184 protein-coding genes, 2 tRNA genes and 1 pseudogene (2 of these 187 running past the window's edge) are annotated in these 230686 nt (G+C 62.8%); 75 read left to right on the forward strand and 112 right to left on the reverse strand.

Features of this window, described 5'->3' with window-relative positions; translation table 11 throughout:
* Together gatC and M1D89_RS16145 are read right to left on the reverse strand one after the other, a co-directional pair.
* Nucleotides 1-101, reverse strand: partial view of an Asp-tRNA(Asn)/Glu-tRNA(Gln) amidotransferase subunit GatC gene (gene gatC / locus M1D89_RS16140; protein WP_017199363.1) — the 5' end (the start) only. It extends 196 nt beyond the left edge of the window; 101 of the gene's 297 nt are visible here — the first part of the coding sequence; its start codon is at nucleotides 99-101; its stop codon lies off the left edge, out of view.
* 479 nt (nucleotides 102-580) lie between these two features.
* The gene (locus M1D89_RS16145) at nucleotides 581-2083 is read right to left on the reverse strand and encodes a CitMHS family transporter (protein ID WP_498645004.1); all 1503 of its coding nucleotides are present in this window, start codon (nucleotides 2081-2083) and stop codon (nucleotides 581-583) included.
* A 198-nt stretch (nucleotides 2084-2281) separates the two neighbouring features.
* On the opposite strand from M1D89_RS16145, the gene M1D89_RS16150 reads away from it, so the two are divergent.
* Both M1D89_RS16150 and M1D89_RS16155 read left to right on the forward strand, forming a co-directional pair.
* A complete protein-coding gene (locus M1D89_RS16150) occupies nucleotides 2282-3982 on the forward strand; it encodes a sensor histidine kinase (RefSeq protein WP_498650972.1) in 1701 nt (566 codons plus the stop codon).
* The gene (locus M1D89_RS16155; RefSeq protein ID WP_420180598.1) at nucleotides 3975-4634 is read left to right on the forward strand and encodes a response regulator; all 660 of its coding nucleotides are present in this window, start codon (nucleotides 3975-3977) and stop codon (nucleotides 4632-4634) included. The genes M1D89_RS16150 and M1D89_RS16155 overlap by 8 nt, the downstream gene beginning before the upstream one ends.
* A 79-nt stretch (nucleotides 4635-4713) precedes the next feature.
* Here the strand turns inward: M1D89_RS16155 and M1D89_RS16160 are convergent, their stop codons facing one another.
* Together M1D89_RS16160 and M1D89_RS16165 are read right to left on the reverse strand one after the other, a co-directional pair.
* Complete coding sequence (locus M1D89_RS16160; protein ID WP_498645006.1) at nucleotides 4714-5094, reverse strand: RidA family protein; 381 nt, start codon at nucleotides 5092-5094, stop codon at nucleotides 4714-4716.
* 58 nt (nucleotides 5095-5152) lie between these two features.
* Entirely contained in the window at nucleotides 5153-5665 is a 513-nt protein-coding gene (locus M1D89_RS16165; RefSeq protein ID WP_498645008.1) for a GNAT family N-acetyltransferase, read from the reverse strand.
* Nucleotides 5666-5963: 298 nt separating this feature from the next.
* Between M1D89_RS16165 and M1D89_RS16170 the strand changes: the two genes are divergently transcribed.
* Nucleotides 5964-7331, forward strand: coding sequence for an LLM class flavin-dependent oxidoreductase (locus tag M1D89_RS16170; RefSeq protein ID WP_498645009.1), 1368 nt, complete (start codon nucleotides 5964-5966; stop codon nucleotides 7329-7331).
* A gap of 9 nt (nucleotides 7332-7340) precedes the next feature.
* Here the strand turns inward: M1D89_RS16170 and M1D89_RS16175 are convergent, their stop codons facing one another.
* The 19 genes from M1D89_RS16175 to M1D89_RS16265 form a co-directional block, all read right to left on the reverse strand.
* Entirely contained in the window at nucleotides 7341-8549 is a 1209-nt protein-coding gene (locus M1D89_RS16175; protein ID WP_498645011.1) for an AAA family ATPase, read from the reverse strand.
* A gap of 52 nt (nucleotides 8550-8601) precedes the next feature.
* Nucleotides 8602-9426 (reverse strand): inositol monophosphatase family protein, encoded by an 825-nt coding sequence (locus tag M1D89_RS16180; protein ID WP_498645013.1) that lies wholly within the window; start codon nucleotides 9424-9426, stop codon nucleotides 8602-8604.
* Complete coding sequence (ligA, locus tag M1D89_RS16185; RefSeq protein ID WP_498645015.1) at nucleotides 9423-11729, reverse strand: NAD-dependent DNA ligase LigA; 2307 nt, start codon at nucleotides 11727-11729, stop codon at nucleotides 9423-9425. The genes M1D89_RS16180 and ligA overlap by 4 nt, the downstream gene beginning before the upstream one ends.
* Nucleotides 11730-11768: 39 nt before the next feature.
* A complete protein-coding gene (locus M1D89_RS16190) occupies nucleotides 11769-12404 on the reverse strand; it encodes a hypothetical protein (RefSeq protein ID WP_498645017.1) in 636 nt (211 codons plus the stop codon).
* Nucleotides 12405-12416: 12 nt separating this feature from the next.
* Nucleotides 12417-16871 (reverse strand): type VII secretion EssC family protein, encoded by a 4455-nt coding sequence (locus M1D89_RS16195; RefSeq protein WP_498645019.1) that lies wholly within the window; start codon nucleotides 16869-16871, stop codon nucleotides 12417-12419.
* The gene (locus tag M1D89_RS16200; protein WP_017199350.1) at nucleotides 16868-17572 is read right to left on the reverse strand and encodes a hypothetical protein; all 705 of its coding nucleotides are present in this window, start codon (nucleotides 17570-17572) and stop codon (nucleotides 16868-16870) included. Before M1D89_RS16200 ends, M1D89_RS16195 begins: the two co-directional genes overlap by 4 nt.
* Nucleotides 17573-17617: 45 nt before the next feature.
* Nucleotides 17618-19393, reverse strand: a complete 1776-nt coding sequence (locus M1D89_RS16205; protein ID WP_498645022.1) for a serine/threonine-protein kinase — start codon at nucleotides 19391-19393, stop codon at nucleotides 17618-17620.
* Nucleotides 19390-21204 (reverse strand): FHA domain-containing protein, encoded by a 1815-nt coding sequence (locus tag M1D89_RS16210; RefSeq protein ID WP_498645024.1) that lies wholly within the window; start codon nucleotides 21202-21204, stop codon nucleotides 19390-19392. The genes M1D89_RS16205 and M1D89_RS16210 overlap by 4 nt, the downstream gene beginning before the upstream one ends.
* Nucleotides 21191-22117 (reverse strand): PP2C family protein-serine/threonine phosphatase, encoded by a 927-nt coding sequence (locus tag M1D89_RS16215; protein ID WP_498645026.1) that lies wholly within the window; start codon nucleotides 22115-22117, stop codon nucleotides 21191-21193. The genes M1D89_RS16210 and M1D89_RS16215 overlap by 14 nt, the downstream gene beginning before the upstream one ends.
* Nucleotides 22114-23664: an RDD family protein gene (locus M1D89_RS16220; protein ID WP_498645028.1), complete on the reverse strand. Its 1551-nt coding sequence runs from the start codon at nucleotides 23662-23664 to the stop codon at nucleotides 22114-22116. Before M1D89_RS16220 ends, M1D89_RS16215 begins: the two co-directional genes overlap by 4 nt.
* The gene (locus M1D89_RS16225) at nucleotides 23657-26140 is read right to left on the reverse strand and encodes a transglutaminase TgpA family protein (protein WP_498645030.1); all 2484 of its coding nucleotides are present in this window, start codon (nucleotides 26138-26140) and stop codon (nucleotides 23657-23659) included. Before M1D89_RS16225 ends, M1D89_RS16220 begins: the two co-directional genes overlap by 8 nt.
* A complete protein-coding gene (locus M1D89_RS16230; protein ID WP_498645032.1) occupies nucleotides 26137-27558 on the reverse strand; it encodes a DUF58 domain-containing protein in 1422 nt (473 codons plus the stop codon). The genes M1D89_RS16225 and M1D89_RS16230 overlap by 4 nt, the downstream gene beginning before the upstream one ends.
* A gap of 43 nt (nucleotides 27559-27601) precedes the next feature.
* A complete protein-coding gene (locus tag M1D89_RS16235) occupies nucleotides 27602-28573 on the reverse strand; it encodes an AAA family ATPase (RefSeq protein WP_498645034.1) in 972 nt (323 codons plus the stop codon).
* A gap of 66 nt (nucleotides 28574-28639) precedes the next feature.
* The gene (locus tag M1D89_RS16240) at nucleotides 28640-34738 is read right to left on the reverse strand and encodes an Ig-like domain-containing protein (RefSeq protein WP_498645036.1); all 6099 of its coding nucleotides are present in this window, start codon (nucleotides 34736-34738) and stop codon (nucleotides 28640-28642) included.
* Between the two features lie 250 nt (nucleotides 34739-34988).
* Nucleotides 34989-41123 carry an Ig-like domain-containing protein gene (locus M1D89_RS16245; protein ID WP_498645038.1) on the reverse strand — a complete coding sequence of 2045 codons (6135 nt, stop codon included), beginning with the start codon at nucleotides 41121-41123 and terminating at the stop codon, nucleotides 34989-34991.
* 315 nt (nucleotides 41124-41438) lie between these two features.
* The gene (locus M1D89_RS16250; RefSeq protein WP_091466255.1) at nucleotides 41439-42617 is read right to left on the reverse strand and encodes an adenylate/guanylate cyclase domain-containing protein; all 1179 of its coding nucleotides are present in this window, start codon (nucleotides 42615-42617) and stop codon (nucleotides 41439-41441) included.
* Nucleotides 42607-43200, reverse strand: a complete 594-nt coding sequence (locus M1D89_RS16255) for a PH domain-containing protein (RefSeq protein ID WP_498645041.1) — start codon at nucleotides 43198-43200, stop codon at nucleotides 42607-42609. The genes M1D89_RS16250 and M1D89_RS16255 overlap by 11 nt, the downstream gene beginning before the upstream one ends.
* A complete protein-coding gene (locus tag M1D89_RS16260; protein WP_498645043.1) occupies nucleotides 43193-44143 on the reverse strand; it encodes a biotin--[acetyl-CoA-carboxylase] ligase in 951 nt (316 codons plus the stop codon). Before M1D89_RS16260 ends, M1D89_RS16255 begins: the two co-directional genes overlap by 8 nt.
* Nucleotides 44144-44210: 67 nt before the next feature.
* Nucleotides 44211-45101 carry an SDR family oxidoreductase gene (locus M1D89_RS16265; protein ID WP_498645045.1) on the reverse strand — a complete coding sequence of 297 codons (891 nt, stop codon included), beginning with the start codon at nucleotides 45099-45101 and terminating at the stop codon, nucleotides 44211-44213.
* A gap of 217 nt (nucleotides 45102-45318) precedes the next feature.
* Here M1D89_RS16265 and M1D89_RS16270 point away from each other — a divergent pair, with 217 nt between their 5' ends.
* The 3 genes from M1D89_RS16270 to M1D89_RS16280 all read left to right on the forward strand — a co-directional run bounded on the left by M1D89_RS16270 (nucleotide 45319) and on the right by M1D89_RS16280 (nucleotide 48904).
* Nucleotides 45319-46902 carry an acyl-CoA carboxylase subunit beta gene (locus M1D89_RS16270; RefSeq protein WP_178996528.1) on the forward strand — a complete coding sequence of 528 codons (1584 nt, stop codon included), beginning with the start codon at nucleotides 45319-45321 and terminating at the stop codon, nucleotides 46900-46902.
* A complete protein-coding gene (locus M1D89_RS16275; RefSeq protein WP_498645048.1) occupies nucleotides 46899-47156 on the forward strand; it encodes an acyl-CoA carboxylase epsilon subunit in 258 nt (85 codons plus the stop codon). Before M1D89_RS16270 ends, M1D89_RS16275 begins: the two co-directional genes overlap by 4 nt.
* Nucleotides 47157-47221: 65 nt before the next feature.
* Nucleotides 47222-48904, forward strand: coding sequence for a DUF885 domain-containing protein (locus M1D89_RS16280; RefSeq protein ID WP_498645050.1), 1683 nt, complete (start codon nucleotides 47222-47224; stop codon nucleotides 48902-48904).
* A 58-nt stretch (nucleotides 48905-48962) separates the two neighbouring features.
* On the opposite strand, the gene M1D89_RS16285 is transcribed toward M1D89_RS16280, so the two are convergent.
* From M1D89_RS16285 to M1D89_RS16295, 3 genes are read right to left on the reverse strand one after another with little or no spacing between them, the layout of a single operon-like run.
* A complete protein-coding gene (locus tag M1D89_RS16285) occupies nucleotides 48963-49427 on the reverse strand; it encodes a hypothetical protein (RefSeq protein ID WP_498645052.1) in 465 nt (154 codons plus the stop codon).
* 6 nt (nucleotides 49428-49433) lie between these two features.
* A complete protein-coding gene (locus M1D89_RS16290; protein WP_498645054.1) occupies nucleotides 49434-50048 on the reverse strand; it encodes a hypothetical protein in 615 nt (204 codons plus the stop codon).
* Nucleotides 50049-50073: 25 nt separating this feature from the next.
* A complete protein-coding gene (locus tag M1D89_RS16295; RefSeq protein ID WP_498645056.1) occupies nucleotides 50074-50508 on the reverse strand; it encodes a hypothetical protein in 435 nt (144 codons plus the stop codon).
* Nucleotides 50509-51114: 606 nt separating this feature from the next.
* Here M1D89_RS16295 and M1D89_RS16300 point away from each other — a divergent pair.
* The 6 genes from M1D89_RS16300 (at nucleotide 51115) to M1D89_RS16325 (ending at nucleotide 59349) form a co-directional block, all read left to right on the forward strand.
* Nucleotides 51115-52548 (forward strand): dicarboxylate/amino acid:cation symporter, encoded by a 1434-nt coding sequence (locus M1D89_RS16300; protein ID WP_498645058.1) that lies wholly within the window; start codon nucleotides 51115-51117, stop codon nucleotides 52546-52548.
* A 93-nt stretch (nucleotides 52549-52641) separates the two neighbouring features.
* Complete coding sequence (locus tag M1D89_RS16305) at nucleotides 52642-53073, forward strand: YbjQ family protein (protein WP_498645060.1); 432 nt, start codon at nucleotides 52642-52644, stop codon at nucleotides 53071-53073.
* A gap of 140 nt (nucleotides 53074-53213) precedes the next feature.
* Nucleotides 53214-53939, forward strand: a complete 726-nt coding sequence (locus M1D89_RS16310) for a TetR family transcriptional regulator (protein WP_498645062.1) — start codon at nucleotides 53214-53216, stop codon at nucleotides 53937-53939.
* Between the two features lies 1 nt (nucleotide 53940).
* Entirely contained in the window at nucleotides 53941-56466 is a 2526-nt protein-coding gene (locus M1D89_RS16315; protein WP_498645064.1) for an MMPL family transporter, read from the forward strand.
* Nucleotides 56467-56745: 279 nt separating this feature from the next.
* Nucleotides 56746-57417: a Maf family protein gene (locus tag M1D89_RS16320; RefSeq protein WP_498645066.1), complete on the forward strand. Its 672-nt coding sequence runs from the start codon at nucleotides 56746-56748 to the stop codon at nucleotides 57415-57417.
* 60 nt (nucleotides 57418-57477) lie between these two features.
* Nucleotides 57478-59349, forward strand: coding sequence for an acetyl/propionyl/methylcrotonyl-CoA carboxylase subunit alpha (locus tag M1D89_RS16325; protein ID WP_498645068.1), 1872 nt, complete (start codon nucleotides 57478-57480; stop codon nucleotides 59347-59349).
* Between the two features lie 69 nt (nucleotides 59350-59418).
* On the opposite strand, the gene M1D89_RS16330 is transcribed toward M1D89_RS16325, so the two are convergent.
* On the reverse strand, nucleotides 59419-60828 hold the full coding sequence (locus tag M1D89_RS16330; RefSeq protein ID WP_498645070.1) for an MFS transporter: 1410 nt from the start codon (nucleotides 60826-60828) through the stop codon (nucleotides 59419-59421).
* Between the two features lie 294 nt (nucleotides 60829-61122).
* Between M1D89_RS16330 and M1D89_RS16335 the strand changes: the two genes are divergently transcribed.
* The 4 genes from M1D89_RS16335 to M1D89_RS16350 all read left to right on the forward strand — a co-directional run bounded on the left by M1D89_RS16335 (nucleotide 61123) and on the right by M1D89_RS16350 (nucleotide 66649).
* Nucleotides 61123-62535 (forward strand): MFS transporter, encoded by a 1413-nt coding sequence (locus M1D89_RS16335; RefSeq protein WP_402937608.1) that lies wholly within the window; start codon nucleotides 61123-61125, stop codon nucleotides 62533-62535.
* Nucleotides 62536-64743 carry a molybdopterin oxidoreductase family protein gene (locus M1D89_RS16340; RefSeq protein WP_498645073.1) on the forward strand — a complete coding sequence of 736 codons (2208 nt, stop codon included), beginning with the start codon at nucleotides 62536-62538 and terminating at the stop codon, nucleotides 64741-64743.
* Entirely contained in the window at nucleotides 64740-66302 is a 1563-nt protein-coding gene (locus M1D89_RS16345) for an FAD-dependent oxidoreductase (RefSeq protein WP_498645075.1), read from the forward strand. Before M1D89_RS16340 ends, M1D89_RS16345 begins: the two co-directional genes overlap by 4 nt.
* Before the next feature lie 146 nt (nucleotides 66303-66448).
* Nucleotides 66449-66649: an MBL fold metallo-hydrolase gene (locus tag M1D89_RS16350; RefSeq protein ID WP_498650973.1), complete on the forward strand. Its 201-nt coding sequence runs from the start codon at nucleotides 66449-66451 to the stop codon at nucleotides 66647-66649.
* A gap of 64 nt (nucleotides 66650-66713) precedes the next feature.
* Here the strand turns inward: M1D89_RS16350 and M1D89_RS16355 are convergent, their stop codons facing one another.
* Complete coding sequence (locus M1D89_RS16355; protein ID WP_498645077.1) at nucleotides 66714-68123, reverse strand: NAD(P)H-quinone dehydrogenase; 1410 nt, start codon at nucleotides 68121-68123, stop codon at nucleotides 66714-66716.
* A gap of 121 nt (nucleotides 68124-68244) precedes the next feature.
* On the opposite strand from M1D89_RS16355, the gene M1D89_RS16360 reads away from it, so the two are divergent.
* From M1D89_RS16360 to M1D89_RS16375, 4 genes are all read left to right on the forward strand, one after another.
* Nucleotides 68245-69045 (forward strand): purine-nucleoside phosphorylase, encoded by an 801-nt coding sequence (locus M1D89_RS16360; RefSeq protein ID WP_498645079.1) that lies wholly within the window; start codon nucleotides 68245-68247, stop codon nucleotides 69043-69045.
* A gap of 458 nt (nucleotides 69046-69503) precedes the next feature.
* Nucleotides 69504-71102 (forward strand): glycoside hydrolase family 68 protein, encoded by a 1599-nt coding sequence (locus tag M1D89_RS16365; protein ID WP_498645081.1) that lies wholly within the window; start codon nucleotides 69504-69506, stop codon nucleotides 71100-71102.
* Between the two features lie 89 nt (nucleotides 71103-71191).
* Nucleotides 71192-72814 carry a glycoside hydrolase family 32 protein gene (locus tag M1D89_RS16370; RefSeq protein ID WP_498645083.1) on the forward strand — a complete coding sequence of 541 codons (1623 nt, stop codon included), beginning with the start codon at nucleotides 71192-71194 and terminating at the stop codon, nucleotides 72812-72814.
* 102 nt (nucleotides 72815-72916) lie between these two features.
* The gene (locus M1D89_RS16375) at nucleotides 72917-74662 is read left to right on the forward strand and encodes a phospho-sugar mutase (protein WP_498645085.1); all 1746 of its coding nucleotides are present in this window, start codon (nucleotides 72917-72919) and stop codon (nucleotides 74660-74662) included.
* Nucleotides 74663-74668: 6 nt separating this feature from the next.
* Here the strand turns inward: M1D89_RS16375 and nirD are convergent, their stop codons facing one another.
* On the reverse strand, nucleotides 74669-75031 hold the full coding sequence (nirD, locus tag M1D89_RS16380; protein ID WP_017199318.1) for a nitrite reductase small subunit NirD: 363 nt from the start codon (nucleotides 75029-75031) through the stop codon (nucleotides 74669-74671).
* A gap of 281 nt (nucleotides 75032-75312) precedes the next feature.
* On the opposite strand from nirD, the gene nirB reads away from it, so the two are divergent.
* Genes nirB through M1D89_RS16395 form a run of 3 tightly spaced genes read left to right on the forward strand, consistent with a single transcriptional unit; the run spans nucleotide 75313 to nucleotide 80157 of the window.
* Entirely contained in the window at nucleotides 75313-77943 is a 2631-nt protein-coding gene (gene nirB, locus M1D89_RS16385) for a nitrite reductase large subunit NirB (protein ID WP_498645088.1), read from the forward strand.
* Nucleotides 77944-77952: 9 nt separating this feature from the next.
* Entirely contained in the window at nucleotides 77953-78987 is a 1035-nt protein-coding gene (gene cobA, locus M1D89_RS16390) for a uroporphyrinogen-III C-methyltransferase (protein ID WP_498645090.1), read from the forward strand.
* A gap of 12 nt (nucleotides 78988-78999) precedes the next feature.
* A complete protein-coding gene (locus M1D89_RS16395; protein WP_498645092.1) occupies nucleotides 79000-80157 on the forward strand; it encodes a uroporphyrinogen-III synthase in 1158 nt (385 codons plus the stop codon).
* Nucleotides 80158-80170: 13 nt separating this feature from the next.
* On the opposite strand, the gene M1D89_RS16400 is transcribed toward M1D89_RS16395, so the two are convergent.
* Nucleotides 80171-81469, reverse strand: coding sequence for a Y-family DNA polymerase (locus tag M1D89_RS16400; RefSeq protein WP_498645094.1), 1299 nt, complete (start codon nucleotides 81467-81469; stop codon nucleotides 80171-80173).
* 174 nt (nucleotides 81470-81643) lie between these two features.
* Entirely contained in the window at nucleotides 81644-83110 is a 1467-nt protein-coding gene (locus M1D89_RS16405) for a sugar porter family MFS transporter (protein ID WP_498645096.1), read from the reverse strand.
* Between the two features lie 135 nt (nucleotides 83111-83245).
* Here M1D89_RS16405 and M1D89_RS16410 point away from each other — a divergent pair, with 135 nt between their 5' ends.
* Nucleotides 83246-84268: a LacI family DNA-binding transcriptional regulator gene (locus M1D89_RS16410; protein ID WP_498645098.1), complete on the forward strand. Its 1023-nt coding sequence runs from the start codon at nucleotides 83246-83248 to the stop codon at nucleotides 84266-84268.
* Here M1D89_RS16410 and M1D89_RS16415 read toward each other — a convergent pair.
* The 3 genes from M1D89_RS16415 to M1D89_RS16425 all read right to left on the reverse strand — a co-directional run bounded on the left by M1D89_RS16415 (nucleotide 84259) and on the right by M1D89_RS16425 (nucleotide 86178).
* Nucleotides 84259-84690 carry a LexA family protein gene (locus tag M1D89_RS16415; protein ID WP_402937649.1) on the reverse strand — a complete coding sequence of 144 codons (432 nt, stop codon included), beginning with the start codon at nucleotides 84688-84690 and terminating at the stop codon, nucleotides 84259-84261. The two genes, M1D89_RS16410 and M1D89_RS16415, sit on opposite strands and share 10 nt — an antisense overlap.
* A gap of 91 nt (nucleotides 84691-84781) precedes the next feature.
* Nucleotides 84782-85597: a peptidase M56 family protein gene (locus tag M1D89_RS16420; RefSeq protein WP_498645100.1), complete on the reverse strand. Its 816-nt coding sequence runs from the start codon at nucleotides 85595-85597 to the stop codon at nucleotides 84782-84784.
* Entirely contained in the window at nucleotides 85597-86178 is a 582-nt protein-coding gene (locus M1D89_RS16425; protein WP_498645102.1) for an RNA polymerase sigma factor, read from the reverse strand. Before M1D89_RS16425 ends, M1D89_RS16420 begins: the two co-directional genes overlap by 1 nt.
* 115 nt (nucleotides 86179-86293) lie before the next feature.
* On the opposite strand from M1D89_RS16425, the gene M1D89_RS16430 reads away from it, so the two are divergent.
* Nucleotides 86294-87580, forward strand: a complete 1287-nt coding sequence (locus M1D89_RS16430; RefSeq protein WP_498645104.1) for an MFS transporter — start codon at nucleotides 86294-86296, stop codon at nucleotides 87578-87580.
* Entirely contained in the window at nucleotides 87540-87917 is a 378-nt protein-coding gene (locus M1D89_RS16435; protein WP_498645106.1) for an ArsR/SmtB family transcription factor, read from the forward strand. The genes M1D89_RS16430 and M1D89_RS16435 overlap by 41 nt, the downstream gene beginning before the upstream one ends.
* Before the next feature lie 44 nt (nucleotides 87918-87961).
* Here M1D89_RS16435 and M1D89_RS16440 read toward each other — a convergent pair whose 3' ends face one another.
* Nucleotides 87962-88558 (reverse strand): dihydrofolate reductase family protein, encoded by a 597-nt coding sequence (locus M1D89_RS16440; protein ID WP_498645108.1) that lies wholly within the window; start codon nucleotides 88556-88558, stop codon nucleotides 87962-87964.
* Between the two features lie 289 nt (nucleotides 88559-88847).
* Between M1D89_RS16440 and M1D89_RS16445 the strand changes: the two genes are divergently transcribed.
* The 4 genes from M1D89_RS16445 (at nucleotide 88848) to M1D89_RS16460 (ending at nucleotide 91970) form a co-directional block, all read left to right on the forward strand.
* Nucleotides 88848-89735, forward strand: a complete 888-nt coding sequence (locus tag M1D89_RS16445) for an FAD-dependent oxidoreductase (protein WP_498645110.1) — start codon at nucleotides 88848-88850, stop codon at nucleotides 89733-89735.
* A gap of 115 nt (nucleotides 89736-89850) precedes the next feature.
* Nucleotides 89851-90543: a deoxyribose-phosphate aldolase gene (gene deoC, locus M1D89_RS16450; protein WP_498645112.1), complete on the forward strand. Its 693-nt coding sequence runs from the start codon at nucleotides 89851-89853 to the stop codon at nucleotides 90541-90543.
* Nucleotides 90544-90595: 52 nt separating this feature from the next.
* The gene (locus tag M1D89_RS16455) at nucleotides 90596-90823 is read left to right on the forward strand and encodes a hypothetical protein (protein WP_402937664.1); all 228 of its coding nucleotides are present in this window, start codon (nucleotides 90596-90598) and stop codon (nucleotides 90821-90823) included.
* A 70-nt stretch (nucleotides 90824-90893) separates the two neighbouring features.
* A complete protein-coding gene (locus M1D89_RS16460; protein WP_498645114.1) occupies nucleotides 90894-91970 on the forward strand; it encodes a right-handed parallel beta-helix repeat-containing protein in 1077 nt (358 codons plus the stop codon).
* 12 nt (nucleotides 91971-91982) lie between these two features.
* Here the strand turns inward: M1D89_RS16460 and M1D89_RS16465 are convergent, their stop codons facing one another.
* Nucleotides 91983-92792, reverse strand: coding sequence for a metal-dependent hydrolase (locus tag M1D89_RS16465; protein WP_014921147.1), 810 nt, complete (start codon nucleotides 92790-92792; stop codon nucleotides 91983-91985).
* A gap of 4 nt (nucleotides 92793-92796) precedes the next feature.
* Nucleotides 92797-96429: a transcription-repair coupling factor gene (gene mfd / locus M1D89_RS16470; RefSeq protein ID WP_498645116.1), complete on the reverse strand. Its 3633-nt coding sequence runs from the start codon at nucleotides 96427-96429 to the stop codon at nucleotides 92797-92799.
* Between the two features lie 109 nt (nucleotides 96430-96538).
* Between mfd and M1D89_RS16475 the strand changes: the two genes are divergently transcribed.
* The 4 genes from M1D89_RS16475 (at nucleotide 96539) to nhaA (ending at nucleotide 100323) form a co-directional block, all read left to right on the forward strand.
* The gene (locus M1D89_RS16475; protein ID WP_498645118.1) at nucleotides 96539-98065 is read left to right on the forward strand and encodes an SDR family oxidoreductase; all 1527 of its coding nucleotides are present in this window, start codon (nucleotides 96539-96541) and stop codon (nucleotides 98063-98065) included.
* Between the two features lie 47 nt (nucleotides 98066-98112).
* The gene (locus tag M1D89_RS16480; protein ID WP_017199299.1) at nucleotides 98113-98610 is read left to right on the forward strand and encodes a DUF2505 domain-containing protein; all 498 of its coding nucleotides are present in this window, start codon (nucleotides 98113-98115) and stop codon (nucleotides 98608-98610) included.
* A gap of 1 nt (nucleotide 98611) precedes the next feature.
* A complete protein-coding gene (locus M1D89_RS16485; protein ID WP_498645120.1) occupies nucleotides 98612-98833 on the forward strand; it encodes an SCO4848 family membrane protein in 222 nt (73 codons plus the stop codon).
* Between the two features lie 158 nt (nucleotides 98834-98991).
* Nucleotides 98992-100323, forward strand: a complete 1332-nt coding sequence (gene nhaA, locus M1D89_RS16490; RefSeq protein WP_498645122.1) for a Na+/H+ antiporter NhaA — start codon at nucleotides 98992-98994, stop codon at nucleotides 100321-100323.
* A gap of 16 nt (nucleotides 100324-100339) precedes the next feature.
* Here the strand turns inward: nhaA and sufU are convergent, their stop codons facing one another.
* The 10 genes from sufU to M1D89_RS16540 form a co-directional block, all read right to left on the reverse strand.
* The gene (gene sufU, locus M1D89_RS16495) at nucleotides 100340-100792 is read right to left on the reverse strand and encodes a Fe-S cluster assembly sulfur transfer protein SufU (RefSeq protein ID WP_498645124.1); all 453 of its coding nucleotides are present in this window, start codon (nucleotides 100790-100792) and stop codon (nucleotides 100340-100342) included.
* 67 nt (nucleotides 100793-100859) lie between these two features.
* Nucleotides 100860-102185: a cysteine desulfurase gene (locus tag M1D89_RS16500; protein ID WP_498645127.1), complete on the reverse strand. Its 1326-nt coding sequence runs from the start codon at nucleotides 102183-102185 to the stop codon at nucleotides 100860-100862.
* 79 nt (nucleotides 102186-102264) lie between these two features.
* Nucleotides 102265-104796, reverse strand: coding sequence for an AAA family ATPase (locus M1D89_RS16505; protein WP_498645129.1), 2532 nt, complete (start codon nucleotides 104794-104796; stop codon nucleotides 102265-102267).
* A gap of 471 nt (nucleotides 104797-105267) precedes the next feature.
* Entirely contained in the window at nucleotides 105268-107925 is a 2658-nt protein-coding gene (locus M1D89_RS16510) for an AAA family ATPase (protein ID WP_498645131.1), read from the reverse strand.
* A gap of 41 nt (nucleotides 107926-107966) precedes the next feature.
* Nucleotides 107967-110699, reverse strand: coding sequence for a helix-turn-helix transcriptional regulator (locus M1D89_RS16515; protein ID WP_498645132.1), 2733 nt, complete (start codon nucleotides 110697-110699; stop codon nucleotides 107967-107969).
* 141 nt (nucleotides 110700-110840) lie between these two features.
* Complete coding sequence (pth, locus tag M1D89_RS16520; protein WP_476116047.1) at nucleotides 110841-111425, reverse strand: aminoacyl-tRNA hydrolase; 585 nt, start codon at nucleotides 111423-111425, stop codon at nucleotides 110841-110843.
* Nucleotides 111426-111545: 120 nt separating this feature from the next.
* Nucleotides 111546-112121 (reverse strand): 50S ribosomal protein L25/general stress protein Ctc, encoded by a 576-nt coding sequence (locus M1D89_RS16525; RefSeq protein ID WP_091466180.1) that lies wholly within the window; start codon nucleotides 112119-112121, stop codon nucleotides 111546-111548.
* Nucleotides 112122-112441: 320 nt separating this feature from the next.
* Complete coding sequence (locus M1D89_RS16530; RefSeq protein ID WP_011774071.1) at nucleotides 112442-113422, reverse strand: ribose-phosphate diphosphokinase; 981 nt, start codon at nucleotides 113420-113422, stop codon at nucleotides 112442-112444.
* Nucleotides 113419-114918, reverse strand: a complete 1500-nt coding sequence (gene glmU, locus M1D89_RS16535) for a bifunctional UDP-N-acetylglucosamine diphosphorylase/glucosamine-1-phosphate N-acetyltransferase GlmU (RefSeq protein WP_498645137.1) — start codon at nucleotides 114916-114918, stop codon at nucleotides 113419-113421. Before glmU ends, M1D89_RS16530 begins: the two co-directional genes overlap by 4 nt.
* A gap of 123 nt (nucleotides 114919-115041) precedes the next feature.
* Nucleotides 115042-115113 (reverse strand) — tRNA-Gln (locus tag M1D89_RS16540).
* Between the two features lie 288 nt (nucleotides 115114-115401).
* On the opposite strand from M1D89_RS16540, the gene M1D89_RS16545 reads away from it, so the two are divergent.
* Nucleotides 115402-116001: a TetR/AcrR family transcriptional regulator gene (locus M1D89_RS16545; RefSeq protein WP_026005575.1), complete on the forward strand. Its 600-nt coding sequence runs from the start codon at nucleotides 115402-115404 to the stop codon at nucleotides 115999-116001.
* 145 nt (nucleotides 116002-116146) lie between these two features.
* Entirely contained in the window at nucleotides 116147-116548 is a 402-nt protein-coding gene (locus tag M1D89_RS16550; protein ID WP_498645139.1) for a VOC family protein, read from the forward strand.
* A 149-nt stretch (nucleotides 116549-116697) separates the two neighbouring features.
* Here the strand turns inward: M1D89_RS16550 and M1D89_RS16555 are convergent, their stop codons facing one another.
* The 5 genes from M1D89_RS16555 to M1D89_RS16575 form a co-directional block, all read right to left on the reverse strand.
* On the reverse strand, nucleotides 116698-118530 hold the full coding sequence (locus M1D89_RS16555) for an ABC-F family ATP-binding cassette domain-containing protein (protein WP_498645141.1): 1833 nt from the start codon (nucleotides 118528-118530) through the stop codon (nucleotides 116698-116700).
* 50 nt (nucleotides 118531-118580) lie between these two features.
* Nucleotides 118581-119573, reverse strand: a complete 993-nt coding sequence (locus tag M1D89_RS16560) for a 4-(cytidine 5'-diphospho)-2-C-methyl-D-erythritol kinase (protein WP_498645143.1) — start codon at nucleotides 119571-119573, stop codon at nucleotides 118581-118583.
* Nucleotides 119570-120451, reverse strand: a complete 882-nt coding sequence (gene rsmA / locus M1D89_RS16565) for a 16S rRNA (adenine(1518)-N(6)/adenine(1519)-N(6))-dimethyltransferase RsmA (protein ID WP_498645145.1) — start codon at nucleotides 120449-120451, stop codon at nucleotides 119570-119572. The genes M1D89_RS16560 and rsmA overlap by 4 nt, the downstream gene beginning before the upstream one ends.
* Nucleotides 120452-120477: 26 nt before the next feature.
* Nucleotides 120478-121647 (reverse strand): resuscitation-promoting factor, encoded by a 1170-nt coding sequence (locus tag M1D89_RS16570; protein WP_420180531.1) that lies wholly within the window; start codon nucleotides 121645-121647, stop codon nucleotides 120478-120480.
* Between the two features lie 291 nt (nucleotides 121648-121938).
* Nucleotides 121939-122835, reverse strand: a complete 897-nt coding sequence (locus M1D89_RS16575) for a TatD family hydrolase (RefSeq protein WP_498645147.1) — start codon at nucleotides 122833-122835, stop codon at nucleotides 121939-121941.
* Nucleotides 122836-123030: 195 nt separating this feature from the next.
* Here M1D89_RS16575 and M1D89_RS16580 point away from each other — a divergent pair, with 195 nt between their 5' ends.
* Genes M1D89_RS16580 through M1D89_RS16590 form a run of 3 tightly spaced genes read left to right on the forward strand, consistent with a single transcriptional unit; the run spans nucleotide 123031 to nucleotide 128091 of the window.
* Nucleotides 123031-124119: an AAA family ATPase gene (locus M1D89_RS16580; protein WP_498645149.1), complete on the forward strand. Its 1089-nt coding sequence runs from the start codon at nucleotides 123031-123033 to the stop codon at nucleotides 124117-124119.
* Between the two features lie 13 nt (nucleotides 124120-124132).
* Nucleotides 124133-125599, forward strand: coding sequence for a DUF58 domain-containing protein (locus tag M1D89_RS16585; protein WP_498645151.1), 1467 nt, complete (start codon nucleotides 124133-124135; stop codon nucleotides 125597-125599).
* The gene (locus M1D89_RS16590) at nucleotides 125596-128091 is read left to right on the forward strand and encodes a transglutaminase TgpA family protein (RefSeq protein WP_498645153.1); all 2496 of its coding nucleotides are present in this window, start codon (nucleotides 125596-125598) and stop codon (nucleotides 128089-128091) included. Before M1D89_RS16585 ends, M1D89_RS16590 begins: the two co-directional genes overlap by 4 nt.
* Nucleotides 128092-128215: 124 nt before the next feature.
* Here the strand turns inward: M1D89_RS16590 and M1D89_RS16595 are convergent, their stop codons facing one another.
* Together M1D89_RS16595 and rsmI are read right to left on the reverse strand one after the other, a co-directional pair.
* Nucleotides 128216-129697: an NAD-dependent succinate-semialdehyde dehydrogenase gene (locus tag M1D89_RS16595; RefSeq protein ID WP_498645155.1), complete on the reverse strand. Its 1482-nt coding sequence runs from the start codon at nucleotides 129695-129697 to the stop codon at nucleotides 128216-128218.
* Nucleotides 129698-129857: 160 nt separating this feature from the next.
* On the reverse strand, nucleotides 129858-130733 hold the full coding sequence (gene rsmI / locus M1D89_RS16600) for a 16S rRNA (cytidine(1402)-2'-O)-methyltransferase (RefSeq protein ID WP_498650974.1): 876 nt from the start codon (nucleotides 130731-130733) through the stop codon (nucleotides 129858-129860).
* A gap of 133 nt (nucleotides 130734-130866) precedes the next feature.
* On the opposite strand from rsmI, the gene M1D89_RS16605 reads away from it, so the two are divergent.
* Together M1D89_RS16605 and M1D89_RS16610 are read left to right on the forward strand one after the other, a co-directional pair.
* Nucleotides 130867-132684, forward strand: a complete 1818-nt coding sequence (locus M1D89_RS16605; RefSeq protein ID WP_498645156.1) for a dolichyl-phosphate-mannose--protein mannosyltransferase — start codon at nucleotides 130867-130869, stop codon at nucleotides 132682-132684.
* A gap of 13 nt (nucleotides 132685-132697) precedes the next feature.
* Nucleotides 132698-134530: an AMP-dependent synthetase/ligase gene (locus M1D89_RS16610; protein ID WP_498645158.1), complete on the forward strand. Its 1833-nt coding sequence runs from the start codon at nucleotides 132698-132700 to the stop codon at nucleotides 134528-134530.
* 55 nt (nucleotides 134531-134585) lie between these two features.
* Here the strand turns inward: M1D89_RS16610 and M1D89_RS16615 are convergent, their stop codons facing one another.
* Nucleotides 134586-135782: a TIGR01906 family membrane protein gene (locus tag M1D89_RS16615; protein WP_498645160.1), complete on the reverse strand. Its 1197-nt coding sequence runs from the start codon at nucleotides 135780-135782 to the stop codon at nucleotides 134586-134588.
* A gap of 139 nt (nucleotides 135783-135921) precedes the next feature.
* Complete coding sequence (locus tag M1D89_RS16620; RefSeq protein WP_498645162.1) at nucleotides 135922-136917, reverse strand: stage II sporulation protein M; 996 nt, start codon at nucleotides 136915-136917, stop codon at nucleotides 135922-135924.
* Nucleotides 136918-137022: 105 nt separating this feature from the next.
* On the opposite strand from M1D89_RS16620, the gene M1D89_RS16625 reads away from it, so the two are divergent.
* Entirely contained in the window at nucleotides 137023-137826 is an 804-nt protein-coding gene (locus M1D89_RS16625) for an RDD family protein (RefSeq protein ID WP_498645164.1), read from the forward strand.
* A gap of 117 nt (nucleotides 137827-137943) precedes the next feature.
* Here M1D89_RS16625 and M1D89_RS16630 read toward each other — a convergent pair whose 3' ends face one another.
* The 5 genes from M1D89_RS16630 to M1D89_RS16650 form a co-directional block, all read right to left on the reverse strand.
* Nucleotides 137944-138786: a pentapeptide repeat-containing protein gene (locus M1D89_RS16630; RefSeq protein ID WP_498645166.1), complete on the reverse strand. Its 843-nt coding sequence runs from the start codon at nucleotides 138784-138786 to the stop codon at nucleotides 137944-137946.
* Between the two features lie 187 nt (nucleotides 138787-138973).
* Complete coding sequence (locus M1D89_RS16635) at nucleotides 138974-140194, reverse strand: L,D-transpeptidase (protein WP_498645168.1); 1221 nt, start codon at nucleotides 140192-140194, stop codon at nucleotides 138974-138976.
* 128 nt (nucleotides 140195-140322) lie between these two features.
* On the reverse strand, nucleotides 140323-141801 hold the full coding sequence (gene ahcY, locus M1D89_RS16640) for an adenosylhomocysteinase (protein WP_498645170.1): 1479 nt from the start codon (nucleotides 141799-141801) through the stop codon (nucleotides 140323-140325).
* A 45-nt stretch (nucleotides 141802-141846) separates the two neighbouring features.
* Complete coding sequence (locus M1D89_RS16645) at nucleotides 141847-142065, reverse strand: Trm112 family protein (RefSeq protein WP_017198664.1); 219 nt, start codon at nucleotides 142063-142065, stop codon at nucleotides 141847-141849.
* 150 nt (nucleotides 142066-142215) lie between these two features.
* A complete protein-coding gene (locus M1D89_RS16650; RefSeq protein ID WP_498645172.1) occupies nucleotides 142216-142614 on the reverse strand; it encodes a DUF3499 domain-containing protein in 399 nt (132 codons plus the stop codon).
* A 121-nt stretch (nucleotides 142615-142735) separates the two neighbouring features.
* Between M1D89_RS16650 and M1D89_RS16655 the strand changes: the two genes are divergently transcribed.
* Nucleotides 142736-143254: a metallopeptidase family protein gene (locus M1D89_RS16655; protein ID WP_091466152.1), complete on the forward strand. Its 519-nt coding sequence runs from the start codon at nucleotides 142736-142738 to the stop codon at nucleotides 143252-143254.
* A gap of 5 nt (nucleotides 143255-143259) precedes the next feature.
* Here the strand turns inward: M1D89_RS16655 and M1D89_RS16660 are convergent, their stop codons facing one another.
* The 3 genes from M1D89_RS16660 to M1D89_RS16670 are packed head-to-tail and all read right to left on the reverse strand — an operon-like array spanning nucleotide 143260 to nucleotide 148875.
* On the reverse strand, nucleotides 143260-144978 hold the full coding sequence (locus M1D89_RS16660; protein ID WP_498645175.1) for a DUF5719 family protein: 1719 nt from the start codon (nucleotides 144976-144978) through the stop codon (nucleotides 143260-143262).
* Nucleotides 144971-148321 carry a glycosyltransferase gene (locus M1D89_RS16665; RefSeq protein ID WP_498645177.1) on the reverse strand — a complete coding sequence of 1117 codons (3351 nt, stop codon included), beginning with the start codon at nucleotides 148319-148321 and terminating at the stop codon, nucleotides 144971-144973. Before M1D89_RS16665 ends, M1D89_RS16660 begins: the two co-directional genes overlap by 8 nt.
* 11 nt (nucleotides 148322-148332) lie before the next feature.
* Nucleotides 148333-148875: a WhiB family transcriptional regulator gene (locus M1D89_RS16670; RefSeq protein ID WP_498645179.1), complete on the reverse strand. Its 543-nt coding sequence runs from the start codon at nucleotides 148873-148875 to the stop codon at nucleotides 148333-148335.
* A gap of 376 nt (nucleotides 148876-149251) precedes the next feature.
* On the opposite strand from M1D89_RS16670, the gene M1D89_RS16675 reads away from it, so the two are divergent.
* On the forward strand, nucleotides 149252-149947 hold the full coding sequence (locus tag M1D89_RS16675; RefSeq protein ID WP_498645181.1) for a TIGR03089 family protein: 696 nt from the start codon (nucleotides 149252-149254) through the stop codon (nucleotides 149945-149947).
* On the opposite strand, the gene M1D89_RS16680 is transcribed toward M1D89_RS16675, so the two are convergent.
* A complete protein-coding gene (locus M1D89_RS16680; protein WP_498645183.1) occupies nucleotides 149934-150500 on the reverse strand; it encodes a GtrA family protein in 567 nt (188 codons plus the stop codon). The genes M1D89_RS16675 and M1D89_RS16680 overlap by 14 nt on opposite strands.
* 180 nt (nucleotides 150501-150680) lie before the next feature.
* On the opposite strand from M1D89_RS16680, the gene M1D89_RS16685 reads away from it, so the two are divergent.
* The 5 genes from M1D89_RS16685 to M1D89_RS16705 are packed head-to-tail and all read left to right on the forward strand — an operon-like array spanning nucleotide 150681 to nucleotide 156305.
* Complete coding sequence (locus tag M1D89_RS16685; protein ID WP_498645185.1) at nucleotides 150681-151868, forward strand: 5-(carboxyamino)imidazole ribonucleotide synthase; 1188 nt, start codon at nucleotides 150681-150683, stop codon at nucleotides 151866-151868.
* Nucleotides 151865-152428 carry a 5-(carboxyamino)imidazole ribonucleotide mutase gene (gene purE / locus M1D89_RS16690; protein ID WP_498645187.1) on the forward strand — a complete coding sequence of 188 codons (564 nt, stop codon included), beginning with the start codon at nucleotides 151865-151867 and terminating at the stop codon, nucleotides 152426-152428. Before M1D89_RS16685 ends, purE begins: the two co-directional genes overlap by 4 nt.
* A gap of 14 nt (nucleotides 152429-152442) precedes the next feature.
* Nucleotides 152443-154065: an LCP family protein gene (locus M1D89_RS16695; protein WP_498645189.1), complete on the forward strand. Its 1623-nt coding sequence runs from the start codon at nucleotides 152443-152445 to the stop codon at nucleotides 154063-154065.
* A gap of 50 nt (nucleotides 154066-154115) precedes the next feature.
* Nucleotides 154116-155366, forward strand: coding sequence for a mannose-6-phosphate isomerase, class I (manA, locus tag M1D89_RS16700; RefSeq protein ID WP_498645191.1), 1251 nt, complete (start codon nucleotides 154116-154118; stop codon nucleotides 155364-155366).
* Nucleotides 155367-155369: 3 nt separating this feature from the next.
* Nucleotides 155370-156305, forward strand: coding sequence for a lipid II:glycine glycyltransferase FemX (locus M1D89_RS16705; RefSeq protein ID WP_498645193.1), 936 nt, complete (start codon nucleotides 155370-155372; stop codon nucleotides 156303-156305).
* A gap of 289 nt (nucleotides 156306-156594) precedes the next feature.
* Here M1D89_RS16705 and glpX read toward each other — a convergent pair whose 3' ends face one another.
* Nucleotides 156595-157617: a class II fructose-bisphosphatase gene (gene glpX / locus M1D89_RS16710; protein WP_017198677.1), complete on the reverse strand. Its 1023-nt coding sequence runs from the start codon at nucleotides 157615-157617 to the stop codon at nucleotides 156595-156597.
* A 200-nt stretch (nucleotides 157618-157817) separates the two neighbouring features.
* Between glpX and M1D89_RS16715 the strand changes: the two genes are divergently transcribed.
* The 5 genes from M1D89_RS16715 (at nucleotide 157818) to M1D89_RS16735 (ending at nucleotide 163201) form a co-directional block, all read left to right on the forward strand.
* Nucleotides 157818-158519, forward strand: a complete 702-nt coding sequence (locus M1D89_RS16715) for a DUF4245 domain-containing protein (protein ID WP_498645195.1) — start codon at nucleotides 157818-157820, stop codon at nucleotides 158517-158519.
* A 68-nt stretch (nucleotides 158520-158587) separates the two neighbouring features.
* Nucleotides 158588-159202, forward strand: coding sequence for a carbonic anhydrase (locus M1D89_RS16720; RefSeq protein WP_011774029.1), 615 nt, complete (start codon nucleotides 158588-158590; stop codon nucleotides 159200-159202).
* A gap of 87 nt (nucleotides 159203-159289) precedes the next feature.
* Nucleotides 159290-160717 carry a class II fumarate hydratase gene (locus M1D89_RS16725; protein ID WP_498645196.1) on the forward strand — a complete coding sequence of 476 codons (1428 nt, stop codon included), beginning with the start codon at nucleotides 159290-159292 and terminating at the stop codon, nucleotides 160715-160717.
* Between the two features lie 124 nt (nucleotides 160718-160841).
* Nucleotides 160842-161528: a TetR/AcrR family transcriptional regulator gene (locus M1D89_RS16730; RefSeq protein ID WP_498645197.1), complete on the forward strand. Its 687-nt coding sequence runs from the start codon at nucleotides 160842-160844 to the stop codon at nucleotides 161526-161528.
* A complete protein-coding gene (locus M1D89_RS16735; protein WP_498645198.1) occupies nucleotides 161525-163201 on the forward strand; it encodes an MDR family MFS transporter in 1677 nt (558 codons plus the stop codon). Before M1D89_RS16730 ends, M1D89_RS16735 begins: the two co-directional genes overlap by 4 nt.
* Before the next feature lie 2 nt (nucleotides 163202-163203).
* Here M1D89_RS16735 and M1D89_RS16740 read toward each other — a convergent pair whose 3' ends face one another.
* From M1D89_RS16740 to M1D89_RS16750, 3 genes are all read right to left on the reverse strand, one after another.
* Nucleotides 163204-163680 (reverse strand): NUDIX hydrolase, encoded by a 477-nt coding sequence (locus M1D89_RS16740; RefSeq protein WP_498645199.1) that lies wholly within the window; start codon nucleotides 163678-163680, stop codon nucleotides 163204-163206.
* Between the two features lie 4 nt (nucleotides 163681-163684).
* Nucleotides 163685-164269 carry an META domain-containing protein gene (locus M1D89_RS16745; RefSeq protein WP_498645201.1) on the reverse strand — a complete coding sequence of 195 codons (585 nt, stop codon included), beginning with the start codon at nucleotides 164267-164269 and terminating at the stop codon, nucleotides 163685-163687.
* Nucleotides 164270-164365: 96 nt separating this feature from the next.
* The gene (locus tag M1D89_RS16750; protein ID WP_498645204.1) at nucleotides 164366-164917 is read right to left on the reverse strand and encodes a prepilin peptidase; all 552 of its coding nucleotides are present in this window, start codon (nucleotides 164915-164917) and stop codon (nucleotides 164366-164368) included.
* A gap of 61 nt (nucleotides 164918-164978) precedes the next feature.
* Here M1D89_RS16750 and M1D89_RS16755 point away from each other — a divergent pair, with 61 nt between their 5' ends.
* Together M1D89_RS16755 and M1D89_RS16760 are read left to right on the forward strand one after the other, a co-directional pair.
* Complete coding sequence (locus tag M1D89_RS16755; RefSeq protein WP_498645206.1) at nucleotides 164979-165740, forward strand: hypothetical protein; 762 nt, start codon at nucleotides 164979-164981, stop codon at nucleotides 165738-165740.
* Nucleotides 165741-165772: 32 nt separating this feature from the next.
* Complete coding sequence (locus M1D89_RS16760; RefSeq protein ID WP_498645208.1) at nucleotides 165773-166417, forward strand: GNAT family N-acetyltransferase; 645 nt, start codon at nucleotides 165773-165775, stop codon at nucleotides 166415-166417.
* 161 nt (nucleotides 166418-166578) lie between these two features.
* Here the strand turns inward: M1D89_RS16760 and phoH2 are convergent, their stop codons facing one another.
* Both phoH2 and M1D89_RS16770 read right to left on the reverse strand, forming a co-directional pair.
* Nucleotides 166579-167973: an RNA 5'-3' helicase PhoH2 gene (gene phoH2, locus M1D89_RS16765; protein ID WP_498645210.1), complete on the reverse strand. Its 1395-nt coding sequence runs from the start codon at nucleotides 167971-167973 to the stop codon at nucleotides 166579-166581.
* Between the two features lie 237 nt (nucleotides 167974-168210).
* Nucleotides 168211-169017, reverse strand: a complete 807-nt coding sequence (locus M1D89_RS16770) for an isoprenyl transferase (RefSeq protein WP_017198688.1) — start codon at nucleotides 169015-169017, stop codon at nucleotides 168211-168213.
* Between the two features lie 107 nt (nucleotides 169018-169124).
* Here M1D89_RS16770 and trhA point away from each other — a divergent pair, with 107 nt between their 5' ends.
* The gene (gene trhA / locus M1D89_RS16775; protein ID WP_498645212.1) at nucleotides 169125-169766 is read left to right on the forward strand and encodes a PAQR family membrane homeostasis protein TrhA; all 642 of its coding nucleotides are present in this window, start codon (nucleotides 169125-169127) and stop codon (nucleotides 169764-169766) included.
* A 21-nt stretch (nucleotides 169767-169787) separates the two neighbouring features.
* Here trhA and M1D89_RS16780 read toward each other — a convergent pair whose 3' ends face one another.
* The 3 genes from M1D89_RS16780 to mca form a co-directional block, all read right to left on the reverse strand.
* Nucleotides 169788-171962: a thioredoxin domain-containing protein gene (locus M1D89_RS16780; protein WP_498645214.1), complete on the reverse strand. Its 2175-nt coding sequence runs from the start codon at nucleotides 171960-171962 to the stop codon at nucleotides 169788-169790.
* Entirely contained in the window at nucleotides 171940-172251 is a 312-nt protein-coding gene (locus M1D89_RS16785; protein ID WP_420180502.1) for a hypothetical protein, read from the reverse strand. The genes M1D89_RS16780 and M1D89_RS16785 overlap by 23 nt, the downstream gene beginning before the upstream one ends.
* A gap of 106 nt (nucleotides 172252-172357) precedes the next feature.
* Nucleotides 172358-173263, reverse strand: coding sequence for a mycothiol conjugate amidase Mca (gene mca / locus M1D89_RS16790; RefSeq protein ID WP_498645216.1), 906 nt, complete (start codon nucleotides 173261-173263; stop codon nucleotides 172358-172360).
* 75 nt (nucleotides 173264-173338) lie between these two features.
* On the opposite strand from mca, the gene M1D89_RS16795 reads away from it, so the two are divergent.
* Together M1D89_RS16795 and greA are read left to right on the forward strand one after the other, a co-directional pair.
* Nucleotides 173339-173797 (forward strand): DUF4307 domain-containing protein, encoded by a 459-nt coding sequence (locus M1D89_RS16795; protein ID WP_498645219.1) that lies wholly within the window; start codon nucleotides 173339-173341, stop codon nucleotides 173795-173797.
* Between the two features lie 152 nt (nucleotides 173798-173949).
* Nucleotides 173950-174444: a transcription elongation factor GreA gene (gene greA / locus M1D89_RS16800; RefSeq protein ID WP_026542824.1), complete on the forward strand. Its 495-nt coding sequence runs from the start codon at nucleotides 173950-173952 to the stop codon at nucleotides 174442-174444.
* Between the two features lie 144 nt (nucleotides 174445-174588).
* Here the strand turns inward: greA and M1D89_RS16805 are convergent, their stop codons facing one another.
* The 4 genes from M1D89_RS16805 to M1D89_RS16820 form a co-directional block, all read right to left on the reverse strand.
* A complete protein-coding gene (locus tag M1D89_RS16805) occupies nucleotides 174589-175203 on the reverse strand; it encodes a rhomboid family intramembrane serine protease (RefSeq protein WP_498645221.1) in 615 nt (204 codons plus the stop codon).
* Between the two features lie 14 nt (nucleotides 175204-175217).
* Complete coding sequence (ilvA, locus tag M1D89_RS16810; protein ID WP_445930074.1) at nucleotides 175218-176456, reverse strand: threonine ammonia-lyase; 1239 nt, start codon at nucleotides 176454-176456, stop codon at nucleotides 175218-175220.
* Between the two features lie 3 nt (nucleotides 176457-176459).
* Complete coding sequence (locus M1D89_RS16815) at nucleotides 176460-177740, reverse strand: AI-2E family transporter (protein WP_498645223.1); 1281 nt, start codon at nucleotides 177738-177740, stop codon at nucleotides 176460-176462.
* A gap of 94 nt (nucleotides 177741-177834) precedes the next feature.
* The gene (locus M1D89_RS16820) at nucleotides 177835-178785 is read right to left on the reverse strand and encodes an aldose 1-epimerase family protein (RefSeq protein WP_498645224.1); all 951 of its coding nucleotides are present in this window, start codon (nucleotides 178783-178785) and stop codon (nucleotides 177835-177837) included.
* A gap of 99 nt (nucleotides 178786-178884) precedes the next feature.
* Here M1D89_RS16820 and galT point away from each other — a divergent pair, with 99 nt between their 5' ends.
* From galT to M1D89_RS16835, 3 genes are read left to right on the forward strand one after another with little or no spacing between them, the layout of a single operon-like run.
* The gene (galT, locus tag M1D89_RS16825) at nucleotides 178885-180033 is read left to right on the forward strand and encodes a galactose-1-phosphate uridylyltransferase (protein WP_498645226.1); all 1149 of its coding nucleotides are present in this window, start codon (nucleotides 178885-178887) and stop codon (nucleotides 180031-180033) included.
* Nucleotides 180030-181190, forward strand: a complete 1161-nt coding sequence (gene galK, locus M1D89_RS16830) for a galactokinase (protein WP_498645228.1) — start codon at nucleotides 180030-180032, stop codon at nucleotides 181188-181190. Before galT ends, galK begins: the two co-directional genes overlap by 4 nt.
* Nucleotides 181191-181249: 59 nt before the next feature.
* On the forward strand, nucleotides 181250-182488 hold the full coding sequence (locus M1D89_RS16835; protein WP_498645230.1) for an acetyl-CoA C-acetyltransferase: 1239 nt from the start codon (nucleotides 181250-181252) through the stop codon (nucleotides 182486-182488).
* Between the two features lie 74 nt (nucleotides 182489-182562).
* On the opposite strand, the gene M1D89_RS16840 is transcribed toward M1D89_RS16835, so the two are convergent.
* Nucleotides 182563-183474: a Bax inhibitor-1/YccA family protein gene (locus tag M1D89_RS16840; protein WP_498645232.1), complete on the reverse strand. Its 912-nt coding sequence runs from the start codon at nucleotides 183472-183474 to the stop codon at nucleotides 182563-182565.
* 342 nt (nucleotides 183475-183816) lie between these two features.
* On the opposite strand from M1D89_RS16840, the gene M1D89_RS16845 reads away from it, so the two are divergent.
* The 4 genes from M1D89_RS16845 to M1D89_RS16860 are packed head-to-tail and all read left to right on the forward strand — an operon-like array spanning nucleotide 183817 to nucleotide 187951.
* Nucleotides 183817-185214 (forward strand): branched-chain amino acid ABC transporter permease, encoded by a 1398-nt coding sequence (locus M1D89_RS16845; protein ID WP_017198703.1) that lies wholly within the window; start codon nucleotides 183817-183819, stop codon nucleotides 185212-185214.
* Nucleotides 185215-185223: 9 nt separating this feature from the next.
* Complete coding sequence (locus tag M1D89_RS16850) at nucleotides 185224-186192, forward strand: branched-chain amino acid ABC transporter permease (protein ID WP_420180492.1); 969 nt, start codon at nucleotides 185224-185226, stop codon at nucleotides 186190-186192.
* Nucleotides 186189-187181, forward strand: a complete 993-nt coding sequence (locus tag M1D89_RS16855) for an ABC transporter ATP-binding protein (RefSeq protein ID WP_498645235.1) — start codon at nucleotides 186189-186191, stop codon at nucleotides 187179-187181. The genes M1D89_RS16850 and M1D89_RS16855 overlap by 4 nt, the downstream gene beginning before the upstream one ends.
* A complete protein-coding gene (locus M1D89_RS16860; RefSeq protein ID WP_498645237.1) occupies nucleotides 187178-187951 on the forward strand; it encodes an ABC transporter ATP-binding protein in 774 nt (257 codons plus the stop codon). Before M1D89_RS16855 ends, M1D89_RS16860 begins: the two co-directional genes overlap by 4 nt.
* 59 nt (nucleotides 187952-188010) lie before the next feature.
* On the opposite strand, the gene M1D89_RS16865 is transcribed toward M1D89_RS16860, so the two are convergent.
* The 25 genes from M1D89_RS16865 to M1D89_RS16985 all read right to left on the reverse strand — a co-directional run bounded on the left by M1D89_RS16865 (nucleotide 188011) and on the right by M1D89_RS16985 (nucleotide 214024).
* Nucleotides 188011-188949 (reverse strand): lipid kinase, encoded by a 939-nt coding sequence (locus tag M1D89_RS16865; protein ID WP_498645238.1) that lies wholly within the window; start codon nucleotides 188947-188949, stop codon nucleotides 188011-188013.
* A 111-nt stretch (nucleotides 188950-189060) separates the two neighbouring features.
* Nucleotides 189061-190416 (reverse strand): ABC transporter substrate-binding protein, encoded by a 1356-nt coding sequence (locus M1D89_RS16870; protein WP_017198708.1) that lies wholly within the window; start codon nucleotides 190414-190416, stop codon nucleotides 189061-189063.
* A gap of 223 nt (nucleotides 190417-190639) precedes the next feature.
* Nucleotides 190640-190713 (reverse strand) — tRNA-Leu (locus tag M1D89_RS16875).
* 21 nt (nucleotides 190714-190734) lie between these two features.
* On the reverse strand, nucleotides 190735-191655 hold the full coding sequence (locus tag M1D89_RS16880) for an N-acetyltransferase (protein ID WP_498645240.1): 921 nt from the start codon (nucleotides 191653-191655) through the stop codon (nucleotides 190735-190737).
* A gap of 101 nt (nucleotides 191656-191756) precedes the next feature.
* Nucleotides 191757-193211: an NAD(P)/FAD-dependent oxidoreductase gene (locus M1D89_RS16885; protein ID WP_364308279.1), complete on the reverse strand. Its 1455-nt coding sequence runs from the start codon at nucleotides 193209-193211 to the stop codon at nucleotides 191757-191759.
* A 38-nt stretch (nucleotides 193212-193249) separates the two neighbouring features.
* Nucleotides 193250-194662 carry a S8 family serine peptidase gene (locus M1D89_RS16890; RefSeq protein ID WP_498645243.1) on the reverse strand — a complete coding sequence of 471 codons (1413 nt, stop codon included), beginning with the start codon at nucleotides 194660-194662 and terminating at the stop codon, nucleotides 193250-193252.
* Nucleotides 194659-195627 (reverse strand): Ppx/GppA phosphatase family protein, encoded by a 969-nt coding sequence (locus M1D89_RS16895; protein WP_498645245.1) that lies wholly within the window; start codon nucleotides 195625-195627, stop codon nucleotides 194659-194661. Before M1D89_RS16895 ends, M1D89_RS16890 begins: the two co-directional genes overlap by 4 nt.
* On the reverse strand, nucleotides 195624-196307 hold the full coding sequence (locus tag M1D89_RS16900) for a DUF501 domain-containing protein (RefSeq protein WP_498645247.1): 684 nt from the start codon (nucleotides 196305-196307) through the stop codon (nucleotides 195624-195626). Before M1D89_RS16900 ends, M1D89_RS16895 begins: the two co-directional genes overlap by 4 nt.
* 68 nt (nucleotides 196308-196375) lie before the next feature.
* Nucleotides 196376-197080 (reverse strand): FtsB family cell division protein, encoded by a 705-nt coding sequence (locus M1D89_RS16905; protein WP_498645249.1) that lies wholly within the window; start codon nucleotides 197078-197080, stop codon nucleotides 196376-196378.
* Between the two features lie 149 nt (nucleotides 197081-197229).
* Nucleotides 197230-198510 (reverse strand): phosphopyruvate hydratase, encoded by a 1281-nt coding sequence (eno, locus tag M1D89_RS16910; RefSeq protein WP_011773994.1) that lies wholly within the window; start codon nucleotides 198508-198510, stop codon nucleotides 197230-197232.
* A 116-nt stretch (nucleotides 198511-198626) separates the two neighbouring features.
* Nucleotides 198627-199226, reverse strand: a complete 600-nt coding sequence (locus tag M1D89_RS16915; RefSeq protein WP_498650975.1) for a MazG nucleotide pyrophosphohydrolase domain-containing protein — start codon at nucleotides 199224-199226, stop codon at nucleotides 198627-198629.
* A gap of 115 nt (nucleotides 199227-199341) precedes the next feature.
* The gene (locus M1D89_RS16920) at nucleotides 199342-200484 is read right to left on the reverse strand and encodes an adenosine deaminase (protein ID WP_017198716.1); all 1143 of its coding nucleotides are present in this window, start codon (nucleotides 200482-200484) and stop codon (nucleotides 199342-199344) included.
* A gap of 39 nt (nucleotides 200485-200523) precedes the next feature.
* Nucleotides 200524-201234: a DedA family protein gene (locus M1D89_RS16925; RefSeq protein WP_498650976.1), complete on the reverse strand. Its 711-nt coding sequence runs from the start codon at nucleotides 201232-201234 to the stop codon at nucleotides 200524-200526.
* A 192-nt stretch (nucleotides 201235-201426) separates the two neighbouring features.
* On the reverse strand, nucleotides 201427-202077 hold the full coding sequence (locus M1D89_RS16930) for a DedA family protein (RefSeq protein ID WP_017198718.1): 651 nt from the start codon (nucleotides 202075-202077) through the stop codon (nucleotides 201427-201429).
* Nucleotides 202078-202163: 86 nt separating this feature from the next.
* The gene (locus tag M1D89_RS16935) at nucleotides 202164-203474 is read right to left on the reverse strand and encodes a thymidine phosphorylase (RefSeq protein ID WP_498645252.1); all 1311 of its coding nucleotides are present in this window, start codon (nucleotides 203472-203474) and stop codon (nucleotides 202164-202166) included.
* Entirely contained in the window at nucleotides 203471-203875 is a 405-nt protein-coding gene (locus tag M1D89_RS16940; RefSeq protein WP_498645254.1) for a cytidine deaminase, read from the reverse strand. The genes M1D89_RS16935 and M1D89_RS16940 overlap by 4 nt, the downstream gene beginning before the upstream one ends.
* 2 nt (nucleotides 203876-203877) lie before the next feature.
* Nucleotides 203878-205167: an ABC transporter permease gene (locus tag M1D89_RS16945; RefSeq protein ID WP_091466067.1), complete on the reverse strand. Its 1290-nt coding sequence runs from the start codon at nucleotides 205165-205167 to the stop codon at nucleotides 203878-203880.
* Nucleotides 205164-206510 (reverse strand): ABC transporter permease, encoded by a 1347-nt coding sequence (locus tag M1D89_RS16950; RefSeq protein WP_498645256.1) that lies wholly within the window; start codon nucleotides 206508-206510, stop codon nucleotides 205164-205166. The genes M1D89_RS16945 and M1D89_RS16950 overlap by 4 nt, the downstream gene beginning before the upstream one ends.
* On the reverse strand, nucleotides 206500-208020 hold the full coding sequence (locus M1D89_RS16955; RefSeq protein WP_498645258.1) for an ABC transporter ATP-binding protein: 1521 nt from the start codon (nucleotides 208018-208020) through the stop codon (nucleotides 206500-206502). Before M1D89_RS16955 ends, M1D89_RS16950 begins: the two co-directional genes overlap by 11 nt.
* Before the next feature lie 135 nt (nucleotides 208021-208155).
* On the reverse strand, nucleotides 208156-209262 hold the full coding sequence (locus M1D89_RS16960; RefSeq protein WP_498645260.1) for a BMP family lipoprotein: 1107 nt from the start codon (nucleotides 209260-209262) through the stop codon (nucleotides 208156-208158).
* A 245-nt stretch (nucleotides 209263-209507) separates the two neighbouring features.
* Nucleotides 209508-210521 (reverse strand): NADP-dependent oxidoreductase, encoded by a 1014-nt coding sequence (locus M1D89_RS16965; protein ID WP_498645261.1) that lies wholly within the window; start codon nucleotides 210519-210521, stop codon nucleotides 209508-209510.
* Nucleotides 210518-210949: an organic hydroperoxide resistance protein gene (locus tag M1D89_RS16970; protein ID WP_017197839.1), complete on the reverse strand. Its 432-nt coding sequence runs from the start codon at nucleotides 210947-210949 to the stop codon at nucleotides 210518-210520. Before M1D89_RS16970 ends, M1D89_RS16965 begins: the two co-directional genes overlap by 4 nt.
* 68 nt (nucleotides 210950-211017) lie before the next feature.
* Entirely contained in the window at nucleotides 211018-211452 is a 435-nt protein-coding gene (locus M1D89_RS16975; protein WP_498645264.1) for a MarR family winged helix-turn-helix transcriptional regulator, read from the reverse strand.
* 122 nt (nucleotides 211453-211574) lie between these two features.
* The gene (locus M1D89_RS16980; RefSeq protein ID WP_017197837.1) at nucleotides 211575-212780 is read right to left on the reverse strand and encodes an amidohydrolase; all 1206 of its coding nucleotides are present in this window, start codon (nucleotides 212778-212780) and stop codon (nucleotides 211575-211577) included.
* A 110-nt stretch (nucleotides 212781-212890) separates the two neighbouring features.
* Nucleotides 212891-214024, reverse strand: a complete 1134-nt coding sequence (locus M1D89_RS16985; protein ID WP_017197836.1) for a mannose-1-phosphate guanylyltransferase — start codon at nucleotides 214022-214024, stop codon at nucleotides 212891-212893.
* A gap of 255 nt (nucleotides 214025-214279) precedes the next feature.
* Between M1D89_RS16985 and sdhC the strand changes: the two genes are divergently transcribed.
* The 5 genes from sdhC (at nucleotide 214280) to M1D89_RS17010 (ending at nucleotide 218729) form a co-directional block, all read left to right on the forward strand.
* Nucleotides 214280-214660 carry a succinate dehydrogenase, cytochrome b556 subunit gene (sdhC, locus tag M1D89_RS16990; protein ID WP_011773978.1) on the forward strand — a complete coding sequence of 127 codons (381 nt, stop codon included), beginning with the start codon at nucleotides 214280-214282 and terminating at the stop codon, nucleotides 214658-214660.
* Between the two features lie 3 nt (nucleotides 214661-214663).
* Nucleotides 214664-215140 (forward strand): succinate dehydrogenase hydrophobic membrane anchor subunit, encoded by a 477-nt coding sequence (locus M1D89_RS16995; RefSeq protein WP_026542860.1) that lies wholly within the window; start codon nucleotides 214664-214666, stop codon nucleotides 215138-215140.
* Nucleotides 215141-215239: 99 nt separating this feature from the next.
* Nucleotides 215240-217039: a succinate dehydrogenase flavoprotein subunit gene (gene sdhA, locus M1D89_RS17000; RefSeq protein WP_089594136.1), complete on the forward strand. Its 1800-nt coding sequence runs from the start codon at nucleotides 215240-215242 to the stop codon at nucleotides 217037-217039.
* A complete protein-coding gene (locus M1D89_RS17005) occupies nucleotides 217039-217821 on the forward strand; it encodes a succinate dehydrogenase iron-sulfur subunit (protein ID WP_011773975.1) in 783 nt (260 codons plus the stop codon). The genes sdhA and M1D89_RS17005 overlap by 1 nt, the downstream gene beginning before the upstream one ends.
* A gap of 131 nt (nucleotides 217822-217952) precedes the next feature.
* Nucleotides 217953-218729 carry an alpha/beta hydrolase family protein gene (locus M1D89_RS17010; protein ID WP_498645267.1) on the forward strand — a complete coding sequence of 259 codons (777 nt, stop codon included), beginning with the start codon at nucleotides 217953-217955 and terminating at the stop codon, nucleotides 218727-218729.
* 81 nt (nucleotides 218730-218810) lie between these two features.
* On the opposite strand, the gene M1D89_RS17015 is transcribed toward M1D89_RS17010, so the two are convergent.
* Nucleotides 218811-220112 carry an ABC transporter substrate-binding protein gene (locus M1D89_RS17015; RefSeq protein ID WP_498645269.1) on the reverse strand — a complete coding sequence of 434 codons (1302 nt, stop codon included), beginning with the start codon at nucleotides 220110-220112 and terminating at the stop codon, nucleotides 218811-218813.
* A 122-nt stretch (nucleotides 220113-220234) separates the two neighbouring features.
* On the opposite strand from M1D89_RS17015, the pseudogene M1D89_RS17020 reads away from it, so the two are divergent.
* Nucleotides 220235-221038: pseudogene (locus tag M1D89_RS17020) on the forward strand (glycoside hydrolase family 43 protein); the annotation flags it as partial.
* 108 nt (nucleotides 221039-221146) lie between these two features.
* Entirely contained in the window at nucleotides 221147-223330 is a 2184-nt protein-coding gene (locus tag M1D89_RS17025) for a hypothetical protein (RefSeq protein WP_498650977.1), read from the forward strand.
* Nucleotides 223331-223416: 86 nt separating this feature from the next.
* Here M1D89_RS17025 and M1D89_RS17030 read toward each other — a convergent pair whose 3' ends face one another.
* From M1D89_RS17030 to M1D89_RS17060, 7 genes are all read right to left on the reverse strand, one after another.
* The gene (locus M1D89_RS17030) at nucleotides 223417-223569 is read right to left on the reverse strand and encodes a hypothetical protein (RefSeq protein ID WP_017197830.1); all 153 of its coding nucleotides are present in this window, start codon (nucleotides 223567-223569) and stop codon (nucleotides 223417-223419) included.
* A 21-nt stretch (nucleotides 223570-223590) separates the two neighbouring features.
* The gene (locus tag M1D89_RS17035; RefSeq protein ID WP_498650978.1) at nucleotides 223591-224517 is read right to left on the reverse strand and encodes a YihY/virulence factor BrkB family protein; all 927 of its coding nucleotides are present in this window, start codon (nucleotides 224515-224517) and stop codon (nucleotides 223591-223593) included.
* Nucleotides 224518-224602: 85 nt separating this feature from the next.
* Nucleotides 224603-225280: a 2'-5' RNA ligase family protein gene (locus tag M1D89_RS17040; RefSeq protein WP_498650979.1), complete on the reverse strand. Its 678-nt coding sequence runs from the start codon at nucleotides 225278-225280 to the stop codon at nucleotides 224603-224605.
* 4 nt (nucleotides 225281-225284) lie between these two features.
* Nucleotides 225285-226409, reverse strand: a complete 1125-nt coding sequence (trpS, locus tag M1D89_RS17045; protein WP_498645271.1) for a tryptophan--tRNA ligase — start codon at nucleotides 226407-226409, stop codon at nucleotides 225285-225287.
* 20 nt (nucleotides 226410-226429) lie between these two features.
* Complete coding sequence (locus M1D89_RS17050) at nucleotides 226430-227263, reverse strand: exodeoxyribonuclease III (protein WP_498645272.1); 834 nt, start codon at nucleotides 227261-227263, stop codon at nucleotides 226430-226432.
* Between the two features lie 10 nt (nucleotides 227264-227273).
* Entirely contained in the window at nucleotides 227274-227840 is a 567-nt protein-coding gene (locus tag M1D89_RS17055) for a hypothetical protein (RefSeq protein ID WP_498645274.1), read from the reverse strand.
* Between the two features lie 65 nt (nucleotides 227841-227905).
* Entirely contained in the window at nucleotides 227906-228958 is a 1053-nt protein-coding gene (locus tag M1D89_RS17060) for a LacI family DNA-binding transcriptional regulator (RefSeq protein WP_498645276.1), read from the reverse strand.
* A 179-nt stretch (nucleotides 228959-229137) separates the two neighbouring features.
* Between M1D89_RS17060 and M1D89_RS17065 the strand changes: the two genes are divergently transcribed.
* Together M1D89_RS17065 and M1D89_RS17070 are read left to right on the forward strand one after the other, a co-directional pair.
* Entirely contained in the window at nucleotides 229138-230229 is a 1092-nt protein-coding gene (locus tag M1D89_RS17065; RefSeq protein WP_498645278.1) for a C45 family autoproteolytic acyltransferase/hydrolase, read from the forward strand.
* Between the two features lie 46 nt (nucleotides 230230-230275).
* Nucleotides 230276-230686: the 5' end (the start) of an MFS transporter gene (locus tag M1D89_RS17070; protein ID WP_498645280.1), read on the forward strand. It continues 915 nt past the right edge of the window; 411 of the gene's 1326 nt are visible here — the first part of the coding sequence; it begins with the start codon at nucleotides 230276-230278; its stop codon lies beyond the right edge, outside the window.

Consider the following 230686-nt stretch of genomic DNA (forward strand, 5'->3'; position numbering starts at 1 on the left):
ACAGCAAGCTCAACAGCCATCCTGTCCAGTTCTTCGGCACTCATTTCAATGTGAGCCAGACGCGCAAGATGCGCGACGTCGTCACGGTTGATCGCAGCCATGGATCTCCCCTGCAAAGTTCAAATGGTTTTCCGAACCAGTCTACTTGGCTGTGCGCACCTGCCGGACGATGCGCTGGCGCGCAAGGTGAGTGGTTGCGTTCGGCGGCTTGCCGTAGACGATCCTTTGGTCGCTCGCTCGTGCCTCGCTTAGACGCGACCGGCAGGATGTCTCCGACCGCCGCCTATTGCCTCGCTCTCCTAACGCCGAACCCACCCAGCGCCGAGTCACCCCCACAACAAGCGAGACAGCAAAGCGGACCATTCGCGCTTTGCTGTCTCGTTTGTTGTTTTGGGTTGGGGCGCTGGGTGGGTTTGCGGGGGCGGACTGGGTCTGACTCCGCAGCGGCCGGTGGGCCTCCTACGCAAAACCGGGCCAGGCATCCGGAAGCGTGCGTCAAAGCGACGAAGGAGCAGCACGCGGAGGATGTCTGGCCCGGTTTTGCACCTCAGGTGCAGACGGGTGCTTTGGGAACGGCAGCCTAGCCGATGCCGATTGCTCCGGTCAGGACCCCTACCGCCAGCATGACGATCGAGATGACCGCCGTGCGCCAGAGGACCTTCTTGTGGTGGTCGCCCAGGTCTACCTTGGCGAGGGAGACCAGCAGGAGGATCGCAGGAACCAGGGGGCTTTGCAGGTGGAAGGGCTGCCCGGTGATGGAGGCGCGGGCCATGTCCACTGCATCTACGCCGTAGTGCGCGGCCGTTTCGGAAAGCACAGGGAGGACTCCGAAGTAGAAGGCATCGTTGCTCATGAAGAACGTCATCGGGATGCTGAGCAGGCCGGTGATGACTGCCATGAAGGGGCCCATCTCGGCGGGAATGATCTGGACCAGCCACTCGGACATTGCCTTGACCATGCCCGTGCCGTTGAGGACGCCGGTGAGCACAGCGGCGGCCATCACCATGCTGACGACGGCGACGATGGACGGTGCATGGGCGATCAGCTGTGCGCCTTGGTCCTTGACCTTGGGGAAGTTGACCAGCAGGGCGATGGCCGAGCCCACCATGAAGACGAACGGCAGTGGAACGATGTTGGCCACCAGGACCACCATGACGGCAACGGTGAGGCCAAGGTTGAACCAGAACAGCTTGGGACGCAACGTTGAGCGGTTAGGGTCAAGGGCAGTGTCTGCCATGGCGGTGTCATGATCGTCCACCAGCGTGGCCGGGTCTTCAAGAATCGCGACGCCGAAACCTCCGCCAGTGCGCGGCTTGCCTGCGCTTGCGCTGCTGCGGCCAAAGCGACCAGCGCCGAAGCCGGAGCCCGAGCCCGAGCCCGAACCGGCGGCTACCGAACCGCCGCGGCCCGTGCCGCCGTCGAACGCTTCCGAGGGATCTGCGACATCGCCCCAGATCTCGGGGGCAGTGGTGCGGAGGCGGTTGCGTTCCTGGAGGCCGAGCAGCCAGGCGAAGACCATGACCACGATGAGTCCGACGATCAGTGACGGGACCATGGGGACGAAGACGTCGTTCACATCAAGTTTAAGCGCTGTGGCTGCACGGGCGGTGGGGCCGCCCCAGGGCAGGATGTTCATGGTGCCGTTGGCGAGGCCGGCCACACAGGTGAGGACTACTGGGCTCATCTTGAGACGCAGGTAGACCGGGAGCATGGCAGCCGTGGTGAGGATGAAGGTTGTGGATCCGTCGCCGTCCAGAGAGACTGCCGCTGCAAGGATGGCGGTGCCGAGGACAACCTTGGCGGGGTCGTTGCCCAGCTTGCGCAGGATGAACTTCACCAGGGGGTCGAACAGTCCGACGTCGATCATCAGGCCGAAGTAGATGATGGCGAACATGAGGAGCGCGGCCGTGGACGTCATGGACTTCATCGAGTCCATCACCATGTCGCCGATGCCGAGGCCCGCTCCGGCGAAAAGGCCGAAGACGGTGGGGACGATGATCAGCGCCAGTACTGGCGTCAATTTTTTGGTCATGATCAGGACCATGAATACCGCAATCATTGCGAATCCAAGCAAAACCAGCACGGCCGGCTCCTTACTACTGTGAATGGCGCCACGTCGGTGTGATGCGCACTACAGACGATATGGTGGCGGCCGTCACGGGCAGGGGTTTCCGGGAATTGTTGGGAATACTGCTCGTTGCGAACGTTTTGCGCATTGTGCTCAGTGATTCAATGGATCAGAAGGAAAGGAGCAAAGGTGCCGCGCAACAGCCGGGTCAGTATGCGTTTCTCCACCCAAACCCTTCTCCTCCAGTTGGGGGTTGTCCTGCTGGTGGTCCTTCTCAGCGGCACAGTCCACGCTTGGCTGGTGTACGAACGGATTGGCACCGAAGCCGAAAACCAAGCGCTCACCCTTGCCAGGACGGTGGCCGCGGACCCTGATATCAGGTCCGGCGTCCAAGCCATCAGCAAAGAAGAGGGAACGCCTCCCCCGGATGTCCTCGCTGGCGGCACGCTCCAAGCCGCGGCCGAAGCAGTAAGGATCCGGACCGGCGCCTTGTTCGTAGTCATCACCGACGAAACGGGACTGAGGCTGGCCCACCCGGAGATTGCACGGTTGGGCGAACGCGTCAGCACGGACCCATCAGTTGCACTGGGCGGTGAAGAAATAACCACCCGGAACACGGGGACACTGGGTCCCTCGGCCGGCGCGAAGGTGCCGGTGTACTCACCGTCAGGCTCTGAGGCAATTGTGGGCGAGGTCAGTGTTGGCTATTCCGTGGAGTCGCTCAGCAAAAGCCTGGCCCGGGACATCGTCCCCATTGCCCTCACCGCTGGCGGTGCACTCCTGGCCGGTATCCTGGCGTCCTTCCTTCTCCGGCGCAGGCTGCAGCGGCTCACGCTCGGCCTGGAACCTGAGGAAATCAGCACGCTGGTCCACGATCAGGTGGCAGTTCTCCAAGGTGTGGATGATGGCGTCATTGGCATCGCCGCGGACGGACGCATCTCGGTCTTCAACGCTGCCGCTGCACGACTCTTGGACGTGCCCGACGCCACCGGGCAGGACTGGGTAACCGCTGCTGTGCCGGGACAGCTCAAGCAACTCACCCAGCCGGCAGCCCGCGACGCCGAAGCCGTGGAAGTCGTGGCGGGCGGACGCGTTCTGGTGGCCAGTGCCCGCAAAGCCTGGCATCGGCAGGAGGACCTGGGCTGGGTTGTCATGCTGCGCGACCGTACGGAATTGCAGCAACTCACCCGCCAGCTCGACGCCGTGGGGACCATGTCCACGGCCCTCCGCGCCCAGCGCCACGAATTCGCCAACCAGCTCCACACCATTGCCGGTTTCATCAGCATCGGCCAGCACGACGCCGCCAAGGAGTACCTGGCGCGGATCTCGGCCACCGGTCCGCTGAAGTTCCCCGTGGAGCAGGCCGAATTGCTCCAGGACACGTATTTGCAGGCGTTTATTGGCGCGAAAAGCGTGGAAGCATCGGAGCGCGGCGTGGCCCTCCGCATCGGACCCGAAACACTGGTCCGTGGACACGTGGCCGATCCCCAGGACGTCACCACAGTGCTCGGCAACCTGATCGACAATGCCGTGAGTGCCGCCGTCGCCGGCTCTTCAGCGGAACGATGGGTGGAAGTTGAACTGCTGGACGATGTCACCCAGAACGGCGGGACCCTGCACATCGTGGTGGGTGATTCAGGCGACGGTTTGGGAAGCCTGGAGCCGGAGGAGGTTTTCGCCGAAGGATTTACGACGTCGGAACAACCGGTACGCTCGGGGGCTGGACAAGGTTTGGGGCTGGCGCTGGTGCGGCAGCTTGCGCGGCGGCGCGGAGGTGATGTTCGCGTGCTGGAGCCTGGTGCGAAGGGCGGTCCGGGCGCCGTGTTCATGGCCACCATCCCTGGTGTCATGGATTCCGCGGAGCACGTGGACGTAGGGGCCGACTCAACGTTGAGGGAGGACAGCAATGGCTGAGGATTTGCGGGTATTGATCGTGGATGACGACTTCCACGTGGCAAGACTCCATGCAGCCTATGTGGATTCCGTGGCCGGCTTCATGGCCTTGGCGCCGGCCGGTTCGGTTTCCCAAGCGCTGCAGGCGATCCACAGCCTGCGTCCCGATCTGGTGCTGCTGGACGTGTATTTGCCGGACGGCTCAGGCTTGGACCTGCTGGGTCAGCTGGACGTTGACGCGATCATGCTTACTGCTGCCTCGGACGCGCAGTCCATCAAGGTTGCCCTGCGGCGCGGCGCCTTGGGGTACATGCTGAAGCCGTTCACCGCCGAGTCACTATCCCAGCAGCTCCGGTCCTATGCGCGGTATCGCCGCATCCTCGGTCAGCAGACAGCCGTTGACCAAACCACCATTGAGCGGGCCAAGCGGTCTCTGATTCCGGGCGACGTCACACCGTCAGCCAAGCCGCGGTCCGCCACGGAGGCGGCGGTCCTGGAATCGTTGCTTCCCGGTGAGCAATATTCGGCTGCCGAGGTTGCGGAGAGGGTGGGCGTTTCCCGGGCCACAGCGCAAAGGTACCTGTCCTCGCTCGCAGACGATGGCGCCGTCGAGATTCAACTGCGCTACGGAAGCACAGGCCGCCCGGAACACCGCTACGGCGTCCCGGGCTAACCCAAGTAGGTAGCAGATCAGGCCGTTTTGAACGCTCACAACGGCCTGATCTGCTACCTACTTGGGTGCGGGAGGTGGGTTACGCGGACTTTTGCGCCACCAGTTCGATCTCCACCAACATTTCCGGGTCCAAGAACGGCAGGACGTGCACCAAGGCCAGCGTGGGACGAATCTCGCCGAAGACCTCACCGTGAGCGCGGCCGGCGTCTTCCCATTTGCTGATGTCCGTCAGGTACAGCTTGGACTGGACGACGTCCTCGTAGGAGAACCCGGCGTCTTCGAGCACAGCCCCGAGCTTCTCCAGGATGTACTTGGTCTGCGAGTAGAAGTCGTCGCCAACAATGCCCTCAGGCCCGGATGCAGCCGTAGCAGAGATGAAAAGTGTGTTGTCCACCTGGACTGCCCGGGAGTAACCCAGTGTCTGTTCCCAGACAGAACCCGTGCCGAATGTCTTGCGCATGCCGCGCCTTTCCTGTCGCTTTCGCACGGTCCGGTGACCGGCGTTTACGAAGGAAACTTTATGACTGCGGGAGGTCCAGCCGGTAAACGAACAGCTTTATGTCGGTGCCGGGAACGAACCAGTCGCGGTGCGGGACACGGTCAAAGCCCGTCCGTGCATAGAGGGCGTTAGCGCTTTCCCATGTGGCGCCCGTCGTCAGGGACACAGCCTTGATGCCATCCATGGCCTTTGCTTGCTCGACGACAGCCTGCACCAAGGCGCGACCCGCCCCCGAGCGCTGGACTGCCGGGTCCACCACGAGGGTACGGAGTTCCAGTTCGTCCTCGAGGCCGATGTCAGAAAAACCGCCACCTGCAGGTGCTGCCGTCACAGAGCCGATGACCTCGCCGTTGCGCTCTGCCACCAGGATCTCTGCGTGCTCAGCGCGTCCGGCCACGTCCTGAAGCTTCTGCAGGTAAGGGTGATCGGCGTCGCCGTAGTACCCGGCGGTGACGTAGGAGTCCTGCGTAATGCGGGCAACGGCGTCGTAGTCTTCGGGCAGGGCGGGACGGACGGTAATCGGCGAAAGCACCTACCAATGGTAGTCGCGCTTCACGCACCAACTGCGCTAAATGCCCCTTTCCGTGATGGAACTATCAGTCATGACGGAACGCACGACGCCGGGTGGTTGAGGTGCGCTGTTCGCTTCGGTGCCGCTGGGCTGCCATCTTGTGTTGCCTCCCGTGGCGTCGAATTGAGCCGCGTTGCGTGCCGTGAACCCCGGTTTCGTGCTGTTGCGGGCAGATGTCGGGCTGCTGGCAAAGGTCTTCGGCGCCGTGCTTGAGTTGCCACACATCGGGCCCAACCTGTCCTGACTCCGAGGAGAAACCATGACCCCGCCAGACCGCCAACTGCATCTCAACGCGTTCCTGATGAGCACTGGACATCACGAAGCATCGTGGCGTCTCCCTGAAAGCGACCCGCTTGCCCCTACCAAAGTGGAGCATTACCAGCATCTGGCGCGCACGGCTGAACGAGGAAAGCTGGACTCCATCTTCTTTGCGGACTCCCCCGTCCTCTTCGGGGAGGTGGGCCGGCGTCCGGCCGGGAAGTTGGAGCCAACAGTGCTGCTGACAGTCCTCGCCGCAGCGACCCAAAAGATTGGCCTGATCGCTACCGCGTCCACCACCTACAACGATCCTTTCAACCTTGCCCGCCGCTTCGCGTCCGTTGACTGGGTCAGCGGAGGCCGCGCCGGCTGGAACGTTGTTACCACCGCTGGTCCCGATGCCGCCCGAAACTTCGGCGTGGACGACCAACCGGCACACGCGGTCCGATACGAACGGGCTGCCGAGTTCATTGAAGTGGCCCAAAAACTGTGGGACAGCTGGGAAGACGACGCCATCCTGGCGGACAAAGTCCACGGCGTATGGGGTGACGACACAAAGATCCGTACCATCGACCACGAAGGAAATCACTTCCGCGTCCGCGGACCATTAAACGTCCCCCGCTCACCACAAGGCCACCCACTGATCGTGCAGGCGGGGTCCTCTGAAAACGGTAAGAACCTGGCGGCACAGTACGCGGAAGCCGTCTTCACGGCTCATCAAACACTGACCGACGCCCAAGCCTTCTATGCCGACCTGAAGGCCCGCACCGCAACTGCCGGACGCGATCCGGAGGGCATCAAAATCCTGCCGGGAATCGTCCCGGTGATCGGCTCCACCGAGGCTGAAGCGCTCAAACTCGAGCGTGAACTGGACCAACTCATCAAGCCGGAGTATGCACGGGAGCAGCTGGCCAAGACGCTTCGCGTATCTCCAGAGGACCTCCCGTTGGACCGCCAGCTACCTGCTGACCTGCCCTCAGAGGATGAGATCGAGGGAGCAAAGAGCCGGTACACGCTGATCGTGGAGCTGGCCAGGCGCGAACAGCTCACTGTCCGGCAGCTGATTGGGCGTTTGGGCGGCGGACGCGGTCACCGGACCTTCTCCGGCACGCCCGAACAGGTGGCCGATGCTATCCAGGACTGGTTCCACGCCGGCGCCGCTGACGGTTTCAACATCATGCCGCCCGTGCTTCCTTCCGGTCTGGAGATCTTCGTGGACCACGTGGTGCCCATCCTTCAACGACGCGGGCTCTTCCGGACCGAATACACGGCGTCCACACTCCGGGGACACTACGGGCTCGCCCGTCCGGAGAACCGCTACGCCGGGAGCGCCCCGCAGGAGCTGACGTCCATTGGCTCTGCCTTCTAAGCCGGGCCTTCAACGCTTGGGCCAGCTCCACAGCGGACCTTCCAGCGGTCCCAGACCCTTGATTCTGGTCTCACCAAGGTCCTTGTAGAGCTCGTGCTCGTGGGCGGCTCCGCTTTCGCGAAGTGCCTTGAGTAAGGCCTCGGAGTGGGTCACCACAATCATCTGGCTGTTGGCACTGGCTTGGACAATTAGTCCAGCCAGTGCCGGCATCAGGTCAACGTGAAGGCTTGTCTCGGGTTCATTGAGGACCATGAGCTCCGGGGGCCGCGGCGTCAGCAATGCCGCGGTGAGCAGGAGGAAGCGCAGCGTTCCGTCGGAAAGTTCAGCGGCTTTCATGGGTCGCAGCATGCCCGGCTGGCGCAACTCCACACTGAATCGGCCGTCGGCGACGGCGATCTCCAGCCGGCTTCCGGGAAAGGCGTGGTCGACGGCGGCATCCAACTGCCGCTCGAAGCCCACCTCGCGCAGCGTTTGGAGTGCGGCGGCGAGATCCTTGCCGCTGTGATGCAGCACAGGGGTGCGTGTACCGAGCTGCGCCTGACGTGCAGGCGCCTCGGCATCAGTGCGGAAATGATCGTAGAACCGCCATGAACGAACCGAGTCACGGACGCGCAGGACTTCCGGCGCACGATCCTGGTCCGAGACCTCCGTCAGCATGCTCTGGAAGGTGTCCAAGCGCCGGGACAGTTCGGTCCACTCGCCATCCGCTCCGCGCAGCTTGGCGAGGCTGCCCTTGCGGTCCACCAGCAGCGAACCGGGTCGCGCTACGGGGCCGGAGAAGATCTGTTCCCGTTTGATCTCCGGATCCAGGCTGAACGCCGAAGGCCGGGAACGGCCGGTTTCCTGGTCAAAACCGGCCCCGCTTGATGCCGGCATGCCGAGGTCCACCAGGTATCCAAAATCGTCACTGGAATAGCCCAGCTTCAGGTTCACCGACTCCCGACGAACCGTCCCTTGGACCGGTACTTCGCCACGGCGCATGGCCTCGCTGATTGACTCGGGCCCAGCCCACAAAGTGGAAGCCAACCCGCCGTCCCGGGCCAGGGAGCCCACCACGTTCCCCGAATCACCGCCGGCGCATTCGGCGAGCAGCCGAAGCGCCCGGTAGAGGGAGGACTTCCCGCTGCCGTTGGCTCCGGTCACGATGTCCAAGCCATGCAACTCGATGGCAAGATCCCGGATGGAACGGTAGTTGGCGATGGCGAGTGCTTTGATCACTGGCTGATGGTCACTATCTGATGGTCACTATCTGATGGTCACTGTCTGACATTCACAAGGGGAATTTGCCGGAGAGTTCCAACGTCCCTGCGCACATCCAGGCCGACAACCGGTCTTCTATGCTCGGACCGCCATCCAGTGGGCTCTCCAGGCGAGGCCGGCGCACCCAGCAACCGGCTTCTTCCGCAATCAACGCACCTGCAGCGAAGTCGTGCTCGTTGAGGCCCCGTTCACCGTAGGCGTCGAAGGTTCCGTCCGCCACCAGGCAGAGGTCCAGTGCAGCCGATCCAAGGCGTCGGACGTCGGCAAATCCGTCCATGAGCCCGGCCAGACCTTCGGATTGGCTGGCCCGGGTAGCGGGATCGTAGCTGAAGCCGGTGGCAAGGATGAGGCCGGTGCGCCCGGGAATCGGCCCTGCCAGGCGCGTCGCCTCTCCCCCGGCTTCCATCCAAGCACCGTGACCGCGGGCCGCCGAGTAGACGCGCCCCAACGCCGGCGCGTGAACCACGCCTGCCTGCCAGACGCCGTCGGAATCTGCTATGGCAACGGAAGTGGCGTAGTAGACGATGTTGCGGATGAAGTTGGTGGTCCCGTCCAGGGGATCGATGGACCAGCGGTATCCCGAGGGCTGTTCCGGTCTGGTAGTACCGTGTTCCTCCCCCGTGATGGTGTCGTGCGGCCGTTCGGCAATGATCGCTTCACGGACCGCATTCTCTGCTGCGACGTCAAAAGCAGTGACCCAGTCGCCGGCCTCGCCCTTGTTGCTGGTTTCCAGACCGTCGCCGCCCGTGCCGGTTGCAGACCGCTCTGCAAGGACAGCAGCGCCCGCAGCCGCGGCACGTTTGGCTACAGCAAGCAGCTCGTTGGCGTCCATCATTCGGAGGCCGCTTCCGCTGGTGTTTCATCCACTACGGTTGGTATATCCGTTGCCGCTTCGGATTCCGTCCCGGTCTGTGCCGGTCCGTTGGCCAGGAGCTCGCGGAAGCCATCCTCGTCCAGCACCGGTACGCCCAGCTGCTCGGCCTTGTCCAGCTTAGTGCCGGCGCTTTCACCAGCCACCAGGTAACTGGTGTTCTTGGAGACGGAGCCGGAGGCTTTGCCACCGCGGATGATGATGGCTTCCTTGGCTTCGTCGCGGCTGAAGTTGGGCAGCGTACCGGTGACTACCACTGTGAGCCCTTCAAGGGTCCGAGGCACCGACGTGTCCCGTTCATCCTCCATGCGCACGCCGGCAGCGGCCCAGCTGTCCACGATCTCGTTGTGCCAGTCCACGGCGAACCATTCCTTGAGCGCCACCGCAATGGTGGGTCCTACGCCATCAACGTGAGCCATCTGCTCTTCCGTGGCATTGCGAATGGCATCCATGCTTCCGAATGCGGTGGCAAGAGCACGCGAAGCCGTTGGCCCGACGTGCCGGATGGAGAGCGCTACCAGCACTCGCCACAGCGGCTGCGTCTTCGCCTTTTCCAGCTCCACGAACAGTTTTTCCGTCGTAGCAGTGGGCTTGGAGGGAGACTTGGCCGTTCCCTTGGTGTAGAAGTACGGGACGAGCTCGTATTCGCCGGTTGCTACGCCCTTGGACCGCTTTTCCCTGCGGATCTTGACGTCCGCCAGGTCCTCACGCGTCAGGCTGAACAGGCCGGCCTCACTGGTGAGGGGCGGCGTCTCGGGCTCAGCTGGCTGTGTGAGGGCAATGGCTGCTTCCCAGCCGAGTGCTTCGATATCGAACGCGCCGCGGCCCGCGAGGTGGAACACGCGCTCCCGCAACTGCGAAGGGCAGGACTTGGCATTGGGGCAACGAATGTCCACATCGCCTTCCTTCGACGGAGCCAACGGCGTGCCGCATGACGGGCATTCCGTGGGCATCACGAATTCGCGGACCGGCGGATCCTGCTTGTCACGCAGGGCCAGCACCGGGCCGACGATCTCCGGAATGACGTCTCCGGCCTTGCGGAGAATGACAATGTCGCCGATCATGACGCCCTTGGCCTTGACCACGTCCTGGTTGTGCAGGGTGGCCATTCCCACCGTGGAACCGGCCACCTTCACCGGCTCCATCAGGCCGAAGGGAGTCACGCGCCCTGTGCGGCCCACGTTGACTGCAATGTCCAGGAGCTTGGTGTGGACTTCTTCGGGCGGGTACTTGTAGGCAGCAGCCCATCTGGGAACCCGGGAGGTGTAACCAAGTGCACGTTGGGTGGCGAAGTCATCGATCTTGACCACGATGCCGTCAATCTCATGCAGGAGCTTATGACGGCGCTCGCCGTAGTCGGCAATGAACTTCAGGACGTCGTCGAACGTGTCCAATACCTTGAGGTACGGGCTGACAGGGAGCCCCCATTCTTCGAGGAGCTTGTACGTTTCCGACTGGCTCTTGGCCTCCAGCCCTTCACGGGCTCCGATGCCGTGGACGAACATGCTGAGCGGACGCTTGGCAGTTTCAGTGGGATCTTTTTGGCGAAGCGAACCGGCTGCGGCGTTGCGGGGGTTGGCAAGCGGCGCTTTGCCAGCGGCTACGAGCGTCTCGTTGAACTCGACGAAGGCCTTGGAGGGAATGAACACCTCGCCACGGATTTCCACTTCCGATGGGTAGCCCGAACCACTGAGCTGCCGTGGGATCTCTTTGATGGTGAGGACGTTGTGCGTGATGTCCTCGCCCGTAGTGCCGTCGCCCCGTGTTGCGGCACGAACCAGCTTCCCGTCCCGGTACAACAGATTGACGGCAAGGCCATCGATCTTCAGTTCAGTCAGCCACGCGATGCGCGGGACGGAATCGCCGAGCTTCGCCACCGACGCTTCAGCCTTGCGGACCCAGGCTTCGAGCTCATCCAAGGAGAAGACGTCGTCGAGGCTGTACATCCGCTGCAGATGCTCCACCGCAGCGAAAGCAGACGAGACCTCCCCGCCAACCTCTTGCGTGGGCGAGTCATTGGAGACGAGCTCCGGGTGGAGTGCTTCCAGTTCCTCGAGCCGGCGGTAGAGTTCATCGAACTCGGCGTCGGAAACCGTTGGCGCGTCTTCCTGGTAATAGGCATACCGGTACTTGCGGACGAGGTCCGCCAATTGCACGTACTCCTCCCGCAGGGACTCCGACGGCGGAGTCCCTTCCTCCGCGACGATTGCCGCAGCGGCGTCTTGGGTTGTGGTGTCGACCGGATCCGGATTCTCTGGTGTGCTCACAGGTCTATCTTGCCGTAACCCACGGACATTAAAGAGTTGCTAGTGCGACGACAGCCGGTTCTTGCTCCACAGCGCGAATGCCAGTCCTCCCAGGCCAACCACCAGGACGGCGCCCAGGAGGCCGAACAGGCCAAGCATGTTGGGACCGGAGAATGAGCTCGACGCCAACGCGGCTGCTTCCGTCTCCTTGCCCTTGTCCACCGGCGTGTTCCAGTTGGAGGACTTGCCCGGGCTGGCGCTTGCGGAGCCGGTGGACGGAGAGGGCGACGGCGTTGCTGACGCCGACGTCGTACCAGACGTTGCGGTGGGTTCGGACGAGCTCGACGCCGCACCGGTCGCCTGGGGTGCCACAGTGACAAACTGGGTCACCGCGGGTTGTGGCGGAACCTGAACAGGCTGCGGGGCTTGCACCGGCGCTTGCACCGGCGGGGCTTGAACCGGCGGGGCAGGCGCAGGAGCAACCTCGGGCTCCCTGACCCGGGTTGGCTCCGGTTTTGATGACGGGATCTTGTCCGTTTCCGGAGCGAGCCCGGGCTGCGTGGGTTCCGGTTCCGTGGGTGCCTCCGAGGGTACGCAGAGGATCTTCCCATCGCACGGTGCGGCGTGTGCGGCTACAGCGGGCGCAAACAGCAATCCAACGGCCAGCACCACGGCTGGAACTACGGGGTGTCGCATGTAGGTAGCCTCCTAGCTACGGTTTTCAGGCGGCATGGCGATCTGGAGCTTGCGTACCTTTCCACGTCCCACAATGTACCCGCGGCCCGGGATGAAGTCCTTGCTGATGCGGCCCAAGGAGGTGTTGAGGAGGCTGTCGCCTTCCACATCTCCGGGGTTGAGCAAAAGCCCGCGGCGTCCGGATTTGAACGGCTGCGCAAGGGACCATGCCTGGGACCATGTGGAGGTCTCGGACTCGCCCACCACCCACTGATCGGCCTTGATCGCAGCCGTAACCAACCGTCCCACGCCGGATTCGGCCAAGGTGTCCGTGAACTCTGTGAGGCCCTCGATGAAGATGGCCATGGTGCCAGGGTTGTCCGCGACTTTGTCGATCAGGTCATCCACCACGTCCGAGACTTCGTCCGGCCCCACCAGGGACCTGCTCCAGATATTCAGTGCGGCCACGGCGGAGCGCCGGGAACCGATATAGATCAAGTCCGTGCGCGGGTTGGAACGCCGCAAGGCGTAGGCCAAGGTGACCAAGGCGACGGTGCGTCCGGAACCTGGTGGTCCGGCCAGCAGAAGTGATCCCTTGGCGGCGATGGCCGCCGAACCCAGCGTTTCGTCGTCGACACCAATCACTGGGTTGTCCGGGGCGCCGGTGGGCAGGATGTCCAGGTCCACCAGCTCCGGAAGCCGCTGAATCTGCGGTGCTTGCTCGAGGCCCTGGCGCAGCATCGCCTGGCTGAGCTTGGCCACTTCCCGGGCCTGGAGCGCAAGGTTCGAGTTGCCTCCCAGCACGGCGAGCTGAACTTCCAGCCCGTCCAGCAAGCCGCGCCCGGGAGGCGAGGCTGCATTGAGGACATCCTTGGGAACGTCCAGGGTCATGTAATCGTCTTCGGAGCTGAGACGCAGGACCAACCGCTTCTGGATGGAGGCAAGGAGCGACGCTGGAACAGAGTTGGTGCGGTCACCGCTGACTACCAGGTGGATACCCAAGGGACGTCCGTCTGTGGCCAGAGTGAGGAAGATGTCCCACAGGGCAGACAAGTTGCTGTACTCGTAGGATTCACGGAAGGAAGACATTCCGTCCACCAGGATGAAGATGCGCTTCTCTTCCGGGCGGTTGGCCAGCTGCCGATATTCGACGATGGTGGACGCCCGGACCTCAGCGAACCGTGCTGCCCTGTCGTCCGCCACGTCCTTGAGCCACCGCAGCAGCCGCCCAACGCGCTCCACGTCGTCGCCGTTGATGATTTCGCCAACGTGCGGAAGACCATCGAGCATCTTGAGTCCCGAGGAACCACAGTCGATGCCATAGACGTGAACCGGCCCACCACGTGGTGTAACAGCCGCGGCGATGGCGATCCCGCGCAGGGCCGCCGACTTACCGGATCCGCCCGTGCCGTAGACGGCCATGTTGCCGTCCTTGTCCGGCTCGTAGAACACTGTGGGCTGGTCCTGGTGGGCGGGGTCATCTGCCACGCCAAGCAGAAGCCGCTCATCGGTGCGCGGATTGGGAAGCTTGGAGAAATCGTAGGTAGTAGCGAGTTCGTTGAGCCATGGCTTCCGGGGAGGCTCGATGGACAGGACGTCAGCTGCCCGGATGATGTTTCCGGTCATCCTGGCAATGTCGTTGGGTCCGGCGGGTTCTTCTTCAACCTGCGACACCAAGGGCGGTTCCCATGTGGGGCCGGACCCGAACGCCATTTCTACGATGTCGATCCGGGGTCGCTGCGGCTTTTCCGTCGTCCAGCCGCCGGCGTACCCGGTCTGGAAGCCTTGGATACGGCCAGGACCGGTCTTGGCGGCACCGCGGCCGGGAATGGATGGGTCAAAGTAAGCGGCAGTAGGAACGCCCAGGATATCTGTTGCGTCCACTTCGTCGGCCATGCGCAAGGCAACGCGGAGGTTGGTGTTGGCGCGCAGGTTGTCTTTGATGACACCGGCAGGCCGTTGCGTGGCCAGTATCAAGTGCAGGCCCAAGGACCGGCCACGGGCAGCCACGTCCACCACACCGTCAACGAACTCGGGAACTTCGGTAGCCAGCGCCGCGAATTCGTCCACGATGATGATGAGATACGGCGGTGCCTCGGGATCGGCTTCGCGTTGCAGCGCCAGGAGGTCTTTGGCTTTCTTACGGTTCAGGAGCCGTTCACGATAGTGGAGCTCTGCCCGCAGGGATGTCAGTGCACGGCGAACCAGGTGCGGGGACAAGTCAGTCACCAGGCCAACGGTGTGCGGCAAGTGCAGGCAGTCGGCGAATGCGGCGCCGCCCTTGTAGTCCACGAACAGGAAGCTGACGCGGTCCGGGCTGTACGCGGCCGCCATGCCCATCACCCAGGACTGGAGGAACTCGGATTTACCGGCACCCGTGGTTCCGCCGACCAGTGCGTGCGGGCCTTCGTTCTTGAGGTCGAGGTAGAACGGCTCCACGCCTTTGGAACCAACCAGCGCGCGGAGGCTGCCGTTGTCCTTTCGGTTGGGCACCGCCGTTGCGTGGACAGAGTTGTTCTCCTGCCAACGCTCGGCCACGGCCTGTGGGTTATCCATCAATTCCTTGCCGATCAACGTGGCGTAGGAAACGGCGCGTGGGAGGTCGGAATCGTCGTCGAGCGGGTTTCCAACATCCACCAGTGGCGACATCATGCGCGCCAACTGCGTGGCAAGGTCCGCGTCAAGGCTTTCGCAGCTCACCGGGTACGTGTGGCGACCCAAGCGGACCTGGCCAGTAGTGGTGCCGTGATCGCCGTCCACCGAGAGGAAGTCACGGCATGCCGCGGGAAGGGACTGTACGTTGGCCGCCACCCACATGACGTGTACGCCGTAGTCGGGGCCGCGTTCCACCAACCGCGTAAGGCGGCCGCGGTCCACGGGGGCGTCGTCTTCAACGATCACCAGGACGGCCGGAACCACGGGACCAGGAACTTCTTCGTGCTCGTTCTTGAGTCCAGGCCGCGGATACGGGCCAGGCTCCTTGGCCATGGATTCGCGCTCTTCCACGAGGTTCTCGAGCCGGGACAACAAGGCAGCACCGGCACCAGGGCCGGCAGCGAGGTGATCACCGGATATGGGGCTGTGGCCTGAACCGACATGCGGGAGCCACTGCAACCAGTCCCAGCGTTCACGGGAACGCGCTGAGGTCAGTGCCGTGAGAACAACCTCAGCCGGCGAATGGAGCCCCACCAACTGGAGCACCATGCCGCGGGCCACGTCATCCACCACGCTGCGTTCCCCCGCAACGCCAAACGAGCCCGAGGTGCGCAGTTGCGACACGATCGGAACGCCCTCAATGACGCGTACTTGCTGCAGGCACTCCTGAATTTCCCGCATGTACTGCGGTTCAGTTTCGTTGGCTCCCGGTTCGTCGAACTGGATGCGCGACGGTGCAGAGCCGAGTCCGAACCGGACCCCCAGGAAGTGCTGATGCTCCGGGCGGTGGGTCCAGAGAAGGGGCCCCAGCTTGTAGATCGCGTCCACGGTGTCGCTCACGGACGGCGCTTCCTGGAGCCTGACGGCGCGTTCAATGTTCTGCTGCTTGTCGATGTCCTCGCGGAACTCCAGCATGGCGGCTTTGAACTGTTTGTGGCCTTCCTTGGCCTGCCGCTTGCTCTGCATCTTGTGGTCCACATAATGCCCGACAATGAACAGCGGCATCATCGCCATGAAAATCACGGAGAGCAGGTTCTGCGTGAAAGCGAAGAGCACGCCGCCCATCAGGAGCGGCGCGATCAGCATGATGTATGGGAAGGGCTGGTGTTCCGGGCGTTTGGGTCCGGCCGGTGGCACGCGCTTGGGCGACTCGAACCTGGGCAGCACGCGCGGCGAACGGTTGAAATCCACCAGCGGCGACGACGGACCACCGCCGTGGTTACGGGACAGGGCAACGACGCCTACGGAAGTATCGCCCAAAGTAACGGTGTCGGAGGATTCCAGGGTTGCCCGGGTTACCGGCAGCCCATCCATAAGGAGGCCGTTGGCCGAGTTCGTGTCCACGATTTCCACGGTTTCGCCCACCGTGATCCGAGCATGGCGTTTGGATGTGAGCGGGTCCGACAAACGGATGTCGGCGTCCCGGTCACGGCCAATGTAGCTGGTGCCGAAAGGCAGCGAAAATTCGCGTCCGACGTCGGGCCCTGACATCACGCGCAACGTGGCAGCTGCCGGTCCCCTGCCATTGCCGCTGGCGTGCCCGTTGGATGCGAATTGATCGCTGACCTGCGCGAGCGAAACCTTGGACCCTGGCCGCAGCCCGGACTCCAGCAGGTTGTCCGTGGGCCGCAGGACGTGCCCGGACAGCCCGCCGCCGACGAAAGCCTCGTCCACACTTATGGACAGGTTCGACGGCGGTTCGGTCCCCTTTCGTGCGGGGTCGGCAGCCCAAAGTTCGGTGGCAATATCAGCCACGGTGGCACGACCATCCACCGTTACGGCGAGGTCCTTTGCTTCCGCAGGGTCACGCCGCAATGTCAGGCGGAACTTCATCCTTCGTCGACTCCACTCATTTTTTCAAGGAGATGCAGGTCAGCCGGAGTCACAAGGTGTGATGTCACGGCGTGTTCCACCAAGCGCGCCCGGCGGTTGGTGGCGAGTTTTCCCACCCCGCCGCGCAGGCCCACTACGCCTACGCGGTCCAGTTTGTCGCAGACGTTATCCAGCTTGCGGTTGAAGCGGGTCAGGGCCCAGCCGAGGCGCTTGGCAGCCTCAGCAGAGGACGGAATGGCGCTGAAGCCCGTGCCATCGCGTCGCAACATGGGCTCAGCCAGGGCGACGATGAGTGCCTTTTGCGAATCAGTGAAGACCACGGGGCCGATGGTGGTGTCCCCCGCTTGGTCGTCGTCGCGTGCTTCGTGCCGGAAGGAGGGCGTCTTCAAATGAACCGCGAACTCATAAGTGGTAGGTCCGGCCGTGAAAATCACGTTGGTGTGGCTGAAGACCAGGGGGATCCTCGCCCCAGGCGCAAGCCAGGCTTGCATGCCTCCGGAACCGTCAGCAATAGTGGCGGACAGCATGCTGCCAACGTTACTGAGCCACCACATGCCGTCGTAGCGGGCGATCTGCAGGAAGCGTCGGTGCAGGTAGGGGTTGTCATCCACTTCCAAGTCACCTTCGCGTCCAATATCGAAGATGTCCTCGTCGGATGGTTCGTACCATTCCCCACAGAAATCTATTGCTAGATCCCCCATGATCTGTGCCTCCTCAGTCGGCGGTAAGTAAGTCTCATGTGCCGGTTACTCGTCCAGGCAGGCGATGGAATCCGGCCCGCCGGGTGAGGCACTGCCGTCAGCACGGACAATAATTGCTTGCACGCAGATAGGTGGGTCAGCCAGCGCGCCGAGGAACGCCTTTCCTGTGGACGTGGTCTCATAGACGCCCTCGGATTTTGCCGACTTGATGCGCCATTTGAACGTGTCTCCGGGCAACGGCTGTGGGTTTGTCCAGGAGAAGACAACGATATTCCGGTCCTTGGTGTCCCGCGCCGCAGACATCCCCGCAACCTCCGGAACACCGCCATCCCCCAGAGGGTCAGCCGGCTGCTTGCTTGTCGTTTCCGTGGGTGCCACCTTGGGCTGCGCCTGTGCGCCCAACACCACGCCCACCACAATGGCCACTACCAGCACGGCAGCGCCGGTGGCGGCTAGCCAGAGGTTGCGCTTGCTGTGGTCTGCAGGCGGAGCGTCCTCCTGCGTGACCGGCGAGGCACCGGAGGGAGAGTTGGAACGGCTGACCGTTGCCCCAAGATCGTCCTGGGGACGTGAGGGCTGCCAGCCACGCAGCACTGTGGACTCTGCCGTGTCAGGCTCGGCGGGAGCGTTGTGGCCGCCGGGGGCTGTGTATGATCCCGGTGCTGTGTATCCCGACGCTGCGTGTCCCGACGCCGGAGCGTGGAACTGCGGCGGAGTCGACAACCCCGTGTGGGACTGGACTGTTTGCGGGGGGTTGGCGGGCTGGGCCGGTTGTTGTGTCGGCTGTTGGGTGGCGCCCGGAACGGTGGACGGGAAAGTTCGCGCCGGGAACGTGGGCGCTGACCCGGTGGTAGCGGTTCCCGAGGCGTCGGGATCGATCGAGGCGATGCTCCGGACCCGGGTTTCCTCGAAGTTGTCGTCCGGGTGCTGGTCGTCCCCGTGCCCGGGTTCTTCGAGAACCTCGAATGGCGTCACGGAAAGGTTCAGTTCAGCCTGGATCCGCTGGAGTGCCAGCGCGAAAGCATGTGCTGACGAGTAACGGGATTCCGCTGACTTGGCCATGGAAGTAGCCAGAACGAGTTCCAGGGACTCCGGAACGTCGGCACGGCCCAGCCTGGGCAGGGGCGAGTTGGTGATGCGGGAGATCAGTTCCCGCTGCGAGTTGTCCTGTCCCGGAAGGACAAACGGCGAACGACCCGCCAACAACGTGTACAGCGTGGCACCCAGGGCCCAAATGTCCACAGGAACACCATCCACGGCGCCTCCACGGAACTGCTCGGGCGGCGACCAAGGGATGGACATGCCGGCGTCGTCCTCGGTGTCGGCACCGATGGTGCCGGAGATGCCAAAGTCCGTCAGGGCAGGCCGGTTGTAATCGGTGACCAGGATGTTGGCCGGCTTGATATCCCGGTGCACAATACCGGCCCGGTGCGCGGTCTCGACGGCGGAAGCCACCTGGATGCCGACGGCCAGGACCTCGTCCACGCTGAAGCGCTGACGACGATAACGGACGTCGAGGCTCGGCCTGGAGCAGTACTCCATGGCAAGGTACGAGTGCCCGTTCTCGGTGATCTCGGCTTCGAAAATGGTCACGATGTAAGGGTGCGACGACAACTGCGCCATGAGGTTCGCTTCGGACTCGAAGCGGCGGCGGGCCCCTTCGGTCTTCAAATCGGACAACAGCACCTTGACCGCTACTTTTCGGCGCGGGCGGTCCTGCTCATAAAGGTAGACATCCGAGAAGCCACCGGAGCCGAGCAGGCTGATGTACTTGAAACCCGGGATGGGTGGAGGCGGCGCAGGGGGCCTCTTGGAACTCAAAGAATCTCCTCGAAACGCAATGAAATGTTGTCGCCCAGCTCGGCGATGTCGCCGTCCAGCAGGATGGCCATTTCGTTTTGGGCAAGCCGGCGGGGTGCCTGGCCTTCCCTGATGAGTACGGTGCCGTTGGTTGCCTTCAGGTCGCACAACATGACGTGCCAACCCTCAAGCCGGACCTCGACGTGGGAGCGGGATATGTCCCCACCGGGGCTGTCCACTTGGACCAGACGTGGCATTGTGCCGCCTTGCACCCGGGAAACCGACGGCTGGCGGCCGATGATGAGCGACTGGTCAAGATCAATCAACTCACCTGTAGAGAGCCGCATCCTCCCCAGCCTTGGACGTGGGACGTGGACGGCGTCGCCGGAAACGGCAACCCCGCACACCGAACACTGCGGGTACGTGGGCGGATTGGCGTGGCCTTGGGAGCACATCCGTGCCAAAACGCTCGGCCCGTTGACGGCCGACGTCTCCGCGCGGCCAACAAGGGCTTTTGCGCCGGAATCCTCGGTGGGAAGGCTGCTCTTCATGATGGTCTGTCCGTCATGGTCAGAGTCCTCTTCCGCGGCCATGGCGGCTGGAGCCGACGACCAAGCGGCCGGTACTTGGGCCGCAGGATCGGCTGCGGGCTTGGGCGGAACTGATTGCTGGTCACTGCCCGGTTCAGGGGTGGAGGAACCGCTGCGCAGCCACGGGACGGAGTCAATCAGCCCGCCCGCTGCTTCGACTGATGGGCTTGGAGACGGGCTCTCCGGTGCCGGCGAAAGCGGTTCGATAGCTGGTGGGGCGTCCGGTATAGCGGACGCAGGCGAGTCGTGCTCGTCAGACCCTTCGTCCGTACGGACTGCAGCGTCCTCAATGTTGCGCATCACCGTCTTGTCCCACAGGTGGTCATAGTTTGTGGTGTTTTCCAGCGACGGAAGTATTGGATCAGTGGTACTCGTGTGGACGGGTACCTCGGATGCTTCCGAATCTGCCTCACTGGCTGGTTCCAGCTCCGGTTCTTCCAGCGCAGCCGACTGCTCCGACGCAGCCACTTCGGCATGGTCCGGAGCTTCCTCGGTCAGCGGATCCGCCAGCGCCGTCGCTTCCTGTGGAGCTGGCACCTCGGCCGCAGGCTCCTGGGCGATTGACTCGACAATTGACTCGGGAGTGGACGACTCCTTGGCGGGAACCATGTGACCAGGTGCAATCGTCAGGCCAAGGTCCGCTTCCGCGTAGCCGATCATGGTTTCGTCGGACGCCGTTGCGGGCCGGATCCCAGGTTTACTATCCGCTTTCCCGGCAGCATGAGATGCGGCCTGGAGCGAGGCCAGGAGCACCACACCTTCACCCAGCGGAAGACTGTTCAGGGGCGAGCCGTTCATGGGTGAGCCGTTCAGCGGCAGGCCTCCACCCGACGTCGGGATCCCTGCAGACGGGGCCGGCTTGTTCCCTATCCGGACACTGTAAGAGGTGGCGTTTGCGAGTCGTCGTTCCGTCCAAGTGGTGACGTCACGCCCCGTGAGGCGTTCCTCGCCGCTGGCCGTCTGCACAACAAGTTCGAGGTCTCCCCGGAGGAACACTCGTAGTGCGTCCTTCGAGTCGATGATCCCAAAGGGCGGGATGCGGCTGAGGGAAACGCCAAAGGCATCCGTCACTTCATGCAGGACTTCGTGGGCTTCCGGCGCGGATGCCAGCAACCCCCAGACAGTGTCGATCAAAGCGTGCGGTGTGTCCGGGCCAAGGAGCACCACGGTTCCGCTCCGCACCACGCCGAACCAGTCACCCTGCTGATAGCGGGTCAGGGAAAGGTTGTTACTGCTTGCCATCGACGCCTTCCTCCTGCCCAGCCCCTGCGACCTCGCCGGTGCCATTCACCCAGGCGCGGGGAAGGGTATCTTCTTCCACCTCGGCCGCGACCTCGGGGCGCGGCGCAGTGGTGGCGATGCCGGCGTCGTTCAAGACGTTCTTGGCGTCCACGACGATGACGGTGACGTTGTCCCTGCCACCGCTTCTCAGGGCAGCCTGGATCAAGGCGTCCACGGCATCCTGCGGATGGGCAACAGTGCTAAGGATGCGGAACATGTGGTCATCGCCCAGTTCCCCGTTGAGACCGTCCGAGCAAATCATGATCCGGTCACCTTCCTGGATGGGAAGCAACCAGAAATCGGCCTCGGTTTCGTCGCCGGTACCCAAGGCGCGGGTAACAACGTGGCGGCGCGGGTGGACCGTGGCCTGCTCCGCGGTGATATCCCCGGAATCCACCAGTTCCTGCACCTCGGAGTGGTCAACGCTTACCTGCGCAAACTCCCCTTGGCTGAGGCGGTAAGTCCTGGAATCGCCGATGTTCATCACCAGCCAGTAGGGCAGGCCCATCTGCTCCACCACCACGACGCCGGACAGCGTAGTCCCTGCGCGGGCTCCCGTTGCGTTGCGGATGGCAGCGTCGGCCTTCAGCAAGCATGACTGAAGGTCGGCCGCTGAAGCTGTACGGACGCCGGCCGACAACTCAGGGGCGCTGCCCAAAGCCCTGACGCACATGCCGCTGGCAATCTCGCCCGCCTCATGCCCGCCCATGCCGTCGGCCACGGCGAAGACGGGGTCAGAAGCAATGAACGAATCTTCGTTCAGTTCGCGGCGAAGCCCGCGATCCGTTCCGTACCCGTAGCTGAGCCGAAAAGAGGATCCGCCTGCGGCAGGACCCGCTTCGGCGTTGGCGGGTGTGGCCGGCTGTGAATTCATGCTTGTCCTAGGTGGAAGGAACGGTCCCCAAAGTGAACGGTGGAACCGGGACGGACAAAGCTCGCTTCGCCCGGGTGGAGCCTGGTCTGGATGCCGTCGGGGGTGGTGACAGCGCTGCCGTTGGTGGAGTTGCGGTCAGTGACCCAGATACCGTCACCATCAACGCGCAAGTGTAGATGTGTTTTGGAGATGGACCGGCCGGGGTCTGACACGGGCAGCAATTGTTCCACGATTTCCGCGGGCTGTGGCGCCGGGTTACGGCCAAGGAGGACCGACCCGCCCAACTGGATGTCCTGGCCATCGTCGATCCGAATCCGCAATACGGCCTGGGCACGGGCTGCCCCGGGGCGCATCTGGGTCCGTTCCACGTCATCGTCCGGATGGGCGGCGGTCGCGGGGCTCTGTTGTGGTGCAACCGTGGCGGGGCTCGATGACGCTGATGCGATCGGTGCTGTAGACCCGCCCGGTGCTGCTGGTGTGCGGGGTGCCGGCGTGAAGGGCGCCGTGGGTGGGCGCCACTGGTTCGGATCATGGGAAGGCTGCACAGCGGGTGTTGCAGGAGTGGACTGCGCCGCAACCGGCAGTGGATTCTCACTCGGACGGGTGCCCTGGCCAAGCCCGGAAGGGACCGGGGAAGCGACGGGCTGGACCGGCGGGAGATCCATCGGTGCGAAGCTGTAGGGACCTTGGATGCCGCCCGTGGTCACCGGATTGCGACCGGCGTTCACGTCGAACACCAAGGACTTTGCCGCTTTGTCTTGCCAGCCACGCAGCTTGCCGTTGGTGTCCCAAGCGTTGGATACGACTACAAGGAAAGCCCAGACAACACCGAGGAACATGAGCGGCAGGGCGATCCACAACACCAGTCCGATGTGTCCAAGAGCTGACAGGATGACGGCAACGATGGACCCCAGCAGCAGGAGTCCACCTGTCAGGATCCCGCGAACGAAAACAACACCAGCGCCGGGTGCGTAGCCATCGGAGTCCGCACTGCGGATGCTCATGAGCTGGTTGCCGATGGTGTTACCGGACTTTGCCTCAATTCCAAGGAGGACAAAGGTGTAAACCACGGTCACGCCCAGACCGATGCTGCCCAAGAGAACCAGGAGACCCGTGTCATAGACGATGAAGCCGTTCCTGCGGGTTTGAGTGATGCCGGCAATTCCAATGGCGAACGTGGTGGCGAGCAGGGCAACGGGACCCAACCAATCCAGCACAGCTGCGCCCAGGCGCTTCCCGGCAGAGGCGGGCGCCAACTCGAGCTTGGTGGTCATAGTGGTCCCTCCCCCTGGCCCCGGCGTACGGTCCGGCATGGTTTTTGATCCGTGCTGCATCGGCGAGGCCGGCGCCGACACTACCGAGATACTACCGGGATCGGAGAAGCCTTGCCGGTTGGCGAACTCCAATGCTGCCTTCTGCGCATGGTTGATGTTGCCCTCCTTGCGGGCACCACGGTTGTTCAACGGCGAACCGCACTGCGTGCAGAACGTCGCTCCCGGACGGACCCCATGCCGGCAAGCCGGGCAAAGTTCTGTCTCATTACTCATCGGTGGTGTCCTTCTTGAACGGCAACGTGAAGCGGGGCTTGGCCGGATCGCCGGGCGTCTGTTGCCGGCGGCGAAGGGCCGCGCGGCCATCGGACAGCAACGACCGCGGTGAGAACCGTGCCTGCTGCCGTTTCCAGAAACCGACGCTTCCCGTGATGTCCGTCAGCGACGTATCAACGATCTCCCAGTACTCCTTGACCTCCTCCTCGCTTGGCTGACCGGCACCGAAGACAGCAGCATCGGCCCGGTGGGCAAGCATTGTGGTGGTAGTCCCGGTGGTGGGGAAGGCATCAGCGATGACCGAGGCCGATTCACGCCTTGTGGACTTGGTGTCAATGGAGGCACCCATGTCGGTGACCAGGCTCAGCACTTCATTCCATCCTCCGCCGACCCGCTGGGCGGGGTGGCCGTCACGGAAACGCGCCTTCCGGCGTCGTGATTTCAGCAGGAGGATCAGCAGCAGCGGCAAGGCGAGGATCCCCAGCGGAATCAGCGCCACACCGATGGCCGCCAGCAGCGGCCCCCAGAAGAGCCACGGGTTGTTCTTCTTCTCGTCAGCGTCCAGGGCGTCCGGGGTGGAGTCCGGCGGCAGGTCCGCGGGTTCCTGCGGCGGGGGCGGTGGCTGCAGCACCTGCGGCTTGGGTTTGGACTTGTTCTCCGGATCGGGCGGGATGGGCACGTTGTCCTTGGGCGGCGTGGGATCAAAAGCAACCCATCCCACCCGGTCAAACGCCACCTCAACCCAGGCGTGGACGTCCTTGCCAGTGATCTTGATATCGCCGGCGCCATTCTCAGGGCTCTTGGGGTCAGGATAGAACCCCATGACCACGCGGGAAGGAATACCAAGGTGGCGGAGCATGAGGGACATGGAGACGGCGTATTGCTCGTCGTCGCCCAGCATCTGCTTGGCCGAGAGCATGTTGCGGACGCGCGCAGCACTGTGGCCGGGAAGGCTCGGGAGTTGCCCCTCGGCCACCAAGCCGTTGCTGAAAGCGCCGCTCTTTTGGAAGTGCGCCTCAATCTGCCGGACGCGGTCAATGGCCGTCGGGGCATCGGCGGAAAGCTGGTTCGCCTGGGAAGCCACGATCGGCGGCACTTCCTCCGCCTCGGGCAGCGTGAGCTTCGCGAAGTCGTACTGCGTGAGCTGGCCGTGCTCCAGCGTGCCGGGATCCGAAACCTGCACGGTGTAATTGTCGCCCTTGGCCAGGCCCTTGGTGGTTACAGCCGTGTCTGTGCCGGCATTGAAGTAAAGACCGGAAGCGGCACCGGAAGTGTCCGCAAAACTCATGCCCGTGGTGTGCCGGCCACCCGGCACAAAGTAGCCCTGATAGTCCTCCACGGTGATGTCCAGCGTGTAGTTGGTGCCCTCCACCGGGCTCCCGGAATCAGCCAACGTGTTCAACGAGCGGGCATCGCCCACTTTGCTGAAGTTACCGGAGCTGTTGGGATCCATGGTGTAGTTCAAGCCGTTGAATGCATCCAGTGCAGCCAGCCGCACGCGGGCATCCTTGGGCAGCCCCTTGACCGTAAACAGCGTGCTGTCCTTCTCATCCTTGACGAAGCTGCGGAAGCTCGCCAGCGGCGTGATGTAGTCCCGGGGGTCGAACGGCGGAACGATCGTGTTGCGGAGCACCTTTCGGTCGTCGCTGGCGGTGACCAACGGCGAGGCAATTGCGGTGACGCCCACCGCAACAGCGATAACGGCTGCAGCAGTCCCCAGGCGGCGGAGCTGGCCACGGCGGGCTGTAGCGGCGTCGGAACCCGGCCTATTGGCCGAAACGGTCTTGGTGCTGTTGCGCCGGAGTACGTCACGGCGGAACGTCGCCCACACGATGGACACAATGGTCAGCGAGACGCCGCGTTCCACATTGAGGAAGCCCGCACTGGTACTGAAGGCGATTCCCGTGACAAAGAGGACCAGCACCGGCAGCAACGGCCAGTACGGGCTCTTCAAACGCCATGACAGCAGACCAGCTGCCAGAGCGGTCACCAATGAACTGAGGAACGGCACAATGAGCATGCCATTCGCTGTCCCCACAGGAACGCCGACGGTGAGCATGTCCTTCCAGGCAAACACGATCCCCAGCAGGAGCGTACGCAAGGAATCGAGGCTGGGCAGGAATCCGACGACAGCCGAATCCGGCACGGCCAACGCCGAGCCAAACACCATGTAGGCGCCGAACGTTACGGCAGTGGTGATGAGCAGTCCCAAGCGGAAGCGCACGTTGAGGAAAGCGATGCCCAGCCCCAGCACCACACCACCTAGACCTGCGACCAGGTAGTGGGCGTCTCCCCCGAAGCTCAGCGTGAAACCAAGGACGCCAAGGAACAGCAGCACCAGGAGCGCCCCGCAGTCAACGGCGAAATGCCATAGTGGCCTGCCGTCGTCGAATATCGATCCTCCGGTAGCGCGGGCAGCGGACCGGGTTCCCTTAGCTGCCCGGGGACGCACTCGGAGATTGGGAGCGGTGCTCATGCTGCCGCCTTTCGAAGAACTATGGCGAGATCGTCCAGGTCGCCAACCGTGAGGACCGTCAGGTCGGCGATGTTTGCCCTCGACGGCGCCGCTCCGGGTTGGACGCGGACCGCCAGGCTCCGCACACCCGGGGGAACGGACGAAGCCGCCGAGCGCAATTGGGTGGCTGTCACATGGCTGCCCACTACGAAGAACACCACGGAGGCGTTGGGGACGGTGTCCGAAAGGGTGCGGGCGAGGTCGACGGCGGTCTTCCGCATGGGTGCCCCGACAATGCGGGTCATGTCGTCCAGCAAGTTCCGGCCGGTTTCGCAGCGGAGCGGCCCCTTTTGGGTCAGCACGTCCAACTCACGCTGCTCACGAATGGCCTGCCTGCCAATGGAAGCGGCCACAGAGACGGCCATTTCGAACTCGGGCTCGGAGTCATACTCGTCTGTGTTAATGGAGAGCGAGATGGCCAGGTGTGCGCGCCGGGTCTCCTCGAACTGGCGAACCATGAGCTTGTTGGTGCGGGCCGTGGTCTTCCAGTGGATGTGGCGCCGATCGTCCCCGGGAACGTAATCGCGCAAAGCATGGAAGGAGACATCCGCGCTGGACAGCTCCGTAGTGGGCATGCCTTCAAGGTCGCGGATAAAGCCGGCCGCCGAGCTGCCCAGCGACACGGTCCGGGGATGGACGAACAGATCCACCGGATCGGTCCACATCACGCGACGACGCAACAAGTGGAGTGGGTCGGCGCGAACAGATCGAACGGGACCCACAACAATCACTGCACGCCGCGCCGTGGGGATGGTGAAGAGATCCTCATGCACCTGGGCCGGCTTCATGCGGGGCAAATGGAAAACGGCCGTGTTGGAACCCACGGGCAGCTCCAGCGCTGCAGGCAACAACGGCCTCGTGGATACGTTGGACACCGCAATGCTGCCCACGGCGTCATCCCCTACTGCCACCCGCGTGCGGGCAAGGTCCAGAACCACGCCATAGGCCGAGCGGCCCACAATGAAGCCGATGGCAAGGAGGAACAGCAGGAACGCCACCATGGCAGCTGACTTGGCTTCCTGCCAACCCCACGCCTGCCCCGCCCACCAAAGGCCGATCGAGGCAGCCAACACTACCCAGCCGAGCAGGCTCACCACTGCCAGGACCGGCCAGACGAACCTCAGCCAGACAGCCCTGACCTTGGTCCACCCTGGAGCAAGGAAGTCCCCCGCAGTTCCGGCTGCTTCCGACCACACGGCTGCGGGGTGGAGCTTGCTGGACTGGCCAAGCTTGCCGGGTAGGCCGCGCTTGTTTGACTGGCCGGGGCGTTTGCCCGGCCCGCTGCCAGGGCCGCGCAAGGAGCGCATCTTGCTGCCAACAGCAGACGTAACGCGCTTGAACGAGTCAGCAGCCCTGTTCAGGGGTGTGCTGGAGGACATGTCTGGGCCTTTGTTCGAGCTGGGGTGCGGTGGGGAGTAGTGCTTAGGCGCTCGCGCGTTGCTGCGGGGCAGCGACGTCGGCGAGGACGCGGTTGAGTACCACCTCGGGCGTTGCGCCGGAGAATTCGGCTTCCGGGTCCATCACCAAACGGTGCGTCCACACCACGGGTGCAAGCTCCTTGATGTCATCCGGCAACACGAAGTTGCGGCCCTGGCTGGCCGCCCACACCTTGGCAGCGCGGACCATGGCCAAAGCGCCACGAACAGAAACACCAAGCCGCGTTTCAGAGGCATTGCGGGTCTCTTCGCAGAGGCGGGAAATGTACTCCAGCACGGCGGTGTCTACGTGGGTGGTGGCTGCCAGGTCCGCCATGTCAGCTACGGCCTGGGTGGTGATCAACGGGCTGAGGTCCTTCGAACGGTCCTTCAGGTTGGCACCGCCCAGCAGCCGGACGGTGGAAGCGTGATCCGGGTAGCCGATGGAGGTCTTAATCAGGAAGCGGTCCAGCTGAGCCTCGGGCAGGCGGTAGGTGCCCGCCTGTTCGATGGGGTTCTGGGTAGCCAGGACCATGAACGGGCGGCCGGCCTCGTATGTGGTGCCGTCAACTGTCACCCGGGATTCCTCCATGACTTCCAGCAACGCTGACTGCGTCTTCGGGGAGGCACGGTTGATTTCGTCAGCCAGCACGATGTTGTTGAACACCGGGCCCTTGTGGAACTCGAACTTCTGGGTCTTTTGGTCGTAGATGGTCACACCCGTCACGTCAGACGGCAGGAGGTCAGGCGTGAACTGGATGCGGTTATGCGAACCTTGGACCGTCGCGGCCAGGGCACGGGCGAGGGAGGTCTTACCCGTGCCCGGCGCGTCTTCAAACAGCACGTGGCCTTCGGCCATCATCGCCGTGAACGTCAGCCGGATGACGTGTTCCTTGCCCAACACGGCCTTGCCCACGTTGGCAACGAGCTTCTCGAACGTTTCTGCAAACCACGCGGCCTGCTCGTTTGTCATGGTCATCGGTTGATCCTGTTCCTTGGGTATTGGGGTGTTGGGTTGTAGTTGTTGCTAGAGCCAGGCGATGGGTCAGCAGACGGGGGGCATGCCATTGCGAAGGTCCACGGTGGTCGACTTCACGAACCAGCCGCTCTTCGGCGAGCCGTTGAGCTTGTACCAGGGAGTTCCGTTGTTGTAGATGTCCTGCCTGCAGGTGACATCAATCCAGCCCCAGGACCGCTCCACCCAGCCGACGCCACATGTGGGTCCGCTGGGGTTATAGGTGTCCGGCCTTCCGGGCTGGCCAGGACACGTGCTGTTGTGCGCCAGGATCTGGGGTGGAGTGGGCGGAGGCGGCGGTGGTGGTGCAGACCCGCTCCGTGACGTATCACTGCCCACCCGGCCGGCCTGGCCGCCACTGATAGCGCGGACTCGCAACGTTTTTGTCTCGTCGAAGCCCACTGTGGTGGAGAAACTCCTCTGCCCCGTGTCAGTCCACGCTCCGCCCTCGAGGCTGTACTGGTAGCCCGTCACGGGGCGTCCGTTGCCACTGGGGGCGCTCCAGGTCCACGACACCGTCTTGTCGCCAACACCGCTGCTCTTACTTCCGGTGACCACCGGCGCAGCGGCAAGCCCATAGGGATTGACGGTGTTTGATGCCGGGCTCCTGTCCCCGGGTGTGGGGTTCCGTGAAGACACTGCCCACACGACTACCGCTGTGTCGGTTCCGTTGGCGGCCGGCACTACGGCTCCTCCGGAGGGAATAGCGCCACTGCCGCCTCCGGACGTCAGGGCATACCTGTAGCTGATCTCGTTGACGTTGGCTCCGTTTCGTTCCGCAGCCGTCAAGGGATTGAACGTTACCTGGATCCTGCCGCCATCAGCGTTGGTTTCAACCAAGGCAGCCGATGGGGTGCCCACCATGCCGGGCTTGCCTGCAGCCCGGATTGGAGCCGACTGTTGGCTGACCCCACTGACGCCGGCCTTGTTTGTGGCCGAGACCGTAAACGTGTAGTCAGCTTCGGAGTTCGCCACCGTGACGTTCTGGGAGGTGGCCGTGACGGATTGCGTAGCTACGACGGCGCCTCCCATGTACGTGGTCAACGTGTAGGCGGACACAGCGTCGCCGTTGTTATTCGGCGCCGCCCAACTAACCTGCAACTGGCTCTGCGAACCCACGGAGCCTGCGCCGGTCACTGAGGGCGCAGCAGGGGTTGCCGGCACTCCCGCAGGAGTTTCGGCAGCAGAGTAGGTACTCCATTCCGAGGGTTCCTTGGCGTCGTTCCTGGCCAGGACCCGGACCTTGTACGCCACGCCGTTGGTCAGACCGGTCCAAACATGGCTGTTGGCCGTCAGGTTCTGGATCTGCGGGTTCTGGCCGGCAGGAGCAGGCGAGATCTCAAGATCGTAGGACTTGATGGGCGAGCCCTTGCTGGCCGGAGGAACCCACGCCACGGAAAGCTGCTTGTCGCCGAACTTCAACGTGGGTGCAATGGGGGTGTCGGGCTTGACGTCCGGACGGACCTCAGCCGATACCGGAGAACGCTCCGATTCCTTGATCGCATTGGTTGCGGTGACGGCAAAGTGGTACTTCACATTGTTGGTCAACCCTGTCAACGTACAGGTGTTCGCTGGGCAGTCCTGCTTGAAGCCGTTCTCCCCGTACACCGTGTACTTGGTGATAGGCGAACCGCGGTCGGCTGGCGCGTTCCATGTGAGCAAGGCGGTTTGGTCGCCCACGGACTGCGCCAGCGGCGTTGTAGGCGCCTCCGGCTTATCCTTGACAGTCAAACGGATGCGGGCAGTGGCGTAGCGGGAAATCTCGCCAGTCTTATCCTCCACCGTGTATGCGACCACCATGGTTCCGGTGAATCCACCCGCGGGTGTGACGGTCACGCTGTCGCCCCCTGGTTCAGCCGTTCCCTGTCCCGTTTCGGTGACCGCTGAGACGATTTTCAGTGGAGTTTCCGGGAACGGGTTGGAATCATTTGCCAACACGTTGACCGTTACCGGCTTCCCGGATTGCGCCTCGGGTTCAGCGTCGTCGTTTGCCACCGGTTTTGGCCGGTTGGAGGCCGAGAGGGACAACTTGTACGTTGCCACAGCTTCGAGCCCGCGGCGATCTTTTGCTTTCACCTGGACGGTGCCCGACTGCCCGATCTGCACGGAATCATCCGCGGAGACCTTGAGCGTCTTGCCCTCCACATTCACTTTGAAGCCGCCCTGCGCTGCGCCCACCAGCTCGTAGCTCATGTTTTGCACGTCATCCGAGTCCGGGTCCGAGGTCAGCTTTTCCAGGTCGAGGCTTGCAGAGTCACCCTTGGGAACTTCCACGTCGCTACCCAGGAGCACAGGTGGATTGTTCTTGTTCGGGTCGGGCAGCACTTTGGTTCGGATGCTGAGCGTCGACTTCAGACCGTTGGGATCGTCCGGACCTGTTCCATCAGTGACTTCGAAGCTGATGGAACCGGGGCCAACATACTCCGCGCCGGCCGTGTATTTCAGGGCGGTACCACCGTTGGCTATGGGGTCGCTGCCATCGGCACCGATGAGCTTAATGCGGTCAGCTTGGGTCAGGCGCGGTGAGCGTCCTTCACGGACCTTGACCCACTCCGCGAGGTTGACCGTCACGGACTGACCTGAGACAAGTTCCACTACCTCGTCCTTGGCGAGCGTTGGAACCTGCTGGCCAATACCGGGAACCCAAATGATGGCCGTGGACTTCTGGCCGTCCACGTCCTCCACGGTGTAGGGCACCAGCTGCGGCTGCTCCGTGAGGTCAACAATGACGTTGCCCTCGGGGCCGGGACGCGCGGTCTCCAGTCCGGTAGCCACCTTAAGGTTCTCCCCCACGCCGTCCGGATCCTCGTCGTTCTTCAGGACGGGAACATCCACGGCCGTTTTACCGAGTGTTTGTGCCGACGTGACGCGGTCGTCACGGGCGATCGGTGCCTGCAATGGCAGATCGTTCTGGACCACCACCCGAATGCTGGCTTGTCCCACCGCGTCGCGGTCGTCGGCAACGGAATAACGGACGTTGAGGGTGCCCTCGACGGCGGGAGCCGTTACCAGAATCCGGCCACTGGTTTTGCTGACCTTGGCGTCAAGACCTGCGTCGGCTTCGATGCTGTCCGTCAGGATCCGGATGATGTCACCATCGGGATCGGTATCGTTGGCGGTCGCGTCCACAGCGATCTGGCGGCCAGGACGGACCTTGACCTCGTCATCGACGGGAGCGGGTTTCTGGTTGTCCTCGCCACGAGGCGCGACGCCCACCGTCACCGTTCCGGTGTTGACCGCACCTTGGCGGTCGATCACCTTGTACCGGAACGTGTCGGTACCAGCGCCGTCACCGGCGGCGACGAAATCAATGAAGCTGCTGCCCGCCGTCGCGGTTCCCATGGTGGGAGTGCTGTCGATGCCGGTAAGTTGCACCGAGTCGCCGTCAGGGTCTATGCCGTCCAGCGGAACCGGGATCCGGACGCTGCCACCTGCCACAACGCGTGCCGTCAGGTTTTGCGGCTGCGGACGCGAATTCTGGGTACCTTCCAGCGGGAGGATGTGGATGGTGACTGCTGCGGCGCTCTTCTGACCCTGCGGATCCACTGCGTTGTAGATGGCACGCACGGTTTTGGGCGTGGGTCCGGCAATGAAGCGCAGGCTCTTCTCGGAAATGAACGCTTTGCCGTCCTCTTCCGGGATGCTCTGCGCGAGCATCGGATCCACGGACAGCTCCTCACCCTGCGGGTGGGTGTCGTTGTCCAGGACCGGAATGGTCACGACGTCGTTCACGCGCACGTTGACTTCGTCGGGTTTGGGCTGGGGAGCCTCGACGACGGCGGGAGCCGGCACCGGGACAACGCCCACTGTGCCGGTAGCTGAGGCACGGCCGTTGGACATGGTGTAGCTGAAGACAAACGGTTCCTTGGCACCGAGGACGTCCGTAACGCGAAGGACGCTGTGGTCGATCACGCTCACGGATGCCGAGGAGCCGTCGGGCACGGTGACGGATTGGAGGACCAGCACGCCGCCGGAAGGGTCGGAGTCGTTGGCCAGCGGATCAACCAGCACGCTGCCACCCACCGGGAGCAATGCGACGTCGTGGACTGCGACGGGAGCTCCGGCATCCTTGCCGGACTCGACGTCCACACGGATCAGCCCTTGGCTGCTCTGGGGACCATTGCTGGCGATGTACGTCAGGTAGATCGGGCCGGGTGTGGTGCTCCGGAACGTGAACGTACCGCCGTCGGTTACCGGGCCGAGCTCAGCGGGGCCGGCGGCCTCAACATGGGCGACACGAAGTGCGCCACCGTTGGGGTCCACATCGTTCTTCAGCGGTGCAATGACCAGGTCCTGGCCAACCACCGCAGTGACGTGGTCCGCGTTGACCACCGGTGCGAGGGCACCCGGCGGCTGGACGTTGACCACGATGCGGCCGGTAGTAGTGGCCCTGCCGTCCCACACTGTGATGGTGACGTTCTTCTTGCCCGGTGCTGCGCCGGAGTCCTGGTACGTCAAGAGTCCGTCGCGGCGTACCTTCACCTGGTCCTGGTCATTGTCCGACTTTGCATCCAACAAGACGAGGTCATCGCCGTCGGGGTCCATCCAGTCGGTCAGGATGTTCTGACTGACGGACTTGCCCTGCTCCACCAGCATGGTGGTGGGCTCGCCTCGCTTGAAGAGCGGCGGTTTGTTCTCTTCCGGAGCCACCACCCGCAGTGTGACCTTGCCGCCGGCCGACAAGTCGCGGCCATCGGCGGCGTTATAGTCAAAGACTTCCGTGCCCGGTTTCGCATCTGCCGGGACCTTGATCTGGAAGGCAGATCCTCCGTAGATGTTTTCCAGCGCACCCATCTTGGGACCGTTGGCGCCCACCGACGCGGTGAGGACATCGCCGTCGGGATCTGAATCGTTATCCAGCACGCTCAGGATGGAAGTCCGGCCCGGTCGGACACCGTACTCGTCCGGTTTGGTCTCAGGCGGACGGTTGGGCTTGGTGCGGTCCGGGAGGACGTTGATGGTGTTGTTGTCCGCGGACTCCTGGTCCTGGTCATCGGACTGGTTCTTGGGCGGGACAACATCGTCCCAATTGTTCACCAGCTGCATGTTCTGGTTGACCAGCCACACGCTGCCGGAGTTCACGTCGTTGAGGACAACCAGGTCCCTGTTGACGCGGAAAACGTAGCTTGGGGACGCACTCGCTTTGGGAACGTCGTTTTTCTTGTCGTCGGCGTCGTTATCGCAGTCACGAACGTACTTGTTGGCGCCGGACCACGCTGAGTGAACACACTTGCTGACCTGAACCGGAGCTGCGGGGACGCCTTCACCGTCAGCATTCACTGTTGCGGCCGTGGACCCGTCCAAGGGCTGCTTCAGCAGGGCCTTTCGTGTGGCAATGGCGACGTAGCTGCTGTCTTCACTGCTCTGTTGAAGCTTGGCTTCGCGGGCATCCTGAAGTTGCAGCTTGCGGCCGCCCGGCAGGAAGAGGTTGCCGGAGGCGGCGTCAAGGACCACGGGCTTATCGCCCACCACGGCTAGTTGAAGGTCGCCGGCGCCCTTGAGCTCGTCCACCTTGCTGATCTGTGAGTCGGTCCGTTCCCCGTTGGCATCCACCGTGGTGACGGTGATTTCGCCCTTGCCAGGATCCGCGGTGTAGATCCGGTTGTCGGATCCCACTGCGGAGACCATGCCGGGGGAACCGGTCAGTACGGGTTCGGTTCCTTCTTCGTCGAAGCCGTTGACGGTGGAGGGAGAAAGAGCCCAGACTTTCCCCCGGGCCGGGTCGGTCACCGAGAGCACGGTGGAGCCGTAGCTGACTTGCGACGACGACGGTAGCTGCTTATCGCCGCCGAGCTTCAGGTTTGCGGCGGATACCTGGTTGATGGTGGAACCGGATTCGTCGTCCACGAAGACGTTGCCATCATGCTGCAGCACATCAAAGGTAGTGGTAGCAGGGGTGACGGCACCGTCCAGGACGCGGGACGGATAGTTCAACCTGCCCACGGCGTTCTTGGTCTTGCTCACGACCCACACGCCGCCGTCATTCAAGTCCACTTCGGTGGTCTTGAACCCCGGGTACAGAATCGCCCCGGTGATCAACAAAGCGCCCGCCGCCGTGGCGGCAGTTCCCGCTATGAACTTCTTGTTTTGACGCTTTTTCAGCCCCAGCTTGCCGAAGAAAGTTGTCACAGCCCCAGAATTCCCTTTGTGTTCAGCCGCCCCCCAGTGGCTTCCAAGCCGACCGGCAGATGCCGGCGGCCGTACATTTCGCAGTACCCCCATACGGCGGCGGAAATTTCAGTCCCTAAGACTATCCCACGCGCCCCACGGCCGGCCAAGGAAACCCGAGACCGGGCTATCCATTGGCTTTGACAGCGTACTGTCTCCCTGGCCCGGGGCGCGATGGGGACAACTGCCCGGCGCCCCGGCGTCGATTGAGTCAGCATTGCGGAATCTGATGCGGTCCGGGGTCTCCCAAGGTGGTGTTGCCCTGGGCGATGAATCGGCCTGCGTTGGGGCCGCTGGTCAGACGGTACCAGGCCGCGTAGTTGATGTACGGGGTGCTGCGGTACACGAAGCAGTTGACCGTGAACGTGCCATTGGACTCGTATTGCCACGGCGCTCCGTAGATCTTTCCGCCACACGTGTGTTCGCTGGGCTTGGGATCCCACGACGTCTGGCCGGAAGGTGCAGTATCCGTGCAGGTACGGTAGCTACCGGATGGCAAGTTCGCATCCCACGACGTCTTCTGCGGCCCACTCTGAGCACTAGCGGAAGCCACGCCGCCGCCTTGGCCTATGGAGTTGAACGTCTGGACCTCAATGGTGCGGGTCTGGTTGTAGCCACCCGTGTTGACTACACGGCTGCCGGAGGCGGATTCGTTGATCCACCCGGTATCCGTTCCACCGCCGGTGATCCTGATCTTGGTTTCGGCTACGTCATTGCTGCCTGTGGAGGGTGATGACCAATTCAGCGTCAGTGTGGTCTGGTTCTGGCCGCCGTTGGCACCGGAAGCGGACGGCGTCCCGGGCGAACCGTACGGCGTAGCAGTTGCCGGCGCACTGGCATTGGAACTTGGCGCAACCGCGGAAACCGCAGTCACTGTAATGGAAGATGCCTGGCCGTTGGTAAATCCACCAACTGTCTGACCAGGAGTGATGGGTCCCGACTGCCCGGTACTGGCGTTATAGCGGTAGCTGACCTCACTTTCGGTGGAGCCGTTCCGCTGTTGTGGAGTGAGGACCGCGAAGTTGATGGTCAGCTGTTTGCCCGCTCCCCCGGTATTTGCCGGTGTCGCCGTGACGTTGTTAACGGTGCCGAGCTTGCCTGTGGCACGGCGCGGGGCGGAGGCGGCACTAACGCCGCCCTTCCCGGCCTTGTTCTCAGCTTGCACTGTGAACGTGTAGCCGGCTTCGGCGTTCTGGGCGGTAAAGGTGGCTGACCGGACGTTTCCCGGGATTGTTTGGGTTTGGGGAACGCCGTTTCCGCCACTCATGGTGACGTAGTACGTCTTGATGGGATCACCGTTGATGTCCGGTTCAGTCCAATCCGCGCGGATCTGGTTATTTGTCCCCACGGACTCCACCACAGCGGTAGTGGGGGCAGCCGGGGCCGCAGGAAGGCCAGCGGGATTGTCCTCAAGGGAGTACATGCCCCAGTCAGACGGCCCGAGCTCGTTGACGGCCTGGGCACGGACCTTGTATTTCACGCCATTGCTGAGTCCGGGCCACGTGTAGCTCAGGCCGGTGACCTCGTTCTTGACGGCAATGCCGTTGGCCGGAGGCGGCGAGATCTCAAGGTTGTAGTGCTTCACAGGAGAGCCCTCGGTCTTCGCAGGGGTCCACGTAATAGCCATGTTCTTGTCCCCGGCTTTGACCGTGGGGGCGTCCGGCGGCGACGGCTTCTCATCCGGGCGGATCTCATTGGACGCGATCGACGCTGGCGAGTCCCCCACCTCATTGGTGGCGAACACCGTGAACACGTACTTCACGTTGTTGGTCAATCCCGAGAGTGTGCAGGTAGTGGTGGGACACACCTGTTCAAAGCCGGCCGCCTTCACGGTGTACTTGGTGATGGCTGCGCCATTGTCCGACGGCGGTGCCCATTTGAGCACTGCGGTGCGGCTTCGGACATCGGTTGCTACGGGCGCCGACGGAGCGTCGGGCTTGTCCCGGACTGTGATCCGGACACGCCCGACGGCCTGCCTGGATGGGTCCTTGGTCTTGTCCAGCACGGTGTACCGCACCACCATGACGCCTTTGAAGCCGTCAGCAGGAGTTACGGTGACCGAATCACCCGAGACCGTCGGTTGACCAGCCGCGGAGCCCGTTTCCACCGCGGCGCTCTCGATGGTCAGCGCTGAATCGTTGAAGGGGTTGAAGTCGTTGGCCAGCACATTGATGGTCTCTGACCGCCCGGCGTTGGCTTTCTCAACAGCGTCGTCGTTAGCTGCAGGACGCGGCCTGTTGGACGAGACAACCGTGGCCGTCACCGTGGCACGAACAGCGTCAGAGCGGCCGTCCGTAACCTTGAGCGGGAAGGTGCCCACCACGCCGGGATTAGCAGAAAGGTCCGGGGTGACTTTGAGGACGGTTCCTTCCACCGTGGTTTCGAAGCCCGCGGGTTGCTGGCCGTCGAGCTCAAACTTGAGGTTCCCTTGATCCCGCTCGTCCACGTCCTTAGCGAGGTTTGCCAATTCCAAGTCCGTGGTTTCACCCTTGGGGGCCTCGATCGAAGCGCCGCTGAAAGTGGGGACGTGGTTCGCGTTGGGGTCCGGTATGACCTTGGTGATAATGGTCAACGTGGACTTCAGCCCCTGCGAGTCGTCCGGACCGGAACCGTCAGTCACCTCGAAGGTGATGGATCCTGGGCCAACGTAATCTGTCTGTGCCGCATACCTCAGAGCATTTCCATCGCCGGAGATGACGTTGTTGGGATCGGCTCCTTGGACACGGATCTTGTCCGCCACCGTAAGCCGGGGTTGGCGGCCTTCCCGCACGCGGACGTATTCCTGGAGCGAAAGTGTGATCTCCTTGCCGGACATGACCTCAACAGGCTCGGTCTTGGAAAGGGTTGGATACTGCAGGCCTTGGCCAGGGATCCACATCACTGCTGTTGCTGACTGACCATCCATGTCCGTCACGGTGTACGGAATCAGCTGGTCCTGGGGAGTAAGTGTCACCACGACGTTGCCGGCAGTCCCTACCCGGGCGTTCGGATTCGCATCCGGCAAGGTGATGGTCAGGTCTTCCGCAACGCCGTCCGGATCAGAGTCATTCTTCAGTACCGGGACGTCGACGGCGGTCTTGCCCAGCGTCTCAGCCAGGGTGATGCGGTCGTCCACCGCGATCGGAACGTGGAGTGCCGCCGTCGGGCTCGTTTGAACCCTGACCACGGCGCTGGCTTCAGCCTTCTTGTCGTCCTGGATCCTGTAACTGACGCTTTCAGCTCCAGCAGCGCCGGGAGCAGTCAACAAGATCTTGCCGGTAGCAGCCTCAACCTGCAGTTCCGGATTGGCTTCGAAGGAATTCACCAGGCCAATGGGATCGCCGTCGGGATCCGAGTCGTTTTTCAACGCATCTACTGCAATCCGACGACCTGGCCGGACGTCAATTGCATCGTCCACGGCAATAGGCTTCTGATTGTTCGCTTCTGCCGGTGCGATGCCCACAATCACCGTGCCGGTGTTTTCGGCTCCGATGCGGTCCCGAACGCGATAGCTGAACGTGTCAGTCCCGGCAGAATTGGCGGCAGCAGTGAACTCCATGTATCCATCCCGCACCACGGCTGTACCAAGTGCGGGCGCTTTATCGACGCCAATGAGCTGCACCGAGTCGCCGTCGGCATCAATGCCGTCCAACGGCACGGGGATCTTGACGGTCATGCCCGCCACCACACGTGCGGTCAGGTTTCGTGGCTCGGGGCGGGTGTTCGTGGCGTCGTCCCTGGCTCGAATACGGATAATGACTTGCTGCGAATCGGTCTGGCCTGACGCGTTGCTGACCTTGTAAATGGCATAGACGGTCTTGGGAACCTCACCTGCGATGAAGCGCAGTGAATTGCCCGCAATGAACGTCCTGCCGTCCGCGGCGTCGGGCTGTTGTGCCAGTGCGGGGTCAAGGGTGAGCTCTCCGCCGTTGGGGTCCGAATCGTTCTCCAGGACCGGGATGGTCACAACGTCGCCGACGCGTACAGACACTTCGTCGGGCTTGGCCTGCGGAGCCTGCAGCTTGCTCGGTGCCGGCACCACCTGCACTGAGATGTCTCCCGTGGCCGACGCTTTGCCGTTCGAAATCGTGTACTTCAGGGACAATTGTCCGGTCGCGTGGATGTCGGTGACCTTGACCACCGAATGGTCCAGAACCGCTACCGTGACCGGCAGCCCGTCCTCCGCGGTGACGGACTGGACAACCAGCACGCCGCCGGCCGGGTCCGAATCATTGCCCAGCACGTCCACCACGGTGCTGCCGCCGCTGGGCAGAAGCGCGATGTCGCGAACCGCGACGGGAGCGCCGTCGTTATTACCCGAAACTACGTCGACACGCACCAACTGCTGCGCACTCGCCGGGCCGTTGGTGACCATATAGGTGACGTAGTGGGGGCCAACAGTCGTGGAGTTAAAGGTAAACGTCTGCTGGTCCGGACCGATGACAGCCGTGGCTTGTTCATCCGGCTGGGCCTGTGCCAGCCGCAGAGTGCCGCCTTGCGGATCAGTATCGTTTTTGAGCGGGGCGATCACCGTGTCCTGGCCTGCCACCGCCACCACGTGATCGGCGTTGGCGATGGGCGGCAGGGCACCAGGGGCACGAACGTCCACACTGATGCGCCCCTCAGTGCTCAGTGCGCCATCCGACACCGTCACGGAAATGGTCTTCTTGCCGGGCCCCGCCCCGGAGTCCTGGAAGGTCAGTAACCCGTCCGGCCTGATGCGTATTTGGTCGGCGGGATCGCTGCTGCTGGCAGCAACTGCGAAGATGTCATCGCCGTCGGGATCTATCCAGTCACTGAGGATGTACTGGTTGGCGATCTTCCCGGATTGCACCACCAGGGCATTGTTCCTGTTGGGCTTCTGCTGGGGCGCATTGTTCTCCCCGGAAGGGACGATCCGAAGGTCAACGTTCGCTGCCCCTGTACCGCCACGGCCATCGTCCACGGAGTACTTGAAAGTCTCCGCTCCGGATTGCTCCGCAGGGACGGAAATCTGGAAACCCGTCCCGCCGTAGACGGGCGCCAACGCCCCCGACCTCACGGCCTGGTCAGCGGAGACCGTCAGGACATCGCCGTCGGAATCGGCATCGTTGTCCAAAACAGGAAGGAGGGTCGTCTTGCCGGCACGCACGCCAAAGGTGTCCGGTTTGGCCACAGGCGGGGTGTTCGGTTTGCTTCGGTCCGGGAGGACCGTCTGCTGGACTTCATCCGCGGAGTCCTTGTCGGCGTCGTCCGATGTTTGCTGGGGCGGGATGACATCATCCCAGTTGTTGACCAGCTGCATGTTCTGGTTGACCATCCAGACGTTGCCGGAATTGACGTCGTTCAGGACCACAAGGTCTCGGTTGACCCGGAAAACGTACGACGGCGACGCACTCGCCTTGGGAACGTCGGCGCGGCGGTTGTCAGCCTCATTGCTGCATTCGCGGATGTACTTGTTGGCACCGGACCATGCTCCGTAAGTGCAGGTACCCAGCTGCACGGGGGCTGCGGGAATGCCTTCGCCGTCGGGCCGGATGGTTTTGGCGGTGCCACCGTCCAACGGCTGAAGCAGGAGCGCTTTGGTGGTGGCGATGGCCACGAAATCTGCGGCTGGTCCGCTTTGCTGGAGCTTCGCGTCGCGGGCGTCATCCAGATGAACGGTTGCACCGCCCGGGAGAACGATGTTTCCGGTAGCTTCATTGAGCACCACGGCCCTGTCACCCACGGCGGTGAGCTGCAGGTTTCCGGCGCCCTTGAGGGCGTCGTCCTGGCGTACCTGCGAATCCACTGACCTGCCGTTGGCATCCACCTTGGTGGCGGTCACGCTGCCGGACTCCGGATCCACAGTGTGAATGGTGTCGTCTGCGCCCACCACCGAAACAATTCCGGGCGATTGCTCGAACAGTGGCTCTGACTCGTCGCTGAAGCCGCCCACGGAGCCGGGCGACAGTGCCCAGACCTTACCCTTTGAGGGGTCTGTGACTGCCAGCACTTTGTGGCCGAAACTTACATCCGCGGAGCCGGGCAGTTTCTGGTCACCGCCCAAGCGCATATTTGCGGCGCTGACCGGGTTGATGGTGGCACCTTCAGGGTCATCAATGAAGACATCGCCGGCCTGCTGGAGGATGTCGAAATCCTTGCTCGCCGGCGTCACAGCACCGTCCAGGGACTTGGAAGGGTAATTGAGCCGGCCGGCGGCATTCTTGGACTTGCTGACCACCCAGACGCCGCCGTCATTGAGGTCCACTTCGGTGGTCTTGAACCCCGGGTAGAGAATGGCACCGGTCACTAAGACTGCGGCAGCAAGGGAAAATGCGGTTGCCGCGATGGCCTTCCGCCGGCGATTCCTGGCACGGCGGTTTCCGGACCCGTCAGGCAGAGCCATCCACATTCCCCCACAATTTAGGCAGCACCAGGCAGCCGACGCCGACCCCCACGGCAAAATACGACACAATCAACGAACAGCCTACCGGGTTAATCCATCGATTAGCGAAGTCGTGACGTGAATCGCATTCAATGAACCCGCCCTTTCATCCCGGCCCTCTCGCACATAACACCCCCCTAAAGCGGAACGCTCTCTCACTTTCCTGAAGAAAGTGAGAGAGCATCGGGCACAACCTGCCGGGATGTGAACGACCGTTCGGCTCAAGCCCGAGGGAAGTGAGAGAGCGTGCGAGGATTACCGGACCGCCCAGACTGTTTAGTCCAGCACCAAACCCTTGCCGCGTCCGCGCGCGAGCATCACGGGATGGATCTCGCCGAAGCCGCGGACGTTCTCCGACTTCTGCGGAACCAGGACGAAGCGGTCGTCCTGTCCAAGGGCAGCTGCAGTCATGGCGTCCACGAGCACCGTTCCTGGCTGCGCCAGCGTGGTCAGCCGTGCAGCCAGATTAACCGTGGGCCCGTAGATATCGCCAAGCCTGGAAAGGATACGGCCCCACACCATGGATACGCGGCACTGCGGCAGGATCTCGTCCTCTGTGAATGCCTGGGCCAAGGCAAGGGAAATCTCCGCTCCGGCCGCGGGGGTTTCAGCGATGTAGAGGACTTCGTCGCCCACGGTCTTGACCAATCGTCCGCCACCCACGGAAATGATCTCGGCGCATTTGTTCTCAAAACGCTGCACCAACTGGGCGAGCGTTTTCTCGTTCATGCGGCGCGACAGGCTGGTGTAGGAAACAAGGTCTGCGAATCCCACGGCCCGGGCCAAGGGCAGGGGGGAATCGTCTTCGTCACCCTCGCGACCCTCCTCGCTGGCCTGCAGCCCGGCTTCCGCCCGAACGGCAAGCCGTTGAACGCCGGCGTTGAGTTGGCGGCGGTAGGAGTACACCAGGATCTCTTCAAGGGAATCCACCAATGCAGGCAGTTGCCCCACCAATTGCTTGCGGGCCACGGCATCAGGAATTCCTTGTTCGGAAACCATGTCCTCCACCAGGGCTTCTATTTGCCAAACCACCATGCGGTCCGTCATTTGGCCGATGGAACGGGTGACGGAGATCGCGGCTTCCTCTGTCAGGAGCCCCGCCCGGACCAAGTCCAAGATGCTGGATAAGGCAGCCTGGTCGCGTTCAGTGAACGCGACGTCCTCGTCCCCAAAGTTTGGGAATCCCAGCGCGCGCCAGATTTTGCGTGCCGACAGGATGGACACGCCCGCACCGGCAGCAACTTCACGACGCCGGAGCTTGCGTTCTCCGCCAAGGAGCTTCGCCTCAAGCGCTTTAATAGCCAGGCGCTCCGCGGACATCACACCAGTGGGCGGACCTGTTTGCACCGACGCCGGAGCAGGCCCGACCTCGGTCTCCTCGTCGACGGAAGGTTCCGGTACGGCGTCGAACTCCTGGTCCAGGTCCTCGCCGGACTGCTGATCCTCAACGCTCATCTCTTCCACCTTCTCTCAACTCCCATGGCAATTCTTCAAAATCCCTCAGTACTTCACCCTCAAAAACCTCACCTTGCGGGAGTTCGTCCATCGCGTCAAGAATGAAGCCCCGGAACTTCCCCACTTCGGGGACATCGGCCAAGACGGCTGTTCCGGAGTGCCCGGTATCCAAGGATATATTCCCTGAGTGCAATGCCCGTTGGAGCATGCTCTGCTGGACACCAACGTTGCGGACGGCCATCAGCGATACCTGCCAATCACTTCGCCGAAACATTCCGTTCTTGGCAAGTACACGCCTGCTCGTCAGGATGTACTTGATCGACCGCCACCGCAAGACGCGTTTCAGGCTGTACGCAGCGAGGAACCACGCGGCTAGCACTACTACAGTACCTACGAGCCAAGGCGTCCATTCCGCAGTGATGAACGGCGCCAGGCGCTGGGGGTTTTCCCTGACGATCCAAGCACAAGCAAAGCCCGTCAGCGCGGGAACCACGACGAAGGCCAGCACCGGAAAGAAGAGTGAACGGGCCTGTTGGCGCGTGATCGTGATGACCTGTTCCCCCGGGAGTAACTCTTTACGCATAACCGCTTTCTGTGGCGCGCAAGTGCACCACATCTCCGGCTGTCACTACGTGCTCCCTGCCGCCGTGGTCCACCACCAACAACGAGCCGTGCTCGTCCAAACGCGAGGCGTGGCCCACGAGTTCGTGGTCCCCGGGCAAGTGCGCCCGCACTTCCCGGCCCAACGTCACCATGGCAGACTCAACGCGCTTGTGCAGCGATGGCCCACCTACCAAGCCCGCTGCGGGGTCTCCCTCGGAGTTGCAGAAACTGCGGTACAACCTGGCAAAGCGGGAAAGGTAGCTCTTCAACAGCGCGGTGCGGTCCGTCGTCGTGGCCCCTTCCAGGGCAAGCGAAGTAGCCGTGGGAACCGGAAGTTCCTCCTCGGCCAAGGACACGTTAAGCCCAACGCCCAGGATGACGGCCGGAACGGAGCCGTCGCCCAGCGGAGTCATCTGGGCCAGGATGCCAGCCACCTTCCGCCCGTTAACCAGCACGTCATTGGGCCATTTGATCTCCGCGGTGATGCCGGCCGTTTCCTGCAGGGCTTCCCGCAAGGCAACCGCAGCCAGCAGCGAAAGCCAGGAGTAGCTCTGCGTCGGGACCGGCATGCCTTCTGCCGTTACCGGGCGCAGCACCATGGAAACGGACACCGCCGATCGCTCGGGTGATTCCCAGTGGCGGTCAAGCCGCCCGCGGGCCGCCGTCTGGTGTTCGGCGGTCAACACGGCGAGGTCGGCCCACTTTTTCGGTTCCACCGTCACAGCCCTGACGAGGTCCTGGTTGGTGGAACCCGTGGATTCGACAATCTGCAGCTGCGAGATGCCGGTAGCCGACAAGAAGTCCGACTGAAGCAAAGCATCACGGTCCAACGCCCCACGATCCACAGAGGAACGGGACTGCCCGGACGTGACTTCTCCGGACAAGTCCTTGGGTTCGCGGCTCTCCGGCTGTTCGGCATCCATAGCTGAATCCTATCCAGTCGCGACGTCCCCGGATGATGGCTGCGCTGAAAAACGGCTATGAATCCCCTTAAAGAAAGATGTCCGGCACCAAGCGGTCTTCGGGCGCGCCGAGGCTGTAAGGAGTGAAGTCCGAAACGCCGGCAGCGCGCAGCACCTCTTCGTCTGTATAGAAATTCCCGGTAGCACCCGGACCCGTCAGCACGGCGTGCGCGGCATCGGCCATGATCTCCGGTCCGCGGGCCGCTTGGACGATTTGCTGGCCACCGGGCATGTTCCGGATCGCGGCTGTGTCAATCAAGGTGCATGGCCAGAGTGAATTGACCGAGACGCCGTCGTCCTTCAGCTCCTCGGCGAGCCCCAAGGTGGTGAGGCTCATTCCGTACTTGGCCATGGTGTAAGCCAAGTGCATACCGGCCCATTTGGGGTCCAAATTCAGGGGCGGGGACAGGGTGAGGATGTGGCCGTGGCTCGATTCCCGCAAGGCGGGCAGGGCCAGCTTGGACAGCAGGAACGTGCCGCGGACGTTAATGTCCTGCATGAGGTCGTAGCGCTTCATGTCCACGGCATCGGTACGGGACAGGTCGATCGCCGAAGCGTTATTAACCACGACGTCAATGCCCCCGAAACGCTCGACGGCGGCGGCGACGGCGGCGGCGACGTCGTCATCATTGCGGACGTCACCGACGAGCGGCAGCGCCTGGCCACCTGCTTCGACCAATTGTTCCGCGGCGGTAAAGACGGTTCCCTCGAGTTTGGGGTGGGGGTCGCCGGTCTTGGCCATGAGCACAATGTTGGCACCGTCGCGGGCCGCGCGTGTGGCGATTGCCAGGCCGATGCCGCGGCTGCCGCCGGACATGAGGATGGTCTTGCCCTTGAGCGAAGCGGTGGCCACGTAGGGGCTGGTGCGTTGTGTGTGACCCTCTGTTGAGGCGGAGGAAGCGCCGTTGCTTGAAGTCATGGGGACACTCTAGCCCAACTATGTTACTGACGGGTAACATAGTGTTGGCTTTGGCTTGGACACGGAAAATTGTAGGGTTTCTACAGCGGTTCGCGGCAAAGGCGTCACTAGACTGGCCTGCGGGGCCTGTTCTTTGTACGGAAGCTACTTAAGTCAGCTACTTGTCCGTGCCCGGGATTGCGCCAGCGAATATCAGCTACAGAGCCGGAGACACTTGATGAGCCACGATCTGACAACGACAGCGGGAAAGATTGCCGACTTCCGCGACCGCCAGGCCCGTGCAGAACAGCCTTCCGGCCCGGAAGCAATCGAAAAGCAGCACGCGCGCGGCAAGAACACTGCCCGCGAACGCATCGACCTCCTGGTCGATCCCGGATCGTTCGTCGAGTTCGACGCCCTCGCAGTCCACCGCTCCACCGCTTTCGGCATGGAAAAGAAGAAGCCGCTGGGTGACGGCGTTGTCTCCGGATACGGAACCGTGGATGGCCGCCTCATCGCCATCTACAGCCAGGACTTCAGCGTCTACGGCGGCTCACTCAGCCAGGTCAACGGCGAAAAGATTGTCAAAGTCCAGGAATTCGCCCTCCGCAACGGTTGCCCGGTGGTCGGGATCAACGACGGCGGCGGCGCACGCATCCAGGAAGGCGTCGCCTCGCTGGCCATGTTCGCGGACATCTTCCGCAACAACGTCCACGCTTCCGGCGTGGTCCCCCAGATCTCCCTCATCATGGGTCCCTGCGCCGGCGGCGCTGCCTACTCCCCCGCACTGACCGATTACGTGGTCATGGTGGACAAGACATCCCACATGTTCATTACCGGACCTGACGTCATCAAGACCGTCACCGGTGAGGACGTGGACATGGAAACCCTCGGTGGCGCACGGCAGCACAACGCCACCACCGGCACCTCCACCTACCTGGCTTCCGACGAAGCCGACGCGATCGAATTCGTCCGCGAACTCCTGGACTTCCTCCCCTCCAACAACCTGTCGGAGGCCCCCGTGGTGGAGCACGACCAGGAACTTGAACTGAACGACGACGACCACGCGTTGGACGGCCTGATCCCCGATTCCGCCAACCAGCCGTACGACATGCGCAAGGTCATCGAACAGATTGTGGACGATGCCCACTTCCTGGAAATGCAGTCGCTCTATGCTCCCAACGTGATGATCGGCTACGGCCGGGTCGAAGGACACACCGTGGGTATCGTGGCCAACCAGCCCATGCAGTTCGCGGGAACGCTCGATATCTCTGCCTCGGAGAAGGCTGCCCGCTTCGTCCGTCACTGCGACGCTTTCAATATCCCCATCATCACGCTGGTTGACGTCCCGGGCTTCCTGCCCGGCAAGGACCAGGAGTTCCAGGGCATCATCCGCCGCGGAGCCAAGCTCCTCTACGCCTACGCTGAAGCAACTGTTCCCAAGCTCACCGTCATCACCCGTAAGGCATACGGTGGCGCGTACATCGTGATGGGCTCCAAGAAGTTGGGCGCTGACCTGAACCTCGCCTGGCCGACGGCCCAGATCGGCGTCATGGGTGCCCAGGGTGCAGTGAATATCCTTTACCGTCGCGATCTCGCTGCCGTAGCCGAAGCCGGCGGCGATGTGGAGGCCAAGCGCGCCGAAATCATCCAGGGCTACGAGGAAGAACTGCTCAACCCGTACCAGGCAGCACAGCTGGGCTACGTTGACGCAGTCATCGCTCCATCGGATACCCGCCTGCAGATCATCCGCGGACTCCGGGCCCTCCGCGACAAGCGCGCGAGCCTGCCCACCAAGAAGCACGGAAACATCCCGCTGTGATGGCGCCCAAGCATCGCGCCGATTCGGCGCCCGACGGAACAGCCACCGAATCGCCTGCTGAACCGATGTTCTCGGTGGTCAAGGGCGAACCGACGGCCGAAGAGCTCGCGGCGCTTGCCGCCGTCGTGGTTTCACTCGGTGTCCAGCAGGAAGCGGCCTCGTCCAAGCCGAACGTCCGTCACTGGGTGCGTCGCCAACAACTCCGCCTGGACCCCACACCGGGTCCAGGTGCTTGGAAGCGCAGCCGGGGTTAATTCCCTCGCCCGTAGAAAGTTCAACAACCCTTTCACGTAAGCGTTGTCGCGGCTAGGCTCTGTGGGTGACTACTGCAAACACTCCCGTACGCCCGAAGTCCGCCATCGATGCCGTCGCTGACGCGTACACAGAAAAGCTGATCGAACTCAATCCCAGCTTCGCCACCACACTGGGCTTGCCGGGACACGAAACGGAATACCAGGACTACTCGCCTGCCGGGGCTGAGGCCTATGCGGAGGCCACAAGGTTGGCCTTGGATGCTCTGGCGGGCCTTGAGCCTTCCGATGATGTGGACGCCGTCACCCTCGACGCCATGCGCGAGCGGCTCGGCTTGGACCTGGAGATCCACGAGTCCGGATGGGATGCAGCCGACCTCAACAACATCGCCTCCCCCGCCCAGGACATTCGTGCCATCTTCGACCTCATGCCCACGGACACGGTGGAACAGTGGGAGCACATTGCCGGCCGTGCTGCGAACGTTCCCGGTGCGATCGAGGGTTATATTGCATCACTTCGCTCGGCTGCTGCCGCCGGAAAAGTAGCCGCCGCCCGCCAAGTGCGGATCGTCATTGAGCAGACCGGGCGATACGCCTCAGAAGACGGCTTCTTCGCCAAGATGGCCTCCTCCGCTTCCCTTGGCGGGCAGCCGCTTCCGGCGGATGTTCAGTCAAAGCTCGACGCCGGGACTTCGGCCGCGCGTTCTGCGTACAGCGCCTTGGGCGAGTTCCTTCGGGACGAACTCCTTCCCGTAGCCCCGGAGAAGGATGCCGTGGGCCGTGAACGGTATGCCCTGGCGTCCCGTTCGTTTATTGGTGCCGAAGTCGACCTGGAAGAAACGTACGCCTGGGGTGTCCAGGAGCTCGAGCGGCTCATCAGCGAGCAGGAGAAGGTTGCCGGCCAGATTAAACCGGGCGCCTCCATTGAAGAAGCCAAGAGCATTCTCAATAACGATCCGGCACGCCAGATCAAGGGCACGGACGCCCTCCAGGCCTGGATGCAGGAACTCTCCGACCGTGCAGTCTCTGAGCTCGCCGACGTCCACTTCGACATCCCTGACGTCATGAAAACCCTCGAATGCATGATCGCTCCTACTGACGAGGGCGGGATCTACTACACCGGCCCATCCGATGACTTCTCCCGTCCCGGCCGTATGTGGTGGTCCGTACCGGCAGGCGAAGACACCTTCACCACCTGGTCCGAAACCACCACAGTGTTCCACGAAGGCGTTCCCGGCCACCACCTCCAGGTAGCCACGGCCACGTACCGCCGCGAACTCCTCAACAACTGGCGCCGTAATGTCTGCTGGGTGTCCGGACACGGCGAAGGCTGGGCGCTCTACGCCGAGCAGCTCATGCTGGAACTGGGCTACCTCAAGGACCCGGGCGACCACATGGGCATGCTCGACGGCCAGCGCATGCGTGCTGCCCGCGTGGTGTTCGACATCGGCGTCCACTTGGAACTGCCTGTTCCCGAACGCTGGGGCACGGGAACGTGGACTCCCGAGAAGGGCTTCGACTTCCTCAAAGCCAACCTCGACATCAGCGAAGGCCAACTCCAGTTCGAGTTCACCCGTTACCTCGGCTGGCCGGGCCAGGCCCCGTCCTACAAAGTGGGCCAGCGTTTGTGGGAGCAGATCCGTACAGAGCTTGAATCCCGCGAAGGCTTCGACCTCAAGTCCTTCCACAGCAAGGCGTTGAACATCGGCTCGGTTGGCTTGGACGTGCTCCGACGGGCGTTGCTGGGGTAACCCGGCTGTGGGGCTGAAACAAAGGAGCCCGCACCCCTCGACGGGTGCGGGCTCCTTGTTACTTAACCGCCGAATTATTAGTGGTGGCTTCGTCAGGCACTCTTATCTTTGAAGAGAAGACCAGTACCAGGAAAGTTCCCACCGCGAGCAGTACCATTTGCGACTGTGCCCCGATTGCGTAACTCCTGAGAAGGACATTACTCACGAGCACCTCGCCTTGGAGGCTTACGCCTATTACGTATGACGCACACAGAAGTAAAGCGGGAACAACACAGGCAAAGAACAGCCCCTTTCCCTGCAAGCCATCCAAAACCTGCCGTACTACTAGCACCGCGGCAAAGCAGATAACCACTATGACAAACTGCAATTCCCAAGGGAACCGCGGTGCAACACCGGCAGTGGGTCTTCCGAGTAAGTCCGCTATATAGCCGCCGGAACTGGCCTCAATGAATACGCCAACATATCCTACCGCAATGACGGCAACGAGGCAGATCAGGCTCGTCAGGGTTGTGCGAGCAATCATGCTTTCCTACCCAGGGAATTTGATGAGATGGAATGCTTTGGTTCCACCACGAATGGGCAGTAAACTCACATCCGGAAGATCCTCATGCGGACGCTGGATAACAAGCTGCTTCGCTGCTTCCGGCCTTACTTGACGGAGTGACGCAGACGTCGAGCGTGAGGCAACGGAAGGGACGCTGCTTGTATCTACGTCCGCAGGAAGCAAATGAGCAACAACTTTGGAGCTCGGGTCGGAACCTGAAGCCATGACGCTTAAGCCGCTGTGAACAAACTTCTCAGCCGCAATACAGGCAGCTGTGCTTGCATGCTCCGCGGTTGTCGTCTGTACGATCAGGCATATCTCGCGACCGGCATGGTCGCGACCGACCGAGTATGTGGCCTTGTCGTCGATCGCGATTATCCTGAGCGAGGACTTATCCAGATGCGCAGCTTGAGCCTTGTCCATCTTGTCAGCTGAAACAGAATCCGCCTCATGCTGTTTCGCAGCGAGAACAGGCACTAGCTCGAAACCGCTGACACTTCGCTGTTCACCGGCCAGAGCCGGCGCGACCCCGATCCCAAGTGTGACGACAGCGGCAAATCCTGCGGCAAAGAATATCGAGGTCATTTTAGGAATTTTCACTTTATTCTCCTATTAGGATTCGGCACTAGCCGACATACTGTTCGCAAAGAAGCTGCGGGTTATGGAATGCCTCTGGATAACTGGTGTTCCACCAGCATTTGCTTTCCCCATAGCGATAGACATCGTGTGCATAGTGCGACCATGCCTCACCTGTCGCCCCTCCGGTATTGACATAGTTTCCGCTGTAATAATTATAAGTTCCCCCATAGGACCAGGCCTGGAATCCCAGCGGTGGCGTGTAGCCAACATGGGTTCGACCACCGGTCAGATAGTCAATGAACCCGCTACCTCGGACCTGATTTGCATAGTTGTAATCGGAATGATAGCGACGAACATATGCTTGCGCCGCCGTGGAAGTCAGAATGACGAATAATACAGCGAGCATCGCCGCCATTAGAAGCACAACTAGCCTGCTTCTACTTACCCGCAAGCTCGATCGATTTGTAAGATTGTTGTTCATGGAATCCCCCAACCGCTCATGATCAAATAACCAATTATACCTGGAGCGCATCTTGTATCACCACACTAATAGCTGATGCGGTGCGCAAACCAAACGCTCAACTCGAACCTACAACAAACACCGAAATTACGATAGGACTCTCGGAAGTTTCAGGTAAAGAAATTCGCCAGATTCTTCATTCACAAGAAATATGCGAATTTGGCGTCACGTTCCGCGTGGAATTAGCACATGCTTTATGGGAAGCTTTTGCTCATCAGCCGACGCCACAGGTCGAAGGTCAGAATTGAGTCATAGGGAGATCGTGGCACCCGCATGCTCGCACCTACCTCTCCGAGCAACCAGCGAGCCGAAAGGTCATCATGCCGACCTAGATGCTGGCTACAGCCACTTGAGTGCATCTTCCCCAACCGGCACGTGACGTCCGGTGCCAGTTCCCCTTCCCCGGGCGTTCGAGATCATCACCACACGTCGAGCGGGAATAACTTCACAAAACTCCGGTCCTAAGCCGAAAGCAGGGGCGTCGCGGGGCACAGCAGATCGGAGGGTCACGTAACATTTCTCAACGTCCGTTCGCTATGTTATTTGTGATGCACCTACCGTGTTCCGGTGAGCACCTCAACCAACATCTCCCCCGCAGCTGGCAAGACTGGCTTCCGGCTCCCCAAGTGGGCCGGATCCTTCGGCGTCCAGATCATCGCAGCCCTCATCGTCGGCCTTATCCTCGGCCTCATCGCCAAGTACACGGGCAGCACCAAGACCGCTCCCAACGGTCTCGGTGCTACTCTCCAGACGATCGGTTCCAGCTACGTCTCGTTGCTGCAGACCGCCGTCGTTCCTTTGATTTTCACCGCCGTGGTGAGCTCCATTGCGAACCTGCGCCAGGTCTCCAACGCTGCGCGACTGGCGTGGAACACTCTGCTGTGGTTTGCCATTACCTCGCTGGTATCGGTACTGATCGGCATCGGCCTGGGTGTGCTCCTGCAACCAGGCGCCGCAACAGGCATCACCGAGGAGGCAAAGTACGCCGGCAAGACCGGTGACTGGTGGGCGTTCCTGATCGGCCTGTTCCCCAAGAACTTCCTTGGACTCGGCGCCAGCTCCACGGTCACCGAGAGCGCCAACGCTGCCACCACAGTCAGCACTGCCGTCAACTTCAACGTGCTTCAGATCCTGGTGATCGCGATCGCCATCGGCGTTGCCGCCCTCAAGGTAGGCAAGCAAGCCGAAGCCTTCCTGACGTTCAACGCATCCGCGCTGGCAGTCATCCAGAAGGTCCTGTGGTGGATCATCCGCATCGCCCCGCTGGGCACCATCGGCCTGATCGGTAACGCCGTGGCCATCTACGGCTGGGACACCATCGGCTCCCTGGGCAAGTTCACCGCCGCAATCTACATTGGCCTGGCCCTGGTGCTCTTCGTCCTTTACCCCATTCTGGTCCGCGTCCACGGCCTGTCCGTCAAGCAGTACTTCTCCGGTGTTTGGCCGGCTGTCCAGCTGGCGTTCGTCTCCCGCTCCTCGATCGGCACGCTTCCGCTCACGCAGCGCGTCACCGAGCGGAACCTTGGCGTCCCTTCCGGCTACGCTTCCTTCGCTGTCCCACTGGGCGCCACCACCAAGATGGACGGTTGCGCAGCGATCTACCCGGCTATCGCAGCGATCTTCGTGGCACAGTTCTTCGGCATCAACCTGGACTTCAGCCAGTACCTGCTGATCGTTCTGGTCTCCGTCCTCGGTTCCGCCGCTACGGCAGGCACCACCGGCGCCGTCGTCATGCTTACGCTGACCCTGTCCACGCTGGGACTCCCGCTTGCCGGCGTCGGCCTCCTGCTGGCGATCGATCCGATCCTGGACATGGGCCGCACCGCCGTCAACGTTGCGGGCCAGGCACTGGTCCCGGCCATCGTGGCCAAGCGCCAGGGCATCCTGGACGAATCCCTCTACAACGCACCCCGCAACGGTGCAGCATTCGCGGACGAGTTCGCCGCCGACAAGGCAGCGGCTGAAGGCAAAGAGCGCGAATTGGCCGATTCAAAGGCCTAAGACCCAGCGCTTTTGCAATGGCTCAAATCCCCCGGGGAGTTCTCCCCGGGGGATTTTCCCGTTTAAGAGCGCAAGTCTGGATAGGCTCGGACCATGTTGATCGTCACCTCCAACGAAATCCCAGGCCACCGGATCGACGCCGTCTTCGGCGAAGTCATGGGCCTCACTGTCCGTTCACGCGATATCGGGTCGCAGATGCTCGCCGGCTTCCGCTCCCTTGGCGGCGGCGAGCTGCCCGAAATGACCAAGGCCCTCTACGAAAGCCGCCAGGAAGTCATGGCACGCATGGTCAACGAGGCACAGCAGCGTGGTGCCAACGCTATTGTGGCCATGCGCTTCGACACCTCGGAAATGGGCACCAACTGGACCGAAGTGTGTGCCTACGGAACCGCCGTATACGTGCTGCCGCTGGGTGAGGGTGAGCCCGGAGCAACGGGCCAGTCCATCTATCTGAACAAAACCGCAGCCCAACAGTCGTCCCAGCAGAGTCAGCCGACGCCGCCCGCTACCCCGACACAGTTCTAGCCTCGCGCTTTCTGAGTCCCGCCCTGGTTCGTCTTCCTCGCCCTTCAACGATGGGCATGACGAACCAGGGCGGGACTTTTCGCATGCCCGCGCCCCTACTCAAATTGCGCAGAGTGCAAACTTGCACTTAGTGTAAGTATGTGACCCAAACCAGTAGCCAGGAAGCCACTGCGGAGTCGTCCACCACTGCTGAGCCCGCTACCCCATCACGGCGCGAACTCAACAAGGCGGCCACCCGCAGCTCCATCGCCTCCGCAGCCCTGGACCTTTTGCGCAGCAACGGGTCCGGGAATTTCACCGTGGAAGACATCGCGGCCAGCGCGGGTGTCTCACGGCGAACCTTTTTCAACTACTTTCCCAGCCTCGAAGCTGCCCTGGCCTCCGTTGCCGACGGCTTCATGGACCACGCGTTGGAGCAGTTCCGGTTGCGCCCGGCGGACGAGTCGATCCTCGAATCCGCGCAGGCCGCCCTCATGGCGCTGGCCGATCCCATGTCCGTAGCTCCCATGGCCGAACTGTTCAGCCTGACGCAGGACAACCGTCAGCTGGCCCGCTCCGAACTTGAGGCCTGGGAGCACTGCACCGAGCAGATCATTGACGCTGCCCGCGGCAGGCTCGGCGCCGGCATCAGTGAGCTCTACCTCCACGCCCTCGCAGGTTCCGTCATTTCCTGTGGCAAAGCGGCAATGACCGTCTGGTTCGCCGAACACGGACCGGACCTTTCCGCCAAATCCCTCGCCGTCCTTCGCCAGCACCTCATCGATGCGATGGGCCTTCTCGGCACAGGCTTCGCGCCGCCGTCGGACGCTTCCCTCCACGCCTCAGCAGCCTCACCTTCCGTTTCAACCACCAAAGATCGGTTCTGACATGGCCTCGTTCCTCTACCGTCTCGGCAAATTTTCGTATCGCCGCCGCTGGCTGGTCATCTCCATATGGCTGGCCGTCATGGTGGCAGTGGGCGGCTCGGCCGCAGCGTTCCACGGCACCATGTCCAACAACTTCACCATCCCGGGCACCGAAACCCAGCAGATGGCTGACAAGCTCAAGGAGGCCCTGCCCGATTCGTCAGGCGGCTCGGCCAGCGTGGTTTTCGACGCCGGAGATGCAGGTTTCGATCAGATCAAGAAGGACGCGGTTGCCGCTGCGCTCACCAAGCTTGAAGCCATGCCGGACGTGCAGGGCACGGTAAACCCGTTCACCACGCAGGAGCAACTGGATACGGCTGCTGCGGACATTGCCGCTGGCGAAGCCAAGGCTGCCGAGGGCCAGACCCAGTTGGACGCCGCGCGCGCCCAGCTGACTGCAGGCGAAGCTCAACTCGCAGGGGCTGAGCAGCAGCTAGCAGCCGCCGGCCTCACCCCGGCACAGATTGAAGCACAGCTGGCTCCGCAGCGAGCCGAACTCGCCGCAGGGAAGGAAAAGCTCGACGCCGGAACCAAAGAAGCTGCCGACGGCGCCGCCGCACTGGCCCTCGGCAAGCGACAGCTTGAGGCCTCTGAGGGCATGCGTTTTGTTTCCAGCGACAACAGGGCTGCAATCGCGCAGGTCCAGTTCAAGACCTCCATCAACGCCGTTGACCCCGCCGTCCGCGAGGAAGTCCAGGAGATCGTCCACGGAGTCTCTTCCGCCGGCGTCACGGCCTACGCCAGCAAGGAAATCACCGAGGACGTCTCTGAGATCTTCGGCATTGCAGAAATCGTGGGCGTCGCAGTGGCTGCCCTTGTCCTGATCCTGATGCTCGGCACGCTTATCGCGGCTGGCCTGCCTCTTTTGATGGCGCTGATCGGCGTCGCCGTGGGTGTCGGTGGAACATTCGCGCTCACCAGCGTGATCGACATGAGCTCCATCTCCCCCATGCTTGCCCTGATGCTCGGCCTCGCGGTTGGCATTGACTACTCCCTCTTCATCGTCAACCGCCACCGCACGCAGCTCCTGTCCGGTATGGACGCCGAGGAATCTGCAGCTTTGGCCACCGGTACCTCCGGTAACGCCGTGCTATTTGCCGGCCTCACGGTCATCATCGCCCTCGCCGCACTGGTGGTTCCCGGGTTGCCGTTCCTTGCAGTGATGGGTGTCGCGGCCGCCGCGACAGTCGGCGTGGCCGTCATCGTAGCTTTGACCCTGACGCCCGCCGTCCTGGCGCTGATCGGCCGTCGGCTTATTTCCAAGCGCGCTTGGGCCAAAGCTGCCAAGCACAATGCCGAGCCCGGCCACGAAGCTGCGGACCGGGAACGCGAGGAGAAGCGCAGCAGCGGGGGCTGGGGCGGTATGGTCACACGTCACCCGTGGGTTGCCCTCGTGGCAAGCGTCGCGCTGCTGGGCGCGTTGGCGTTGCCGGCGTCACAGCTGCGGCTGGCACTTCCCGACGGCGGCTCCGAGCCGGTGGATTCGCAAGCCTTCAAGGCCTACGACCTCACGCGAAGCAGCTTCGGCGAAGGCGTGACGGGACCGATCGTCGTCGTGGGCGAATTCCCCGAAGGCCTCAGCGAGAACGATGCCAGGAACAAGCAATTCGACGTCGCGGACCAGCTCCGCAGCGTTGAGAACGTCGTTGCCGCTGTACCCGTTGCATTGAGCGACGACCGCCGCACCGCCGTCTACCAGGTCATCCCGAAGGAGGGTCCCGCCAGCGCCGGCACCGTGCAGGTGGTGTCCGATCTCCGTGCCAAGGGCTCAGCAATTCACGACGACTTGGACGTGACGATCGGCCTGACAGGCCAAACCGCGGGCAACATTGACGTCTCCAACAAGCTCGGCGCGGCTCTGCCGCCCTACTTGGCGATTGTCGTGGGACTCTCCCTGCTGCTGTTGCTGCTGGTATTCCGCTCCATCGTGGTGCCCCTGCTGGCAACTGGCGGATTCCTGCTCTCGCTGGCCGCTGCTTTCGGCGCCGTGGTTGCCGTGTATCAGTGGGGCTGGCTGGGAGGCATCTTCGACGTCGCCAATCCGGGTGCCGTTCTGAGCTTCCTGCCCATCATCCTGATCGGCGTGCTGTTCGGCCTGGCGATGGACTACCAGGTGTTCATTACCTCCGGCATGCGGGAGTCGTTCATGCACGGCGAGTCCGCCAAGCACGCTGTCCGCTCCGGTTTCAGCCACGCCGCAGCAGTGGTCACCGCGGCCGCGATCATCATGGTCAGCGTGTTCTCCGGCTTCATCTTCAGCCACCTCACCATGGTCAGGCCCCTCGGCTTCGCCATGGCATTCGGTGTGCTGATTGATGCCTTCGTGGTCCGCATGACGATTGTTCCCGCCGTGATGTACCTCCTGGGCGAGAAGGCCTGGTGGCTGCCTAAGTGGCTGGAACGGATCCTCCCGGACGTGGATGTGGAAGGCGCCAAACTGGACCGCAGTGATCGCCGGAAGGCCGACGCCGAGGAACTCGTCCACTAACGCTCTCTCACATAACAGCCAATATTCTCGAACGCTCGCTCACTTGCTTGAGGCAAGTGAGCGAGCGTTCGCGTCAAGCACGCGGAACGTGATCGAGCGTTCGCGTTAAGCACGCGGAAGGTGAGCGAGCGTCCGCGTCAAGCACGCGGAACGTGAGCGAGCGTCCGCCGTCAAGCACGCGGAACGTGAACGAGCGTCCGCCGTCAAGCACGCGGAACGTGAACGAGCGTTCGCGTCAAGCACACGGGATGTGCGAGAGGGCCGTACTAGGCTGGGACGGTGACCCGATTGATCCTTGCCTCCCAGTCCCCCGCCCGTACCAAGCTGCTCACGGAAGCCGGGATTCAGCATGACGTCCTGGTCTCGGATGTGGACGAGGATGCGGTTCAGGCCAAGTATGGCGTGACGGACGCCCACGACACCGCACTGTTGCTTGCCCGGGCCAAGGCCGAGGCCGTTGCGGCGCTGCCAGAAGCCGAGGGGGCCCTCGTGATCGGCTGCGATTCCGTGTTCGAGTTCGACGGCGAGTCCCACGGCAAGCCCTACACCGCGGAGGTCGCCCGGGAGCGAATGCTGCGGATGAGCGGCTCTCAGGGAGTGCTCCACACCGGCCATTGGCTGGTTGACTGCCGGGACACCGCCGCTGACGCGGACGAAGAGGCCGACGCAGATGAAACTCCCGAAGGCACGGGTGCCACCGTGGGAGCGGTATCGAGCGCTGAGGTCCACTTCGCCCAAATGAGTACCCAGGACATCGACGCCTACATCGCCACCGGTGAACCGCTTCACTGCGCCGGCTCCTTCACCATCGACGGCCTGGGTGGGGCCTTCATCCGTAAGGTGGACGGCGACCCGCACGCCGTCGTCGGGCTTTCCATCTCCACCCTCCGCGACCTGCTGGTCCATGCGAACGTGGGTATCACAGAGCTGTGGGACGCGAAGAGACAGTAGAAGCGGTTTGTAGCAACCCTACAAAGGAACATCGCCTCACACACGGAATCCCCCATCAATATGGGCGGAACCCTCACAATCGCGCTAGGCTCCTCAAGGACAGAAGGAGTCAACAACTTGTCAGCTAACCCGGCGCAGCCCATTTCCAGCCCTCTCACCAAGGTCTTGATTGCCAACCGCGGCGAAATCGCGGTCCGCATCATCCGAGCCGCCCGGGACGAAGGCATTGCCTCCGTAGCCGTTTACGCCGACCCCGACCGTGACGCCCTCCATGTCCGCCTTGCCGACGAGGCTTACGCTTTGGGTGGCAACACCGCTGCCGAGTCGTACCTGGTGATGGACAAGATCATCGACGTCGCCAAGCAGTCGGGCGCGGACGGTATCCACCCCGGCTATGGCTTCCTCGCCGAGAACGCCGAATTCGCGGCCAAGGTCATCGATGCCGGCATCACGTGGATCGGCCCCTCCCCCGAAGCCATCTCGGCCTTGGGCGACAAGGTCCAGGCCCGCCACATCGCCGAAAAAGTAGGCGCACCCCTCGTCCCCGGCACGGCTGACCCCGTGGAATCCGCCGATGAAATCCTGAAGTTCGCCGAGGAATTCGGCCTGCCTATTGCCATTAAGGCTGCCTTCGGCGGCGGTGGACGCGGCATCAAGGTCGCCCGCACCATGGACGAGATTCCCGAGCTCTACGAATCAGCTGTCCGTGAAGCAGTGGCCGCTTTCGGTCGCGGCGAATGCTTCATTGAGCGTTTCCTCGATGCTCCGCGCCACGTCGAAACCCAGTGCCTGGCCGATGCTTTCGGCAACGTTGTGGTGGTTTCCACCCGTGACTGCTCTTTGCAGCGCCGCAACCAGAAACTTGTTGAGGAAGCCCCGGCTCCGTACCTCAGCGAAGAGCAGAACAAGCGCCTGTACGAGTCTTCGAAAGCCATACTGAAGGAAGCCAACTACCTCGGCGCCGGCACCTGTGAATTCCTGGTGGGCCAGGACGGCACCATCTCCTTCCTCGAGGTGAACACCCGCCTCCAGGTGGAGCACTGCGTGTCCGAGGAAGTCACGGGAATCGACCTCGTCCGCGAGCAGTTCCGCATCGCCCGCGGTGAAGCCCTGGGTTACGAGGACCCCGAGGTCCGTGGCCACTCCTTCGAGTTCCGCATCACCGGCGAGGACCCGGGCCGCAACTTCATGCCCGCCCCCGGCACCATCAGCACGCTGAAGAACCCGACAGGCCCTGGCGTCCGGATCGATTCCGGCATTGAGCAGGGCGACGTCATCAGCGGCAACTTCGACTCCATGCTCTCCAAGCTGATCATCACGGGCGCCACCCGCGAGCAAGCCCTCCAGCGTTCACGCCGCGCCCTCGAAGAGATGGTGGTTGAGGGCATCCCCACCGTTATCCCCTTCGACCTCGCAGTGGTCACCGATCCCGACTTTGCTCCGGCGGAAGGACCCTTCAAGGTTCACACCCGCTGGATCGAGACCCAGTTCGTCAACAGCATCCCGGCTTGGTCTGCCAGCGGCGCGGGCGCTGAAACGTCCGACGCCGGTGACCGCCAGCGCGTCGTCGTCGAGGTTGGTGGCAAGCGGCTTGAGGTCGTCCTGCCGTCCGGCCTGGGCGGCAGCATCGCCGCGGTTTCGGGCGGTTCGGGCACCAAGTCCGGCAAGTCCAAGAAGCGCTCCCGTTCAGCTGGTGCAATGGCTGCGGCTGCGGGCGGTGACGCGCTGACGTCCCCCATGCAGGGCACCATCGTCAAGGTGGCAGCTTCTGAAGGCGACGTTGTGGCTGAGGGCGACCTGATCGTGGTCCTCGAAGCCATGAAGATGGAACAACCGCTCACCGCCCACAAGGCCGGTACCGTGCGGGGCCTCGCTGCCACCGCAGGCGAGACCGTCGCCGCAGGCGCAGTCATCGCCACCATCGAGGACTAACGCCAAGAACCTCTTAACGACGCCGGCCCCGCACCGTTTGGTGCGGGGCCGGCGTCGTTCTTGGGCTACTTAGGCAACATTGTTCTCGTAGTCGGTGTCCTTGGTTTCGCGTGTCAGCCACAGCGCCACGAAGGTCACCACAGCGGCGGCAGCCATGTAGGCACCCACCAGCCATGTGCTGCCGTTGGCTGCAGACCAGAGGGCAATGGCCACGAAGGACGCCGGAGCGGCTCCGATCATGGAGGACAGGTTGTACGCCACTGCTGAACCCGTGTAACGGACGTTGGCCGGGAACAGCTCGGGGAGGATGGCCGCCATGGGACCGAAGGTCAGGCCCATGAGGGTGAAGCCCACAATGAGGCCGACCATGGCCGCTGCCTGGCCGGGTCCGAACATGGTGAACCAGAGCGCACCGAAGACGAAAATGCCGGCGGTGACGCCCAGCAGGAACTTGCGTCGGCCCCACTTCTCAGCGAGCGGTCCGGAGACCACTGTGAAGATACCGAAGAACACGACGCCGATGATCAGCATCCAGAGGAAGTCGGACCGGGTGATGCCCAGGCCGGGGACGAAGGCCGCGACCTGCTCGGGCGTCATGGGCGTTCCGGCCTTCTCAGCCGCCGCCTGGGCGCCGGCCAGAGTGGGCTTGGTGCCGTAGGACAGCGTGAACGTGGTCATGATGTAGAAGAGCACGTACGTGGCGAACATGATGAACGTACCGGCCACCACGGGGCGCCAGTGGCTCTTCAGGGTGGCCGCGAGGGGCAGCTTCTGCACCTTTTCCTGCTCGATCACCTTGGTGAAGGAAACGCTCTCCACCAGCTTCAAACGGACATACAGGCCCACGATGACCAGGACCGCGCTGAGCAGGAACGGAACCCGCCAGCCCCAAGCGAGAAATTCTTCGGCGCTCAGGGACACGTTCATCCAGATGAAGATGACGTTGGCGATGATGAAGCCGATGGGAGCGCCCAACTGCGGGAACGTTCCGTAGATGGCACGCTTTCCCTGGGGCGCGTTCTCAGTGGCGAGCAACGCTGCGCCGGACCATTCTCCACCCAGGGCCAGGCCCTGGAAGAAGCGCAGGATGACCAGCATGATCGGAGCCAGGATGGCCCATCCCGGCATGGAGGCCGTGGGCAGGAGGCCGATGAGGAAGGTTGCGATACCCATGGTCAGCAGCGATGCGACCAAGGTGCCCTTGCGGCCGATCTTGTCACCGAAGTGGCCAAAGACCACCGCGCCGATGGGCCGCGCGAAGAAGGCAACACCGAAGATGGCGAACGCACTGAGCAGCGCATTGATGTCAGTGGCGTCCGGGAAGAAGAGCTTCGGGAAGACGAGTACCGACGCGGTGGCATAGGCGTAGAAGTCGTAGAACTCGATCGTCGTGCCGATCAGGCTCGCGAAGATCACCTTGCCCCGCGAGTTCACTGGCTTAGTGGACTCGCCTTCCTTGGATGGTGCAGTGGAAGACATGTATTTGCAGCTTTCTTTCACGCCGGCCGATTCTCCAGGAGGCCACCCGGCGAAGGATTATTCGAGAGTTCAATAATAGTTCCCGCTGTCCATTGAATGGACAACAAAGTCCAACATGCGGACGCACGGAAAAATCTCATCTTGTGGTCCGCGCCACATTACCTCACCATCGCCTCACGCGCCGGTGACCCCGCCGATAGGGAAATGTCACAGCACGTTTACAAACGGCGCCCGTCCACGAAATGCGCGAAACCTACCTTGGAATAACAACGTCCCCCACCAAGGAGGCACTCCGTGACTGTTGACCGCTCCGCAGATGAACTGGCCCCTGTCCAGTCCACTGCCACCGCCGCCCCCGCTCTTGAACACCGCCCCGGCCGCTGGATTGCCAACTGGGATGCCGAGGACAAGGGCCAGTGGGAAGCCGAAGGCCGGTCCATCGCCAAGCGCAATCTCTACTGGTCGATCTTCGCTGAATTCCTCGGATTCGTCGTCTGGCAGCTGTGGTCCATTGTGGTGGTCCAGCTCCCCGCAGCCGGCTTCCAGTTCGATACCAACCAGATCTTCTGGCTCATCTCCATCCCCAGCCTCGTGGGCGCTACTCTCCGTATCCCCTACACCTTCATGGTTCCCAAGTTCGGTGGCCGGAACTGGACCATCGTCTCGGCGCTGCTCCTGCTGATCCCCACCACAGGCCTTGCCATCTGCGTCTCCAACCCTGAGACGCCCTTCGGCATCATGCTCCTCATGGCCGCACTCGCCGGCTTCGGTGGTGGCAACTTCGCCAGTTCGATGGCCAACATCACCTTCTTCTACCCTGCCCGTGAAAAGGGTTGGGCGCTGGGCCTCAACGCTGCCGGCGGCAACCTCGGTGCCGCCGTCGCACAGCTTGTTGTCCCCATCGCCATCACGCTGCTGGCTGCCGGGACCGTCAACCTGCCCATGGCAGGCATTATCTGGATCCCGCTGATCATCATCGCCGCTTTCGGGGCCTACAAGTACATGAACAACCTCACCAGCGCCAAGGGTGATGTGGCTGGTTCCCTGGCCGCCCTCAAGGAACCGCACCTGTGGATCATGGCCTTCCTCTACATCGGCACCTTCGGCTCGTTCATCGGCTTCGCGGGAGTCTTCCCCAAGCTGATCAAGGACTACTTCCCGGACTTCTCTTCCATCCACGTCGGCGCGGTGGCACTCTCGCTGGCCTTCCTCGGACCGCTGGTCGGTTCCCTGGCCCGCCCCTACGGCGGACGCATGGCAGACCGCATGGGTGGTGCGCGGATGACCATCGCATCGTTCGCTTCCATGGCCGTCATCACGTTGACCATGATCTGGACGCTGCCCCTGAAGAACTTCTGGCTCTTCCTCACCTTGTTCCTGCTGCTCTTCCTGGCCAGCGGCTTCGGAAACGGTGCGACGTACCGCATGATCCCGGTCATCTTCGCAACATCCAGCCGGGCAGCCCGTGCAGGCGCTCCGAGTGCCACCACCGCCCGACTTGCTTCTTCCTCGCTGGGCCTGATTTCCGCGATCGGTGCCTACGGCGGCTTCGTGATTCCACAGGTTCTCAACGCTTCCAACACGGCCAGCGGCTCCTACACCCCGGCGTTCTATGGATTCGTTGGAGCCTATGTCCTGATGCTCACCGTCTGCTGGGTCTGCTACATCCGCCCCGCCCGGAAGCGCAACACGATCGGACACATCTAGATGCCCAACGGCGCCGATACCCACTGCCCGTACTGCGCGCTCCAGTGCGCCATGACGCTGACCCCGGCTGCCTCTGCAGCCGGGGCAGTGCCCGCGCCGGAGGCCGAACCCGCCAAAGTCGACGTGCCCTTGGAAGTATCCGGGCGCGACTTCCCCACCAATCGGGGCGGGCTGTGCCGCAAAGGCTGGACATCGGCGTCGTTGTTGCGTCACAACGGCCGCGTCACCGAGCCGATGCTCAAAGGTTCCGATGGCGTGCACCAGCCCATCTCATGGGACCAGGCACTCATGCTCATCACGGCTGCCGTCAAGGACACCCAGCAGCAGTATGGGAATGACGCCGTAGGTGTCTTTGGTGGCGGCGGCCTCACCAACGAGAAGGCGTACCTGTTGGGCAAGTTCGCCCGGCTGGCCTTGCGCACGTCGCGGATCGATTACAACGGCCGCTTCTGCATGTCATCGGCCGCGGCTGCGGGCAACCGGGCGTTCGGCGTGGACCGAGGCCTTCCGTTCCCTGTTACGGACCTGGACACCGCGTCCGTCATCCTCATGCTCGGTTCCAACGTTGCCGAGACCATGCCTCCGTTCGTCCAGCATCTGCAGGGCGCACGCGACGCCGGTGGACTGATCGTGGTGGACCCCCGCCGCTCGGCTACTGCGGCGTTCACGGGCGACGGCGGTGGCCTCCACTTGCAGCCGACGCCCGGCACAGATTTGGCCCTCCTTTTGGGCATCAGCCATGTGGTGGTCCACGAGGGCCTGGCCGACGCAGATTACATTGAGGCCAACACCACCGGCTACGCGGCCGTGCTGCGCAGCCTGTCCTCGTTCTGGCCGGAGCGCGTGCAGTCCATCACCGGCGTCCCCGCCACGCTGATCCGCGAGACCGCGCGCCGCTTGGCGCAAGGAGCCCGCAACGGCGGTAGCTATATCCTCAGCGGCCGCGGTGTGGAACAGCACGTGGACGGCACCGACACCGCCACCGCGGCGATCAACCTGAGCCTCCTTCTGGGCCTGCCCGGCTCGGCCCGCAGCGGCTACGGCACGCTCACGGGCCAAGGCAATGGCCAGGGCGGCCGCGAACACGGGCAGAAGGCCGACCAACTTCCCGGCTACCGCAAGATCACTGATCCTGCCGCACGCGCCCATGTCGCGGGCGTGTGGGGCGTCGATGAGTCGCTGATCCCCGGACCCGGCCTCCCCGCCGTCGAACTTCTTAAGTCACTCGGAAAGCCCGACGGCGTCCGGTGCCTTTTCGTGCACGGCGCCAATGTGGTGGTGTCAGCACCCGATACCAACGCAGTGATCCAAGGCCTCCGCAGCCTGGACTTCCTGGTGGTCTGTGACTTCTTCATGTCCGAGACCGCAGCTGAAGCCGACCTGGTCCTGCCTGTGACCCAATGGGCCGAGGAAGAAGGCACGCTCACCAATCTGGAGGGCCGTGTGATCCGGCGCCGCCGCGCGCTGACTCCTCCCGCGGGTGTCCGCAGCGAATTGTGGCTCATGGCCCGGCTCGCGGAACTGCTTGAGGCTCCTTCTACGTTCAGCGATGATCCCGAGACAGTGTTTGAAGAGCTTCGCGTGGCTTCCGCCGGTGGTTTGGCTGACTACTCGGGCATCGATTACGCCATGCTGGACCGTGGCGAAGCTGCTTACTGGCCCTACCCCGTGGGCAGCACAGGGACGCCGCGACTCTTTGCCGACGGGTTTGCCCATGCTGATGGCCGGGCAGTCATGGTTCCGGTGACGCCCTCCAAGCGGGCCGTTCGTTCGTTCGCGGACGATTCTTTGGCACTGGCAACCGGCAGGCTTCTGGAGCACTACCAATCCGGCGCGCAGACCCGACGCGTGAGCGAGCTTCTGGCATCGCAGCCCCAGGCCCGGCTCCTGATTCACCCGGGAACGGCGGCTTCACGCGGCATTGCCGACGGCGACTACGCCACCGTGACAAACGAGCGCGGTGAAGTGCTCTGCCGTGCCGAGCTCAGCAACTCGGTCCGCGCCGACACTGTCTTCCTGCCGTTCCACTTCCCCGGCCAGGAAAATGCGAACCGCCTCACAGAGGCGGCCACAGATCCCATTTCCGGCATGCCGGAGTTCAAGACCAGCCGGGTATGGGTCCGGAAGGCAGTCTCCACCCAGGAACCGGCCTCGTACAGAGTTCCTGCCGGGACGCGGCTGCCACTGCACGTCAAGGAGGCATCATGAGCGAGCGCATTGTTGTAGTTGGATTCGGGCCGGTAGCTGCCCGACTCGTGGACGAATTGCTCCCCGCCGTCCGCTCCGGGCTGGTGCAACTCTTGGTGGTCGGCCAGGAGACTGAGGCAGCGTACAACCGCGTGATGGTGGCCGAACTGGGCGTTGGCCGCACCACGGCAGAGGCTCTCGCGATGGCTGATGCCTCGGAGCTGGAAGCCGACGGCGTGGAAGTGCGTTTGGGAGTCAAGGTCAAAAGAATCGACCGCGCCCGCCAAAACATAGTCCTGTCCGATGACAGCACTGAGCACTATGACCGACTGGTGTTCGCCACCGGGTCCCGTCCCGTCATTCCGAACCTCACAGGACTCAACCCGGATCCTTCCAGGCCGGTGCTTCCGGCCGGCGTCACTGCTTTGCGTGATCTACGGGATGCTGCCGTGCTACGTGCCGCGGTGGCCGACGGAAAGCGTGTGGTGGTGCTCGGTGGCGGTGTGCTCGGCTTGGAAACGGCCTTGGCTGCCTCGGAAGAAGGCGCTCAAGCCACAGTAGTTCACAATGGCCCCTTCCCACTCGGCAGAAGCATTGACCGCGGCAGTGGATCAGTCCTCATCAACAGCCTGCGAGCCGGCGGTGTGCGGATGGCAGGCAATGCGCGATCTACCGGTGTGGAGACGGCAGGACCCGGCGGCAGCTTCTCGGCATTGCTGCTGGATGACGGCTCGGCGATCGACGGCGACCTGCTGGTTTTGTCCTGTGGTGTGCGCCCCCGCATCGAATTAGCGGAAGGCTGTGGCCTGCCGGTTGCGACAGGTATCCTCGTGGACCACCACCTCCGGACCTATCACGAGCCCCACATGTTCGCGATGGGCGACTGCGCTGAAGTCCGCTGCCCCGACGCTGCCTGCGTTGATTGCCGGACAGCCGCCGGGCCCTCCGGTCTGGTGGGTCCGGGCTGGCGGCAGGCTGAGTGGTTGGCCGAATACCTCGTGGTCCTGGCCCGGGATGGCCAGGCCGCCGCAGATGCTCTGGAAGCGCTGCCCAAGGAGAAGCCCGGGGTGGTTGTCCTAAAGGCACGCGGCATCAACCTGGCCGTGGCGGGCGACAACCAGGCTGATCCTTGGGACGAGGAGTTGCTGGAAGCCGGTGCCGCGTCAGGGCGTGCCCGCCGGCAAATTTCCCAGTGGGCCGATCCCGAACACGGCCGCTACGTGAAGATGACCACCCGTGGCGGGGTGTTGGAAGGCCTGGTGGCCGTGGGCATGCCCCGGACTGCTGCCGAGCTGGTGGTGCTCTTCGAGCGTTCCTCGGAGCTGCCCGCGGACCGGTCCTTGCTGCTCCGCCTGGACGGACCTGACCAGTTGGATGCCGGCGCCACGAGCAACGATCCCCAAAGGACCGTGTGCCGCTGCGCCGGGGTGAGTGCGGCCAGCATCGAAGATTCCGTGGTGGAAGGCTGCAGCACCGTGGGCGAGGTATCCAGGGCCACCCGCGCCGGCACAGGCTGCGGAGGATGCCATGAGGACATCAAGGGGATCATCGAAAAACACTTCCAAGCGGCTGCCGCCTAAAGCCGCTTAGTTCTCGCTCCGATTCGGGGGTTCCCTGCGGATCATGCCGTGCGCACGGCACACTCCGCAGCGGGCCATCGAAAGGGGCATCACGCTGGTCAGCGTGGAGCTACATGTGCACGTGCAGGCGCCGCGCGGCCTCCGAGATGGAGCCGGTCGACGGCGGATACCCCGCGGACCTCGGGCTTGTGCTGGAGTCGATCCGGGGACTCGGCTTGGAACCTGCTGAAGCGAAGGCCATGCTCATCACGCACGGGCACGTCGACCATACAGGTGGAGGAGGCCATCGACGCCATGCAAGAGTAGGCAGACCGCGGAGCCCGTCTCTACGGCTCGCTGCACACTAGACGGTAGGAATCGTCTAGTGTGCAGCGGACCGTCGAAACGGGCGCCACGCTGGTCAGCGTGAAGTTACATGTGCACGTGCAAGCGCCGCGCGGCCTCCGAAATGGAACCAGTCAGTGACGGGTACACCGTGAAAGCGCTGGCCACGTCATCAACGTGGAGCTTCTGGGTCACTGCGACGGAGATCGGGAAAATGAGCTCCGAAGCGTTCGGGCCAACCACTACGCCACCGATCACGGTGCCGGAACCCTTACGCGCGATGATTTTAACGAAGCCATCTTTGGTGTTGCGCATCTTGGCGCGGGCGTTGCTGAGCAGGGACAACATCACAACGTCGCCCTGGTACTTGCCGGACGCGAGGTCGGCTTCGGAAACGCCGACGGAGGCGATTTCAGGGGACGTGAAGATGTTCGACGCCACCTGGTTGAGCTTCAGCGGCTTGACCGCATCGCCCATGAAGTGGGCAACCGCAATGCGGCCCTGCATGGCTGCAACGGATGCCAAAGCGAACACGCCCGTGCAGTCGCCCGCGGCGTAAATGTTGGGGGCAGTGGTGCGCGAAACGCCGTCCACTTTGATGTGCCCGGACTCGGTCAGGGTCACGCCTGCTTCTTCAAGACCGATGCCCGCGGTGTTGGGGATGGAGCCAACACACACCAGGCAGTGCGAACCTGTCACGATCGATCCGTCACCCAAGGTGACTTTCACGCCGTCGTCGGTTCGCTCCACTGCATTGGCGCGGGACTTCGACAGAACGTGTACGCCACGGCGTTCGAAGACGCCTTCCAGCAGCTTGGCGGCATCTGTGTCCTCGCCGGGCAGAACCTGGTCACGGCTGGAGATCAGGGTGACCTTGGAGCCCAAGCCGTTGTAGGCGGATGCGAACTCGGCGCCGGTAACGCCCGAACCCACAACGATGAGTTCTTCGGGAAGCTCGTCCAGGTTATAGATCTGGGCCCAGTTGAGGATGCGTTCGCCGTCGGGCTTGGCCGTGGGAAGTTCACGCGGGTGAGCACCAACAGCCAGCAGGATCGCGTCGGCGTCGATGGTGCGTGTCCCTTCGAGCGTGAGGACCTCGATGGTGTTGTTGTCCAGCAGCTTGCCGGACCCGATGACGATCTCCACGCCCAGGCGCTCGAGGCCTGCACGGATGTCGTCGGACTGGCCATGGGCCAGGGTCAGGACGCGATCGTTAATGTGCTTGAGGTCGGCACGCGGCTTGGAGGCCGTGCCGTCGCCGTCGAACTTCACTCCGAGTTCGTCCGCCTCACCCACGCGCGTCATGAGGTCGGCGGTGGCAATGAGGGTTTTGGAAGGCACGACGTCGGTCAGCACCGCGGAGCCGCCGAGGCCTGCCCGTTCGACGATGGTGACGTGCGCGCCAAGCGAGGCGGCAACCATGGCAGCTTCATATCCGCCGGGACCACCTCCAAGGATCGCGATACGGGGGGCACTGAAGTCAACTTGGGTGGTCACAGTCCTCAATTCTCGCTCATTGCCACGCCGGTTGCCACCCAGCCGAACCTCACTCAGGTCCGATCCCTACCAAAGTCCTGTAGCCGCAGGGTAGCTTGTACCAGTGAGTAACACTGAGCTGATGAACACTGACCCTTTTGAAGCCGCGAAGGCCGCCGCTGACTTCATCGCCGCGGAGACCGGCGTCGAGTCCCATGACGTAGCCCTGGTGCTCGGATCCGGATGGGCGGAGGCCGCTGACCTGATCGGTGAAACCACCGCCACCCTGAACGCCTCCGAGGTTCCCGGCTTCCACAAACCAGCGGTGGTGGGCCATGTTGGAACCATCCGCTCTGTCCTCACCAAGGAGGGCAAACGAGCCTTGGTCCTGGGCGCCCGGACGCATTACTACGAAGGCCGCGGCGTGCGGTCCGTAGTCCACGGCGTACGCTCGGCCGCAGCAGCCGGATGCAAGACGCTGGTGCTCACCAACGGTTGTGGCGGGCTCAATGAAGATTGGACCCCCGGAACTCCGGTGCTGATAAGCGACCACATCAACCTCACCGCAACCTCACCGCTTGAGGGCGCAACGTTCGTTGACCTCACGGACCTCTACTCCTCCCGGATCCGCGACCTCGCCCGTGAAGTTGATTCCTCCTTGCAGGAAGGTGTGTACGCACAGTTCACAGGCCCGCACTACGAGACGCCGGCAGAGGTCCAGTACGCCAAGCGAATCGGCGCAGACTTGGTGGGCATGTCCACCGCGTTGGAAGCCATCGCAGGCCGCCACGCAGGGATGGAAGTTTTTGGTATTTCCCTGGTCACCAACCTCGCAGCCGGCATCAGCCCGGTTCCCTTGAGCCACGCGGAAGTCCTGGAAGCCGGTCACGCAGCGGGTCAGCGGATCTCCAAGCTTCTGGCGGAGATCATCGCCAAGCTCTAGTCCTAACCATCCGCGCTGCGGGGTCATCGTCAAAGGTGGCCCCGCATCGCTATTTAAGGGTTTGCGCTAACAATTCCGGGCGAGAAGTAAACGCACAGTAAATTCTCAGGTTAAATCTGATTTATGGCGAAACATTTGATTGCGGCTGCCCGAATGTGTCACGCGCGCACGTTGCCAATGTAAGCGCTTGCGCAAGTACCGATGAGTAACCGGGAACGCTCCTGAAATGCCCTTTGCTCTCAGACCTAACACGTGTCTAGCGTGGAGAGTGTTCCGGTAAGTCGACGTGCCGGAGCCACCGCGGCGGATAGCTACAAGCTCCCCCGCACCTCGAAACGATGGCGTCCCTCGATGACGCCTACAGCGGATCGATGGACGCCTGAGTAAAGAACCCCCATCAGGGGGTCAGGGCATGCGCCCCACTCCACGAAGTCCAACACTCCGCGAGAAGAGCAAGCATGAACACGCACTCAACCCCTCCACAGCCGCGCCGCCGGCTGCGACAGGCAGTAGCCCTCGCAGCAGCGGCCGGCGTGGCCGGCAGCATCTTGCTGGTGACGCCGGCTGCGCAAGCCAACCTGCCGGCCGACCCGCCGTCGAGCACCATGCCGGCGCCCACGCCCGGCTTCCCGCTGCCAACCACGCACACCCAGCAGGCGTACGATCCGGCAGCAGACTTCACGTCCAAGTGGACGCGAGCCGACGCCAAGCAGATCATGGCCCAGAGCAACCCCAACGTTGCCCCCGGCGAGAACTCCATGAGCCCCAACGTCACCATGCCGGAAATCCCCAAGGACTTCCCGGCCATGAACGACGACGTCTGGGTTTGGGACACTTGGTCCCTGACAGACGAAAACGCCAACCAGATCAGCTACAAGGGCTGGGATGTCATCTTCTCCCTGGTTGCTGACAGGCACGCTGGCTATGGCTTCGACCAGCGCCACTGGAACGCCAGGATCGGCTACTTCTTCCGCAAGACCAACGCTGATCCCGCCAAGGACAAATGGAACTACGGCGGACACCTGTTCCTGGACAACACGTCCATCGGCAACACGGAGTGGTCCGGCTCCACGCGCCTCATGCAGGGCAACAAGATCAACGTCTTCTACACCGCCACCACGTTCTACGACGTCGCCGAGCGGAATGCAGGCGGCGGCGGGATCGCTCCGGACGCTGCGATCGCCAAGGCACTGGGTAACATCCACGCCAACGAGGACGGCGTGACGTTCGACGGCTTCCAGCACACCAAACTGCTGGAGCCGGACGGAAAGATGTACCAGAACAAAGCCCAGAACCCCGGCTTCGCGTTCCGTGACCCGTACACCTTCGCGGACCCCGCCCACCCGGGCAAAACCTTCATGGTCTTCGAAGGCAACACCGGCGGCACCCGTGGCTCCTACAAGTGCAAGCAGGAAGACCTCGGCTACCAGCCGGGCGACCCCAACGCCGAGACTGTGGCACGGGTCAACAGCACCGGTGCCTGGTACCAGACTGCCAACGTGGGCCTCGCCGTGGCCGACAACAAGGACCTCACCAAGTGGAGCTTCCTGCCGCCGATCCTCTCGGCCAACTGCGTCAACGACCAGACTGAACGTCCGCAGATCTACATTCAGAACGAGAACGGCAAGAACAAGTACTACCTGTTCACCATCAGCCACCAGTTCACGTATGCGGATGGAATGCGCGGCCCGGACGGCGTGTATGGCTTCGTGGGTAACGGCGTTCGTTCCGACTACCAGCCGGTCAACAACAGCGGCCTGGCTTTGGGCTCTCCCACGGATCTGAACATGCCGGCCAACGCGCCGGAGGGTCCGGACCCGCGCCAGAATGGCCGTCAGTTCCAGGCCTACTCGCACTACGTGCAGCCGGGCGGACTGGTCCAGTCCTTCATCGACAACGTGGACGGCGTCCGCGGCGGTTCCCTCTCCCCCACCGTGAAGATGAACTTCAAGGGCGGCGTGACGCAGGTTGACCGCAGCTTCGGCCAGAACGGCCTTGGCCCGTTCGGTTACCTTCCCACCAACGTTCGCGTTGGCGGCGAGGGCCTCTATAAGTAAGCAGTAACACCCCGGCCGACAGGCCACGGCAGGGGTGTCGGACCCACAAGGACCGGCACCCCTGCTACCCCAACCCCAGGATCTTCCCCATGACTTTTCCCAGCTCCCACCTGTCCCGCCGCCAAATGCTGGCCGCAAGTGCCGCCGTCGTGGTCGCCTTTTCCGCCGCGTCGTGCACGCAAACTGAAAGCCCGACGCCGATTCCCGCCCCGGGCGGACACCGTCCGTCCCCTTCAGACCCATGGCGGCCCCTCGCGCACCTGACGGCTGAGAAGAACTGGCTCAACGATCCCAACGGTCTCGTCTATCACGACGGCACCTACCACGCCTTTTACCAGTACAACCCGCGGGGCAACTCGTGGGGCAACATGTCGTGGGGCCACTCCACCAGCAAGGATCTGGTGCATTGGGAGCAGCAGTCCGTGGCCATGGAGGCGAGCCCCGAAGAGGAGATCTTCTCTGGGTGCATTGTGATGGATAAGAACAATGCCTCCGGCCTTGGCTCTGCAGAGAACCCGCCCATGGTTGCCCTCTACACCAGCGCCTATGGCAAGAACGGCGCTCTGCCTCAAGGCTCCCAGGCACAATCCGTCGCGTTCAGCCTGGACAACGGGACCACGTGGCAGAAGTACCAAGGCAACCCGGTCCTGAACCTTGCACCCACCAACAACAACTTCCGCGACCCCAAAATCACTTGGTACGAACCCGGCCGCTACTGGGTGATGACCACCGTGGTGGCAGACGCCCAAGTGGTCAAGATGTTCAAGTCCACGGACCTGCTCCGCTGGAAATACCTGAGCGATTTCTCCGGCGTCGGCGCCCAAGGAGGCCTATGGGAAGTGCCGGAACTCATTCACATGGACGTTGAGGACTCCACGGCGAAGAAGTGGGTCATGCTCCTGAGCATCAACCCCGGCGGCATTGCTGGCGGCTCGGGAATGCAGTACTTCGTGGGCGAATTCGATGGGACACGCTTTACCGCGGAAGACGCGGCAGCCCCCGGCGCCCCGCTCACCGAGTCCCAGTGGCTGGACCACGGCGCAGACTACTACGCCGCGAACTCCATCTCCGGCGCGCCTGGGGACAAGCCCGTTCTCCTGGGATGGATGGGTAACTGGGACTACGCCCAGGATGTGCCCACCACGCCATGGCGCGGCTCCATGGCTATTCCCCGCGAACTGACCTTGGTTCGGGGTGGGAAGCGGCTCGAGCTCCGATCTGCCATAGCCGGTGCGGCGCGGGAAACGCTGGACCGCTCCGGTGAAGTGAAGAGCAAAAACCTCACCGCTGGCTCCTCGCCCCAGGACCTTGGCCAGGAGTTCCGGGGACGTACCCAGCTGATCGAACTGGACATGGACCTGACGTCGGCGCGCGAAGCCGGGGTTCTCCTCCGCCACTCATCCTCCGCTTCCGAGACCGGACTGCGGATCTCGTATAACAAGGAGACAGGCAGTGTCCGGGTGGACCGGTCAAAAGCCGGAACAAGCAACTTCTCCGAAAAGTTCAGCCCATTTCATGAAGTGGCCCTGCCTTCCTCCGGCAGCAAGGTCCATCTCACGATCCTCCTCGATTCGTCCTCGGTGGAAGTCTTCGCTGCGGGTGGAACTGCGGTCATTTCGGATACGTTCTTCCCGGACTGGGACAACACGGGGGCGTCGGCCTTCAGCGTGGAGGGCGACACGGACTTCACCATCACGTCACGCGTTCTTTAAAGGTCGCCCAGGGGCGGGATCTCACCCTTTACAACCACTCTTAAGGCGGAGATCCCGCTCCTCGTTGCCCGGGAGGGACGCATTGAGGATAGTTTTGTCCCTATGACATCCAGCGATGCCGCATTTGAACAGCTGCTCACCGACGCCCGCCAATGGGCTTCCCAAGACCCCGACCCGGCGACGTCGGCTGCTCTCCTTGAGTTGGCCGAGCTCGCCAGCGGTGGTGATGCGGGAGCAGCCCAGGAACTGGGCGACAGCTTTAACGGCACCCTGCAATTCGGCACAGCCGGCCTCCGCGCAGCGCTCGGCCCGGGCCCCAACCGAATGAACCGCGTTGTTGTCCGTCGGGCAGCTGCAGGCCTGGCGGCCTTCCTCACGGAAGCGGTAGCCGCAGCTGCGCCGGGAACCCGGCCGCGCGCCGTCGTCGGCTTCGACGCCCGCTACAACTCGGACATCTTCGCGCAGGAAACCGCTGCAATCTTTACGGCAGCAGGCATTGAGACCTTCCTGATGCCGGCAGCGCTTCCGACGCCGTTGCTCGCCTACGCGGTCAGGTCACTGGATTGCGACGGCGGTGTCATGGTCACAGCGAGCCACAACCCGCCACAGGACAACGGATACAAGGTCTACCTCGGGCGCCATGCAGTATCTGACAGCGGGCGCGGTTCTCAGATCGTGGCGCCGTACGACGCTGAGATCGCCGCGAAGATTGAGGCCGTGGAGGCGCTCGACTCGATTGAACTGGCAGAGAACGGCTGGACTGTGCTGCCAACGTCCATCGCCGCAGAATATGAAGCCGCCATGGCGGGACTGGTGGACAGAAAACACTTCCCGGCACGGGACCTCAAGATCGTCCTAACGCCCATGCACGGTGTCGGCGGTGAAACGGCCGTCGCCGTCCTGAATGCCGCCGGTTTCGCTGATGTCACGGTCGTGGCCGAACAGGCCGAGCCGGATCCGGACTTCCCCACCGTCGCTTTCCCCAATCCGGAGGAGCCAGGAGCACTGGACCTGGCCCTTGCCGCAGCTGCGGACTCGGCTGCGGACATCGTTTTGGCCAACGACCCCGACGCCGATCGGGCAGCGGTTGCCGCACTGGATCCCGCCACAGGAGCCTGGCGGATGCTTCGCGGTGACGAGGTGGGGGCGCTGCTGGGTGCTCACGTGGTGGCCCGTATGGCTGCCGGCGCCGGGGACGAGCCGCAGACCGGAGTCTTCGCCAACTCGATCGTGTCCTCCCGGCTGCTCTCACGCATCGCTGGTGCAGCGGGTTACGTCCACGAGGAAACGCTCACAGGCTTCAAATGGATTTCGCGGGTTCCCGGCCTTACCTACGGGTACGAGGAAGCACTGGGGTACTGTGTGGCGCCTGACTTGGTGCGCGACAAGGACGGCATTTCAGCGGCTGTGCTGATCGCGGAACTCGCCGCAACGGCCAAGGCTGAAGGCAAAACGATCTTTGACACCCTGGACGACCTGTATCTGGTGCACGGACTGCACGCGAGCGACCAACTCAGTATCCGGGTGGCCGATTTGGGACTGCTCGATGCCATGATGAACCGTCTGCGGGTCAACCCGCCCGAAGCGTTCGGAGGCTCCGCCGTCGAGGTTTCAACCGATCTTGCGGAAGGAAGCGAAGCCCTGCCTCCCACAGACGGCCTGCTGTACCTGACCCGGGACCAGAGCCGCGTCATCATCCGTCCCAGTGGCACCGAGCCCAAGCTCAAGTGCTACTTGGAGGTCATCCAGGCCGTGGAATCCGCGGCCGAACTTCCAGCGGCACGCCAGGCAGCGCGGACGTCCCTGGACGATGTCCTCAGGGACGTCCGCGAAGCCTTGGGCCTCTAGGACTCTTTAGAGTTCAACCTCGATGAAGCCATCCACCAAACGGGTGGCAAACGCGTCGAGCTTGAGTTCCGGGTTGGTGAAGCATTCACCGGTTTCGAGGTCGTAGACCTCTTTGTGCAGCGGCGACGCGATGGTCGGCCGGCTTCCGCGGGATCCAATGATTCCGCGGGCCATAACGTTGGCGAGCGTAGCCGGGTCCTGCTGTGCCACGGCGAAGACCTCGGTGGGCGCTGTGCGGAACAGCGCAACCTGACGGCCGGCGATCAGTGCAGCCTCGCCCCAAGCCAGTTCGAGTTCGTCCACCGGGCAAACACGGTGCCATGTGGCGGTTGTGGTCAGGTCCTCGGCACGGTCCAGAATTACGGTCATTTCAGCCCCTCTCACTGTGTCCGGGTGCTGGCTTTTCCACCGTCACTCCCCCGGACCGGGCCACACTTGCGGCCACTACTCCAAGCTAGGACCCGGGTGTTTCATCGGGTGTCCGTGTTTGTGTCGAACGCGTAAAAGAGACCTCACACCTCACGAAATGCGTTCGTGATGCAGAAGTTAAGATCACGAAACAAAAGGGAAACTGAAGCGAAACTGCCCGTCCCTAGGCTGGAACCACAAGTTGCGGAGATCCGTCTGCAACATCTGCGAAAGGCCCACCAGTGACCGGACACACTTCAAGTACAGAGAACCCGCGCCGCATCGTCGTCGTCGGCGGCGGCCCCGCTGCCCACCGTTTCGCCGATGCCATGTTCAATCGCGGACTTGAAGGTTGGCAGGTTACGGTGCTGACCGAAGAGGCACACCTCCCCTACGACCGCGTTGCGCTGAGCAAGGCCCTCACGGAAACCGATGTGGACCTCACCCTGGGTGATGCGTCCATGTGGGACCACGAAGCCCTGACGTTGATCACCGGCGAACGCGCCGTCAAGATCGACTCCGTTGCCAAGAGCGTCCTCACCGCCGCCGGCAACAAGTACGAATACGACCACCTGGTGGTGGCTTCGGGTTCCGACGCGGCCCGACTCCCCATCCCGGGTTCCGAGCACACCCACGTTTACCGCACGCTCGAGGACGTCTGGGCCATTAACAAGGCAATCGCCGAGCTGCGCGGGAAGCTCGGCCGCAAAGTCAACGCGGTCACCATTGGTGGTGGCTTGCTTGGACTTGAGTCCGCTGCCGGTACAGAACAGCTGGGCGCCACACCGATCGTCATCAACGGCGCACCATGGCTGATGAACACCCAGCTGGATGAGGGTGCCGGCCAGGCCCTCGGCCGCCTGATTGAGGCCAAGGGCTTCGAAGTCCACGGCGGCGTCTTCCCCTCCGAGGTAGTCACGGACGACGACGGCAACGTCACCGGCGTCCTGATGGCTGACGGCCGCACCATCGATGCCGACCTCGTGATCGTGGCTATCGGCGTCAAGCCCCGGGACGACCTCTTCCGCGCGGCAGAAGGCGAAGAGCAGCTGTTTAGCCTGGGCCAGCGCGGCGGCGTTGTCATCAATGATTTCTGCGCCACGGAAGTGGAGGGCATCTGGGCCATCGGCGAAGTGGCCAACTTCGAGGGCATGTGCCTTGGACTTGTTGCTCCTGCCAACACCATGGCCGAGATTGTTGCCGACCGCCTGCACGGTGGAGAAGCAACGTTCCCGGGCTTTGACACTGCCACCAAGCTGAAGTTGTCCGGCGTTGACGTGGCCAGCTTCGGCGACGCGTTTGCCCGAACCGAGCACTCCCTGGAAATCGTCTACGCCGACCCCGCTCGGGGCGTTTACCAGAAAATTGTCACCACTGATGATGCCAAGACCCTCCTGGGAGGCATCTTCGTTGGCGACGCTTCCCCGTACATGAGCCTCCGCCCGCTTCTGGGCCGCGAGCTGTCCGCCGAACCGGGCGCCTACCTGAGCGCGGCCGGCGGTGGCGAGGCTCCTGAAACCGAGCTTCCCGACGATGCCATCCTGTGCTCCTGCAACAACGTAGCCGCCGGAACTATCCGTGACACCATCAACGGCTGCGGTGCCTGCGAGGGCAACTCCCCGGTGCAGGAGCTCGGCGAGCTGAAGGGCTGCACCAGGGCCGGCACCCAGTGTGGTTCGTGCGTTCCCATGCTCAAGAAGCTCCTTGAAGGCGAACTGAAGAAGTCCGGCATTGAGGTCTCCAAGGCACTGTGCGAGCACATCAGCCTTTCCCGGCAGGAACTCTTCGATGCCATCCGCGTCCTTGAGCTCACTTCCTTCGAAGACATCATGGCCAAATACGGCACCGGCGCGGGTTGCGATATCTGCAAGCCCACCATTGCTTCCATCCTGGCCAGCCAGCACTCTGCTTACGTTCTGGATGCGGGGCGTGGTTCGCTGCAGGACACCAACGACCGCGCCTTGGCGAACATGCAGAAGGACGGCACCTATTCGGTGGTCCCACGTATCGCGGGCGGCGAGATCACACCCAAGGGTCTCGGCGTCATCGCGGCCGTAGCTGAGAAGTACAACCTCTATACGAAGATCACCGGCGGACAGCGCATCGATATGTTCGGTGCCCGGCTGGAGCAACTGCCGGACATCTGGAAGGAACTGGTGGACGCCGGTTTCGAATCCGGACAGGCCTACGGCAAGAGCCTTCGCACGGTGAAGTCCTGCGTTGGTTCCACGTGGTGCCGTTTCGGTGTGCAGGATTCGGTGGCCATGGCCATCGCGTTGGAGCTGCGCTACCGCGGCCTCCGAAGCCCGCACAAACTGAAAATGGGTGTCTCCGGTTGCGCCCGCGAGTGCGCCGAGGCCCGCGGCAAGGACGTTGGAGTGATCGCCACGGCCGACGGTTGGAACCTCTACGTAGGCGGTAACGGTGGCGCCACTCCGGCGCACGCCCAGCTGCTGGCCAAGGACCTGGACGACGAAACCCTGCTGAAGTACATCGACCGTTACCTCATGTACTACATCCGCACTGCTGACCGCCTCCAGCGCACCGCACGCTGGCAGGAAGAGCTCGACGGCGGCATCAAGCACGTAGAGGAAGTAGTGGTCAACGACTCCTTGGGCATCGCCGAAGAGCTCGAAGCCGCCATGGCCAAGCACATCGACACCTACGAGGACGAATGGGCCGAGACGCTGAAGGACCCGGAGCGCCTCCGCCGTTTCCGTTCGTTCGTCAACGCTCCCGACCAGAAGGACGAGTCCATTTCCTTTGTTCCGGAGCGCGGCCAGATCCGTCCGGCCACCAACGAGGAAAAGGGCGGCGTACTCATCGCTTCCACTATCCCGGTCCGCAGCGAAACCGTCGGCGCAGAAAACTAGGGGTTCACCATGCAGCTCACCATTGATCTCACGGGCCGCGATGTCCTTGTCACGGGATCTGAAAAGTCCGCCCGCCAAGCGGTCCGCCGCTACCAGAGCGCCGGGGCCAACGTGTACCGGCTCAGCACCCCGGAAGGCGTGCCGGGCGACGGTCAACTTCCCGAGCGCCCGTTCCTGGTGGCGGTAGTGGACGACGGCGAGTCCGGCTGGCTGCCGCTGGTGGAACGCTGCCGCGCCGCCGGGATTCCCGTTGCTTTTGAACCTGCACCCGGTGCCGAAGGCCATGTGACGCTGGTGGGTGGAGGCCCGGGAGCCCTGGACCTGCTTACCGTGGGTGCTGTGGACGCCCTGCGCGATGCCGATGTGGTGTTTTACGATCGGCTTGCTCCCTACCAGGAACTGGCCGATCTGACCTCGGCTGAGCTCGTGGACGTTGGAAAGCAGCCCGGGCTTCACAAGGTGACTCAGAGGGACATCGAGAAGTTGATGGTGGAGGCTGCGCTGCTGGGCAAGAATGTGGTCCGACTTAAGGGCGGCGATCCATACGTGTTCGGCCGCGGCGGTGAAGAAGTGGCTGCGTGTGTTGCTGCCGGTGTCCCGGTGAAGGTCATCTCCGGTGTCACCAGTGCCATCTCCGTTCCGGCTGCAGCCGGAATCCCGGTGACGCACCGCGAGGTCAGCCACATGTTCACCGTGGTATCCGGCCATGCCCCGTTGACCGAGAAGGAACACACCCACCTTGCCGGACTTGGCGGGACTATCGTGGTCCTCATGGGCATCGGCACGCTGCCCCAGCTGGCGGCCGGCCTCCGCCGAGCGGGGATGAATTCGGACATGCCAATGGCCGTGGTGGAACGTGGGTACCGCCCGGGACAGCGCACCACCATCGCTGACCTCGGTACCATCGAAACGGCAGCTACCGGCTGCAGCAACCCGGCCGTGTTGGTCATCGGCGAGGTGGTCCGGGTTGCTGAAGCCAACCGTAATCATGCCGAAGCATCCGCTGAACTGAGCCGACTCGCGGCTTCGCTCCTTGAAGCCTGAAGGTAAGAACACATGACTGTTGCACGTGCCATCGAAGTCCAGGACGCTACTGCCGCGCCGGAAGTGGCCGAAGCCGTAGAAGCGCCATTGGATGGGTTCCGAATCGGCGTCACCTCGCACCGCCGCTCCCGCGACCTCATTGAGGCACTGGAGCGCCGCGGTGCGAGCGTGTTGCACGCCCCCGCCTTGAAGATCGCCCCTGTGCAGGAGGACATGGTCCTCATCGAGGACACCCGCACCATCATCGAGGCCAAGCCGGACATCTGCATCGCCACCACCGCCTACGGCATGCGCCGGTGGTGTGAGGCCGCTGATTCCTTTGGAATCGGCGAGCAACTCCTGGACACGCTGTCCGCCTGCCGCATGTTCGTCCGCGGTCCCAAAGCCCGCGGCGCCGTTCGGGCGGCCGGCCTTGCCGACGTCGGAATCAGCAGTGACGAAACCACCGCCACGCTGGTGGACATGCTCCTGGCCGAGGGCGTACGCGGAAAGACCGTTGCCGTCCAGCTGCACGGCTACACGGATGTCCGCCAGCTGGAACGGCTCCGTATGTCCGGAGCTATTGTCTTGACGGTGACTCCGTACCGTTGGGTGAAGCCCGACGGCGAAGACAAACTGCCGCGGCTGATCGAAGCCGTAGTCAGCGGAAACCTCGACGTCCTGACCTTTACCAGTGCCCCGGCCGTGGACGCGATGTGGAGCACCGCCCACGAAATGGGCCTCTACCGCCAACTCATCGAAGCTCTCAAGGGCCCGGTAACTGTTGCGGCCGTCGGTCCGGTCACCGCTCAACCGCTTGTCGACGCCGGGCTCACCCCGTTGATCCCGGATCGCTACCGCATGGGTGCGCTCATCAGGCTGGTCACCGAACATCTTTCGCTTAACCACGTGCGGCGTTTGGAAACCAAGAGCGCCACCATCGAGCTGCGTGGACGCTGCTTGCGGATCAACGGTGAGGTGGTGGACCTTGCACCCGCTCCCCTCCTGCTGCTGCGAGCGCTGCTCGGCGCGGGCGGGGCTGTCCTGTCCAGGGAGGCTCTCTCTGACCTGTTGGACCTCCGCGGTTCCGTACACGCATTGGACATGACGGTCAGCAGGCTCAGGTCTTCCCTTCCTGATGGCAAACTTGTGGAAACCGTAGTGAAGCGCGGCTACCGGCTGCGGGCTTAGGCTCCCCGACACGCTAGGCCGCCTTCACCAAGGGAAGCTCGTCCCAGTTGGTGGTGTAGCGGGGGCTGAGCATATCGCGTTTCATGGACCAGTCCGGGCCGCCTTTGATGCCCGCATGGCCCAAACCGATGGAGCCGCGGCCATACCGCTTGCTGACCTGCTCCAGCAAGGGGCCTATGCCCCGTTCCTCATGCCGGTTCTCGAAGATTTCCAGCGGTTTCTGGTTGCCGCTGGGTCGGAGGTCAGTGACCATGATTCCGGCTTTGGCGTACCTCACGCCTTCCTGCATTTTTGGAACCAGCGCGTGTGCGGCCTTGGTCAGCAACACCGGATCCGAGGTGGGCATGGGCAGCTTGACGTTGACAGTGGGGAACGATTTGTCGTTGGGGTTGTAGACCGATGTTGCGGCAAAAGCAGTCAGCAGCTTGGCTTGCAGATCATGCTTGGCCAGCCTGGCGCTGGCCATCTGACCGTAGACGCTCAGTACCTGCCGCAGCTCCTCCACTGACGTGATTGGTGTGGAGAAGGACCGGGAGAAGATCAGTTGATCCCGTCCCATCCGCTCCTCCTCCATGGGGATGCAGGGCGTGCCTTGCAGTTCCAGCACAGTCCGCATCATGACGATGGAGAACTTGTCCCGCAACGCCACGGGGTCGGCACGGACCAGGTCCAGGATGGAGAAGATCCCCATGGCATTCAGGCGTTTCGTGAGCCTGGTGGCAACGCCCCAGATTTCGATCACGGAGAGACGCGCCATGAGTGCTTCGCGTTGGGGTTCCGGGATGGAGTCCCACCGGCACACACCGTTGAAGGCCGCGTTGTGCTTTGCCCACTTGTTGGCCAGCTTGGCAAGCGTCTTGGTGCGCGCGATTCCTACGCAAACGGGAACCCCCACGTGCCGTTGGCAGGCAGCTTTGATGGTGCGCCCCAACTCCAGCAGATCGTCGGGTTGCCCTTTGACTCCGAGGAACGCTTCATCAATGGAGTACACCTCCTGCCATGCTGAGTACCGAGCAAGGAGCTCCATTACACGCGAGCTGATGTCTCCGTACAGTTCATAGTTGCTTGAGAGTGCAATGAGTCCCCACTCCTGGGCGCGTGGAGCAAGCTTGAACCAAGGCTCCCCGAGCCCGATCCCCAGCCTTTTGGCCTCCGGCGACCTGGTCACGGCGCAGCCGTCGTTGTTGGACAGGACGATCAGCGGTTTGCCCTCCAACGCAGGGTTGAAGGCTCGTTCCGCTGACGCATAGAAGCAGTTGATATCCACGTGGGCGATCTCCTGCATCCGATGCATGAGCGCTGGCTTGGACATTCCACTCCCTTGCTCGCACTAGCAGGCGTAGCCGCGTCCGAGTGCGGGACACGCCGTGCATTCGAATATATGTTCGAGTACCTTCACTGTACCGCCAGCCCCTGACAAGAAAACATCCCGCTAGGCCAGACTGTGGAAAAGTCCGGCCTAGCGGGATGCGGCTAGTACTGAGATCTAGGAAATCCCTGCCGGTTCCTTCTTGTGCACCAGGTAGATCGCCCCCGTGGTCACATCTTCTTCGAGTGCCTCCAGTGTGCGTCCACGGGTTTCGGGAACCTGCGTGTAGATGAAGATGAGGGCCAGGATTCCAACAATCCCGAAGAGGAAGAACGTCCCCGTAATTCCGACGCCCGCCACCAGAGTGGGGAAGAAGAGGCCGAGGAGAGCATTCGCGATCCAGAGGCAGAACACCGACAAGCCGATCGCGAAGCCGCGAACATGCAGCGGGAAGATTTCGGACAGCATCACCCACACGGCGATGTTGAGGAATGTCTGCATGGATCCTACAAACGCAACCACCAGGAACAAGATGACGAAGGGGCGTGCGGCATTGCCGACGGGCAGGACGATCGAGGCGAATCCAATGAGGAAGTGGCAGACAGTGGTCAGCGTAAATCCAAGGAGCAAAGTGGTGCGTCGATTAATCCGCTGCATGAGCGTCAACGCAATAACGCCACCGACAACGGCGATGACACCGGGGGCAATGTTGGCCAGGAGGGCCCCACTCGAGTCGAATCCGGCTTCAACCAGCACGGACTGGCCGTAATACATGATCGAGTTGATGCCGGTTAGCTGCTGAGCCACGCCCAAGCCGATACCTACCAGCACTATGCGCAGGATCCATTTGTCCTTGAGTGCTCCCCAAGAGGTTGCTTTGGAAGCCCGCTCCTCATCGGCCAGGTGCTTCACATCGGCCATTTCAGCCTCGGCCCGCTCCACGGATCGAATGGTCTTCAGCACTTCCAGCGCTTCTTGCGAGCGCCCCTTGGAAATGAGCCAACGCGGCGACTCAGGCATGCGCAGCATACCGAAGAACAGCGCTATGGCGGGCAGGGCTGCGACCGCAAGCATAATGCGCCAGACTCCCCCGAATTCACCCCAGACATTGCCGATGATGGCGTTGACCACGAAAGCCGCGAGCTGCCCGATGACGATCATGAGTTCGTTCCGCCCCGCAAGGGAGCCGCGGATTTCATACGGCGCCAGCTCGGCAAGGAACACCGGGACCACGGTAGAGGCGCCGCCGACGGCCAAACCGAGGATGACCCGCCCCAGCACCATGACTTCGAAGCTCGGTGCGAAGACGCAGGCAAGCGTCCCGACAAAGAACAGGACGGCCAGCAGGATGATCGTCTTGCGGCGACCCCAACCATCCGACAGGCGTCCACCGCCAACTGCTCCGGCAGCCGCTCCGAACAACAGGGAGCTGGTGACGATTCCTTCCGTAAGCGGCGTCAATGCAAGGTCCACGGTCATAGGCCTCAGGGCACCGTTGATGACGCCGGTGTCGTAGCCGAAGAGAAGACCACCGAAGGTAGCCACCAAGGCAACGAGGCCGAGGCGCTTTCTGTGCGGTCCATTCGTCAGCGGAGGGAGTGAGGCGCCATCGGTGGCTCCCCGCTGGGTTTGAGTGGCAGACATCAAGACTCCTTTGTCAGTGTGGTGCGGGTCATATTCCCCCGCTCTGAATACAGACTAACGCGCGAAAGGCTTAAATGTAAGGTCAAACTAACAAATGTCTGAGTTCGTGAATTTCCGTCATGGGAGGATGAGGACATGGTTATCGGCAACCGCCATCGTTCGGCCACCCAAAGCGACGTCGCCAAGGAAGTCGGCGTCTCCCGAACCCTCGTGTCTTTTGCCTTCCGCGGCGCGCCGGGAGTCAGCGAGGAAACCAAACAGGCGATCTTCGATGCTGCAAAGCGTCTGGGCTACCGACCCAACGCAGTAGCTGCCGATCTCGCACGAAAGCATCGGTCCGCCGTCGGGCTCCATCTCTTGGACATCCGCAATGAGGTCTACGCTGACATCCTCAGCGGCGTCCGCATGGCACTGCCCCAGGACGGCAACAGGCTCATTCTGAGTGTCTCCCGGTCCGTTGACGGTGAGGACCACGGCGCGCTGGAATCACTGATTGAGGCGCGAGTGGGGATAATCATTGCCGCCACCCTGCTGGATCCCGACGAACGCGTCCATGAATTGGCCAAGATCGTTCCACTGGTCAGTGTGACGCGTCCCGTGGATGGCGTGGACAGCGTCTATTCAGACGATGCCGCGGGCGCCCGCGCAGCCACGGAACACCTCATCGGGCTAGGTCACACGAGAATCGCGCACCTGGCAGGTCCCGTCTACGACGGCCATACGGTCCGCAGGCAGAGTTACGCACAAACCATGCGCGACGCCGGACTGAAGCCACTATTGCTCGAGGCCGATGACTTTACGCAGGACGCCGGACAGCGGGCGGCCGCCAAATTGCTCGGCATGACTGACCGGCCAACGGCAATATTCACTCACAACGACCAGCTCGCGCTGGGCGCCCGCGAGGCTGCGTACGCGAACGGCCTTTCGTTGCCGTCCGAGCTTTCCCTGGTGGGATACGACAACTCGAGGACCTCCGGACTTCACGGCATCGACCTCACATCCGTTGACCTCCACGCTGTTGAACTCGGGCGGATTGCGGGAACCGTTGCCCTGGAACGCCTCAGCAATCCCGATGGGCCCGCGGCAGACAGGCGCCTCGCACCGCGGCTCGTAGTGCGAAACTCGACAGCCCCGCCGGTGGGAAACAGTCAAATGTGATGCAGGCACGTGGTGGCGACACCCCAAATGGTCAACTCCGACATTGCAGGGACGCGTATGTCCGGGTACTTGGGATTGTCGGCCTGCAGCACTACTCCCGCGGGCGTGACCCGTAGCCTTTTGATGGTCAGCTCGCCATCGAGGACAGCCACGACGACGGACCCGTCCTTGGGCTCGAGCGCCCGGTTGACGATCAACTCGTCGCCGTCACTGATACCGGCCCCCTCCATGGACTCACCGGTCACCCTCACTACGAAAGTGCTGGTGACATCCTTGATCAGGTGCTCGTTGAGATCGATCCGACCATCAAAATAGTCCTGCGCGGGCGACGGATAGCCCGCCGCCACCGGGATAGGCGCCAGCAGTACTGACATCAGGGAAAAGCCCGCATCTATCACGCGGGGGCCGACTATCACGCCCACAACACACCTTTATTCGAATATATGTTCGATACTAGAGTGTACAGCGAGTGACAGACATTGGGTCCGTTATGTTCGGTTTATTGGTGAGGCCTCACCGAGGAACGTCGTTCGGCACCTCGACCATATGCCCGTCACCACCGCCGATGACAAATTCCCCATTCACCTCTTTCCCGCTCACGTCGTAGACAGGAATCGCCACAGCTCTATTACCGCGAGCCTCCTGCCAAGCCAAGGCGTCCGCAGGGCTTCTGAAAGTCCTCATCGCGGCGGTCCCGGTGGCCTCCTCTTCATCAGTCCTGTAGACGTAGCCGCGGGCGCCGTTGGTTGCTATCACGGCAATCAGGTCCGGCGCCCCCTTCTCGTTTTCCATGCCATAGGACTTACCGTCCTGGTTGACACCCCAGTCCATCGTTTCCTGGTTCACATACTTCACCGTGATCTGCCAGCGAGTGATTGAGCCGGTGCTGATGGTGAGGCTGCCCTGGCCGGGCAGCAAAGCGTTGATACCGCGCGTCGTATATGGACCTGAGAGCAGATCGGTACTGCCGCAATCCACCCCGCCTCCCGCTTCACCGATCTTCAGAAATCCGGGCGTCAGGCAGGTGAGTTCCATTTCTATTCCGGTGGTGCCAACAGGTGGCTCACCGAGTTCGATGGTGGCCGTCCCGACGTATGTCCCGGTTACGGGCGCGGACAAGGGCGTGACGTTCTGGCTACCGGGCATCACGAAGTATCCGGCGGCAGCCGCGCCCACGCCACCTACAAGCCCGAGGCCCGCCAAAGTGCCTGTACCCAGCCATAGTCGGGCGCTTTTACGTTTGCGTGCAGGTGACGCTTTCTGGACCCGTGAGACAAGTTCGGCGCGGAGGGCCTGGCTCAACACTTCATCTGGTTGAAGCTGGTTCATCACTGTTCTCCTCCCAAGGCGGGCGCAGCCTGGGCCATCCCGTTGAATGCCGTCTTCATTCGCAGTCGCGCCCTGTGCATGCGGGACTTCGCTGCCTCGGGTGTCAGCTCCAGGGTGGCCGCGGCTGCGGCGATGGTGTATCCCTCGAAAACGACCAGGCTGACCAGCTGCAGGTCCAGGTTGTTCAAGGTGGACAAGGCCCGGGCTGCATCAAGATCCAACTCGCCTTGGAGAAACACATGGTCCGCAGGGTTGACCACCCCCTCTCCGCGCGGGAGGGAATCGAGGAGCCTGCGGTACCGGTGGGCGGCTCTACTGCTATTCCGGGCAACGTTCGTCGTCGTCACCAGCAGCCATGGAAGAACGCATCCTTCGACGAGTCGCACTTTCCGCCGGCAACGCCATAATTCAAGGAACGCCGTAGACATGACGTCCTCAGCATCCTGCTGTTTCCCGGCCAGTCGGTACGCATGACGGAAAACCCTGTCCCGGTGGCGATCGAACAGCAAACCGAACGCGGAGCCGTCGCCTTGGAGGCTCTTCTCCCATAGCCCGGCATCGCCGGTTTCATCGTTCCCCATGCCCTGTATTGTCCGGGAACGGCCAAAAGGTTTCACAACGTCCAAACCCGCTTTGAGCTACTCTATTAAGTGCACATACACGCACATATGCACCTAAGGGGCGAAGGAGTACTTCATGTTGTCCGTGCTGAAAGACGTCACGTACCGTCGGCTCTTTGCAGCACAGGTCGTGGCACTGATCGGAACCGGCCTCCTGACGGTGGCCTTGGGCCTGATGGCGTTTGATCTTGCCGAAAGCAACGCAGGCGCAGTGATGGCAACTGCCCTAACCATCAAGATGCTGGCGTACGTAGGCTTCGCCCCGGTGGTGAACGCCCTTGTAGCACGGCTTCCCAAAAAGCCAGTGCTGATTGGAGCGGACCTCATCAGGGCATTGATGGCTTTGTGCCTGCCGTTCATCACTGAAGAGTGGCAAATCTATGCTGTGGTCTTCCTGCTGCAGTCAGCCTCCGCCACCTTCACACCAACGTTCCAATCCCTGATTCCCGAAGTGCTCAAGAAGGACCGGGACTACACCCGGGCATTGTCCCTATCCCGGCTGGCCTATGACATGGAGGCCCTCGTCAGCCCCGCCATCGCGGCGCTGTTGCTCACAGTGGTCAGTTACAGCAATCTCTTCCTGGGCACTGTGTTCGGATTCCTGTTTTCTGCCGGCATGGTGGCCATCACTGCGTTCCCTCCCACAGCCTCTGCCACTGGAACTACCGGAACTCTTTGGCACCGGACCAGCCTTGGTACGCGCATTTTCTGGAGCAACCGCAGGCTACGGTCCCTGCTTGCGCTCAACGTGGTGGTCGCCGCTCCGACAGCCCTGGTGTTGGTTAACTCTGTTCTTTACGTTCGCGAAGTCTTGCATCGACCCGAGACCGATTTGGCCCTTGCTTTGGCCAGCTTCGGGATTGGATCGATGACGGTGGCCATCTTGGCACCGCGTGCACTTCAGAGGTTTGGCGATGCAGCCGTAATGTTCACCGGCGCCGCAGTGATTTCCGCGGCCCTGGCAGTGACCACGGCGGTTACGTCCATGGCTTCACCGAACGGTGGCTGGTGGTGGTTGTTGGGGTTGTGGTTCCTGCTGGGCTCCGGCAATTCCGCGATCCTCACGCCATCTTCCAGACTTCTGCGGGACGCCTCCACCGAGGCCACCAGGCCCTACGTGTTCACCGCCCAGTTTTCCCTCTCGCATGCCTGCTACCTCCTCGCCTACCCGTTGGCCGGCTGGCTTGGCGCCGCCGCTGGTCTGGGTTGGGCTGCGTTGGCACTGACAATTCTTGCGATACTAGGCAGTGCAGGAGCTTTCCTGTTCTGGCCCCGGCAATCCGGCACGGGCGCCGAAGCATCCGTTGCGAGGGAGTACAGCGTTGAGCAGCCAACCAAGCAACCAGTCCCACGACGCTCCTGAACAGCCTTCACTGTTCCACCCGGTCGTCCCGGGACCGGAGCTCCTTGAGAGTGCCGCGGGCACACTACGGATGCTGGCCGAACCGACACGCCTGCACTTGCTGTGGCAGCTCGCCCAGGGACCAAAAACTGTCACAGAACTTGTGGGGGAAGCAACGGTCCCGCGCACGGTGGTCAGTCAGCATCTTGCCAAGCTTCGGTTGAGCGGCCTGGTGGACACCCGGAAAGACGGGAGACACGTCATCTATTCGCTCCACGACGGACACCTTCTCCGCCTGATACAGGAAACCATCAACCACGCCGATCATCGGCTCACCGGCGAACCCACCCACGGCTAGGTCCTCACGGCTGAGTCCCCCGACTCCGCCAAAGAAGAACGAGACTAGCGGACCACCCGATACCGAACATGCGTCACCAGGCCAGTCGCGCGCACTTCTGCCTGTTCAAGCTTCAGGTCCCCGACGCCGTCGAGCAATCGCTCGCCACCACCAAGGACCATGGGTGAAATGTGCAGCCGCAATTCGTCCATGAGCCCGGCTGAAAGATACTGGCGGGCGGTCTGGGCTCCCCCGGCAATGGCTACATCTTTGTCACCGGCAGCTTCGCGGGCCTGCGCCAGCGCCGATTCAATGCCGTCTGTGACGAAGGTGAACGTCGTCCCGCCTTCCATCTCCAACGGCTCACGGCGATGGTGGGTGAGGACGAAAACCGGTGCGTGATACGGCGGTTCCTCGCCCCACCAACCCCGCCATTCCGTGTCCCACGCCTCGGGTCCGGGCCCTGCGAACATGTTGCGTCCCATGATGAAGGCACCGGCTGCGAGAATCCCTTCGATCTCGGGCGCATTCGCCTCCGGTTCGTCGAACATCCATCTATGCAGGAGCTCTCCGCCGTCGCCCAACGGCTCCTCCACGCGCTGGTTGGGGCCGGCAACAAATCCATCGAGGGAAACAGTCAGATCGCACGTGACTTGGCTCATGCGCCCATCATGCCACCACGGCCCCACAAGGGTCAGCGGTTGTATCAACCCACCTTGAAACCACCGTTGCTGTGCAGCACCTGCCCGTTGATCCATGAGCCTGCATCTGAGAACAGGAAACGAATCAGGCCGCGCCCCGAGCGGAGCCGTATGTGATCCACGTTATTACCGGCCGGTAAACACCACGCTACGGATCGGCCAAAGATGGCAACAGCGGCGAAACACCCGCGAAAAACCGGCCCCCTACGCTGATGATCAACAGCAGGTCACATGAGCGAAAGGGCCAAACATGTCCGCCATCCCGTCCGCACCTTCCCTCCACATCGTCATCGCAGGCGCCGGTCCTGCGGCCCAGGCTCTGGTGCGGCGACTTGCCGGAGAGCCCGACTCCCGGCAGCGCGCTTTCCACGGAACCATCACTGTGCTCAGCAACCGCGACGAGTGCCCGGACGCCCTGTTGGAACTCGCTGAACTTCCCCAGGTTTCGGTCCGCTTCGGGCAGGCTGCCAGCTTCATTGACGCCGATGCAAGGATCGTCACCACCGTGGATGGCATGGAGTTTTCCTACGACCAGTTGGTCATTGCAACCGGCTCGGCTCCGGCCCTTCCGCCGGTGGCAGGCGCGGAATCCAGCCTGAGCTACTCCACCATCGACGACGCCGCGAACATCGGCGAAGCGGTCAAGGACGTCACCCGCCTGGTGGGCCGCCGTCCATTGGGAATACTCGTCGGGAACGGGCCCGCGGCGGGGCAAGCCGAGGCTGTGCTGCGTGCCCGCGGAGTCCGCCCCGTCCGCACAACCCTCCGCCCTACCGCCGTCGTACCTTCCGCCACCACCGGCACGGGTGCGCAGGGTTCCATGCTGCCGGCCACCGGCATCCTCTTCGAAGACGGCAGCAGCATGAAAGGCGACCTGGTGGTGCTGGCCGAAGAGCGCACTGCCCGTAACGACCTCGCCGAAAGCGCCGGTCTCACAACCGCTCACGACGGCGGCATTTCAGTAGGTCGCGACCTCGCCACGTCCGTACCGGGCATCTGGGCGATTGGCGATGCCGCCTCCTGCGATGGACTTCGACTGGGCTTGCTTCTCTCCGCCGAGTCCTCCGCGATGCTGTGCGCCTCAGGCCTGCTCCTGAGTGCGGGCAAAGACGGTCAGCAGGCGTTGATCGCCGCCTGACACCCCGCTGGCGGCGGCCCGGTGGGCCCTCTGCGCATGTGGCAAGATGGTCCTTTGACGGGCAGTGACAACCCTGCGGCCACCGGGCCGGCCACGCCCTGCACGGAAGGATCCCATGAGCAACGAAGCCGTCGCGCCAGCAAATATTGCCTCCTACATTGACCACACACTGCTGAAGCCGGAGGCCAGCGAGGCTGATGTCCTCAAGGTGTGCACTGAGGCAGTCGAGTACAAGTTCAAGTCGGTGTGCGTTAACCCTGTCTGGGTCAAGACCGTCACCAAAGCCCTCAAAGGTTCGGGCGTGCTCACGTGCTCGGTCATCGGCTTCCCCCTGGGCGCCACCCCCAGCGACGTCAAGGCTTTCGAGGCCCGCGGAGCGGTGCTGGACGGCGCGGATGAAATCGACATGGTGATCAACATGGCCTCCGCCCGCGCCAACGACAAGGGCGCACTGGTGGACGACATCAGGGCCGTATCCGAGGTAGTCCACGCCGGGGAGGCCATCCTGAAGGTCATCATCGAGACCTCCATGCTGACCGATGAGCAGAAGGTCATTGCCTGCGAAGCGGCCGTGGAAGCCGGGGCGGACTTCGTCAAGACGTCCACCGGATTCAATGGCGGCGGTGCCACCGTTGAAGACGTTGCCTTGATGCGCCAGACCGTGGGACCGGAGCTGGGGGTGAAGGCCTCAGGGGGCGTGCGCTCCCTCGCCGATGCACAGGCTATGATTGCTGCTGGTGCAACACGTATCGGAGCGAGCTCCGGAATTGCCATTGTCAAGGGTGAACAGGGTTCATCCGCCTACTAAGGCTTCCGCTGCCGTCAGAGATTTTTGAGCCCTGCGGGGCGAGGAGGAATGAATGTCCAAGAACGCCACAAGCGCCCCCATTGAAAAAGAGAACAGCCTGGGCACCAGCATTGTGCTGTTCCTTGTCATGATCGTGCTCTTCCTGGGCGCCATCTACTCGCTTTCTTTCCTCAGCCTGGATAACCCGTGGCCGATGGCCGTCTGCCTCGGGCTGTTCGCCCTCGCGTTCTGGATACCGCAGACCATTCTTGGCCGCTCCGACTCCGCCGGCGAAAGCTAGAACCCGCATAATGACGCGGAATGGCCCGGGCCCCCGCCTGGGCCATTCCTTTTTGTTGGGCGTTTCCCTGGTGACCACACTCCTTCTCACGGGCTGCGGTCCAGCAAGTGCCCTCAGCCGGCCGGATGCACCGGACCGCATGGAACCAGCGTCCTGCGATGTGTTGGGAAGCAAGGCCGTCAGCGTCAAAGAATGGGTGGTGGAGGGATACGTCGACCCCGAGGACACCTCCAAATCCCTGCAACTGGCCATCGATAGCGCCTCCAAAAGTGGTGGAGCGATTGTGCAGTTACCCGAGGGCGTCTTCACCCTGGAACGTCCCTTGGTGATCAAGAGCAATGTTTCCCTCAAGGGAGCCGGGCCAACTACCGTCCTGAAAGCAGGCCCGGACTTTCTTGAATTCGAGGGGCCTTTCGGCGGCCATCCCCTGATCACCACCAACGGCGCACAAAACGTCACCATTTCGCAGCTCACAGCGGACCAAAACGGTGAAGAGTTGGATGGGAACCTTCCAGGACGCCTGCATGAGTACCTGGTGGATGTCCGCCACTCCAGCAACGCCCTGGTGGAGGGTGTCAGCACCCGGAATCCTTACACGTACTCCATCGCCGTGGTCGCCAGCAACAATTTCTGCATCCGTGATAACCACACATTGGTGACCAGCAGCGGCCGATACGATCAATTGGACGGCATCCACATCACTGACTCCCACGGAGGGTTGGTGGAGGGCAACACCGTTGACCAGCGTCAGGGAGATGACGGAGACGACGGTCTCGTGGCCCAAGCCCTCGGCGGGTCGGTTCATGACGTGACCTACAGAAACAATGACGTGCGCGGCGGATCCCACGGTTCGGGATTGCAGCTGGCCGTTGGTGAGCATGAAATCTACAACATCACTGTGGATGGCAACCGCTTTTGGGGTTCCCCCGATGGCGTCAAAACCGGATACTACGACGGCGGCACCGCGGCGGTTCACGATGTAGCGGTCACGAACAACGAATTTTTCAACCTTCAAGGCCCGTGGCTCAATTTCCACGGTGAGCTGGAAAACATCGTTGTGACCGACAACGGCACGTGCCAGGCCGGCACCATCATGCTCGAGGACGCACCCGGAAACGTTGTGGCCAACAACGGCACGAACTGCTGACCAAGACTCCCATCAGGGCAGTTGCACTACTCCGCCCAAGGCCGCCAACACGCCCGGCCAATGCTGTTGTGCCAACGTCCAGGCAGCGGCCCCCATTCCCACCATGGCGTAGCCGCTGACGGGGATCAGGACCAGCCATTCACGTCGGGAACCGGCCCGCCCCAACAACGGGATGGAGAAAGCCCCATTGGGCCGCCAGATTCCCCGGATCATGGATTTGCGGAGAAATTTGGGTGGTTTGATGACGATGGGCCATAGAAGCGGCACCCCGCCGACCGTAATCATGTCCCCCACGATGTGCACTACCACCCCGGTAAGCATGGACAGCGGCAGCCAACCCCATTGGTCCGGCGCAAACCACGTCACCAGGCCGGCCATCACCAAAGCGAACAGCCAGTTGGTAATCCAGCCCGATTTTGGAAACAGGTTCAACGCCTTGGCTGCCAGGTTGATCATGAACATGCACAGCAGCCCGGCTCCAATGGAGAGCTTGCCTACCGGCGTCACCATCTGGAACTGGGCCGCCATTGCTGCGAGCACCACAAACGCGGAAGCCCCCAACAGCGAGTGTGTCCCTTGGCGGTGACCTCCGCTGGCTTTTTCGATTCCCACTGCAATCACATTGGACAGCGGCGGCAGCGAATTCGCGATGGTGCTGTGGCGGTGGTCCCAATCGACTACCAAAGCAGTTCCCGCCGTCGCCATGGCGCCGATCAGGATTCCAGTGGAATCCAAGGGATACCAACCCAAGGCGTACGGGCCGGTCGAGGCAATAGCAATCCACGCCGCGGCTCCAGACGCGGCGTGATGTCCTCCCATCATGCAGTTAGCCAGCCTTTACAGGTACTTCAGCGAAAATCGCTTCAATGACGTTATTGGCCCATTGCAGGATCTCGGCGTCCTGCAGATCCCGTCCACCGATCCTGGCTGTCTTGGGCTTGGGAATCAGCACCGCATCCAGGGCAGGCTTCACCTGCGAACCCGGATACATGCGGTTCAGGCGCATGGTTTTGGACTCGGGCAGTTGCGCCGGCGAGAAGCGGATGAAGTTGCCTTGGAGTGCGACGTCGGACAGGCCGGCTTCGCGGGCACCCACCCGGAAGCGGGCCACTGCAATAAGGTTCTGGGCAGGCAGCGGCGGCTCGCCGTAACGGTCCACGAGTTCGGCCAGGACCTCATCGATCGCCTCGTAGGTGATCGCGGAAGCCAGCTTCCGGTACGCTTCCAGGCGCAATCGTTCGCCGGGCACGTAGTCGTGTGGCAGGTGGGCGTTGACTGGCAGTTCGATCTTCATTTCGGCGGCCTTCTCCTCGGCCTCGCCGCGGTACTCGGCAACAGCCTCGCCCACCAGACGGATGTAGAGGTCGAAGCCGACGCCTTGGATATGGCCGGATTGCTCGCCGCCCAGCAGGTTGCCGGCGCCACGGATTTCCAGGTCCTTCATGGCCAGCTGCATGCCGGCGCCAAGCTCGTTGTGGGCTGCCACGGCCTTGAGCCGCTCCAACGCCACCTCGCCAAGGGGTTTCTCTGAGGGGTACAGGAAGTAGGCGTAGGCACGCTCCCGGCCACGGCCAACACGCCCGCGGAGCTGGTGGAGCTGCGAAAGGCCATACTTATCGGCCCCGTCCACAATCAGGGTGTTGGCGTTGGAGATGTCCAGACCGGTCTCGATGATAGTGGTGCAGACAAGGACGTCGAAACGCTTCTCCCAGAAGTCCACGATGATCTTCTCAAGGCGGCTTTCGGACATTTGCCCGTGGGCTACTTCAACCCTGGCTTCGGGGACCAGCTCCCGGATCTGCGCGGCGATACGTTCAATGGACGAGACGCGGTTATGTACAAAGAACACCTGTCCCTCGCGCATGAGTTCGCGGCGGATCGCGGCGGATGTCTGCTTGTTCGTGTACGGACCCACGTAGGTCAGCACAGGGTGGCGTTCCTCCGGCGGCGTCGCCAAGGTGGACGTTTCGCGGATGCCCGTCAGCGACATCTCCAGGGTTCGCGGAATCGGCGTGGCACTCATGGCCAGCACATCCACGTTGGTGCGCATCTTCTTGAGCGCTTCCTTGTGCTCTACGCCGAAGCGCTGTTCCTCGTCAACAATTACCAGGCCAAGGTCTTTGAACTCGAAGTCCTTGGACAGCAGCCGGTGCGTACCGATCACCACGTCCACGGCTCCGCTCTTAACGCCTTCAGCCGTCTCCTTGGCTTCCTTGCCGCTTTGGAACCGGGACAGCGGCTTCACCCGCAGGGGAAAGCCGGAGAAGCGCTCGGTGAACGTTTCGTAGTGCTGCTGCGCAAGCAGCGTGGTGGGAACCAGGACCGCCACCTGTTTGCCGTCCTGGACGGCCTTGAAGGCAGCGCGGACGGCGATTTCGGTTTTGCCGTAGCCCACGTCCCCGGAAACCAGCCGGTCCATGGGGATCTCCCGCTCCATGTCCGCTTTGACCTCGTTGATGGTGGTCAACTGATCCGGCGTCTCCACATAGGGGAACGCTTCCTCAAGCTCACGCTGCCACGGGGTGTCGGGCGCGAAAGCGTGGCCCCGGGAGGCCATGCGGGCGGAATACAACCGGATCAGCTCACCCGCGATTTCTTTGACAGCCTTGCGTGCTTTGGACTTGGTGCTGGCCCAGTCCGCGCCGCCCATCTTGCTCAGCGCCGGGGCATCTCCGCCCACGTAGCGGGTCACCTGGTCCAGTTGGTCGGTTGGTACGAAGAGCCGGTCCCCAGGCGCACCACGCTTGGACGGCGCGTACTCCAGCACCAAATACTCGCGCAGCCCGGCATCGGACGACGACGTTCCCGTTACCTTGCGCTGGATCAGCTCCACGAACCGACCGATACCGTGTTGTTCGTGCACCACAAAATCGCCGGCGTGCAGCTGCAACGGGTCTACGGCGTTGCGGCGCTTGGACGGCATGCGCCGCATGTCCTTGGTGGAGCTCGCTGTTGCACGGCCCAGCAAATCGGCTTCAGTCAGCAAGCCAAGTTTGAGGCCGTCCAGGACAAAACCGCGTCCGACGGCGGCAGTGGTCACCTCGATGATGCCCGGCTGGGGCTCCTTATCCAGGGACTCCACGCGGGAACAAGGAATGTCCGCGTCATGGAACAGTTCGGCCAGGCGCTGGGCGGGTCCCGGACCGTCGGTTACCACCACCACACGCCACTGCTCGCGGACGCGGGAGCCGATGAACTCCAGCATTTCGGCCACGTCACCCTGGTAGCCACGAGGTTCGCGTGCCCGCATGTTGAGGACATCGATGTCCAGGACCAGGTCCTCATCCGAGGCGAGGGAGGTGATGGACCACCAGGACACGCCATGTTCCAAGGCCGCAGAACGGGTATCGGTGAGCGACCGGAAACTGGCGGCGTGCAAGTCCGTGGATGCCTGGGACGAAAGGTCAAGGGGCGCCGCACCGCCGTCGGACGCCGTTGACCAAGCAGCTTCCAGGAACTCCTCGTTGGTCGCTGCGAGGTCGTGCGCGCGGGTGCGCACCTTCTCGGGTTCGATGACCACGGAAAGCGAGCCGGCCGGGAGCTGGTCCACGAACGGGACCATGGCATCCACCAGCACGGGAGCCAGTGACTCCATGCCTTCAACAGCGATGCCGCCAGCGATCTTCTCCAGCATGTCGGCCGCGGCAGGCATGTCGGCCTTGAGCTTGGCCGCACGGGACATCACTGAAGCGGTGATCAGGATTTCCCGGCACGGCGGGGCATGAAGCTCAGTGGGGTGGTGGATCCCGGGTGCGGACAGCGAGCGCTGGTCGGCCACGGCGAACCAGCGCATCTGGTCCACTTCGTCACCGAAGAATTCCACGCGGACGGGATGGTCCTCGGTGGGTGGGAAGACGTCAAGGATGCCGCCGCGGACCGCGAACTCGCCACGGTGGGTCACCATGTCCACGCGGGCGTATGCGGCGTCGGACAGGGCCCTGACAACTTCGGTGAAGGAACGCTCCTGCCCTACCTGTAGCGTCACCGGAACGAGGTCGCCCAAGCCGGCCACGATGGGCTGGACCACGGCGCGGACCGGGGCCACCACCACGCGCAAGGGGGCCGCCGTCGAGCTTTCAGGGTGTGTCAGGCGGCGAAGGACGGAGAGTCGGCGGCCCACTGTGTCGGAGCGGGGCGAAAGCCGCTCATGCGGGAGGGTCTCCCAGCTGGGGAAGGTGGCCACGGACTCCGCGGGGAGATAGGAGGCGAGCGCCGCGGTGAGGTCCTCTGCTTCCCGGCCGGTGGCGGTCACGGCGAGGACCACGGGAGCGCCCGCGCCATCGGCAGCGGCGTCAGCCAGGGCATCGGCCATTTCGGCGAGCAACACGGCACGCATGCCAGTGGGAGCGCTGATTTGGTAGTCGGCGTTCCGGTCGCTGAAGGACCGCTGTGCTTCCGTACGAACGCGCGCAAAAGTCTTGTCCTCCGCCAGTGCGCGGCGCAGACCGTTGAGGCTCATGGCAGAAACTCCTAGGGTGGGTCCAAGGGCAGGCAACACAAATGCCCGGAAATTCAGATGAATGCCGGGTCATTCCAGCCTACCTCTACCCCCAGCCACAGGAGTTCCTTTGCAGCCTTCGGAAGCTACGCATTCCAATACCCCGCAGGACACCAAGACGGTGCTGGTCACCGGTGCCACGGGCTACATCGGCGGGCGGTTGGTCCCGCGGCTCCTCGAAGCCGGTCACAGGGTCAAGGTCCTGATCCGCACACCACAGAAGATTGCCGACGTCCCCTGGCACGATCAGGTGGAGATTGTCCAGGACAGCCTGTCCGATGCCCAAAGCCTGTCTAGTGCGCTGACCGGAGTGGATGTCCTCTACTACTTGGTCCACTCGATGGCCTCCGGCAGTGGGTTTGAAGCCAAGGAAGAAGCGATGGCGAGGCTCGTGGCGCGTGCGGCCACGGATGCGGGCGTGGACAGGATCGTCTACCTCGGCGGCCTGCACCCGGAAAACGCGGAGCTTTCCATCCATATGCGGTCCCGGGAGACCGTGGGCCGTGTGTTCCTCGAGTCTGGGGTCGACTCCATCGTGTTCCAGGCCGGTGTGGTGATCGGTTCGGGTTCGGCGTCTTTCGAGATGATCCGCCACCTCGCCGAAACCCTGCCGGTCATGCCTGCGCCCAGCTGGGTTAATAACCGTGTGGAGGCCATCGCCGTCCGTGACGTTCTCCATTATCTTGTTGCCGCGGCCGCACTCCCGGAGAAGCTGAACCGTTCCTTCGACGTCGGTTCCAGGGATGTCCTGAAGTACAAGGACATGATGAACGAGTACGCCGTGGAGCGTGGGCTCCCCCGGCGGCTGGTGGTCGCGCTTCCGGTGCCTGCCCCCAAGCTCGCGGGCTTGTGGGTAGCCCTGGTGACGCCCTTTCCGCTGTCCATGTCGCTGCCCTTGGTGCAGTCGCTGCAACACGACGCGGTGTCGCGGGAGCACGACGTCGACGATTACATTCCCCAGCCCGACGGCGGCCTGACTCCCTACCGGCGCGCCGTCGCCTTGGCGTTGGGCAAGGAACGGGACGGGCAGGTTGAGACGACGTGGGCGAACGCGGGCATTGACGCCGATCCCCTGCCGAGCGATCCCGACTGGGCCGGTTACAAGGTGTTCCTTGACGAACGGACCTTCCACAGCGAGGCCAAGCCGGAGCACGTCTGGACGATCATTGAGGGCATCGGTGGCAAAAACGGCTGGTATTCCCTTCCCTTGGCTTGGCGGGTCCGGGGTTGGCTGGACAAGTTGCAGGGTGGTGCAGGGCTGTTGAGGGGTCGCCGGCACCCGAAGACCCTGAACACAGGTGAAGTGGTGGATTGGTGGCGGGTGGAGGCCATTGACCGCGGACACCTGTTGCGGTTGCGCGCCGAGATGCGCGCCCCCGGCGGCGCTTGGCTTGAGTTGGCAGTGGAGCCCGACGGTGACGGCAGCCTCTATAAGCAACGCGCCATCTTCTTCCCGCGCGGCTTGGCGGGAAGGCTTTACTGGCTGGGCGTGTATCCCTTCCACGGGTTCATTTTTCCCTCAATGGCCCGCAACATTTCGGCCGCGGCCACTACCCTCCAGGAGGCCGGTTCAGTCGTGTCCACCCGGACCCCGTAGGATGTTGGGAGCTAAAAAGCTTCACCACAACCATCCACGGAGGACCCATGGCCCTGAGTGCATCCACCACCCTGCCCCACAGCGTTGACCGCGTAGCTGCTGTCTTCGTCAACGAAGATTTCCTGCGTCACACCAGCGAATACGTGGGCGGCTCCTTGGAATCGTTCACCGTTGACGGCGACACTGCCGGCGCTTTCACCACCACCACGGTTCGCACCCTGCCCACCACGCGCCTGCCGGACATCGCCCGCAAGTTCGTCGGCGAAACGCTGAAGGTGACCCAGACCGAGAAGTGGGAAGCCCCGGCTGCCGACGGTTCCCGGTCCAGCACGATTGCCCTGAAGATCTCGGGCGCTCCGCTTGACGTCACCGCGGTCCAGCGCCTTGTTGCCGAGGGTGGTAGCACCCGGATCGAGCTCGAAGGCAACGTGACCTCCTCGGTTCCGTTCCTTGGCGGCAAGATCGCTGATGCCGCCGAGCCCATGGTGGGCAAGGCTTTGGGCATTCAGTCGCAGCAGGCTCAGGCCTGGCTCGAAAGCCACTAGCGTGGAAATCCCCGCAATCCTGGCGGTTGTCCTGATCGTCGCGGGTGTCTGGTCCTTGGTGGTGTGGCCGCAGTTCCTGAAGCGTGTCATGAAGGACCCGCGCGCCCGCGATGCTGCCGGGAAGGCCACCAAGTTCCTCACGGTCCACGTTGTGCTGGTCACCATTTCCATGGTGCTCGGACTTGCGACGGCGGCCATCGGGATCGCGGGCATGGTCGCCTGAGTTTCACCCAACTAAGTCGCAGATCAGGCCGTTTGGAGCGTTCAAAACGGCCTGATCTGCTACCTACTTGGGTAAGATGGATATTGGTGTGCCGGGAAGTCTGGTCGGCGGTTCTTTTGCAGTACCCGCAAATGCCCGCCCACTTACAAGGAGCCCCTGTGCCCCAGCCGACCAGCCAGCCGCAGCCACCAGGTCAGTCCCGGAACCAGACCGGCAAAGTTTTTTCACGCTCCAGCTACCCCGAGTACCGCAGGATCCTTTCGATCCTCCGCACGGAGACAGTTGGCGGCGCCCTCCTCCTGGCAGCCACAGTGGTGGCGCTCATCTGGGCGAACTCCCCTGCAGCAGACGGCTATTTCGCACTCCGCGACGTCAAGATCGGCTATGAACCCTGGCATCTTGAGCTGAGCCTGGGCCATTGGGCTTCAGATGGTTTGCTGGCGGTGTTCTTCTTCCTCGCGGGACTCGAACTCAAGCGCGAATTCGTAGCCGGGGAACTCCGGAAACCTGCCCGGGCAGTGGTCCCGGTGGCCGCTGCCGTTGGCGGAGTGGTAGTTCCCGCCCTGATCTACGTTCTGTTCAACATCGGAACGGCTGGAGAAACACTCAAAGGGTGGGCCATTCCCACGGCCACGGACATCGCCTTCGCCCTTGCAGTGCTGGCCGTCATCAACACGCATCTGCCCGCCGCGCTCCGGACATTCCTGCTGACGCTCGCAGTGGTGGACGACCTCATCGCCATCGGCATCATCGCCTTCTTCTACTCCAGCGGGCTCCAGCCCCTCATGCTTTTGGCTGCCCTGGTCCCACTGGCTCTCTTCACTTTCCTTGTCCAGAAGCGGATCCGCAGCTGGTATCTCCTGCTGCCGCTCGCCTTGGCCACCTGGGGCTTCGTTCACGCCTCCGGCATTCACGCCACCGTGGCAGGAGTGCTGTTGGGCTTCGCCGTTCCGGTCCTCGCCAGCGGCAAAAAGGGAGAACCGGCCGAGGGCCTGGCCGAGCACCTCGAACACAAACTACGCCCGTTCTCGGCAGGCTTCGCCGTGCCCGTCTTCGCGTTCTTCTCGGCGGGCGTTGCCTTGGGAGGGTTGGACGGCATGGGGGCCGCCCTCAGGGATCCGGTGGCTTTGGGCATCGTGGCAGCGTTGGTGGTAGGCAAGGCCGTGGGTGTCTTCGGCACCACGTTCCTGGTCACCAAAACCACCCGCGCAAGCCTGGATTCCAGCATCGCCTGGATCGACCTCTTCGGGCTGGCACTGCTGGCCGGCATCGGTTTCACTGTCTCGTTGCTGATCGGCGAGTTGAGCTTCGGCGCCGGCTCTGCCCATAATGACCACGCCAAGGTTGCCATCCTGGCAGGTTCCCTGATCTCGGCGCTGCTGGCCGCCGTCGTGCTCAAGGCCCGCAATCGACGCTACCGCCAGGTCCAGGCAGATGAAGAACGGGACGACGACGGCGACGGCGTCCCTGACGTCTTTGCGCGCGCCTAACGAGGAGGTACTGCTGTTACGCGGTGGCTTGGTTTAGCGCGTCCTCGGCAGCGACCCAGGAAATCATGGCGCATTTCACGCGGGCGGCGTAGCGGGCCACTCCTTCGAAGGCAGCGGCATCGCCCAGAATCTCCGGGTCAGCCTGGACCTTTCCGCGGGAACGCAGAACCTCGCGGAAGTTATCAATGACGGAGTGCAGTTCCTCCACGGACAGGCCCTCCCCCAGGTCGCTGAGCACCGAGGCAGAAGCCATGGAGATGGAGCAGCCAGCACCGTCCCAGCTGATCTGTTGGACGGTTCCATCGGACACCGCCAGCCGCAGCGTCACTTCATCCCCGCACACGGGGTTCAGCTGGTGCGATTGACCGGTGGATGTACCGTCCGGAGCCTCGGTTCCGGCAAGGCCGCTGCCGTGCCGCTGCTTGGAATGGTCCAGGATGATCTGCTGGTACAGCTGGTCAAGACTCATGATGCCTATTGCCTCTTCTGGGAAATCGTTGGTTAACCGCTGCACGGCCGCGGGCCGGCGCCGCGTGTCAGGCTTGGAAGTAAGCCCGGACACCGGAAACGGCGTCGAGGAAAGCATCGACGTCGTCCGTGGTGTTGTAGAGGTACGTGCTCGCGCGGGTGGTGGCGGTGAGTCCGAGCCGGCGGTGCAGCGGCTGGGCGCAGTGGTGGCCCACGCGAACGGCGATGCCGCGGTCATCAAGGAACTGTCCGACGTCGTGGGCGTGGACCCCGGCGACGTCGAAGGCTGCCAGTCCGATTCGTTCAGAACCGGACGCCGGACCCACCACGCGAATGCCGTCGATGCTTTCCAGCCCCTTAACCAGGCGCTGGCCAAGCTCCGTTTCCCACGCATGGATGCGGTCAATTCCCGTCTCGGTGAGGTAGTTCACGGCAGTTGCCAGCGCAACAGCCTGGGAGATCCGCTGGGTCCCGGCCTCGAACCGCTGTGGTGCCGGCAAGTATTCGGCCCGTTCCATGGTGACCGTGGTGATCATGGACCCGCCCGTCAGGAAAGGCGGCAGGACATCCAAGAGCTCCTGCTTCCCGTACAGCACTCCCACGCCGGTGGGGGCCAGCATTTTATGGCCGGAGAAAACGGCGAAATCGACGTCCAGTTCCTTGACGTCAACGGCCATGTGCGGAACGGACTGGCAAGCGTCCAGGACCACCAAAGCTCCCACACGGCGGGCTATGGCTACCAGTTCTGCTACCGGGTTGATGGTGCCCAGGACGTTCGATGCATGGGTGAAGGCCAGGAGTTTGGTTCGCTCGCCCACGATTTCAGCGGCAGCATCAAGCCCCAGGATCCCGTCGTCAGTCACGGGGATGTACTTGAGCGTAGCACCGGTCCGGAAGGCGAGTTCCTGCCAAGGGATGAGGTTTGCGTGGTGCTCCATTTCGGTGACGACGATCTCGTCGCCCGGACCGATCGCGAGGTCCTTCAGGGCCGAACCACCACGTCCTTGGGAAGCCCACAGGGCGGCGTTGGATAGCGCGTAGCTGATGAGGTTGAGGCCCTCCGTGGCATTCGAGGTCCAGACGGTTTCCTCATACTGTGCGCCAATAAAGTCCGCCACGGTCTGTCGTGCGTCCTCAAAGACCTCGGTGGCTTCTACCGCAAGGTGGTGGGCGCCGCGGTGGACGGCGGCGTTGCGTTGCTCGTAGTATTCCTGCTCCGCTTCGATAACGCTCAGCGGGTTTTGCGAGGTAGCGCCGGAGTCAAGGTAGATCAAGGGTTTGCCGTTGACCATCTGGTCCAGCACCGGGAAATCGTTCCGGATCCGCATCACCTCCGCGTTGTCCATGGCGTGCATGGACCGCTGCAGTGAGGCGGGAGTTGATACGGCAGTCAAGGGGCGCTCCTTGGAAATCCTTCAGGGACTCCTCATTATCCCACGCTGGCCCCTACCCCGCGGTGTGCTGTACAGCACGTCAGCTGCCGGCCCGCCCCGGCACCCATCCCAGCGGTGGAACCATCCCGCTGTCGAAGGCAGTCCGGAGCCGCTCGACGAGCACCGAGGCCCGACGACTCGCTGCAGCGCGCGTCCTGGCTTCGTAACCACTGGCTGCCCGCGAATAGCAAAGCGCAGCATGGGCAAACTGCCGGTCCGCGGACAGGCTCCTCCCAGCCGACTCCAGTGCCTTGGGGTCGTTGTCCGTCAAGGCCGCTGCGAACTTTCGGAGCGCCGCACCGCCGGGGCCGTGAAGGGTGGCGGCCAGAGCGCTCAGGCGGGGCAGGATCCCAGGATCGTCGACGGCGGCACAGCCCGCGTTAAGTGTCAGGAGCGACAACACCTCCGCCTCCATCAGTGTGCTTCCTTGGGAGCGAAATTTTTCTGCCAGAGCCAACAGATGAATTGACGTGCCGGCGGCTTGGTCCTGTGCTGCCGCGATATACACGGCGCTGAGCTGTAGAAGGAGGTCATCAGGGCGTGCGGTGTTCGGAGCGGCATCCCGCGCGGGTTCCTGCGAAGCTTCCCGTGAGGCTTCCTGAGCAGCTTCCTGCGCGGCCATGCCCTGCCCGACCTTGGCCATGGCCTGCCGCGGGTTCCCACACAAAGCCTCGCAGTAGGCCAGCAGGGCGGCAGCCAGAGCGAGCACTGGCGGTAGGCCGGCGTCGTGCAGTTCAGCGACGACGGGTTCCAAGGTGGCGCGGGCCGCACGCGGTAGCCCCTGGCTCAGCTGGATGTAGCCCCGGGCGACGTCCAGGCATGCCGAAAGGTGCATCGGCATGGCGTAATCGGCGGGACAGTCTAAGAGCGGGTCAACAAGTCCCCATGCCAGGTTGTACCGGAGACTCACGACATGCCGGAGCAGTGCCCCAGGCAGGAACATCTCCATAGCCGGGTCAGCGCTGATGGTTTCCATCGCAACAGACGAGCTTTGCAGCGCTTCGGGCGCCGCCCCGGAAAGCAGCAGGCGCTCCGCTTCCCGCACCTTCCACATGATCAGGGCAGCAGGGTCAGTGGGTTCCTCGGAGCCCTGGAGGGAAAGCGCCTGCCCCACGTGCTGCAACTCAGCAGGCTCCGCGTCAAGAAGCATGGCACCGGGCGCGGCACCCAACAACCCGAGGGCCATGAGCCGGTGTGCGGCGTCCACCTTTACTCCAAGGGACCCACCCGCGGCCGCCAGGCGCCGAAGTTCCGGAGCTGCTTCCACGAGCTGGCCCTCGGCGATCAGCGCCCGCGCGCTCAGCAGTCGGGCTTCGTCAGCATGGTCCTCGCCCGTCACTGCTGAGGCGGCCCTCCGGGCGAGTTCGGCGGTGGACGGCCTGTCAGCGGCGGGAGCGGCGGCCAAGAGAAGCTCGTCGGAGAGGCTCAAGCCGCAGTCGAGGGTCCATGTCATCCATCGCAGCATGGCGGGGGCCGTCTCCGTAGTCAGCACCGGCTCTTCCAAACCCAGTCGCAGCACCATGCTCCGGGAGCGCGGCACGGACAAACGGGTTCCTTCGCCGCGCAGCCACGAACTTGTACGGATCAGCAGGGGCCGGCCCGGCAACAACCTGATGTCATGGTTCGTCAAGAGATGCTCCGTGGCTTTCTGCCCGAAGTGGCGCTCCACCACCTCCAACGCCACCGGCTCGGCCAGTGCGATGAGTTCCAGCGCTTGGCGTTCTTCCGGCGGGCGGGCAACATTCTCCGCCCGGACATGCTCAACCACGCTGGGCCAGTCGCAGTGCGCCCGGACATCGATAGTCCAGAATCCATCCACCTGTACCAGGAAACCGGCGCGGCGGGCATCATTCACCGCGAGGCAAAGCAATCCAACGTTGAAGCCACTCATGGCAGCGAGAAGGCTGCTCGCGCGTCGCTGGACCTGTCCGCCCAAGACGGTCTCGCACAGAGCATGAGCTTCCTTGAAGCTGAAGGGCGGCAGGAAGTACTGCTCCAGGAAGCCGTCTTCCCAGAGCTGGTAGAGGTCCTGCGGAAGGGGATAGCGGCTTTCCGCCGTAGCCACCAAGGTTGCACCGAAGCCCGGGATGAGCTGCAGCAGGACGGCCAGTGAGGCGGGATCGATGTGGTGGATGTCGTCCACCAACAGGACCAGCTGCGGCCGTGCCGGTTGACCGTGCCGCTTGTTCCGGCGTCGTCCAAGCGGAGGTGTATACAAGTAGTCGGCTGGCCCCAGAGTATTGGTGAGGGCCCGCAGGACGTGAAGGCCCGGAGCAACAGCCTCCTCCCCTTCGCCGGTGGAAACGGCTCCCAATGCGCCGAAGTGGAGAGCCCTGAGTTCCGGCTTTCCCGTGAAAGTGCGGACATCCACGGTTTTGGGGAGCCCCTCTTTGAGGGAGAGTAAAAGGTGGCTCTTTCCCGAGCCCCGCTCTCCCACCACCACGATGCCACTGGTGGAGGCCGATGGAACGGCGGAGAGGATGAGGTCGAGCAGCTGCGCCCTGTCCGGAAGTGTTGATGGCCTCAGCCCTGCTGTGACGGTGTCTTCGTCCAGCCAGGGGTCCGGCAACATGCACACTCCAATGGCAGCAGTCCCATCATGCGGGAGGGGTTAGGGGTCCGCGGTTCGCGGGGTCCCTGGCCTAGAAGCCGGCGGCGGCTGGGGGGAGAGTCTCGGTCTCAGAAGACTCTGTCGCCGCCGGCTTCGTACAGGGCCGGACCACCTTTCGGCGGCCGGAGCATCGGCTCAAGAGACCTCCGATGCGGGTGATGCGACTTCCGGAATCCCGGTGATGCTTGGGGCTGAACCGTTCTTCCAAGATCAATATTGCCGGGGCGCAGGATCGCGTACATCAGTAGTTGGTACTCGAAAAGCGGGCAGCTTTTGGTGCCGCGATACTCTGTTGTACTCAGTCCCCGGAGGGGGCACTACTTGGTTTCGACACGGAATACCCGCGCATTACTCCATTGATTGGGTAAATTCCGCGGGATTCCGGGGGCAGGTGGGCTGGAAGGCCTTGAAGGGGGTACTTAGCAGCGCGCGTCAGTGACGGACGGCCGCACCCAGATCTTCACGCCGCCGGATACCCAGTTTGGCGTAGCTCCGGTATAAATGACCTTCCACGGTCCGGACCGACACCATGAGCTTCTCGGCGATCTGGCGGTCGGTCAGTCCTGAGACGGCCAATGCCACGATGTCCTGCTCGCGTCGGGTCAGTGGCACGGATCGGTCCGCCTCCGTGTGCGGGTCGTGAACCAGGGCATCCCCCAGGCTGGCCTCGCTGACATCGCGCAGTACAGCTGCTTGCCGCGCCTCGGGCCGTTTTCCTTCAGCATCGAAGGTCACAGCAGCTCTGTCGAAGGCCACCGCGGCAGGTCCGGGCATCCCGGAAGCAGCCAGGAGATTGCCCGCATTCACGAGCCCTTGGCCCTCACCGCGCAACTGTGCCGCCGCAAGCGACTGCCAGCCCCCGGCCCAGCCTCCCGCCATCGACGACGCCGTTTCCTGGATGGATTCCATGGCCTCAACGTCCCCGAGCTCGGCCCTGAGCACCAGGTTTTGCATCAGAATGCCCGGCAACCGATGCAGATATCCGGATTCCGGAAGTCGGCTCAATTTCTGCAGCCCTGTGCCTTTGCTGAGAAGTTCCTGCCCTGCAAGCCTGAACAGTTCGGCGAGGGCCTCCACGAAGGCGCCTGCTCCGGCTGCCCCTCCTTGTTCGCTTTCCAAGCGCCGGGCGAGCTGTGTGTCGCCGGACTTGGCTGCGGCGTAGAACGCCAAGGCGTTACCAAGGCTTCGCAACTGCAGGGGGTCCCTGACCCGCAGCGCCTCGACGGTGGGCGCCAGCAGCTCCGTGGCCTGTTCCAGCCGGCCCTGGCGCAGCAGTGACATGCCTTTGAGCGCTTCAATGCCTCCACCAAAATAGATGAGTCCCGCGGCCGAACCGACGGCGTACCGGTCAAGGGCTGTAACGGCCGTTTCCCAGTCTCCGGATTCCAAGGCGGCAAGGGCGTAGCGCAGCAGAACAAAGTCGCTGAAGTACAGGAAGTCGTTGTCCTCTTCCAACAGCAGCAAGGCTTCCCGGCCAGCTTCCAAAGCCTGCACGGCTTGTCCCTCCACCGTCAGGAGCTCACACTGCATCGCCAACAGGAAAATCCGGTTCATGGCAAGGTCAGGTCCATCAGACCCTAGCGCTTCAGCGAACCGGTCCAGGCCCTCACGGAGTTCCTCATAGCGGCCGTCATTGGCGAGTACTGCCAATTCCAGCGCCCGCACGTGCCTTTCGACTTGCTGGACAACCGGGTCCGAGATCTCCCGCTCACCCGTCAGGGCTTTGGCAGCGGTCCGCGCATCAGCCACGATGTCCGCTGACGGATCGCCCGCGGCAGTGCGCGCGGCAGCCCATAGAAGGCCTGCACCCATAGGCCTCGACGGATCAGCGTCCAGGAACCCAGAGCCTTCCTCCAGCAACCGGACGGCAGTGCGGTAGCCGCCGTCGTTGTAATGGACCATGGCCATGACCGCGCTGGCCCGCGGACGGAGCGCCTCCGATCGAACCTTGCCCGCTGCCGCTATCGCGAGCGGATTCTGGAGCAGCTTGGCAGCCAGGACTGCTGCCTGCAGCAGCCGTTCATCATCGACGTCGGCACCACAGTCCAGTGCCCAGCTCACCATCCGGAGCAGCCCCTCGGCTGTGGACGGTTCAGCAGGCAATTGCTGCTCCATGCGCTGGCGGATTTGGAGGCTGCGGGCAGGCGAAACGATCTTGCGGAGCGCCTCACTGTACATGGGGTGCCACAACTTGAGGGGCCCGCCAGCTCCATTGGCGGAGAATACAAGCCGGCTGTCCATCAATGCCCGAACAGTGTCCCTGCCAACCTGCGTATCCAGCACAGCGGCAGGGACAGGCTCGGACAGGGCAATGATGTACATCGCCTCCCGTTCGGCCTCGCTGGTCCGGAGTACCCTGTTGCGGACAACCTCCGCCAGGCTTTCCCCCCTGCCGGAGAGTGCTCGGGTCAGGAGCCAGACCCCGTTCCGCCGTACCAGGTTTCCCTCAGACTTTGAGTCCTCAAGGAGGCAGTGAAGCAGCAATGGGTTGCCTTCGGACGCAGAGTGCAGGACCTCAGCCGCGCTGGACATGACGGTCCCGCCGAGCGTCTTTTCTGCCAGCTCAGTGACCGTTTGCTTGTCCAGCGGGTGGAGCTCCAGCCGTTCCGCGAGTCCGTCATACCAGAGTTGAAGCAGGGCCGCGGGCAAACCCGGCCTGGGCCTGCTGGTGGCTACGAGCCGCGCCCAACCCGCAGTGACCAGCTCGGCCAGAATCTGCGTACTACCTTCATCGAGGTCGTGTGCGTCGTCCACAATCAACAGCAGGCGCGCTCCTTCGCCGCCACGCCGCTTCTCAAACTGGGACCAGAACTCACGCAGGATCGCCACAGGCGACGTCGCCTGCTCAACAGGAAGATCCAGCAAGTACGGGGCAAGGACGCCGTAGGGCACGGCGGACAATGCGGGACTCCCATGAACCCGCATCACCACCATTTCCCCAGCCAGCCGCGCTGCGATTTCGGCTGCCAATGCGGTCTTGCCGATGCCGGGATCAGCAACCAGGAGCACGGCCCCGGCGCCTTCCTGCCGCAGAATCTCCATGGACAGGTCCAATTCGGCGTCCCGCCCTACAAGGTGCTCAGCCTGCATGGGCAACCCACACCATGTCTACGGAAGTTTCGCCGCTTGCCTCACAGCAGTCCATTGAGCTCGCCCCGAGACGATACGCCGAGCTTGGTGAACACCTGATACAGATGACCTTCTACAGTTCGCACAGACACCCCAATATCCATCGCGATTTCACGGTTGCTGACACCCTTTCCCGCGAGTTTAGCAATTTGGCGTTCCCGTTCGGTCAACACCGGCGCGTCGCTGCGTGGCTGGATCGGCAATGCAGGGACCGAATGTTCCAGCCGTTCAAGCCTCAGCTGCGCCGTTCGGGCTGCTGTTGTTTCCCCGGCGTCCCTGGCGTAATCGAGTGCCATGGCCACGCACCGGGCTTCCACCACCAACAGGTCAAGGGATGCTGCGGCATCAGCAGCCGCCAGCAACGAGCGGGAGCTCTTGGTCAGGGCACCACGTGCAAGGTCGCCGGAGATCCTGGCCAAAGGCCCTTGGCGACGGCCGGCAATATCCTCCAGCAAGCGGTATTCCTCATCCGTGCCTTCCACGGTGGCACCAAAAAGGTAGATGCCGGCCGTGGTGAAGCGCTGCTGCTCGATGTCTGTGCGTACCCGGGCCAGGAGCCGCTGCTTCACGTCAGGGTCGCCCATCCACCGCCCGGCCATCTCCGCACAGAACTCAGCGACGGATTCGGAGAAATATGTCCCCACTCCCCTGCAGGTTCTGTAGAGGTCCAGGTAGCGGCCTGCCTCCACGGAATTGCCCAGTTGAGCGTAGGCAAAAGCGGTGGCTGCATAGGCAACCTTGTTCATGTTCATGCTGGGCCGGAGCTCCAGTTGGGCAACGGCCGAACGCAGGGGCTCGATTGCGCTGGCGGGCTTGCCGGCATAAGCGAACGCGAGCCCAACTCCCAGTTCGGTGAGCGCACCCCGGTATTGAAGTCGTGAGGACCCTGAGGGTGTGCGGCGCATGAGCTCGATGCACTTCCGCCATTGCCCGGACAACAGGAGGACCAGGAACGCGTGCCTGGCGAAGGATTCCTCCAGCTGTGCGGGGCGGTCCGTGTCCCCCAAGTGCCGTGAAACGGTTCGCGCGAGTTGTTGTGCCTCCAACTCCCTGCCCAGCATGCAGCGGGCCTCGATCAGGAAGAAGGATGACTTGAGCCAGTGTTCACGGTCCTCCGCGGGATCCTTGGCCTGTTCCTCCTCCAACGCGTCAATCATGGCGGCGTAGTCACCCATGTAGGTTTGGTACTCGTAGCTGCATAGCCGGAGTCGGTTGCGCGCCGCGGCCATGGCCTGTGCCGGATAGTCCCCGGCCTTGGCTTCGAGCGTCTCCAGCCCGGCGGCGATAACTCCCGGCACCATTCCTGACCGACCGTCGATCCACGTCATCGCCTGGCATTTTGCGGCGATGACTTCAGCGAACTCCAACGGCTCCAAAACCGCGATGTGGGAATCGGACACCTCATCCAACGCTTGGGCCGCGTGCAACGGCAGGTCCAGCAAGAGGTAGGCCGCAGCTTTGAGCCGTTGTCCGGGCACCCATTCGCTGTCCTTCGGGTCCAGTGACAGCGTGCATTGAATGGCGAAGTTGGGGTCATAGTCATCCAAGGCGGCCCGCCCGGCCGCAAGTGCATGAGCGGGTGACGGCGCGGGTTCGTCCTCGGAGGCATGCATCCACGCCGCATAGCTCAGGAGGTCCTGCGGTGCCAGGGCTTGGAGTTCAGGCTCTTTGGGGCCGTGCAGCATCAACCGCAGCTCACGCATACGGCGGGTACTCAACCAGCCCCGCACCACCTCGCCAACGTACGGGTCCCGAAGCGAAACCCAGTGGTCCCCGTCCTTTTCAATAGTCAGCAGGGCTGACTCTTCCATCTCCACCAGAACTTCGGTCCCGAAGATGCCTGCCAGATCCAACAGTGTTGCGCGCTGCGCACAAGCCAGGATTTCGACGACGGTCCTGCTGGCTTGCGGTTCGCGCGCCAGTCTGGAGCGGACAAAGTCCTCCACAACCGTGGCACCCTCAAGTTTGATTCGGTCACGGAGAGTCCAGACGGAGTCGTTGAGAACCAGGTTGCCCGTGTGTCGCTGCTCCTCGAGAAGCGCATGCAGGAGCATGGGGTTGCCCCCCACGGCGGAGTGAAGTGAACCTACCAGTGTTGAAGAGACGTAGTGCCCCAGGACCGAGCCGAGGACCTGCTTGGTCTGTTCCTCGCTGAGCGTGTTCAGATGCACCTCACCCAGCGTTCCCTCAAGGACCAACCGATGGAAATCAGCTGGGAGGTCGCTGGCGCGTTGCACGGTGGCAATGACCTTCGCGGTGCCGGTAGCCATGAGGTTCAACAGCACCCCTGTGCTCATGGGATCCATGCCACCGGCGTTATCCACGATGAAAACGGTATCCCGGCCCGCGGCTTCTGCCCTGATCAGGTTCGTGACCGCGTGCAGGATGCCCGTAGGCGAGCCCACGGCGCCCGAGGGCAACCGGGCCAGCAGGAAACCAAGGCATCCATAGGGGGTTTGGCCGCTTGCTACGGTGTTGCGCAGCTGGAGGCTGTGGACTTTGGGGCCAAGCGATGACACCACCGCCCTGGCCAGGCCTGATTTACCGATTCCCCGTTCCCCGGTAAGGACCACACCGTAGGAGTCTGGCGATTCGAGGTGTTTGCCCGCCTTGGACAAATCGTGGCTCCGGGCCAACAGCGACCATGTTTGACGGTCTGTTGGGCCGCCCACAAGATCGGGAGCCGCAGCTCTCGCTACGCCTCCCCCGCTCCTGTTTAGCAACTCCGCCGACATCCGCATCCTTAGCTACACATCCGCGACAGTCCCCCACCGCTTACTTGCGTAAGATGCACACTACCGCCGGGCGCCCACAGTTTGTAGGCCTTAAGGTCCTCGGGACCGTCAGGCTTTCCTCAGGCTTTCCTCAAGATTTGCTCAAGCTTTGGCAGGGTGGTGCTTCTGTTGCGCGGCGAGCAAGCCCTGATCCATGAGCAGCTCCACTGCGTCAGCCGCTTCGTCCACCAGGAACGGCAGTTCCTTCTTCTCCGCGGTAGCGAAATCCCGGAGGACATAGTCGGCCGTCTCCATGCGCCCCGGCGGCCGGCCCACCCCTACACGGACGCGCAGGTAGTCCTTGGTGGCAAGTGCCTTGGAGATGTCGCGCAGACCGTTGTGCCCACCCTCACCGCCACCTATTTTTAGCTTGACTGTGTTAAAAGGGATGTCGATCTCGTCGTGGACGGCTATGACATGGTCCGGTGCGATGTCGAAAAAGTTGCACAGCCCTGCCACCGGACCACCTGAGACGTTCATGTACGTCATGGGCTTTGCGAGCACGACGCGAGGACCTCCGATGCCCAGCCGGCCCTCCACCACCTGGGCGCGGGCCTTGTGGACCTTGAACTTCCCACCCATGCGGGAAGCCAGTTCGTCCAGCACCATCTGGCCAACGTTGTGCCGGTTGTTGCTGTACTCGCTGCCGGGGTTGCCGAGGCCGACAATCAGCCAGGTGTCAGTCATGGTCTCATCCTAGGGAGGGTTCAGTTGATCAGCAGGGATGGTGGGTGGCAAAGAAGAAAGTGGCCGGGACCCCAAGGGTGCCCGGCCACTCAACGGCATAAGCCTCAAGCAGTCAGAAGACTACTCAGCGGCAGCTTCCGTGCTCTCTTCTTCTTCAGCACCAGCGGCTTCAGCGATGCGGACCACCAGGGTGTCGCCTTCGGTGAGCAGGATGGAACCCTTCGGCAGAACCAGGTCGGAGGCGTGGATGCTCTCGCCGGCCTTGAGGCCGTCAATGTTGACCTCGACGGCGGTGGGAACGTGGGTTGCCTCAGCTTCGAGGGAAACCGTGGTGGCTTCGAGGCTGGCGACAGCACCCGGAGCAACTTCACCGGAAACGTGGATGGCGATGTCGACGGTAACCTTCTCGCCGGCCTTCACGGTCTGGAGGTCAACGTGCTCGATGATCTGCTTTACGGGATCGCGCTGGATGTCCTTGACGAGCGTCAGGTGCTGCTCGCCGTCGACGTCGATTGCAAGCAGGGCGTTGGAAACGCGCACTGCCAGCGTGGTGGCGCGGCCCGGCAGGTTGATGTGGATGGGCTCCGCGCCGTGGCCGTAAATGACAGCCGGGATCTGGCCGGCCATGCGTGCACGGCGGGCAAAACCCTTGCCGAATTCGGTGCGCAGTTCTGCGGTGAGCTTCTGCTCAGACATGTGTACTCCTTGATTACTGTGGCACCCGGGAAGTCCGGGCTGGTTTATCAGCAAGGGCGGAGGTCTGGAGACCTTCTACGCCCGGCTGAGATCGGCCGCCGAGCAGCCGTTCCGCCTGTGTTGAAGGAGATGCAGACCCAGTCGATAACGGAGACCCGCAACCCTGGTCCACAAAATGCGAACCGGATGTGCTCTCCCTCGCCAAGGTATCCCCAAGAGTTTAGCAGCGGTTCGCGCCCTTTCTGAAAACGGGCAATGAAAACGGGCCACCCGCGCGCCCGAAGGCGGCGGATGGCCCGCTCAAATTCAGCAGTCCGGCGTTATGCTTTGCCGTCGAACAGGCTCGTGACCGAACCGTCGTCGAACACTTCACGAATGGCGCGGGCAATCAACGGTGCGATCGACAACACCGTCAGCGACGGGAAGCGCTTCTCTGCCGGGATGGGCAGCGTGTTGGTGACCACGACTTCGCGGGCGCCGGAATCAGCGAGGCGCTGCGCAGCAGGATCGGAGAAGACCGCGTGCGTGCAGGCAATGATGACGTCCTTGGCTCCGGCGTTCTTCAGAACCTGGACGGCACCGGAGATGGTTCCACCGGTATCGATCATGTCGTCGATGAGGACGCAGGTGCGGCCTTCAACCTGCCCAACAACAGTCTTGGAGACCGCCTGGTTGGGGACGGTGAGGTCGCGGCTCTTGTGAACGAACGCGAGCGGGGCACCGCCCAGGCGCTCAGCCCACTGCTCCGCTACCCGGACGCGGCCCGTGTCAGGCGAAACAACCGTGATGTTGTCGGCTTCCACCTTGGTGCGGATGTAGTCGGCCAGCAGCGGGATGGCCATCAGGTGGTCAACAGGACCGTCAAAGAAGCCCTGGATCTGCGAGGTGTGCAGGTCAACGGACATAATGCGGTCCGCGCCGGCAGTCTTGTAAAGGTCGGCAACCAGACGGGCGGAGATGGGCTCGCGACCGCGGCCCTTCTTGTCTTGGCGGGAGTACGGGTAGAACGGGGAAACAACCGTGATCCTCTTGGCCGAGGCACGCTTGAGGGAGTCAATCATGATCAACTGCTCCATGAGCCAGTTGTTCAGCGGAGCCGGGTGGGCCTGGATGACGAAGGCATCAGTGCCTCGCACGCTCTCGGCCGAACGGACGTAGATTTCCCCGTTGGCGAAGTCGTAGGCGTCGATGGGCAGGAGCTCGGTCTCCAGCTCCTTCGCGATTTCCTGCGCCAGCTCCGGATGCGCCCTTCCGGCGGCGAGAATCAGTTTCTTCTCGCCGTGTGCGGTAATTTCGCTCATGCCTGTTTGCCTTCTTCTATGGTTGCCGGGGATTGTGAAGATGTGGATGCGGATGCAAGCTCCTGCGCGGCCTCGGCCAGCTTTGCGGAGGCGGTGCCCGGCCGGTTGGCTGCTACCCAGCCTTCGGCGTTCCGTTGTGCGGCCAGGCTGAGCGCGAGGGCGCCCGCGGGAACATCCTTGCGAATGACCGCCCCGGCGCCACTGTAAGCGCCGTCGCCAACTGTCACAGGTGCCACGAAGACCGTGTTTGAACCCGTGCGGACGCCCGAGCCGATCACCGTGCGGTGCTTCTTCTCGCCGTCGTAGTTAGCGGTGATGTTGCCGCAACCGATGTTGGTGTCTTCGCCGATCTCAGCATCACCGGCGTAGCCCAGGTGGGACAGTTTGGAGCCGCGGCCGATTGTCACGTTCTTGGTTTCGTAGAACGCGCCGATCTTGCCGGTTTCGCCCAGGACGGTGCCGGGGCGGAGGTACGTGAACGGCCCAACGCTCGCCTTGGCACCGATAGTGGAACCCGAACCGTGCGTACGGATCACCTTTGCGCCCTCGCCAACGTTGACGTCGGTCAAAGTTGTGTCAGGACCCACGACGGCGTCGCGCGCCACCGTGGTGGAACCGTGCAGTTGGGTGTTTGGCAGCAACCGGACGTCTTCATCGAGCGTGACGGTGGAATCAATCCAGGTGGTGGCGGGATCCACCACGGTCACGCCGGCACGCATCCAGGACTCGATGATGCGGCGGTTGTGCTCGGCACCAAGCGCGGACAGCTGGATGCGGTCGTTGGCACCTTCAACCTGCCAACGGTCCTCAGTCACGACGGCGGCAACCCGGCCGCCTGCGTCACGGGCCAACCCGAGGACGTCGGTCAGGTACATCTCGCCCTGGGCGTTGTCCGTGGTGACCTTTGCCAGTGCGGTGCGCAAAACGGCGGCGTCGAACGCGTAAATACCGGAGTTGACCTCGCGGATGGTGCGCTCGGTCTCGCTGGCATCCTTGTGCTCACGAATACCGGTGACCGTGCCATCTTCGGCGCGCAGGATCCGGCCGTAGCCGGTTGCGTCGTCCAGCACCGCGGTGAGGACCGTGACGGCGTTGCCCTCAGCCTCGTGCGTGGCAACTAGTTCGCCGAGCAGTTGACCGGTCAGCAGCGGGACATCGCCGTAAGTGACCACCACGGTGCCGGAAAGTTCGGCGTCGGCGTCCAGCGCGTTGAGTGCGACTTCCACTGCGCGGCCAGTGCCGGGAACATCGTCCTGGTCAACAATGAGTGCTTCCGGATCCAGCCCGGTAACGTGCTCTGCTACGCGGTCACGCTCGTGGCGGACAACCAGGGCCAGTTTCAACGGGTTGATGGCACGTGCGGCGAGGAGAGCGTGGCCCACCATGGAGCGGCCGCCGATTTCGTGGAGGATTTTGGGAGTCCGCGACTTCATGCGCGTTCCGGCACCTGCGGCCAAAACGATCACCGCTGCGGGACCGGTGGTTTCGGGGCTCACGTACTGGCTCTCCTTGCTCGGTATGTCCCGGGTAACCCGGCTTCGGAATGCCGCCATCCAGCAATGGACCCAGGCACCGTGAGAGCCGCTACAGGTACAGAGAAGGAGCGCATTTTCCGACCGTTCCGCCCATAGGATTCGAACCTATACTCCACGGCTCCAAAGGCCGGGGTGCTGCCATTACACCAGAGCGGACCGTGCATGATTCATCCCCCGGATCTTGCGGCCCGGAGGGTTTCCCGGATCACCGGGATGCACACACAAGAATCTAGTTTGCCATGACCAATGCATGCTTCGCGACTTGACCACCCCGAGGCCGCTCCGCGATTCACACTTGCGCCCCTGGAGGACCCGCCCTGCGCCCGCTCCAGCAGCCACTTAGGGCATGATGGACACGTGAGCAACCGCACTGAACTCCCCCGGCCGGCGGCCGCCTCCGAGCCCGCAGAGCACGTCAGCGGAGGCCCGGCAGTGCGCATACGGATGACCGGACAGCAGCGGAAATCACAACTCGTCGGCATCGGTCGTGCCCTCTTCGCCGCCCGGGGACTGGATGGCACCACCATCGAGGAAATCGCCGCGGCCGCCGGGGTCTCCAAGCCCGTGATCTACGAACACTTCGGCTCCAAGGAAGGCTTGTACCGCCAGGTTGTAGAGACCGAATTCCGGATCCTCCTGGACTCCATCACCGAGGCCCTCAGCACCGAAGCCAAGCCCCGCGTACTGGTCGAACGGGCTGCATTGGCACTCCTTGGCTATATCGAGGACCGCACCGACGGCTTCCGGATCCTCGTGCGCGACGCCCCGCCCTCACAGCCCGAGGGCGCCTTCTCGACGCTGCTCACGCATGTGACGGCCCGTGTGGAACACCTGCTCTCCGACGAATTCGCGCGGCGCGGATTCAGCGCCGCGGACGGAGCCATGTATGCACAGATGCTCGTGGGAATGGTGGCCATGACAGGCCAGTGGTGGCTCGACAGCCGCACGCCAGACAAACGCGCTGTCGCCGCTCACTTGGTGAACCTTGCGTGGAACGGCCTTACCGGCCTGCAGAAGGAGCCCGGGCTCCGCTCCGAGGGCTAACGCACCCTCTCTCACCTCCCGCGTGCTTGAGCCCCACCCTCTCTCACGTCCTACGTGCTTGAGCCCCACCCTCTCTCACATCCCACCAGCTTGAGCCCCACCCTCTCTCACATCCCACGTGCTTGATACTTTGTAGGATGTGCTCATGACGGCACCACAGATCTATGTAAGTTTCCCCGGAACGGCTCGTGAGGCGCTTGGCTTCTACGCGAAGATCTTCGGTGGAGACCTTTCCCTGTACACCTTCGAGGAATTCAATCGCACCGACGGTCCTTCGGATGCGATCGCCCACGGGGTCCTCAGCGGGGTGGTTTCATTGGGCGGATCTGACGCTTCAAACGGCGAAAAGAGCATACGCACCGAAGGAGTCATGCTCTCACTGCTGGGAGCAGCCGAACCAGCAGTCCTTCACGAATGGTTCGGCAAGCTCGCCGACGGAGGCCGAATCGTGGACCCACTTGCGCCGAAACCATGGGGGGCATCAGACGGCCAGGTAGTGGACCGCCACGGCCTGCACTGGCTCATAGGCTACGAACCATCGCAGTAACCGCGGGACGTGAGAGACGGCCTGCCCCAAACCCGAGGGAAGTGAGAGACGGTCCACCCCAAACCCGCGGGACGTGAGAGACGGTCCGCCTCAAACCAGCGGGACGTGAGAGAGGGTTGGTAGTCGGCGGACGGCGCTCACCGCTCAATCTACTCGCCGAGGATTTCGGCGGCCTCGAGCCACTCCAGCTCCAGGCCCTCTTTCTCCTCGAGCAATTCCTGGAGCTTTACGTTGAGCTCCCCCAGGGCATCGAAGTCACCGGATTCGGACTTGGCTGCCATCTGGGTGTGGAGCTTTTCTTCCTGCTGCGAGATCTTGCCGAGTTGGCGGTCGATCCTGTTGAGGTCCTTCCGGGCTTCGCGCTTTTCGGCTTCGCTGGCACCGGACGTAGCGGCACTCGACGAAGTACCGCCACTGGCAGCAGTCGGCGCTCCGGAGCCGCCGCCAACAGCGCCCGAAGCCAGTGCAGCTTCACGCAATTCGAGGTACTGGTCCACACCGCCGGGCAGGCCACGGAGCTTGCCGTCTCCCAGGAGTGCCATTTGGTTGTCAGTGACGCGTTCCAGGAGGTAGCGGTCGTGGCTGACAACCACCAATGTGCCGGGCCAGCCGTCCAGGACGTCTTCGACGGCGGCTAGGGTGTCGGTGTCGAGGTCGTTGGTGGGTTCGTCGAGCATCAGGACGTTGGGCTCCCCTACCAGCAGCCGCAGGAGCTGAAGCCGACGACGCTCACCGCCGGAGAGATCGCTGACGGGTGTCCACTGCTTTTCCTTGGTGAATCCCAGTTGTTCCACGAGCTGGCCGGCGGTGAATTCCTTGCCGCCCACGCTGAAGGACCGCTTTTCGCGTTCGATGACCTCAATGACGCGCAGGTCCGAGACTTCGTCGAGCTCTTTGACGTCCTGGGTGAGCACAGCGGTGACCACGGTCTTGCCCCGCTTGACCTTGCCGGAGCTCGGCTGAATTTCACCGTTCAGCAGCCTCAGGAGCGTGGACTTGCCGGCTCCGTTGACGCCCACCAGGCCAAGCCTTTCGCCCGGTGCCAGCCGCAGGGTGATGTTGTCGAAAAGTTTCTGCCCGTCCTCCCCGTCGAGAAAATCAAGGGTCACGTTCTCGAGGTCCAGCACGTCCTTGCCCAGGCGTGCCGTAGCCATTTTGCTGAGGGCCACCGAGTCGCGGGGATCGGGTACGTCTGCAATGAGGTCATTGGCAGCTTCGATCCGGAACTTCGGCTTGGCCGTTCGGGCAGGTGCCCCACGCCGAAGCCATGCGAGTTCCTTCTTGACGAGCTGCTGGCGTTTACCTTCGACGACGGCGGCCATGCGGTCGCGCTCGGCGCGCGCCAAAACGTAAGCAGCGTAACCGCCGTCGAACATGTCCACCATGGCGTCGTGGACTTCCCAGGTGTAGTTGCAGACTTCGTCGAGGAACCAGCGGTCGTGGGTGACCACCAGGAACGCGCCCTGATTGGCGCGCCACCGTGTCTTGAGGTGCCGGGCGAGCCACGCCACACCTTCGACGTCGAGGTGGTTGGTTGGTTCGTCCAGCATGATGACGTCGTGGTCTTCGATGAGGAGCTTGGCCAGCGCTACACGGCGCTTCTGGCCACCGGATAGAGCATGGACGTTGGCGTGCCAGTCGACGTCACCCACCAGTCCGCCCATGACTTCGCGGATCTTCGCGTTGGCCGCCCATTCGTGGTCCGCGCGGTCACCGACGATCGCAGCGCCTACTGTGAGGTCGCCGTCAAGCACGTCGCCTTGATCCAGGTAGCCGACGTTCACGTCTCCGCGCTTGGTGACGCGGCCGGAGTCCGGCGTCGAACGCAAGGCAAGCAGGCGCATGAGCGTCGATTTACCGTCGCCGTTGCGCCCCACCATGCCGATGCGGTCGCCATCCTCCAAGCCGAGGGTGACACCATCAAGGACAGTGCGGGTCGCAAACGAAACGGTCAGGTTTTCGCCGCCAAGCAGGTGGGCCAATGGGTACTACTTTCTGATGCTGGAATGCGGGGTACAAAAAATGCGGGGTACTAAAGGAGGGTATCGGAGATGATCCGGGCGCCGGGCACGGGACCGTGGACGGCCAGGGCATTGTGTCCCCGGTGGCCCAGCTCCTCTGCAAGGACCGTGGCTGAGACGGAATCCCGGGCAAGCAGGGCGATGGTGGGCCCCGAGCCGGACACCATGCCGGCAAGGGCACCGCGCGCCTCACCCAGTCCTATGGTGTCGCGAAGCTGGGGTGCGAGCGTAATGGATGCCCGCTGGAGGTCGTTGATCAGTACTCGGCTGAGGGTTTCGGGGTCACCGTTCCGCAGGGCTTGCAGGATGGTGGGGTCCACGTCAACGGGCTCGGGAATCTCGATGCCTTCTGAGTCCCGAAGCCCGTCAAGGGTGCGGAACACGTCAGGGGTGGACAGCCCGTAGTCGGCAAAAACCAGCACCCAATCCATTTGCGCCTTGGCCAGTGCGGGCGAGAGTTTATCTCCCACACCAAGCCCGACGGCGGTGCCGCCCAGGAGCGAGAACGGTACGTCTGCGCCTAATTCGGCTGCCAGGTGCGCGAGTTCCTCGCGTGAAAGGCCGCTGTTCCAGAGCGCATCGCAGGCCAGCAGGGTGGCGGCAGCGTCTGCAGAGCCACCACCCATGCCCCCGGCTACGGGAACACGCTTGGTAATTTCCAAGTGGACGCCGGTTGGTTTCTCCGACATTTCGGCCATGATGGCCGCAGCCTTGTAGGCGAGATTGCGCTCATCCAAGGGGATGTCCACGCCGTCCAGATCCAGTGTGCTGTCCGGGCTGATGCTGACAGTGATCCCTTCAGCCTCGGTACTCGTGGCGGCCACTTCCTCGTAGAGGGAGACGGCGAGGTACACGCTGGCCACCGAATGGTAGCCGTCGGGCCGCAGCGGTCCTACGCCCAGGGAGACGTTGATTTTGCCGGGGGCTTTGACGCGAACCGTGCGGGCATGAAAGCGATCCCCCACGAACGGGAGGCTGCTTGGCTTGCGGTTACCCGGGTTCATGCGTCCACAGGGTGGCGGGCTTCGGCGATCTTGACGTAGGCATGGATATCCAGGACCTCGCCGCGCGCCGTGGGGTCAACTCCGGCGGCCACGAGGCACCGCTCAGCTTCGGAGGCGCTCCCGGCCCAACCGGCGAGTGCCGCGCGCAGCGTTTTCCGCCGCTGCGCAAAGGCAGCATCGATGACGGCGAATACTTGTTCACGCGTGGCATGCGTTTCCGGGGGGTTATGCCGGGTGAAGGCAACCAGGCCTGAATGGATCTTCGGCGCAGGCCAGAAGACGTTCATCCCGATGACGCCGGCCTTGCGCATGTGGCCATACCAGGCGGCCTTGACCGACGGGACACCGTAGATCTTGGAACCCGGTGTGGCGGCCAGACGATCCGCAACCTCATCCTGAACCATGACCAAGCCATGCTGGAGGCTGGGGAAATGTTGCAGCAGGTGAAGCACCACCGGAACGGCCACGTTGTAGGGCAGGTTGGCCACCAATGCGGTGGGTGGCACAGGCAGTTCGGTGACCTTCATGGCGTCCGACAACACCAGGTGGAAGTTGTCCTCCGCCCCGGGCCGCCAAGCGCGCACCGTCGCAGGCAGCTTTTCAGCCAACACTGGATCGATTTCGACGGCGACCACAGCCTTGGCCGCGTCCAGCAAACCGAGTGTCAAGGAGCCAAGCCCAGGGCCTACCTCCAGAACGGTTTCGTCGTCGCCAATATTGGCTGCGGCCACAATCCTGCGGATGGTATTGCCGTCAATCACAAAGTTCTGCCCCAGGGTTTTCGTGGGGCGTACACCGATTTCCTCGGCGAGCCGTCGGATATCTGTGGCGCCCATCAGAGGCGCGACGGCGGCGGGTTCGGAATTCGGTTCAGTCACCTAGGTATCGTATCGCCTGTGCGGGGTCAGGCTGCGTGGGCGCAGCCCCAGTCGCTGAGGCCGTTCTTGGCGTAGAGGCGGTTGGCGATGTCAATCTGCTGGGCCTTGGTGGCAAGGCTGGCGTTGGGAGCGTAGGCTCCACCACCGTTGGCAAGCCAGGTGGGGCTGGAGAACTGCAGGCCACCGTAGTAGCCGTTGCCGGTGTTGATGGACCAGTTTCCGCCCGATTCACACTGGGCGATCCTGTCCCACATGGCTTCGTTCGGTGCGCCGGTGGGGCCGCTGGCGGCCGGTGCTGCGGTTGCGGCTGCTGCCTGCGGGGCAGGGGTGGGCACGGGGCGGGCCTTGGTGCCTACGCTGATCTTTTCGGTCACCGGCTCGGTGGCTACGTTGCTGGAAACCAGGGTGCGGGACGCTTCACGGCCGTCCACGAGGACAAGCTTGAACGTCTTGACCAAGGACCCTGCCACGCCTTCCTGGGTCACTTTCTCTTCACCTTTGAAGAGTTCAGCGCTATCACTCTTCACGCTTTCGAAAGGTACTTCTTCGGTGGCTTCGGCGGTCTTGCTGGTGTCCACGCGGGAGACCTTAATCACCATGTCCTGGACGATGGGCGCATTGCCCGGCTGGGAGATGCGGTCGTTGGCACCGAGGGTGATTCCGGTGTCCTTGAGCACGGTGGCGACGTCGTCCGCCGTCGTGGTGGTGCTGGTGTCCTTGCCGTCAGCTACAACGCTGATGGTCTTGGGAGTGGAGATGGAAACGAAGGAGCCGGTGACTTCCAAGGACGCTTCTTTGGGCTGGGAGATTTCGGAGGAGCTTGCTACACCGAGTTCGCTCACCAGGCCTGCAACGTCGGGGGCAGTGGTGTTCACGGTCTTCCGGGCGCCGTCCAGTTCAATGGACACGGCCTTGGCCAGGTTGACGTTCACTACGGATCCGTTTTCGACCCGCGCGTCAAGCGCCGGGGAAACGCGGTCTGCGTCCTTCAACTCGACCTTGGCTGCTTTGACCACTTGGTCAACAGTGCCGCCGAAGGTCTGGATGGAGCTCACTTTGCCGTCCACGTTGAGGGTGACGGTCTTGTTGTTGCCGACAAAGGCGACGACACCAACCACCAGCGCTGCAACCACCAGCAACTGGGTACCTACTTTGAGGAAACTGAACTTGCCATCCGTTGTGAAGAACTTGATCACGATCGCCCATTACTCTCAGACCATCCGGGCACGGGGAAAAGCGCAAAAGTAATGCCGACCGCAAAAACGGAGGGCCAGGCAATAAGCCTGGTCCTACACTTGCTGCCGGCATCTGCGCCGCCAAAAAACATTCAACTTATTGCTCCGGAATCAACCGGAGCAGTTGTCCGAAGGCCTTCCCCGACCCCGGCTACTTGTTTAACACAGTAACCGATCCGTTATAAACGAACCAAGAATCGTGCATACCGGGTATCCACGCCGGGTACCATCCCCGTCGTCAAGGAAGCCTTCCTAGGCCCATGAACCGTAGGCATTCAGGGTGTTTTCGGCCAACCGCGAACAAAGCTCGGCCAAGTCATCTCCTGTCACGTCAGCCATGGATCGGACTGTGTATGGAACCATGTAGCTCGCATTCGGCCTCCCGCGGTGGGGATGCGGCGTGAGGAACGGCGAATCGGTTTCCACCAGAATCCTGCCAGGTTCGGCAATGGCCAGGGCAGCGCGGAGATTTCCGGCGTTCTTGAACGTCATGGTGCCGGCGAAAGACATGTACCAGCCGTTCTCGTTACAGATCCGGGCCAGTTCCTCATCTCCGGAGAAGCAGTGAAACACCACGCGATCCGGTGCACCTTCCTCCCGCAGGACCTGCACTACGTCGTCGTGGGCATCGCGATCGTGGATTTGAAGTGTCAGTCCGAGCCTTTTGGCGATATCTATGTGTCGCCGGAAGGAGTACCGCTGATGGGCGAGTCCCTCACCGTGGGTTCGGAAGAAGTCCAGCCCGGTCTCGCCGATGGCCCGGATTCGCGGGTGGCCGGCCAGCGCCTCAATCTCGGCGAGCGCCGATTCCAGCTCACCACGGGACGCATATTCGGGGGCATCGTTGGGGTGAATTGCCACGGCACCGAGGAGCCGGGGATCAGCTTCCACCGCTTGCACTGTGAACCGGGAGGATTCGAGGTCGCAGCCAACTTGAACAGCGCCCTGCACACCAACGGCTTCCGCTGAGTCCATGGCGTCCCGAACCGAGACCTCAATCAAGCCGTGCCTGAAGTCCAGATGCGTGTGGTTGTCCATCACAGGCACGGGCAGGGGTTCGGGCGCAGGAGGGTACTCCCGGCGTGAGTCTTTTTCGTCAGCTGCGTCGGAAGGCGCCCGGTACGGTGCGGGAGCGAGGGAATTGCACATGCTTCCACCTTAATCGGACCGCGGTCCTCCCCGGGCGCCCAAGAGGAGCGAGCCATTAATTCCCTTTGGCACATAAATTCCGGAGCACTATGTTAGCGCGGGCCAATGTCTGGGTAGTCTGGAACGGACAAGCGGCAACACCAGCAGCACTCAGCGAAGACAGCTGCTGCGGAGGCCACGGCTGAAGGGCAATCCATGGAGTCCAAGCGACAAGTCACCGTTGAACCTTCTCCTGTTCAGGGCGAGGCTTACAGTCCCCTGCCGCGTGACGGTGCAGGACTCAATGGGCACAGGCCGCATGTCATGGACGCGGAACGGTTCCACGACGCCAGTGAGCGCGTCCTTGGTTCCATCAATAAGGTCATCGACGGAAAAGCCGACGCCGCCAAGCTCGCCCTTACTGTGCTGCTGGCCCAGGGGCATCTTCTGCTGGAAGATGTGCCGGGGGTTGGTAAGACCCTGCTGGCAAAGACACTGGCACGGACTGTTGACTGCACAGTGTCCCGCATTCAATTCACCCCGGACCTGCTCCCTTCCGACGTCACAGGGGTGTCCATCTACAACCAGTCGTCCCGGCAGTTCGAGTTCCGGCCCGGTGCCGTGTTCGCGAACATCGTGATCGGCGACGAAATCAACCGCGCTTCCGCCAAAACCCAATCCGCTTTGCTTGAGTGTATGGAAGAGCACCAGGTAACTGTGGACGGCCATTCGTATCAGCTGGGATTGCCTTTCATGGTGGTGGCTACGCAGAACCCTATCGAAATGGAAGGCACGTACCCGCTGCCTGAGGCACAGCGTGACCGTTTCATGGCCAGGATCTCCATGGGCTACCCGGACAAAGATGCCGAGATTGAGATGTTGGAGACGCATCAGGCATCCTCGCCCCTGATTAAGGTGACTCCCGTGGTCACGGCCGCCGATGTTGCTGCCATGATCTCCACCGTCCAGCAGGTTTATGTTTCCACTGCCATCAAGGAGTACACCGTGGCCATTGGACGGGCGACCCGTGACAGTGCCCGGCTCCGTCTTGGCGCCAGCCCGCGGTCCTTGCTGCAACTGCTCCGTGCGGCCAAGGCCACGGCCGCGCTGGATGGCCGCGATTTTGTCCTGCCGGATGACGTAGTGGACGTGGCCGAATCGGTGCTCGCCCACCGCATCATCCTGGACCGTAAAGCTGCGAGTTCGGGCGATACGCCGCAGAGCATTCTCCGCGGCATCTTCGCTTCCCTGCCCGTGGCCCAGGAACCGCCCGGCGCGTGGCGCAGGGACAGGCACAGCGTTTAGGAGAGATGCCGGTATGGCGCTCATGGATAGGCTTCCCAAGCACTTATTCACCAACCGTGGCTGGGGGCTTCTGGCCGCCGGGGCCCTTTCCTTGGGGTGCGCCTATGTCATGGGCAGGCGTGACCTCCTGACTTTGGCTGTGCTGTTGATTATCCTTCCCTTGGTGGCGCTTGCCGGCGTCCGGGTGCTCAAACCCAAGTTCCAGGTGTACCGGGAGTTCAATCCGTCCACAGTGGAGACGTCGGGCACCACAACCGTTCGCCTCGCTGTAGCCCGGTCGTCATATTCCACGGGGCACGTGATCATGGAGGAGCAGTTGCCTCCCCGCTTCGGCGAGCCACCCGCTTTCCGTTTTCCCGCCCGATCAGCGTCCGGAGGCACCAGCCGCTACGAATATCACCTGCGCTCCGGCAAGCGGGGACAGTTCCGGATTGGTCCGGTCACGGCCGAGTTCAGTGACCCGTTCGGCTTATCGCTGCGGCGGCATGCAATTGACGACGGCGACATCCTCACCGTGACTCCTGCCGCCGTCGAACTTCCCGTCACGGGCCTCGCCGGTGCGCGCGGCAATGATGGCGTGACGGCCACCCGTATCCGGGCCAATCCCAGCGACGACGACATCATGACCCGTGAGTACCGGCACGGCGATCCCATGCGCCGCGTTCACTGGGCGGCTACTGCCCGCCATGGCCAGCTTATGGTGCGTCAGGAGGAGTCGGTGACCACCCCGGAGGCCACTCTCATCCTTGACCAGAGATTCACCGCCTTTGCCGCTGGAACCGGTTCTGTCTTCGGGAGCCATGACGAAGACTCGGACCTTGTCACCAGCATGAACTTCGAGTGGATGGTCACCGCGGCGATGTCCATTACCGCGCATTTGGCAGAACGGAATTATTCACTGCGGCTCCTGGACGCGTTTGGCGGCCCGGCGTTCCATCGCTCGCGGTCGGCGCCGGACCCGCAGACGGAGGAGTTCGCGGGCGTGGGCGGCCTTCAGGCCATCGCTGAGAGTCTTGCGGCAGTGGAGCTAAGCGGCCCGAGGCACACCAGGCTGGAGCACCACAGGACCGAGCACAGCTCAGAACGCAACCAAATCTCCGAACACAAAGAGGGCTCCCCCGGCTCGGCAGGCACGGAAAATGCTGATTCTCCTTTCAACGACCGTCTGATGGATAAACTCTCAGCGCACCGGTTGCGGGGTCCGCTGCTTGCCTTGGTGGGCAACCTGACGCTTGCCGAGGCAAGAACCCTCGCCCCGGCGGCCGGCTACGGTGCCAACGCTTTTGCCTTGGTGATAACCGATGCCTCACGGAACAACGAGGAAGTACTGGAGATCTTGCGCCTCGCTGGTTGGAGGGCAGCCGCTGTGACATCAAAGACCCAGTTGACGGCCGCCTGGTCAGCCTTCGATGCCGGCGGCATCGTAGCAGCCGCCGATGCGGCCATGGACGTCCGGCGTGGAGCGGCGGTGCCACGATGACTGCTACATCCCACCAGGGCTCCCCCAGCGCTCCGACCCAACCGGGTGGAGCGAGCAGCGCGCCTGCATCCGGCAAGCGGCCCCGGCCGCACGTCCCGGGTCCAGGGCCCTATCCATGGGCCATGGCAGGATCTGTTGCGGTGGCCGTCCTTGGTGCTGGATTGTCCTTGAACGGTGTCCTCAGGGGCTGGGCCTGGTTCATGCCGTTGATCACCACGGTGGTAGTGGTTGCACTGGCGCTTGCTGTCCTCCGGGCACTCCGGGCCCAGCCGCTGATCGCCACTTTGGGCGCCTTTGCCGCGTTGGCGGCTGCGCTGAGTTTCATCTTCTGCCGCCAGGAGAGCCTGGCGGGGTTCATCCCCACCACCGAAACCTTCACCGCCGTCGGACGCCTCATCAAGCGGGCCGCCGAGACAGTGGTGTCCGAAAGCGCACCAGTGGCACCCAACGCCGGGATCGTCTTCGTCATGTGTGCCTGTCTTGGGCTCCTGGTGATCCTCATCGATGCCCTGGCCGTTCCGCTTTCGATGCCTGCGGCCAGCGGCATTGGCCTGCTGGCGGTCATGGTGGTTCCGGCCACCATCAAACCGCAGAGCGTGGGGGTAGCCGGATTCATCGGCGCGGCCGTGGGTTACTTGCTCATCCTCGGTTGCAGCCACTGGTTCGCCCCTGATGCCAGGCTCCAGTCCGGTTCGGGCCGCGGTGCCGGCCAGTTCAAGCGCTCAGTTGTCACCGGTGGCTTGGCGCTGGCCTTGACAATGACCGTGCCCTTGGCCATACCCGGTTTCGAGACCGGCACCTTTCCGCAGGGTTCAAGGCTCAGCCCGTGGGGCACCTCCAATGGGCTCAATCCCATGATCACCCTGGGCAACAGCCTCAGGAGTCCTACCGGTTCGGGCCGCATCACGTATGCCACTAGCGCTGGCGCACCCCTGTATTTGAGGTCGGTCACTGTTGACCACTTCGACGGCGAAACCTGGGCCCCGGATGATCGTGCAGGCGACCGCCGCGTTGGTGCTGACAGGATCGAGACGGGGTACGCCGTCCAGGGCGAAGTGGTCAATGCCGTGACGTCCATTAACGCGGGCCTGTTCACCAGCCCTTACCTCCCTGCCCCGTTTGCTCCGGCTTCCGTGAACGGCCTCAACGGACGCTGGACCTGGGATCCGGCTACTTTGAGCATCATGAGCACGGAGACCACCACCCGCGCCCAACGGTACGTCGTCTTCTCCGCAGCCCCCAGGATCACATCAGAGTCCCTGTCCCAAGCCACTTCCGTCCCGCAGGGCATTTCAGATGACTTCCTCAGGATCCCGGGCAACCTTCCGGACATCGTGCGGCAAACAGCCGATACCGTCACGGCATCCGCGGGCAGCAACTACGCCAAGGCGCTGGCCCTCCAGAGGTATCTGCGTTCCGGCGAGTTCACGTACTCCCTGCAAGCTCCCGTGCAGAACGGCTATGACGGTAACGGCCTCTCGGTCCTGTCGGATTTCCTTGCCGTCAAGAGCGGTTATTGTGTTCACTTCTCCTCGGCTATGGCCGTCATGGCGCGGGCCGAAGGGATTCCGAGCCGCATCGCCGTGGGCTACGCGCCGGGCCGGCTCACGGGCGAGTCCGTGGCCTTGGTCGGTCAGGGTTCCTTCCCCGAGTACGAGGTGGACGCCCGGGATGCTCACGCATGGCCTGAACTGTATTTTGAGGGGCTCGGCTGGGTTCCCTTTGAGCCCACGCCGTCGCGGGGCTTCGTCCCCGACTACGCCGCGGAATCCTCAGTTCCCAGCAACCTCAGCACCAACGCCGACGAGAAAGAAGTCCTCACAACCCCCGCACCGCCGGCAGCAGCGCCCGTCCCGATTCCAGGGGTAGAGACCCCTGCTACGGGTTCGGGCGCCACGAACCCGCTCCCAGCGATCGGCGCCGCCGCAGCCGGGGTGTTGCTGCTCGTCGGATTCCTCTGGTCGCCGAGGCTGAGCAGGACGGTCCTCCGACGACGCCGGTTGAACCAGAAACCCCTGGATGAAGCCGGCATCCCGGGCTTTAAGGATCCTGCCCCTGAACTTGCGTGGGCGGAGCTGCAAGACCTCGCTATGGATTACGGCTTGCCATCGACACCCAGCGAGACGCCGAGGCATTTTTCCGCCCGGCTGCGGTCCAGCATCGCGCTTGGTGACGCGGGAGGACTCGACGACGCCGCACACGCCGCAGTGGCTTCCCTCACCTCTGACTTCGAACGGCAGCGCTACGGTCGCGTGGCGGGCCCGGCACCGGCAGCGGCGGGCCGTATCGCCGTCGTCCGTGAGGCGTTGAGAAACAATGCCCGCTGGTTGGTGCGCTTCCGCGCTGACTGGGTGCCGCCGTCGATGATGCAGCGCTGGGTCCACGCGCTCGGCGCACCGTTCCGGGCTGTGGGAAGGCTCGGCAAGACCACGGGTTGGGCACTTGCCCGGTGGTGGCACAGGCTCAGGGGCCTGCTTCCCCAGCGCAGATAGGTTCAGGTACAGACAGCAAAGGGCCCGGCCCCGGAACTTGTGGTTCCGGGGCCGGGCCCTTGCGTGTGTCAACCGTTCTTGTTGCGAGAGCGGTTGACCGGGCTCCTTGGTGGAAAGAGCAGCATTAGTCGGCGTAAGGGTCCGCGATACCTACGTACTGGGTGTAGAGGTACTCTTCGATGCCTTCGGAGCCGCCTTCGCGGCCCAGGCCGGACTGCTTGACGCCACCGAACGGGGCAGCAGCGTTGGAGATGACGCCTGCATTGAGGCCGAGCATGCCGGTCTCGATGCGTTCGCTGATGCGCAGGCCCCGGTTGAGGTCCTTCGTGAAGACGTAGGCCACCAAACCGTATTCGGTGTTGTTGGCCAGGCGAACGGCGTCGTCTTCGGTGGAGAAGGTGATGATCGGCGCCACAGGTCCGAAGATCTCTTCCTGCAGGATGCGGGCGTCAGCGGCAACGTTCTTCAGCACGGTGGGCTGGTAGAAGTAACCGGGACCGTCGACGGCGGCACCACCGGTGACGGCAGTGGCACCTCCTGCTACGGCTTCGGAAACGAGGGCGTGAACGCCGTCGCGGGCCTTGCCATCGATGAGCGGGCCCACCTTGGACTCCGGCTCGGTACCGCGGGCGGTGGTCAGCGCACCGATTTTGGCGGCGAACTTTTCCGCGAAGGAATCAGCCACGGACTCGTGCACAATGAAGCGGTTCGCTGCGGTGCAGGCCTCGCCCATGTTGCGCATCTTGGCCGCAATGGCACCTTCAACTGCCTTGTCCAGGTCAGCATCCTCAAAGACCACGAACGGGGCGTTGCCGCCCAGTTCCATGGAGGTGCGCAAGACCTTGTCCGCGGCTTCACGGATCAGGGCCTGGCCCACCGGAGTGGAGCCGGTGAAGGAGATCTTGCGGAGACGGTCATCCTTGATCAGCGGGCCCGTGACGGCGCCGGCGGTGGAGGTCTGGATGACGTTGAGGACACCGGCGGGGAGGCCGGCTTCCTGCATGACCTGGGCGAAGAGCAGGCTGGTCAGCGGGGTGAAGTTTGCGGGCTTGAGCACCATGGTGCAACCAGCCGCGACGGCGGGGGCTACCTTGCGGGTGGCCATGGCCAGCGGGAAGTTCCACGGAGTGATCAGCAGGCAGGGGCCCACCGGCTTCTTTTGCACCAGGAGACGGTTCTTGCCATCCGGAGCTGCAGAGTAACGGCCGGACACGCGGACGGCCTCTTCCGAGAACCAGCGCAGGAACTCGGCACCGTAGGTGACTTCACCACGTGCTTCGGCAAGGGGCTTGCCCATTTCGAGGGTCATCAGCAGTGCGAAGTCTTCAGCACGTTCGGTGACCAGTTCAAAGGCGCGGCGCAGGATTTCGCCGCGTTCGCGCGGCGCCGTGCGGGCCCAATCAGCCTGGGCGGCAGCAGCGGCGTCGAGGGCGGCAGCCCCGTCTTCAGCGCCGGCGTCGGAGATGCTGAGCAGGACCTTTCCCGTGGCCGGGTCCTCAACATCAAAGGTCTTTCCGGATCCGGCCGGGCGCCACTGACCGTTGATCAGCAGGCCGGTAGGGACGGAAGCCAGCAGTTCGCTTTCGCGTTCAACCGTGACAGTCATGGCGACTCCTTCGTCTTGGGTGCTTTGGAGAATTGCACCACTGGGGTTCGTTGCCGGAAGTGGCTTGAATTACTGCCACGGTACTGCCCCGCAAGAAGCAGTGTCTACGCCTTCACGCACTGCCATATGGTCGCTGTTTTGTGCAGCTGCACAGCGTATGTCAGCGCGCCGCGAGGACCGCCGAGTAAAGCTCCCGCTTGCTGACCCGGGCATCGTCGGCCACTGCGGCCACAGCCTCCTTCAAGCGAATGCCTTGGGAAATGAGTTCGTTCACCGCGGCGACGTGGTCCTCAGGCTTGCCCGGTTCCTGTTCAGGTGCACCGGCTACCACCACTGCGATTTCGCCGCGGACCTCATTGTTTTCCGCCCACTCCAGCAGTTCACGCAAGGTGCCGCGGATGACTTCCTCATAGGTCTTGGTCAGTTCGCGGCACACAGCAACACGGCGATCGGCCCCGAAGCGCTCGTGCAGCGCGCGCAACATGACCTCAAGCCTATGCGGGGCCTCGAAGAAGACCATGGTGCGGCGTTCGTTTGCGAGGTCGGCGAGACGTGAGTTCCGGTCCCCCGACTTCCGCGGAAGGAATCCCTCAAAGCAGAAGCGGTCGGTGGGCAAGCCGGACAGCGCCAAGGCAGTCAGTACCGCAGAAGGGCCTGGAACGGCCGTGACCGTCAGTCCGGCGGCAACTGCGCCCTCCACCAGACGAAAGCCCGGGTCGGAAACTGCTGGCATTCCAGCGTCGCTGACCATCAGGATGGTCTTGCCGGCGCGCACGTGGTCCAGGAGTTCACCAGTCTTGGCCACTTCATTGTGCTCGTGGTAGCTGATGACGCGTCCGGTAACCTCGACGCCCAGCGCCGTTACCAGCCGGTGCAAACGCCGGGTGTCCTCTGCAGCCACAATGTCCGAGGTGCCAAGGAGTTCAACCAAGCGTGCGGATGCGTCGCCCACGTTGCCGATGGGTGTTGCGGCAAGCACGATCCTGCCGACGCCGGGAGTTGCGCCGGAATCGGCAGCAGAGGCCGACCCATCCAGGTCGTCGTTGTAGGGAGTCTCGTCCGGGGTGCTGCGCTGTTCGTCCACCTGCCAAGCCTAATGCCGCGCGGGCTTCAAGGATGCAGCCGCGGGGTTCAGGGATACAGCAAGGATGGAAAGGTAGCATGGGCGGGTGAACCAGTCGCCCGTTCCTGCTACCGCTTCCGGATCTCCGGTGGCGTCCCCGGCGACCCCTGAACCCGAAGACACAACGCTGGAGGTAAGCAGCGGTCAGCCGGATGCACCGAAACGCGCCGTCGGGCCAGCGCCCCGACAGGCGGCGGCGTTGCACGGCAGCACTGGCGGAACTTTGCCCGGCCGTGGGCTGGAAGGTCACCGTTGGATCGCCCGACCGTCCGAGGCCTTCGCTGCCCAAGCATTGAAGGAACGCCTGATCGGTGGGGTCCAGAGCTGGCGTGACTACCCGGCCTCGTTGCGCTTGTGGTTTTGGCTGATCCCCACCATCACGGCAGTCCTGGGCGGCATCCTCCGCTTCTTCCGGCTTGATACCCCGCACAGCCTGGTTTTCGACGAAACGTACTACGTCAAGGACGCTTACTCCTATGTAGTGAGCGGTTACGAACGCAGTTGGCCGGCCAACGCCAACGATTCCTTCAATGCCGGCAACCCGGACATCCTCCTTAACACTCCTGAGTACGTGGTCCACCCGCCGGTGGGCAAGTGGATGATTGCCTTCGGTATGTGGCTGTTCGGCGGCGACAACCCCTTCGGCTGGCGGTTCAGTGCGGCCTTGGCAGGTACGTTGACGGTCTTCCTCGTTTCCCTCATCGCACTGAAGCTGTTCCGGTCGCACACCCTCGGGGCCGTTGCCGGGCTCCTGCTGGCCATTGATGGCCACCATCTGGTGCTCTCCCGTACGTCGCTGCTGGACGTCTTCCTGGCACTCTGGATACTGGCCGCTTTCGGCGCCCTGTTGATGGACCGCGACGACGGCCGCCGTCGTCTGGCTTCACGGCTCGCCGCGCAAGCGGCTGCTTCGCCGGGAGGCCGCCCCACACCCACCCAACTGGTTGCCGGCCCCTGGCTTGGCATGCGGTGGTGGCGACTGGTGGCAGGCCTCTGTCTTGGCCTGGCAGTGGGGACCAAATGGTCGGCGCTGTTCTTCGTAGCCGCCTTCGGGCTGATGACCGTGCTGTGGGACCTGAGCGCCCGGCGCATCGCAGGCGTCCGGAGCTGGTTCAGCGCCGGCATTATCAAGGACGGCCTCCCCGCTTTCGTGACCATCATCCCGATTGCCGCGGTCACCTATGTGGTGAGTTGGACGGGCTGGTTCCTCTCCAAGGACGCCTACTATCGACAATGGGCTGCCACCAACCCGGCCCCCGGCTGGGACTGGCTGCCCAACTCCGTGCGATCCCTGGCTCACTACCACCTTGAAGCCTACAAATTCCATCAAGGCCTCAGCTCCGACCATCCCTATGAGTCGAGCCCATGGACGTGGCTCATCATGGGCCGTCCCACCTCGTTCTTTTACCAAACCCCCAAACCGGGCACTCCGGGATGCGTAGTCGAGACCTGCTCCTCGGCTATCCTGCCGGTGGGCAATCCGGTGGTGTGGTGGGGCGGGACCATCGCTTTGGTCGTCCTGCTGTTCTGGTGGGCGGGGCGCCGCGACTGGCGTGCCGGCGCCATCCTCGCCGGTGTAGCCGCCGGCTACCTTCCGTGGTTCATGTACCCGGAACGGACCATGTTCATCTTCTACGCCGTGTCCTTTGAACCGTTCCTGGTTTTGGGCCTGACGTATGTGTTGGGGCTGGTGTTGGGACGCAGTGGCGACCCCATCTGGCGGCGACGATCCGGACTTTACATTGTGGCCCTGGTCCTGGTGTTGGCGGTGCTGACCACAGCATTCTTCTATCCTGTGCTCACGGCAGAAGTCATCACCTACCAGGAGTGGCGAATGAGGATGTGGATGCCATCGTGGATCTAGGAGGAGGCAAGCAGTGAGGGAAGCAAGCACGGAGCTTCTGGTCGAGGCGGACCCGAACACCAACGTGACGGACCTCCTCCTGGAACGCTGCCACAAGGATCCGTTCGGTAACCTGTACGCGCACAAAACCGCGAACGGTTGGCTGAACATTTCCGCAGCCAGGTTTCTTGCCGACGTCACGGCTTTGGCCAAAGGCCTCATCGCGGGTGGGCTCAACCCCGGCGATCCTGTAGCCGTGCTTTCCCGCTCAAGCTTTGAATGGACGTTGGTGGACTTCGCCATCTGGATGGCCGGCGGAGTCACCGTCCCCATTTACGAGACGTCATCGGCCAGTCAGATCGAGTGGATTCTCACCGATTCCGGAGCCCGTCGCATCTTTGTGGAGGACACTGCCAAGGAGAGCCTCGTCCGCGCCTTGGTTGAACAGTCCCCGGCCCTGGGCGAGGACCCAGTGACCATCATCCGGATGGAGCACGACGGCGACGCACCCAACCTGACCAGCGTCTCCGCCGTCGGAATCGGCATCATGGACGCCGAACTGGAGCGCCAGCGCAGCGCAGCGAACCTGGCAAGCGTGGCATCCATCGTTTACACCTCCGGAACCACGGGCAAGCCCAAGGGCTGTGAAATCACTCATGGCAACTTTGTCCTCGTGGCCCGTAACGTCATCCCGTTCCTCCCCGAGCTGCTCATGCGGCAAGGCGCACGCACCCTGATGTTCCTGCCCCTGGCGCACGTCCTCGCCAGGGCTGTCCAGGTTGTTTGCCTCACGGCCGGCATCACGCTGGGACATAGTGCCGGCGCCAGCGGACTCATGGCGGATCTTGGATCCTTCAAGCCCACGTTCCTGCTCGCAGTGCCCCGCATCTTCGAGAAGGTTTACGCTGGCGCCAGCCACAAAGCGGCCATGAGCGGCAAGTCCGCCCTCTTCTCGGCAGCTTCGGCCACCGCGGTGCAATATTCGACGGCGGTGTCCCTCGCGGGCCGCGGCGAGGGACCGGGCCCGGGTTGGCTGCTGGGCCTGAAGCACTCCACGTTCAACAAGCTCTTTTATCCCAAGGTGCGCGAGGTTTTCGGCGGCGACGTCGGCTACACGGTTTCCGGAGCCAGTCCCCTAAGCCTCCGGGACAACCATTTCTTCCACGGCGCGGGAGTTCCCGTCCTTGAGGGCTACGGGCTGACAGAGACCACGGCACCCTGCACCGTCAACACCCCCAGCATGTCCCGCATAGGTACAGTGGGCATTCCCCTCCCCGGGACCACCATCAGGGTGGCGCAGGACGGCGAAGTGCTGGTCAAGGGCATTGGCGTCTTCAAGGGATACCACAACAACGAAAAGGCCACGCAGGCTGCCTTCGTTGACGGCTTCTTCCGTACCGGCGACCTCGGCGAGCTCGACGCCGACGGCTTCCTGACCATCACCGGCCGAAAGAAGGACCTCCTGGTCACGGCGGCCGGTAAGAACGTGGCGCCGGCTCCCTTGGAGGAGAAGCTCCGCGAACATCCCTTGGTGGGTCAGGCAGTAGTAGTCGGCGACGGCCGGCCCTTCGTCGCGGCAATGGTCGGTTTGGACCCCGAAGGGCTCGCTAACTGGTGCGCCGAGAACAAGGCGGGGGCCATGACCCCTGATGAAGCCGCTGGCGATGACCGGGTGAAGGCGGCTATTCAGTCAGCCGTGGACGAGGCCAACAAGCTCGTCTCGGCTGCCGAGTCGATCAAGAAGTTCGCATTCATCACGGCGGATCTCAGCGTCGAGTCAGGGCACCTGACGCCCTCGCTGAAGCTGAAGCGGGCCGCGGTGCTCAACGACTTCTCAGCGGCTGTGGAAAAACTCTACGCGAAGTAGTTTTCTCCACTTGGGCTGGGCCACCGCAGGTCCAGCCCAGGTCGAGACGTACCTGCTAGCGCGTAACGCCCGTCGGTTCCTTGCGAAGGCTGTCGGCATCGTCGTTTGTGAAAGCTGCCTCTTCAGACTCCTCGCGGTCCTCGGCCGCTTGTGCCGTCGCAAGGCCGCGACGCCGCTTGGTAGGCCACGTGAAGATGAACGTCAGCGTCGCTGCAAGGAACACCAGCGCGCCGATGACAATGCCCGCGTCAATCCAGAACTGTCCCGGGAAGAGCCTGATAAGGGTGTCTTCCAGCGAGAATGTCCATGTTCCATTGGCAAAGAAGATGCGGTGGAACTCCGTAAAGAACTGCTGCCAGCTCAAGACGGCCAACACTGCGAGTCCAATGATGATGACCAGCGTGACGATTGAACCGGCAAAGAGACCGCGGCGGATCCCGCCCGTGCTTCGCTTACGCAGATACAGGATGGCGATGATGCTAAGGATGATGAGCAAAAGCCCGGCCCCGAAGGAGGACAGAATGACCAGCTTCACGTCGGCCATGTGCGACACTTCGCTGTCGGTGAAGAGCTTGTCGCCGTCCTGGTTGACCAAACCGCCCAGGTAACGCGGGCCGGCCCAGTTGCTGAGGTAATCAACGGCGTAAGAGCCGTACGTCATACGATCGTCAGTGCTGAAACCATAGCCGTCGCCGGGGAAACCCGGGCGGTTGTACTCTACCCACAGGAACAGGGGGCTGGTGACTGCCCGGACGGCAAGCACCAGGAGGATCACCGGGTAGAAGACCGCCAAAAGCACCTGGAAGATCCGCGGGCCTATCGGCTTCACCTTTGCTGCTTGCTCGCGTTCGGCGTTTCGGCGCGCCACTTCGTCTTCCGGCGGGCGGATCTGAAGAGCCGACGTCGGCAGGGGCTCCGAATAGTGCGACGGCTGCTTGGTGGTGGAAGCGCCTGCCAGGGTGTCGGCGAACAGCGGCGGCTCAGCCTCGACGTCGGCCGCTTCTGCAGCTTTCCGGTCCGCGCGGCTCCCGGGCTGGCCGTTGGCAGGCGTCGCTGAAGTGGGAGTGGACGCGGTGGCGGCCGACGGCGTTGCTCCGGTTGTGTGTGTGGCTGCGGCTCCGGTGCTGGCTGCAGGAGTGGCCGGAGAAGCACCACTGGACGTTTTCGGCTTCATCCAGTCGAAAGCCGGTTCGTTGGGGTCCTCGTGGACGTCCGTGTCCGGTTCTTGTGGTTTTGGGCTTTTGTCGCTCACAGCGGGTTCACTTCCGTAGGCATCCACCGGCGATTGCTTGCTGCCGGCTCTCTTGTCTGCATTCGAGCCTACCGCCCGGCATTACAGAGACACGCGGTGCCACCCCGGCTGGAACCAGATTGAAACCCAACCGTAAGGTCTATGCGGCAATGCTGCGATAACCGGCGTCGTTGGCATCCATATCTCCTGTGACGCCTGCGCGGACCGCCTTCCCGCCCAGCACCAACGTGTAGACCCAATACCCGGCCAAAACCAGTGCACCGATGGTGATCTTGGCCCACACGGGAAGCGGGCTCGGCGTCACAAAGCCCTCAACAATTCCCGAAACCAGCAGGACGAGCACCAATCCCAAGGCAATGGTAATCAACGAACGGCCCTCATCAGCCACAGCCTGCAGCCTTGTGCGTGGGCCCGGCCGCACCATGGCCCAGAAGATCTTGAGCCCCGCCGCGCAGGCAATGAAGACAGCGGTGAGTTCCATGAGGCCGTGAGGAAGGATGTAGCTGAAAAAGATGTCCATCTTCCCCGTGGCCAGGAAAAGTCCCGCCGCGATTCCCAACCCCTGCGCATTCATGAACAAGATGAAGGGCACCCAGAACCCGGTAATGCCAAAGGCCACAGCTTGAGCGGAAATCCAGGCGTTGTTCGTCCACACCAAGCCGGCGAACGAAGCCGCAGGATTCTCGGAATAGTAGTCAATGAAGTCTTCCTCCACATACTGCTGCACCTTGGCATCACTGGACGCTACGGCCCTCAGGGCCTCCGGCGAAGTGCCAATCCACAAAGCATAGGCACCCGCCACCAGGACAAAGGCAAGCCCGCACCATAGAGTCAACCACCGGATCCGGTAGAAGGCCGCAGGGAGGGAAATAACAAAGAACCGCGCCAAGTCCTCCATGAAATTGGAGCGGGCCCCCGTGAACCTCGTCCGGGCCTGGGCCAATGCTGCAGACAAGGACGCCGACAATCCCGTCTCCGGCGCCACGGACCGGATCAGCGACAGGTGCCCGGACACCGTTTGATACAGGCGCAGAAGTTCATCGGCCTCAGCACCCGTAAGCCTTCGCTTATGAGCCAGGAAATGAAGCCGCGACCATTTGTCCCCATGTACGGCCGAGAAGGCATCTATGTCCACGCCACCACCCTAGCGCCTGTATCCACTAGCAGGTCAGCCCGCCGCTAGACTCGTTGAAGAGGGCAGTCGTGTGGCCCGAAGCGTTGGCGAAACATGGGGGCAGGCATGAGTTCAATCATCACAGGCGAGGCCGTGGTCCTCGAGCTTCGCCCAGCCTCCTTCGCCGCACGTGCGCTGGGGCTCATCATTGACGTCATCTCCCAAATCGCCCTCGCGATACTGCTGATCATCCTGATCACCAGCGCCTCCCGGGATCTGGACGACGCCGCCATACAGGCAATGGTCCTCAGCAGCATCGTATTCTCAGTGGTCATCGTCCCCGTCACCGTGGAAACCCTGACACGAGGGCGATCCCTGGGAAAGCTCGCAACAGGGCTCCGCATAGTCCGCGACGACGGCGGCTCCATCCGTTTTCGGCACGCGCTCATCCGCGGGCTCCTCGGATTCCTGGAGATCTACCTGACCTTCGGCGGCCTCGCAATCGGAGTGGCACTGTTCAACGACAAGTCCAAGCGGCTCGGCGACATCGTTGCAGGCACCTACTCCCTCCGGCAACGCGTACCCTCAACGCCCCGGATCATGCCCGTAGCACCGCACCACCTGCAGGCATGGGTGGCCATGGCAGATATCGGCAGAGTACCGGATGCCACCGCTCGCCGGGCCGGAACCTTCGTGCAGCAGGCCTACCTCATGGCACCCGCCTCACGCGTCAACATGGCTGCCTCGCTCGCATCAGAACTTGCAAGGTACGTCGCACCACCCCCGCCCGCCGGCACCATCCCCGAAGACTACATAGGCGCAGTCCTCGGGGAACGGCGCAACCGCGAACTCACACGGCTCCGCCAAGCGGAGCAGCGGAACGCCACCGTAGGGGAACGACTCAGGAAGCTGCCGTTCACTAACGGTTAGTGCCCCGCTATGGGCTGACGCCAGCCATCGCCGGGCGGCCGCCGTCCTCTGCGGGCTCGCTCATTCTTCGCTTAGACGAACGCTGCCGGACGGCTGGCGACCGCCGCGCCAGCAAAGTCACCAGTGAGCCGGTCTTGTGAGTCGTGGGGGTAGGAGGGTGGAGGGGTCGCCTTCGGCCGCGTTGATCTGCGGTTGGGTCAGGTAGAGCGCCTTGGTGAGGTCGGCTCCGTGGAGTTGTGCTCCACGGAGATCTGCTCCCAGAAGGTCTACGGCTGTGAGGTCGGACTTCCTCAGATTGGCTCCGATCAGGTATGCACCGCGGAGATCCGATCCGCAGAGACTTTGGTTCGCAAGGTCGGCGCCCATCAGATCAGCGCCGCCCAGCTTGGCGTCGGCACCCGGTTGGCGGCCGGCGTCGAAAGTTGGCTTGTCCTCGGCCCCGTAGGAGGCGCGTAGTTCTTCGCTAACCTCCATCAGGAGCGTGCGGACTTCTCCATGCAAAATTTCGACGTCGGTGGCCAGGACCGTGGACGCGTCGCCTTGTGCGGAAGCTGTTATGCGCTCGGAAAGGTGGTGGGCCGTGAACGCGAGGTCGGGATCGAACGTCCGTTGCCGGGCTTCGGCCAGGTACCAGAGCATCTCGTGGAGTTGCCTGACTACTTTGAACACGGCGAACATCGAGGACTTGGACGATGGGTCCTGCGTCCAACTAGTGCCGGAGAAGGTGTGTTGGGACACCACTTGGCCGGCGCCGAAACAATCAAATACTGTGCAACCGCGGAAGCCTCGAGGCCGTAAGCGTTGGTGGATGGTGCAGGAAAAGTCGTCGGCCATGTTCGGGCACGGCGAAGCGGCAGGTTTGTCGATGGCGAAGTCAGCTGATCGGGCAAATCCGAGCGCGGTGCAGCAAAGGGCAAAGCAGTTGCCGCAGTCGGGGCTGAACGTAGGTGAAATGGTCATGCGTGCTCCAAATGATGAGAAAGGGTCCGGTGGAAGGAGCCGGGGAACCCGTGAGCGGGTTCCCCTGAGGGACACCCGGAATCATCTTGGAGGGCAGCAAAAATAGCAGGGCCGACGACGTGTCAGCGCTGGAGCAATGGGTCAAAGCGCGCAGGAAATAATCACTACGACGATCTTAACAGCAGGACTACCGCTGGGCGTAGCTCGCCCACGGAATGTTCCAGTCGCCGAAGCCTTCCAGTGGTTCAACTGCCGGCGCGCCGGTGTTCAGGATCTGGACAACGTCACCGGTCTTCATGTTGTTGAAGAACCACTCAGCATCAGCCGGCAGCAGGCCCACGCAGCCATGCGAGACGTTAGCCACCCCAATGGAGCTCCAAGCGGCTTCGAGGGCCTGGTGAACGTACACGCCGGACCACGTGAGGCGGTTGGCATATTCCACCACGAGGGGCGGGTAATAGCCTTTGTCGCCGGGCTTCAGGCCGATTGTTCCGGCGTTGAAGTTCGAGTGGCGTTCCTGTTCCATAATCACCGCGTATCCGGTGGGCGAAAGCCAATCTTCCCCGCCCAAGGACACGGGAGCCGTGTGAACCAACTGGCCGTCGGAGTAAACGTTCATGGTCTTGGTGTTGTCGTCAACCACGGCCACACGCTGCGGGCCAGTGGTGAACGTCGAGACCACGTCAGCGTTGCCGATCATGTTGTTTCCGAAGTCCACGCCCAAAAGCTTCATATCCACGGTGACAGTGGTGCCGGACGCCCAGAAAGCCTCCGGACGGATCCTGACCTTCTTGTCCGAATACCAATGCCAAGCCACGGGCTGGCCGGAGGAAACCGTGACGGCGACGCGCTTTTCCATTGCCGCCTTGTCTACGACGGGCTCACTGAAGTTGATTTCGATAGGCTGCCCGGAGCCGGCCGTGGTGCCGTGGCGGGGGTAGATGGAAGCGTCGGCCTCGTAGGCGGCGGAAACCGTAGTGAAGGTTTGGGACTTCTTAGTCTCTTTCCCAGCCGTATCCACGACGGTGAAGGAGTAGCTGTACTGTGTTTTGAACTTCAGGACTTCCAGAGTTGTCCAAGTGCTGCCGTCAGGGCTGGTCTTGCCTTCCACAGGTGTCCCGCCGCCCACCGGCGCCAGCACAACGTCCTTCAGCTTGCCGTTGACTGCTTTGATCTGGGGACCCACAACGGGGTTCCACTCCACGGCGCCATCCAGCGGGGTAATGCCCAGCTCTACGGGTTTGGCTTCCACGGTAGGAGTCGCCGACGGCGCTACGGCCGCATCCTGCGTAGAACCTGCCAGCAGGCCCGGCACGGTGACCACGCCAATTCCACCCACGACAATTGCTGCGCAGACTCCAATGATGGCAAGGATCTTGCCCTTTTTACGTTTGGCGACTTCCGTCATGGTTCCCGTCATCCTGTCCCCCGCAAGCAGTACCGAACACCCAATTCTACCGGAAAGGCCGGCCACGCTGGTTGCGTGTCCGGCCTTTCGCCATCGATTTGGGTACCGCCGGGGGCGGACTGTACAGGCTAGTAGCGGTAGTGCTCAGGCTTGTAGGGACCTGCAACATCGAGGTCCAGGTAATCCGCCTGGTCCTTGCTCAACTCCGTCAGCTCCACGCCCAATGCATCCAAGTGAAGGCGTGCAACCTTCTCATCCAGGATCTTGGGAAGGACGTAAACCTGGTTCCGGTACTCGCGCTCACCGGCGGGCTGGTCCTTCTTGGTCCAGAGTTCGATCTGCGCAATGGTCTGGTTGGCGAACGAGTTGCTCATCACGAATGACGGGTGGCCCGTGGCGTTGCCCAGGTTGAGCAGCCTGCCCTCGGAAAGCACAATGATGGACCGTTCGGAATCCGTCCCGGCCTCGAAGACCCACTCGTGGACCTGCGGCTTGATCTCAACCTTCTTGACGCCCGGAATCCTGGCAAGTCCGGCGATGTCGATTTCGTTGTCGAAGTGGCCGATGTTGCCAACGATCGCCTTGTTCTTCATGCCGAGCATGTGCTCGGCCATGATCACGTCCTTGTTGCCTGTGGTGGTGATGAAGATGTCACCCTGGGCGAGCACCGTCTCCAACCTGGCCACCTGGTAGCCGTCCATAGCGGCCTGTAGGGCACAGATGGGGTCAATTTCAGTGACGATGACACGCGAGCCCTGGCCACGCAGCGCTTCAGCGGCGCCCTTGCCGACGTCGCCATAACCGCACACAACTGCCACCTTGCCGCCCATCAGGACATCCGTGGCCCTGTTGATGCCGTCCGGCAAGGAGTGGCGGATGCCGTACTTGTTGTCGAACTTGCTCTTGGTGACGGAGTCGTTGACGTTGATGGCCGGGAACAGCAGCTTGCCCTGCTCCGCGAGCTGATACAGACGGTGCACACCAGTGGTGGTTTCCTCGGTGACGCCTTCGATGCGGGCAGCCAGGCGGGTCCACTTTTGCGGATCGGCGGCAAGGGTCCTGCGCAGGAGATCCAGGATGAGGACGTATTCCTCCGGATCATCTTCGGTGGCGGTCGGCACGGCACCTGCAGCTTCGAATTCGACGCCCTTGTGCAGCAGCAGCGTGGCGTCGCCGCCGTCGTCGAGAATCATGTTGGGACCCAAGTCCGGATTGGTGTCAGCGCCAGGCCAAGTGAGGATCTGCTCCGCAGTCCACCAGTACTCCTCAAGGGTTTCGCCCTTCCAAGCGAAAACCGGAACACCCTGCGGGTTTTCCGGGGTGCCCTTGCCGACGACGACGGCGGCAGCGGCTTCATCCTGGGTGGAGAAGATGTTGCAGGAAGCCCAACGAACTTCTGCGCCCAAGGCAGTGAGGGTTTCGATGAGTACTGCGGTTTGGACCGTCATGTGCAGGGAACCGGCAATCCTTGCACCCTTGAGGGGCTGCTCCGCACCGAACTCCGCGCGGAGCGACATGAGGCCCGGCATTTCGTGCTCGGCGAGACGGATTTGGTGGCGGCCGGCCTCCGCAAGAGTGATGTCAGCCACTTTGAAGTCAAAAGTCATGGAAGTCCTTAGGGGTGCCGTGCGAATTTGGTGGAAGAAAGCGCGTCAGGCCTTGGAATCGTGCTGGCCTGAGGTTGCCGCATTGGCTGCGGCCAGCAGTTCCGGAGGCAGGAGCAGCGGGATGCCGTCCTCAATGGTGTAGCGGAGCTTTTCGCCGTCCGCAGCGGCATCGGTGGAAACCAACTCATCGCCCTCTTGGACCAGCGGTGAACCCGTCACGGGGCAACGCAAGATGGACAACAGTTCAGGACTGACCTTTGGCATGAATGATGCTCCCTGGGTGGCGCCCGCATAGCGCCGCTGGCGGATATATCTGCAGATTCCAGACTACCGCGCAGGGAGATCCTGTTTTGATCCCGACGACGAAATGCGTCCAGGAGCCGAAATTCAGCAGCAGAAAAGGCCGCGATCCGGCTAAGACGGCTCGCGGAGGATGCGCAAGTGCCCTCGACGAGTGCCTTCGGTGCCGGCGGGTGGCTCCATCTGAGGGTGGCTGTGCCGGGTTGGAGTCTCGGTGGTGGCCGATGCAGCCTCCCTGACCGCGTTGGCAAGTGCCAGCAAGTCATCCGGGCCCGGCTCTTGCGGCGTTGTGGGCATGGCAAGGCGCAGGACTTCCCAGCCACGCGGAACCGTGAGTGACTCCGCATGCTGCGAGCAAAGATCGTACGCATGCGGTTCTGCGTACGTGGCCAGAGGACCCAGGACTGCGGTTGACTCTGCGTACACGTACGTCAAAGTGGCCACCGCGGACTGGCGGCAGGCTGATCTGGAACACTGACGAATGGCACCCACAACATCCCAGATTAGCGCCATTGGGCGCATACATTGCGCATTGCCCGCCCGTGCCCCACGAACTCCAAGCGAGTATCGCCCGATGCGGCGCGCTGCGGGCCTTGATGTCGCGCTGGCGGTTCCTCAGGACTAAAGTCGATATATGCAGTCACAGCCACATGTTCCCGGGTTCAATATCCGGTGGACTGACGCCGATGGCGATCAGGCCCAGGAACACGCCGGTTCGGAAGCGCGGGGCTTCCGGCGACGCCGGCGAAACCGGCACGGACGGGGACTGCGTGGAGAGTTGATGCTCCCCAATCTTCCTGGTTTCCGCACGCGCTCGGAACGCTTCGATGACATGGTGCTGGACTCCGCCGAGCGCCTCCAGGACATGTGGGGCAAACAGCTCGACGGCGTTCTCTTCGCAGTCGATGAAATTCCACCCAACCTTGAGCAGCTGGTTGCTACGGGAAACACTGCCCCCATGGGCTCCTACACCCCTGGTGGCCGCGGCGAGGCACCCATGATCACGGTGTACCGCCGGGTGGTTGAGCAGGGCGCTGCCACGCGCGAAGAACTGCAGGACCTTGTCCACGACGTCGTAGTGGAGTACACCGCCGAGATGCTCGGCGTGCCCCCGGAGACCTTGGACCCGGTCTACCGCCGCCGCTACCAATAACTTCGCTAGTAACCGACGGAGACCGGGACCTTCTCAAGTCCCGCTGCTGCGTCCTGAATTGCCACGACGGAAACGTCTGTCCGTGCTTGCTTTCCAAGTACCAGCGCGCCGTACACCGGGTCACCCGAAGCGGAAACCACGTAGCCCACCACAGCCGAACTGCCGGACTTGTCCGGTAGCCCGATCACCGATGTGGTGCCGCCGGACAAGTCCACGTCAACGGCCTTGCCGACTTTTCCGTCAGCGGTCACTGGAGCGTAACTGACCGTAGCGCGCCCCTCCGGAACACCGAAGCTCAAGGACCGCTGGCCTTCCCGTGGTACGGCCACCAAGTGCTGGCTGCCAAGACGGGCCGACGACGGCGACCACCCAAAGTCGGTTGCCTCCTCGGCCTTGGAACCGCGGGTGACCCTCGCCGATGCCAGGAACGAGACATCCGAGCTGGCTCTGACGGTGTAGCTACCGGCCGGGACGCCCTCAAGGTTGACGGTGGATACTGTCCCGCCCTTAACCGTCACCACTCCCCCATTGGGAATCTTTCGTTCACCGTTAGCGCCATAAAGGCTTACTTGCACAACGGCGTCGGTGGATCCGGGCACTGCGATCTGGAGTGCCGGTATGGCGTCCGCAAAACCTGACTTACCAGCCAGTGCCTTGACGGCCGCCGGGTCCTGGATGTCGACGCCGGACATCACCTGCAGGTTGGACGGCGCCGCACCTGGCGAGAGGTACTCCACACCACCAGGGGCGATTCCACGCAACACGCTCTGCTGGATGGTGGAGGCAACAGGACCGCCCGTGCTGCGCACGTGCACGGCAAGCTGCGATTCGCCCGGAGCGAGTCCAGCCAGGTTCACCGAGCGGGTGGTTCCGGGAGCCACCAGGAGACCACGGGCCCCGGGAGCTTGGATCTGCCCCTCGGATCCATAGAGGTCAAGGCTCACTGTCGCCGGGGTCTCGGAGGCATTACTCACGTTCAGGACGGCAGTTCGGCCCACGGACGTGTTGGCCCCCAGGAGCCAAGCGTCGTTGCCCGGCGGCTGGCATTGGGTAGATGCAAGGCCGCGAAGATCGCCGTCCGTAGCTGAGTAGCTAAGGTTGGCAGCCAGGGAGGCCTGCTCGTTTCCAAGGGCCTCGGCTCCCACAACGGTGGGAGACGCCACCGGGCTGATGTTCGCCACTCCGGCCGCGAGTACGGGCGGACCAACCGTGGGTGTAGGCGTGCTGGTAGGAGCCTTGGCGATCTCCTCCACCATCTCACCGCCCAGCGAGGTCACGTTGCTCTCGGGCACCGTACCGGCCGGGTTGCTCAGCACCACGGCGTTCAGGGCGCTGGTGGCAGTAGTGGAGACCGGGCTGAAATCGGCATCTGTGCCCACCACGGTTCCGCTCACAAGCCTCGCGGGTTCCGGACAGACACCCATGGAACGGCCCGCGGGAACGTCTGCCTGGCGGATATCCATGGTGGTACCCCCGGAAGGTTCCGGGACCATCGACGTCGCGGCCACGGCACCTCCGCCAGCCGCAAGGATGACCACTGCTGACAGGGCGCCAGTGATCACTCCCTTGTTGGAGCTGCGGGATTTCGTGCTTCGGGAGCTGGAGCTCGAGCTCCGGGAATCCTTGCCCGACCTGCTTGTTTCTCCGTTGTTCCCCGCACGGGACTTCGGGGCTTCCGGGGTTCCAGGCCTTTCGCGGGACAGGTTCTTCTGGTCCTCAGACACTGCTGTACTCCTTACGGAGGGAGACTTCATCCCTCGACATGCCGGTTCGGCTGCGGCGGGCGGGCATTGGAACGGCCAAGAGGACCGTCAATCCAATCACCACAGCCTGCAGGATCCCGATCCACAAGGCCCAAGGGTTGGTGTAGCGGATTTCAAGGTCGCCGCCGCTGGCGGGCAACTCGAACGCCTGGGACCATCCGGATGTGGTGGCCTTCAGTTGACGGCCATCCAGCCAGGCGCTCCAGCCCGGATCGGAGCGTTCGGCCAGGACAACCCTTCGGCCCTCGTTCCCCGATTCAACGGTGGCATCCACATCCACTTCTTCGGATGGCAGCGCCCTCAGCAGAGCGCCTTGGGAGTCCACGATACGTACCCGGTGTGCCGTGTCCGCGGCAGTAGCCGCGGGTTGGTTCCGGGGCGTCACCCGCCACAGCCACCCGGCGTCGGTCTGGCCGACAGCCACGAGTCCGGGGACGGCGTCGATCCTGCTGGCCGTCAACTGGGCGGCATTGTCTGCTGCCTTAAGGACCACGAATCCGGCCCCAAGTTGGTCAAGGTCGGGGCGGGGATCCACGCCGGTTCCCGCCACGATAGTGGCCACGGCCCTGCGGAGGGACGTGGTGGCAGCGTCATCGGCCGCGATTTCCTCGCGTCCTGGCGCGCCAATAATGGTTCGTGCAGAGGCAATGGTGGACAAACTGTCCAACGTGGTTCCGGCTCCCCGCATCAGGGAAGAGGAGAACGCGCCCTGCTCACCGCTGGTAATGACCAACGTCCGGGTTCGCTCGGGTCCTTGGCCACGGTCGACGGCGGTGGCGGGCAATGTGCCCGTATCCACCGGCCATATTTGTCGGCCCGCGCCAAGGGACGTCTGTTCGGCAGTGTTAGGTGCCGCAATGGGTACGGCAGTCGGTGTAGGCTGCAGGACATTTTGAGCAGTCCAGGCAGCCATGCCGGCAAGAGGGCCGGCAACTAGAAACGCCATGGTCGCGGCCGAGGCTACGCGCTGCAGCGGGAGGTGGCGCCGGGGAGCCTTCGATGTCGTTCGCGGTGCAGTGAAGAGCTTCTCAGCACCGAGAACGGCAGCACCTAGAAGCAACATTCCCGCCGCCGATACGGCAGGACCGGTGAATGGCCCGACAATCACGTTGTTGTTGACCCCGGTGGCGACGTGGCCCAGCAGCCAAGCGCTCGAAAGGGTAGCCAAAGCGACCAACCAGAACACCCGGGCCAGCGCAGCGCGCTTACCGGGCACGAACAAGGCAGCAACAGCCAGGATCAGGACTGGTGCGATGACCAGCAGAGCCAGCAACAGGGCCCAGGGCACAGCGCCAGGACCGAAGACCGCCAAACCGGTCAAGCCGCCGTCGATGTCGAAGGCAAGCGGCTGGCCAAGTAGCTGCTGCCACAACGGAGCAGCCTCAAAAGTCAGTGGCATTCCGGGATCGGCGAGCAACGAGCGCGGCCTGTCCAACACGGATACCGCATAAGGAAGGAACAAAGCGACTGTTGGCAGGAGCGACCACCACAGCGTTTTGCCCCGATGCCCGAGGACCACTGCAGCGAGAATCACCGCGACGATAATGGGCCCCAACAATGACGGCGCTGAGGCCGTGACAACGGCCATGGCAAGACCTGCGGCCGCTGCAGCAGTCCATGATGGTGTTCCGTTGATGCCGGGCTTACCGACTATCAGGGCCGGACGGCGGCTGAGCTGTGCCCCTGCCAAAGCAGGCCCTTGGGCGATGGCCGATCCCGAGGCACGCAATAGTGCGAGGAGCAGCAGCGGCATCATGACGTGAGCTACCAGGGCGCCGACACGGCCCTCGTTGATTGCGATCAGAAGTGCGGGAGCACCGGACCATGCGAGGGCCGCCGCGACCCGGAAGCGACGCTTGGTAGTCAACGCGCCCGCCGCGAACCATGCGCCCAATGCGGACAACGGCATGGCAAGGATCAGCAGCCACACCATGGCTGCGTTGCCGTCCCCACCTCCAAAGAGGGAGAGCAGCCACAGCACATAGCCGAACGGGTCGCCGTGTCCGGGCAGGCCTGCACCCAACGAGATCCACCAGGTGGAGGCATTCGCCCAGATGTCGCCTGGTGACGCCGACAGAGGGAGCAGCCCACCACCGGCAACGGTGCCTGAGCGGAGCAGCCCCAGCAGTCCCACGAGTGCTGCGGCCAGGGCAATCAGTGCAGCTGCGACGGCACCTGTGCCCACCCAGCCACGCTCATTGGTGGCCAGTGCGGTGAAGTCGTCCGCCGCATCCCCGCTGGGTTCAGGGGCCAGAAGGTCAGAGACAGCGGGAGTTTCTTCGGCGGGGCGGATTGCTTCCAATAAGGAGCGCCTGTTGGCACGCACGTCCCGCGTGGGTGTCTGAAGTCCCCGGACCACGGACCTGTGTACGCGGCGCGTCCTGGCCGCAACGCGGCGGCCTCTGGCTATGGCCACGGGACGGATAAGGGCAGCGACGGTGGCGGTGAATTGGGAGAAGCCATATCCCGGTTCTTTAACCAGGATGCTCAGCATGAGTCGGATGATGGCACCGAACAAGGCGCCCCCGGCTTGGAACGGCACTTTCCACCAGGATGTGTGCTTGAGCCGCATGTGGATCTGGGCTTTACGTGCCGCTGAGGATGTGCCCAGGCCATGCGGGCGGTGCTCCACGTGGAACATGCGGGCGCTGGGGACTACAACTACGCGATTGCCCGCAAGCCAGTTACGCCAGCAGAAGTCCACGTCATCGCCGCTGCCGGGCAAGGCCGGATCAAAACCTTCCAGCAGTTCCCAGACATCGCGGCGGATCAACATACCTGCGGAGTTCACCGCGAAAGTATCAGTGCGGGCATCGTATTGCCCTTGGTCAACTTCGTCGGCGTCAATCAGGGTAAGGCGCTCAGCCCAGCGGCTGGTTGAAAGGCCCACATCAACCAGATGCCGCTTGTTGTCCCAACCAAGCTGCTTACAGCCCGCCACGGTTACCGAGGGGGCGCGTTCAACCGCATGGAGCAGTTCCGCCAAAGCATCAGGCGCAGGCGCAGCGTCGTCGTGCAATAGCCAGATCCATTGCACGGAATCACCCTGCGTGTCGCCGTCGGCGGGGGCGAGCTCTTGCAGGCCAGCGCGAACAGCCGCCCCGAAACCGGACCTTGCATGGTGGAAAGAGGTGACGCTGTTCTGGCCGAGAGCCTCGCGGAGCAAGTCCAGCGAGTTGTCGGTGGAACCTGTATCAATGCCAATGGCGGCATCGGCCGGACGCGTCTGGTCCGACAATGCCGCCAATGTCCTGGGCAGATAGTTGCCGCCGTCGTGGGAAACCACGACGGCGGTAACATGCACTTCCTTGAGAATTAGACCGCTCGCTTCCTTAGCCGACGACGCTCCCGCTCGGAGAGCCCGCCCCAAATTCCGAACCGCTCATCATTCGCGAGAGCGTATTCCAAGCACTGCGAGCGGACGTTGCATGCACCGCAGACCTTCTTGGCGTCCCTCGTTGATCCACCCTTTTCAGGGAAGAAAGCTTCAGGATCGGTCTGCGCACACAGCGCGTCCGTCTGCCAGCCAAGTTCGCCCTCGTCATCGAAGTCCCCTTGGGGCAAGCCGATCCACACGGGCTGCCCTGGCGTTTCAAGCGGACGACGCAACTCCATGGGAGGGTCGTCCAGATCTTCATCCGGTCCAGCGGGCAGGTCGCCCACCAACGCCTCATGTGCCGCAAGGAGGGCAGTTGCCTGATCCTCCAAGGACTGCTGCACATTCTGGTTATATCGGCCTGCCGCTTCCGGGTCCGCCGGGTCTACGTACCAATCTCCCGGCACTTCCCTCGAACGGTATTTCACCGACGCATGTTCTGCGACGACTGCATCTTCCTGGATACGCAACGCTTGCCCCATGGCGTCCCTCCTGATTTTGCAGCTGCTGCTTGGATGTGTTTCCGATTCCCGGTGACGTTCCGGGAATCTGTGCAGCGGCGTTGATTACTAATTACACGCGTGTAACTACCCACCAGTCAAGCCGCGCCGGGATAATAATCAAGAATCTGTAGAAACGTGGGATGCGCCACGCCCAACATTTCGACCGCGCCTCCGGTGTGTTGTGGCGTAAACGGAAGCGTTTGATCGGTTCACGTGAACTTTCATTGAATTTCCGCGGAAAACCGTACCCGGCCCTCAAGGTAACCACCGTCTGGAGAAACCACAGTGTGTCGCATTTCACATTAGGGGTGCTGTGCCCAAGGACGTCGCGGTAGCCTCGTGGCAAGATTGACGCATGAGCATCCCGGCAGCGAACCTGATGACCGCCCTGCGATCCGGTCATTCAACGTCACCACGACTCACCTGGTATGGCCCCGACTCGGAACGGGTGGAACTCTCGGGGCGTGTCCTGGATAACTGGGTAGCCAAAACCAGCAACCTGTTGCAGGACGAGCTGGATGCCGAACCCGGAATGTCAATCAGGCTGGACCTCCCGGCGCATTGGAAGTCCTTCGTCTGGGCTCTCGCGGCGTGGCAACTGGGAATGGAAGTGGTCTTTGACGACACCGCGGCGGATCTGCTGGCAACCGACAAACCAGACGACGGCGGCGGCGCCGGCTTCGATGCGGTGGTGGCCGTGCCGCTCGCCGCACTTGCCATGCGCTGGCCGGGCGAGCTGCCGTCCGGCGTCGTGGATTATGCGGCGGAGGTCCGTTCCCATGGCGACGTCTTCATGGCGCACAACGAACCCGAGCCGACCCTGCCCGCCATACGCGGAACATCAGGGCTTCCGCACGAGGACCTTATTGAAGGCTTTGCTGCCGCCCAGGAACCAGGCGTCCGTCTACTGGTACGCGCGGCGGACGGTCTGGAGTCGTGCCTGGCAGCTTCGCTGGGGGCATGGAAAGAGGACGGCTCCGTAGTACTGGTGCATCCCGACCTCGAAGTGACCAAGCACCTTCTGGAGAACGAGCGCGTCAGCCGTTCTTAACCGACGGGAATTCGCCGGTAGCCGGGTTGGCGCCGGACTCGGAATTGGTCTTGGGCTTGTGGTGCAGTTCGATGATCTCGTGGTCGTGTGAGAACTCGGGTTCGGCATCAAGTTCTTCGTTGAACACCCAGAAGCGGTAGGCGAAGAAACGGAAGATGGTGCCCAGGATAAGGCCCACAACGCTGCCGGCGATGAACAGCGATGGCTTGTCGTTGAGGTCAAGGATGTACTTCGCGAACCACACACATCCCGAAGCAATCAAGAGCCCTACAAGGTTCATGATGGCAAACAGCACAGCTTCACGGACCACATTGGCCTGTTTACGGTGTCGGAACGTCCAGAAACGGTTCGCGACCCACGAGAAAATGCTTGCAACAATGGTGGCGATGGCCTTGGCCCACACTTCGCTGCCGTGCATCGGGCCCGAAAAGAGCCAGATGAAGACCGCCGAGTCGATGACGAAAGCAACACCGCCGACGGCGCCGAACTTTGCTACCTCACGCCAAAAAAGTGAGGCAAGTCCGCGGATGCGATCTGCAAGTGTGGTGATCATGACCCTCCATGGCCGTTGAAAAAGTGGGCCGATGGGCCTCACCCATTTTAGCGCCGATTTCCATGCGCTGCCTTTGAGGGGGCTGTGAGAACGCCGATACTGGCGCCTCACACCGTAGAAAACCATCCCAAAGGAGGGCAGAATCAGTGATCCTGCTGGCGGTTCGGTAGGCTGAACCTTGTGACTTTTCCAGTAATTGGCGTTGTTGGCGGCGGCCAACTCGCACGAATGATGGCTCCGCCCGCTACCGCCCTGGGCTTCGAACTCCGTGTTTTGGCCGAGGGTGAGGACGTTTCTGCCGTGGCTGCAGTGGCCACTGCGCCTCTTGGCGACTACAAGGACCTGAACGCTCTTCTTGAATTCTCCAAGGGCCTGGACGTGCTCACGTTTGATCACGAACACGTGCCCACGGAACACCTGCAAGCCCTCCTGGACGCCGGCGTCAACGTCCAACCCGGCCCTGATGCGTTGGTTAACGCCCAGGACAAGCTGGTGATGCGGGCTGCGATCGACCGCTTGGGCTTGCCGAATCCCGAGTGGTCGGCTGTTAACAGCGTTGAAGAACTGGTGGCCTTTGGCGACAGAATCGGCTGGCCCGTGGTTCTGAAGACCCCCCGCGGTGGCTATGACGGCAAGGGAGTCAGAATTGTTGACTCCGCCGACGATGCCGCGGAAACTGCCGACTGGTTCCAGGCCATGAGCCCCCTGCTGGCAGAAGCCAAGGTTGATTTCAGCCGCGAACTCTCGGCCCTTGTTGCACGCAGCCCCAGCGGCGAGTCCCGTGCATGGCCGGTTGTTCACACTATTCAGGTGGATGGTGTTTGCGACGAAGTGATCGCACCCGCCCAGAACATTTCCGTCGAAGTGGCTGCTGCCGCCGAAGAGGCCGCCCTGCGCATTGCCAACGAACTCGGAGTCACTGGAGTCATGGCCGCAGAGCTGTTCGAAACTCCGGGAGTCGGAGCAGGCTTCCTCATCAACGAGCTCGCCATGCGTCCACACAACACCGGCCACTGGACGCAGGACGGTTCCATCACCAGTCAGTTCGAGCAGCACCTGCGGGCCGTGTTGGACCTTCCGTTGGGCGCAACGGATGCCCTGGCCCCCGTGGTGGTCATGAAGAACTTCCTGGGCGGCGACAACCAGGATCTCTTTAAGGCCTTCCCCATGGCGTTGGCCTTCGAGCCTGCGGCAAAGGTGCACTCCTACGGCAAGTCCGTCCGACCAGGTCGCAAGATCGGCCATGTGAACTTGGTTGGCAGCTCGGTTTCCGACGTCGACTCGGTCCGCCAGCGTGCCACCGCCGTGGCTAACATCATCCGTGACGGCCGCAAGCCGGAGCAGACCACCCTTGAGGAGACCGCATGACTTCGGAAACAACAGCCCCGCTGGTTGGGCTCGTGATGGGCTCGGACTCCGATTGGCCGGTCATGGAGGCCGCCGCGGACGCCCTGGCCGAGTTCGGCATCCCCTTTGAGGCAGACGTCGTGTCAGCTCACCGCATGCCGACTGAGATGATCCGCTACGGCCAGACCGCCCACGAACGCGGCTTGCGCGTCATCATTGCCGGGGCCGGTGGGGCAGCCCACCTTCCCGGCATGCTGGCTTCGGTCACGCCCCTTCCCGTCATCGGCGTCCCCGTCCCCCTCAAAACGTTGGACGGCATGGACTCCTTGCTGTCCATCGTCCAGATGCCTGCCGGCGTTCCCGTGGCCACCGTGTCCATCGCTGGTGCCCGCAATGCGGGTCTCCTCGCCGTTCGCATGTTGGCTTCGGGAACTGACGAACTTGCATCGAAGCTCCGCACGGATCTCCTCGCCTTCGCCCAGGAACTGAACGACGTCGCCACCAAGAAGGGCGAAAACCTGCGCCACAAAGTAGAAGAGGTCTTCTCCCCTGCCAATGCCTCCGCCCGGAGCTCCCGCTAGGAAGGCAGCAGTTGATGACCATGCACAAGACCCCGAGTCAGCCCGGTTCCGCCCTGACTGATCCCGTTCGCTACCCGTCCGGCGTCAGCGCTCCGGTGCGGACCAAACGTGCCTTCGTGCTGGTCCTCCTCACTCTCTTTGTTCCCGGCAGCGCCCAAATTGTTGCCGGGGACCGCAAACTTGGCCGCATCGCTTTGCGCGTCACCATCACGGTGTGGGCCCTTGCCCTGCTCACTTTGTTCATTGCCTTGGTGAACCGGACGATGCTGCTCAGCGTCGTCACCCACCCGGTGGGTTCGTTGTTCATTATCGTGATCCTCGTGGCGTTGGCGTTGGGTTGGGCCTTCTTGTTCCTCAATACCCTGAGGATCATCAGGCCCGCGCTCCTGGCACCGGGAATGCGCCCCATCATCGCCGTCGTCCTGGCGGTAACCACTATCCTCGCCAGCGGATCACTGGGCTATCTCGCCTACGTCCTGAACGTGAGCCGCAATGCGATCGGTAGTATCTTCAATGCCGGTCCCGCCATTGATCCGGTGGACGGACGGTACAACTTCCTCATGATGGGTGGCGACGCCGGGGACGACAGGACCGGCCGCCGCCCGGACAGCCTCTCCGTCATCAGCGTCGACGCGAAAACCGGCGAGAGTGCCATCATCTCGGTCCCCCGCAACCTTCAGAACGCCCAATTCAGCGAGGGCTCGCCCATGCGCGAGATCTACCCTGATGGCTACAACTGCGGTGACGAATGCCTCATCAACGCCGTCAACACCGAGGTCACCAACAACCACCAGGATCTCTATCCAGGGGTCGCCGATCCCGGAGCCCAAGCCACGCTCGAAGCCGTGTCCGGCACACTGGGCATCACCGTCCAGGCGTATGTCCTGGTGGACATGGACGGTTTCGCCAAACTCATCGATGCCATGGGCGGCATCCGCATCAAAGCCGGTGGCTGGGTACCTATTAGTGGTCCTGTGACTGACGAGGCCAACGGAATTCACGGCATGCCTGACGGCTGGATCCCCGCCGGCGACCAACACCTGAATGGCTTCCAAGCCCTTTGGTACGGACGGTCCCGCGAATTCGTGGATGACTACGCCCGCATCGCGCGCCAGCAGTGCGTACAGCAAGCCATGCTCAAGCAGTTGGACCCTGCCACGCTCCTCACCAAGTTCGAGGACATTGCCAACGCCGGCACCAAGGTGGTCGACTCCAACATTTCTTCGAACCAGCTGGGCAGCTTTGTGGACCTCGCCTTGAAGTCCAAGAACCAGCCCGTCAAGCGCCTCACTATCGGGCCGCCGGACTTTGATGCGTCCTTCTCCACGGTGCCTGACTTCGACCTGATTCATTCCAAGGTCCAGGAAGTGCTGGCTTCGTCCAACACTCCCAAGGCGAGCGACGCCGTCGTTTCCTATGATGGTGCCGGTGCAGGAGCCGTCATGGCCGCTGGCCCGGTTGCGGGTTCCGTTCCCGCGGGCCAGTTGCCCTCGCCGTCGGCCGATTTCACGCCGGTGACCACCACGCCGGACGGTACCCCGATCACCATCGAGTTGCTGAACGGCCTCAAGGCCCAAGGCGACGAGCAAGGCATCCGCGACCTTGTGGCAACCAACGGACAGTGCGCACCGCTGTAAGCCGCTTTCCGCCCACCCCACGTTCAGCGCAACGATAAGGACTTTCTTTCGTGTACCAGATTGAGAATGTTTTGCGACCCTATGCGTGGGGTTCGACGACGGCGATCGCCGCCTTGCTTGGTCGGCCGGCATCAGGTGGTCCCGAAGCCGAGATGTGGATCGGAGCCCACCCGGACTCCCCCTCCACAGCCGTCCATCCCAACGGTGTCACCCAGCCCTTGGACGCGTTGATCGCCTCGGATCCCCTGCGCTGCCTAGGCTCGGAAAGCCTCGCCGAGTTCGGACCACGGTTGCCGTTCCTCACTAAGCTCCTGGCCGCAGAGCAGCCGTTATCCTTGCAGGTGCACCCCAGCCTTGACCAGGCCCGGGAAGGATTCGCCCGGGAGAATGCGGCCGGCATCCCCGCCGATGCAGCAAACCGCAACTACCGGGATGACAACCACAAACCGGAGATGATCTTCGCCCTCACTCCGTTCAAGGCATTGTGTGGTTTCCGTTCACCTGCTGAGTCCAAGGACATCTTTGGGCACCTGGCCCACGTCCTTGATTCCGCAGCAGTGGACGTTCCGGATGTGATCAGCGGCGTCATCGCAGATCTCGGCCAGCCCGAGGAGCCTGCAGCCCTGAAAGGAGCCTTCAGCCGGCTCATCCAGGGTGGCGCCGGCGTCTCCGACGCCATCAACGAGGTAGTCGCCGTCCTGTCCGCCGGCGCACCCCTGGAACCGCACCGCGAAGCGTTGACCGCCATGGTGGACATCAATGAAGCCTTCCCCGGAGATCCCGGCGTCCTCATTTCCCTTCTTCTCAACCATCTTTCCTTGCAGCCGGGTGACGTGGTTTACCTGCCGGCCGGCAACGTCCACGCTTACCTCCACGGATTAGGCGTGGAGGTCATGGCGTCCTCGGACAATGTTCTCCGTGGCGGACTCACGCCCAAGCACGTGGACGTCCCGGAGTTGCTGAAGACTGTACGATTCGAAGCACTCGGCGTGCCCCGCATCCAGGCGAGCGGGACCGAGTTCGGGCAGGAACTGTACCGGCCGCCCTTCAAGGAATTCCAGCTGCAGCGCATTGAGCTCGGCCCGGGCGCCGAGCCGGTGCCGCTGGCACAAACCGGGCCCGCCGTCGTCGTGGTGGTGTCCGGTTCGGTGTTGCTCGACTCCCCCAAGAGCGATCTCAGGCTACAGCGCGGCGCTGCCGCGTTCATCCCCGACATCGAAGCCCCCGTGAACGTCCACCCCGTGCAGGGAGCGACGGACACCAGTGTTGCCTTTGCGGTGACCACGGGGCTGGGGAACTGATTCATGGAGTTTTTCCTGCAGACGCCCGCATGGGCGGCCGTCCAGCGTTCCCTCGGACGCCGTGTCCATGAGCAGTCCGGGCCCGGCTGGAGTTTCCTCGCCATCGAGGAAAAGAACCCCGCCGGCAAGGTCATTTACGCCCCGTACGGCCCCGTGGCGGAGTCTGTTGAAGCCTTCGACGCCGCCACTGCAGCCTTGGTGGCCCTGGCAAAGGCGGAGGGTGCGGTGTTTGTGCGGATGGAGCCCGCTGCCGCAGGGTTTACAGCGTCCGACGCCGATGCTCTCCTTCGCGCCCGCGGAATGACGCCGGCGCCGGTCAACCAGCAGCCTGAGCTCAGCTGGATCGTGGATCTTGAGGGCGAGTTCAAAGACGTCCTGGCGGGCATGAAGCCGACCAACAGGAACCTCTACCGGAATATCCACAAGAAGGGCGTGACCTTCCGTGCTTCCCAGGATCCCGCGGATATCTCGGTGCTCCTGCATTTCCTCCACCTGACAGCTGCCCGGAACGGCTTCAAGCCCCAAAGCGACGAGTACCTCACTCAAGTAGCTGCTTCCCTGCTGCCCAATGGCGCGGGAACGCTGTTCATCGCCGAGCTTGAGGGCGAACCGATCGCAGCTGCCTTCGCCTATGACTCTGCTGATACCCGTGTATACGCCCACGCTGCCTTGGACGACACCCACCGCAAGCTCAGCGCGGGCATCCCCCTCCTGGTGACTTTGATGGCCGATGCCAAGGAGAAGGGCCTGAAACACGTAGACCTTTGGGGTGTGGCACCAGAGGACCAGCCGGACCACAAATGGGCGGGCTTCACAGCGTTCAAAAAGTCATTCGGAGGCCGTGAAATCTCCTACCCGGGCACTTGGGACCTCCCGGTCAACAAGCTCCGCTACGGCGCCTACCAACTGGCCAGGAAGCTCCGCGACAAACTGCGCTAGGCCAACTCCCCGAGGCAACACAAGGAAGCCCGTACTCCCGCCACCTACTTTGCGCGCGCCCGCATCACGACACGCCGGCCATCCCGGCATGTCCGCAGGTTTCCAAACCCAAAGTAGGTGATGAGAGCACACCCCGCGCACCGCCCTGCCCCATCTAAATCGCGCGCAACCGAACCCGTCTGGACATAGAGAAGGACGGCGAGTATCGCGAAAGCGGCATCAAATCGACGAGGTACGAGGAGATAGCCGCCGAGCGATGCTCGCCGTCCTTCTGTCAGGTGCAGAGGTGTTACGGCTTGCGCGCGTACGTCTCCCACTTGGATGCGTGGTGCTCAGCCTCTACGAAGCGGACCGTCCCGGACTTGGAGCGCATCACGATGGACTGCGTCATAACGCGATCCTTCTGGTAGCGCACACCGTGGAGGAGGTCGCCATCGGTGATGCCGGTGGCTGCGAAGTAGCAGTTGTCCGAGGTGACGAGGTCGTTGGTGGACAGGACGCGGTCGAGGTCGTGTCCGGCGTCGATGGCCTTCTGCTTCTCTTCGTCCGACGTCGGCCACAGCCGGCCTTGGATGACGCCGCCGAGCGACTTGATGGCACAGGCGGCAACGATGCCTTCCGGGGTGCCGCCGATGCCCATGAGGGCGTCAACGCCGGTGCCGGAGCGTGCTGCGGCGATGGCGCCGGCGACGTCCCCGTCCATGATGAACTTGGTGCGGGCACCGGCTTCGCGGATTTCTTCCACGAGGGGGCGGTGGCGGTCGCGGTCAAGGATCATGACGTTGAGCTGGTTGACCTTGACGCCCTTGGCTTTGGCGATGAGGTGCAGGTTCTGCTTGACGGGCAGGCGCAGGTCCACCATGTCGGCGGCTTCGGGGCCGGTGACGAGCTTCTCCATGTAGAACACAGCGGAGGGGTCGAACATGGATCCGCGCTCGGCAACGGCCAGCACTGCGAGGGCGTTGTTGATGCCCAGGGCGGTCAGGCGCGTTCCGTCGATGGGGTCCACGGCGACGTCGCACTCGGGACCGGTGCCGTCACCAACCTGCTCGCCGTTGAACAGCATGGGGGCTTCATCTTTTTCGCCTTCACCGATGACCACGACGCCGTTGAAGTGGACAGTGTGAAGGAACGAACGCATGGCATCGACGGCGGCACCGTCTGCCTTGTTTTTGTCGCCGAAACCTACCCAGTGGCCACCGGCAATTGCCGCGGCTTCGGTGACACGGACGAGTTCAAGCGCAAGGTTGCGGTCGGGTTCGTCGAGGCCGACGGCGAGCGACGGCGAAATCGTGGAATACTGCTGGGTCATTGGTGCAGGAGACACTTGAACCTCTTCTTCGAGTGACGATTCACGGGACCGGACATGGTTGCACGAAGCAACCCGGGGTTCCTCTATCAACGATCATAGTCGCCACGTGGTCCGGGAGTCGTTGGATGACCACGGCCCGCAATACCGGTGGTGAGGTTGGCGGATGTGTGTTCCCTGCCGCGATAAGGGATCATGGAGGGGTGAGTGAAACGCAGGACAAGCCCGCTGCCGGCAATGAGCCGGATGCCGCGGAAGCTAACCAAACAAGCGCCCAGGCAGCCCCGGGTGCCCCCTATAAACCCGTCATTGCGGCGAAAGCTGCCAAGCGGGCAAACGCTTCGGTCATCGGCATGGTCATAGCGCTGCTTGTCTGTGTACTGGCTTTCCTCCCCATCGTTTTGATGAACCCGGCTCCCAAGGGCGAAGGTTTCAGGCCGGATGTTGACGTCGCGGCGATCGCCCGCAACGCCACGGGTGTGGCGGGATTCACACCTGTCACTCCGGATACGGGCGACACATTCAAGCCCAACTACGCCCGCTGGGAGTCCGGCAGCGGAAGCGGCGTTCCTACCTGGGAGATTGGTTTCCTGACTCCCAAGGAAAACTTCATCGGGCTCACCCAGACCAGCCAGGCAAATCCCACGTGGGTTCTGCAGCAAACGGAGAACCTTCCTGTCACTGGCACGCGTAGTGCAGGCGGCCAGGAATGGGAGTTGCGCGACTCAGGCAAGGAAAAGCGCAGCATGGTCCTGGAGTACCGGGGCACCACCATTGTCCTGAACGGCACTGCCAACCTGGATGAGTTTGCAACGTTGGCGGCCGCCGTCGTGAAGTCCGCAGAGCAGGCGCCGCCTGCAAGCGCACCGGCTACCGCGACTGCTTCCGCCCAACCGTCTGCCTGACTTCCTATCCGGCTAACCCGGCGCAACAGTTTCACGGACTGCGCCGTCCGCGTCGTAAAGTAAGGCTCGTGCCTACTTACCTGACTCCAGCCCTGGCGTGGCGCCGTCTCCGCGAGGGCAACGAACGTTTTGTTTCCGGCGAATCCCTGCACCCCAACCAGGATGCTTCGCGACGATCATCACTCATTGAGAACCAGAACCCGTTTGCCGTGATCTTCGGCTGCTCGGATTCGCGACTCGCTGCAGAAATTATCTTTGACTTGGGGCTCGGTGACGCCTTCGTGGTGCGCACCGCCGGCCAGGTCATTGATGATGCGGTCCTGGGTTCCCTCGAGTACAGCATCAGCGAACTCCGGGTGCCACTGATCGTCATCCTCGGCCATGACAGCTGTGGTGCCGTGAAGGCCACCAAGGCGGCTGTGGAAACGGGTGAGATGCCCCCGGGCTTCATCCGCGACCTCGTGGAGCGCATTACCCCCTCCGTCCTGACAGCCAAGCGCAATAGCCAGGAAGACGTCAACGACATGGTGGTGGAGCACGTCAAGCAGACTGCTGCCCGCCTGGCTGACAGCTCACGTGTGATTTCCGACGCCATCGACGACGGCCGGGTTGCCGTGATCGGCTTGTCGTACAAGCTCGACGAGGGCCGCGCGGCCCTCGTTTCCGGGATCGGCAAGCTCTAGGAAGACGTGCTCCGGCCGCAGCGCCGGAGCACGTAGCACTCCCCTTCGGGTTTTCTGTGGAGCGTCCCATCGCCCTAAGCTAGCCCCATGACTTCCACCACTGAGTTCCGTATTGAACATGACACGATGGGCGAAGTTCGCGTCCCCGTGAACGCCCTGTACCGCGCCCAGACGCAGCGTGCTGTGGAGAACTTCCCGATCTCCGGCAAGACGCTTGAGCGCACACACATCGAGGCTCTTGCCCGCGTGAAGAAGGCAGCTGCACTGGCGAATGCCGAGCTGGGGGTGCTCGATGGCGAGCTCGCCGAGGCTATTGCCGCCGCTGCCGATGAGGTTGCCACCGGTAAGTACGACGGCGACTTCCCGATTGACGTTTTCCAGACCGGCTCGGGCACTTCCTCCAACATGAACACCAACGAGGTCATTGCCGAACTGGCATCGCGCGCCCTCGCGGCCGCAGGGAGTGACAAAGTTGTCCACCCGAACGACCACGTGAACGCGTCGCAGTCCTCCAACGATGTCTTCCCGACGTCCGTGCACGTCGCCGCCACCTCAGCCTTGATCAACGACCTGATTCCGGCACTGGAGTACCTGGCAGCTTCCCTCGATCGGAAGGCCGTGGAGTTCAAGGACGTCGTAAAGTCCGGCCGTACCCACCTCATGGACGCCACGCCGGTCATGCTCGGCCAGGAATTCGGCGGTTACGCTGCCCAGGTCCGGTACGGCATCGAGCGCATCAACGCCGCACTCCCCCGCGTTGCCGAAGTTCCCCTGGGTGGCACGGCTGTTGGTACCGGAATCAACACTCCGGCCGGCTTCCCCGAGCGCGTCATCGAACTCCTCGCCGCCGACACCGGCCTGCCGCTGACCGAGGCACGCGACCACTTCGAAGCACAGGCAAACCGTGACGGCCTGATCGAAGGTTCCAGCCAGCTCCGCAACATCGCGATCTCCTTCATGAAGATCAACAACGACCTCCGTTGGATGGGCTCCGGCCCCAACACGGGCCTCGGCGAAATCGCTATTCCGGACCTTCAGCCGGGCTCCTCGATCATGCCGGGCAAGGTCAACCCGGTCATCTGCGAAGCATCCATCATGGTCTGCGCCCAGGTCATCGGCAACGACACCGCCATTGCCTGGTCCGGCACCAACGGCGCCTTCGAACTCAACGTCGGCATCCCCGTTATGGCCGCCAACCTGCTCGAGTCCATCCGCCTGTTGGCCAACACCAGCCGCGTCATGGCCGACAAGATGATCGACGGCATCACCGCCAACGTTGAGCGTGCACGCTTCCTTGCAGAGGCTTCCCCGTCCATCGTGACCCCGCTGAACAAGTTCATTGGATACGAGAACGCCGCGAAGATCGCAAAGATCGCCGTCAAGGAAGGCCTGACCATCCGCCAGGCCACCGAGAAGCTTGGCTTCGTCGGCGAGGGCGAAGGCAGGGTCACCGAGGCAGAGCTCGACAAGGCCCTCGACGTCACCACCATGACGTCCCCCGCTCACAAGAACTAATACTCAAAGCACGACGACGGCCGGTACCTTTCTCACGAAAGGTGCCGGCCGTCGTCGTACCCGGAAGGTTGATGCAGAAGAGCCTTTTTTGCACTTTTTAGTCTAAAGTGCAAAACTTTACTTTGTGAGTAATAGTGCAAATAGTGATGGCGGCCTCCGCGAGCGCAAGCGGGCTGCCACGAGGACGGCGATCACCGCCGTCGCGCGTTCCATGACTGCGGCGCATGGCCTGAATGGTTTTACCGTTGAGGAAGTCTGCCAAGAGGCGGGGATTTCACGCCGGACCTTCTTCAACTACTTCCACTCCAAGGAAGACGCCGTGATCGGTTCGTTTTCGGATGAGTTGCCCGAGGACGCCTTGGAAGTGTTCAACCAGAACCCTTCCCGCACACCGGACAGCATCTCCGGGACCCTCTTGGCAGCCCTGCACGTGCTCACCGTGACCCTGATGGAGCGTTCATCCATCAGCAGGACCGAGGTCCAACAGTTCATCGCTGCCATTACGGCCGAACCGCAGCTCCTGGCGCGGCTCACCCTCGAAGGGGAGGCTCGCGAACGACAATTCGCCGCGTTGGTGGCCGCCCGCGAAGGGCTGGACCCCGAGCACCCCGAAGTCATGACGGCAACAGTGGTGTTCGGGGCGGTCTCCAAGAAGACAGCACAACAGTTCTTCTCGGAGGATAATGCGCGCCCTTACCGCGGGATCCTCGAACAGAACCTCAACGCCGCACGGAAACTTTTTGCGCAACCACTGGCCACGAACCAGGAGTTGGGCGCCAACCCCCTTGAAACCACGAAGGAACCCGCATGAGTACTCTCTCGAAAGCAGCCGAACCGCTGCTGCTGACCCAGAAACGAATCTGGATCATCTTCTCGGCGCTGATCGCGGGCATGCTGCTGTCAAGCCTCGACCAGACGATCGTTTCCACCGCCATGCCCACCATCGTGGGCAAGCTGGGCGGCGTGGAGCACCAGGCTTGGATCACCACGGCATACCTCCTTGCCACCACCATCGTGATGCCCATTTACGGCAAGTTCGGTGACATCCTGGGGCGTCGCAACCTGTTCCTCGTGGCCATAGCCCTGTTTACCCTCGCATCCGTGGGCTGCGCGTTTGCCACCGACTTCTGGGGCTTCGTCATCTTCCGCGCCATTCAGGGCCTGGGCGGCGGCGGCCTCATGATCCTTTCGCAGGCGATCATTGCTGACATCGTTCCCGCCAAGGAGCGCGGCAAGTACATGGGCCCGCTGGGCGCAATCTTCGGCCTCTCCGCTGTGGCCGGTCCTCTGCTCGGTGGCTTCTTCGTTGACCACCTCACCTGGGAATGGGCTTTCTACATCAACATCCCCATCGGCATAGCTGCGTTCATCACCGCTTGGTTCACTTTGACCCTGCCGAATAAGAAGGCCGAGAAGAAGATCGACATCCTGGGTGTCCTGTTCCTCTCCGCTGCCACCACCTGCCTCATCTTCTTCACGGACTTCGGCGGCAAGAAGGACGAGGGCTGGGACTCGCCCCTTACGTGGGCGTTTGGTGCAGGCATGGTCCTGGCAGCCTTCGCCTTTGTGATGGTTGAACGTCGCGCCGAGGACCCCATCATTCCGTTGAGCCTGTTCAAGAACCCCATCTTCATCAACGCAACGGCCATCGGCTTCACGTTGGGCCTGGGCATGTTCGCTGCCATTGCTTTCGTTCCCACGTTCCTGCAGATGTCCTCCGGAACATCAGCGGCTGAATCGGGCTTGCTGATGCTGCCCATGATGGTGGGCCTGATGGGCACGTCCATCTACTCCGGTATCCGCATTTCCAAGACCGGCAAGTACAAGATGTACCCCATCCTGGGTGCAGCGCTCACCATTGCTGCAATGCTGTGGCTGACCACGCTCACAGCAGCAACGCCCATCTGGGTCATCTGCGTACAGCTCTTCATCTTCGGTGCGGGCTTGGGCCTGATCATGCAGGTCATCGTCCTGGTTGTTCAGAACTCGGTTCCCGCTGACCAGATTGGTACGGCGACCAGCACCAACAACTACTTCCGCGAGGTAGGTGCATCGCTGGGTGTCGCCGTCTTTGGAGCCATCTTCACCAACCGTTTGGCCGAATCACTCACCGAGGCCTTTACAGGAGCCGGTGCCTCTGCCGAGCAGGCTTCACAGTCCACCAGCACGCTGGATCCCCAGGCCTTGGCACAGATGCCTGAACAGTTGCGTGATGCGATCGTCAACGCCTACGCCAACTCGCTGGCACCGGTCTTCTGGTACTTGGTGCCGTTCATCGCCATCGCACTGATCCTTGCCATCACCCTGAAGCAGATACCGCTCTCAGACACCGCCGGCATGGTGGCGCGCGGCGAGGCTGTGGGTGGCGAAGAGGCAGACCGGCTTGAGGCCGAGCGCCTCGAGACGGCACGACTGGAAGCGGAGTTGGCTGCTTCGGATGGCGTCGAAAAGGGCCGCCCAACTGCCGATGCCGGCAGACGGTAACGTTAGTCCTCCACTTGGTACGCCACGGGGCCTTCGGGCTCCGTGGCAAGCCTGATGGCCTCCAGGTTTCCGGCGCTCATCTCCGGAAGCTCGTCCAGCGCAAACCACCCGACGGCCAGTGACTCGTCGTCGTTGACCTTGGCTTCTCCCGAGACGTATCGGCAGCGGAATGTGATGTCCAGGAAATCGCATACGTCGCCGTTGGGGAAGGTCACAGGCCCCACAACTCCGACGCCGATGATGCGCTCAGTCTCGGCCACCACCGCTGTTTCCTCGAAGATTTCACGGATCAAACCCGGTGCTGGATGCTCCCCTGGTTCAAGCATTCCCGTGATGAGTGTCCAGTGACCGTTGTCGGCGCGCTGGCCTAAAAGCACCCTGCCTTCATCGTCAAACACCACTCCCCGCACGGCCGGCAGCCAGAGGGGATCGTTGCCGATCTTTTCCCGCAGTTTGAGCACGAACTCGGGTGCACCCATGGTGTCAGCTTTCCTTCAATTCAATGGTCGCGTGTGAGTTTTTCAAGGTGAGGGTGTCGCCGTCGAGCTTCCACTGAACAGGCTGCTCAAAGAGCTCCTCTGTCCACGCCTGGTAATTATCCGTTGGCGCCACGCAGCCGTGGTCGGTGACCATCATCCAAAGCTGCGTTAAGACATCATCCTGCACTGAAACTGCCACCTGAAGATAATTGCACGGTGTGTGGACGAAGAGGGTCCACTCTCCGTTGGCATGCCTCGAGCTCACTCTCAGCGGGTCCGTTCCGATCCATGCCACATCTCCCGTGGCGTCGGTTCCCCGCACGGACGTGAACTCTGAACAGCCCAGCGGACCACCTTCGCAGGGGGTCTCCGGACCTCTCGTGGGGTCTGATTGTTGCGTGTCACCGGACTGCTGCGTAATCCCCGGCTGAATACCAGCCCCGGATGGGATGCCGGATGCTGCCGGAACATCAGAATCATTGGCTGCCTGCCCGCATCCGCCCAGCAAGACTGCAAAGGCAATGGGCGCTGCCAGCAAGAACCTCAACCTGATCTGCCCCACAACAGCCCTCCTGCCGTCCTTGAGCACGTCCGAACACCTGCTGGGCCAAGCATGCCTTAGCCCGGTGAACGCCGAGAATATGGGGAGCGTTGCAATTTGGCCGCAGTTGGCACTGGTGGAAGTTCACGCAGGCAGGACCACCATGGCAGCCGCTGCCCCGGCCAGCATGAAGGGGCCAAACGGAATAGCCGAACGCAGCGTGCCTCGCCGGGCTACCAAGATGCCCAAGCTCCACAGCCCGCCTAGAAGGAACGCAGCGAACGTCCCGGCAAAGATGTGGGTCCATCCCAGGTAGCCCAAATAGAGGCCCAGCACCCCGGCCAGTTTGACGTCGCCAAAGCCCATACCGGGTGGGTGAACGAGCCTCAACACAAAGTAGAACGTCCAGAGCAGCGCACCCCCGGCAATCACACCCAGGCCGGGCACACCAAAGAGCACAGCCGCCGGTATGCCCTCCGAGGCAGAGTCAGCGAAGTGCACCACCAGTGCCGAGGCCAGTAGGAGCACCCCGGCCACTGCATAGGAAGGGAACACGATTCGATTCGGCAGCAAATGGCTCCGGACATCTATCACCGTGAGCCGCACTGCCATCACCACGAAGTACAGGCAGGCTGCCACCACAAGCCAAAAGCCGAGTAGGCTGTCGGTCCAGAGGTCTGAGAGTCGTCGGATCACCTTCGGATGCTATCCCGCTTTGGCCCTCGGGCCCGCTTGAACGCTTGAGTAAACTGTGGTTATGGGGCGCTACAGTGCAGCTGGACCGGGTTTTGACTTGTCCTCCACATTCCGCAATCTTTGCCGTTCTTCGCCTTGGAAGTGGACCAGCCTCCGCTTTGAGTACCTCGAACGCCCCGAGTCCGACGCCACCATGGTCAGAGCGTGGCTCAGGCGCCCGGGTGCCCTCCGCCTCGAGACGCCGGACGGCCTGCTTTTGCACAGCACCACCGGCATCAACGACTCCAGGGACGATTTGTACGTCAGTGCCACCCGCCGTTCGTGGCTACTTCCGGCTCACCTCGTGACCCCGGTTTATGACGACGCCGGCCTGGTCCGCCGTCGACCTGAAGCCGCGTACGGTGAGCCCTCCTTCGGCAATGGTCGCCTTGCTGCCGCCCTCGATCCCGTTGAGCTTGCCGGCAACGCGCCAGTCCCCCTTGAGTTCCCGGACACGAACCGGGTCTTCCTTGAGCAACCGCGCGAGGTGGACCATGAAGGTCGCCTGGCAGTGGAAACCATCGTCACGCCGAGCCGGACGTACGTCCCCTCAGACCCGGATGCACCCTTGGCGCACACCGGCCGGACGTTGATCAGGATCGATGCAGGCACAGGCGTTTGCGTGGCCAGCCAGGGCCTTGACGGTGACTCCTCAGGCAAGGGCCACTGGCTCACGATCCTGGCAGTGGACGAGTACATGCTGGACGACCTTTTCTTGGCCGAATCGATGAACCTCACGGACGTCCGGCGCCACATCTCGTGGGACATCGGCCCTGCCGCCTGAGTTGCCGCTCTCTACCGGGCTAAGCTACGGCGATGACATCGCTGGCAGAAATGTGGCCCCCGTTCGGACTCACCCTCACCACTCCGAGGCTGATTATCCGTCCCGTCCTCGACGAAGACATCCCTTCCGCCGTGGCTGCGGCCCGTTCCGGTGTTCACGAGCCCGGCAAGAGCCCGTTCAGCATGCCGTGGACAGAACTTCCCGAGGATGAGCTCGCTCCCAACATGGCCCAGTGGTACTGGCGCTGCCGCGCCAACTTCACCAAGGACTCCTGGACCCTCCTCCTTGGAGTCTGGCATGACGACGAACTCCTCGGCGTCCAGGACATCGGCGCCAAGAGCTTCAACACCCTCAAAACAGTCAGCACGGGCTCGTGGCTCAAGCAGTCCGCGCAAGGCCAGGGTTTCGGCAAGGAGATGCGTGCCGCCGTCGTGAGTTTTGCCTTTGATCACCTGGGCGCCGAAGTAGCCGAGTCCGAAGCAGCGATCTGGAATCAGCAGTCCCTGGGCGTCTCCGCCAGCCTCGGCTACGAACTGAACGGTACCTTCCGCGACGGCTGGGGCGAAAAAGTGGAAGAAGTCCAAAGAGTCCGCCTCACCCCCACCACGTTCACCCGCCCCCACTGGCCCCTAAAAGTCCAAGGCCACGAAGAACTAAAAACCTATCTGAAGCTCTGACCGCACTGATCGCCAGCCGAGCTGCGGTCCTTCGCAGAGGAGCGCATCGCGACCCATCGGACCCAGGAGGTCGCTCAGCGACCGTAGGGGTCCCTATGGGTCGTGTCTAAGCGACGGCGAAGGGCCGTGGCCCGGCGAACCGAACCACGGCCACGCACCAGTTAGATCTCGGCCCCTTCGAGCAACTCCGTCACCAGTGCCGCGATCGGCGACCGCTCAGAGCGGGTCAGCGTGATGTGCCCGAACAGCGGATGGCCCTTGAGCGTCTCCACTACGGCGGCCACCCCGTCGTGCCGCCCCACGCGGAGGTTGTCGCGCTGGGCGACGTCGTGGGTGAGGACGATTTTGGAGTTTTGTCCGATGCGGCTCATCACGGTGAGGAGCACGTTTTTCTCGAGTGACTGTGCTTCGTCCACGATCACGAAGGCGTCGTGCAGGGAACGGCCGCGGATGTGGGTCAGTGGCAGGACTTCGAGCATGCCGCGGTCCATGACTTCCTCCACGACTTCCTGGCTGACGAGCGCCCCGAGGGTGTCGAACACTGCCTGCGCCCAGGGGTTCATCTTTTCGGATTCGGAGCCCGGGAGGTAGCCGAGTTCCTGGCCGCCCACTGCGTAGAGGGGGCGGAACACTACTACTTTGCGGTGTTCCCGGCGTTCCAGTACGGCCTCCAGGCCCGCGCAGAGGGCGAGTGCGGACTTGCCGGTGCCTGCGCGGCCACCTATGGAGACGATCCCGACAGCGGGGTCCATGAGGAGGTCGATGGCGAGGCGTTGTTCTGCCGAGCGTCCGTGGAGTCCGAAGACGTCGCGGTCGCCTTTGACGAGCCTGACTTGTTTGTCTGCTCCCACGCGGCCGAGGGCGGAGCCGCGGTTGGAAAGAAGAACCAGTCCCGTGTTGACGGGAAGTTCTGCGGCTGCCGGGATGAAGGCGGGTTCGTGGCCGTAGAGGGTGGTGATTTCTTCTTCGGTTGCGTCCACTTCGGCCATGCCGGTCCAGCCGGAGTCTTTGACGAGTTCGTTGCGGTATTCGTCGGCGTGGAGACCCATGGCGGAGGCTTTGACGCGCATGGGGAGGTCTTTGGAGACGACGGTGACGTTGTGGCCTTCGTTTGCCAGGTTTTTGGCGACGGCCAGGATGCGGCTGTCATTGTCGCCTCCGCGGAATCCTGCAGGCAGCACTTCCGGGGAGATGTGGTTCATCTCCACCCTGAGGAGGCCACCGTCTTTCCCGAGGGGGATGGCGTGATCCAAGCCGCCGTGTTCGATCCTGAGGTCGTCCAGGAGCCTGAGGGCTTTTCGGGCGAAGTAGCCCAATTCGGGATCGTGGCGTTTTCCTTCCAGTTCACTGATGACCACGATGGGGACGATGACTTCGTGTTCCGCGAAGCGTAACAGTGCGTGTGGATCGGATAGCAGGACGGACGTATCGATCACGTAGCTGCGGCCTGTGGCGGACGGTGCGGTCCGCGCTTTTTGTGAGACCCGCTTGGTGCGAGAGGTAGCTGCACTTTCCCCGTCGGAAACCATTGCGGGCAGTTGCTCAGAAATAGCCACATCGACTCCAGCCCCGGGCAGTTCGCCCGGCCTAATGGTGAAGCGGCTCGGCCGGAAGGCCGGGCGTGGCCTCCCATGTAACTGGTGCGATAGTCCGCTCCATATACTGGCCTCCCCGATCAGCGGGCGGTTTTGCCTGCTGATGGGATTAACGTAATCCCCCTCACAGAAAATTCCGAAACCTGAGTCGGCAAGTCGCATGTCCGGCTCGTTAAGTTTTGGTGAACCGGGTCGCAGTCAGGTGCCGAATCGCCGCTGGCGTCCGGCGTAGTCCCTGAGCGCACGCAGGAAGTCGACTTTGCGGAAGGCAGGCCAGAGGGCTTCACAGAAGTAGAACTCGCTGTAAGCGCTTTGCCACATGAGGAAGCCTGAGAGCCGCTGCTCGCCGGAGGTGCGAATGACGAGGTCCGGGTCGGGTTGGCCACGGGTGTAGAGGAACCTGGAGATGTCGTCCACCGAAAGTTCATCTGCGACGTCGGACATCTTGCGTCCTTTTGCGTCGGCATCGTGAAGAAGTTCCCGGACGGCGTCGACAATTTCGCGGCGCCCGCCGTAGCCGACGGCCACGTTCACGTGGATCTTTTCGTGGACCGGGGTGCGGGCGGTCAGTTTGTTGAGCCGTTCGGCCAGGTAGTCCGGGAGGAGTTCCGGTGCGCCCATAGCGTGGACGGAGACGTCTTCGTCTTCATCCAGCCGGTCCATGGTGTTCGCGATGATGCCCATGAGGAGGTCCAGTTCTTCACCGGAGCGGCTCATGTTGTCCGTGGAGAGCATGTAGAGGGTCACTACTTTGACGCCGAGTTCCTGGCACCAGCCGAGGAATTCGTGGATCTTGTCCGCGCCCGCTTGGTGCCCCTGGCTGGTGGGTGCGTTGAACTGGCGTGCCCACCGCCTGTTTCCGTCCACCATCACGCCGATATGCCGCGGGATTCTGTCTTGCTTGAGGGAGCGCAGGAGTTTGCGCTCGTAGAAGCCATACAGGAAACCGGGCAGCTCCACCGGACTCTCACCTGACTTCCTTGCTTGTACGACGACGGCGCACATCCAAGGCTACCGTCCCGAGCTGCCGGGCCGGTGCAGCAGCCGGTCAAATTCACCTTGAGACTTGTTACCGATGGGTAACTTACCGAATCGTAAGTTATTCTTTATCCATGGCTGAGCTCCTCGAAACCAAGCCCCTATGGCGTGGGTGGATCCACGCCGTCGCCGCTCCATTTGCACTCGCGGCAGGGATCGTCCTGGTGACCGTCGCACCCACCCCCGATCGCAAGATCACCTCCGCCATTTATGCGTTGACAGGCTTCCTGCTGTTTGGCGTCAGCGCCGTTTACCATCGCGGAAATTGGTCACCCAAGGTCCGAATGCTGCTCAAACGGCTGGACCACACCAACATCATGCTGGTAATCGCCGGCAGCTACACGCCCCTGGCGTGGTCCTTGCTGGAGCGCTCACAGGCTGTGACGTTGCTATGGCTTGTGTGGTCCGGAGCAATAGTCGGGGTGCTCTTCCGAATCCTGTGGACACACGCTCCACGCTGGTTGTACGTGCCGGTTTACATCGCGCTAGGCTGCGGCGCGTTGTTCTACCTGCCCCAGTTCTTCACCGCCAATGCCCCGGCAGCCATACTTATCTGCGTGGGTGGAGCGCTGTACATCGCAGGCGCGGTGTTCTACGCCATCAAAAAACCGAACTTCAGCGTCCAGCACTTCGGATTCCATGAGCTCTTCCACGCCTTCACGGTGCTGGCGTTCGCGGCGCACTTTGCTGCCATCATGATGGCAGTGCTGAGCTAAGCCTGAGCAGGAAAGCACGTGTCAGTCGCCTGACGCCATCCCCGCCAAGCGGGACTGAACCGCTGCCACATCACCCAACGGCCTCTCGCACACCATGTCGCGGCACAAGTAAACCTGCGCCGATCCGTCCGGCGCGCCTGACCTGTGGAGCAGCAGGGGAACTTCGGCCTCCCCTGCCGGGGACGCGGCGTCGCCCGTTTTCACGGCGACAACCAGGCCAGGACTGGGAGACTTCAACAGCGCACTGTGCAACTCGCGCAGAAGCGGCGAGTCCAAACCCACGACGGCGGCCTCCACCGGGCCGGCAAGCGCAGCCTGGGCAGTAGCCAGCAGCCAACCGGCAACACGCGGTGCCCGCGTGGCGAGGGGTGGTAACAGGCCCAGAATATTGCCCGCCATCAGGCGATGCTCGTGGGAACCGGAGTACGCGGCGTAGGACAACAGCGCGCCCGCAAAACCGGCGGCACCGCTGGGCGTGGCATTGTCGAACGGGTCCAGTGCAGCTTTCCGGCCCTGGGCGTTGAAAACCTGCGCGGACTCCCCCGCGGAGTCGGCCAATTGACCGTTCTCCACAAAACGTGAAGACGCGGCCAGGGTGAGCTCTTCCGCGAAACGGTACCAGCGCGTGGCGCCCGTGACGGCATAAAGCGTCAGGAGGCCATCTGCGCAGAAGGCGTAATCCTCAAGCAGACCGCCAATGCCCCGTGCCTGCGAGTCATGTGAAACCCGGACCAGCAGCTGGGACGCGCTGTCCCAGTGAACGTCCGCGAGGTACTCCGCCACGGCTTCGGCCGCGGCAATCAAGTCAGGGCGGTCAAGAATGGCCCCAGCTTCCGCGAGAGCTCCTACGGCGAGGCCATTCCACCCGGCCACCACTTTGTCGTCCCGGGCCGGCTGGCTCCGAAGGTTGCGGGAGGCCAACAGCACCGGCCGTACGCGCTCCCAGAGCCTGCTCTCTTCATCTGTCAACGCCCGCGCAGGATGAAGCGGCGAGCCCAGCTCGGAGACAGTCCCCTCGCCACCGACGTTCATCATGGTCGCCACGGCCTCGGCGTCACCCGGGCCAAGGACGTCCACGAGAGATTCGGGAGTCCACAAATAGGTTGCGCCCTCATGGTGCACGCCGCCAACCACGGTGTCGGCGTCCAGGGAGGAGGCCAACGCGCCGTTGGACAGCTTGAGGGAACCCAAGAGCCAATCGGCACACCTTGAGGCCACGGATGCTGCTTCACTCACCGGGAAGACGTCATTGCCGCCAAGCCGGGTCCAGTGTGCGTAGACCCGCAGCAGCTGCGCATTGTCATACAGCATTTTTTCGAAGTGCGGCACGGACCAGTCCGCCGTCACCGAGTAGCGGGCGAATCCGCCGTCGAGCTGGTCGCACAGCGCCGATCTGGCCATGCCGGCAAGGGCGCGCTCTGCCATGTCGCGGGCTGCAAGGGCAGTATCCGACGGTGCGGCTGCGTGCCGGATGAGGAACTCAAGAACCGCCGACGGCGGGAACTTGGGAGCGGTGCCGAACCCACCGGCGTCGGGGTCTTCAGAACGGGCAAGCAGCGCTACGGCCTCCGGAAGGAGGCGTGCATCCAGCATTTCGGGCGGGCCGTCGAGCCGGACCACCCCGGCAAAATGCGCATTGGCCATGTTCGCTGCCAGTCCCGTGGCATTCTGCTCCACGGCATCGCGTCGCTCCATCCACGCCTCATGGACCGCCTCCAGGACATTGCGGAACGACGGCCGGCCGGGCAAGGGAACCGGTGGGAAGTACGTTCCAGCATGGAAGGCGAGCCCGTCCGGGGTGAGGAAGACGGACATCGGCCACCCACCTTCGCCGCTGATGGCCTGCGTAGCCGCCATATACACGGAGTCGACGTCAGGGCGCTCTTCCCGGTCAACCTTCACCGGGACAAAACGGGCGTTCAGGTAATCCGCAGTTTCCTGGTCTTCGAAGGACTCGTGGGCCATGACGTGGCACCAGTGGCATGCCGCGTAGCCGATGGAGAGGAAGACGGGAACATCACGCTCGGCAGCAAAGGCAAAAGCCTCATCACCGAACGGGCGCCAGAACACGGGATTGTCCGCGTGCTGCCGCAAATAAGCAGAAGGTTCCGAACCCAGGGCGTTACTTGCCCCGGGCCAGTTGGGTCCGCCGGTTTCGGCGGGTTGACCCGGCTCAGCGGGTCCGGGGGCCGCCATCGCCATTCTCGTCAGTGGAGCTACCTGCTTCGGCAGCGCTTTCGCTTCCGCCGTCCGTGTTCCCCGCTTCTGCCGCCAAGCGTGCTTCCTCCACCTGGGCGCGGTAGCGGACGCGGCGAATCCTGCGAACCATGTCCACGATCAGGAAGGTTGTAAGGATCACGATGAAGGCCGTGAGGACGAAGCCCCAAGTACCGGGCGTCACCTGATCCTCGGACAGGCCGGGCCGCAGCGTGCCCGTGGGATCGGGCGACGGAGTGACGGTCAGGGCAAGAATCAAGTGATGCACTTTCAAACCTTCTATGGGATCCGGTGCGTGCCGACTGGCAGCGCGTAGCCGGGAAACTGGCTGGCCACACGGTAATTTCTACGAGCGATAGAAACTACCGGCATTCCTATCTTATCCCCGCGAAGAGGTCCTTCTCCGGCAGTTCGGAAGGCACCCTGGACTTGATCAGGGTGTAGTCCTCCCACGGCCAAGCGGTCCTTTGCAGGTCCGGCGATACCGCGAAGAAGAAGCCGAGGGGATCGATCTGGGTCCGGTGGGCCCGCAGGGCATCATCCCTTGCCTCGAAGAAGTCACCACAATCAACCTGCGTGGTGGTCTGGTGCCCCGCCACCGGCGCAGTGTGACCTTCCGCGTCGGCTTCAAGCCAGGCCGCTAGCCGCTCGGCATACGGGGATTGCAGCCCGGCTTCTTCCAGGGCGAAATGCAGCGCACGGAATCGTTCGGGGCTGAAAGCGCGGTCGTAGTAGAGCTTGCTGGGCGTCCATGGCTCACCCATGCCGGGATAGCGCTCAGGATCGCCTGCGGCTTCAAAAGCTTCCACCGCAACCTTGTGGGCCATGATGTGGTCAGGGTGCGGGTAGCCACCGTTTTCGTCGTAGCTGAGGATGACGTGCGGCTTGAAGTCCCGGACCAGCCGGACCAAGGGCGCCGTGGCGCGCTCCAACGGCTGCAGGGCGAAGCAACCCGGGGGCAAGGGCGGGAGCGGATCGCCTTCGGGAAGGCCCGAATCCACAAAACCGAGCCAGCGTTGTTGGATTCCCAGGACCGCTGCCGCGTTGGCCATCTCGAGGCGCCGGGCGCCGGCCATGTCCCGCTTGGGATGGGGGGCGTCCTCCATGGCGGGGTTCTGAATGTCGCCGCGCGAACCGTCCGTGCACGTGGCAACCATGACGTCCACACCCGCCGCGGCGTACATCGCCATGGTTGCTGCGCCCTTGCTGGACTCATCATCCGGATGGGCGTGGACGGCGAGCAGACGCAACTGCTGCTCGGAACTGCTGGACGCTGTCACGTGACGGCTCCTCTTTCATGGATCATGCTTTTGTGGGCGGTGATGGCGCGCCGGGATCGGCACTAAACTGGATGGGTGACTTCAGAGGACCTATCGGCCACCCAAGTACCGGCAAGCACCAGCCTAGCCAATCGATACGGCGGTCAAAAGCGCGCCATGACCCGCAAAACCAAGCGGAACATTGTCATCGCTGCCTTGGTCCTCGGAATTGGGTTCGCCGCCTACGTGGCAACAGGCTCAGCCCAGGCCCCGGTCACCTTCAAGGACATCGGCTACAGCACCGTGGACGATACCCAGGCCGAGGTGGACTACCAGGTCACCAAATACCCCGGAGCCACTGCCAAATGCGCCATCAAAGCCCTGGATTCCAAGTTCGCGGTGGTCGGCTGGAAAGTAGTGGAGATCGGACCCAACGATCCCCGGGACGATCCCGACGGCGGCAGCACCACCATGCAACGCACTGTCCTGAGGACCGAGTCCCCGGCAGTCTCCGGAGTCGTGGACAACTGCTGGATCGTGGACAGCGGGAAATAACAATCGTGTGACCCACGACTCAACCGGTTTGGGTTCGTCCAGAGGATTTACTACAATGGATGAAACCTTCACCCCGTTAAGTTGGTTACTGAGATTCACGAGTGGCCAACTCGGCGGGGTCTTTTGCATTGTCAGATCTAGAGGAGAAATCCGTGTCTACCACCAATAGCGCCACTGCGGCTTGGCTCACCCAGGAAGCTTTCGACCGCTTGCAGGCTGAGCTGGACCACCTTTCCGGCGCGGGCCGGGCGGAAATCGTCCAGAAGATCGAAGCTGCTCGCCAGGAAGGCGACCTCAAGGAAAACGGTGGCTACCACGCCGCCAAGGAGGAGCAGGGCAAGATCGAGGCCCGCATCCGCCAGCTCACCGCGCTCCTGCGCGATGCCCAGGTGGGCGAAGCCCCGGCCGACGACGGAATTGTCGAACCGGGAATGCTGGTTGTTGCCCGCATCGCCGGCGACGAAGAGACGTTCCTGCTGGGATCCCGCGAAATCGCCGGAGATTCCGACCTTGACGTTTTCAGCGAAAAGTCCCCCTTGGGTGCCGCCATTATCGGCCACAAGGAAGGCGACAGCCTGAGCTACGTCGCCCCCAATGGCAAGGAAATCCCGGTGGAGATCGTTTCCGCCAAGCCTTACGTCGCCTAAGCAGCGGCTAAACCGGCCTGAAATACATGACGCCGGCCCACCCCTTCGCGGGGAGGGCCGGCGTTTTTCGTGTTCCTACCCAAGTAGGTCGCAGTTGACGTCGTTCTGAGCGTTCAGAACGACGTCAACTGCGACCTACTTGGGTCAGGGGGTGAGCTTAGCCTTGGGGCGGAGCAGGATGGCCGCTACCACGCCCCCTACGGCTCCACCGAGGTGCGCCTGCCAGGAGATGTAGCCCAGCACCGTGGGTAGAACGCCGAAGAGGATGCTGCCGTACGCCATGAACAGGACCACGGAGAGCAGGATCTGCCACCAGCTTCGGTTGAAAAATCCCCGCACCAACAGGAATGCAAAAAAGCCGAACACCAGGCCGGAAGCTCCAACTGTTACCCCTCCCCCGCCGATCAGCCACACCGCAAGTCCTGATCCGAGCCAGCTGAAGGCCAACGCGGTGATGAACACCCGGATTCCGGACAGGAACACCAGGAAACCGAAGATGATCAGCGGCAGCGTGTTGGACAGCAGATGGTTCAGGTTCGCGTGCAGCAACGGAAACGTCAGGATGTCCAGCACACCGTCCATGGAACGGGGTCGCAAACCAAAGGTTGGGTTGAGCCCGTGGCGCATCAAGGTGTTAAGGATCTCGATGACATAGAGCAAAATGACGAATCCGCCCATGAAGAGCAGCCCGCCCTTCGCCCGACCAGCGAGCGACTCCTTTGCCGCTTCTTTTGAGCCCTCAGGCATTCCAAGCACCATGGGCGCCCCTCCTGTCAGTGCACCACGATTGGCTGGAAGCCCTCGGCCCGGAGTGCACCGAGAACCTGCTCACCGTGTTCGTGGCCCTTGGTTTCCAGGTTGATAGTGATGGAGACGTCGCCCATGCTGATGGAACCACCCAAACGGGTGTGGTCCAGACCGGTAACGTTGGCGTCATTTTCAGCGATGATGCGGGCGATGGTGGCCAATGAACCCGGACGGTCGTCCAGCATCATCCGAACCGTCATGAAACGGCCAGCGGCCGACAGACCGCGCTGGATGACTTTGAGCATCAGCATGGGATCTATGTTGCCGCCGGAAAGCACGACGGCGGTGTTCCCCGGGTTTTCGATCTTGCCGTCCATCAGCGCGGCTACTCCCACAGCCCCGGCAGGCTCAACAACCATCTTGGCGCGCTCGAGCAGGAAGATCAGGGCCCGGGCGAGGGAATCCTCGCTCACGGTCACGACGTCGTCCACAAGTTCGCGGATGATGCTGAAGGGAAGCTGCCCGGGACGTCCAACCGCGATGCCGTCGGCCATGGTGGTGACCTTCTTCAGCGGCACCAATGCATCCGCGGCCAGTGATGGCGGGTAAGCGGCAGCGTTCTCTGCCTGCACGCCAATGACCCTGATCTCACGGCCGAGTTCCTTGGCCCTGGCCTTGATCGCGACAGCTACACCGGCCAACAGCCCGCCCCCGCCGACTCCCATGAGAATGGTGTCCACGTTGGGGATTTGGTCCAGGATTTCCAAGCCGATGGTGCCCTGCCCGGCAACAACGTCCACGTTGTCGAAGGGGTGGACAAAAACCGCGCCTGTTTCGTTGGCGTAACGCTGCGCTTCCGCCAGCGCTTCATCCACATTGTGGCCGTGCAGGACCACTTCAGCACCGTGGCTGCGGGTGGCCGCCAGCTTGGGAAGGGCTACGCCAAGGGGCATATAGATGCGGGCGTTGATGCCCAGGCTTTTGGCAGCCACTGCCACACCCTGGGCGTGGTTGCCGGCCGAAGCCGCCACCACTCCGCGCTTCTTTTCCTCGTCCGTTAGCCGGGCCATCCGCACGTAGGCGCCACGGACCTTGAAGGAGCCTGCACGCTGCAGATTCTCGCACTTGAAAAAAACGTTGCCGCCCACGAGGCTGCCCAGCGCACGGGACGACTCCACAGGAGTCTTGGTAATAATGCCCTCGAGCAGCTCCTGCGCCTTGAGGACATCGTCCAGAGTGACGGGCAGGGTTTCGAGGGTATTCACTGACTATTCTCCTTTGTTGGTGTCGGCTTGAGGATCCTCAACAGAGGTGCTCCCCGAAGCCTTGGTCTTGCCGGCCACGCCTTTGCCGAGGCGGGATTCGGGCCGTGGGAGGTGGACCTCCTTGAAGTTGGCGTCGCCGCTTGTCCCCGCCGAAGCTGCTGCCGGCTGGAGTTCCACACCACCCAATCCTTCATCATGTTCCCACGTCCGGCCCGCAATGTAGCGAACTGCCGTGTTTACTACGGCGAGCAATGGGACCGCGAACAGCGCCCCGGGGATGCCTGCGAGGTAGGAACCGGCGGCAACCGACAGGATCACGGCCACCGGGTGTAGTGCCACGGCCTTGCCCATGACCAGTGGCTGCAGGATGTGGCTTTCCAACTGCTGCACTACCAGAACGATCGCCAACATGATCAGCGCGTTGATGGGCCCGTTGGCAACGAGGGCGAGCAACACAGCGATGGCACCCGTAACCAAGGCACCGACCACCGGAATGAACGAGCCGATGAACACCAGTACCGCCAAGGGGAGAGCCAGGGGAACCTGGATGATGGCTGCACCAACGCCAATGCCAACAGCATCTACGAACGCAACGAACATCTGGATCCGCACATAGCTGACCATGGACGTCCAGCCCCGGCGCCCTGCGCCATCGGTAGCCCTCCGCGCGCTCCTGGGCAGGAGCCGGACCATGAAGGCCCAGATCCGCGGCCCCTCCAGCAGGAAGAAGATGAGGATGAACAGCGCCAGGACAAGGCCTGCCGCAAAGTGTCCGGCGGTGCTGCCGAAGGAGAGTGCACCACTGAGGATGCTGCTGCTGTTGTTCTGGAGGGCATCGGCGCCGTCGGAAATGTACTGGTCAATCTGGTCTGCGGTCAGGTGCAGTGGGCCATCTGCGAGCCAGGTTTGGATCTGCTGGATGCCCGCCAGTGCTTCGTGCCAGAGCGCACCGAAGCCCGTAACGAGCTGCCTGCCCACCAGCGCCAGGGCACCACCAATCACGCCAATGAAACCAAGCACGGTAATGGCGACGGCTCCCCCGTTGGGAACCTTGCGGTTGCGCAACCACGCCACCACCGGATGCAGCAGACCGGCCAGCAGCGCCGCAACCATCACCGGGATAATGAGGAAGCTGACTTTGCCCAACAACCAGACGAGGGCGCCGATCATGAGAAGGATCAGCCCTGCCCGCCAGGACCAGGCTGCAGCGATACGCACCCCGTAGGGGATGTCTTCGGCAATTTGGCGGTCAGAACGTGTTTTGGCGTCCGGTGTTGGCGTCATGAACCCATAATTCCGCAGCCCGGCCCGTATGGGAAACCGGCTCTCACTTCCGAGACGATCCGAGGCATTCGGAGGTATCTCCCAGGCGAAGGGCCTAGAGGGACGCTGTGATTCCCCATCGCATGGTGAACTCTTCGCCGGGCGCCAACCAGCGAAGGCCATCGCCGCTATTGAATGCGTTGGCCGGGCCGGTCATCGGTTCGATAGCCACAGCTTTGGAGCGGCCTGGGAACGTGTCAGTGACGAAAACGTGGGCGTATTGGCAGCTCTCGTCCTGCTCAAGGCTTACGCTGCGGCCATCCGGCGCGGTAAGCGTGTGGCGCGCCGTCCCGCCGTCGAACGCCAGGTCCGTCAGTGCAACATCCACCAACAAGGTGCCCACAGCGGCACCACCGGAAAAGTCATACTCGCCCTCCACAGGAGCGGTGCTGCGTGGGATGAGTCGCTCGTCCGCCGCCAGCCGGGTGCCTGCATGCACCGTCAGGACCAGCTCCTCCGGAGCAACATCGCCGATCCGGAGGTAAGGGTGCGCGCCCAGGACAAAGGGAGCCGTGGCCTGGGAGTCATTGATCAGCATCTGCGAGACCCGGAGGTCCAGGCTCTGGTCGAGCTCATAACGCACCCGATGCCGCAGCAGGAAAGGGTAGCCGTGTTGCGGGAAGACCGTGGCTTCGAGCGTCACGGAAAACTCGGACTCGTCCACCAGGGTGTACCCGGTGTTGCGTAACAGGCCGTGGCTGGCGTTGTTGCGTGAGGCTTCCGTGATATCGAGTTGCTGCTTCTTGCCTTCCAGGTACCAGACCCCGTCTTCTATGCGGTTGGCCCACGGCGCCAGGGTGATGCCGGTAGCTCCGGGCGGAATTTCGCCGTCGCCGTAGCTTTCAGTCAACTGAACTCCACCCCGGGAGTAGAGGCGCAAGCCCGCGGCGAGCTCGGTGATGACGGCGAGCGCATCGTCCCTGCGGAGCTCGAACTGGCGACCAGTAGCAAAGCGACGGGATTCGGACTGGTGGGTGCTGTCGGCAGGCGACGGGGAGGCAGGCATGGCAATACCGTACTGCATGAGCGGTCGTCTCGCGGCAGAAGAATGTTTGCTTTTGTTAGAAATTATGCGTTTTTGGTTGCTTGTGGAATGATTGGATGTATGAGCCGCATCACCAGCACCCGCCTCGCAGACAGCCGAGAGCTGATCTACTTCGACGACCCCGGGACTCCTGAACGAACACCGGACTCGCTGGTGGACCACCGCGAGCTCCCCGCTCGCGGTGAGCCCGGTGAAGTCCGGTATGACGCCTTGTCGGGCGACTGGGTAGCCGTGGCCGCCCACCGCCAGACGCGGACGCACCTCCCCCCTGCTGATCAGTGCCCCATCTGCCCCACCACAGCTGCGAACCCCTCCGAAATTCCGGCACCGGATTACGACGTCGTGGTGTTCGAGAACCGCTTCCCGTCCCTGGGCCCGGCTTTGGGCGATATTCCCGCGATTCCTGCCCTTGGACACTCCGGCCACAACGTCAAGGGAGCGGCATACGGCCGCTGCGAGGTGGTTGCCTTCACGCCACAGCACACCGGCTCCTTCGCCGAACTGGGCGAAACGCGCGCCCGTACGGTCATTGAAGCCTGGGCCCAGCGGACCGAGGCGTTGAGCGCCCTTGCCGGCATCAAGCAGGTGTTTCCGTTCGAGAACCGCGGTGCGGACATCGGAGTCACGCTGCACCACCCCCACGGCCAGATCTACGCGTACCCCTATGTAACTCCCCGCGCCGCCCAGCTCGGTGCGGTGGCACGGAAGTACTACGACGACGTCGACGCGAAGGAAACGCTCGGAGCCTCACTCCTCAACGCTGAACGCGCGGACGGCAGCCGGATGGTCCTGGAAGCCAAGTATTTCAGCGCCTACGTACCTTTCGCGGCCCGGTGGCCCTTGGAAATCCACCTCGTTCCGCATCGCAATGTCCCCGATCTTGCGGCACTCACCGGGGAAGAACGCGATGAGCTTTCGCACGTCTATTTGGACCTGCTGAAGCGGCTCGACGCCCTCTACCCCACCCCCATGCCGTACATCTCGGCCTGGCACCAGGCTCCGCTGGACCCTGTTCTCCGCCCTGCGGGCCAGCTGCACCTGCAGCTGACCTCACCTCGCCGCGCTGCCGATAAGCTCAAGTATCTGGCAGGCTCCGAGGCCGCCATGGGAGCGTTCATCAACGACACCACCCCCGAAGCGGTGGCGGAGCGGCTGCGCAGCGTCGCCGCAGTACCCTCAAACAAGACCTTGGAAGGCACACGAGCATGACCACCACCACCCAGACCGGCGTCCTCGCCGCCCGTTTCCAGGAATTGTTCGGCGCAGCTGCCGACGGCGTGTGGCAGGCACCGGGACGCGTGAACCTGATCGGTGAGCACACGGACTACAACGAGGGCTTCGTGCTCCCCTTCGCCATCGATAAGACGGCAAAGGTGGCACTGCGAGTCCGCGACGACTCAAGGGTGCGTATGCTGTCCACCTTTGGCGGGCACGGCGTGGTGGAAGCTGACCTCACGGACTCGGAACCCGGGTCCAGCGAGGGATGGTCCCGCTACCCGCTCGGCGTCGCCTGGGCGCTCAAGGAACGCGGCATCGAGGTGCCTGGCTTTGACCTCCTGCTTGATTCCGATGTTCCCTCCGGAGCCGGCCTCTCTTCATCACATGCCATTGAGTGCGCCGTCATTTCGGCCCTCAATGAGTTGACCGGCGCCGGTTTCGCTGCCGAGGAGCTGGTGCTCGCAACCCAGCGCGCCGAAAACGTGTTTGTGGGGGCACCCACCGGCATCATGGACCAGTCAGCGTCCCTGCGCGGCGCCAAGGGACACGCTGTGTTCCTGGACTGCCGTGACCAACATGTGGAGCTGGTCCCTTTTGACGCTGAAGCTTCCGGCCTGGTCCTGTTGGTGATCGACACCAAGGTGTCGCATTCGCATGCCGACGGCGGATATGCCTCCCGCCGTGCGTCCTGCGAGTTGGGTGCAGAGATACTAGGCGTCAAGGCACTGCGCGACGTCGGCGTGGAGCGTTTGGAGGAAGCGTCAGGTCTGCTGGACGAAACTACCCTTCGGCGGGTCCGCCACGTGGTCACCGAGAACGATCGGGTCCTCCAGACGGTGGAAGTCCTGGGCACCCAGGGCCCTGCCGCCATCGGAGCATTGCTGGATGCCAGCCACCTTTCGATGCGCGATGACTTTGAAATCTCCTGCCCGGAACTCGACCTGGCCGTGGATACTTCCCGGGCCAACGGCGCTATCGGTGCCCGCATGACAGGCGGCGGTTTTGGCGGTTCCGCCATCGCGCTGACTCCGGTTGGCCAGGAGCAACAGGTGCGCGACGCCGTCGTGCGTTCGTTCTCAGAGGCGGGCTTCATCGCCCCGGACATCTTCACCGTTACCCCTGCCGCTGGAGCGCTGCGCCTGGTCTAAGGCGACCGGTTGCGGCGAGCGCCCGGCGTCCCAGCGGATGCCGGGCGTAAGCTGGGGCCATGACTGAGGCTGTCATCGTTGCTACTGCAAGAAGCCCTATAGGCCGAGCCTTCAAGGGTTCCCTCAAAGACGAACGTCCGGATGACCTGGCCACCGCCATGGTGCAGGCCGCCCTCGCAAAGGTCCCGGGCTTCGATCCCGGAGCGGAGGACGGCCAAGGCTTGGACGACATCCTGCTGGGCTGCGCCGAACCCAGTGGCGAGGCCGGATCCAACATGGCACGGGTGGTGGCTGTCCTTGCCGGGATGGACCGCGTGCCGGCGGCCACCATCAACCGTTTCTGTGCATCAAGCCTGCAAACCTTGCGGATGGCCTTCCACGCCATCAAATCCGGGGAAGCCCACGCAATTGTCGCCGCTGGAGTGGAGAGCGTGTCCAGGTACCAGAACTGGGCCGGTGCCGGCGAAACCGACTCCTCCAACCACAATCCGCTGTTCGAGGCGGCAGCCCAACGTACGGCCTCCCGTGCGGCGTCCAACATCCCTTGGACCGACCCACGGCTCGGCGGCCGGCTGCCCGACATCTACATCTCCATGGGCCAGACGGCAGAGAACGTTGCCACTAGCTATGGCATCAGCCGGGCGGAGCAGGACGAGTGGGGCGTCCTGAGCCAGAATCGGGCCGAAGCCGCGATCGCCTCAGGGTTTTACACCCGGGACATCACACCCTTCACACGCAAAGACGGCACCGTCGTGGAGCGGGACGATTCCCCACGCGCAGGCGTGACCCTTGAAGCGGTTTCCGCCCTGCAACCCGTGTTCCGTACGGAGGGGACCGTCACAGCCGGCAATGCCTGCCCCCTCAACGACGGCGCCGCCGCGGTGGTGGTCATGAGTGACTCACGTGCGCGCGAACTGGGCCTGCAGCCTCTCGCGCGGGTCGTTTCAACCGCCGTCAGCGCCCTCTCCCCCGAACTCATGGGCATGGGGCCCGTGGAATCCACGCGACGGGCTCTCAGGTTGGCTGGTCTGACCATGGATGACATCGATCTGGTGGAGCTCAACGAAGCCTTCGCTGTGCAGGTGGTGGCGAGCGCCCGTGAGTTGGGGATCGACCCCGCAAAGCTTAACGTCCATGGCGGGGCCATTGCCTTGGGTCACCCCTTCGGCATGACCGGCGCCCGGATGACAAGTACTCTCCTCAACGGCCTCAAGGAACGAGACGGAACCCTGGGGCTTGCCACCTTGTGTGTAGGTGGCGGCCAGGGCATGGCAGTTGTTTTCGAACGCTTGAGCTAGTCAGGACACAAACTGGCCGAGACGCAAAAATGCCCCCGAAACTTCGGGGGCATTTCGCGTTGGAGCTGTTGTAACTAGTCGTCGCCTCGCAGGATCGCCAAGAGGCGGATGATTTCCACGTAGAGCCAAACCAGCGTGACCGTCAGGCCGAAGGCTGCAACCCAGGAGTAACGCTCCGGGGCGCCTGCACGGACGCCTTCTTCGATGCTGGTGAAGTCCATGATCAGCGAGAACGCTGCCAGGCCGATGGCCAGGATGCCGATGAACACACCCAGCGGGATGCCGGCAATTTCAATGCCGGTCCGGAGGCCGAAAGGCTCCTGCACAGCGCCGGTCCACATCATCACCATGTTGATCAGTGCGAAGACCGCGTAACCAATGGTGGCGATCAGGAAGAAGCGCATCATCTTCGGGGTGGCGCGAACCTTGCCGCTCTTGAAGAGCGCCAGGGTGACGCCGAAGACAGCCAGCGTACCGATGACGGCCTGGAGACCGACGCCGGGGAACATGCCGTCCAGGATGCGGGTGAGGCCACCGAGGAACAGGCCCTCAAGGCCGGCGTAGGCAAGGATCAGGGCCGGTGAAGGCTGCTTCTTGAAAGTGTTGACCAGTGCCAGGACAAATCCGCCCAAGGCACCAACGATCATGAGCATGGTGGAGAGCGCGGGCGCCACGAAGAGCGTGACGCCGGCACCGAGGATGAGAACCACGAGGCAGGCGACGGTCTTCATGATGACGTCGTCATAAGTCATGCGGCCGGTGTGGGCCGGGCCTGCAGCGGGCTGGTTGTACATCTGCTGCAGCTGCTCATTGGTCATGTTCTGCTGCTGGGCAGACCATGCTGCATGGCCGTCCATGACCTGGCTCGGTGCACGGCCGGGTGCCTGGTTGAACTGCTGGCCGTACGGGTTCTGCGGTACAGGCGGGGCCTGCTTTGCTCCACGGAAATTCTTTCCGTTGAAGACTGGGTTTCCGCCAAGTGCCATTGCGGGTGTCCTCCTGAAAAAGGGCTAGTGATAGTTCACGGTACCAATTACCACGCGCGCGTGGCAGGGAAAGTTCCCTTGTTCACGGAGACGAAACTCAACCGTGACAAGAAATTGGAAGACTGTCACCCTCAGAACGTTTAGTAGCACCCTCAAACAACAAAGGTTTACTTAAGCGTTGCTACATCACTAGTTGCCTATAGCTTCACAGTTGTTATCCGATCGCGATCTTCACACCCCCGAACTGGGCATTTATTATCTCCACCGGGCGGTAACATAGGCCACACATGGGTGACTTAGATCACAAACGAGGCAGCTAGGCAAGAACTGTTCACAAGCCCCATGACCGTTCGCACCGGCTGCAAAGGCGCAGCCGGGACCACCCCCACTGTGGAGGTTTCCATTTTGAGAAGCACACTGCGCGACCCGTCCATGAGACGGTCCAAGGGACTGCAGAGAGTTGTGGGGGCGCTGTTCGCAGCCCTCATCACCGCTCTGTTGATCGCCGCCCCTTCGGCACAGGCAACCACCCCCTCGCCTTCGCCGTCACCGACGACTTTCCAGAACAACATCAGCGGGTTCCTCCGCGATGATGCCCGGGCCCCCATACCCGGCGTCAAGATCAAAGCAACGGGCAACGGGTTTGAAGGTGAAGCTACCTCTGGAGCCAACGGAGCCTGGACCATCGGCGTTCCCGTCCAAGGCACCTACACCATCGAGCTGGACACCTCCACCTTGCCGGAGGGCATCGCCCTGGCCGAAGGCCAGGACAATCCCCGCGATGTCACGTTCAGCCAGACGTCCAACTTGTCGGTGATCTTTGCCTTCGGCGAGGGCATCGTGGTCCAGCAACAGGACTTCGGCCAGAACCTCCTCAATCGCCTCGTTGCAGGTCTGAGCTTTGGCCTCCTCCTTGCACTCGCCTCGGTGGGCCTTTCCCTGATCTTCGGAACCACCGGCCTGACCAACTTCGCCCACGGTGAGATGGTGACGCTGGGCGCAGTACTGGTGTTCATGTTCAACGCCTTCGGACTCCCCTTCTGGCTGGCCATCCTGCTTGCCTTGGTAGGTGGCGGTCTCTTCGGCTACGTCCAGGACGCAGGTCTTTGGCGGCCCCTGAGGAAACGTGGCTCCGGCCTGGTGCCCATGATGATCGTCAGCATCGGTTTGGCGTTGGCCATCCGCTACGTCATCCAGTTCTTCTTCGGCGGTGCAACACAGCAGCTGCCCGGCGCCCAGAGTGCCGAGATCCAGATCGGCCCTGTTTCGATCTCTCCGAACAACCTGTGGTCCCTGATCATCAGTGCGGTGGTCATCGCCCTGATCGGCATCGTCCTGCTGAAGACCCGTCTTGGCAAGGCAACCCGTGCAGTAGCCGACAACCCGGCACTGGCAGCCGCCTCCGGCATCGACGTCGACTCCGTTATCCGCATTGTGTGGATCGTCGGCGGCGTGCTCGCCTCCCTCGGTGGCATCCTGTGGGCGTACTACCGTCCGGGCGTCACCTTCGACATGGGCTCGCAAATCCTGCTGCTCATCTTCGCCGGCGTGACGCTGGGTGGTTTGGGAACCGTCTTCGGTGCCTTGATCGGCTCGATCGTCGTCGGCATTTTCGTGGAACTGACCACAGTGTTCGGCCTCCCCGCCGACCTCAAGTACGTCGGTGCCCTTTTCATCATGATTGTTGTTCTTCTGTTCCGACCGCAGGGTATCCTCGGCCGGCGTGAGCGTGTGGGTTAGGAGCGGGCCATGGACTTCGGATTCATTTTCTCCAGCGCCCTTGGCGAATTATTCAGCCCGACGACGGCGGCCTACGCACTTGCCGCTTTGGGCCTCGCGGTGCACTTCGGCTACTCAGGCCTGTTGAACTTCGGCCAGGCCGGTTTCATGGCCGTTGGTGCCTACGGTTTCGCCATCTCCACCCTGAGCTTCGACGCCCCGTTCTTCCTGGCACTGATCATCTCTATTCTCTGTTCGGTGATCTTCGCCTTCATCCTGGGTATTCCTACGCTGCGGCTTCGTGCCGATTACCTGGCTATCGTCACCATCGCCGCCGCCGAAATTGTGCGGTACGTGGTTACCACCAACCAGCTCACCAGCGTCACAGGCTCCGCCAACGGTCTGGCAGCGTTTGAGAACACCTTCTATGCCATGAACCCCTTCCCCGAGGGGTCCTACATGGGCATGAACAACCGCGACTTCTTTATCCGCGTCGTCGGGTGGGGCCTGGTCATCGTGTGCTGCCTCCTGGTGTGGCTCCTGATGCGCAGCCCCTGGGGCCGCGTCCTGAAGGGCATCCGGGAAGACGAGAACGCCGTCCGCTCGCTCGGCAAGAACGTCTACGCCTACAAGATGCAGGCACTGGTCATTGGCGGCGTGCTCGGCGCCTTGGCGGGCATGATCTTCACCCTCCCCCGCGGTGCCGTCCAGCCATCCAACTACGGCACAGAGCTCACGTTCTTCCTGTGGACCTGCCTCCTGCTCGGCGGCATGGCCACGGTCCTGGGGCCCGTTATTGGAGCAATGATCTTCTGGGTGGTGCTCTCGCTGACCCAGAGCCTGCTCTATGGCCTCATCGAATCAGGGGCAGTCACCTGGCTGACCACCGTCCAGGCAGGCCAGCTGCGCTACATCCTGGTAGGCGTTGCACTGATGCTCCTGATGATCTTCCGCCCGCAAGGCGTCTTCGGCAATAAGAAGGAGCTTGCTTTCGCATGAGTGAGACCAACGAACGCAACACCGAAAATATCGACTACATGACCGATTCGCGGCCCATCGCCGTCGGGGAGAATACCCCCGGCTGCAAGAAGCGCGACCCCATTGTGGTGGCAGAGGACGTCACACGTTCCTTTGGCGGCATCAACGCAGTGGACGTGGAATACCTCGAGATCCCCCGCCACAAGATCACCGCCTTGATCGGTCCTAACGGAGCCGGCAAGACCACCCTGTTCAACCTGCTCACGGGCTTTGACACCCCCAACACGGGCAAGTGGCAGTTTGAAGGCAACAGCCTGGCCGGCGTCTCCTCTTACAAGGTTGCCCGCATGGGCATGGTCCGCACGTTCCAGCTGACCAAAGTGATGGGCAAGCTGACCGTCATGGAAAACATGCGCCTTGGTGCTGCGGACCAACCCGGAGAACGGCTGTCCAAGGCCCTGTTCAAAGGCATATGGGGAGGTCGCGAAAAGGAAATCACGGCCCAAGCCGACTTGCTGTTGGAGAAGTTCAAGCTGGATACCAAGAAGGACGACTATGCAGCGTCCCTCTCCGGTGGCCAGCGGAAGCTCCTGGAGATGGCACGCTCCTTGATGGTGAAGCCCAAGCTGGTGATGCTGGATGAGCCCATGGCCGGCGTGAACCCCGCGTTGACGCAGTCGCTGCTGGACCACATCAAGAACCTCAAGGCCGAGGGCATGACCGTGCTCTTCGTGGAGCACGACATGAACATGGTGCGCCATATCGCCGACTGGGTTGTGGTCATGGCTGAAGGCAAAGTTGTTGCCGAAGGACCTCCGGGCGAGGTCATGAAGAACCCCGCCGTCATCGACGCCTACCTTGGTGCCCACCACGATGTGGACCTTGGCGACGCTGAAGGCATCAAGGTGCTCGAGGCAGAACTCGAAGCTGACGAAGAGTCCGTGGTGGGAACTGAAGACGCCGGCATCCTGTCCGAGATCGAAGAAATTAAGAAGGAGGACGGGAAATGAGCAGCAGCACCAGCGCAATGCCCGCCTCGGCGCCAGCGCCGGCCAGCGATTCCGTGGTCAAGGTCACTAACCTCGTGGCCGGCTACATTCCTGGCGTCAACATCCTCAATGGCTGCAGCATAGAGGCCCGCAAGGGTGAGTTGATAGGCATTATCGGCCCCAACGGCGCCGGCAAATCCACGCTCCTGAAGGCCATGTTCGGCCTGGTAAAGGTGCACTCGGGCACGGTGGTAGTTCGTGGCCAGGACCTCACAGGGTTGAAGGCCAATAAGCTGGTCACCCAGGGTGTGGGCTTCGTCCCGCAGACAAACAATGTCTTCGCCACGCTGACCATTGAAGAGAATCTCCAAATGGGCATGTTCCAGCGGCCCAAGGATTTCTCCGAACGGTTCGACTTTGTCACCAGCCTCTTCCCGGAGTTGGGAAAGCGGCGTGCCCAACGTGCAGGGTCCCTGTCCGGCGGTGAACGCCAGATGGTGGCCATGGGCAGGGCTCTCATGATGGACCCGGCCGTGCTGCTGCTGGACGAGCCGTCAGCAGGCCTCTCCCCCGTCAAACAAGACGAGACCTTCCTCCGTGTCCACGAGATCAACCGTGCCGGAGTCTCGGTGATCATGGTGGAACAGAACGCCCGCCGTTGCCTGCAGATCTGCGACCGCGGCTATGTCCTGGATCAGGGCAAGGACGCGTACACCGGCACGGGCCGTGAGCTCATGAAGGACCCCAAGGTCATCCAGCTCTACCTGGGTACCTTGGCGGACGAAGTCTAACTACGGTATGCCCGAAGGCCTGGTTCCGGTGTCGCGCCGGAACCAGGCCTTCGGTGTTTTCAGTTGCGTCCCTCAAACGTCGCGCTGCTGCTGTTCCCCGGCACCACCACATGCACCGCATTTCGTTCAACCGTGAAGTCGGTGGGCGTGCTTGTTGTGATCTCGCCGTCGAGGTTAACCGGCAGTGGCGGACTGGTCACCAGCCTGACGTTCCGGCTGGTCAGGTGGAGCACCCGCTCGTTTTCCACAAACCTGCCATTCTTGAGCGAACGCGCGATCTTTGCCTGCTCCCGCAACGGCGCCGCCTGGATCGCGTAGATGTCCAGTGTGTGATCGTCGATCCCCGCTGTCGGAGAAACAGCGTTGCCTCCTCCGTAGTACCTTCCGTTTCCCACTGCCACCTGCAACAGGTCCTCCAACTCCACGGGCTCATGGTCCCCATCCGGGAATTCCAGGCGGGCGTGGAACGGCTTGTGCGTGGCGTAGGAGCGAAGTGTAGCCACCCCATATGCCAGAGGCCCAATGAGTCGTTTGAGGCGGGGACTGAGCGCCTGCGTGACTGCCACTGACAGTCCGGCTGAAGCCACGTTGAGGAAGGGTTGGCCGTTCGCACGCCCGAGGTCGATGTCCACTACTTTTCCGTCCGCGAGGGCAGCGCAGGCGCTGCCCAGGTCCCGGGGGATTTCCAGCGTCCTGGCAAGGTCATTCGCGGTGCCCAGCGGAAGAACACCTAACACGACGTCGGTACCCGCCACGAGTCCTGCTGCCGAGGCAACTGTTCCGTCGCCTCCCCCAACCACCACAAAATCGTGACCCTCGGCGACCGCTTGCTCCAGCGCTCGGCCGAGGTCCCCGCCCCCAGACACCGTATACACCGCTGAGACCGGGAGCTCCGCCTTTGCGAGACTGTCGGCCACCAACTTTTGAGCCGCGGAACCTTTGCGTGAACCGGCGTTGATGACCACGGCGATGGAGCGGGCTTCCCGGGTTAGCTTCATGAGGACATGGTAGGTCTACAGCCTGTGTGGGGGCTTTGTTAACGCCCAACGGGTCCCCTTCCTTGTGAGGAAGGGGACCCGTTGCTAACTGCGGTCTAGTTGGCGTTCAGCTTAGAGCTTGCCGAACTCTTCGCGGACCGGCTTGTAGGTGTTGTCGTCCTGGTACTCGTAGATACCGATGTATGCCTCGGTGGGGTCACCGGCATCGGAGAACGTTACCGGACCCGACTGGCCGTCGTAGTCAACGTCCTTGCCCTCACGGAGCAGGGTGACGCATGACGGGAAGTCAGTGCACTTCTCGCCGCCTTCAGAGACTTCCTTGAGCTTGGCCGCGATGTCCGTGCCCTTGGTGCTCTTGGCTGCCTCAGATGCCAGCGCGATCAGGTTCACGGCGTCGTAGGACTCGCCTGCGTAGCTGTAATCCTTCAGGGCGGGATCGATCGCGAGGAGCTTCTGCTTGAAGGCGTCCTTGGCGAACGTACCGGGGATGGTTCCCTGTGCGCCCTTCATGGTGCCTGCCTGGAAGTCCTTGCTGTAGTCCGAAGTGTTGCCGTCAACCATGAACAGCTGCGTGGGCTTGACGCCCTTGCCGGTCATCAGCGGGACGATGCTCTTGGCCTGGTCGAAGGTGATCAGTGCGATCGCATCCGGCTTGGCTGCGAGGACCTTGTCCACCTGGCTGCTGAACTGTGAATCACCCTCGTTGAAGAGCTCTTCAGCCACAACCTTGCCGCCGGCTGCCTCGAAGGCTTCCTTGACGTTCTTCTGCAGGCCGGTTCCGTAGGCGTCGTTGAGAACGATCATGCCAACAGTCTGGGCGCCGCAGGTGGCCATGTAGTTGCCGAGGACCTTGCCCTGCAGGACGTCGGACGGTGCCGTGCGCCAGTAGAGGCCCTTGTCGTCCCAGGTGGTGAAGTCAGGTGAGGTGTTCGCCGGGGAGAAGTGGATGACGCCGGCGCCGGTGATCTGGTTGATGACCGTCTTGGAAACGCCTGACGAGGCCGCACCGATTACTGCGCTCACACCCTGGCCCAGCAAGGCTGTGGTGGACTGCGTGGCGATGTCGGTCTTGGTATCACCGGAGTCGCGGTGGGTTACTTCCACCGGGGCACCCAAAACGCCACCGGCGTCGTTGACTTCCTTGACGCCGAGGTTGACGCCGGCAATTTCGGGCGGGCCGAGGAACGCCAGCGACCCCGTTGTCGGCAGGAGCGATCCAAGCTTAAGCGGCGTAGCCGTGGTGGTGGTCGAGGGAGGTACAGGTCCCGTGTTGGTGGCAGCCTGGCTGTTGCCGGCTCCCGCCCCGCCGCTCGGTGCCGGGCAGGCGATACCTGCCGCGGCGGCGGATTGAGACCCAGTCTGGGTAGGTGTCGAAGACCCACCACAAGCTGTGGCCAAGAGAGCGACCCCAATGCCAAGCGCGGTTAGCTTGGCGGCTCGGGGCGCCGCTGGGGAAAGATCAAACATTCGTTGTCTCCTCGATCGAAAGGTGCGAACTGCCTTTGATGCGATTACTCAGGTGTTCCTGATTAAGACTCAAACTAGTGCAATTGCCCCGGGAACATAAGTGATTCAGGTCACATCCCTATAACACTCGTTGCCTGTGGGGAATCTACGAGCTTGCTGGGAAAAGTCACTGAAGAGGAGAACCGTGCACAGGAAGGGAGAAAGAGCTCTCACCTTGCATCTGTGCCCCAGGTGGGACTCGAACCCACAACACGCGGATTTTAAGTCCGCTGCCTCTGCCAATTGGGCTACTGGGGCGCCCGGACCATGGTATCCCAGCTAGAGCCGGTTGAATGGCGCGGCGTAGCGAAAGGTGCCACGAACGCCGTCGGGCCATTCCGGCAGGGCTAGAAGCTGGAAGTGCTCGCCCCAGATCGCCTCAGGCGGTTCTACGCCCTTGGAGGTGGCCGGCACATAGCCGAAGCGGGGATAGTAGAGAGGGCTGCCGAGCAATGCGATTCCCGGTACTCCGAGTGCCGTGGCACGGGCCTCAGTCTCGCGCATCAACGCCGAACCAACCCCGCGCCGCTGGAATGGTGGGAGCACGCCTATGGGACCCAAGCCCAGCAGTTCGAGCTCTCCCACCCAGCCCTTGGTGCTGATGGCATGACCCACGATTTCCCCGCCCATTTCCGCCACGATGCTGAGTTCCGGGACGTACTCGCTGCACTCAAAAAGCTCCCGTAAAAGCCCCACTTCAATTGGCGTGCCTTCAACGGGTTCACCGGTCACCGGGGAGACGGAAAACGCGCGGGCAGTGAGCTCAAGGATCTCGGCCCGGTCCTCGGGCCGCTCGGACCGCAAGACCACGCCGCGTGCCAGCAGCCGCAGCACGTCCATGGCCCGGCCCGCGTCCGCCGAGGGCACCAGGAGGTGATCGTGATGGAAACCTGCCAGGACGTTGCAACTGATCCCCGCGTGCGTCAGCGCAGCACTGACAGCAGCAGTGAGCCCCACGGCTTCCAAAGCCGAATGGACCTGGAGCGTGATCCATGTGGCCACGAAATCGTAGCTAAGGCCCAAAGAATCGGCTTCGTCGCGGTGAAGGACCACCGTCAGGCCCTCGGCCTCGCGAACGGCCGCTTCGATGCCACCCTCCAAAGGACGGCCATGCGGCCACAACGCGTAAACGTAGTCGCCATCGCGGGCTACGGGATGAAGCGACTCCAGGAGTGTCTTCAGATCAGTTTCACCGGACATGGCAACAGTCTAGGGGCGCAGAACGCGCCACTGCTGAGCGCCGGCGTTAAACGCCGACGGCGACCATCCCCCCTAAGGAGACGGCCGCCGTCGTGCGTGTACTACTTGGCGTCAGCAGTTACCGGAGTCTTGACTTCCTCGGCAACCGGCTTGGCTTCCACCGGCGCCGGAGCGGCAGCAGGCTTCGGAGCCGGCGTCGCTGCGGCCACGAAGGCACCGCGCGGGTTGTCCAAGTCCATCAGCGGAGTGGTGTCGCGGCCCGCGAAGAAGGCCAGGATCCAGCCGAGGATCACGCGGAACTTGCGCTCCACCGTGGGCATCGCCATGCCGTGGTAACCACGGTGGGCCAGCCAGGCGAGGCCGCCCTTGAGGCCGATGCGGCCGAGCAGGTTGATGTTTGCAACACCCTTCCACTCGCCGAAGCCGGCTACAGCACCGAGGTTCTTGTGCTTGTAGTCGTGCAGCGGCTTGTCCCAGCGGGAGGCCCAGAGGTTCTTAGCGAGCTTCTTGGCCTGACGCAGGGCGTGCTGGGCGTTGGGGACGCAGGTGCCGTCCGGCAGGCCCTTGCCCGTGAGGTCCGGAACAGCGGCGATGTCGCCGGCTGCCCAGGCGTTCTCCACGATGCCTTCGTCGCCTGCGATGCGCAGGTCAGGCAGGACGCGAACACGGCCACGCGGTTCCAGCGGGAAGTCGGTGGAGCGGATCATCGGGTTGGCCTGCACACCGGCAGCCCATACCAAGGTGTCTGCTTCAACTTCACCGGCGGGGGTCTTGTCCGGAAGGTTGATCAGCTTGAGGTTGCCCTCGGCACTGTCAAGGGAAGTGTTGAGGAGTACTTCGATGCCGCGGCTGCGGAGGTGCTCCACAACCCATTCGGCCTGCGAGGCGGTGACCTCGGGCATGATGCGGCCCATGGCTTCAACCAGGATGAAGCGAACTTCTTCCTGGCGGATGCGCGGGTTGTTGCGCACAGCGGCGCGGGCGAGGTCTTCCATTTCGGTGAGGCATTCGATGCCGGCAAAGCCGCCACCCACCACAACGAAGGTCAGTGCCTTGGCGCGCTCTGCGGGGTCGGTCATGGTGGAAGCTGATTCGATGCGCTCCAGCACCTTGTTGCGCAGTGCAACGGCTTCCTCGATGGTCTTCAGCCCGATGCCCTTGTCCGCGAGGCCCTTGATGGGGAACGTGCGGGTGATGGCGCCGGCTGCGATCACGACGTCGAAGTACGGGATCTCGAAGTTCTCGCCGCCATCGGAAGGGGCGATAACCGCGGTCCGGTTGGCGTGGTCGATGCTGGTGACGCGGCCCTGGATGAGCTCAGTCTGCTTGAGGTGCTGACGGTGGGAGACGACGGCGTGGCGTGCCTCAATGTTGCCACCGGCTACTTCCGGAAGGAAGGGCTGGTAGGTCATGTACGGCAGTGGATCAACGACGGTGACGATTCCGCCTGCGTTCGCGATCTTCTTCTGCAGTTTGAGTGCTACGTACAGGCCGACGTAGCCGCCGCCGACGACGAGAACCCGGGGACGGTCAATGAGCTCTGGGGTGGTTGCCATGAGTCCAGAGTACAGTACTTTGTGAAAATCTTCACTAACTACTTCCTTGAGGGTGGATCCACCTTCATGAGCGCACCTGTCTCGGCCTCTTCGGGCACCGCTGGCGGGTTCTTCAGGACCCTCCGCAGTTGGATGGCCGCACCCGTCACGAGGGCCACAAACAGCGCGCCAAAACCCAGTACGACGGCGGCAGGAAGGGCTTCATCCACGGTGGCAGGCGTCTTGGCAACAGGGACAGTCGGATCGGCGAGCGTCGGAGCGGCGCTGGTAGGACTCGCCACCGGCGCCTGTGAGGGTTCGCTAAAGACGCCGCGGCGGTGGACGCGGATCCAATCCGCGATGGAACCCAGCGGGTTGGTGCTGGTGGTGGGTACGTCGTTCTTCAGCGCGGCCTCAGCGTTGAGGATGCCGTAGCCATATAAAGGGTCCTTGCCCGGGGCGCCGGCATCCTTAGCGGTGCTGACGATCCGGTTGATGACCTGGGTAGCGCTCATTTCCGGCCACTTGGAACGGATGAGTGCCGCCACACCTGAAACGATGGGTGCCGCTCCGGACGTTCCTGCCCACTCGGCATACGAACCTCCGGGAATGCCGCCCACCAGCTTCTCAGCAGGAGCTGCTACTCCAATACTGATGCCTTGGGACGATGAGTCGACACTGGCGCGTCCCTCGCCGTCCAGACCGGCTACCGTGAGGACGCCGGGGATGGTTGCCGGGGCTCCAACCTGAATGTTGCCACCCACCCGGTTTCCCGCTGCGGCAACAATCACCACGTCCTTTTGCTCCGCGTAGAGGAACGCTGCGTCCCAGCTCTGCGGCCAATCCGGCGAAGTACTGCCCAGGGAAATATTGATGACCTGGGCGCCGTTGTCCACCGCCCAGCGCACGGCCTCAGGTATTTGTTCCTGGTCGGTCTTGCCTCCCGGGTTGGGCGAACCCAGCCACGTCGAGATGGCGAGGATCTCCGCTTCGGGCGCCACGCCAGTGATCCCATCCGGTCCCCCGGCGGGCGGGGTGGTTGGGGGCGCTGGTGGTGGCTTTGGAGCTGCCGACGCTGATGCTGATGCCGATGCCGAGGGCGGTGGGGTGGGCGTGGTGTGGCCGCGCCCGGCGAGCATCGTTGCCACAAGGGTGCCGTGTTCGGTCTTGGCGCCGATACTCTTTTGTCCGTTCGGGGCCCCGGCCCCGGAGACATCCGTCCCTCCCACCACAACGCCTTTAAGGTCAGGGTGGCTTCCGTCAATACCGCTATCGATGATCGCGACCTTGACGCCGGCACCCTTGGACACTTGCCAGGCGTTGGTGACGCCCGATTCCTTGAGCCAGTACTCCTTGTCACGCCACGCGTCCGCGTTGGCTGCCGGAGCCGACAACAGCGCACCTGCAAGCGCCCCGCCGGCCAATGTGGTGGCAAGCGCAGCGGACAGGGTGCGTCGGTGCCGCAACGTCATTCGCCGTCCCGGATACTCAGGGCGATGCCGTCAAGAATGTCGTGTTCGCTGGAAACAGCTGCGCGGATGGTTCCGTTGCTGACAGTTGCCATCCGGACCAGAATGCGGCGCCATACCAAAGCTCCCGCTCCGATCACGTCCACGCGTCCCGGGTGCATATAGGGAAGGGCAGCACGTTCGTCGCGGGTCATTTCCAACAGGCTGGTGCATGCGTCGGTGATGGTTTCGAGGTCCAGCGAAGCACCGTGGATTCGGCCCGGCTCGTATTCGCTCAGGCCCAGCGCGTGCGCGGTAATGGTGGTGATGGAACCAGCGACGCCAACCACCGCTGTGGCGCGGTCGAGGGGCACCGTCTCAGCGGCAAGATCAAGTGCGGCATCGACGTCGGCCTCTGCTGCGGAGATTTGCGCAGCCGTGGGCGGATCGCTGCGAAGGTGACGTTCAGTCAGCCGAACGCAACCAATGTCCACCGAGCGCGCTGCGATAACGCCGCTGGAGTCGCCCAGCACGAATTCGGTACTCCCTCCGCCGAGGTCCACCACCAGAATGACGTCATCCCCCGTGGCCGGCAGGACGCTGCTGGCTCCCGCGAAGGACAAAGCAGCTTCCTCGTCACCGGAAATGACCTCTGGCTGCACGCCCAGAAGATCCCGGATGCCGTCCACAAAGACCTGGCGGTTACGGGCATCACGAGTTGCCGACGTAGCGGCGAACCGGATTCGTTCGGCACCGTGTTCCTGGATGAGCCGGGCGTAGTCCCGCGTAGCAGCGAACGTGCGCTCCAAGGCCTCCGGAGCCAGCTCTCCCGTAGCATCGACGCCCTGGCCCAACCGCACCACGCGCATTTCACGCACGACGTCGGTCAGCGGGCCCTGTGCATCTTTCTCCTGTAGTCCATTGGAGACATCTGCGATAAGCAGCCGGATGGAGTTGGTACCGCAGTCGATGGCAGCCACGCGGCTCATACGGTGCCCGCCTGCTCGTCCGGGGATTCGATCTTTGACTTCCGTACCGGCGCGGGACGCCCCACGATGTCCGGCAGCCCCTGCGGACCATGGCGGCTCAAATCGCGCGAAGGAGCCTCTCCGGCTGTGTCCCAGGCGCCGTCGCAATAGCAACGGTCCTTGGTCCACCACTCCGTGATGGCATCCAGCGCCTCGTCCCCCAGCGGATTGACGCCCGGGCCGGCAGCCAACGAATGACCCACCAGGACATGCAGGCACTTCACGCGGGTGGGCATACCGCCAGCAGAGATACCGTCGATCTCGGGCACTGCCCCGGTGCCGGAGCGATCAGCGATCTGGTTGCGCGCCTCCAGGTAGGCATCATGGGCCCCGTGGTAGGCACCGGCCAACTCCTGGTCAGCGGTCAGTCGCTCGTTCATCTCGTTCATGAGTCCGCCCGCTTCAAGGCGCGACACCGCGGAAGTGATGACGGGGTGGGTCAGGTAAAACGTGGTGGGAAACGGTGTTCCGTTGCTGAGCCGCGGAGCTGTCGCTGCCACCAAGGGGTTGCCGCAGACGCACCTCGCCGGGATCTCGACAACATCCCGGACCGGCCTGCCCAGCTGTCGGCTGAGGACCTCAAGATCGTGTGCTGATGGCTGGCGGGATTCCTGCGGCACGGCTGCCGTGTTCTCTTCCACTTGCGCTGCCAACCTTCCTGCCCCTTTTGTCACGTCCCATGCGGACACGACGGCGGCGGGCACCGCGTCTAGTCAGTTGCCGATCGCCTGATTGACTCCCAGAGAGCATCCACCCAGGGCAGATTCTCCGGGTTTGCCGACGATCCGGAGCCGGTGCGGCCACCCGGTGTGCCGGCGGCTTCTTCTCCCCCAAACACCCAGTAACCTGTTTCACCCGGCATAACCATGTTAATGCGGTCGCGGGCCTGCTGTTTCACGTAGTTGGGGTCCTGCCACCGGGAGAGCTGTTTGTTCAGCTCGGTTTGCTCCGCTTTCCTGCTGGCAATTTCTGCTTCCAGTGCGGAGATTTCGGCGCGTTTCTCCAGGAAAATCTTCACGGTGGGGGCCAGCAGGATAGTGATGGCAATCATCACCACGGCCAGTGCGAGCATCCTCCCGGAGAACGCCTTGGCCGGCACGGGATCCAGGTCGCGGTCATCCTTCGCCCCGGACCGTGGTTTTTCCTGGCTGTTGTTGCTCTTCTTGGCATCGGCGGGCGTCTTGCTGTTCGCCGGAGCTTTGGCGCCAACCGCCGCCGTCCCGCTCTTGGACGAAGCCCGCGGCCCGCCGAACTCGGCTTTAATGACGTCGGCGCCCTCGGAACCTGAGCCTTCAGACACCTTGCCGGCAGCGCCGCCTGCGCCGGCCGGACGGGCACCACTTGACGGACGGGCACCACTTGACGGGCGACCAAGGGCGTCGGCCCTGGGTACCTTTGGACGACGGGTGGCCATGACACTCCTGTAATGCCCGGTGCTTGCCTGGCGGGTTGCTGCGCTTGCTGTTGCTGACCTGGCCCGTGTTAAACAGAACCGGAGTTAAAACAGAACCGGCGGCCATGGTCTTTCCACCATAGCCACCGGTTTCATGTTTTCGCTGAAGGCTAGCCCTTGAAACGCGGGAACGCGCTGCGGCCGGCGTAGCGTGCGGCGTCGTCGAGTTCTTCCTCGATGCGCAACAGCTGGTTGTACTTGGCAACGCGCTCGGAGCGGGCCGGGGCACCGGTCTTGATCTGGCCCGCGTTGGTGGCAACGGCGATGTCAGCAATGGTGGTGTCCTCGGTTTCGCCGGAGCGGTGCGAGGTGATGGTGGTGTAACCGGAGCGCTGAGCCAGGGAAACGGCGTCGAGCGTCTCGGTCAATGAACCGATCTGGTTCACCTTGACCAGCAGGGAGTTGGCCGTGGCCGTCTCGATGCCCTGCTGCAGGCGGACCGGGTTGGTGACGAAGAGGTCATCGCCAACAAGCTGGACCTTGTCACCAATGGTGTCGGTGAGGGTCTTCCAGCCTTCCCAGTCGTTTTCGTCCAGCGGGTCTTCGATGGAAACCAGCGGGTAGTCGGCAACGAGCTCAGCGTAGTAGGCGCTCATCTCGGTGGCAGAAAGTGCCTTGCCTTCGAACTGGTAAGCACCTTCCTTGTAGAACTCGGAAGATGCAACATCCAGTGCCAGGGCGATGTCCGTGCCCGGGGTGTAGCCGGCGTTCTTGATGGCTTCCTGGATCAGGTCCAGTGCAGCGCGGTTGGACGGCAGGTTGGGGGCGAAGCCGCCCTCGTCGCCGAGGCCGGTGGAAAGGCCCTTTTCCTGCAGGACAGCCTTGAGGTTGTGATAGACCTCAACGCCCCAGCGCAGGCCTTCGGAGAAGGTCTCGGCACCGATCGGGGCAATCATGAATTCCTGGATGTCAACATCGGAGTCGGCGTGCGAGCCGCCGTTGAGGATGTTCATCAGCGGAACGGGCAGGACGTGGGCGTTCGGGCCGCCCAGGTACTTGTACAGCGGCAGGTCAGCAGAAGCTGCGGCAGCGTTGGCCACGGCCAGGGAAACACCCAGGATGGCGTTGGCGCCGAGCTTGCCCTTGTTGGGCGTTCCGTCCAGGTCGATCATGGCCTGGTCGATGCTGCGCTGGTCAGTGGCGTCGAAGCCGATCAGGGCCGGGGAGATCTCGTCGATGACTGCGTCAACGGCCTTCTGGACACCCTTGCCGAGGTAACGGCCCTTGTCGCCGTCGCGAAGCTCAACGGCTTCGTGCTCGCCGGTGGAGGCACCGGAGGGAACTGCTGCGCGGCCGATCTGGCCGTCGGAGAGCAGGACCTCAACTTCTACGGTCGGGTTTCCGCGGGAATCAAGGATCTCGCGTGCGTGGATGGCATCGATAAGCGCCATGGATGTGCTCCTTATGGGCGAATTACAGGAATGTGGAGGGAAATTCTCAACGTCCTCGTCGCTACTAGCGTAGTCGAGAGTGGCTTACGTTACGGCACGGCTTCCAACGGCTCACGTCATGAAGGCTGCGCCTGGTTGTTCTGAAACGATCGAACTGCGGCACGGAGGGCTCGTTCGGCGTCGAGTCCTTGCTCCCGGGCGCCCGCAACGACAGCGAGCAGCAGCTCCCCCAGCGCCTCTTCCGAGGCCGGGATGACAGGAAGTCCGACGGCGGCCAGTCGGCTTTGGGCGTCAACGGGCATGCCGGCGCGAACTGCCCGGTCGATGGACTTCTGCGCTCCTGCCAACGCCGGCAGATGGGGCGGAATCCCCTCGAAGGGGTCTTTCCGCTCCGGCTTCTCCGCGCGTTTGGCGGCGTCCCATTTGACGATGATTTCCTCGACGCTGGCCGGGAAACTCTCCTGCAGGGAACCGTCGGTCTTGAAGACGTGCTGGTTTCGTCGGACCATCTTGGCATTGATGCTGCGTGCCACGTCCCCGAAATCAAAACTGCCGCGCTCCTCGGCGAGCCGGGCATGAAGCACTACCTGAAGCAGCACATCGCCCAGCTCGCCGCGGAGCTCTTCATCAACAGCACCGGCTTCGATCGAATCAACCACCTCGTAGGCTTCCTCGATCAGGTACTCCACCAGCGACTCGTGGGTCAGGGCGCCCATCCATGGGCAGTGCTCCCGGAGGGCGGCAATCGTCCCCAGCAGCTCCCCGACCTCGCAAGCTCGGCCAGGGACCCCGGCTGCTGTGGGCCCATGCAGCTCCGGGCGGATGGAATCGTCAGCCGAGGTTGGCGTAGGCATCGTTGATGTACTCAACCAAGGCTTCACGCTCGTCCAGCGGCAGGAACGCTGCCTCGGCCGCGTTGAGCGTCAGCTCGAGCAGATCATCGAGGTCGTAATCGAAGGTCTCCACCAGGAGTTCGAACTCGTCGGTCAGGGTGACGCCGCTCATGAGGCGGTTGTCGGTGTTGATGGTGACGTTGAAGCCGAGCTGGAACAGCATGTCCACCGGGTGGCTTTCGATGCCGTCGCCAAAACCGGAAATGGCACCGGTCTGGAGATTCGAGGAAGGGCAGATTTCAAGGGCGATTCCGCGGTCGCGGACCCAGGCCGCCACGCTGCCGATGGTCACCATGCCGATGGTGTCCTCGCCGTCGTCGTCGGAGTTGTCCTCAAACTCCACCGAGATGTCCTCGGCGATCCGCACGCCATGGCCAAGGCGCAGGGCACGGCCGTCCACCAGGGCAGACTGGATGCTCTCCAGTCCGGCAGCCTCGCCTGCGTGGACCGTTGCCGGGAAGTTGTTCTCGGCCAGGTAGGTGAACGCGTCCTTGAAGCGGGACGGGAGGAACCCGTCTTCAGCGCCGGCAATGTCGAAGCCGACCGCGCCGTTGGCGCGGTGGCGGACAGCCAGCTCGGCGATCTCCTGGCCGCGATCAGCGTGCCGCATGGCAGTGATGAGCTGCCCGACCTGAATCTGCTGGCCGCGCTCTTCGGCCGAATCCATGCCGGCTTCCAGCCCGGTCTGGACTGCTTCCACAACCTCGTCCAGGGTCAGGCCCTGCTGCAAGTGCTGTTCAGGAGCCCACCGGACTTCGCCGTACACGACGCCGTCCTCGGCCAGGTCCTCCACGAACTCCTTGGCGACCCGGAACAGGCCTTCCTTGGTCTGCATGACGGCGACGGTGTGGTCAAACGTTTCGAGGTAGCGGACCAGCGAACCGGAGTCAGCGGATTCACGGAACCACTCACCCAGCGCCACCGGATCGGTGGAGGGCAGGGTGTGGCCGGCGGCCTCGGCCAGCTCGATGATGGTGGCCGGGCGGAGTCCTCCGTCCAGATGATCGTGGAGGGAAACCTTGGGAAGGCTCTTCAGATCGAAGTCAAGGGCAGGGGCAGCGTCAAGAATGGGCTCAGTCACGTACTAAGACTAGACCCCACCGCCGCCCGCGGCAGGTCCTTAGCCGGCAGGATTGGAGAGGTCGGCCCCGGCAACTGCTTTTTGCGAGAGATTGGACGTCTCCGCTGCGTTTGACGACTCCGCTGCGGGTGCTGCATTGCTTGCGGCCGCATCACGGGCCAGGTCCTTCTTCTCCAGGTACTTGTGCCACCAGCGCAAAGCGTGGTCCACCACGATACCGAGGACCACAGCGAAGGCCACTGCAATTCCGACGCCGAGGAGCGGGTTGTGGTGCACCCACTGACCTGCGAGCAAGCCGATGCCGATTGAGTAGGCCACCCACGTGATGCAGGCGAAGGCATCCAGCCAGAAGAAGGTGCGGTGGCGGAATCCGGTCTGCCCGGCCACGTAGTTCACCGCTACCCGACCCCACGGAATGTAGCGGGCCGTGAAGATGAGCACCGCACCGCGCTTGTCCAGCTCGTACTGCGCCCACGCGAACATCTTTTGGACTTTGGGGCGCCGCATCCACTTCCAGCGGGTGAGACCGATCTTGCGGCCCAACATGTAGGCCATATTGTCGCCGGCCATTGCACCCACCAAGGCAGTTGCCCCCAGGATCCACAGGTTGGGTTCTCCGCTGTGAAGGGACAGCGCCGAGAGGCCCACGATGGCTGTTTCGCTGGGGAGGATAGTGGCGAATCCGTCAATGAAGAAGAAGACCAGAAGTACCGGGTATATCCAGGGCTGCCCGGCTGCATGCTCGAGCATTTGATTCAAAAACTCCACGCGGGGGTAGCTCCTAGACGAATGTGACTTGACGATGTGACGGAAGTCGCTCTAGTGTCCCACGGCCGGGACGTCGTTCGCTACGTCCCAGCCTTGGGATCACGCGTTTAACGCTATCGGTTTGATGATGCCGGCGTCGTCAACCGCCGGGCTGATCTTCAGCGGCACGAACCGTCATACCGTGGGTGGAGCCGGGGCGTCTTCCTCAGGAATGTTCTTGCCATCCAAGGGCACTGATCCCCGGACTTTGCTGATGATGCGATCGATGATGATTCCAAGGATCACGGCCACCACGATCGCTATGACGGCGCCCAGCAGGTGGTTGTCTTCGAACCAGACACCGAAGAAGTAGCCGAGGATCACCGAATATGTTGCCCACAGGACTGCGGACATCGCGGTAAGGGCGACGAATTTGCGGTGGTGGAAGTGCGTGGCGCCGGCCGTCAGGTTGACGGCCACCCTGCCAATGGGGATGAACCGGGCCACCATGATGAGCGAGGCTGACCGGCGTCGGAGTTCCTTGCCCGCCCAACGAAAGGCGCCCTGCATCCGCTGGGTGCGCATCCAGCGCCAGCGTTGGATACCAATGCGGTGTCCAATGATGTAGGCGATGTTATCCCCGGAGAACGCGCCGATGGCTGCCATCAAGCCCAGCAGCCATACGTTGGGTGAGCCGCTGCTGCCGGAAACGGCACTCAGGCCCACCACCACGGATTCGCTGGGGATGGGCGGGAAGAAACCGTCAATCACGCAGCAGGCCAGCACCAGGACCAACACCCACGGCTGTTCCGCCGCGGCGAGGATGAAATCGTTGATGCCCTGCACGGTTTCCTTACGATAGCCGGCTCCCCCACAGGCGCCGGATGGCTGGTGTCCCGGGCTGTTCCTGGAACAGCCCGGGACACTTAAGCCTAGGCGATGCGGTCGATGATGAGCTGATGAGCCGGGCGCGAACCCTCGGGTGCAATCACCACGGCATTTTGGAGCGCTTCCTTGGCCCGTTCGAACTTCTCCGGGGTATCCGTCAGAAGTGTCATCAGGGGCTCTCCCGCCCGAACCAGGGCGCCGGGCTTGGCGTGCAGGCGGACACCGGCTCCGGCTTGGACCTGGTCTTCCTTGCGGGCACGGCCGGCACCCAGGCGCCAGGCGGCAACACCCACGGACAGCGCATCCAGTTCCACCAGGACGCCGTCCGCCGGAGCGTAGAGGACCTCAGATTCCTTGGCCACGGGCAGCGCCGCCCGGGGATCTCCACCTTGGGCTTCGATCATCCGGTTCCAGACGTCCATGGCGCGCCCGTCCTTCAGGGCTGCGGCGGGATCGGCATCGTGGATTCCGGCACCGGCCAGCATCTCCTCGGCCAGGCGGACGGTCAGTTCGACGACGTCTTCCGGACCCCCGCCAGCAAGGACCTCCACTGATTCCTCCACCTCAATGGCGTTACCAGCGGTCAACCCAAGTGGCGTGGACATGTCAGTGATCAGCGCGACAGTGTGTACGCCTGCATCCTTGCCCAGAGCCACCATGGTCTCTGCAAGCTCCCGGGCCCGTGCTTCGTCCTTCATGAAGGCACCGGACCCCACTTTGACGTCCAGCACCAAGGAGCCGGTTCCTTCGGCGATCTTCTTGCTCATGATCGAGGAGGCAATCAACGGAATGGCCTCCACCGTTCCCGTGACGTCACGCAAGGCATACAGCTTCTTGTCCGCAGGTGCGAGCCCTGAACCTGCAGCGCAGATGACTGCGCCTACGTCCTGGAGCTGGGCCATGATTTCGTCGTTGCTCAGGTTGGCCCGCCACCCGGGGATGGCCTCCAGCTTGTCCAGCGTCCCGCCGGTGTGGCCAAGGCCGCGGCCCGAAAGCTGCGGAACCGCGACACCGAACACCGCAACCAGCGGCGCCAGCGGCAGCGTGATCTTATCCCCCACCCCACCGGTGGAGTGCTTGTCGCTGGTAGGCTTCCGGCCGCCGTCGGGCCTTGTCAGGGACGAAAAGTCCATCCGCTCGCCTGAGGCAATCATGGCCGAGGTCCAGCGCGAAATCTCGGCGCGATCCATGCCGTTCAGCAGGATGGCCATGTTCAGTGCCGCCATCTGTTCCTCGGCGATCACGCCGCGGGTGTAGGCATCAATGGTCCAGTCGATCTGCTCGGGAGTGAGCGTGCCCTTGTCCCGCTTGATGGAAATGATCTGGACGGCGTCGAACGCTTCAGTGATGGTCACGTGGTTTCCTCCAGATGTTCGGGACCAAAGGCGTCAGGAAGTACCTGGTCCATGGATTTGATTCCCTGCGTTGTCATGAGCTGCATTCCTGGTGCCCTGAATTCGTAGAGCAACTGGCGGCAACGCCCGCACGGCATGAGGATGTTGCCTTGCCCGTCCACGCAGTAGAAAGCGGCGATTTTGCCGCCGCCTGTCATGTGGAGCTGGCCAACAAGGGCACATTCGGCGCAGAGGGTCAGCCCGTAACTGGCGTTCTCCACGTTGCATCCGCTGATGATCCGGCCGTCCTCGGTGAGGGCCGCGGCCCCCACCGGGAACTTGGAATATGGCGCGTAGGCCCGTTGCATTGCCTGCTTTGCTGCATCTTTCAAGGCCTGCCAGTCGATAACTTCCGCTGGCATCGTCAACCCTTCACGTACGGTATGCCGCTTGCGGCCGGTGGCCGGGACTTACCCACCAAACCTGCGACGGCGAAAATGGTCACCAGGTACGGCAGCATGGCCATGAACTGGCTCGGTACCGGGGTACCGATGATGCCCAGGATGGACTGCAGGTTGTAGGCGAAGCCGAACAGCAGCGAGGCCAGGAAAGCGCCGATCGGGTTCCACCGCCCAAAGATCAGGGCAGCAAGGGCGATAAAGCCCCGGCCGCCGGAGATGTCCTTGGTGAAGGAGTCGATGGTCACCAGTGTGAAGACGGCGCCCCCGATGCCCGCGATGGCACCACCCAAGGTGACGTTCCAGAAACGGGTTGCGTTGACGTTGATACCCAACGTGTCGGCAGCCTGCGGGTGTTCACCGACGGCGCGGACCCGCAAACCCCAGCGGGTCTTGAACAAACCGAACCACACCACGGCCACCGCAATATACATGAGGTAGCCCGCGATGGACTGTTCGAACAGGATGGGCCCGATGATGGGGATGTCCGAAAGGAGCGGGATCGGCAGGATGTCCAGCCGGCCTGGAGTGTTGAACTGCTCCTTGTTGGGCACCATCAACGTGCCGTACAGGAAGCCTGTGAGGCCGGAGACCAACACGTTCAAAACCACACCGACGATGAGCTGGTTGACCAGGAATTTGATGCTGAACACGGCCAGGACCATGGACACGGCAGCACCTGCCGCAGCGGCTGCAATCAGGCCGATGTACGGGCTCCCCGTCATGGTGGCCACCAGGGCGGCAGTGAATGCTCCGCCCAGGAGTTGTCCCTCGATGGCAATGTTCACAACGCCCACACGCTCACAGAGCACGCCGGAGAGCGAGCCGAAGACCAGTGGCACTGCCAGTGTTACCGAGCCGGCAACGAGGCCGGCCAGCGAGATGGAGGGCTGGCGGGCGCCTGCCACGATCCAAACAAGCAAGGCGAACACGAACACCACTGCAAACGCGATGGGCAGCCACTTGGGCGACCGCTCTCCTTGGGTCCAGAGGTAGATCGAGTAGGCAGCCATGGCCAGCAGCAGGATGCCGAGGACAATTCCGCCCACCTGCCCTGGAATCATCAGGGCAGGGACCGCAACGGCGTCGCCGGCGTCGCTGATCTTCATCTCGGCTGTCTGGTCCGGGCCAAGGAAGCCGAAGAAGACCAAGGCTATGAGCGCCAGGATGCCGAGCGAAAGCGGAACCTTCATGGAAGGCCGGAACGCTGGCAGGGCCGTTGATCCCGACTTGGGAGCGGTGGTTGTCGCACTCACTTGGCACCTCCGGTGGCGTTGGCAAGGGCAGCTTTGGGGGCCGCCTTCGGTGTCTTGTTCTTGTTCTTCTTCTTGGGCTCAAGCCGGAAGATCGAACGGATGAGGGGCGGCGCGGCGATGAAGAGCACAATCAGCGATTGCACCACCAGCACGATGTCAATGGGCGTCCCGGTCTGGATCTGCATCTGCACTGCGCCTGCCCGGAAAGCTCCGAACAGCAGTCCGGCAAAGAACGTTCCCCACGGTGTACTGCGTCCCAACAGGGCAACAGTCATCGCGTCGAAGCCGATCTGGGCAGCAACGCCGCCTGTCAGCACCTTTTCGGTACCGGCCACTTGGGCAATACCACCGAACGCGGCGAGGGCGCCGGCCATGGCCATCACCAGGATCGTGGCTCGGGAGACTTTGACGCCGGCGGTCCGCGCTGCGACGGGGTTGGCACCGACGGCACGGAACTCGAAGCCGATGGTTGATCGGTTCAGCAGCCACCACACACCGTAGGTCAGCGCGATTGCCACCAGGAAGCCCACATGGAGTCGGGATCCCGGGATCAGGACGGGATACGTTGCCGATTCATCGAGGCGCGGCGAAATGGGGCTGTTGTCCCCCGGACGCCGGAAAGCAGCAGTGTTCAGCAGGAAGTCGAGCAAGAACAAGGCCACATAGTTCAGCATGATGGTAACGATGACCTCATGCGCGCCGGTCCGGGCTTTGAGAATGCCCACAATGGCGCCCCACAGAGCACCGCCCAAGACGCCCATGATGATGACCACCAGCAGGTGCAGTCCGAACGGCAGGTGCCAGGCGAACCCTACGTAGGCAGCGAGAGTGGCGCTGATGATGATCTGCCCCTGGGCGCCGATGTTGAACAAGCCGGCGCGGAATGCCAGTGCGACACCAAGGCCGGCACAGATCAGCGGGGTTGCCACGGTCATTGTTTCGAGTAAGGGCTTGAAGCCTTCACGTGGATTGAACACAGCGCCCTGGAAGAGTGCAACGTAGCTCTCGGTCATGGCTGTCCACAACGCACTCAGGAAGTCCGTGGGGCGTGCGAACAAGTAACCTGCGGTTTTGACCACCTGGGCGTCAGTACTGGCAATCAGCAAGCCGCCGAGGAACAGCGCCACAATGACCGCCAGGACGGAGACAAAGCCGCTGCCCATCACGATCCGGCGCATGAGGCTGCCTTGCTTGTGTCCCGGGTCCCCGCTTTGGGAGGAAACAGGCACTATGGATGGTTCCAGTGTCCCTCCGGCGGTGTCCAAGGCAACGTCTGCCGCCCGCACTTCGGAGGTGGATTCCTCGGGTGTTTGGTCCTTGCCTGACTCGTCTCTAGTTGTCATCGGAGCCTCCTTCAGGGCCGACGCCGGCCATCATCAAGCCAAGGGTGTCGCGGGGTGTTCCAGCAGGGACAATGCCCACGAGCTTGCCTTTGTAAAGCACGGCAATCCGGTCGGCGAGCTCAATGACCTCGTCAAGTTCAGTGGAAACGATCATGACCGGCGTTCCGACGTCGCGTTCGGCAACGATGCGCTTGTGCAGGAACTCGATGGAACCGACATCCACGCCGCGTGTGGGCTGACTCGCGATAAACAGCCGCAAGGGCCGGGACAGTTCCCTGGCCATGACCACTTTCTGCTGGTTGCCGCCGGACAACGTTCCGGCAGCCGATGCCGCGGAAGGAGTCCGGATATCGAATTCCTCGATCTTGGCCTTCGCGTGCTCCACAACCTTGGCAGGTTTCATGCTGATGCCACTGGCAAAGGGTGCTTGGTCGTAAAGGTCCAGGACCAGGTTCTCTGCCACGGAGAACGGCCCAACCAACCCGTCTACCGTCCGGTCCTCCGGAACAAACCCGACGCCGGAGCGCAGGACGTCCTTGACCGGAAGGCCCAGCAGTTGCTTGCCATCAAGGGTCACGGAACCGGTTACATGCTCTTGGACACCGAGGATGGCTTCGGTCAGTTCCGTTTGGCCATTGCCTTGGACACCGGCGACGGCGAGGATCTCACCTTGGGCGATGTCGAAGCTGATTCCGTCCACCACATTGGTACCGTTGGCCGCACGGACCGTCAGGTTTTCCACCACAAACGTGGTTTCCTTGGGCTGCGCGGGAGCTTTGTTCAGGCTCAGGCTTACCGGGCGTCCCACCATCATGGAGGCCAGTTCCGTGGCTGACGCAGTGGGAGGCGCATCGCCCACCACCTTGCCGCGGCGGATGACGGTAATGACGTCCGAGACAGCCTTCACTTCGCGCAGCTTGTGCGAGATGAAGACGATGGACGTTCCGCCGGATCTGAGCTGCCTCATGATGTCCAGGAGTTCATCGGTTTCCTGAGGCGTCAACACGGCCGTGGGCTCGTCCAAAATGAGGACTCTTGCCTCACGCACCAGCGCCTTGATGATCTCAACCCGCTGCTGGACGCCCACGGGGAGGTCCTCCACCAGGGCGTCGGGATCGACGTCGAAGCCGTATTGATCGGAAATCTCCCGGATTTTCTTCCGGGTTTCGTCGATGCTCAGCACACCGCCAAACGTGGTCGGTTCCGCGCCGAGGGCAACGTTTTCCGCCACTGTAAAGACGGGGACCAGCATGAAGTGCTGGTGCACCATGCCGATGCCGGCCGCCATGGCGTCACCGGGTCCGCGGAAATTGACCGGTTGGTCATCCACCAGGATCTGGCCGGCTGTGGGCTCGTATAACCCGTACAGCACGTTCATCAGGGTTGATTTGCCGGCTCCATTTTCGCCAAGGAGGCAATGGATCTGGCCGGATTCGACCACGAGGTCTATGTCTTGGTTGGCGTAGAAGGTCCCGAAGGCTTTCGAGATCCCCTTCAATTCGAGTTTCACAACTCCCACCGTTCTGTGAGTCCGAGGGACGGCTGTACTGCTCCAAAGCCACTGGCTTTGAGGCCCAGCGTAGTCAGGGCAAAAACGCGCCGCCAGTACCGGGGCTCGGTACTGGCGGCGCGTCCAGGAATTGTTTTACTTCTTGGGGCTCGCTGCCGATTCAACAACCAGCTTGCCGGAGACGATGTCAGCCTTCAGGGCATCGAGCTCGGACTTGGTTTCAGCGGTGACAGCGGAGTCCAGATCGTGGAACGGAGCGATGGCAACGCCATCGTTCGCCAGCGTGCCGACGTAGGCTTCGTTGTTGAACTTGCCTTCCGTGTCGTCCTTCACCACGGCTTCAACAGCTTCGCCCATCTGCTTGACCACGGAGGTCAGCATCAGGTCCTTGTACTCGGGCGCGGTGAGGTAGCCATCGGAGTCAACCCAGATGAGCTTGACGTCCTTGCCGGCTGCCTTGGCTTCCTTCAGCGCAGCGCCGGCACCCTTACCAACCGGTCCGGCTACGGGCATGATGATGTCCGCGCCCTGGTCCAGCAGGTTGATGGTGACCTGCTTGCCCGTGTCCTGCTTCTCGAAGTCGCCCGTGAACGAACCGTCCTGGGTGTTCTTGTCCCAGCCAACAACCTGGACGGTCTTGCCCTTGGCCTTGTTGTAGGCCTGTACGCCATCGTAGAAGCCGTCCATGAAGATGGTGACCGTGGGGATCTTGATGCCGCCGAAGGTGCCCACCTTGCCGGTCTTGGATGTTGCGGCAGCTGCGTAGCCTGCCAGGTATGCCGCCTGTGCCGTGTCATAGACAATCGGCTTGACGTTGGCGATCGGAGTCTCGTACGTGTAGTCGACGATCGCGAAGTGCCTGTCGGCGTTCTTTTCCGCGGCGGCCTTAGTGGCATCGCCCAAGAGGAAGCCAACGGTGACAGTGAGGTTACAGCCGGCGGAGATCATGCCGTTGAGGTTGGTTTCGAAGTCGCTGTTGGCCTTGGATTCGGCCGACTTTACCGTGATGCCCAAATCAGACTCCGCCTTCTTGAGGCCTTCGAACGAAGACTGGTTGAAGGACTGGTCATCGAATCCGCCGGAGTCCGACACGATGCAGCCAGTAAAGTCACTCTTGGTCGCCGCGCCGGATCCGGCGTCGGGAGCTTGGCCGCAGCTGGTCAGCAGGAGCGCTGCCGCACCGAGGGTGGCAACACCGGCCATTGAACCGCGCTTCAGGGTGGCACGCAGTGGTTTCTTCAATTTTCCTCCAGGAAGAAAGTGATTGGCGCTACGACGGATGGTCAATGAGTGTCCGTTTCCTATACCTGAGGCAGAAATTCTGTTTTCACTGATGCTCGCAGCTGCGCCGAAGCGCATTGATGAAACCAACACTAGTGGCCTGCAACACACCCAGCTACCACAAATGATCACTCCAGGTCAGATTGTTGACCTTTTGTTACCAAGCAGTAGCCGGGTGTGCAAGTCACACGCGATTCGCCTGTGGGCTAGAGGCGAACCAGCATCTTTCCAGTGTTCGCGCCGTCCAACAGATCAATGAATGCCTGCGGTGCGTTCTCCAGTCCATCCACGATTGTTTCGTCGTAACTGACGGACCCATCGGCCAGCCATCCGGCCATCTTCTGCGCGAATTCGGCGGCATGCTGTCGCTGCCCGCCCACCAGGAATCCGCGCAGGGTGAGCTGCTTCCCGATAGCAACCGCCAGGTTCCGCGGGGCCACCGAGGGCTCCGTGGAGTTGTACTGGGCAATAGCGCCGCACATCGCTACGCGCCCGCCAACCGTAAGCGTCGCCAGGGCTGCTTCGAGGTGCTCACCTCCGACGTTATCGAAGTAGACGTCAATGCCGCGCTCCCCCGCTGCTTCCTTCAGTTGATCCAGCACAGGAGCATCGTTGTAGTTGAAGGCAGCATCGAAGCCCAGCTCCACCAAACGGGCAACCTTCTCCGGCGATCCGGCGCTGCCGATGACCTTGGACGCGCCCATGGCCTTGGCGATCTGACCAACCATGGAGCCGACCGCACCTGCCGCTCCGGACACGAAAACCACGTCGCCCTCTTTGAACTCGGCAACTTTCAGCAAACCGGCGTAGGCAGTCAGGCCGGTCATTCCCAAGGCACCAAGAAACGCTGATGTTGGTGCAAGGCCACTGGGGACCGGCGTAGTCGCCGCGGCGTCCACCACCGAGTGCTCCCGCCAGCCAAGTTGATGCACGACGACGTCACCCACCTTGTGCGCGTCCGAACGGGACGCGATCACCTCACCTACCGCACCGCCGTCGAGCGCTGCATCCAAACGGAACGGCGCCGAGTACGACTTGACGTCATTCATGCGGCCGCGCATGTAGGGATCAACGGACATGAACTGGTTCTTCACCAGGAGCTGGCCCTCGGCGAGCTCTGGGAGCGGCGCCGCTGCCAGCCGGAAGTTCTCCGGAGCCGGACGGCCAACCGGACGGGAGGCAAGCTGGATTTCGCGGGTTTCGGTTGCCAGGACGCTCATGCTGCGAACTCCACGAGCTTGAGGTCTACGGCCATGTTGCCGCGCGTTGCGTTGGAGTAGGGGCAGATCTTGTGCGCCTTGGCCATCAGTTGCTCCGCAGTGCCGCGGTCCAGGGCGGGCAGCGCGATTTCGAGTTCGGCGGCCAGTCCATATCCTTCGCTGTCCGTCAGCGCGCCGAAGTGAATCTTGGCGGCAACGGCCGAGTCGCTGAGGTCAACGCGTTCCTTGCGGCCCACCAGGCGCAGGGCCGAGTGGAAGCACGCTGCGTAGCCTGCTGCGAACAGCTGCTCCGGGTTGGTTCCTTCGCCGTTGCCTCCGAGCTCCACGGGGCTGGCGAGGGCGACGTCCAGTTTGCCGTCGTTGGTGCGGGCATTGCCGTCGCGGCCTTCGCCGGATGCCAATGCCTCGGCGGTGTAAAGAGTCTTCATGGTGTTTCCGTTCTCTTTGGGAATGGATGTCCCGGGATTTTCCGGAGGTTTGTCAGAGTGAGCTGTCCTCAGAGTGAGCCGTTGAGTGCTGCCGTGAGCTTGCCGAGCGTTGCGTGGAGCTGCTCGATCTCTTCGGGCGATAGGCCGGCGGCGTCAGCGAGACGCTTGGGCACAGCCTGGGCCCGGGCACTCAAGGCGGTGCCGGCGTCGGTGAGGAGGACATCCACCCGGCGCTCATCCTCGGCCGAGCGGTGGCGTTCCACCAGCCCCATGGCCTCCAGGCGCTTGAGCAGGGGCGACAAAGTGCCGGAGTCGAGGCCCAGTTCCGCACCGAGTTCGCGCACACTGCGCGGTTCCTGCTCCCAGAGGACCAACATCACCAGGTACTGCGGGTATGTCAGGCCGAGGTCCTCCAGCACGGGGCGGTAGACCGCCGTCGCCGCCTTGGATGCCGAGTACAGCGCAAAGCAGACCTGATGGCGGAGGCGGGGTGCATCACTCATGGATAAAACGATAGTGCACAATTCAATTGTGCACAACCTATCTACGCCGCGTGCACCCAACTGAGTCGCAGTTCACGTCGTTTTGAGGGCTCAGAACGACCTGAACTGCGACTCAGTTGGGTTTACGGTTCGAGGTCGCGGATGGTGCGGAGGGCGGCTGCCGTCAGGACGCGGATGGCATAGCCGAGAGCGCGCTCGTCAACGATGAAGTCACCGCGGTGGAGGTCATATTCTTCGCCACCAGGGGTGTGCGTGCCCAGGCGCATCATGGCCCCTGGAAGGTCGGCCAGGAACCAGGCGAAGTCCTCGCCACCCATGGACTGCGGAGTGAGGACCACCGCGTTCTCACCCAGCTCGGCGCGGGCAGAGGCTTCAATGAGGGCCGTTTCATGCTCGGAGTTCACTACAGGCGGTACGCCACGGGTGTGTTCAAGATGAACGTCTACGCCGTAGGGCGCGGCAACCTGCCTCACGACGTCGTCCAGCAACTCCCCCGCGCTATGCCAGGCATCGCGATCGAGGCAACGCATGGTGCCGGCCATGTAGCCGGAGCCCGGGATGGCATTCGGTGCGGAGCCAGCCGAAATCTGGCCCCATACGACCGACACGCCGCTGCGGACGTCCACCCGGCGGGAAAGGACAGCCGGGACGTTGACCGCTATTTGCGCCAGTGCGAAGACCAGGTCCTCGGTCAGGTGCGGCCGCGATGTGTGTCCGCCACGGCCGGAGAGCTCAATTTTGATAGTGTCCGAGGCGGACGTAATGGCACCTATGCGGGTGCCGATCTGGCCCACGTTGATCCGGGGATCGCAGTGCAGCGCAAGAATACGCGGTACGCCTTCAAGCACTCCCTGCTCAATGCAGGACAGCGCGCCACCCGGCATGGTTTCCTCGGCGGGTTGGAAGATGATCCGGACCGTGCCGCCCAGCGGATTGTTCTTGTGCATCCGCTGCAGCGTCAAGGCAATGCCGAGCATGGCAGTGGTGTGGACGTCGTGGCCGCAGGCGTGGGTAACGCCATGGTTCTTCGACGCGAACGGCAGGCCGGTTTCCTCAATGATCGGCAGTGCGTCGATGTCCCCTCGAAGGGCTGTGGCAATGGGGCCCTCACCCACGTCCACCGTCAGTCCGGTCTCCTCCAGGCGCCGCGGCTTCAGTCCGGCTGCTTCAAGGCGCTCCACCAGTTTGTCGGTGGTGCGGAATTCCTTGAAGGACAGTTCGGGGTGCGCGTGGAGGTCACGCCGGAAGTCGATGAGCCCGGGAAGCAGTTCATCGACCCAAGGACTCACAACGGGAGCGGGCTCGGTTTCAGTCGTGTAATTGCGCACGTCACAACTCTAGCCATGAGCGGCACCCGAAGAACGAAAGCCACCTCTTGGTTACGCTGCGTTCAGACGCAGGACAACCAAAGAGGTGGCTCACGGTATAAGCAGTTGCTTTACAGCACGTCCGTGTCGCCACTGGCTTTCAGGGCATCAACAGTGCCCTTGACCAGTTGCGCATGCTCCTTGGTGGTAACAAGGAGCGCGTCCGGCGTGTCCACAATGACCACGTCCTTGATGCCGATCAACGCAATGACGCGCTTGGTATCGGAAACCACCACGCCGCTGGCATTCTCCGCGAAGACGCGCGCGCCTTCACCAAGCACCGTCACTTCATCAACATCGCCGGCGTTGTTGAGGCGGCCGATCGCGGCGAAGTCGCCAACATCGTCCCAACGGAAAGTACCAGGCACGACGGCGACGTCTCCGGCTTCCGCTGCGGGCTCCGCCACGGCGTAATCGATGGCAATTTTCGGCAGCGTGGGCCACACGCGCGACGTCACTTCCGAGCGCTCCGGCGTGTCCCAAGCCTCGGCGATTTCCTGAAGGCCCTTGAACAACTCCGGCTGGTTGGCCTCAAGGTGCTTGAGCATGAGCGCCACGGGAGCAACGAACATGCCAGCATTCCAGACGTAGTCTCCCGCTTCGACGTATTTGTTGGCCACTTCCTGGCTGGGCTTCTCCACGAACTCAGCAACAGCAAGTGCGTTCGGGGCACCCTCAACATTCAGCGCTGCACCGGAGCGGATGTATCCGAATCCGACAGATGGATGAGTGGGCTTGATGCCGATGGTGACGATCTTCCCTGTGGCCGCAGTGTAAATGGCCTCGCGCACAGTCTCCTGGAAAAGATTGTCCGGGCTGATGACATGGTCCGCCGCAAACGAACCCATGATGGTGTCAGGATCGCGGCGGTAAAGGATGGCTGCTGCGAGCCCGATGGCGGCACCGGAGTCCTTGGGCTCACTTTCCAGCACCAACTCGTCATCCCCCACTTCGGGGAGTTGGCGGCATACGGCTGCGCGGTGCGCTTCGCCGGTAACAACAAGGACCCGTTCACCGGCCAGCGGTTCCAGGCGGTCATAGGTAGCCCTCAACAACGTGCTGCCCGAACCGGTCAGATCGTGGAGGAACTTGGGCGCAGCGGCACGCGAGAGTGGCCATAGCCGGGTCCCCACACCGCCCGCCGGAATAACCGCATGGAAGCGGTTCAATGGCGATTCCGGGTATTTCGCGTCTTCTGTACTCACCGCAACACTTTATCCTGTGCCGGGCGGCAAGCCCCCGCAGCGGGACACACGTGTGGCGTTCGTCTCAGGCACTGCCGAAAATCGCCTGAATATCGGCAGGAAACATGGAATTAACAAGCAGAGAAGCCCGTCCTAAATTGAATATGCTGTTAGCGAAGCCTAGATTTAGGCGTGAGCTACGAGTGCTCTCGCAGCAGGCGTTCCCCCCGCGTGGATCCCATGCCAGCGCCGCTGTGTTGCAGGAAGGTTTAATCAGTGCCGACAAAACCAGCTGGCACCTTGTACCGCGGCCGTGAAGGCATGTGGTCCTGGGTTGGACACCGCATTACAGGTGTAGTGATCTTTTTCTTCTTGTTGGTCCATGTGCTGGACACCTCATTGGTGCGCGTGTCCCCTGAGGCCTACACCGCCGTCATTGGCGCATACAAGAACCCCCTCATGGCCCTGGGTGAAACGGGCCTGGTCGCCGCGATCATTTTCCACGCCTTCAACGGCCTGCGTGTGATCGCCATTGACTTCTGGAAGAAGGGCGCGAAGTACCAGCGCCAGTTGCTGTGGGTCGTGCTTGCGCTGTGGCTTGTCACGTTCGCAGGCTTCGCCATCCGCCACCTTTCCCTCGCGCTGGGAGGCCACTAAGCCATGACAACCATCGAATCCCCACGCAGCGGAAAAATCGGCTCCGGGAAGATCGCTCCGAAGTACAACCGCACCGGCTCCAGCCGCGGCAACTTCGAGATGATCGCCTGGCTGTTCATGCGTCTCTCCGGCATCGTCCTGGTGGTGCTGATCTTCGGCCACCTGTTCGTGAACCTGCTGGTGGGCGAGGGCATCCACGCAATCGACTTCGGCTTCGTTGCCGGCAAGTGGGCCGATCCGTTCTGGCAGTTCTGGGACCTTGCCATGCTGTGGCTTGCCATGCTGCACGGCACCAACGGCGTCCGCACCATCATCAACGACTACGCCGAGAAGGATTCCACGCGCTTCTGGCTCAAGATGGTCCTCTACGCGGCCACCCTGGTCATCATCATCCTCGGCACGCTGGTGATCTTCACCTTCAACCCGTGCCCCGTCGTCGACGGCGTTCAGTTGCCTGGCGGTTTCTGCCCGGCCCCGTAGCGGCGCCTTCCGGTCACTCCCTGGAGTGCACCGGTTCGCCTGACGTAGCGGAGCAGCCTCCGCCGACCATCTGAATTTTTGAAAGAGAGAGCATCTGGTATGCAGGTCCATAAGTACGACGTCGTCATTGTCGGTGCAGGTGGCGCCGGCATGCGCGCCGCGATCGAATCCGGTCAGCGAGCACGCACCGCGGTACTGACCAAGCTCTACCCCACCCGCTCGCACACCGGTGCAGCCCAGGGTGGAATGTGCGCAGCACTGGCCAACGTCGAAGAAGACAACTGGGAATGGCACACCTTTGACACCATCAAGGGTGGCGACTACCTGGTTGACCAGGACGCAGCCGAGGTCATGGCGAAGGAAGCCATCGACGCCGTGCTGGACCTGGAAAAGATGGGTCTGCCGTTCAACCGCACGCCCGAGGGCCGGATTGACCAGCGCCGCTTCGGTGGCCACACCCGTGACCACGGCAAAGCACCCGTCCGCCGTGCTTGTTATGCAGCCGACCGTACGGGTCACATGATCCTTCAGACGCTTTACCAAAACTGCGTCAAGCACAACGTTGAGTTCTACAACGAGTACTACGTCCTTGACCTGCTGATCGTCGAAGAAGACGCAGTACGCGAAGACGGAACCCCGTACAAGCAGAAGCGGGTTGCCGGCGTGGTCTCCTACGACCTCGCTTCCGGTGAACTGCACGTCTTCCAAGCCAAGTCCGTGGTGTTCGCTTCCGGTGGCGCCGGCAAGGTCTTCAAGACCACCTCCAACGCACACACCCTCACCGGTGATGGCATGGGCATCGCGTTCCGTCGCGGCATCCCCCTGGAAGACATGGAGTTCTTCCAGTTCCACCCGACCGGCCTGGCAGGCCTGGGCATCCTCCTTACCGAGGGTGCACGTGGTGAAGGTGCCATCCTGCGTAACTCGGAGGGTGAGCGCTTCATGGAGCGTTACGCCCCCACCATCAAGGACCTCGCACCCCGTGACATCGTGGCACGCGCAATGGCCAACGAAGTACGCGAAGGCCGTGGCTGTGGTCCGAACAAGGACTACGTCCTCCTGGACCTGACCCACCTTGAGCCTGCGCACATTGAGGCCAAGCTTCCGGACATCACCGAGTTCGCCCGCACCTACCTTGGTGTGGAACCGTTCACCGATCCCGTTCCCGTGTTCCCCACGGCGCACTACGCTATGGGCGGCATCCCCACCAACATCACCACCGAAGTGCTGCAGGACAACGACACAATCGTGCCGGGCCTCTACGCAGCCGGTGAAGTTGCCTGTGTCTCCGTGCACGGCTCAAACCGTCTTGGCACCAACTCGCTGCTGGACATCAACGTGTTCGGTAAGCGCGCGGGCATCGCCGCTGCGGAGTACTCGAAGACCGCTGACTACGTGGAGCTTCCCGAGGACCCCGAGGCAATGACCCGGGGCATCCTGGACGGCCTGCTCACCGGCAACGGCACCGAGCGTGTTGCGCAGATCCGCAAGGAACTGCAGGACACCATGGACGCCAACATGCAGGTGTTCCGTACCAAGGAATCCCTGGAACAGGTCCTCCGCGATATCGCTTCCTTCGAGGAGCGGTACAAGCATGTCACCGTTCAGGACAAGGGCAAGCGCTTTAACCTGGATCTCCTCGAAGCAGTGGAACTGGGCTTCCTGCTGGACATGGCCAAGGTCATGACCGTAGGTGCGCTGCACCGTGAAGAGTCGCGCGGTGGCCACTACCGCGAGGACTTCCCGGACCGCAATGACGAAAAGTTCATGAAGCACTCCATGGCTTACCTGGACACTTCCGTCACCGTCGACTCCTCGGCGGAATCTGTTGCGGGCATCCGTCTTGAGACGAAGCCCGTCATCTTCACCCGTTACGAGCCGATGGAGCGTAAGTACTAATGACGACCGAAATGGCAGAGCCCGCTTCCAAGATCGAGCTCCCGGCAAGCGTTGCAGGCGACGGTGAAATCCCCACCTTCCACATCACGCTGCGTGTGCGCCGCTACGATCCCGAAATCTCGGACGAAGCACGCTGGGATGACTACAAACTGACCATGTACGGCACCGACCGCGTGTTGGATGCCCTCCACAAGGTCAAGTGGGAGATTGACGGCAGCGTTTCCTTCCGCCGCTCCTGCGCCCACGGTGTGTGCGGCTCGGACGCAATGCGCATCAACGGCCGCAACCGCCTCGCTTGCAAGACGCTGCTGAAGGACCTGGACACCACCAAGCCCATCACCGTCGAGCCGATCAAGGGCCTCCCCGTGGAGAAGGACCTGATCGTGGACATGGAACCGTTCTTCCAGTCCTTCCGCGAAGTCATGCCGTTCCTGATCAACAAGGGCCACGAGCCTACCAAGGAACGCCTGCAGTCCGTCGAGGACCGTGAGCGCTTTGACGACACCACCAAGTGCATCCTGTGCGCGGCCTGCACGTCGTCCTGCCCCGTCTTCTGGACCGATGGTCAGTACTTCGGTCCGGCTGCGATCGTCAACGCCCACCGCTTCATCTTCGATTCCCGTGATGACGCCGGCGACATGCGCCTTGAGATCCTGAACGACAAAGAAGGCGTGTGGCGCTGCCGCACCACCTTCAACTGCTCCGAAGCATGCCCCCGTGGCATCCAGGTGACCCAGGCAATCGCCGAGGTCAAGCAGGCGATCCTGGCCCGCAAGATCTAGTTACGCCGGTCCCCTAAGGAACCAAACGACGACGGCGCCGCTCACCACTGATGGTGGGTGGCGCCGTCGTCGTTAATCAAGTGCCGTAACCGGTCACCCCGCAACCTTCACCTCAACGCAAGGAGATCAGCGTGCCACGCTCTGAGAAGATCAGTTTCACGGGAAGCACCGGCGACACCCTGGCTGGCATCGTGGACGTGCCCGAGGGTCCCGTCCGGGGTTGGGGCCTGTACTCGCACGGCCTGACACTCGGCAAGGACAGCCCGGCCGCGTCCCGGATCTGCAAAGGACTCGCGGAGCAGGGTGTGGGGATGCTGCGCTTCGACAACCTGGGCTTGGGCAGCTCCGCAGGTGAATGGTCTGCGGGGTCGTTCAGCGTCAAGGTAGCCGACACCATCCTGGCCGCGAACTTCATGCGGGAGCAAGGCCGGGGAATCTCACTCCTGGTGGGTCATTCGTTTGGAGGCGCAGCGGTGCTGGCCGCGGCCCGCGACATTCCAGGGCTCAACGCCGTGGTGACGGTTGGCGCACCTTACGAGCCCAAACATGTTGAGCACATGTTCGACGCCGAGATCGAGTCCATTCTGCGCGATGGCAGTGCGGTGGTGGACCTTGGCGGACGGCCTATGGAGATTCGCCGCCATTTTGTGGAGGACGTGGAACGCGCAGATCTGCGCGACTGCATCCGCACCCTCCACAAGCCGCTCATGGTGATGCACTCCCCCACCGATAACACCGTGGGGATCGACAACGCCAGCGAAATCTTCCGGACTGCCCGACACCCCCGGAGTTTTATCTCCCTGGAGGGCAGCGAGCATCTCCTCACCGGGAAGGGCCAGGCAGCACGTGTTGCGCGGATCATCAGCGCTTGGGCGGACCCTTACCTCGAGGTCCGCGACGCTAGCTGATGACCCTACCGGCCCAACTGGGTAGCAGATAATGCCGTTATGGGCTCTCATAACGGCATTATCTGCGACCTACATGGGTGCTTACTTGCCTATGGCCGCCTTGCTCTCACTGAGCCATTGCTCGGCAGCCTTCTCCGGGGTCAGCCTCTTGAACAGGACCTCGGTGTTGATGCGGGCAGTGATCTCGGAGACGGCGGTTGAACCGGTGGGGCCGATGAACGTTGGGGCGAAGTCCATTTTGCCGATCTGGTCGATGTAAGCGGCTTCCACCTTTCCTTGGGGTGTCAGCAGGTCTTGGATGGCCGTGCGCATGCCGGAGTTGCTGGGCACGCCACGGTCGCTCTGGATGATCTTGGCTGCGGCCTCATTGTTCACCAGGAAGCTGACCAACTTGGCTGCAGCGTCCGTGTGTTTGCTGCGGGCGGAGATGGTGTAGAACTGCGAGGACTGGAGCCAGATGCCGGGTGTGGGAGTCTCGCCGGGCAGCTTCAGCAGCTTCAGTTCAGCTCCTGATGCTTTGCTGAGGGCGCCCAAGGAGTTGGTCCACGTGAGCATCATTCCGGCCTGCCCCATACCCATGAGTGTCTGCTCGGTGCTGACGTTGAGTTTCTCCACGGTTTCGGAGGCGCTCGGGGCTGCGCCGGATTCACTGAGTTTGACGGAGAAATCGAAGTAGTCCTGAACGGTTTCCTTGCCCAGTCCTAGCTGGCCGTCCTGCGTGTAGAGGGATTCCCCGCGTTGCCGGGCAAAGGCATCCAGCGAGTCGTGTGTGAGGACCGTGGCTGTCCCGTAGCTTCCCTTAGGACTCTTGGCAGTGATGTCCGCGGCTGTCTTTGCGAAGTCATCCCAGGACCACTTGCTGTCATCCGGAAGGGGCACCCCGGCAGCTTGGAAGACGGCGGGGTTCACTACGATGGCCAAAGCGTTGGCGCCAGTCGAGACACCGTACTGCTTGCCCTGCACCTGCCCGTTTTCCAAGGCTCCCTGGTCCATTTTGGAGAGGTCGAGGGAGTCTTCAACTTTGGAAAGGTCCAACAGTGCGCCTCGGTTGGCGTACTCGGCCGGGTAGGCCCCACCCATGGTGATCACATCAGGGGCATCATTTGCAGCGACTTGGGTAGCCAGTTTGTCGAAGTAGCCCCCGATGTCTCCGTACTCCGGCTTCACCTTGATGTTGGGGTTGGCGGCCTCGAACTCCTTGATGGCCTTGTTGGTCAATTCGGCACGGGTGGCGTTACCCCACCACGAAAACCGGATCTCTACAGGGCCGTCTTCGGCCTGGTTGGACGTCGGGCTGGAACACGCTGTGGTAAGGCCAAGCAGGCCTACCGCCGTGAAGAACGCTATTGACTTGCGGATACTTCGGAGAGATTTACGCGCCATTGGGTAAGCTTCTTTCAGACTCAAGAAAACGGTTCCTGAAACGTATCAAGGCGGTGTATATTCGTCAATAGTTTCCACCGTGAACTATTTCTGCGACGAAGGAGAATGCTTTGACCTACCACTTGGACCAGATCCAGATCCGGGATCCCTTCGTCGTCACGCTGCAGGAATCCGGGCAATATCTGCTCTTCGGAAGCACCGACAAGAACATCTGGTCTGGGCCAGCCACGGGTTTCGACTGCTATCGGAGCAATGACCTTATGACGTGGGAAGGTCCCATCGAGGCCTTTCGGCCGCCGCACGGGTTTTGGAGCCGGGAACAGTATTGGGCACCTGAGGTGCACGAGTACCAAGGCCGTTACTTCATGTTTGCCACCTTTACCGCTCCGGGACGTTCCCGGGGAACGCAGGTACTTTCTGCCGCGAAGCCGGAAGGTCCCTATGAACCATGGAGCAATGGCCCCGTCACTCCCCGCGATTGGGAGTGCCTGGACGGCACGCTTCACGTTGACCACGAAGGTGCACCATGGATGGTCTTCTGCCACGAGTGGAAACAGGTCCAGGACGGCACCATCATGGCCCAGCGCCTCAGCCCGGATTTGCGGCACGCCGCAGGCGAGCCAATCTTCCTGTTCAGCGCGTCCCAAGCACCGTGGACCCGCGCTCTGGATGTCCCGTCAGCCCGGGACAAGGAGCTCCCCGTGTATGTCACTGACGGGCCGTTCCTCTTCAGGCTTGGTAGCGGAAAGCTCATCATGCTGTGGTCCAGCTTTGGTGACCAGGGCTATTCCATGGGCATCGCCAAGAGCGAGTCCGGCACAGTGCTGGGGCCCTGGAGTCAGGAGACTGAGCCGCTGTGGGGCACGGATGGCGGGCATGGCATGATCGGCCGGGCTTTGGACGGCAGCCTGTTCCTCACACTTCACCAGCCCAACAACAGCCCTGAAGAACGCGCCGCGTTCTTCCCGCTCCGCGAGCTTGAGGACACCGTGGTCCTGGAGTCGGCCGATCCCGGCCCCGCTGGCAGCGCCGGTATCAATCGCAAGGCCCTGGTCCAGCGGCACAACGTCCGGCAGCAGCATCTGGACCCGCGAAGCCCGGTCTCGGTGGGCAACGGAGAATTCGCCTTCACCATGGACCTCACCGGGCTTCAGTCGCTCCCCAACCACTACCCCGTGGGAGCACGTGATGATTTGCCGCCGGGAACGCTTCTCGGGACGCAGGCGCAGTGGGGCTGGCATTCCGTTCCTTCGCCCCAGCCCTACGACCTGGCCGGCTCAACCGTCCTCTACGATTCACCCCGAGGCCCGGTCCCCTACGTGGACATGGTGGGAGACATCGTGAACGACCGCGAAACCGACACTTCCTTGGCCGAAACGTGGCTCCGGGCGAACGTGCACCGGCTGGATTTGGGGCGAGTCGGCTTCCGTTGGCTGGAAGACGGCGCGGAACGTCCCCTCATGCCAGCCGACATCGCTGACACCGAACAAACGCTCAACCTTTGGACCGGCATAGTGACCAGCCGCTTCACAGTGGCGGGTCATCCCGTCACCGTGACGACGGCGTGCCACCCCGACCGCGACGAGCTCGGCATTCGTGTGGAGTCGCCTGCGCTTGCCGCCGGCTTAGTTGTGGGCGTGGACTTTCCTTACGGCTCCGAGGCATGGCATGACGCCGCGGACTGGAAGCACCCGGAGTCCCACACCACATCCCTCGAAGGCCCGGACCTCCCCGCACATGGGCATAACGGTGCCGCAGCATGGACAGCCCAACGCGAGCTGGACGATTCCCGCTACCGGGTGGTCATCACAGGTCAAGAGCTGACAGTAGAACAGACCGCCCAGCACCGGCTCCGAGTCTCGTCCGCCTCAGCGGTCACCACCATGGACGTCTCCATTGCTTTCCTGTCCGCCGGGGACGGTGACTGCATCCCCCGAGGCAACAACAGGCTTGCCGGACCCACATCGGGAGTAAGCCAGGACGCCCAGGCCGGTTCCGGCGTCGGACATTCACCTGCGCGCACCGTCGAGGACGCTTCGGCAGCGTACTGGCCTGCATTCTGGTCTTCAGGAGGCGCGATCGAGCTTGATGCCACGGATGATCCCAGGGCCAGGGAATTGGAACGGAGGATCGTGTTGTCGCAGTACCTGACGGCGATCAATTGCGCGGGTTCGTTGCCGCCGCAGGAGACCGGGCTGGTCTGCAATTCTTGGCGCGGCCGCTTCCACCTGGAGATGCACTGGTGGCATGCCGCGCACTTTGCGCAGTGGAATCGCGGAGAACTGCTCCTGCCGTCATTGCGGTGGTACTCCACGGTGCTGGAGACCTCACGGCAGACGGCGAAAGCACAAGGATTCGACGGCGTGCGCTGGCCGAAGCAGGTAGGACCGGACGGGCGGGAAAGCCCGAGCCCCATCGGAACCTTCCTGATCTGGCAGCAGCCCCACCCCATCCACCTGGCGGAGCTGATGTACCGCGCCAATCCGAGCCGGGAAGTGTTGGAGGAATTTGCGGAGATAGTCTTCGAATCTGCCGCGTTCATGGCCAGCTTCGCGCATCCCACGTCGCGCGGGTTTGAGCTGGGCCCTCCCCTGATTCCGGCGCAGGAAAGCTACGGCTCCATCCGGGCCAAGGTCACTAATCCCACGTTCGAACTGGCGTACTGGCAGTGGGGCCTGCGGACTGCTTCTGCGTGGCGGGAGCGGCTGGGTCTGGAGCCAGTCCAGACATGGTGGGACGTGGCGGATGGCATGGTGCCACCACGTGTGATTGACGGCGCGTACGCTGCGATCGACGTCGAACCGTTCACCATACGCACGGACCACCCATCCATGCTGTGCGCCTTGGGAGTCCTGCCCCAGACGGATCTCATTGATCCGGCCATCATGCGAGCAACCCTTTCAGACGTCCTGGCCGACTGGGACTGGGGCAGCACCTGGGGTTGGGACTACCCGGTGATGGCCATGACGGCCGCACGACTCGAGGACCCTGAGGCCGCAGTTGATGCGCTCCTCCTCAGCGCGGGTAAAAATACCGTCCTCCCCAACGGGCACAACCGCCAAACCGACTCACTACCGCTTTATCTGCCCGGCAATGGCGGACTTCTTGCCGCTGTCGCGCTGATGGCCGCCGGCTGGGACAACGGACCGGACCGGCACGCTCCCGGATTCCCGACCGACTGGACCGTTGCATGGGAGGGGCTGGTCAAGGCGCCCTAGTATCGCCGTACGGATATTGTCGCAACGGGACCTCGCCGCAACGGATACTGTCGCAACGGGACCTTGCCGCAAAGGGGCCTCGCCTGCTAACCCCGGCGGGGTCCCACCGCGGCTCCGACCAAGGCGCCGAGCCCAACGCCAATGAGGATACCCAGAAAGGGCGAGTTGAAGATCAGCTGGCCAACCACGAGTCCCGCTGCAGCCCCGAGCAGGCAGGCGATCCACAGTTGGTTGTTCACGACGGCCTCCGGATAGAACTGTCAGGTGCGGGGCGCCACGCGACGCGAACCCAGGACTTTCTTGCGGGGGGACTCCCCCGAGGCCGTGTCAGCCTCGCGGATAGCAGACCATGACGCCGAGACGAGATACACCTGGCTCACCAGATTGAACCAGATCAGCAGGCCGATAATGATGGCAAAGGACGCCAGGACCGGATTGTTGCCGGACCGGGCCAGAAGTTCGGTGCTGAAGAATTGCAGGACCGTGGTCCCAAAGCCCGCCAGCACAACGCCTTCCAGGAATGCGCGGCGTCCCAGTTTCAGGCCACCTGCAATGCGGAACAGCACTGCCGCCGTCGCGCAGTTCAGCAGAAGAGGGATCACGATCTTGACGGTGGCCGCTATGGGCTCGGCAACGCCCTCGTCAAACTTGAGCAAAGCGATCAGCCAGTCCGCTGCCGTTCCAAAGACCAGTGAGACACCTGCGCTGATGACAAGGATGACGCCGAGGAGCAGCAGGGTGCCGGCGTCGATAAGCTTCTGAAGGATCGGGTTGCGGACCAAAGGGTCGGCGTTCATTACCCCCCGAAGGCCTTCCCTGATACTGGCGATCCAGCCAAGGGAAACAAAGACCGTAACAACGGCTGCAATGACGGCCGTCCATCCTAGGCCCGACGGGTTCAGCAAGGATTGTGGATCCACCAGCCCTTCGCCGCCATCCACTTGAAGGAGGCCAGGGGCAGCCGCGGCCACACTGTCGACCACGGCGTCCTGCAGCGCGGGGTTACCGCCCAGAACAATTCCCGCGATGGCGAAGCCGGTTGTGAGCAGACCAGTCACGGAGAAGAACATGTTGAAACCGATGCCGGCACTCAACAGCGGCCCGTGCTGCCGGGTGTAGTGCTGGAAGGAACGCATAGCACGGTTGGTATTCAGCCTGGCGAGAAAGAGTGCAAAGAATGCACCCAACTTTTTCGGCAAGCCCTCGCCGGCGCGCTTCGCATGGCCCCAATCCTGCCGCTTGCGGAGAAGCTGGAGTTTAAGTTTCGCCAGCTCAGTTGGCAGCGGAGGAACGTCCGCCTCTGTGGCTTGGATCCGCTTGCTGTGCTTCGTCAGTATCGCCGCCAAAGTCGAGCTCTTCCCGTAGCTGCCAAATTCCATTGGTGTCGTGCTCGTAAAGTCCCATGCTAACCACAGGGAAGGTGGCCCGGTAATCCCTGAGGACCGTTTCGGCTTCGTCGAGGTTTTCCTGGGCGACATCGTGGGCCACGGTGACGTGCGGATGGTATGGGAAAGGCAGCATCCGTTCCAGCGGGCCGGTTTGAAGTTTCTCGTGCAATTTCACGCACTCTTCAAAGCCCTCCTCCACATTGACGAACACCACCGGCGAGACAGGGCGGAAAGAACCCGTGCCGGAAATAGTGATGTCGAATGGTTCCTGGGTCCGTGCAACTTCCCTGACATGCTCCCGGGTAGCGGCCCAGTCCTGGGTGGGTGTGGTGGTGATCAGGGTGATGTGCGCCGGAATGACCTCAGCCATCGGGTCGCCGAAGGAGGCCCGCCATTCCTGGAGTTCACGGGCGATCTCCGGCGGGAAACCGAGGATGACGCCCACGCACATAGTCTCATCCTCGCCGCAATCAGTGCCGGAAACAGCTGGCTGGCGGGAATCGTCCGGACCGGCACCCTGTCGGGTGCCGGTCTTGACGTTGAGCTGGCCAGCGGAGCACATGGAGTTAGCGGACTCCCTGGATTCCGTGGGAGGCATCGCCGCGGTATGGCAGGAAACCAACCTTGGAGTAGACGTCCGCGAGGGTTGCGGCCGCAATTTCACGTGCCTTGTCCGCGCCGAGGGCCAGCAGCCGGTCGAGTTCTGCGGGGTCGGCCAGGAGTTCGTTGGCTCGTTCCCGGATGGGTGCCAGGTGGCCGGAGACAAGTTCGGCCAAGTCAACCTTCAAGTGGCCGTACATCTTCCCCTGATAATCAGCCACGATCTTGTCCACCGGCGTCCCGCTGATGGCCGAGTAGATGGTCAGCAGGTTGGATACGCCCGGCTTGTTCTCGCGGTCATACCGGATCTCGGTTTCGGTATCCGTAACAGCTGACTTAATCCGCTTTGCCACAGTCTTTGGGTCATCCAAGAGATTGATCAAGCCGGCTGGGGACTCCGCCGACTTGGACATCTTCGCGGTGGGGTTCTGGAGATCGTAAATCTTGGCCGATTCCTTCTGAATGAAGGCCTCAGGCACTTGGAACGTCTCGCCGAAGCGGCTGTTGAAGCGGTTGGCGAGGTCTCGGCTCAGTTCCACGTGCTGGCGCTGGTCTTCACCCACCGGCACACCGTGCGGCTGGTAAAGCAAGATGTCAGCGGCCTGCAGGATGGGGTAAGTGAACAGGCCAACGCTGGCGTGGTCCGAACCCTGCTTCTGCGCCTTGTCTTTGAACTGGGTCATGCGGGCGGCTTCGCCCATGCCCGTGATGCAGTTCAGGACCCACGCCAACTGGGCGTGCTCGGGAACCTGGGACTGGACGAAGAGGGTGCACTTGTTCACGTCCACTCCGCCGGCGATGTACTGCGCTGCCGTAACCCGGGTGCGCCGGGCGAGTTCCGCCGGATCCTGCGGCACGGTGATGGCGTGCAGGTCAGGAATGAAATAGACGGCATCGTACTCATCCTGCATCCGGACCCAGTTGACCAAGGCGCCCAGGTAGTTGCCAAGGTGCAGGGAATCGGCGGAGGGCTGCATGCCGGACAGGACCCGGTGCTTGGCGCCAACGGCAAGCTTGGTGGACGTCACGGGCTTCGGTTCGGTCGCAGCGTCAGCCGATGCGCCGGTTTCAGTCGTGGTGGAACTAGTCATGGAGCAATACCTTAGGAAGTTTAGAGCCGGTAGTCGACTACCAGCGGTGCGTGGTCAGAGAAGCGGGTGTCCCACGAAGGCGCCCGGTCGACCACAGCCGAGAAAGCGGCTGCTGCAAGGTCCGGAGTGGCCAAGTGGTAGTCGATGCGCCAGCCTGTGTCTGTGTCAAAGGCCTTACCGCGCTGGGACCACCAGGTGTAGGGGCCGGCGACATTACCTGCCAGGCCCCTGTGGACATCCCTCCATCCGATTTCTTCGCCGAGGAAGCGGTCAAAGTATGCCCGCTCCGCCGGGAGGAAGCCGGCACGCTTGACGTTGCCCTTCCAGTTCTTGATGTCCAGTTCGGTGTGTCCGACGTTGAGGTCGCCAACCACCAAAGCATGGTCGCTGTGTTTCGCGAGCTCAGGCAGGCGGACGGTCATGGCATCCAGGAAACGGAACTTGTCATCCTGCTTGGGGGTTCCCACTTCTCCGGAGTGCACATAGGCACTGACAACGGTGAGTGTGGTGGGGTCGCCCGCTGTGTTTCTGACGGTGTAGTCCGCTTCGACCCAGCGCCCGGACGTATCGAAGTAGTCGTCGCCAACACCAACTCGGGTGGTGGTGGGCTCCTCGCGGGACGCGATGGCAACACCGGCGCGGCCCTTGGCCTCGGCCTCGGTGTGGAGGATGTGCCAACCTTCGCCAATCAGCTTCCTGACGATGTCGTCAGGGGCGCGCACTTCCTGCAGGCAGAGAATGTCTACCTCGCGTGGCTCCAGCCATTCCGCCATGCCGTTCTTGTAGGCAGCCCGCAGGCCATTGACGTTAACTGATGCGATGCGAAGGAAGTCCTTCTTCAATGCCGTACTCACCCGGTCCACTCTAGTCGATGATGGTGCCGGCCACGGGCTCGTCCGAGCCACCCGAAGACTTGATCATGTCCCGCGCATTCGTTGCCGTAATAGCAATGGTTTCCAGCGCCCGGTTGATGGTGTCCTGGTTGGCCGTTGCGCCCTTGGCTCGCTCCTCGTCGACCACGCGGACCTGCACCTGCACAATCTTGAAAGAGTGGTCCAGCTTGAGGTCGCGGACTTCATCGACTTTGCTGCGCTCGGCAACTACGCGCGTGCCACCGTTGTCAGCAGCGGACGACGACGGCGCACGGCCGGCTGCGGCGTTGAAGGCATTTTGCGCTTCGGTCAGCTTGGCGCCGGCCCGCTGCGCGGCTTTGCGGATGCTCAGCACCACGAACGTTGCAAGGGCAAGCCACCCGAAAGCAACCACGGCAACAACCCAGCCCACAACATCGTTCTGGTTGGCCGCAAAGATGACGGCTACCAGGAAAGCGATGATGACGACTGTCATCCCCAGGCCGCCGATGCGGAAGCCCTTGAACAGGCCTTTACCGGCGGGGGACGTGGACGGGTGCGGGTCACCGAGAGATTGCATGAACCCATTCTCTCAAATGCGGAAAGGTGCCCCGTCCTCTTCCACGGACGGCGAACATGCCCACACTAGGGTCCGCGCCTCTGCTGATTCCGGGTTTTGCCAGGCGACGTGGATTTGCGGTGCAGGAACCTCGCCGCCAGCAGCACCGGTTCAGGTTCCAGCTCACCTTCCATGACTTCGCAGAGTCGCTGGACCAGCGCGGCGGCTGCAGCAGGAATATCCACGTCGAGGGCGGAAATCGGGGGCTTATGCTGCCGTGAGTGCTCAGAGTCCGAGCCCGTGCACACCAGCAGGTCCCCCGGGATACGGACTCCACGTTCCTGCATTGCCTGGGCTGCGCCGCTGGCGTGCCTACCCGTTAAGCAAAAAACTGCGCCCGGCAGGCCGTCGCCCAAAATCCTGGCGCCCACTTGCCGACCACCCTCCACGCCGTCCCGTTCCGGTACGTGATAAATCCGGGGCTCCTTGCCGGTTTCCAGGCACCAGGCAACGTAGGCGGCCTCGCAATCGAAGTTCCAGGCGTTCCTGTCTGTGCCGCCCACGTAGGCGATGGATCCAGTGCCCGCCGCTGCCAGGTGGTCCAAGACGACTCGTGTGGACGCTGCGTCGTCGTGAGCGACCCAGTTCCGGAACTCGGGGCGGCCCGGATCGCGGTCCCAGGTCACATAGGGAATTCCACGCTTCTCCAGCAAAGCCACCACTGGGTCATCCAGATGCGGGGCGAAAACTATGTAACCGTCCAGGGACATGGAAAACGGAGGAAGCGGTCCACGGCTCAAGTCGGGGACGAGCATCAGGCCCAGATTCCGATTCAGCGTCTCGGCCGCGGCTGCTCCCGCGAGTCTCATGAAGACGTCCACGCCATTGGGACCATAGTTGCCCAAGCTGTCCAAGGAGCGGAACACCAGCCCTATCGCATTCATCTTGGAACTTCGAAGCCCCCGCGCCATGGCGTCTGCAACGTAACCCATCTCCGAGGCGACGGCGCGGACCCGTTCCCGGGTGGCCTCGCTGATGTTGCCCTTGCCATTGAGGGAGTGCGACACCGTGGTAATCGAGACTCCGGCTTTCCGCGCTACGTCCCAGATCGTGGCGCCGTGTTGTAGTTCGCGGGCCATGCGCTCCCCTATTTTCGTCGCCTTGGGATCCCGGGAGTTCCGACTTCCGAAATTAACAATAAATCTCGCGGACCCGCTACACAAAAACGTTTTTCTTCCGTACTTTGAGCGTCACAAGTAATCCACCTCATCCAAGAGCCCACCCGCACTCAAACGGGGATGGCTCCCCAAGGAGACTTATGCAGCTTCACCGCCACACATCCGCCCCGCACGATCCCCGCGAGCGCGGCTTCGACATCGGCCGCATATGGGAGGCACAAACACGCAACACCGCAAAGCTCTACTTTGACTTCTTCGCCACACTTGGCATCGCCCCGCAGAAGATCCGGGACGTTGCGGAGCAGAGCCATGCAGCCCTCCATGCTTGGTGCCCGGCACTGGCCAAGGAAGCCGAGGGCTGGGCCGCCGGCGCAGGAATCAAGACCTGGGAGCTGAGTGTGGTCAACGCACGCACTGAGATTCTTGCGGCAGCACCCCGGAAGGTCGGCTCCCATGAATGCTCGACGGCGGTCTACGCACCAGCCCGGGCTTCGGCGCCGGAAACCATTCAGACCTGGGACTGGCATGACCACCTCGCCCCCGACGGACTCTTGCTCGAGCTAACCCCATCCCCCGGTCGGATCACCAAGACGTTCACGGAGTTCGGGACGCTGGGCAAGATCGGTGTTAACAGTGAGGGCCTCGGCCTGCATTTCAATATCCTTGCCCACTCCACGGATGATGACTCCGCTGGAGTTCCGGTCCACGCAATCGCCCGCCGCATCCTCGATGAGGCCTCGACCATCGACCAAGCCATCGCCATCGCGTCCTCAGCCAGGGTTAGTGCCTCTACGGTCTTCACGGTGTTCACAGCTACCGCCGACACCACCAGCACCCCACGCCGAGCCGCCAGCATCGAGGTCTCTCCGGCCGGCACCGCCGTCGTGGACGCTGGCAGCGACGGCTGGCTGCTCCACACAAACCACTTCCTGGACCCCGTCCTCTCGGAAGAGGACGCAATCGACGACGCCGCGTTGTCGCCGCAGCGCCTGGTTCACCTTGGGCGGGTGAGGACGGAGCTGGCCGGCTTGGGCATCTCGGACCGGGCCAGGCAGTTCTGCTCGTCCGAGGGAGCGTCGTCCGTGGTTTGCTTCCACCCCGATGCCTCGGCACCACTGCACGAGCAGTGGCGGACGCTGCTGACCATCAGCATCGATACCGGAGACTGCTCCCTCAACTACGCAGCTGCCAACCCTGCCGATGCGACACGCGACGGCTTCCAGATCTTCTAACCCAACCCATACAACCCCAACAAAACAACCAACGAAAGGCACTTCCTTGCCGCAATCCCTTCAGCCCAATGTTGCGCTGGAACCACAAGGTCCGTCGTCCAAGCGCCCCGTCTCAGCTGCCCGTACTTTCTTCGTCTCCTGTTTTGGAACCGCATTGGAGTTTTATGACTTCACCATCTACGGATTGGCTGCAGCCTTGGTGTTTCCGCAGCTCTTCTTCCCCAACCTTGATCCTCTGACTGGAACATTGGTGGCCTTCGCTTCCTTCGGTGCCGGCTTCCTGGCCAGGCCCTTGGGTGGCATCGTTCTGGGCCACTTCGGTGACCGTCTTGGTCGGCGCAAGATCCTGATCCTCACGCTCATCCTGATGGGTGGTAGCACCTTTCTGATCGGCTGCCTGCCCAGTGCGGATTCGATCGGCGCCACGGCCCCTATGCTGCTCATCGCATTGCGTCTG

The organism is Arthrobacter sp. D3-18 (genome assembly GCF_054408525.1).

Bases quoted from the DNA above. Each gene is read 5' to 3' on its own strand.
- M1D89_RS16150 (WP_498650972.1), top strand. From the start codon at position 2,282: ATGCGTTTCTCCACCCAAACCCTTCTCCTCCAGTTGGGGGTTGTCCTG.
- M1D89_RS16155 (WP_420180598.1), top strand. From the start codon at position 3,975: ATGGCTGAGGATTTGCGGGTATTGATCGTGGATGACGACTTCCACGTG.
- M1D89_RS16160 (WP_498645006.1), bottom strand. From the start codon at position 5,094: ATGCGCAAGACATTCGGCACGGGTTCTGTCTGGGAACAGACACTGGGT.
- M1D89_RS16170 (WP_498645009.1), top strand. From the start codon at position 5,964: ATGACCCCGCCAGACCGCCAACTGCATCTCAACGCGTTCCTGATGAGC.
- M1D89_RS16180 (WP_498645013.1), bottom strand. From the start codon at position 9,426: ATGATGGACGCCAACGAGCTGCTTGCTGTAGCCAAACGTGCCGCGGCT.
- M1D89_RS16190 (WP_498645017.1), bottom strand. From the start codon at position 12,404: ATGCGACACCCCGTAGTTCCAGCCGTGGTGCTGGCCGTTGGATTGCTG.
- M1D89_RS16195 (WP_498645019.1), bottom strand. From the start codon at position 16,871: ATGAAGTTCCGCCTGACATTGCGGCGTGACCCTGCGGAAGCAAAGGAC.
- M1D89_RS16200 (WP_017199350.1), bottom strand. From the start codon at position 17,572: ATGGGGGATCTAGCAATAGATTTCTGTGGGGAATGGTACGAACCATCC.
- M1D89_RS16210 (WP_498645024.1), bottom strand. From the start codon at position 21,204: ATGGCAAGCAGTAACAACCTTTCCCTGACCCGCTATCAGCAGGGTGAC.
- M1D89_RS16215 (WP_498645026.1), bottom strand. From the start codon at position 22,117: ATGAATTCACAGCCGGCCACACCCGCCAACGCCGAAGCGGGTCCTGCC.
- M1D89_RS16220 (WP_498645028.1), bottom strand. From the start codon at position 23,664: ATGAGTAATGAGACAGAACTTTGCCCGGCTTGCCGGCATGGGGTCCGT.
- M1D89_RS16225 (WP_498645030.1), bottom strand. From the start codon at position 26,140: ATGAGCACCGCTCCCAATCTCCGAGTGCGTCCCCGGGCAGCTAAGGGA.
- M1D89_RS16230 (WP_498645032.1), bottom strand. From the start codon at position 27,558: ATGTCCTCCAGCACACCCCTGAACAGGGCTGCTGACTCGTTCAAGCGC.
- M1D89_RS16235 (WP_498645034.1), bottom strand. From the start codon at position 28,573: ATGACCATGACAAACGAGCAGGCCGCGTGGTTTGCAGAAACGTTCGAG.
- M1D89_RS16245 (WP_498645038.1), bottom strand. From the start codon at position 41,123: ATGGCTCTGCCTGACGGGTCCGGAAACCGCCGTGCCAGGAATCGCCGG.
- M1D89_RS16250 (WP_091466255.1), bottom strand. From the start codon at position 42,617: ATGAGCGTTGAGGATCAGCAGTCCGGCGAGGACCTGGACCAGGAGTTC.
- M1D89_RS16255 (WP_498645041.1), bottom strand. From the start codon at position 43,200: ATGCGTAAAGAGTTACTCCCGGGGGAACAGGTCATCACGATCACGCGC.
- M1D89_RS16260 (WP_498645043.1), bottom strand. From the start codon at position 44,143: ATGGATGCCGAACAGCCGGAGAGCCGCGAACCCAAGGACTTGTCCGGA.
- M1D89_RS16265 (WP_498645045.1), bottom strand. From the start codon at position 45,101: ATGACTTCAAGCAACGGCGCTTCCTCCGCCTCAACAGAGGGTCACACA.
- M1D89_RS16270 (WP_178996528.1), top strand. From the start codon at position 45,319: ATGAGCCACGATCTGACAACGACAGCGGGAAAGATTGCCGACTTCCGC.
- M1D89_RS16285 (WP_498645052.1), bottom strand. From the start codon at position 49,427: ATGATTGCTCGCACAACCCTGACGAGCCTGATCTGCCTCGTTGCCGTC.
- M1D89_RS16295 (WP_498645056.1), bottom strand. From the start codon at position 50,508: ATGAACAACAATCTTACAAATCGATCGAGCTTGCGGGTAAGTAGAAGC.
- M1D89_RS16305 (WP_498645060.1), top strand. From the start codon at position 52,642: ATGTTGATCGTCACCTCCAACGAAATCCCAGGCCACCGGATCGACGCC.
- M1D89_RS16315 (WP_498645064.1), top strand. From the start codon at position 53,941: ATGGCCTCGTTCCTCTACCGTCTCGGCAAATTTTCGTATCGCCGCCGC.
- M1D89_RS16325 (WP_498645068.1), top strand. From the start codon at position 57,478: ATGGGCGGAACCCTCACAATCGCGCTAGGCTCCTCAAGGACAGAAGGA.
- M1D89_RS16330 (WP_498645070.1), bottom strand. From the start codon at position 60,828: ATGTCTTCCACTGCACCATCCAAGGAAGGCGAGTCCACTAAGCCAGTG.
- M1D89_RS16340 (WP_498645073.1), top strand. From the start codon at position 62,536: ATGCCCAACGGCGCCGATACCCACTGCCCGTACTGCGCGCTCCAGTGC.
- M1D89_RS16345 (WP_498645075.1), top strand. From the start codon at position 64,740: ATGAGCGAGCGCATTGTTGTAGTTGGATTCGGGCCGGTAGCTGCCCGA.
- M1D89_RS16350 (WP_498650973.1), top strand. From the start codon at position 66,449: ATGGAGCCGGTCGACGGCGGATACCCCGCGGACCTCGGGCTTGTGCTG.
- M1D89_RS16360 (WP_498645079.1), top strand. From the start codon at position 68,245: ATGAACACTGACCCTTTTGAAGCCGCGAAGGCCGCCGCTGACTTCATC.
- M1D89_RS16365 (WP_498645081.1), top strand. From the start codon at position 69,504: ATGAACACGCACTCAACCCCTCCACAGCCGCGCCGCCGGCTGCGACAG.
- M1D89_RS16370 (WP_498645083.1), top strand. From the start codon at position 71,192: ATGACTTTTCCCAGCTCCCACCTGTCCCGCCGCCAAATGCTGGCCGCA.
- M1D89_RS16375 (WP_498645085.1), top strand. From the start codon at position 72,917: ATGACATCCAGCGATGCCGCATTTGAACAGCTGCTCACCGACGCCCGC.
- nirD (WP_017199318.1), bottom strand. From the start codon at position 75,031: ATGACCGTAATTCTGGACCGTGCCGAGGACCTGACCACAACCGCCACA.
- cobA (WP_498645090.1), top strand. From the start codon at position 77,953: ATGCAGCTCACCATTGATCTCACGGGCCGCGATGTCCTTGTCACGGGA.
- M1D89_RS16395 (WP_498645092.1), top strand. From the start codon at position 79,000: ATGACTGTTGCACGTGCCATCGAAGTCCAGGACGCTACTGCCGCGCCG.
- M1D89_RS16400 (WP_498645094.1), bottom strand. From the start codon at position 81,469: ATGTCCAAGCCAGCGCTCATGCATCGGATGCAGGAGATCGCCCACGTG.
- M1D89_RS16405 (WP_498645096.1), bottom strand. From the start codon at position 83,110: ATGTCTGCCACTCAAACCCAGCGGGGAGCCACCGATGGCGCCTCACTC.
- M1D89_RS16410 (WP_498645098.1), top strand. From the start codon at position 83,246: ATGGTTATCGGCAACCGCCATCGTTCGGCCACCCAAAGCGACGTCGCC.
- M1D89_RS16420 (WP_498645100.1), bottom strand. From the start codon at position 85,597: ATGAACCAGCTTCAACCAGATGAAGTGTTGAGCCAGGCCCTCCGCGCC.
- M1D89_RS16425 (WP_498645102.1), bottom strand. From the start codon at position 86,178: ATGGGGAACGATGAAACCGGCGATGCCGGGCTATGGGAGAAGAGCCTC.
- M1D89_RS16430 (WP_498645104.1), top strand. From the start codon at position 86,294: ATGTTGTCCGTGCTGAAAGACGTCACGTACCGTCGGCTCTTTGCAGCA.
- M1D89_RS16440 (WP_498645108.1), bottom strand. From the start codon at position 88,558: ATGAGCCAAGTCACGTGCGATCTGACTGTTTCCCTCGATGGATTTGTT.
- M1D89_RS16445 (WP_498645110.1), top strand. From the start codon at position 88,848: ATGTCCGCCATCCCGTCCGCACCTTCCCTCCACATCGTCATCGCAGGC.
- deoC (WP_498645112.1), top strand. From the start codon at position 89,851: ATGAGCAACGAAGCCGTCGCGCCAGCAAATATTGCCTCCTACATTGAC.
- M1D89_RS16455 (WP_402937664.1), top strand. From the start codon at position 90,596: ATGTCCAAGAACGCCACAAGCGCCCCCATTGAAAAAGAGAACAGCCTG.
- M1D89_RS16465 (WP_014921147.1), bottom strand. From the start codon at position 92,792: ATGATGGGAGGACATCACGCCGCGTCTGGAGCCGCGGCGTGGATTGCT.
- mfd (WP_498645116.1), bottom strand. From the start codon at position 96,429: ATGAGCCTCAACGGTCTGCGCCGCGCACTGGCGGAGGACAAGACTTTT.
- M1D89_RS16480 (WP_017199299.1), top strand. From the start codon at position 98,113: ATGGCCCTGAGTGCATCCACCACCCTGCCCCACAGCGTTGACCGCGTA.
- sufU (WP_498645124.1), bottom strand. From the start codon at position 100,792: ATGAGTCTTGACCAGCTGTACCAGCAGATCATCCTGGACCATTCCAAG.
- M1D89_RS16505 (WP_498645129.1), bottom strand. From the start codon at position 104,796: ATGTTGCCGGACCCCTGGCTGGACGAAGACACCGTCACAGCAGGGCTG.
- M1D89_RS16510 (WP_498645131.1), bottom strand. From the start codon at position 107,925: ATGCAGGCTGAGCACCTTGTAGGGCGGGACGCCGAATTGGACCTGTCC.
- M1D89_RS16515 (WP_498645132.1), bottom strand. From the start codon at position 110,699: ATGTCGGCGGAGTTGCTAAACAGGAGCGGGGGAGGCGTAGCGAGAGCT.
- pth (WP_476116047.1), bottom strand. From the start codon at position 111,425: ATGACTGACACCTGGCTGATTGTCGGCCTCGGCAACCCCGGCAGCGAG.
- M1D89_RS16525 (WP_091466180.1), bottom strand. From the start codon at position 112,121: ATGTCTGAGCAGAAGCTCACCGCAGAACTGCGCACCGAATTCGGCAAG.
- M1D89_RS16530 (WP_011774071.1), bottom strand. From the start codon at position 113,422: ATGAGCGAAATTACCGCACACGGCGAGAAGAAACTGATTCTCGCCGCC.
- M1D89_RS16545 (WP_026005575.1), top strand. From the start codon at position 115,402: ATGACCGGACAGCAGCGGAAATCACAACTCGTCGGCATCGGTCGTGCC.
- M1D89_RS16550 (WP_498645139.1), top strand. From the start codon at position 116,147: ATGACGGCACCACAGATCTATGTAAGTTTCCCCGGAACGGCTCGTGAG.
- M1D89_RS16560 (WP_498645143.1), bottom strand. From the start codon at position 119,573: ATGAACCCGGGTAACCGCAAGCCAAGCAGCCTCCCGTTCGTGGGGGAT.
- M1D89_RS16575 (WP_498645147.1), bottom strand. From the start codon at position 122,835: ATGTGCAATTCCCTCGCTCCCGCACCGTACCGGGCGCCTTCCGACGCA.
- M1D89_RS16580 (WP_498645149.1), top strand. From the start codon at position 123,031: ATGGAGTCCAAGCGACAAGTCACCGTTGAACCTTCTCCTGTTCAGGGC.
- M1D89_RS16585 (WP_498645151.1), top strand. From the start codon at position 124,133: ATGGCGCTCATGGATAGGCTTCCCAAGCACTTATTCACCAACCGTGGC.
- M1D89_RS16590 (WP_498645153.1), top strand. From the start codon at position 125,596: ATGACTGCTACATCCCACCAGGGCTCCCCCAGCGCTCCGACCCAACCG.
- M1D89_RS16595 (WP_498645155.1), bottom strand. From the start codon at position 129,697: ATGACTGTCACGGTTGAACGCGAAAGCGAACTGCTGGCTTCCGTCCCT.
- M1D89_RS16625 (WP_498645164.1), top strand. From the start codon at position 137,023: ATGAGTTCAATCATCACAGGCGAGGCCGTGGTCCTCGAGCTTCGCCCA.
- M1D89_RS16630 (WP_498645166.1), bottom strand. From the start codon at position 138,786: ATGACCATTTCACCTACGTTCAGCCCCGACTGCGGCAACTGCTTTGCC.
- M1D89_RS16635 (WP_498645168.1), bottom strand. From the start codon at position 140,194: ATGACGGAAGTCGCCAAACGTAAAAAGGGCAAGATCCTTGCCATCATT.
- ahcY (WP_498645170.1), bottom strand. From the start codon at position 141,801: ATGACTTTTGACTTCAAAGTGGCTGACATCACTCTTGCGGAGGCCGGC.
- M1D89_RS16645 (WP_017198664.1), bottom strand. From the start codon at position 142,065: ATGCCAAAGGTCAGTCCTGAACTGTTGTCCATCTTGCGTTGCCCCGTG.
- M1D89_RS16650 (WP_498645172.1), bottom strand. From the start codon at position 142,614: ATGGCGCTAATCTGGGATGTTGTGGGTGCCATTCGTCAGTGTTCCAGA.
- M1D89_RS16655 (WP_091466152.1), top strand. From the start codon at position 142,736: ATGCAGTCACAGCCACATGTTCCCGGGTTCAATATCCGGTGGACTGAC.
- M1D89_RS16670 (WP_498645179.1), bottom strand. From the start codon at position 148,875: ATGGGGCAAGCGTTGCGTATCCAGGAAGATGCAGTCGTCGCAGAACAT.
- M1D89_RS16675 (WP_498645181.1), top strand. From the start codon at position 149,252: ATGAGCATCCCGGCAGCGAACCTGATGACCGCCCTGCGATCCGGTCAT.
- M1D89_RS16680 (WP_498645183.1), bottom strand. From the start codon at position 150,500: ATGATCACCACACTTGCAGATCGCATCCGCGGACTTGCCTCACTTTTT.
- purE (WP_498645187.1), top strand. From the start codon at position 151,865: ATGACTTCGGAAACAACAGCCCCGCTGGTTGGGCTCGTGATGGGCTCG.
- M1D89_RS16695 (WP_498645189.1), top strand. From the start codon at position 152,443: ATGACCATGCACAAGACCCCGAGTCAGCCCGGTTCCGCCCTGACTGAT.
- M1D89_RS16705 (WP_498645193.1), top strand. From the start codon at position 155,370: ATGGAGTTTTTCCTGCAGACGCCCGCATGGGCGGCCGTCCAGCGTTCC.
- glpX (WP_017198677.1), bottom strand. From the start codon at position 157,617: ATGACCCAGCAGTATTCCACGATTTCGCCGTCGCTCGCCGTCGGCCTC.
- M1D89_RS16725 (WP_498645196.1), top strand. From the start codon at position 159,290: ATGACTTCCACCACTGAGTTCCGTATTGAACATGACACGATGGGCGAA.
- M1D89_RS16735 (WP_498645198.1), top strand. From the start codon at position 161,525: ATGAGTACTCTCTCGAAAGCAGCCGAACCGCTGCTGCTGACCCAGAAA.
- M1D89_RS16740 (WP_498645199.1), bottom strand. From the start codon at position 163,680: ATGGGTGCACCCGAGTTCGTGCTCAAACTGCGGGAAAAGATCGGCAAC.
- M1D89_RS16755 (WP_498645206.1), top strand. From the start codon at position 164,979: ATGGGGCGCTACAGTGCAGCTGGACCGGGTTTTGACTTGTCCTCCACA.
- M1D89_RS16760 (WP_498645208.1), top strand. From the start codon at position 165,773: ATGACATCGCTGGCAGAAATGTGGCCCCCGTTCGGACTCACCCTCACC.
- M1D89_RS16770 (WP_017198688.1), bottom strand. From the start codon at position 169,017: ATGTGCGCCGTCGTCGTACAAGCAAGGAAGTCAGGTGAGAGTCCGGTG.
- trhA (WP_498645212.1), top strand. From the start codon at position 169,125: ATGGCTGAGCTCCTCGAAACCAAGCCCCTATGGCGTGGGTGGATCCAC.
- M1D89_RS16780 (WP_498645214.1), bottom strand. From the start codon at position 171,962: ATGGCGGCCCCCGGACCCGCTGAGCCGGGTCAACCCGCCGAAACCGGC.
- M1D89_RS16805 (WP_498645221.1), bottom strand. From the start codon at position 175,203: ATGGTGCTTGGAATGCCTGAGGGCTCAAAAGAAGCGGCAAAGGAGTCG.
- M1D89_RS16815 (WP_498645223.1), bottom strand. From the start codon at position 177,740: ATGACGCCAACACCGGACGCCAAAACACGTTCTGACCGCCAAATTGCC.
- M1D89_RS16820 (WP_498645224.1), bottom strand. From the start codon at position 178,785: ATGCCTGCCTCCCCGTCGCCTGCCGACAGCACCCACCAGTCCGAATCC.
- galT (WP_498645226.1), top strand. From the start codon at position 178,885: ATGAGCCGCATCACCAGCACCCGCCTCGCAGACAGCCGAGAGCTGATC.
- galK (WP_498645228.1), top strand. From the start codon at position 180,030: ATGACCACCACCACCCAGACCGGCGTCCTCGCCGCCCGTTTCCAGGAA.
- M1D89_RS16835 (WP_498645230.1), top strand. From the start codon at position 181,250: ATGACTGAGGCTGTCATCGTTGCTACTGCAAGAAGCCCTATAGGCCGA.
- M1D89_RS16840 (WP_498645232.1), bottom strand. From the start codon at position 183,474: ATGGCACTTGGCGGAAACCCAGTCTTCAACGGAAAGAATTTCCGTGGA.
- M1D89_RS16845 (WP_017198703.1), top strand. From the start codon at position 183,817: ATGACCGTTCGCACCGGCTGCAAAGGCGCAGCCGGGACCACCCCCACT.
- M1D89_RS16850 (WP_420180492.1), top strand. From the start codon at position 185,224: ATGGACTTCGGATTCATTTTCTCCAGCGCCCTTGGCGAATTATTCAGC.
- M1D89_RS16855 (WP_498645235.1), top strand. From the start codon at position 186,189: ATGAGTGAGACCAACGAACGCAACACCGAAAATATCGACTACATGACC.
- M1D89_RS16860 (WP_498645237.1), top strand. From the start codon at position 187,178: ATGAGCAGCAGCACCAGCGCAATGCCCGCCTCGGCGCCAGCGCCGGCC.
- M1D89_RS16865 (WP_498645238.1), bottom strand. From the start codon at position 188,949: ATGAAGCTAACCCGGGAAGCCCGCTCCATCGCCGTGGTCATCAACGCC.
- M1D89_RS16870 (WP_017198708.1), bottom strand. From the start codon at position 190,416: ATGTTTGATCTTTCCCCAGCGGCGCCCCGAGCCGCCAAGCTAACCGCG.
- M1D89_RS16880 (WP_498645240.1), bottom strand. From the start codon at position 191,655: ATGTCCGGTGAAACTGATCTGAAGACACTCCTGGAGTCGCTTCATCCC.
- M1D89_RS16885 (WP_364308279.1), bottom strand. From the start codon at position 193,211: ATGGCAACCACCCCAGAGCTCATTGACCGTCCCCGGGTTCTCGTCGTC.
- M1D89_RS16890 (WP_498645243.1), bottom strand. From the start codon at position 194,662: ATGACGTTGCGGCACCGACGCACCCTGTCCGCTGCGCTTGCCACCACA.
- M1D89_RS16895 (WP_498645245.1), bottom strand. From the start codon at position 195,627: ATGAGCCGCGTGGCTGCCATCGACTGCGGTACCAACTCCATCCGGCTG.
- M1D89_RS16905 (WP_498645249.1), bottom strand. From the start codon at position 197,080: ATGGCCACCCGTCGTCCAAAGGTACCCAGGGCCGACGCCCTTGGTCGC.
- eno (WP_011773994.1), bottom strand. From the start codon at position 198,510: ATGGCGCTTATCGATGCCATCCACGCACGCGAGATCCTTGATTCCCGC.
- M1D89_RS16915 (WP_498650975.1), bottom strand. From the start codon at position 199,226: ATGGGCGCCCTGACCCACGAGTCGCTGGTGGAGTACCTGATCGAGGAA.
- M1D89_RS16925 (WP_498650976.1), bottom strand. From the start codon at position 201,234: ATGCTCGAGCATGCAGCCGGGCAGCCCTGGATATACCCGGTACTTCTG.
- M1D89_RS16940 (WP_498645254.1), bottom strand. From the start codon at position 203,875: ATGCCAGCGGAAGTTATCGACTGGCAGGCCTTGAAAGATGCAGCAAAG.
- M1D89_RS16950 (WP_498645256.1), bottom strand. From the start codon at position 206,510: ATGACAACTAGAGACGAGTCAGGCAAGGACCAAACACCCGAGGAATCC.
- M1D89_RS16965 (WP_498645261.1), bottom strand. From the start codon at position 210,521: ATGAGCGTCCTGGCAACCGAAACCCGCGAAATCCAGCTTGCCTCCCGT.
- M1D89_RS16970 (WP_017197839.1), bottom strand. From the start codon at position 210,949: ATGAAGACTCTTTACACCGCCGAGGCATTGGCATCCGGCGAAGGCCGC.
- M1D89_RS16975 (WP_498645264.1), bottom strand. From the start codon at position 211,452: ATGAGTGATGCACCCCGCCTCCGCCATCAGGTCTGCTTTGCGCTGTAC.
- M1D89_RS16995 (WP_026542860.1), top strand. From the start codon at position 214,664: ATGACAACCATCGAATCCCCACGCAGCGGAAAAATCGGCTCCGGGAAG.
- sdhA (WP_089594136.1), top strand. From the start codon at position 215,240: ATGCAGGTCCATAAGTACGACGTCGTCATTGTCGGTGCAGGTGGCGCC.
- M1D89_RS17005 (WP_011773975.1), top strand. From the start codon at position 217,039: ATGACGACCGAAATGGCAGAGCCCGCTTCCAAGATCGAGCTCCCGGCA.
- M1D89_RS17015 (WP_498645269.1), bottom strand. From the start codon at position 220,112: ATGGCGCGTAAATCTCTCCGAAGTATCCGCAAGTCAATAGCGTTCTTC.
- M1D89_RS17040 (WP_498650979.1), bottom strand. From the start codon at position 225,280: ATGTGCTCCGCTGGCCAGCTCAACGTCAAGACCGGCACCCGACAGGGT.
- trpS (WP_498645271.1), bottom strand. From the start codon at position 226,409: ATGACTAGTTCCACCACGACTGAAACCGGCGCATCGGCTGACGCTGCG.
- M1D89_RS17055 (WP_498645274.1), bottom strand. From the start codon at position 227,840: ATGCAATCTCTCGGTGACCCGCACCCGTCCACGTCCCCCGCCGGTAAA.
- M1D89_RS17060 (WP_498645276.1), bottom strand. From the start codon at position 228,958: ATGGCCCGCGAACTACAACACGGCGCCACGATCTGGGACGTAGCGCGG.
- M1D89_RS17065 (WP_498645278.1), top strand. From the start codon at position 229,138: ATGCAGCTTCACCGCCACACATCCGCCCCGCACGATCCCCGCGAGCGC.